General features: G+C 65.1%; 214 protein-coding genes and 2 pseudogenes (2 of these 216 cut by a window edge). 112 read left to right on the forward strand and 104 right to left on the reverse strand.

The window, feature by feature from the left end:
• From EPL01_RS09985 to EPL01_RS09995, 3 genes are all read left to right on the forward strand, one after another.
• Positions 1–3,870, forward strand: the 3' portion of a protein-coding gene (locus EPL01_RS09985; protein ID WP_135825125.1) for an Eco57I restriction-modification methylase domain-containing protein. Its footprint begins 504 nt before the window's first position; only the last 3,870 of its 4,374 coding nucleotides appear in the window; the start codon falls outside the window, past its left edge; it ends in the stop codon at positions 3,868–3,870.
• Between the two features lie 148 nt (positions 3,871–4,018).
• Positions 4,019–4,228 (forward strand): hypothetical protein, encoded by a 210-nt coding sequence (locus EPL01_RS09990; protein ID WP_135825126.1) that lies wholly within the window; start codon positions 4,019–4,021, stop codon positions 4,226–4,228.
• 81 nt (positions 4,229–4,309) lie between these two features.
• Entirely contained in the window at positions 4,310–4,750 is a 441-nt protein-coding gene (locus EPL01_RS09995; RefSeq protein WP_135825127.1) for a hypothetical protein, read from the forward strand.
• A 37-nt stretch (positions 4,751–4,787) separates the two neighbouring features.
• Here EPL01_RS09995 and EPL01_RS10000 read toward each other — a convergent pair whose 3' ends face one another.
• The gene (locus tag EPL01_RS10000; RefSeq protein ID WP_135825128.1) at positions 4,788–5,537 is read right to left on the reverse strand and encodes a ribonuclease H-like domain-containing protein; all 750 of its coding nucleotides are present in this window, start codon (positions 5,535–5,537) and stop codon (positions 4,788–4,790) included.
• Positions 5,538–5,855: 318 nt separating this feature from the next.
• Between EPL01_RS10000 and EPL01_RS10005 the strand changes: the two genes are divergently transcribed.
• Both EPL01_RS10005 and EPL01_RS10010 read left to right on the forward strand, forming a co-directional pair.
• Positions 5,856–6,332, forward strand: a complete 477-nt coding sequence (locus tag EPL01_RS10005; protein ID WP_135825129.1) for a cupin domain-containing protein — start codon at positions 5,856–5,858, stop codon at positions 6,330–6,332.
• Positions 6,333–6,434: 102 nt separating this feature from the next.
• Positions 6,435–7,382, forward strand: coding sequence for a hypothetical protein (locus EPL01_RS10010; protein ID WP_135825130.1), 948 nt, complete (start codon positions 6,435–6,437; stop codon positions 7,380–7,382).
• Here EPL01_RS10010 and EPL01_RS10015 read toward each other — a convergent pair.
• Positions 7,379–8,116 carry a class I SAM-dependent methyltransferase gene (locus tag EPL01_RS10015; RefSeq protein WP_168215860.1) on the reverse strand — a complete coding sequence of 246 codons (738 nt, stop codon included), beginning with the start codon at positions 8,114–8,116 and terminating at the stop codon, positions 7,379–7,381. The two genes, EPL01_RS10010 and EPL01_RS10015, sit on opposite strands and share 4 nt — an antisense overlap.
• Before the next feature lie 83 nt (positions 8,117–8,199).
• Positions 8,200–8,538 (reverse strand): DsrE family protein, encoded by a 339-nt coding sequence (locus EPL01_RS10020; protein WP_135825132.1) that lies wholly within the window; start codon positions 8,536–8,538, stop codon positions 8,200–8,202.
• Positions 8,539–8,708: 170 nt separating this feature from the next.
• Between EPL01_RS10020 and EPL01_RS10025 the strand changes: the two genes are divergently transcribed.
• The 6 genes from EPL01_RS10025 (at position 8,709) to EPL01_RS22455 (ending at position 11,873) form a co-directional block, all read left to right on the forward strand.
• Complete coding sequence (locus tag EPL01_RS10025; protein WP_135825133.1) at positions 8,709–9,185, forward strand: DsrE family protein; 477 nt, start codon at positions 8,709–8,711, stop codon at positions 9,183–9,185.
• A 133-nt stretch (positions 9,186–9,318) separates the two neighbouring features.
• On the forward strand, positions 9,319–9,918 hold the full coding sequence (locus EPL01_RS10030) for an HD domain-containing protein (RefSeq protein WP_135825134.1): 600 nt from the start codon (positions 9,319–9,321) through the stop codon (positions 9,916–9,918).
• A 263-nt stretch (positions 9,919–10,181) separates the two neighbouring features.
• Complete coding sequence (locus tag EPL01_RS10035; protein ID WP_135825135.1) at positions 10,182–10,619, forward strand: dCTP deaminase/dUTPase family protein; 438 nt, start codon at positions 10,182–10,184, stop codon at positions 10,617–10,619.
• Between the two features lie 51 nt (positions 10,620–10,670).
• A complete protein-coding gene (locus tag EPL01_RS10040) occupies positions 10,671–11,084 on the forward strand; it encodes a cupin domain-containing protein (RefSeq protein ID WP_135825136.1) in 414 nt (137 codons plus the stop codon).
• A 66-nt stretch (positions 11,085–11,150) separates the two neighbouring features.
• Positions 11,151–11,726 carry a hypothetical protein gene (locus tag EPL01_RS10045; protein ID WP_135825137.1) on the forward strand — a complete coding sequence of 192 codons (576 nt, stop codon included), beginning with the start codon at positions 11,151–11,153 and terminating at the stop codon, positions 11,724–11,726.
• An 18-nt stretch (positions 11,727–11,744) separates the two neighbouring features.
• Entirely contained in the window at positions 11,745–11,873 is a 129-nt protein-coding gene (locus EPL01_RS22455) for a hypothetical protein (protein ID WP_281275359.1), read from the forward strand.
• A 27-nt stretch (positions 11,874–11,900) separates the two neighbouring features.
• Here EPL01_RS22455 and EPL01_RS10050 read toward each other — a convergent pair whose 3' ends face one another.
• Positions 11,901–13,175, reverse strand: coding sequence for a M24 family metallopeptidase (locus EPL01_RS10050; protein WP_135825138.1), 1,275 nt, complete (start codon positions 13,173–13,175; stop codon positions 11,901–11,903).
• 84 nt (positions 13,176–13,259) lie between these two features.
• Here EPL01_RS10050 and EPL01_RS10055 point away from each other — a divergent pair, with 84 nt between their 5' ends.
• Complete coding sequence (locus tag EPL01_RS10055; protein ID WP_135825139.1) at positions 13,260–13,871, forward strand: hypothetical protein; 612 nt, start codon at positions 13,260–13,262, stop codon at positions 13,869–13,871.
• 24 nt (positions 13,872–13,895) lie between these two features.
• Here the strand turns inward: EPL01_RS10055 and EPL01_RS10060 are convergent, their stop codons facing one another.
• Positions 13,896–14,240: a hypothetical protein gene (locus EPL01_RS10060; RefSeq protein ID WP_135825140.1), complete on the reverse strand. Its 345-nt coding sequence runs from the start codon at positions 14,238–14,240 to the stop codon at positions 13,896–13,898.
• Between the two features lie 139 nt (positions 14,241–14,379).
• On the opposite strand from EPL01_RS10060, the gene EPL01_RS10065 reads away from it, so the two are divergent.
• Entirely contained in the window at positions 14,380–15,429 is a 1,050-nt protein-coding gene (locus EPL01_RS10065) for a M50 family metallopeptidase (RefSeq protein WP_135825141.1), read from the forward strand.
• Positions 15,430–15,791: 362 nt separating this feature from the next.
• Here EPL01_RS10065 and EPL01_RS10070 read toward each other — a convergent pair whose 3' ends face one another.
• Together EPL01_RS10070 and EPL01_RS10075 are read right to left on the reverse strand one after the other, a co-directional pair.
• Positions 15,792–16,730 carry an ATP-grasp domain-containing protein gene (locus EPL01_RS10070; RefSeq protein ID WP_135825142.1) on the reverse strand — a complete coding sequence of 313 codons (939 nt, stop codon included), beginning with the start codon at positions 16,728–16,730 and terminating at the stop codon, positions 15,792–15,794.
• Positions 16,731–16,832: 102 nt separating this feature from the next.
• Positions 16,833–17,780, reverse strand: coding sequence for a hypothetical protein (locus EPL01_RS10075; RefSeq protein WP_135825143.1), 948 nt, complete (start codon positions 17,778–17,780; stop codon positions 16,833–16,835).
• Between the two features lie 202 nt (positions 17,781–17,982).
• Here EPL01_RS10075 and EPL01_RS10080 point away from each other — a divergent pair, with 202 nt between their 5' ends.
• Both EPL01_RS10080 and EPL01_RS10085 read left to right on the forward strand, forming a co-directional pair.
• Positions 17,983–18,705 carry an EthD domain-containing protein gene (locus tag EPL01_RS10080; protein WP_135825144.1) on the forward strand — a complete coding sequence of 241 codons (723 nt, stop codon included), beginning with the start codon at positions 17,983–17,985 and terminating at the stop codon, positions 18,703–18,705.
• Positions 18,706–18,912: 207 nt separating this feature from the next.
• Positions 18,913–19,359, forward strand: coding sequence for a phosphate-starvation-inducible PsiE family protein (locus EPL01_RS10085; RefSeq protein ID WP_246045680.1), 447 nt, complete (start codon positions 18,913–18,915; stop codon positions 19,357–19,359).
• Between the two features lie 29 nt (positions 19,360–19,388).
• Here EPL01_RS10085 and EPL01_RS22460 read toward each other — a convergent pair whose 3' ends face one another.
• The 3 genes from EPL01_RS22460 to EPL01_RS21575 form a co-directional block, all read right to left on the reverse strand.
• A complete protein-coding gene (locus EPL01_RS22460; protein ID WP_281275360.1) occupies positions 19,389–19,517 on the reverse strand; it encodes a hypothetical protein in 129 nt (42 codons plus the stop codon).
• Between the two features lie 13 nt (positions 19,518–19,530).
• Complete coding sequence (locus tag EPL01_RS10090; protein WP_135825146.1) at positions 19,531–20,124, reverse strand: hypothetical protein; 594 nt, start codon at positions 20,122–20,124, stop codon at positions 19,531–19,533.
• Between the two features lie 85 nt (positions 20,125–20,209).
• Positions 20,210–20,371 (reverse strand): hypothetical protein, encoded by a 162-nt coding sequence (locus EPL01_RS21575; protein ID WP_168215861.1) that lies wholly within the window; start codon positions 20,369–20,371, stop codon positions 20,210–20,212.
• Between the two features lie 93 nt (positions 20,372–20,464).
• On the opposite strand from EPL01_RS21575, the gene EPL01_RS10095 reads away from it, so the two are divergent.
• From EPL01_RS10095 to EPL01_RS10135, 9 genes are all read left to right on the forward strand, one after another.
• Entirely contained in the window at positions 20,465–21,469 is a 1,005-nt protein-coding gene (locus EPL01_RS10095) for an LLM class flavin-dependent oxidoreductase (RefSeq protein ID WP_135825147.1), read from the forward strand.
• Between the two features lie 236 nt (positions 21,470–21,705).
• The gene (locus EPL01_RS10100; RefSeq protein ID WP_210424120.1) at positions 21,706–23,001 is read left to right on the forward strand and encodes an ABC transporter substrate-binding protein; all 1,296 of its coding nucleotides are present in this window, start codon (positions 21,706–21,708) and stop codon (positions 22,999–23,001) included.
• Between the two features lies 1 nt (position 23,002).
• On the forward strand, positions 23,003–25,003 hold the full coding sequence (locus tag EPL01_RS10105; RefSeq protein WP_135825148.1) for an ABC transporter permease: 2,001 nt from the start codon (positions 23,003–23,005) through the stop codon (positions 25,001–25,003).
• Positions 25,003–25,809, forward strand: a complete 807-nt coding sequence (locus EPL01_RS10110; RefSeq protein ID WP_135825149.1) for an ABC transporter ATP-binding protein — start codon at positions 25,003–25,005, stop codon at positions 25,807–25,809. The genes EPL01_RS10105 and EPL01_RS10110 overlap by 1 nt, the downstream gene beginning before the upstream one ends.
• Complete coding sequence (locus EPL01_RS10115) at positions 25,806–26,558, forward strand: ABC transporter ATP-binding protein (protein ID WP_135825150.1); 753 nt, start codon at positions 25,806–25,808, stop codon at positions 26,556–26,558. The genes EPL01_RS10110 and EPL01_RS10115 overlap by 4 nt, the downstream gene beginning before the upstream one ends.
• Positions 26,559–26,738: 180 nt before the next feature.
• Positions 26,739–26,999, forward strand: coding sequence for a hypothetical protein (locus EPL01_RS10120; RefSeq protein ID WP_135825151.1), 261 nt, complete (start codon positions 26,739–26,741; stop codon positions 26,997–26,999).
• A 103-nt stretch (positions 27,000–27,102) separates the two neighbouring features.
• A complete protein-coding gene (locus tag EPL01_RS10125; RefSeq protein ID WP_135825152.1) occupies positions 27,103–27,297 on the forward strand; it encodes a hypothetical protein in 195 nt (64 codons plus the stop codon).
• A 93-nt stretch (positions 27,298–27,390) separates the two neighbouring features.
• Positions 27,391–27,810 (forward strand): thioredoxin, encoded by a 420-nt coding sequence (gene trxA, locus EPL01_RS10130; protein WP_135825153.1) that lies wholly within the window; start codon positions 27,391–27,393, stop codon positions 27,808–27,810.
• A gap of 82 nt (positions 27,811–27,892) precedes the next feature.
• Positions 27,893–28,480 (forward strand): class I SAM-dependent methyltransferase, encoded by a 588-nt coding sequence (locus EPL01_RS10135; protein ID WP_135825154.1) that lies wholly within the window; start codon positions 27,893–27,895, stop codon positions 28,478–28,480.
• Here EPL01_RS10135 and EPL01_RS10140 read toward each other — a convergent pair whose 3' ends face one another.
• On the reverse strand, positions 28,481–28,834 hold the full coding sequence (locus EPL01_RS10140; protein WP_135825155.1) for an SHOCT domain-containing protein: 354 nt from the start codon (positions 28,832–28,834) through the stop codon (positions 28,481–28,483).
• A gap of 351 nt (positions 28,835–29,185) precedes the next feature.
• On the opposite strand from EPL01_RS10140, the gene EPL01_RS10145 reads away from it, so the two are divergent.
• Positions 29,186–30,688, forward strand: coding sequence for an SLC13 family permease (locus EPL01_RS10145; RefSeq protein ID WP_135825156.1), 1,503 nt, complete (start codon positions 29,186–29,188; stop codon positions 30,686–30,688).
• 12 nt (positions 30,689–30,700) lie between these two features.
• Here the strand turns inward: EPL01_RS10145 and EPL01_RS10150 are convergent, their stop codons facing one another.
• Positions 30,701–31,270, reverse strand: coding sequence for a hypothetical protein (locus tag EPL01_RS10150; protein ID WP_135825157.1), 570 nt, complete (start codon positions 31,268–31,270; stop codon positions 30,701–30,703).
• Between the two features lie 194 nt (positions 31,271–31,464).
• Here EPL01_RS10150 and fdhF point away from each other — a divergent pair, with 194 nt between their 5' ends.
• The 5 genes from fdhF to EPL01_RS22465 all read left to right on the forward strand — a co-directional run bounded on the left by fdhF (position 31,465) and on the right by EPL01_RS22465 (position 38,865).
• Positions 31,465–33,573, forward strand: a complete 2,109-nt coding sequence (gene fdhF / locus EPL01_RS10155; RefSeq protein WP_135825158.1) for a formate dehydrogenase subunit alpha — start codon at positions 31,465–31,467, stop codon at positions 33,571–33,573.
• A 300-nt stretch (positions 33,574–33,873) separates the two neighbouring features.
• Positions 33,874–35,160 (forward strand): Acg family FMN-binding oxidoreductase, encoded by a 1,287-nt coding sequence (locus EPL01_RS10160; RefSeq protein WP_135825159.1) that lies wholly within the window; start codon positions 33,874–33,876, stop codon positions 35,158–35,160.
• A 584-nt stretch (positions 35,161–35,744) separates the two neighbouring features.
• Entirely contained in the window at positions 35,745–35,975 is a 231-nt protein-coding gene (locus EPL01_RS10165) for a hypothetical protein (protein ID WP_135825160.1), read from the forward strand.
• 269 nt (positions 35,976–36,244) lie between these two features.
• The gene (locus EPL01_RS10170) at positions 36,245–37,486 is read left to right on the forward strand and encodes an orc1/cdc6 family replication initiation protein (protein ID WP_135825161.1); all 1,242 of its coding nucleotides are present in this window, start codon (positions 36,245–36,247) and stop codon (positions 37,484–37,486) included.
• Positions 37,487–38,739: 1,253 nt separating this feature from the next.
• Positions 38,740–38,865 (forward strand): hypothetical protein, encoded by a 126-nt coding sequence (locus tag EPL01_RS22465; RefSeq protein ID WP_281275362.1) that lies wholly within the window; start codon positions 38,740–38,742, stop codon positions 38,863–38,865.
• Between the two features lie 106 nt (positions 38,866–38,971).
• On the opposite strand, the gene EPL01_RS10175 is transcribed toward EPL01_RS22465, so the two are convergent.
• From EPL01_RS10175 to EPL01_RS10190, 4 genes are all read right to left on the reverse strand, one after another.
• Positions 38,972–39,781, reverse strand: a complete 810-nt coding sequence (locus tag EPL01_RS10175) for a DUF8054 domain-containing protein (protein WP_135825162.1) — start codon at positions 39,779–39,781, stop codon at positions 38,972–38,974.
• A gap of 123 nt (positions 39,782–39,904) precedes the next feature.
• Positions 39,905–41,533 (reverse strand): hybrid sensor histidine kinase/response regulator, encoded by a 1,629-nt coding sequence (locus EPL01_RS10180; RefSeq protein WP_135825163.1) that lies wholly within the window; start codon positions 41,531–41,533, stop codon positions 39,905–39,907.
• A 120-nt stretch (positions 41,534–41,653) separates the two neighbouring features.
• On the reverse strand, positions 41,654–42,370 hold the full coding sequence (locus EPL01_RS10185) for a ThuA domain-containing protein (RefSeq protein WP_135825164.1): 717 nt from the start codon (positions 42,368–42,370) through the stop codon (positions 41,654–41,656).
• Between the two features lie 39 nt (positions 42,371–42,409).
• Entirely contained in the window at positions 42,410–43,447 is a 1,038-nt protein-coding gene (locus EPL01_RS10190; protein WP_135825165.1) for an MBL fold metallo-hydrolase, read from the reverse strand.
• A 145-nt stretch (positions 43,448–43,592) separates the two neighbouring features.
• Here EPL01_RS10190 and EPL01_RS10195 point away from each other — a divergent pair, with 145 nt between their 5' ends.
• Positions 43,593–43,841: a hypothetical protein gene (locus tag EPL01_RS10195; protein WP_135825166.1), complete on the forward strand. Its 249-nt coding sequence runs from the start codon at positions 43,593–43,595 to the stop codon at positions 43,839–43,841.
• Positions 43,842–43,877: 36 nt separating this feature from the next.
• Here EPL01_RS10195 and EPL01_RS10200 read toward each other — a convergent pair whose 3' ends face one another.
• A complete protein-coding gene (locus EPL01_RS10200; RefSeq protein ID WP_135825167.1) occupies positions 43,878–44,417 on the reverse strand; it encodes a YciE/YciF ferroxidase family protein in 540 nt (179 codons plus the stop codon).
• Positions 44,418–44,513: 96 nt separating this feature from the next.
• Here EPL01_RS10200 and EPL01_RS21580 point away from each other — a divergent pair, with 96 nt between their 5' ends.
• Complete coding sequence (locus EPL01_RS21580; RefSeq protein WP_168215862.1) at positions 44,514–44,687, forward strand: hypothetical protein; 174 nt, start codon at positions 44,514–44,516, stop codon at positions 44,685–44,687.
• Positions 44,688–45,180: 493 nt separating this feature from the next.
• Here EPL01_RS21580 and EPL01_RS10205 read toward each other — a convergent pair whose 3' ends face one another.
• Positions 45,181–45,537 (reverse strand): GerW family sporulation protein, encoded by a 357-nt coding sequence (locus tag EPL01_RS10205; protein WP_135825168.1) that lies wholly within the window; start codon positions 45,535–45,537, stop codon positions 45,181–45,183.
• Between the two features lie 269 nt (positions 45,538–45,806).
• Entirely contained in the window at positions 45,807–46,088 is a 282-nt protein-coding gene (locus tag EPL01_RS10210; RefSeq protein WP_135825169.1) for a hypothetical protein, read from the reverse strand.
• A 119-nt stretch (positions 46,089–46,207) separates the two neighbouring features.
• Here EPL01_RS10210 and EPL01_RS10215 point away from each other — a divergent pair, with 119 nt between their 5' ends.
• A complete protein-coding gene (locus EPL01_RS10215) occupies positions 46,208–46,537 on the forward strand; it encodes a hypothetical protein (RefSeq protein ID WP_135825170.1) in 330 nt (109 codons plus the stop codon).
• 20 nt (positions 46,538–46,557) lie between these two features.
• On the opposite strand, the gene EPL01_RS10220 is transcribed toward EPL01_RS10215, so the two are convergent.
• Positions 46,558–47,244 (reverse strand): uracil-DNA glycosylase family protein, encoded by a 687-nt coding sequence (locus tag EPL01_RS10220; protein ID WP_135825171.1) that lies wholly within the window; start codon positions 47,242–47,244, stop codon positions 46,558–46,560.
• A 141-nt stretch (positions 47,245–47,385) separates the two neighbouring features.
• On the opposite strand from EPL01_RS10220, the gene EPL01_RS10225 reads away from it, so the two are divergent.
• The 3 genes from EPL01_RS10225 to EPL01_RS10235 all read left to right on the forward strand — a co-directional run bounded on the left by EPL01_RS10225 (position 47,386) and on the right by EPL01_RS10235 (position 50,471).
• The gene (locus EPL01_RS10225; protein ID WP_246045668.1) at positions 47,386–48,405 is read left to right on the forward strand and encodes a Bug family tripartite tricarboxylate transporter substrate binding protein; all 1,020 of its coding nucleotides are present in this window, start codon (positions 47,386–47,388) and stop codon (positions 48,403–48,405) included.
• 65 nt (positions 48,406–48,470) lie between these two features.
• Positions 48,471–48,974 carry a tripartite tricarboxylate transporter TctB family protein gene (locus EPL01_RS10230; protein WP_135825172.1) on the forward strand — a complete coding sequence of 168 codons (504 nt, stop codon included), beginning with the start codon at positions 48,471–48,473 and terminating at the stop codon, positions 48,972–48,974.
• The gene (locus EPL01_RS10235; RefSeq protein ID WP_135825173.1) at positions 48,975–50,471 is read left to right on the forward strand and encodes a tripartite tricarboxylate transporter permease; all 1,497 of its coding nucleotides are present in this window, start codon (positions 48,975–48,977) and stop codon (positions 50,469–50,471) included.
• A 26-nt stretch (positions 50,472–50,497) separates the two neighbouring features.
• Here EPL01_RS10235 and EPL01_RS10240 read toward each other — a convergent pair whose 3' ends face one another.
• Together EPL01_RS10240 and tuf are read right to left on the reverse strand one after the other, a co-directional pair.
• Positions 50,498–50,680 (reverse strand): DUF5786 family protein, encoded by a 183-nt coding sequence (locus EPL01_RS10240; RefSeq protein ID WP_135825174.1) that lies wholly within the window; start codon positions 50,678–50,680, stop codon positions 50,498–50,500.
• A gap of 115 nt (positions 50,681–50,795) precedes the next feature.
• Positions 50,796–52,061, reverse strand: a complete 1,266-nt coding sequence (gene tuf / locus EPL01_RS10245; protein ID WP_135825175.1) for a translation elongation factor EF-1 subunit alpha — start codon at positions 52,059–52,061, stop codon at positions 50,796–50,798.
• Between the two features lie 181 nt (positions 52,062–52,242).
• Here tuf and EPL01_RS10250 point away from each other — a divergent pair, with 181 nt between their 5' ends.
• The 5 genes from EPL01_RS10250 to EPL01_RS10270 all read left to right on the forward strand — a co-directional run bounded on the left by EPL01_RS10250 (position 52,243) and on the right by EPL01_RS10270 (position 58,880).
• Positions 52,243–54,123, forward strand: a complete 1,881-nt coding sequence (locus EPL01_RS10250) for an ABC transporter substrate-binding protein (RefSeq protein ID WP_135825176.1) — start codon at positions 52,243–52,245, stop codon at positions 54,121–54,123.
• A gap of 13 nt (positions 54,124–54,136) precedes the next feature.
• Positions 54,137–55,105 carry an ABC transporter permease gene (locus EPL01_RS10255; protein ID WP_135825177.1) on the forward strand — a complete coding sequence of 323 codons (969 nt, stop codon included), beginning with the start codon at positions 54,137–54,139 and terminating at the stop codon, positions 55,103–55,105.
• Positions 55,106–55,205: 100 nt separating this feature from the next.
• Positions 55,206–56,378, forward strand: a complete 1,173-nt coding sequence (locus EPL01_RS10260) for an ABC transporter permease (protein ID WP_135825178.1) — start codon at positions 55,206–55,208, stop codon at positions 56,376–56,378.
• Positions 56,379–56,467: 89 nt separating this feature from the next.
• A complete protein-coding gene (locus tag EPL01_RS10265; protein WP_246045681.1) occupies positions 56,468–57,550 on the forward strand; it encodes an ABC transporter ATP-binding protein in 1,083 nt (360 codons plus the stop codon).
• Positions 57,543–58,880, forward strand: a complete 1,338-nt coding sequence (locus EPL01_RS10270) for an ABC transporter ATP-binding protein (RefSeq protein ID WP_135825180.1) — start codon at positions 57,543–57,545, stop codon at positions 58,878–58,880. The genes EPL01_RS10265 and EPL01_RS10270 overlap by 8 nt, the downstream gene beginning before the upstream one ends.
• 35 nt (positions 58,881–58,915) lie before the next feature.
• Here EPL01_RS10270 and EPL01_RS10275 read toward each other — a convergent pair whose 3' ends face one another.
• Complete coding sequence (locus EPL01_RS10275; protein WP_246045669.1) at positions 58,916–60,136, reverse strand: MFS transporter; 1,221 nt, start codon at positions 60,134–60,136, stop codon at positions 58,916–58,918.
• A gap of 169 nt (positions 60,137–60,305) precedes the next feature.
• On the opposite strand from EPL01_RS10275, the gene EPL01_RS10280 reads away from it, so the two are divergent.
• Complete coding sequence (locus EPL01_RS10280; protein WP_210424121.1) at positions 60,306–61,229, forward strand: CPBP family intramembrane glutamic endopeptidase; 924 nt, start codon at positions 60,306–60,308, stop codon at positions 61,227–61,229.
• On the opposite strand, the gene EPL01_RS10285 is transcribed toward EPL01_RS10280, so the two are convergent.
• A complete protein-coding gene (locus EPL01_RS10285) occupies positions 61,226–62,206 on the reverse strand; it encodes an aldo/keto reductase (RefSeq protein ID WP_135825182.1) in 981 nt (326 codons plus the stop codon). The two genes, EPL01_RS10280 and EPL01_RS10285, sit on opposite strands and share 4 nt — an antisense overlap.
• A gap of 63 nt (positions 62,207–62,269) precedes the next feature.
• Between EPL01_RS10285 and EPL01_RS10290 the strand changes: the two genes are divergently transcribed.
• On the forward strand, positions 62,270–64,432 hold the full coding sequence (locus EPL01_RS10290) for a S9 family peptidase (protein WP_246045670.1): 2,163 nt from the start codon (positions 62,270–62,272) through the stop codon (positions 64,430–64,432).
• Between the two features lie 15 nt (positions 64,433–64,447).
• Here the strand turns inward: EPL01_RS10290 and EPL01_RS10295 are convergent, their stop codons facing one another.
• The 4 genes from EPL01_RS10295 to EPL01_RS10310 form a co-directional block, all read right to left on the reverse strand.
• On the reverse strand, positions 64,448–64,699 hold the full coding sequence (locus EPL01_RS10295; RefSeq protein WP_135825183.1) for a hypothetical protein: 252 nt from the start codon (positions 64,697–64,699) through the stop codon (positions 64,448–64,450).
• 208 nt (positions 64,700–64,907) lie between these two features.
• Positions 64,908–65,267, reverse strand: a complete 360-nt coding sequence (locus EPL01_RS10300) for a HalOD1 output domain-containing protein (RefSeq protein WP_135825184.1) — start codon at positions 65,265–65,267, stop codon at positions 64,908–64,910.
• A 163-nt stretch (positions 65,268–65,430) separates the two neighbouring features.
• Positions 65,431–66,204 carry an SDR family NAD(P)-dependent oxidoreductase gene (locus EPL01_RS10305; RefSeq protein ID WP_135825185.1) on the reverse strand — a complete coding sequence of 258 codons (774 nt, stop codon included), beginning with the start codon at positions 66,202–66,204 and terminating at the stop codon, positions 65,431–65,433.
• 122 nt (positions 66,205–66,326) lie between these two features.
• The gene (locus tag EPL01_RS10310) at positions 66,327–67,265 is read right to left on the reverse strand and encodes a winged helix-turn-helix domain-containing protein (RefSeq protein WP_135825186.1); all 939 of its coding nucleotides are present in this window, start codon (positions 67,263–67,265) and stop codon (positions 66,327–66,329) included.
• A gap of 132 nt (positions 67,266–67,397) precedes the next feature.
• On the opposite strand from EPL01_RS10310, the gene EPL01_RS10315 reads away from it, so the two are divergent.
• Positions 67,398–69,452, forward strand: a complete 2,055-nt coding sequence (locus EPL01_RS10315) for an ATP-binding cassette domain-containing protein (RefSeq protein ID WP_168215863.1) — start codon at positions 67,398–67,400, stop codon at positions 69,450–69,452.
• On the opposite strand, the pseudogene EPL01_RS22695 reads toward EPL01_RS10315, so the two are convergent.
• Positions 69,359–69,664 (reverse strand): annotated as a pseudogene (locus tag EPL01_RS22695) (hypothetical protein); the annotation flags it as partial. The gene EPL01_RS10315 and the pseudogene EPL01_RS22695 sit on opposite strands and share 94 nt — an antisense overlap.
• Here EPL01_RS22695 and EPL01_RS10325 point away from each other — a divergent pair.
• Positions 69,551–71,323 (forward strand): ABC transporter ATP-binding protein, encoded by a 1,773-nt coding sequence (locus EPL01_RS10325; RefSeq protein ID WP_394346245.1) that lies wholly within the window; start codon positions 69,551–69,553, stop codon positions 71,321–71,323. The pseudogene EPL01_RS22695 and the gene EPL01_RS10325 overlap by 114 nt on opposite strands.
• A 66-nt stretch (positions 71,324–71,389) precedes the next feature.
• On the opposite strand, the gene EPL01_RS10330 is transcribed toward EPL01_RS10325, so the two are convergent.
• Positions 71,390–72,289 carry a hypothetical protein gene (locus tag EPL01_RS10330; protein ID WP_135825189.1) on the reverse strand — a complete coding sequence of 300 codons (900 nt, stop codon included), beginning with the start codon at positions 72,287–72,289 and terminating at the stop codon, positions 71,390–71,392.
• Positions 72,290–72,482: 193 nt separating this feature from the next.
• Here EPL01_RS10330 and EPL01_RS10335 point away from each other — a divergent pair, with 193 nt between their 5' ends.
• A complete protein-coding gene (locus EPL01_RS10335) occupies positions 72,483–73,442 on the forward strand; it encodes a Gfo/Idh/MocA family protein (protein ID WP_135825190.1) in 960 nt (319 codons plus the stop codon).
• A 7-nt stretch (positions 73,443–73,449) separates the two neighbouring features.
• Here the strand turns inward: EPL01_RS10335 and EPL01_RS10340 are convergent, their stop codons facing one another.
• Both EPL01_RS10340 and dgoD read right to left on the reverse strand, forming a co-directional pair.
• A complete protein-coding gene (locus EPL01_RS10340) occupies positions 73,450–73,788 on the reverse strand; it encodes a DUF8048 family protein (RefSeq protein WP_135825191.1) in 339 nt (112 codons plus the stop codon).
• Position 73,789: 1 nt separating this feature from the next.
• Positions 73,790–74,938 (reverse strand): galactonate dehydratase, encoded by a 1,149-nt coding sequence (dgoD, locus tag EPL01_RS10345; RefSeq protein ID WP_135825192.1) that lies wholly within the window; start codon positions 74,936–74,938, stop codon positions 73,790–73,792.
• Positions 74,939–75,038: 100 nt separating this feature from the next.
• Here dgoD and EPL01_RS10350 point away from each other — a divergent pair, with 100 nt between their 5' ends.
• Complete coding sequence (locus EPL01_RS10350) at positions 75,039–75,464, forward strand: helix-turn-helix domain-containing protein (RefSeq protein WP_135825193.1); 426 nt, start codon at positions 75,039–75,041, stop codon at positions 75,462–75,464.
• 251 nt (positions 75,465–75,715) lie between these two features.
• On the opposite strand, the gene EPL01_RS10355 is transcribed toward EPL01_RS10350, so the two are convergent.
• From EPL01_RS10355 to EPL01_RS10390, 4 genes are all read right to left on the reverse strand, one after another.
• Positions 75,716–76,651, reverse strand: a complete 936-nt coding sequence (locus EPL01_RS10355; RefSeq protein ID WP_135825194.1) for a phosphorylase family protein — start codon at positions 76,649–76,651, stop codon at positions 75,716–75,718.
• Between the two features lie 358 nt (positions 76,652–77,009).
• On the reverse strand, positions 77,010–82,694 hold the full coding sequence (locus EPL01_RS22030) for a VWA domain-containing protein (RefSeq protein ID WP_210424122.1): 5,685 nt from the start codon (positions 82,692–82,694) through the stop codon (positions 77,010–77,012).
• Between the two features lie 153 nt (positions 82,695–82,847).
• Positions 82,848–84,341: a hypothetical protein gene (locus EPL01_RS10385; protein WP_135825195.1), complete on the reverse strand. Its 1,494-nt coding sequence runs from the start codon at positions 84,339–84,341 to the stop codon at positions 82,848–82,850.
• A 169-nt stretch (positions 84,342–84,510) separates the two neighbouring features.
• Positions 84,511–85,152 (reverse strand): hypothetical protein, encoded by a 642-nt coding sequence (locus EPL01_RS10390; RefSeq protein WP_135825196.1) that lies wholly within the window; start codon positions 85,150–85,152, stop codon positions 84,511–84,513.
• Positions 85,153–85,211: 59 nt separating this feature from the next.
• Between EPL01_RS10390 and EPL01_RS10395 the strand changes: the two genes are divergently transcribed.
• The 4 genes from EPL01_RS10395 to EPL01_RS10410 all read left to right on the forward strand — a co-directional run bounded on the left by EPL01_RS10395 (position 85,212) and on the right by EPL01_RS10410 (position 89,178).
• Positions 85,212–85,694, forward strand: coding sequence for a winged helix-turn-helix domain-containing protein (locus tag EPL01_RS10395; RefSeq protein WP_168215864.1), 483 nt, complete (start codon positions 85,212–85,214; stop codon positions 85,692–85,694).
• 3 nt (positions 85,695–85,697) lie between these two features.
• Positions 85,698–86,288 (forward strand): hypothetical protein, encoded by a 591-nt coding sequence (locus EPL01_RS10400; protein WP_135825198.1) that lies wholly within the window; start codon positions 85,698–85,700, stop codon positions 86,286–86,288.
• A gap of 97 nt (positions 86,289–86,385) precedes the next feature.
• Positions 86,386–87,447 carry a zinc-dependent alcohol dehydrogenase family protein gene (locus EPL01_RS10405; protein WP_135825199.1) on the forward strand — a complete coding sequence of 354 codons (1,062 nt, stop codon included), beginning with the start codon at positions 86,386–86,388 and terminating at the stop codon, positions 87,445–87,447.
• A gap of 477 nt (positions 87,448–87,924) precedes the next feature.
• Entirely contained in the window at positions 87,925–89,178 is a 1,254-nt protein-coding gene (locus EPL01_RS10410; RefSeq protein WP_135825200.1) for a hypothetical protein, read from the forward strand.
• 66 nt (positions 89,179–89,244) lie between these two features.
• On the opposite strand, the gene EPL01_RS21585 is transcribed toward EPL01_RS10410, so the two are convergent.
• Positions 89,245–89,388 (reverse strand): hypothetical protein, encoded by a 144-nt coding sequence (locus EPL01_RS21585; RefSeq protein ID WP_168215854.1) that lies wholly within the window; start codon positions 89,386–89,388, stop codon positions 89,245–89,247.
• Positions 89,389–89,611: 223 nt separating this feature from the next.
• Between EPL01_RS21585 and EPL01_RS10415 the strand changes: the two genes are divergently transcribed.
• Both EPL01_RS10415 and EPL01_RS10420 read left to right on the forward strand, forming a co-directional pair.
• Positions 89,612–90,550 (forward strand): ArsR/SmtB family transcription factor, encoded by a 939-nt coding sequence (locus tag EPL01_RS10415; RefSeq protein WP_135825201.1) that lies wholly within the window; start codon positions 89,612–89,614, stop codon positions 90,548–90,550.
• 110 nt (positions 90,551–90,660) lie between these two features.
• Positions 90,661–90,891, forward strand: a complete 231-nt coding sequence (locus EPL01_RS10420; RefSeq protein WP_135825202.1) for a recombinase zinc ribbon domain-containing protein — start codon at positions 90,661–90,663, stop codon at positions 90,889–90,891.
• Here the strand turns inward: EPL01_RS10420 and EPL01_RS10425 are convergent, their stop codons facing one another.
• Positions 90,892–91,599: a cyclase family protein gene (locus tag EPL01_RS10425; protein ID WP_135825203.1), complete on the reverse strand. Its 708-nt coding sequence runs from the start codon at positions 91,597–91,599 to the stop codon at positions 90,892–90,894.
• 126 nt (positions 91,600–91,725) lie between these two features.
• Between EPL01_RS10425 and EPL01_RS10430 the strand changes: the two genes are divergently transcribed.
• Complete coding sequence (locus EPL01_RS10430; RefSeq protein WP_368279325.1) at positions 91,726–92,436, forward strand: metal-dependent hydrolase; 711 nt, start codon at positions 91,726–91,728, stop codon at positions 92,434–92,436.
• 23 nt (positions 92,437–92,459) lie between these two features.
• On the opposite strand, the gene EPL01_RS10435 is transcribed toward EPL01_RS10430, so the two are convergent.
• Positions 92,460–93,050 (reverse strand): hypothetical protein, encoded by a 591-nt coding sequence (locus tag EPL01_RS10435; protein WP_135825204.1) that lies wholly within the window; start codon positions 93,048–93,050, stop codon positions 92,460–92,462.
• Positions 93,051–93,112: 62 nt separating this feature from the next.
• Complete coding sequence (locus tag EPL01_RS10440) at positions 93,113–93,724, reverse strand: GNAT family N-acetyltransferase (protein WP_135825205.1); 612 nt, start codon at positions 93,722–93,724, stop codon at positions 93,113–93,115.
• Positions 93,725–94,094: 370 nt separating this feature from the next.
• Between EPL01_RS10440 and EPL01_RS10445 the strand changes: the two genes are divergently transcribed.
• Positions 94,095–94,445, forward strand: a complete 351-nt coding sequence (locus EPL01_RS10445) for a hypothetical protein (RefSeq protein ID WP_135825206.1) — start codon at positions 94,095–94,097, stop codon at positions 94,443–94,445.
• A 388-nt stretch (positions 94,446–94,833) separates the two neighbouring features.
• Here the strand turns inward: EPL01_RS10445 and EPL01_RS10450 are convergent, their stop codons facing one another.
• A complete protein-coding gene (locus tag EPL01_RS10450; RefSeq protein WP_210424123.1) occupies positions 94,834–95,802 on the reverse strand; it encodes an NAD-dependent epimerase/dehydratase family protein in 969 nt (322 codons plus the stop codon).
• A 129-nt stretch (positions 95,803–95,931) separates the two neighbouring features.
• Between EPL01_RS10450 and EPL01_RS10455 the strand changes: the two genes are divergently transcribed.
• Complete coding sequence (locus EPL01_RS10455; RefSeq protein WP_168215865.1) at positions 95,932–97,269, forward strand: MFS transporter; 1,338 nt, start codon at positions 95,932–95,934, stop codon at positions 97,267–97,269.
• A 25-nt stretch (positions 97,270–97,294) separates the two neighbouring features.
• On the opposite strand, the gene EPL01_RS10460 is transcribed toward EPL01_RS10455, so the two are convergent.
• A complete protein-coding gene (locus tag EPL01_RS10460; RefSeq protein WP_135825209.1) occupies positions 97,295–98,536 on the reverse strand; it encodes a cytochrome P450 in 1,242 nt (413 codons plus the stop codon).
• 135 nt (positions 98,537–98,671) lie between these two features.
• On the opposite strand from EPL01_RS10460, the gene EPL01_RS10465 reads away from it, so the two are divergent.
• A complete protein-coding gene (locus tag EPL01_RS10465) occupies positions 98,672–99,703 on the forward strand; it encodes an LLM class oxidoreductase (protein ID WP_135825210.1) in 1,032 nt (343 codons plus the stop codon).
• A gap of 171 nt (positions 99,704–99,874) precedes the next feature.
• Positions 99,875–101,572: a thiamine pyrophosphate-binding protein gene (locus EPL01_RS10470; RefSeq protein WP_135825211.1), complete on the forward strand. Its 1,698-nt coding sequence runs from the start codon at positions 99,875–99,877 to the stop codon at positions 101,570–101,572.
• An 87-nt stretch (positions 101,573–101,659) separates the two neighbouring features.
• On the opposite strand, the gene EPL01_RS10475 is transcribed toward EPL01_RS10470, so the two are convergent.
• The 3 genes from EPL01_RS10475 to EPL01_RS10485 all read right to left on the reverse strand — a co-directional run bounded on the left by EPL01_RS10475 (position 101,660) and on the right by EPL01_RS10485 (position 106,635).
• Positions 101,660–103,210: an outer membrane protein assembly factor BamB family protein gene (locus tag EPL01_RS10475; protein WP_168215866.1), complete on the reverse strand. Its 1,551-nt coding sequence runs from the start codon at positions 103,208–103,210 to the stop codon at positions 101,660–101,662.
• A gap of 251 nt (positions 103,211–103,461) precedes the next feature.
• On the reverse strand, positions 103,462–104,391 hold the full coding sequence (locus EPL01_RS10480; RefSeq protein ID WP_135825213.1) for an NAD-dependent epimerase/dehydratase family protein: 930 nt from the start codon (positions 104,389–104,391) through the stop codon (positions 103,462–103,464).
• A 657-nt stretch (positions 104,392–105,048) separates the two neighbouring features.
• On the reverse strand, positions 105,049–106,635 hold the full coding sequence (locus tag EPL01_RS10485; RefSeq protein WP_135825214.1) for a S41 family peptidase: 1,587 nt from the start codon (positions 106,633–106,635) through the stop codon (positions 105,049–105,051).
• A gap of 117 nt (positions 106,636–106,752) precedes the next feature.
• Between EPL01_RS10485 and EPL01_RS10490 the strand changes: the two genes are divergently transcribed.
• A complete protein-coding gene (locus EPL01_RS10490) occupies positions 106,753–107,898 on the forward strand; it encodes an XdhC family protein (RefSeq protein ID WP_135825215.1) in 1,146 nt (381 codons plus the stop codon).
• A gap of 196 nt (positions 107,899–108,094) precedes the next feature.
• Here the strand turns inward: EPL01_RS10490 and EPL01_RS22470 are convergent, their stop codons facing one another.
• Positions 108,095–108,217 carry a hypothetical protein gene (locus EPL01_RS22470; RefSeq protein ID WP_281275363.1) on the reverse strand — a complete coding sequence of 41 codons (123 nt, stop codon included), beginning with the start codon at positions 108,215–108,217 and terminating at the stop codon, positions 108,095–108,097.
• Between the two features lie 181 nt (positions 108,218–108,398).
• Between EPL01_RS22470 and EPL01_RS10495 the strand changes: the two genes are divergently transcribed.
• A complete protein-coding gene (locus EPL01_RS10495; protein ID WP_135825216.1) occupies positions 108,399–108,722 on the forward strand; it encodes a hypothetical protein in 324 nt (107 codons plus the stop codon).
• 130 nt (positions 108,723–108,852) lie between these two features.
• On the opposite strand, the gene EPL01_RS10500 is transcribed toward EPL01_RS10495, so the two are convergent.
• Together EPL01_RS10500 and EPL01_RS10505 are read right to left on the reverse strand one after the other, a co-directional pair.
• Entirely contained in the window at positions 108,853–109,326 is a 474-nt protein-coding gene (locus EPL01_RS10500; protein WP_210424124.1) for a hypothetical protein, read from the reverse strand.
• 39 nt (positions 109,327–109,365) lie between these two features.
• Entirely contained in the window at positions 109,366–110,979 is a 1,614-nt protein-coding gene (locus tag EPL01_RS10505) for a uracil-xanthine permease family protein (RefSeq protein WP_135825217.1), read from the reverse strand.
• 426 nt (positions 110,980–111,405) lie between these two features.
• Between EPL01_RS10505 and EPL01_RS22475 the strand changes: the two genes are divergently transcribed.
• Both EPL01_RS22475 and EPL01_RS10510 read left to right on the forward strand, forming a co-directional pair.
• The gene (locus tag EPL01_RS22475) at positions 111,406–111,540 is read left to right on the forward strand and encodes a hypothetical protein (protein WP_281275364.1); all 135 of its coding nucleotides are present in this window, start codon (positions 111,406–111,408) and stop codon (positions 111,538–111,540) included.
• A gap of 79 nt (positions 111,541–111,619) precedes the next feature.
• Positions 111,620–112,927 (forward strand): hypothetical protein, encoded by a 1,308-nt coding sequence (locus EPL01_RS10510; RefSeq protein WP_135825218.1) that lies wholly within the window; start codon positions 111,620–111,622, stop codon positions 112,925–112,927.
• Positions 112,928–112,933: 6 nt separating this feature from the next.
• On the opposite strand, the gene EPL01_RS10515 is transcribed toward EPL01_RS10510, so the two are convergent.
• Positions 112,934–113,647 carry a helix-turn-helix domain-containing protein gene (locus tag EPL01_RS10515; protein WP_135825219.1) on the reverse strand — a complete coding sequence of 238 codons (714 nt, stop codon included), beginning with the start codon at positions 113,645–113,647 and terminating at the stop codon, positions 112,934–112,936.
• A gap of 503 nt (positions 113,648–114,150) precedes the next feature.
• On the opposite strand from EPL01_RS10515, the gene EPL01_RS10520 reads away from it, so the two are divergent.
• Complete coding sequence (locus EPL01_RS10520; RefSeq protein ID WP_135825220.1) at positions 114,151–115,488, forward strand: cytochrome P450; 1,338 nt, start codon at positions 114,151–114,153, stop codon at positions 115,486–115,488.
• A gap of 97 nt (positions 115,489–115,585) precedes the next feature.
• The gene (locus tag EPL01_RS10525) at positions 115,586–116,014 is read left to right on the forward strand and encodes an OsmC family protein (protein WP_135825221.1); all 429 of its coding nucleotides are present in this window, start codon (positions 115,586–115,588) and stop codon (positions 116,012–116,014) included.
• Between the two features lie 95 nt (positions 116,015–116,109).
• Here EPL01_RS10525 and EPL01_RS10530 read toward each other — a convergent pair whose 3' ends face one another.
• The 3 genes and pseudogenes from EPL01_RS10530 to EPL01_RS10540 all read right to left on the reverse strand — a co-directional run.
• The gene (locus tag EPL01_RS10530) at positions 116,110–116,925 is read right to left on the reverse strand and encodes an ABC transporter permease (protein ID WP_135825222.1); all 816 of its coding nucleotides are present in this window, start codon (positions 116,923–116,925) and stop codon (positions 116,110–116,112) included.
• Positions 116,922–118,022, reverse strand: coding sequence for an ABC transporter ATP-binding protein (locus EPL01_RS10535; RefSeq protein WP_135825223.1), 1,101 nt, complete (start codon positions 118,020–118,022; stop codon positions 116,922–116,924). The genes EPL01_RS10530 and EPL01_RS10535 overlap by 4 nt, the downstream gene beginning before the upstream one ends.
• 43 nt (positions 118,023–118,065) lie before the next feature.
• A pseudogene (locus EPL01_RS10540) lies at positions 118,066–118,569 on the reverse strand (DUF1028 domain-containing protein); the annotation flags it as partial.
• 253 nt (positions 118,570–118,822) lie between these two features.
• Between EPL01_RS10540 and EPL01_RS10545 the strand changes: the two are divergent.
• Positions 118,823–120,496, forward strand: coding sequence for a gamma-glutamyltransferase family protein (locus EPL01_RS10545; protein WP_135825224.1), 1,674 nt, complete (start codon positions 118,823–118,825; stop codon positions 120,494–120,496).
• A gap of 394 nt (positions 120,497–120,890) precedes the next feature.
• Here the strand turns inward: EPL01_RS10545 and EPL01_RS10550 are convergent, their stop codons facing one another.
• From EPL01_RS10550 to EPL01_RS10565, 4 genes are all read right to left on the reverse strand, one after another.
• Positions 120,891–121,070: a hypothetical protein gene (locus EPL01_RS10550; RefSeq protein WP_135825225.1), complete on the reverse strand. Its 180-nt coding sequence runs from the start codon at positions 121,068–121,070 to the stop codon at positions 120,891–120,893.
• A 388-nt stretch (positions 121,071–121,458) separates the two neighbouring features.
• Positions 121,459–121,827, reverse strand: coding sequence for a DUF7344 domain-containing protein (locus EPL01_RS10555; protein ID WP_135825226.1), 369 nt, complete (start codon positions 121,825–121,827; stop codon positions 121,459–121,461).
• Between the two features lie 113 nt (positions 121,828–121,940).
• Positions 121,941–123,365 (reverse strand): Fe-S cluster assembly protein SufB, encoded by a 1,425-nt coding sequence (gene sufB / locus EPL01_RS10560; protein ID WP_135825227.1) that lies wholly within the window; start codon positions 123,363–123,365, stop codon positions 121,941–121,943.
• A 102-nt stretch (positions 123,366–123,467) separates the two neighbouring features.
• Positions 123,468–123,725, reverse strand: a complete 258-nt coding sequence (locus EPL01_RS10565) for a Sec-independent protein translocase subunit TatA/TatB (RefSeq protein WP_135825228.1) — start codon at positions 123,723–123,725, stop codon at positions 123,468–123,470.
• Positions 123,726–123,792: 67 nt separating this feature from the next.
• Here EPL01_RS10565 and EPL01_RS10570 point away from each other — a divergent pair, with 67 nt between their 5' ends.
• Both EPL01_RS10570 and EPL01_RS10575 read left to right on the forward strand, forming a co-directional pair.
• Positions 123,793–124,329, forward strand: a complete 537-nt coding sequence (locus tag EPL01_RS10570) for a DUF7988 family protein (RefSeq protein ID WP_168215867.1) — start codon at positions 123,793–123,795, stop codon at positions 124,327–124,329.
• Positions 124,330–124,355: 26 nt separating this feature from the next.
• Entirely contained in the window at positions 124,356–125,111 is a 756-nt protein-coding gene (locus EPL01_RS10575) for a CPBP family intramembrane glutamic endopeptidase (protein WP_135825230.1), read from the forward strand.
• Positions 125,112–125,153: 42 nt separating this feature from the next.
• Here the strand turns inward: EPL01_RS10575 and EPL01_RS10580 are convergent, their stop codons facing one another.
• The 6 genes from EPL01_RS10580 to EPL01_RS10605 all read right to left on the reverse strand — a co-directional run bounded on the left by EPL01_RS10580 (position 125,154) and on the right by EPL01_RS10605 (position 129,994).
• Positions 125,154–125,426, reverse strand: coding sequence for a WNWW family protein (locus tag EPL01_RS10580; RefSeq protein ID WP_246045671.1), 273 nt, complete (start codon positions 125,424–125,426; stop codon positions 125,154–125,156).
• Positions 125,427–125,473: 47 nt separating this feature from the next.
• A complete protein-coding gene (locus EPL01_RS10585) occupies positions 125,474–126,436 on the reverse strand; it encodes a transcription initiation factor IIB (protein ID WP_135825231.1) in 963 nt (320 codons plus the stop codon).
• A gap of 460 nt (positions 126,437–126,896) precedes the next feature.
• A complete protein-coding gene (locus tag EPL01_RS10590) occupies positions 126,897–127,184 on the reverse strand; it encodes a DUF7521 family protein (RefSeq protein WP_135825232.1) in 288 nt (95 codons plus the stop codon).
• Positions 127,185–127,186: 2 nt separating this feature from the next.
• The gene (locus EPL01_RS10595; RefSeq protein WP_135825233.1) at positions 127,187–127,564 is read right to left on the reverse strand and encodes a winged helix-turn-helix domain-containing protein; all 378 of its coding nucleotides are present in this window, start codon (positions 127,562–127,564) and stop codon (positions 127,187–127,189) included.
• 1,174 nt (positions 127,565–128,738) lie between these two features.
• Positions 128,739–129,467 (reverse strand): hypothetical protein, encoded by a 729-nt coding sequence (locus EPL01_RS10600; RefSeq protein ID WP_135825234.1) that lies wholly within the window; start codon positions 129,465–129,467, stop codon positions 128,739–128,741.
• Positions 129,467–129,994, reverse strand: coding sequence for a hypothetical protein (locus EPL01_RS10605; RefSeq protein ID WP_168215868.1), 528 nt, complete (start codon positions 129,992–129,994; stop codon positions 129,467–129,469). The genes EPL01_RS10600 and EPL01_RS10605 overlap by 1 nt, the downstream gene beginning before the upstream one ends.
• Before the next feature lie 122 nt (positions 129,995–130,116).
• Between EPL01_RS10605 and EPL01_RS21590 the strand changes: the two genes are divergently transcribed.
• The gene (locus EPL01_RS21590; protein ID WP_168215869.1) at positions 130,117–130,275 is read left to right on the forward strand and encodes a hypothetical protein; all 159 of its coding nucleotides are present in this window, start codon (positions 130,117–130,119) and stop codon (positions 130,273–130,275) included.
• Positions 130,276–130,287: 12 nt separating this feature from the next.
• Here EPL01_RS21590 and EPL01_RS10610 read toward each other — a convergent pair whose 3' ends face one another.
• Entirely contained in the window at positions 130,288–131,514 is a 1,227-nt protein-coding gene (locus EPL01_RS10610) for a M48 family metalloprotease (protein ID WP_135825236.1), read from the reverse strand.
• A 69-nt stretch (positions 131,515–131,583) separates the two neighbouring features.
• Here EPL01_RS10610 and EPL01_RS10615 point away from each other — a divergent pair, with 69 nt between their 5' ends.
• The 4 genes from EPL01_RS10615 to EPL01_RS10630 are packed head-to-tail and all read left to right on the forward strand — an operon-like array spanning position 131,584 to position 136,425.
• Positions 131,584–132,693 (forward strand): DUF4129 domain-containing protein, encoded by a 1,110-nt coding sequence (locus tag EPL01_RS10615; protein WP_135825237.1) that lies wholly within the window; start codon positions 131,584–131,586, stop codon positions 132,691–132,693.
• Entirely contained in the window at positions 132,690–133,424 is a 735-nt protein-coding gene (locus EPL01_RS10620; protein WP_135825238.1) for a DUF7269 family protein, read from the forward strand. The genes EPL01_RS10615 and EPL01_RS10620 overlap by 4 nt, the downstream gene beginning before the upstream one ends.
• The gene (locus tag EPL01_RS10625; RefSeq protein ID WP_246045672.1) at positions 133,421–134,944 is read left to right on the forward strand and encodes a DUF58 domain-containing protein; all 1,524 of its coding nucleotides are present in this window, start codon (positions 133,421–133,423) and stop codon (positions 134,942–134,944) included. The genes EPL01_RS10620 and EPL01_RS10625 overlap by 4 nt, the downstream gene beginning before the upstream one ends.
• On the forward strand, positions 134,941–136,425 hold the full coding sequence (locus EPL01_RS10630) for a DUF7519 family protein (protein ID WP_135825239.1): 1,485 nt from the start codon (positions 134,941–134,943) through the stop codon (positions 136,423–136,425). The genes EPL01_RS10625 and EPL01_RS10630 overlap by 4 nt, the downstream gene beginning before the upstream one ends.
• A gap of 73 nt (positions 136,426–136,498) precedes the next feature.
• Here EPL01_RS10630 and EPL01_RS10635 read toward each other — a convergent pair whose 3' ends face one another.
• From EPL01_RS10635 to EPL01_RS10650, 4 genes are all read right to left on the reverse strand, one after another.
• On the reverse strand, positions 136,499–136,894 hold the full coding sequence (locus EPL01_RS10635) for a CopG family ribbon-helix-helix protein (RefSeq protein ID WP_135825240.1): 396 nt from the start codon (positions 136,892–136,894) through the stop codon (positions 136,499–136,501).
• 104 nt (positions 136,895–136,998) lie between these two features.
• On the reverse strand, positions 136,999–138,027 hold the full coding sequence (locus tag EPL01_RS21595) for a hypothetical protein (protein ID WP_168215870.1): 1,029 nt from the start codon (positions 138,025–138,027) through the stop codon (positions 136,999–137,001).
• On the reverse strand, positions 138,024–138,590 hold the full coding sequence (locus tag EPL01_RS10645; RefSeq protein WP_135825241.1) for a signal peptidase I: 567 nt from the start codon (positions 138,588–138,590) through the stop codon (positions 138,024–138,026). The genes EPL01_RS21595 and EPL01_RS10645 overlap by 4 nt, the downstream gene beginning before the upstream one ends.
• Before the next feature lie 160 nt (positions 138,591–138,750).
• Positions 138,751–139,971, reverse strand: coding sequence for a choice-of-anchor W domain-containing protein (locus EPL01_RS10650; protein ID WP_135825242.1), 1,221 nt, complete (start codon positions 139,969–139,971; stop codon positions 138,751–138,753).
• 467 nt (positions 139,972–140,438) lie between these two features.
• Between EPL01_RS10650 and EPL01_RS10655 the strand changes: the two genes are divergently transcribed.
• The 5 genes from EPL01_RS10655 (at position 140,439) to EPL01_RS10665 (ending at position 145,098) form a co-directional block, all read left to right on the forward strand.
• Positions 140,439–142,223, forward strand: coding sequence for an ABC transporter substrate-binding protein (locus EPL01_RS10655; RefSeq protein ID WP_135825243.1), 1,785 nt, complete (start codon positions 140,439–140,441; stop codon positions 142,221–142,223).
• A gap of 282 nt (positions 142,224–142,505) precedes the next feature.
• Positions 142,506–143,294, forward strand: coding sequence for a helix-turn-helix transcriptional regulator (locus EPL01_RS10660; RefSeq protein WP_135825244.1), 789 nt, complete (start codon positions 142,506–142,508; stop codon positions 143,292–143,294).
• Positions 143,291–143,449 (forward strand): hypothetical protein, encoded by a 159-nt coding sequence (locus EPL01_RS21600; RefSeq protein WP_168215872.1) that lies wholly within the window; start codon positions 143,291–143,293, stop codon positions 143,447–143,449. The genes EPL01_RS10660 and EPL01_RS21600 overlap by 4 nt, the downstream gene beginning before the upstream one ends.
• 302 nt (positions 143,450–143,751) lie before the next feature.
• Positions 143,752–143,874 carry a hypothetical protein gene (locus tag EPL01_RS22480; RefSeq protein WP_267195316.1) on the forward strand — a complete coding sequence of 41 codons (123 nt, stop codon included), beginning with the start codon at positions 143,752–143,754 and terminating at the stop codon, positions 143,872–143,874.
• Entirely contained in the window at positions 143,875–145,098 is a 1,224-nt protein-coding gene (locus EPL01_RS10665; RefSeq protein WP_135825245.1) for an RNA-guided endonuclease InsQ/TnpB family protein, read from the forward strand.
• Positions 145,099–145,234: 136 nt separating this feature from the next.
• Here EPL01_RS10665 and EPL01_RS10670 read toward each other — a convergent pair whose 3' ends face one another.
• Positions 145,235–145,990 carry a DUF7504 family protein gene (locus EPL01_RS10670; protein WP_135825246.1) on the reverse strand — a complete coding sequence of 252 codons (756 nt, stop codon included), beginning with the start codon at positions 145,988–145,990 and terminating at the stop codon, positions 145,235–145,237.
• A gap of 438 nt (positions 145,991–146,428) precedes the next feature.
• Between EPL01_RS10670 and EPL01_RS22730 the strand changes: the two genes are divergently transcribed.
• The gene (locus EPL01_RS22730) at positions 146,429–146,566 is read left to right on the forward strand and encodes a DUF7503 family protein (protein ID WP_449272272.1); all 138 of its coding nucleotides are present in this window, start codon (positions 146,429–146,431) and stop codon (positions 146,564–146,566) included.
• On the opposite strand, the gene EPL01_RS10675 is transcribed toward EPL01_RS22730, so the two are convergent.
• Both EPL01_RS10675 and EPL01_RS10680 read right to left on the reverse strand, forming a co-directional pair.
• Positions 146,563–148,905 carry a CHAT domain-containing protein gene (locus tag EPL01_RS10675; protein ID WP_135825247.1) on the reverse strand — a complete coding sequence of 781 codons (2,343 nt, stop codon included), beginning with the start codon at positions 148,903–148,905 and terminating at the stop codon, positions 146,563–146,565. The two genes, EPL01_RS22730 and EPL01_RS10675, sit on opposite strands and share 4 nt — an antisense overlap.
• 95 nt (positions 148,906–149,000) lie before the next feature.
• Positions 149,001–150,767 (reverse strand): alkaline phosphatase D family protein, encoded by a 1,767-nt coding sequence (locus EPL01_RS10680; protein ID WP_135825248.1) that lies wholly within the window; start codon positions 150,765–150,767, stop codon positions 149,001–149,003.
• Positions 150,768–151,097: 330 nt separating this feature from the next.
• Between EPL01_RS10680 and EPL01_RS10685 the strand changes: the two genes are divergently transcribed.
• Both EPL01_RS10685 and EPL01_RS10690 read left to right on the forward strand, forming a co-directional pair.
• Positions 151,098–151,544: a universal stress protein gene (locus EPL01_RS10685; protein ID WP_135825249.1), complete on the forward strand. Its 447-nt coding sequence runs from the start codon at positions 151,098–151,100 to the stop codon at positions 151,542–151,544.
• 370 nt (positions 151,545–151,914) lie between these two features.
• The gene (locus EPL01_RS10690) at positions 151,915–152,946 is read left to right on the forward strand and encodes an enolase-like domain-containing protein (protein WP_135825250.1); all 1,032 of its coding nucleotides are present in this window, start codon (positions 151,915–151,917) and stop codon (positions 152,944–152,946) included.
• Between the two features lie 27 nt (positions 152,947–152,973).
• Here the strand turns inward: EPL01_RS10690 and EPL01_RS10695 are convergent, their stop codons facing one another.
• From EPL01_RS10695 to EPL01_RS10710, 4 genes are all read right to left on the reverse strand, one after another.
• Positions 152,974–153,573: a hypothetical protein gene (locus EPL01_RS10695; protein WP_135825251.1), complete on the reverse strand. Its 600-nt coding sequence runs from the start codon at positions 153,571–153,573 to the stop codon at positions 152,974–152,976.
• A 98-nt stretch (positions 153,574–153,671) separates the two neighbouring features.
• Positions 153,672–155,228, reverse strand: coding sequence for a PAS domain S-box protein (locus EPL01_RS10700; protein ID WP_135825252.1), 1,557 nt, complete (start codon positions 155,226–155,228; stop codon positions 153,672–153,674).
• Positions 155,229–155,618: 390 nt separating this feature from the next.
• Positions 155,619–156,128 (reverse strand): macro domain-containing protein, encoded by a 510-nt coding sequence (locus tag EPL01_RS10705; protein WP_135825253.1) that lies wholly within the window; start codon positions 156,126–156,128, stop codon positions 155,619–155,621.
• A gap of 49 nt (positions 156,129–156,177) precedes the next feature.
• Positions 156,178–156,363: a hypothetical protein gene (locus EPL01_RS10710; RefSeq protein WP_135825254.1), complete on the reverse strand. Its 186-nt coding sequence runs from the start codon at positions 156,361–156,363 to the stop codon at positions 156,178–156,180.
• A gap of 442 nt (positions 156,364–156,805) precedes the next feature.
• On the opposite strand from EPL01_RS10710, the gene EPL01_RS10715 reads away from it, so the two are divergent.
• Positions 156,806–158,284: an AMP phosphorylase gene (locus EPL01_RS10715; protein ID WP_135825255.1), complete on the forward strand. Its 1,479-nt coding sequence runs from the start codon at positions 156,806–156,808 to the stop codon at positions 158,282–158,284.
• A 27-nt stretch (positions 158,285–158,311) separates the two neighbouring features.
• Here EPL01_RS10715 and EPL01_RS21605 read toward each other — a convergent pair whose 3' ends face one another.
• Positions 158,312–158,482 carry a hypothetical protein gene (locus tag EPL01_RS21605; RefSeq protein WP_168215873.1) on the reverse strand — a complete coding sequence of 57 codons (171 nt, stop codon included), beginning with the start codon at positions 158,480–158,482 and terminating at the stop codon, positions 158,312–158,314.
• Between the two features lie 471 nt (positions 158,483–158,953).
• Between EPL01_RS21605 and EPL01_RS10720 the strand changes: the two genes are divergently transcribed.
• Positions 158,954–159,535 (forward strand): DUF1684 domain-containing protein, encoded by a 582-nt coding sequence (locus EPL01_RS10720; RefSeq protein ID WP_135825256.1) that lies wholly within the window; start codon positions 158,954–158,956, stop codon positions 159,533–159,535.
• A 121-nt stretch (positions 159,536–159,656) separates the two neighbouring features.
• On the opposite strand, the gene EPL01_RS10725 is transcribed toward EPL01_RS10720, so the two are convergent.
• From EPL01_RS10725 to EPL01_RS10745, 5 genes are all read right to left on the reverse strand, one after another.
• Complete coding sequence (locus tag EPL01_RS10725) at positions 159,657–160,427, reverse strand: FAD-binding protein (RefSeq protein WP_135825257.1); 771 nt, start codon at positions 160,425–160,427, stop codon at positions 159,657–159,659.
• A gap of 62 nt (positions 160,428–160,489) precedes the next feature.
• The gene (locus tag EPL01_RS10730; protein WP_281275365.1) at positions 160,490–161,125 is read right to left on the reverse strand and encodes a D-lyxose/D-mannose family sugar isomerase; all 636 of its coding nucleotides are present in this window, start codon (positions 161,123–161,125) and stop codon (positions 160,490–160,492) included.
• Between the two features lie 59 nt (positions 161,126–161,184).
• A complete protein-coding gene (locus EPL01_RS10735; protein ID WP_135825258.1) occupies positions 161,185–161,511 on the reverse strand; it encodes a HalOD1 output domain-containing protein in 327 nt (108 codons plus the stop codon).
• A gap of 80 nt (positions 161,512–161,591) precedes the next feature.
• Complete coding sequence (locus tag EPL01_RS10740) at positions 161,592–162,104, reverse strand: gamma carbonic anhydrase family protein (protein WP_135825259.1); 513 nt, start codon at positions 162,102–162,104, stop codon at positions 161,592–161,594.
• A 61-nt stretch (positions 162,105–162,165) separates the two neighbouring features.
• On the reverse strand, positions 162,166–162,858 hold the full coding sequence (locus tag EPL01_RS10745; RefSeq protein ID WP_135825260.1) for a hypothetical protein: 693 nt from the start codon (positions 162,856–162,858) through the stop codon (positions 162,166–162,168).
• A 460-nt stretch (positions 162,859–163,318) separates the two neighbouring features.
• Here EPL01_RS10745 and EPL01_RS22485 point away from each other — a divergent pair, with 460 nt between their 5' ends.
• The 3 genes from EPL01_RS22485 (at position 163,319) to EPL01_RS10755 (ending at position 166,103) form a co-directional block, all read left to right on the forward strand.
• Positions 163,319–163,450, forward strand: a complete 132-nt coding sequence (locus tag EPL01_RS22485; protein ID WP_281275366.1) for a hypothetical protein — start codon at positions 163,319–163,321, stop codon at positions 163,448–163,450.
• A gap of 127 nt (positions 163,451–163,577) precedes the next feature.
• A complete protein-coding gene (locus EPL01_RS10750) occupies positions 163,578–164,135 on the forward strand; it encodes a metal-dependent hydrolase (protein WP_135825261.1) in 558 nt (185 codons plus the stop codon).
• A 177-nt stretch (positions 164,136–164,312) separates the two neighbouring features.
• The gene (locus EPL01_RS10755) at positions 164,313–166,103 is read left to right on the forward strand and encodes a DUF7282 domain-containing protein (protein ID WP_135825262.1); all 1,791 of its coding nucleotides are present in this window, start codon (positions 164,313–164,315) and stop codon (positions 166,101–166,103) included.
• A gap of 121 nt (positions 166,104–166,224) precedes the next feature.
• On the opposite strand, the gene EPL01_RS10760 is transcribed toward EPL01_RS10755, so the two are convergent.
• The 4 genes from EPL01_RS10760 to EPL01_RS10775 all read right to left on the reverse strand — a co-directional run bounded on the left by EPL01_RS10760 (position 166,225) and on the right by EPL01_RS10775 (position 169,774).
• The gene (locus EPL01_RS10760; protein ID WP_135825263.1) at positions 166,225–166,410 is read right to left on the reverse strand and encodes a hypothetical protein; all 186 of its coding nucleotides are present in this window, start codon (positions 166,408–166,410) and stop codon (positions 166,225–166,227) included.
• 121 nt (positions 166,411–166,531) lie between these two features.
• Positions 166,532–167,746 carry an ABC transporter permease gene (locus EPL01_RS10765; protein ID WP_135825264.1) on the reverse strand — a complete coding sequence of 405 codons (1,215 nt, stop codon included), beginning with the start codon at positions 167,744–167,746 and terminating at the stop codon, positions 166,532–166,534.
• Positions 167,743–168,984 (reverse strand): ABC transporter permease, encoded by a 1,242-nt coding sequence (locus EPL01_RS10770; RefSeq protein ID WP_135825265.1) that lies wholly within the window; start codon positions 168,982–168,984, stop codon positions 167,743–167,745. Before EPL01_RS10770 ends, EPL01_RS10765 begins: the two co-directional genes overlap by 4 nt.
• A gap of 31 nt (positions 168,985–169,015) precedes the next feature.
• Positions 169,016–169,774: an ABC transporter ATP-binding protein gene (locus EPL01_RS10775; RefSeq protein ID WP_135825266.1), complete on the reverse strand. Its 759-nt coding sequence runs from the start codon at positions 169,772–169,774 to the stop codon at positions 169,016–169,018.
• A gap of 467 nt (positions 169,775–170,241) precedes the next feature.
• Here EPL01_RS10775 and EPL01_RS10780 point away from each other — a divergent pair, with 467 nt between their 5' ends.
• On the forward strand, positions 170,242–170,475 hold the full coding sequence (locus EPL01_RS10780) for a hypothetical protein (RefSeq protein WP_135825267.1): 234 nt from the start codon (positions 170,242–170,244) through the stop codon (positions 170,473–170,475).
• Between the two features lie 52 nt (positions 170,476–170,527).
• On the opposite strand, the gene EPL01_RS10785 is transcribed toward EPL01_RS10780, so the two are convergent.
• Positions 170,528–170,839 (reverse strand): HalOD1 output domain-containing protein, encoded by a 312-nt coding sequence (locus EPL01_RS10785; RefSeq protein ID WP_135825268.1) that lies wholly within the window; start codon positions 170,837–170,839, stop codon positions 170,528–170,530.
• Between the two features lie 362 nt (positions 170,840–171,201).
• On the opposite strand from EPL01_RS10785, the gene EPL01_RS10790 reads away from it, so the two are divergent.
• Entirely contained in the window at positions 171,202–172,935 is a 1,734-nt protein-coding gene (locus tag EPL01_RS10790; RefSeq protein ID WP_135825269.1) for an alpha-amylase family protein, read from the forward strand.
• Positions 172,936–172,963: 28 nt separating this feature from the next.
• On the opposite strand, the gene EPL01_RS10795 is transcribed toward EPL01_RS10790, so the two are convergent.
• Positions 172,964–174,619: an alkaline phosphatase family protein gene (locus tag EPL01_RS10795; RefSeq protein ID WP_135825270.1), complete on the reverse strand. Its 1,656-nt coding sequence runs from the start codon at positions 174,617–174,619 to the stop codon at positions 172,964–172,966.
• A gap of 190 nt (positions 174,620–174,809) precedes the next feature.
• Between EPL01_RS10795 and EPL01_RS10800 the strand changes: the two genes are divergently transcribed.
• Positions 174,810–175,838 (forward strand): GNAT family N-acetyltransferase, encoded by a 1,029-nt coding sequence (locus tag EPL01_RS10800; RefSeq protein WP_168215874.1) that lies wholly within the window; start codon positions 174,810–174,812, stop codon positions 175,836–175,838.
• 26 nt (positions 175,839–175,864) lie between these two features.
• On the opposite strand, the gene EPL01_RS10805 is transcribed toward EPL01_RS10800, so the two are convergent.
• The 3 genes from EPL01_RS10805 to EPL01_RS10815 form a co-directional block, all read right to left on the reverse strand.
• Positions 175,865–176,251: a DUF4112 domain-containing protein gene (locus tag EPL01_RS10805; RefSeq protein WP_246045673.1), complete on the reverse strand. Its 387-nt coding sequence runs from the start codon at positions 176,249–176,251 to the stop codon at positions 175,865–175,867.
• A 46-nt stretch (positions 176,252–176,297) separates the two neighbouring features.
• Positions 176,298–177,089 (reverse strand): AAC(3) family N-acetyltransferase, encoded by a 792-nt coding sequence (locus EPL01_RS10810; protein WP_135825272.1) that lies wholly within the window; start codon positions 177,087–177,089, stop codon positions 176,298–176,300.
• Between the two features lie 61 nt (positions 177,090–177,150).
• On the reverse strand, positions 177,151–178,284 hold the full coding sequence (locus EPL01_RS10815; protein ID WP_135825273.1) for a prenyltransferase/squalene oxidase repeat-containing protein: 1,134 nt from the start codon (positions 178,282–178,284) through the stop codon (positions 177,151–177,153).
• Positions 178,285–178,385: 101 nt separating this feature from the next.
• Here EPL01_RS10815 and EPL01_RS10820 point away from each other — a divergent pair, with 101 nt between their 5' ends.
• Positions 178,386–179,099, forward strand: a complete 714-nt coding sequence (locus EPL01_RS10820) for a class I SAM-dependent methyltransferase (protein WP_135825274.1) — start codon at positions 178,386–178,388, stop codon at positions 179,097–179,099.
• Positions 179,100–179,265: 166 nt separating this feature from the next.
• Positions 179,266–180,531 carry a carboxylate--amine ligase gene (locus tag EPL01_RS10825; protein ID WP_135825275.1) on the forward strand — a complete coding sequence of 422 codons (1,266 nt, stop codon included), beginning with the start codon at positions 179,266–179,268 and terminating at the stop codon, positions 180,529–180,531.
• Positions 180,532–180,615: 84 nt separating this feature from the next.
• Here the strand turns inward: EPL01_RS10825 and EPL01_RS10830 are convergent, their stop codons facing one another.
• Complete coding sequence (locus EPL01_RS10830) at positions 180,616–181,650, reverse strand: peptidoglycan bridge formation glycyltransferase FemA/FemB family protein (protein WP_135825276.1); 1,035 nt, start codon at positions 181,648–181,650, stop codon at positions 180,616–180,618.
• Between the two features lie 309 nt (positions 181,651–181,959).
• On the opposite strand from EPL01_RS10830, the gene EPL01_RS10835 reads away from it, so the two are divergent.
• Genes EPL01_RS10835 through EPL01_RS10845 form a run of 3 tightly spaced genes read left to right on the forward strand, consistent with a single transcriptional unit; the run spans position 181,960 to position 183,488 of the window.
• Positions 181,960–182,373 (forward strand): ATP-grasp domain-containing protein, encoded by a 414-nt coding sequence (locus EPL01_RS10835; RefSeq protein ID WP_135825277.1) that lies wholly within the window; start codon positions 181,960–181,962, stop codon positions 182,371–182,373.
• Positions 182,374–182,388: 15 nt separating this feature from the next.
• A complete protein-coding gene (locus EPL01_RS10840) occupies positions 182,389–183,285 on the forward strand; it encodes a hypothetical protein (protein WP_135825278.1) in 897 nt (298 codons plus the stop codon).
• On the forward strand, positions 183,282–183,488 hold the full coding sequence (locus tag EPL01_RS10845; protein WP_135825279.1) for a hypothetical protein: 207 nt from the start codon (positions 183,282–183,284) through the stop codon (positions 183,486–183,488). The genes EPL01_RS10840 and EPL01_RS10845 overlap by 4 nt, the downstream gene beginning before the upstream one ends.
• A 40-nt stretch (positions 183,489–183,528) precedes the next feature.
• Here the strand turns inward: EPL01_RS10845 and EPL01_RS10850 are convergent, their stop codons facing one another.
• Entirely contained in the window at positions 183,529–184,662 is a 1,134-nt protein-coding gene (locus EPL01_RS10850; protein ID WP_135825280.1) for a glucosamine inositolphosphorylceramide transferase family protein, read from the reverse strand.
• 339 nt (positions 184,663–185,001) lie between these two features.
• On the opposite strand from EPL01_RS10850, the gene EPL01_RS10855 reads away from it, so the two are divergent.
• A complete protein-coding gene (locus tag EPL01_RS10855; protein ID WP_168215875.1) occupies positions 185,002–186,015 on the forward strand; it encodes a GNAT family N-acetyltransferase in 1,014 nt (337 codons plus the stop codon).
• Here the strand turns inward: EPL01_RS10855 and EPL01_RS10860 are convergent.
• Positions 185,975–187,984 carry a hypothetical protein gene (locus tag EPL01_RS10860; RefSeq protein WP_135825282.1) on the reverse strand — a complete coding sequence of 670 codons (2,010 nt, stop codon included), beginning with the start codon at positions 187,982–187,984 and terminating at the stop codon, positions 185,975–185,977. The two genes, EPL01_RS10855 and EPL01_RS10860, sit on opposite strands and share 41 nt — an antisense overlap.
• Positions 187,985–188,191: 207 nt before the next feature.
• Here EPL01_RS10860 and EPL01_RS10865 point away from each other — a divergent pair, with 207 nt between their 5' ends.
• Together EPL01_RS10865 and EPL01_RS10870 are read left to right on the forward strand one after the other, a co-directional pair.
• Entirely contained in the window at positions 188,192–189,613 is a 1,422-nt protein-coding gene (locus EPL01_RS10865; protein WP_135825283.1) for an oligosaccharide flippase family protein, read from the forward strand.
• 194 nt (positions 189,614–189,807) lie between these two features.
• The gene (locus EPL01_RS10870; RefSeq protein WP_135825284.1) at positions 189,808–191,289 is read left to right on the forward strand and encodes an asparagine synthetase B family protein; all 1,482 of its coding nucleotides are present in this window, start codon (positions 189,808–189,810) and stop codon (positions 191,287–191,289) included.
• On the opposite strand, the gene EPL01_RS10875 is transcribed toward EPL01_RS10870, so the two are convergent.
• The 6 genes from EPL01_RS10875 to EPL01_RS10900 form a co-directional block, all read right to left on the reverse strand.
• Positions 191,276–192,448, reverse strand: coding sequence for a glycosyltransferase (locus EPL01_RS10875; RefSeq protein WP_135825285.1), 1,173 nt, complete (start codon positions 192,446–192,448; stop codon positions 191,276–191,278). The two genes, EPL01_RS10870 and EPL01_RS10875, sit on opposite strands and share 14 nt — an antisense overlap.
• Before the next feature lie 142 nt (positions 192,449–192,590).
• The gene (locus tag EPL01_RS10880; RefSeq protein ID WP_135825286.1) at positions 192,591–194,042 is read right to left on the reverse strand and encodes a hypothetical protein; all 1,452 of its coding nucleotides are present in this window, start codon (positions 194,040–194,042) and stop codon (positions 192,591–192,593) included.
• Positions 194,043–194,277: 235 nt separating this feature from the next.
• Positions 194,278–195,771, reverse strand: coding sequence for a glycosyltransferase family 4 protein (locus EPL01_RS10885; RefSeq protein WP_135825287.1), 1,494 nt, complete (start codon positions 195,769–195,771; stop codon positions 194,278–194,280).
• On the reverse strand, positions 195,768–197,081 hold the full coding sequence (locus EPL01_RS10890; protein ID WP_168215876.1) for a glycosyltransferase family 2 protein: 1,314 nt from the start codon (positions 197,079–197,081) through the stop codon (positions 195,768–195,770). The genes EPL01_RS10885 and EPL01_RS10890 overlap by 4 nt, the downstream gene beginning before the upstream one ends.
• A 246-nt stretch (positions 197,082–197,327) precedes the next feature.
• Positions 197,328–198,356, reverse strand: coding sequence for a DUF1616 domain-containing protein (locus tag EPL01_RS10895; protein WP_135825289.1), 1,029 nt, complete (start codon positions 198,354–198,356; stop codon positions 197,328–197,330).
• Between the two features lie 87 nt (positions 198,357–198,443).
• Positions 198,444–198,710, reverse strand: a complete 267-nt coding sequence (locus EPL01_RS10900; RefSeq protein WP_135825290.1) for a DUF8044 family membrane protein — start codon at positions 198,708–198,710, stop codon at positions 198,444–198,446.
• Positions 198,711–198,949: 239 nt separating this feature from the next.
• Between EPL01_RS10900 and wecB the strand changes: the two genes are divergently transcribed.
• From wecB to EPL01_RS10925, 5 genes are all read left to right on the forward strand, one after another.
• A complete protein-coding gene (gene wecB / locus EPL01_RS10905; protein ID WP_135825291.1) occupies positions 198,950–200,056 on the forward strand; it encodes a non-hydrolyzing UDP-N-acetylglucosamine 2-epimerase in 1,107 nt (368 codons plus the stop codon).
• Positions 200,053–201,429 carry a nucleotide sugar dehydrogenase gene (locus EPL01_RS10910; RefSeq protein ID WP_135825292.1) on the forward strand — a complete coding sequence of 459 codons (1,377 nt, stop codon included), beginning with the start codon at positions 200,053–200,055 and terminating at the stop codon, positions 201,427–201,429. Before wecB ends, EPL01_RS10910 begins: the two co-directional genes overlap by 4 nt.
• A 2-nt stretch (positions 201,430–201,431) precedes the next feature.
• On the forward strand, positions 201,432–202,724 hold the full coding sequence (locus EPL01_RS10915) for a glycosyltransferase family 4 protein (protein ID WP_135825293.1): 1,293 nt from the start codon (positions 201,432–201,434) through the stop codon (positions 202,722–202,724).
• Positions 202,725–202,739: 15 nt separating this feature from the next.
• The gene (locus EPL01_RS10920) at positions 202,740–203,822 is read left to right on the forward strand and encodes a DUF4350 domain-containing protein (protein ID WP_246045674.1); all 1,083 of its coding nucleotides are present in this window, start codon (positions 202,740–202,742) and stop codon (positions 203,820–203,822) included.
• Positions 203,823–203,939: 117 nt separating this feature from the next.
• On the forward strand, positions 203,940–204,926 hold the full coding sequence (locus tag EPL01_RS10925) for an AAA family ATPase (protein WP_135825294.1): 987 nt from the start codon (positions 203,940–203,942) through the stop codon (positions 204,924–204,926).
• Positions 204,927–205,170: 244 nt separating this feature from the next.
• On the opposite strand, the gene EPL01_RS10930 is transcribed toward EPL01_RS10925, so the two are convergent.
• From EPL01_RS10930 to EPL01_RS10940, 3 genes are read right to left on the reverse strand one after another with little or no spacing between them, the layout of a single operon-like run.
• Positions 205,171–206,136, reverse strand: coding sequence for a DUF7982 domain-containing protein (locus EPL01_RS10930; protein ID WP_246045675.1), 966 nt, complete (start codon positions 206,134–206,136; stop codon positions 205,171–205,173).
• Entirely contained in the window at positions 206,129–206,674 is a 546-nt protein-coding gene (locus tag EPL01_RS10935) for a DUF8163 family membrane protein (protein WP_135825295.1), read from the reverse strand. Before EPL01_RS10935 ends, EPL01_RS10930 begins: the two co-directional genes overlap by 8 nt.
• Positions 206,675–206,676: 2 nt before the next feature.
• Positions 206,677–208,164, reverse strand: coding sequence for a DUF58 domain-containing protein (locus EPL01_RS10940; RefSeq protein ID WP_135825296.1), 1,488 nt, complete (start codon positions 208,162–208,164; stop codon positions 206,677–206,679).
• 107 nt (positions 208,165–208,271) lie between these two features.
• On the opposite strand from EPL01_RS10940, the gene EPL01_RS10945 reads away from it, so the two are divergent.
• The 10 genes from EPL01_RS10945 to EPL01_RS10990 all read left to right on the forward strand — a co-directional run bounded on the left by EPL01_RS10945 (position 208,272) and on the right by EPL01_RS10990 (position 220,423).
• Positions 208,272–210,512, forward strand: a complete 2,241-nt coding sequence (locus EPL01_RS10945; protein ID WP_135825297.1) for a DUF4129 domain-containing protein — start codon at positions 208,272–208,274, stop codon at positions 210,510–210,512.
• A 36-nt stretch (positions 210,513–210,548) separates the two neighbouring features.
• Positions 210,549–211,523 carry an aldo/keto reductase gene (locus tag EPL01_RS10950; RefSeq protein WP_135825298.1) on the forward strand — a complete coding sequence of 325 codons (975 nt, stop codon included), beginning with the start codon at positions 210,549–210,551 and terminating at the stop codon, positions 211,521–211,523.
• Positions 211,524–211,787: 264 nt separating this feature from the next.
• Positions 211,788–212,567, forward strand: a complete 780-nt coding sequence (locus EPL01_RS10955) for an alpha/beta fold hydrolase (protein WP_210424125.1) — start codon at positions 211,788–211,790, stop codon at positions 212,565–212,567.
• 157 nt (positions 212,568–212,724) lie between these two features.
• Positions 212,725–214,074, forward strand: a complete 1,350-nt coding sequence (locus tag EPL01_RS10960; RefSeq protein ID WP_135825299.1) for an amino acid ABC transporter substrate-binding protein — start codon at positions 212,725–212,727, stop codon at positions 214,072–214,074.
• Between the two features lie 4 nt (positions 214,075–214,078).
• Positions 214,079–214,975 carry a branched-chain amino acid ABC transporter permease gene (locus EPL01_RS10965; protein WP_135825300.1) on the forward strand — a complete coding sequence of 299 codons (897 nt, stop codon included), beginning with the start codon at positions 214,079–214,081 and terminating at the stop codon, positions 214,973–214,975.
• Positions 214,972–216,057, forward strand: coding sequence for a branched-chain amino acid ABC transporter permease (locus EPL01_RS10970; RefSeq protein WP_135825301.1), 1,086 nt, complete (start codon positions 214,972–214,974; stop codon positions 216,055–216,057). The genes EPL01_RS10965 and EPL01_RS10970 overlap by 4 nt, the downstream gene beginning before the upstream one ends.
• On the forward strand, positions 216,054–216,881 hold the full coding sequence (locus tag EPL01_RS10975) for an ABC transporter ATP-binding protein (protein ID WP_246045676.1): 828 nt from the start codon (positions 216,054–216,056) through the stop codon (positions 216,879–216,881). Before EPL01_RS10970 ends, EPL01_RS10975 begins: the two co-directional genes overlap by 4 nt.
• A gap of 1 nt (position 216,882) precedes the next feature.
• Positions 216,883–217,623 carry an ABC transporter ATP-binding protein gene (locus tag EPL01_RS10980; protein WP_135825302.1) on the forward strand — a complete coding sequence of 247 codons (741 nt, stop codon included), beginning with the start codon at positions 216,883–216,885 and terminating at the stop codon, positions 217,621–217,623.
• A gap of 95 nt (positions 217,624–217,718) precedes the next feature.
• Positions 217,719–219,290, forward strand: coding sequence for a succinic semialdehyde dehydrogenase (locus tag EPL01_RS10985; protein ID WP_135825303.1), 1,572 nt, complete (start codon positions 217,719–217,721; stop codon positions 219,288–219,290).
• Positions 219,290–220,423 (forward strand): SDR family oxidoreductase, encoded by a 1,134-nt coding sequence (locus EPL01_RS10990; protein ID WP_135825304.1) that lies wholly within the window; start codon positions 219,290–219,292, stop codon positions 220,421–220,423. Before EPL01_RS10985 ends, EPL01_RS10990 begins: the two co-directional genes overlap by 1 nt.
• 148 nt (positions 220,424–220,571) lie before the next feature.
• On the opposite strand, the gene EPL01_RS21610 is transcribed toward EPL01_RS10990, so the two are convergent.
• Complete coding sequence (locus EPL01_RS21610; protein ID WP_168215877.1) at positions 220,572–220,727, reverse strand: hypothetical protein; 156 nt, start codon at positions 220,725–220,727, stop codon at positions 220,572–220,574.
• 133 nt (positions 220,728–220,860) lie between these two features.
• Here EPL01_RS21610 and EPL01_RS10995 point away from each other — a divergent pair, with 133 nt between their 5' ends.
• Positions 220,861–222,906, forward strand: a complete 2,046-nt coding sequence (locus tag EPL01_RS10995) for a halocin C8-like domain-containing protein (RefSeq protein ID WP_135825305.1) — start codon at positions 220,861–220,863, stop codon at positions 222,904–222,906.
• Between the two features lie 77 nt (positions 222,907–222,983).
• Here EPL01_RS10995 and EPL01_RS11000 read toward each other — a convergent pair whose 3' ends face one another.
• Positions 222,984–223,202 (reverse strand): hypothetical protein, encoded by a 219-nt coding sequence (locus tag EPL01_RS11000; protein ID WP_135825306.1) that lies wholly within the window; start codon positions 223,200–223,202, stop codon positions 222,984–222,986.
• Between the two features lie 167 nt (positions 223,203–223,369).
• Positions 223,370–224,359 carry the 3' portion of a tryptophanase gene (locus EPL01_RS11005; RefSeq protein ID WP_135825307.1) on the reverse strand. It continues 450 nt past the right edge of the window, so 990 of the gene's 1,440 nt are visible here — the last part of the coding sequence; its start codon lies beyond the right edge, outside the window — the gene reads right to left on this strand; the stop codon is at positions 223,370–223,372.

Below are 224,359 nucleotides of genomic sequence, written 5' to 3' on the forward strand. Positions count from 1 at the left end.
CGGCTCTACTACGGCCCGACGAGCCACCGGCTCGACTCCTACTACGAAATCGACCTGCCAGCCCTGCTGGAGACCGGCGACCCCGAGGAGTTCAAGTACTTCTACCTGTTCTTCCGGCGCGAGGCCTTCCTCGGCCGGGACGGCGGCGCGAGCGAGGTCCCCGCCCACGTCGGGACCGACCGCCCGTTCGTCGAGCGCGTCCACCGCGAGAGCAACGTCTTCGCCGAGGAGTTGAGCGAGGACCTGCGCGAGAACGTCTACGAGGCCCTCTCGGTGCTGGCGCAGGGATTCGTGGACAGCGCGGGGTACCGCGGAAAAGATAGCTCCGAGTACGCCGACCGCGAGACCATCGACGACGAGGACCTCGAAACGGTGTACGAGGCGTCGCTGACCTACCTCTATCGCCTCATCTTCGTCCTCTACGCCGAGAGCGACGGCCGAGACCTGCTGGACACCGACAACGAGATTTACCGACGCCAGTACAGCCTCAACGCGCTCAAGCGCCGGGTCGCCGACGAACTCGACAGGCCGAATCCCATCTACCAGTCGTGGCAGACGACCCTCTGGGACCGCCTCGAAGAACTGTTCGCGCTCATCGACCGCGGGAGCGAGTCGCAGGGCATCCCGACCGACGACCTCTACGTCCCGGCGTACAACGGTGGCCTCTTTAAGACAGGCGAGGCGCGGAGCGCCTCGGAAAAGCGAGTAGCGAGGGACGAAGGTCCCTCGGACCATGCGAGCGGCCAAGGCCGCGAGCAGACGGCGAAGCCGCGAGATGCGGACCCAGACGCGGGCGAAATAGAGGCCTTCCTCGCCTCCCACGCGGTCGGCGACACCTACCTCGCCGAGGTCATCGAACTCCTCACCCGGCGCGAGAGCGAACGCGGCGAGGGCCGAGCGTTCGTGGACTACTCCTCGCTCGACGTGCGCCACCTCGGGAGCATCTACGAGGGCCTGCTGGAATACGAGTTAGAGATGGCCGACGAGCCACTCCTCGCGGTCCGCGACGGCGGCGAGCAGGAGTGGGTGCCCGCCGAGGAGGTCGAAACTGCCGGGAAGGACGCCGACCCGGTCGAGCGCGCCGAACCCGGCGAGGTCTACCTGACGACCGAGACGGGCAAGCGAAAGACCACGGGGTCGTACTACACCCCCGAGTTCGTGGTCGAGTACGTCGTCGAGCAGACGCTCGAACCCCTGCTGGACGAGATTCGGGCCGACTTGGACCCACAGAGCCCGGACTACGCCGACGAGTTCGCCGAGCGCGTCTTCGACCTCTCGGTGCTGGACCCCGCGATGGGGAGCGGTCACTTCCTCGTCAAGACCGTCGAGTACCTCGCCCGAGCAGTCGTGGAGGCCTACCAGAAGCAAGTCGGGAAGGTCGGGGGCGACGAGACGGCCTCCGAGACCCACGGAATCGACACCCCCGAGGCCCACGGAATCGACACCCCCGACATCCACTGGGCGCGCAGGCAGGTCGCCCAGCAGTGCATCTACGGCGTGGACGACAACGGCATGGCGGTCGAGCTCGCCAAGGTGTCGCTGTGGCTCCGGACCCTCGCCGCGGACCAACCGCTGGCCTTCCTCGACCACCACCTCAAGCGCGGGGACTCGCTGGCCGGGACCGACGTGGCCGAAGTCGAGGAGTTAGCCCGCGACACCGGACCGAACGCCAGCCTCGCGGACTTCGGCGCGACCCGGGCCGACGCCATCGGCGACCTGATGGACGCCTACCGGGAGTTCGCCGCGCTGGAGAACGAGACGCTGGCCGACGTGAAGGAGATGGAGCGCACGTACGGCGAAATCAAGCGCGACGACCTCCGACAGCGTCTGACGGGGATGGCGAACGTCCACGCCGCCGAGCGGTTCGGCCTCGACGCGCCCTCCGGAGCCTACGAGCGGATGGGCCGGGCCTTGGACGACGAGGCAGAGTGGCGCGAAGTCGCCGAGAAGTCGTGGTTCCGGAAAGCTCAGCAGATGGCCGACGAGCGCGACTTCCTCCACTGGAAACTCGCCTTCCCCGAGGTGTTCTACGAGGGCGACGGGTCGGCGAAAGAGGAGAGCGAGGCCGGATTCGACGCCGTGGTCGGCAACCCGCCCTACGTCAGGAGTCGCAATCTCCCCGACGACCTCAAGGAGTACTACCGGCGGGAGTTCGGGACCGCCTCGGGAGCCTACGACCTCTACGTCCCCTTCGCGGAACTGGCCGCGGACCTCGGCAAGCGCGTCTCGCTGGTCGTGCCGAACAAGTGGACGACGACCGACTACGGCCGTGACCTCCGCGAGCGCCTGCTGGACGACTGGGGGCTGAGAGAGGTGCTGGACGCCTCGAACCTCGACGTGTTCCCCGACGCCGACATCTACCCCGTGGTCGTGACCTACGGAGAATCGCCACGAGACGAGCCAGCGGGCGACGAGACCGACGAAATTCGGGTCCGGCACCCCGAACCCGACCAGCGCGGCGGCGAGCGAGAACTCGCCGCCGCGCCAGCGACCAGCGTCGGCAAGTCGCTCGTGGACGACCTCGGCGGGCACGTCCTCCCGCTGGACTTGGACGGCGAGTTCGCCGAGACCGCGTCGGAGGTGCTGGAAGAGTGCGACCGACTCGGCGACCACGTGACCCTGACCGAGGGCGTCCACACCGGGAACGTCCGCGAGAAACTGCTGACCGACGAGCGCGGGGCAGGCGACGACGAGGGGGACGGGGAGCGAGACGGGACGCTCCGAGAGGTCGTAGACGGCAAATCTATCGACCGCTACCGCCTCGACTGGGACGGGACGTGGCTCAGGTACGACGAGTCGCTGGTCGAGCGCGACGACGGCGAGTACGCCGACCTGCGGGACGCCGACTGCTTCGAGGAGCCGAAACTGCTGGTCCGGGACATCAGCGACCGGCCGGTCGCGGTCTACGACGACGAGGAGTACTTCGCGCTCAACACCCTCTACAGCGTCCGGTCGCGCGACGAGTCGGACCTCTCGCTGCGGTACCTGCTCGGGGTGTTCAACTCCGAGTTTGCGACGACCTACTTCCGGCAGGTCTACGGCGGCACGCACGTCAGCGGCGACTACCTCCGGTTCAAGCCGATGTTCGCCCGCCAGATTCCGGTTCCGGACCCCGAGGACGCCGAGGTGGACGCCAGCGAAGTCGCCGAGCGAGCAGGAGTCGAGGAATCGGTTCCGCACGACCCCGAGGCCGCGGTCGCCGCCCTGACCGAGCGACTCCGAGCGGCGAGAGACGAGCGCGAGAGCCTGAATCTGGACGTGCTGGACTACCTCGGCAAGGGTGACGGCAGGGGCAGCGGCCACGGCGAAACCAAACGCGGCGAGCGTCGGTCCGGACCGACGCTCGCCGCGACCGGCGTGCCCGCGGCGGGCGTCGGCGACTCGGTTCTGGCCGAGACCGCGGCCGACCGCGACGGACTCCGAATCGGCGAGGTCCGGATGCGGAACGCGGACGGCGAACTCGTCTTGGAAGTCACCGCGCGGTACAAGCCCGAAACCGGCGAGCGAGACGACCGCGAGACCGACCGCTGGGGCTACGCCGAGACCGACCCGGTGCCAGCGATGCGATTCCGAGACCTCGGGGAGACCGAGCGCGCGCTGGTCGAGGCGTTCGTCCCGGCGGCCGCCGAGCGCGGCGACGGCTTCGCCGACTTCCGCGAGAACGCGACCAAGACCAACTCGCTTCTGGACCGCCTGCGAGCGATTCGCCTGCCGGACGCGGAGGAAGTACGCGAGGAGGTGGCGCGATACCGCGAGGTCCGAGAGCGCGCCGCCGAGTTGGACGAGCGAATCGCGGCGCTGGAGGACGCTATCGACGACATCGTCTATCGGCTCTACGGAATTGACGACGAGGAGGTTCGGACCGAGTAGTCAGGCAGAGAGAAATATATACGCATATTAAAGAAATAGTATTATGTTCTAAACACATATATACGTTGTTAATCCCCGAAAACCGGCGTGTTTCAGAAACCGGCGAGCGAACGGAAAAGACGACGTGACGACTCTGGCGACGGCCGGTGTGAACCGACGAACACCCAACCGAGACGTCGAGATTTTCGGCGTCCGCCTCGACCTCGAACTCCTCGGCATCCACCTCGTCGTGACCTGTCTGGCGGTCTACGCCGCGGCGGACCTCGGCGTCAGCGCGTGGCGCGGCGTCGTGGCCGGACTGGTCGCGTATCTGGTCACGCTCCTGCGCCATCCCGGCGATAGGTCCGCAGCGCAGTGAATTCAGGGACCGCCTGACGGACCGCGTAGGAGGCGCGTAACAACGTGTCCGCATCTCGACACCCTGGGTAGGTGAACTATCGTGAGCGAGGAACCACTCTCGACCCGGCGCGCGCTCCTCGGAGCGGTCGGCGGCGCGCTCGCGGCGACCGCAGGGTGCGTCGGAACGGGGTCGGGGCCGGAACCGACCGGCCGGGAGATAACCGTCGAGTGGGAACTCGACCCCGAAAGCACGGGCGAGTACGAACACCTCCGGACGCTCCGCGACGAGGAGCGCGGGTGGACGTGGTTCGAGGGCCGATTCGTCGCCACGGAGTCTGGCGTGGCCGGATTCGAACACGAACACCGGTTCTTCCTCGACGGCGAGGAAATCGGCAGATGGCGCTCGGACTTCGAACCGGGCGAGTACAGTTCGCTGTTCGTCATGGACGAAGGCGAGGGGACGACCTACGACTACGCGCTCCGGACGGACCCCGTTCCCACGTCGTTCGAGGTGTACGTGAAGCAGATAGAAGAGAAGTGAGCGGCAGGGGCAGGAAAAACGGGAGGAGACCCGAACCTCAGGGAAGGTGCGGTTCGAACACGTCTGCGCGCAGGCTCTCGTGGACGTGTTCCAGCAGCGTCCGCAGGTTCTCGGTGTCCTCGCGGTTGTACTTCACCAACCTGTCGAGCGCGGCGTCGTCCTCGTTGCGGTCGTAGCGGTGCCAGAGCCGGACCGCCTCGCGGCCGTCCACGTCGTCGTCGGCGCGGTCGATGCCGATTTCGCGCTCGATGGTTTTCAGCCCGCCCGAGAGGCCGATTTGCTTGCAGGTGTACATCAAATCGAGGTGGGGCGTCGTCACGTCGAGGCCGAAGCTGTCCTCCAAGAAGGGCTGGTCGAATCGCTTGCCGTTGAACGACACCAGCATGCTCGACTCGGCGAACTCCTCGCGGAGCGCCGACGCCGAGAGGTCTTCGCCCTGCACGTAGGTCCGGGTGTCGCCCCCGCGGTGGAGGCTGACCGTGGTCACGTCGTGGCGCGTGCTGTCGAGGCCGGTGGTCTCGATGTCGAAGAAGCAGACGCTGTCGGCGAAGTTGTCGTAGGCCCGCCAGAGGCTCCCGCTCGGCAGGTTCTGGCCGAAGAAGTCGGCGTCTCCGGCGTCGAGCCGGTCGCGCGCGGCGTCGATGAACTCGCGGACGTTCCGGCCCGTTTTGGGGCCCAGCAAGTCCTCCTCGAAGTCGTCCCAGTGGGTGACGCCCTGTTTCCAGAGCTTCTGTTCGGTCTTCTCGCCCACCCCGCTGGCCGCGATGAACGAGTTCTGGAGTTGCATTGGGAGGCGGATTAGCGGGAAGGCTCTTAGTCGTGGGTGGTTTGGAGTGGGACGAGAGAATTCAGAGAAGTAACGAGGAGCGCGACGATGGTCTCGAAAGCCCTCACGCGGTTCGCGGTCGCTCAGCGACATATCCGGGCGCGCAGTTCTGCGCGCCCGGATAAGGGTCGGCTGAGGCGACCACGGCCTCCAGCCGCGAACCGCGTTCGCCCTTTCAGTCCGCCGAGGGCGGTGAGTGTTCCACCGAGTGAAGTACGTAGATAGTGGCGCGTCTCCGAGTTCCCCAACCACTTAGTTTCAGAGTCCCAAACCGAGGCCATGGAGAAAGTCGCAATCGACGCGGTGGACAACGAGCGGAACCCGATGAAAGTCCACAGCGTCCGGAAGCCGGTCTCTCGCGCGCTCGGAACGGACCACTTCGCCATGAACTACTTCGAGTTAGAGGCAGGCGAGTCGTTCTCGGGCGGTCTCCACCGGCACAACGACCAAGAGGAGGTCTTCTACGTCGAGTCTGGCACCGCCACCTTCGAGGTCGGCCTCGACCGCGAGGAGGTCGCGGTCGAAGCGGGCGAACTCGTCCGGTTCCCGCCCGGCGAGTTCCAGAAGGGGTACAACGACGACGAGGAGACCGTCGAGGGGTGGGCGCTCGGTGCGCCCGGCGCGACCCACGACTGGGACGAACTCCAGTCGCGGGCCTACTGCCCCGAGTGCGAGGACGAAGCCACCCACGACGTGGGACTCGCGGAGGGGAACTTCGAGTTGACCTGCACCGAGTGCGGGACGACGCAGGGATAACGCGACGCGGGACGGCAGGGCGCACGGGGCGAGCGCCAGCGGCGGCCTCGGCAGTAGCTATTTCTTCGGCGTCGGCGTAGCCTGCCGGACGAGGGACGGGGAATGAGGGACAAACGACGCCGAGACGAGAGCGACCGGAGAACCGAGGAGAACGAGGACACCAACACGAACTGGCGGCGCCGAGTAACCCGCCGAACCGCGCTCGCGTCGGTCGGAAGCGGACTCCTCGGGATGGGCTTGGGCACCGCCGGGGCCGCCGAGACAGTCGAGGCCGCGGCCCAAGAGGGCGACCAGTTTCCGCCGCGCGAGCGCACCTTCTGGGGAGCGCCCCAGCGACTGGGCGAGGGGAGCGCCGCGGTGTTCCTGACGAGGGGGCGGTCGGGAGCGCCGCGCTATCTGGGCGTCTGGTTCACGGCGAGCGCGCTCGACGGGTTGCCCACGACCGAGGAGCGACGAGCGAACGCGACGGACCTTCCGCTCCCGCGAGCGACGGCGGACCTGACGAACGTCCGGTGGGTCACGGTCGATTGGAACCCCGAGGGACGCCCGGTAGCGGAGTTCGACGCGCCGAACTTCGGCTTCCGGTTCTCCCTGCTGTCCCGACGGGAGTCCTTGCGAGAAATCCGACCGGGGGAGTGCGACCGGGACGGTGACGGGACGCCGGACACCGAGGTCCCGTGCGAAGTCTTCGAGCGCGGGACGGTCTCACTCTCCCCGCGGCGACGACCGCCGGGGTACGTCCCGACCGACGAGGTTCTGCCGCTCGTCGGGAATCGCTGGATACAGCGAGACACACCTGAGTTCGACGGCGAATCTCGCACCCACACGTTGCTGTACGGCGCGTTCGACGGGGCAATCACCGCAATCGAACCAGTAGTCGCGCTCGACCACCTCGAAACGCTCCGCGGACGCGAAATCGCCGACGTCGCCGCGCCCGAGGCCTACGACCAGTACGGCTTCTACCCGACCCAGTACGTCGTTCGATTCCTCCCCGAGCAGGACGCCTACGTGGTGTTTCTCCGCCGATACCAGATATTCGAGGGGAGTTAGCTCGCCACGAAGACGGCGTGGTCGCTCTCGTCCGGGTCGGCCGACTCGTCGTACCAACCGTAGCGTTCGACAGACAGGCCCAGCACGCCGCAGACTCCGTCGAGGTATTCGGGGTCGTGGTCGTAGAGTCGGTGGGTGTCCACGAAGAACTCCCCGTCGGGCGTGAAGACTACCGAGTCCCAGCGATACGACGAGTCGCCCGCCTCGTGAACGTCGGTGAGGCGCGCGTGGGTCCCCTCCTCGGACGAATGGGTCACGAGTCGGGGGTCGGTGCCCTCGTCGGCGAGTGCGAACTGGTCGAAGACCAGCAGGCCGCCCTCTGCGAGGTGGTCGGCCGCCGCGCGGAGACTTTCGGCGGCGGCGTCGGGGCCGAGGTGCTGGACGACCGTGAAGGGGAACCACACGAGGTCGAAGGCTCCTTCGACTGGCAGGTCCGGCAGTTCGCCGACGCGGAACTCGGCGTCGGACTTGGTCCGGGCGCGTTCGACCATCGCGGGGTACTTGTCCACGCCGACGACATCGAAGCCCTCCTCGCGGAGTCGCTTGCTGTGTTCGCCGGTGCCGCATCCGACGACGAGCGCGCGCTTCCGGCGGGAGTCAGGCTCGGTCTCGGTGTCGAGTTCGGCATCTTCCTCGAACCGAGACAGCACGAACTCGACCTCGGCGTCGTAGTCTTTCCGGGCGTAGAGCGCGTCGTAGGCCTCGGGGTACTCGGAGTAGAGATTCTCGCTCATGCACGGCACCACGCAAAGAACCCTCATAAAACCATCAATCAGGCAGACCGACGTGCCGGACCGCCCAAAAAGAACAGGCGTGCTTACGGTCGGAGGTACGCCCAGCCGTCGTCCTGCAGTCGAGTCAGTTCGCTCGCGCCAGACGAGACCGTCTCGACGCCGTCCACGAGGTCGGCGTCTTCGAGGTCCATCAGGTCGAGGGTGTTGCTACAGGCGCGGAAGTCGATGCCCGCGTCGAGGAGTCCCTCGACGGTGTCGCTGTGGGTGCCGTCCTTCCTGAGCGGGTCGATGCCCTCGGCCTGCGCGACGACTGCGATGTCGTCCATCTCGACGGTCTCGTCGTTCGAGAGGTTCTCCGCGATGGTCAGGACCGTCTTCTGGTGGTCCTCGTCGCCGCTGGTGAGGTGGAATGCGGTGCGCATGCAATCGTAGGACGGCGCTGGCGAGCAAGTGGCTGTTGGCCGGGCGATATATTTTCGGGGCGACGTGACCGTAGACAAGGTAATTCGGAAATCGAGACTGTTCCCGGCGCTTAACGTTTCGAATCCTCGGAAATGGATTTTATTGGGCTACACGTGCAAGTCCGATGGACATGAACCGACGAAGATTCGTTTCGGCCGCAGGGACGCTCGGTGCCCTCCTCTTCGGGAGCGAAACAGTCGGCGCGGCGCGCGACCGACGCGGAGCGAGGAGCCAAGACGGTCGGCCGACCCCGCCAGCCAAGACGGTCGTCCACCTGTCGAGCGGCGAGCAGACGGCCCAGCGCCACGCGCTCCTCAACGCGCAGAACCTGCTGGAGGACGACTCGGTGACGGTGAAGAACGTCGTCTTCGTCGCCAACGGCAAGGGCGTGAAAGTCTACACCCCGCCGAGCGAGGAGAACGAGTTCCGCGAGACGATTACCTCGCTTCAGGACCGCGGCGTCGAGTTCCGAGCCTGCGGGAACGCGATGGACGCGCTCGACCTCACGAAAGCCGACCTCGTGGACGGGGTCGAACCCGTCCCGTCCGCCGTGGGCGAACTCGCGCGCCTGCAAGAACTGGGCTACGGCTACATCAAGGCCCCGTAGCGGGACCGGGACTCGGTTCCGGAACCAGAAGACTCGGTTCCGAAGTCGGGACTCGGGTGGAATCGAGGTTTCGCTTCGATTCGCTTCTCTCGGTCACGAACCATTTACGTGCCAGCGCACCAATCGAACGGGCATGTCAGACCGACCCGACTACGAGGAGCAGGTGCGCGAGGCCTTCCCCGAGATTCAGGACGTCGAGGACGAGCAGTTGCGAGAGCAGGTAATCGAGGCGTGGACGCTCGGCCTCGACCGCGGCGGGTGGAAGGACATCTACGACATTCCCTACGCGTGGAACATCCACGAGGTCACGAACGTCGAACACGTCCGCGGCGTGACTCGCATCGCGGTCAAGTCCGCCGAGGAGCAGCGCGACTTCCACGGCGCAGACCCGGACCTCGACGTGATTCGGGCCGCGTGCCTCCTGCACGACGTGGGCAAGTGCTACGAGTACGTCGACCACGTCGAGGACGAGAAACTGCTGGACCCCGACCCGAGATACGCCACCGAGGAGGTCCCCCACTCCATCTCGGGGTACGCGCTGGCCCACGAGGTCGGCTGTCCGCTGGCGGTCCAGCGCGCGATTCCGCACTTCTTGGGCGAGGTTCCGAAGCGGACCTTGGAGGCGGAACTGGTCAAGAGCGCGAACTCGGCGAGTTCGAACGCCATCACCCAGTCGGCGATGGGCATCACCCTGCAGGAGTGGGTGGACAAGTACAGTCAGACGAGCGACTGAAGAAAATAAATACAAACTCTTCGGAAATATAGACATTTCTTTTAGCCGTGTAAAATTGGCCCGGGTGGCGGATTTGTCAGGGGTCGAAGAGCGGTCGAACCGAGACAAGAACCGAGGGCGGCCACCACGGTCGGATAATCGCGGAGGAGTCAGGTACCCACGACTGCAGTCGTGGGCTTCCGCCTCGGTTCGCTGTGAGTCTCGGCCGAGGAGAACGGGAAGTAGCGAGGACGCTTTTCAGGCTGGCGGTCGTCACCCGAACCATGCGACCCAGCGAACTCACCACGCTCGTCTCCGGCCTCCTCCACGAGGAGACCCAAGTGACCGACCGCGGCCTCGATTTGACCGTCACCGAAGTGCTGACCGTCGAGACCCCCGGCAGGGTGGACTTCGGCGGCGACGAACTCACTCACGCCAACTGCTCGGCCCACGAGAAGGTCTGGCGGAACGACGAGGACGACTACCAGTGGTGGCACTTGGACGGCGGTCAGTATCTCGTGGAGTACAACGAGACGCTGTCCGCCGACCGCCCGCTGACGGTCCAGACCCGCGACGAGGTGCGCAAACGCGGGGCCTTTCACCCGACGCTCGAACTGACCGACCTCGGTCGGATTCCCTTCTCGGTCGCACCCGCCGGGATTCGACTGAAAGAGAACGCCCGGATTTCGACCGTGTTGCCGCCCGAGGAGGGGTCGGAATAAGTCTCGCTCGTCGCCTCCACGCTTTTCCTGCTCCGCATCGAACTCCCCACGATGTACGAAAAAACCAGCCTCGCGGCCCTCGAAACCCGCGACGTGGAGGACATCGAACCCGACCTGAAGGCCGTCGGCTACCAGTTACGACCCCAAAAGATGCGCCCGAGCGTCTGGGAGTTCGAGGCGGGCGAGACGAACAACTGGCACCGCCAAGGCGAACAGGAGGAACTCTACTACGTCCTCTCCGGGGAGTTCCTCGTGACGGTCGAGAGCAGGGGCGAAAGTGAGGGCGAGGGAGAGCGCGAGGAGAACGACGAGCGCGAGACCTTCGAACTCGGAAGCGACGAGGTGGTCGTCGTCCCGCCCGAGACGTGGCGGCAGTTCGAGGCGCTGGAAGACGGTCGGATGCTGGTCGTCGGCGCGCCGAGCGTGAAAGACGACGGAATCACCGAGGACGAAGCCTCGGAGTGAGTCGTCTCGCTCTGCGCGAGGGTTTATGAACGAAAGCGAGCAGAACTGTTCTCGGAACGATACGAGATGGACGAGCAAACCGAGCAATCGTCGTCTTCCTTCGACCGCAAATCCCCGCTGGAGGAGTCGAGCGATACGCATCCCTCGCGGCAAACCCTTCTGGAGGAGTCTCGAACGACGGCTGACCGACAGTTGGCACAGATTACGAAATTAGACGACGCGGCAGTCCGCACCGTGCGGATAGCGTTCGTCCTACTCGGTGTCGTCGCTGGAAGCGCTCGACTGCCACCGTTTCAGAATCTCGGGATTCTCGGAGCAGTCGGAACGTGGGCGCTCGTCGGAACACTCGTCGCTGGCCTGTTCGTCTACGGAACCTCACGACTCTTTCTCGGTTCCGCGCCCGACGAACTGACTGTCGATTACAGCGACAACCCGACCGTCAAACAGACGCACGTCGAACTTATCGGTAGATACGAATCAGGAATACAGTTCAACCGGAGTATTCTTCACGCGAATGGCTTTACACTCCTCGTAGCCCGATTGCTCCTCGCGCTCGCAGTCGTATTCCTCGTTGTCGGCGTTTTCCGCTACGTCGTTCTCTCCGAAGAAGCACTCACGCTGACACGAACATTTATTAGCTAAATAGTCGAAGTAGACTATATGCGAGAAAACGAAGACGAGGAAGACGGATCGAACATAGTGAAAGGAGTGTACGTAGACATCGGTCCCACTCCGCTGGTGGAGTTGAAAGTGAGGTTCGCCGACTGGCTCGACCGCCGGGGATGGTAGACCGACCGAAACGCCGACTCGGTCCGGTCAGTGTTCGATAGTCGTGATCTCCTCGACGGGCCACTGGCTCAGAATCTCGACGCCGTTCTCGCGGACGACCACCATCTCCTCGACGCGGACGCCCTGATTATCGGCGGGTTGCATCGTCTCGACGGCCATCGTCATGCCCTCCTCGATTTCGATGGGGTGGTCGGGCGAGAGGCCGCGCCAGATGAGCGGGACCTCGTAGAGTTGGAGGCCCAGACCGTGTGCCCAGTGGTTGGTGGTCATCTCCCAGTAGTCCTCCGCGCCGTACCAGTCCATGTGTTCGCCCTCCTTGTCGGGGAAGCCCTTGCAGATTTCATCCGTGGTCGCGCCGGGTTCGATGCGTTCGAGCACGTCGTAGAGGTCGTCGCGGGCCTTCTCGTAGGCCTCCTTCTGGGCGTCGGTGGGTTCGCCCATGCTGAAGGTGCGGTAGTAGCAGGAGCGATAGCCCATGAAGCCGATGTTGTAGAAGTCGGCGTAGACCAGGTCGCCGGGCCGAATCACGCGGTCGGTCGTATTGGCCTGATGCTTGGGCCACGTATTCGGGCCGGAGGTGCAGTAGCCGCCCTGCACCATCGCGCCGAGTCGCCAGAGTTCCTTGGTGGCCTCGCCCCAGACCTCGGACTCGCGCATGCCGGGCTTTGCGGTCTCCTTGATGCGCTGGAATCCGGCCTCGCAGATGGCCGCGACCTGTCGCAGGCACTCGATTTCGTCGCGGGTCTTGACCTTCCGGGCGTCCTCCATGGCTTGAGCGCACTCGCCGGTTCGGACGTCCACGCCGCGCTCCTCGAACTTCTGGATGAGGGCCTGGTTGCCCACGTCGATGCCCATCGGTTCGTTCTTCACGCCGTACTCGTCCATCGCCTCCACGACGAGGTCGGCCATCTTGCCCTTGAGCCAGTCGCGGGCGGAGTTCCGACCCGACGCGCGCGGGACGTTACCGAGGCCCGGGGCGGCGTACCGGATGTCGTCGAGCCACGGACAGTTGAACTGCTGGTTGCTGGCGTGGTCGGCGGTGTCCCAGTGGACCACGTCGCCGTCCTCGGTCAGGAGGGTGTAGTGGTCGGCCCCGCTCCCGCCGGTCATGGCGAGTCCGGTGACGTACCGGACGTTGGGGTCGTTGATGAGGAGCATGCTGCCGAGTTCCTGCTCGGCCATTTGCTCCAGAGCGCGCTCCTTTCGCTCTTCGCGCAGGCGCTGGAAGTTGATTCGCTCCTCCCAATCGACGCCCATGGTTCCGCGGGTACCTTCCATGAAATCGCGCTGATAGAAGCCCATGGGCGGGGATACTCCGAGGGCGATAATAAAAAGTAGTGAACTACGCTCGCTATCTTTTTCCAGCGGGAATGACAGTTTGCTCACGTGAACAGGCGAGCCGTTCTGAAATCACTCGCGTTGCTGTCGGCTCCGCTGGCCGGGGTCTCTGCTGGCTGTCTCGGCGAGATCGAGCGCGCGGCCCCGAGCGCTCCGTCTGACGAGTCCCCCGCCGAGCGCGTCGAGTGGGCGTCGATGGGACTCCAACACGTCGCGTTCGAGTCGCTGGTCGAGGAGAACGTGCGCGTCACCGCCACCGTCGAAATCCGGAATCCGACCGAGTACCGCATCCCGGTCAACGCCGTGCGCTACAGCGTGCTGTCCGGCCGCGGCGAGGAGTTCGCGGCGTTCGCCCACGGCGAGGTCCGGGGATGCGACTTCGTGGACCTCCTCGGTGCGGACGAGTCCTACCACGAGTTCGTCCGGAAAGAGGGCCTCCCCTGCCCGGACGAGAAGACGCCGACGTTCGTGGTCGAACCCCACGACACGACCGAGATTACGGTCGCGTCGGAACCGCAGACGGAGGAACAGTGGGAGGTGGCGCGGGGCCTCCTCGGTGCGAGCGACCCGGTGTACGTCCGGGTGGACGGCGAGGCGGACCTCTGGAACCAGCAGGTGGACGTCGATTTCGAGACCGAGACCGGACTCGAACCGCCCTGAGGCGTCCGCGAGAGCTATCGCCGGTCATCGGAAGTGGTCGGCCTTGCTGGCGATGTACGCGATGACGAGCAGGTCGATGACCAGTGCGAGGAGGCTGAAGGTCACGAGGTCCAGCACCGCGCTGAGCGCGTAGAACCGGAGCGCCCACTTGTAGCCCCAGTACTGGAGCGTCCAGAGGCCGTAGAGGACCGCGGTCTTGCCGACTATCACCGCCAGACCGACCAAGCCGACGATGGCGAACGGGCCGCCGCGGGCCATCGTGCCGAGCATCCCGAAGAACGAGAAGAACGCGCCGACGAACCCGAGGAGGCAGAGTATCGTGATTCCGAGCGGTCTGCCGCGCGAGCGGCGGTCGTAGGTGGAGGGCATCGGCCAGACGTTTCGAGAGTGACGAAATAAGCTTTGGGCCATCGAGGTTCGGTCGTCACGACGAGTGCTCCTGGTACCTCGCTGACCGACGCAAGCTATTAATCGTTCCGCTCCTATTTTGAATTAAGAAATTAGAACAATGTTCTCGCTGACCGACCGAATCAGGCTCGAAACCGAGGTAGAGGAGACCGACACGCAGTTCGGGTTCACTTGGCTCCACGTCGACGGCGAGTACCGCATCCGTTCTCCCGACGACGAGTTCAAACAAGTGCCGAAGGTCATCGTCGACACGCTGAGAGAGCAGGCGACGAGCGTGTCCGTCGAAGAACTCATCGCCGAAACGGAGACGCAGGACGCCGACGCGGCGGACACCCTGCGAGAGATGTACGAGGGGGGCTTCATCCGAGACGACGCGCCGGTCGAACGCGTTCGCTCCCCCGAGGACATCCGGATTTGGCACCGGGCGCTCGGCGTCGGGGTGTTGCTGTGCGTCACCGGAGCGCTGTGGGTCGAGACGCTGTCGAGACTGGCCCGACCGTTCGTCGACAGTCCGTTCCAGTACCTTCTCGAGGCGATTCCGGTCCTGATTCCGGTGGTGCTCTGTTCGGTGGTGGTACACGAGTTGGGTCACTACTACACCGCCCGGAAACAGGGATTAGACCCGTCGTTCGGCGTCTCGGTCATCAACGGCGTCATCCCGGCAGTCGTGACGAAAACCCACGGCGGGTGGTCGCTCCCGCGAAACCGACGGATGTGGAACACGCTCGCGGGACCGGCGTACGGACTCGTCTGGACGCTCGGCCTGTTTCTCGTCTATTACACGCTCGCGCCCCATCCCGGCGTCGCAGTCGCGGGCCTGCTCTGTTTCAACCTCCAGTTCATGGCCCTCAACCCGCTGTTCCACGGGGACGGGTACCTGCTGATGACCGACCTGTTGGGCGAACAGAACGTCCGAACGCGCGGGATACGACACCTCAAACAGCGTCGACCGACGTGGCTGGCGGCGTACGCCGCCGCTTCGTACGGATTCGTCGTCGTCGGATTCCTCGTCGACGCCGCAATCGGGTACGTGGTCGGGAAGTGGGCGGGGTCGGCGTTCGTACTGGCGCTGTCCGGCAGTCTCTACCTCGAGTCGCACTACGGTGCCGTCGGCCGACTCCGGGGACTCCTCTCGCCGTCCGGTGGGTGAACGGGCAGGAGGGTCGGTCACCGGTCGCTGACCGACCGTCGGTTCCGGAAGCAACGCAGTCGAGTTCACCGCCGAGGGGTAAATTGTTCTAGAAAGCTAGGAAAGTTTTAATACATTCCGCATGCTAATAACTAGCGCAGCATGAAAGAAACGTTCATCGAAGCCCTCGGCGAGGAAGAGACGCTCGAAAAGCGCGAACAGACTCAGCACACCAGCGGACCGTCGGACGACAAGTAACGAACCGGTTCCGTACTCGGCGAGCAGTCGCGCTCGCCGCATCGTTTTTTGGCAGGTGACGGATACTCGCCGAGGAGTTCCCGAACGATTTAGAGTCCGTTCTTCGCGGAGTCGAACGGACAGTCCTAACGAGAAGCGCGGTCGAGGAGGGCGTCGGCGAGGACGCCCGCGACGTCGGTTGCCCCGTGGAGGTCGTGGAACGCGAACCGCGGGCCGGGATTGACTTCGAGGAGCGCGTGTTCGTCGTCCGCGACCCGGAGGTCGATGGCCCCGAATCGAATCGGTGAGACGCGAGCGGCGCGCTCTACGTCGCGGCGAGTCTCGTCCCGGAGGTCGACCGGTTCGGCGTCGTCGACGTGGACGTCGGTTTTGTACGTCCACTCGTCCACGACGTAGCGACTGGTCCCGACGACCTCACCGTCGAGGAAGAACGCCCGCACGTCGTCGCCCGGGACGTACTCCTGAAACTGGACCGGGGCGTTCGACAGTCGGTCGAACGGCGCGTCTTCGAGGTCGTCCGCGGACAGTCGGCCGGGAGTCGCACCCTCGGTGAGCGGCTTGAAGACGACCTCGTCGTGTTCGGCGACGAACTCGCGAGCGCTGTCCGGGTCGGTAGTGAACAGGGTGTCCGGAACCGAGATACCCGCCTCGACGAACTGTTCCAGTTGTAGCGGCTTCCAGTGGTCGTAGTACTGAGTCCCGGGCGGGTAGAACACCGTCGCCCCGTGGCGCTCGAACAGGCCGAGAAGCGAGCGGAAGACGCCCCGCCACTGGTCGGCCTTCATGAACGTGCTCACCGACCCCTCTTCCTCGAAGTCGTCCGCGAATCTGGTCAGTACGGGGTGAAAGACGTGATGGACCCACGGGAAGACGGCGGTCACGTCTTCGACGCGGAACTCCCGGTCGACGGTTATCGTCTCGCTACCCACGTCGTACGTCACCGGGACGTCGCTCGGCCAGTCCGTCATGTCCCACGTGACGGGGTCGCCGCCCCTGTCCTCGATAGCGTCAGCGAGCAGTTCGAATTCCTTGTAGTCGGTTTCCCCGACGAGTACGACAGTCATCGATTACTTCGATGTAGTTACTAGGTAAAAAACGTATGCACAGCCTCCGGATTAAAGTTCGGGCCTCGTCCGACCGGAGGCCCCGGTCGGACCCAGTTCGGCCTACGACCCGACCAGGTACTCGGCGATGCGGTCGGCGACGTCGGTCGTTCCCGCGAGGTCGTGGGCCGCGAACCGGCCGGGCGTGTTACTCTCCAGAACGGTGAAATCACCGTCGTCGGTGAGTCGGACGTCGACCGCCGCGTAGTCCGACGGGGCGAGTTCGCCCGCGCGGACGACTGCCTCGCGGACCTTCGGGTCCGGCGAGAGCGCGACCGACTCGATGGTGTCGTAGTCGACGGACGGTTGCTGGAACGAGAACGCGTCCTCCGGGTAGTCGTATCGAACCATCCCCGCGAACTCCCCGTCGACGACGAACCCGCGCGTATCGTCGCCGGGGGCGTACTCCTGTAGTTTTATCGGAGCGCCAGCCAGTTTCCGAAGTCGTTCCGGAGTCAGGTCCGACGGACGAATCAGTTCCAGACCCTGTCCGCCGTTGACCGGTTGGACCACCGCCTTCGAGTGCTCCTCGACGAACGACTCGACCCGCTCGGGGTCGTTGGTGAACGTCGTCTCGGGGACGGGAATCCCCTCGTCGTCGTACAGTTCGAGCATCCACGGTCGGTGGAACGTCCAGTAGTGTTCCCTCGGCGGCGTCGGCGTCTTGGCACCGTGCGCCTCGAAGGTGGCCATGATGGACCAGAACAGCTGTTTCCACTCCCGAAGTTGCTTGTACCCGGCGCGCTCGGACTTCTCGTCGTACCACTCGTAGTGCCTGTCGAGCGGCGAAAAGACAGTCTGGACCATCGAGAACACGCCGGTCACGTCTTCGAACGGGATGGGTTCTCCGAACACGCACTCGCCGCTACCGACCGCGAGTTCGACGGGGTCTTCGCCCGGCCACTCCGTGACGTCGACCACGATGGTCTCTTCGCCCCGGTCCTCCACCGCCCGCCGCACGAGTTGATGTTCTTTGAACGTCTCGACGTCGCCGAGAATAACGACAGCCATTGCACGGTGGATGTATCCGTAAATACAAATAGGTTTGCCCGTGACGAAAATTCGGTGTATCGGCGGCCGCGACGAGGTCGCACGGGAAGTCGCCCGACCGCCACGGACTGTCCTCGACGCGCGTCCCGTGGTCGCCGCAACCCGTGGTCGTCGCCGCAACTCATCGGCGGGTTTTATTTGGCGACCAGTCGTCCGCTCTATTATGTACAAGCACGTGGCCCTGCTGGTTCGGCAGGACGACATGACGCACGAGGAGTTCGTGGACTACTGGCAGAACGAACACACCCCCATCGCCCGCGAAATCGAGGGGGTCACGCGCTACCAGACCGTCCTCCCGACCGACCCCGAGAACGCCGAGTTCGACGGGTTGGCCGAACTCTACTTCGAGGACTTGGACGACCTCCACGACGCCTTGGGAAGCGAAGGGAGCCGCGACTACGACCCGGACAAGGGCAAGGCCAAGGAGGCCCGCGAGGACGTGGACAACTTCCTCGACATCGACCGCCGCCCCCGATTCATCGGCGAGGAGATTATCCAGAAGGACGAGGTGGACGGCGACACCGACGGCCTCTACAAGCACTCGGCCTTCCTCGTCCGACAGGAGGGCATGACTCACGACGAGTTCGTGGACTACTGGCAGAACAACCACACCCCCATCGCCCGCGAAATCGAGGGCGTGGTGCGCTACGCCACGGTCCTGCCGACCGACCCCGAGAACGCCGAGTTCGACGGCATCGCGGAACTCTACTTCGAGGACCTCGACAAACTCTACGACGCCCTCGGGAGCGAGGGAAGCCGGGACTACGACCCGGACAAGGGCAAGGCCAAGGAGGCCCGCGAGGACGTGAACAACTTCCTCGCCATCGACGAGCGCCCGCGGTTCATCGGTCAGGAGCGACTGGTGAAAGACGATACCAGCGAGTGAGGCGATTCGCCGCCCGCTAGTCGATTTGTAATTATTTTTAACATCAAATATCGTGTCTTTCGAGCGGTTTATTTTACGTCGGTGGCGAATCTCCCGACGTGAGTCGCAGACAGGTCGCTATTCGGACGAACGTGCCGCGAATAATTTCGAGTTTCCGATATGAGTGACGCAGACGGAAGCACGTCGGCGAAACACCGGGCGAACGCGATGCTCGACACCGACCGGTTCGCCGCGATGACCGACCACTTCATCCACGTCGTCGAGTTGGCCGCCGCGGGGGTCTTCGCGGTCCTGTTCGCCATCGGCGTCGTGGACCTCGTGATACGCATCTGGGAGGCGGCGCTCGGCGGGTCGATAACCGACCCGAAGGTGGTCATCGGATTCATCGACACGGGACTGCTGTTGCTGGTCATCGCCGAAGTGTACCAGACCGTCATCGCCTACACGCAGGAGAACGACACGCGGAAAATCGTCCGCCTCATCATCTACACGGGCGTCATCGCCATGGTCCGGAAAGCCATCATCTTCCGGACAGGGGCGTACGGGACGACGAAGGACGCGCTGTTCGCCGCGGTGGCCTACACGACCATCCTCCTCGGCCTCGGCGGGTTGCTCCTCATCGAACACACCTTCCGGAAGACGTCGGCAGAGTGAGCAGACGCCCTACAAGCGGTTTTCAGTCTTCAGTTGCGCCGTTCCTCCAGCCACTTCCCGAACCGGAGTTTCAGGTCCGCGAGGCGTTTCGAACCCCCCGTATAGACGTACTCTGCCCTCACGATGCTCGGTTCGTCGCCGTCGCCAACTTCAGTCATAGTTATATCACGACTAGTGCGGGATTGCTGATAAAGTTTGGTACCACCGGCTTCCGATAATCAAGGGTACAGAGCGGGAGGCGACAGACGAAGCGAACAAAACCACCGCGCAGGCGAGCAGAAAGCGAGAGACGTCGAGGAAAAACGCGTTCGACCAGAGAACGCGCCGGTTCTTGAGAAGGCCACGCTCGTATCGTCCGATGATTTCGACGTAGGCGGTCTCGGCGTCCGTCTGCTCCTCGTAGTCGAGAGGTATCCGGTCCGGACTGGGTCCGATGAAGAGTCTCGACGTGCCGTATGCGATTAGCGACGTGACGAGCGACCCGACGAGCGAAAGCGTCCCGGCCGCCCCGAGGAGACCGAGGCCGAGCGACGGGAGTACTTTTTCACCGCCGACGAGGAGACCAGACAACACGAAGGTAATCCGGACCGTCCGAACCGCTTCACCGTCGAGTTTGTTGATTTGGGTGAGTTGCTGGGCAGTCGTTGTTCGGGCCTCTTCCAGCAACATCTGCCGACCGCTACCGGGGTCGTCACGATTCGACCGGCGGTCGTTCGACCGACGCTCGCCACTCGGCTCCGACGCGGATGAATCCGACTCCGCCATGTCTCGGGACTACTTCGCCCCGGCATGGGTCAAAAAGGCTCGTGCGAAGGTTTATCCCCCGAAATCCGCGGTACGTCGCGTCTCGCTACCCGAGGAGGTACAGTAGCAGGAAGAACACCACGAGCATCCCGACAAGCACCAGCGCGGGTTTCAGGACCTCGAAAATAGACTCCTCGGGGCCGTCGAGGCCGCCGTCTTCGTTCTCTGAGACGGTCGGTCTGCTCGCGCCGCCGGGTCCACCAGCCATGTTTCTGCAGTGAACGGTCATCGGTATAAGTTTCGTGGTGGTCGAACAGCTTCCTCAATAAAGCATTAAGACGACGCCGCCACATTTGCCGGTATGGAAATCGGGACGGGACTGTTCACCTGCCAGCGGCGACCCGACGACGACCGGTCGATGAGCGAAATCTACGACGAGATGCTGACCCTCGGACGGGCCATCGACGACTCGGGCCTCGACAGCGCGTGGGTCTCGGAGCATCACTTCGCCGACGACGGCTACCTCTCGGCGACGATGCCGACCCTCGGGGCGTTGGCCGCCGAGACGGAGACCATTGAACTCGGCACCTGCATCGCCCTCGCACCGCTCTACGACGGGGTTCGCCTCGCCGAGGACGCGGCGACGGTGGACCTGCTGGCGGACGGCCGACTCACCCTCGGCCTCGCCATCGGGTCGAATCCGACCGAGTTCGAGGAGTTCGGGGTCCCCCGCGAGGAGCGCGTCGAGCGAATGGCCGACACCACGGACCTCCTCCGGGCGGCGTGGTCCGACGGCTCGCTGGACTACGACGCGGAGTTCCACGACGTGTCCCCCGAGGCGAACGTCACGCCGAAACCCGACGGCGACATTCCCGTCATGTACGGCGGGTCGGCCAAGCCAGCGGTCCGGCGGGCCGCCCGAGTTGCGGACGCTTGGTGCGCGCCCTCCGCGCTCTCGATTGGCGGCGTCCGGAAGCGCGTCGAGGACATCCGGAACGTCCGCGAAGAAGAGGAGATAGACGGAGACTTCGACATCTACGTCCTCCAGCACGGGTTCGTCGGCGACTCGAAGGAGGAGGCGTGGGAGCAGATGAAAGAGGGCTACCTCTACATCCAGCGGCGCTACGCCGAGATTTTCTCGGGCGAGACGGTCGAGGAGTTGGACGACGAGCGCAAGCAGGAACTGAGAGAGCAGGCCATCTTCGGCACGCCCGAGCAGGTAATCGACCAGTTGGAGGAGTACCGCGAGGCGCTGGGCGACGACATTCACTTCGTCTTCCGGACCTACCACCCCGGCATCGGTACCGACCGGATGGTCGAGTGCGTCGAGCGACTCGGCGACGAAGTGGTGCCCCACTTCGAGTAGAATCGGGCCTTCGACCGGCGGTCGAACCGCCGTAGAGCAACTAGAATAATTCTTTTAGAAACTTTCTCAATTCCTTAGAAAATAATTTTATATCCCTTCGCGGCCTGTCGGCTCGGCGGTTCACCCCGAACCGCCGAGCCGACAGGGGAAAGTATTGACACTTCAGCGGTAATTTCGGGGCCGATTCGCCCACAATCTACACAATGGTTTATTATGGAAGATTCCGCATAGCCGGTATGGGTCGTGAAACCAACCCACGGAACGACGGAGAAACGGAGCGAACTACCGGAGATTCTTCCGGACTCTCGGGTCTCTCTTCTCGACGGAACGTCCTCAGACTCGCGGGCATCGCGGGAACCGGCGCGCTCGCTGGCTGTGTCGGCGGCGGTGGCGGCGGTGGCGGACAGAGCATCGACGCGGTGAACTACGGCGTGCTGAGTCCGATGACCGGACCCTACGGCGGACTCGCCGAGGGCCAGCGCAACGGCGCGAAGCTGGCGGTCGAGCACGTCAACGAGAGCGACCAGTTCAGTTTCGAGATGAACGCGGTGTACGAGGACACCGAGGCAGACACCGCGACCGGGCGGCAGGTGGCCCAGAAGGCCGTCCAGCAGGACGACGCGCAGTATCTGATGGGCGCGATTTCGAGTTCGACCGCGCTGGCGCTCAACTCCTTCGCCGAGAGCGAGGAGGTCATCTACAACCCCGGCGCGGCCGCGATGACGGTCACGGGCGCGGACTGCAACGAGTACGTCTTCCGGGCGGAGACCCACACCGCCCAAATCGCGGAGGCAGTCGCGCCGTGGACCGCGAAGAACGTCGGAACCAAAGCGTGGTTCCACATCGCCAACTACGCCTACGGCGAGTCGGTCCGCCGCGAGTGGAAGTCCCGGATGAAGGAGGCCAATGGGAGCTTTCAGGAGGTCGGCGTCTCGCGGTCCCAACTCGGCGCGACCAACTACGGGTCGTACATCAGCCAAATCAACAACTCCGACGCCGAGTTGGCCGTGCTCGGCATGACCGGAGGAGACCTCATCAACTTCGTCAAGCAGGCCGCGAATCAGGGCCTGAAGGACAACGTCACGCTCGTCAGTCCGACGATGACATTCCAAGTCGTCCGGGGCGCGCTCGGTCCGGCGGCCTACGGCACCTACGGCGGGGTTCGATACGTCCCGAAAATCGAGACCGGCGACAACCAGAGCTTCGCGTCGGCCTACGAGGAGGCCAACGGCGAGACGCCCGACAGTTTCGCGCGAGTCGCCTACGACTCCATCCGGATGACCGCCCACGGCATCGAGGAGGCGGGGACCAGCGACCCAGAGGAGGTCAAAGACACCCTCGCGGGCCTCGAAGTGCCCAGCACGTTCGGGCCGAACCAGTTCCGGGAGTGTGACCACCAAGCGATGAACCCGGTCTGGGTCGGCGAGAACGTCGAACCGGACTCTGGCGGTCCCGCGAACGTGGCGCTTCGCCAGAAAATCGAGGGCGAGAACGCCATCCCGCCCTGTAGCGAAACCGAGTGCGACCTCTAACATGGTCGGCGTCACGGGAGTCGCGGAGCAACTGCTGAACGGACTGACCATCGGGATGGTCTACGTCCTGATAGCCGCGGGGTTGTCGGTCATCTTCGGCGTGATGGACGTCATCAACTTCGCCCACGGCGAACTGTTCGCGCTCGGGGCCTACTTCGCGTTCGCCATCGTCGCGCCCCTCGGCGGCGCGGGGTTCTGGGTCGCGCTGGTCGTGGCACCCCTGCTGGTCGGCGTGCTGGGCGCGGTCATCGAACGAGTGACCCTGCGGCCGCTGTACGACCGCAACCCCCTCTATCACATCCTGCTGACCTTCGGGTTAGTGCTGATGCTCAACGACGTCATCACGTTCTTCTGGGGCAAACAGCCCAAGGCGTTCAGCGAGCCGTCGATTCTGTCCGGCCCGGTGACGGTGCTGGGCGTCAGCAACTCGCTGTACAGCTACTTCATCATCGCGTTCGGCGCGGTCCTGTCGTTCGGGACGTGGTGGGCGCTGAACAACACCAGATTCGGACTGGTCGTGCGCGCCGGGTCGCAGGACCGCGAGATGGTCCGGAACCTCGGCATCAACATCGACCGGTACTACACGCTCGTCTTCGGCGCTGGCGCGGCGCTGGCGGCGGTCGCCGGTATCGTCCTCGGAGCCTACCAGAACGTCAATCCCGGCATGGGGAACTCGGTCATCATCCCCGCGTTCGTCATCGTCGTGCTCGGCGGGCTGGGAAGCTTCCGGGGCGCGGTCGTCGGCGGCTTGGGCGTCGGCATCATCCAGACGCTGGCCCGGACCTACGTCCCGGTGCTGGAGGGCCTCATCGTCTTCGCGCTGATGATAGGCGTCCTGCTGGTCAAGCCCGAGGGCCTGTTCGGGACCTCGACCGGCGAGGGCCACGGCGAGTCCGAGGGCGAACTGCTGGCGGGCCGGGGCGGCGGCGTGCTGACCGACCGCCAGCGGTTCGGGTTGGGCGCGGTCGTCGTCGCCCTGCTGGCGGTCGTCCCCCTCGGGGTCGAGGTTCTGTACTCCGAGTACGTCCTGACGCTCCTGACCGACGTGCTAATCTGGGCGCTGTTCGCCCTGAGCCTCGACTTCGTGATGGGCTACGCCGGACTGGTGTCGCTGGGCCACGCGCTGTTCTACGGGACCGGAGCCTACGCCTCGGTGCTGGTCCTGCTCCACTTCACCTCCTCGGCGTTCGTCGCGCTGGCGGCCGCAGTCGTCGTCTGCGCCGCCATCGCGTGGGTCATCGGCTACCTCTCGATTCGGGTCTCGGGGGTCTACTTCTCGATGATTACCTTAGCGTTCGCCCAACTGTTCTACCGGGCCGTGTTCAAACTGGAGTGGACCGGCGGGAGCGACGGCCTGTTCGGCGCTGACGTGCTGTACGGCATCGGCGGGTTCGCCATGGAGTTGGACGAAATCGCCGAGATGGTGCCGATGGTCAGCGAGGAGGGCCTGTTCTACTACTTCCTGCTGGCGACGGTCGTCGGGTCGTACCTCGTCGCGCGCCAAATCATGAAGGCTCCCTTCGGGAGCGTCCTCCAGTCCATCCGCGAGTCCGAGCGCCGGACCGAGTTCGTCGGCTACGACGTGACCGCCTACAAGCGCCGGGCGTTCGTCGTCTCCGGCGCGATGGCGGGGCTGGCGGGCGGTCTCTTCGCCGTCGAAAGCGGATTCGTCGCCCCCTCGCTCCTGTTCTGGCTCAACTCGGGCGAGGTCGTCGTGATGACGGTCCTCGGCGGGATGGGGACCCTCTACGGCCCGATGGTCGGCGCGGGAGTCTACATCGGATTCGAGGAGGTCCTGGCGTCGTACACCGACCAGTGGCAGTTCTTCCTCGGGGCGCTGTTCGTCCTCTTCGTCATCGCGCTCCCGAGAGGTCTCGTCTCGCTTCCGGACAAGTTGGTCGAGGCGGGCGCTGGCGGCGGGCGAGCAGGGACTAGCGGTGGTCCCGGCGAGGCTCCCAGCGAGGAGGCCGAACCCCTTGCTGACGGGGAGGTGAACGAGTGATGGCAGTCACGGACACCGCGGACGACTTCGACCCCGAGAACGAGGCGGTCCTTCAAGCGACGGAACTGACCAAGCAGTTCGGCGACTTCGTGGCGCTCGACGACGTGGACTTGGACGTTCGGGACGGCGAGTTCCGGAGCGTCATCGGCCCCAACGGCGCGGGCAAGACCACGCTGTTCAACTGCCTGACCGGCGCGCTCAAGCCGACTTCGGGAACGGTCCGGTTCCGCGGCGAGGACGTGACTCGGCTCCCGCCGAACGAGCGCGTCCGGCGCGGGATGGGCCGGTCCTTCCAGATTTCGACCGTCTTCGGCGGGCTGTCGGTGCGCGAGAACGTCAGGCTCGCGGCCCAGTCTGTCGCGGAAGGGAAAGGCCAGATTCCGATTCACCGGAAGCTGTTCAGTCCGACCGACCGGTTCGAGTCGGTCGAGGCCCGGACCGACGAGGTGCTGGCCGAAATCGGGCTGGAGGAGCGCTCCGACGACTACGCCAGAGCGCTGGCCCACGGCGACCGGCGGCGGCTCGAAATCGGGCTGGTGCTTGCGACCGACCCCGAACTCGTGCTGTTGGACGAACCGACCGCGGGGATGGGGAGCGAGGAGACTCAGCGGACGATTTCGCTCGTCGAGGAGGTGCTGGCCGACCAGACCATGTTGCTCATCGAACACGACATCGACCTGGTGATGAACGTCTCGGACACGATAACGGTGCTGAATCGCGGACAGGTGCTGGCGACCGGGACGCCCGAGCGCATCGCCGAGAACGACGACGTGCAGCAGGCGTACCTCGGAGGTGTTCGGGAGTGAGTGAATCCTCTCGACTCGACGCCGAGGCCTGCCAGAACCCCCTCCTCGACGTGTCGAACATCGTGGCTGGCTACGGCGCGACAGAGGTCCTCCACGGCGTGTCGCTCTGCGTCGAGGCGGGCGAGGTGGTCTCGCTCGTCGGGCGCAACGGTGCTGGCAAGACCACCACGCTGCGCTCCATCGTGGGCAACGTCGTCCCCACGTCGGGGTCGGTCGCCTTCGACGGGCAGGACGTGACGGGCCTCTCGCCCGAGGAGACCGTCCGGCGGAACGTGGCGTTCGTCCCGGAAGAGCGCCGCATCTTCCCCGACTTGACGGTGGCGGAGAACCTGAAAGTCGGCCAGCTCGGCGGCGGGGACACCGCCGAGTCCCGCGACCCCGAGGAGGTCCTCGAAGAGTTCGAGAACCTGCGCGACCACCCCGACCGCCGGGGCGGCGCGCTCTCGGGCGGGGAACAGCAGATGCTCGCCATCGGTCGGGCGCTGGTCGCGGGGGCCGACCTCCTCCTGCTGGACGAACCGACCGAGGGCCTCGCGCCCTTCGTCGTCCGGCAGGTCGAGGACCTCGTGAAGAACCTGAACGAGGAGGGCATCGCGGTCCTGCTGGTCGAGCAGAACGTGGAGGTCGCGCTTGAGTTGGCCGACCGCCACTACGTGCTGGACCGCGGGGAAATCGTCTATCACGGCACGAGCGACCAGTTGCGCGAGAACGAGGACGTGGTGGACAGGCATCTCGGCGTGTCGATTTGACGATTGGGCGCGTCGATATGACGCCGCTCGGACAGCAGACGAGCGCCGGAGTTCGACGCGGACCTCGGCGTCCGCGTCGAACTCTGGTCCGTATCGGACTCTGGTCCACATCGAACTCTGGTCCGCGTCGAACTCGGACACGGGATAGAATCATGACGAAGGAGACACAAGTAGTCGGGTATGGGCAAACTACTCCGACTCGGCGGTTGGGCGCTCGTCGGCCTCATTGCGCTCTGGGCCGTCGTCAAAGTCGTCGGCATCGTCTTCGGGTTCCTCTCGTGGCTCGTGAGTACGCTCGTCTCGCTACTGGTCCTCGCGCTCGTCCTGTACCTCGCGTACCTCCTCGTCACGAAGTTCGTCGGCTCGCGCGGCGACAGTCGGTCGCGTTCGCGGTCTCGGGGCCGGGACCGGGACCGGGACCGTGAGAAGATTTTCGAGTAGAGCGGGACCGGAATCCGTCGAGCAGACGACCGCGAGAGAAGACTGGCGGACCGGACGTGCCCCCCACCACACATTTAACTCCCCGCGACCCGTCACTCTGGCTATGGCATCCGCGTGGCGACAGTTACTGCCCCAGTTTCTCATCATGCTGTTGCTCTACTTCGTCGGCGTCGCCGTCCTCGCGTTCGTGGGTATCAACGGGTTCATCCCCCGCGTCATCGTCGCGGTGGTCGTCGCGTTCGGCTACCCCGCGGCCCTGCGGCGGTCGGGGCGCGCGCCGCCAGCGTGGCAACGATAGACGAAGACAGCTGTCTTCCACGCCGATTCTGCGAACCGGTATTGTGCGCCACGTGCAAAACAATTAAAGCCGTGCGGTGACAAGTTGCTGGTGATGACCGAAGACGAACTCGAATCCATCCGCGAACAGAAGCGCGACGAACTCCTCGGAGACGAGGACGGGACCGACGATAGCGGTGCCGAAAGCGAGAGCGCGCCGAACGAACCCATCCACGTAGAGAGCGTCGAACACTTCTCGACGGTGACCACCGACTACGACGTGGTGCTGGTTGACTTCTACGCGGACTGGTGCGGTCCGTGCAAGATGCTCGAACCGACCGTTCAGGCCCTCGCCCAGAAGACCGACGCCGCGGTGGCGAAGGTGGACATCGACCAGCATCAGGGCCTCGCCAGCCAGTACGGCGTCCGGGGCGTCCCGACACTCCTCCTGTTCGCCGACGGCGAGCAGGTCGAGCAGGTCGTGGGCGTGCAGGACGAGGCGACCCTGACGCAACTCGTCGAGCGGTACGCCTAAACCGGCGCTTCTTCTCCCGCGGTATTGGGCAGTCCGTTCACATCCCGCAGTCGTTAAGGCGGTCGGCCACCCACTCACCGCCATGGGATTCCACACCTTCGACCCCGAGTCGGCCGACAGACTCGAAGACGAGTCGCGGTATCGTTTCTGCTCGCGCGAGGAGTTAGTCGCCGCGCTGGACCTCGGCGCTGGCGGCGGCGAGCGTGAGGCCGCCGTCGCGGACTTCGGGAGCGGCACCGGATTCTACACCGACGACGTGGCCCCGTTCGCGGGCGAACTCCGGGCCGTGGACGTCCAAGAGGAGATGCACGAGACCTACCGCGAGAAGGGCGTCCCCGAGAACGTCGAGTTGGTGACCGCCGACATCGATGACCTGCCGTTCGGCGACGCCGAACTGGACGCCGCGTTCTCGACCATGACCTTCCACGAGTTCGCGGGGAGCGGTACCGACGACGGCGCAGGTGCCGAAGTCGAAGTCGCCCGCGTCCTGCGAGACGGCGGCCGGTTCGTCGTGGTCGATTGGAGCGCGAACGGGAGCGGCGACGGCGGCCCGCCGGTCGAAGAGCGATACAGCCGTGACGAGGCGGTCGAACTGCTGGAAGACGCCGGGTTCGACGTCGTCCGGGCCGACGAGCGCCCGGAGACGTTCCTCGTTATCGCCGAGCGGTGACTACTCCAATCGCTCGCGGCGCTCCTCGTACTCCTCGTCGGTGAGTTCTCCTCGGGCGTAGGCCCGCCGGAGTTCTTCGAGCGCGGGGTCGTCGGTCCCGCCGGACACCGACCGGTAGAGGAGGTAGCCGACGCCGACGAGTAGCAGGAGGCCGACGAGCCAGAAGCCGAGCATCCACGTCGGCGCGGCCCCGCCGAACCCACCCGGACCGGCCGGTCGGCCCTCGACCGGGCCGTGCATCCACCACCCCATTCCCATCATCGGCCAGGCGAACAGCATCGTCACGACCGGGAGCAACAGCAGGAGCGCGAGCGCGACGACGAGGAGTCGAGAGAGTTGGGCGTTCGTCGCCATATTCGGCGATACGACTTCCGAGACAAAAACCTCTGTGCGCGGTCACGAACGAGGAGAGATATTATTTTGTCCTAAAGAATCGTTTTTATGTTTTTAGCCAATATATTCCTTTGTTTCGGTGCCTCGGCGGCGAACCGACGAGGACCATCCCGACGAGGACTGTCCCGACAAGAACCATCCGAACGCTGAAGCACGTATCACCCGGAAGATACTACTGGGGTTCCGTCGAATTGAGAGGCAAACCTCCGCTGGTCGCCGGTCCGCCTCCGATAGTTCGCGGAATCTGGTGTCGAATCCGAATCCGACAGAGTCGTCCCGACGAACGCCGACGCGGTTGCCATCTCGACTATCATGAAGGTCTCACTCCCGAAGGTCCCGCGCCCGCCGAACTGGGCGGTCGTCCTCGCCGTCGCGGCCGCGACGCTCGTCGTCGCGGTCGCACCGACCCCCGCGGGCCTGTCGCCTGACGGCCAGCGCGCGCTCGCCGCCGCCGTCTTCGCGTCCGGCCTCTGGATTACCGGCGCGCTCCCGCTGGCCGTGACCGCGCTCACGATTCCGGTCTGGCTGGTCGCGCTCGGCGTGTATCCGGCGCTCGGCGAGGCGCTGACCGGATTCTCCGACCCGGTCGTCTTCCTCTTTCTCGCCACGTTCGTCCTCGCCGCCGCGCTCCAGAAGCACGGCCTCGACCGCCGAGTCGCGCTCCGACTGCTGGGTCGAGTCGGGACGACGCCCCGCCGGGTCGTCCTCGGCGTGATGGTGCCGACCGCGATTTTGTCGATGCTCATCTCGAACACCGCGACCGTGGCGCTGATGGCCCCCATCTCGGTCGGCGTGGTTCGCCAAATCGACGCGACCGCCAGTCGCTCGGTCGAGAACCTCCACACCGCGACCCTGCTGGGAGTCGCCTACGCCGGGTCCATCGGCGGCATCGGGACGCTCATCGGCACGCCGCCCAACGCCATCGTCGTCGGCCTGCTCGCCGACGCTGGCTACGAAATCGACTTCGCGGAGTGGCTGGCAGTCGGCTTGCCGACCGTCGCCGCGACCCTCCCGCTGGCGTGGTACCTGCTGGTTCGACTCTACCCGCCGGAGGAGGTGGACGTGTCCGCCGCCCGTAAAAACGCCCTCGAGGAGGCCACCGCGGCGGGACCCCTCGACAGGTCGGCCCGGCGCGTGGCCGCCGTCTTCGTCGCGGTCGCGGGCCTGTGGCTTCTCGGCGGACTGGGCTTTCTGTTCGAGGGGACGCTTCCGCCGGAGTGGTACGAAATCGCGTTCGGCCGGGACGGACAGTATCAGGGCCTGCTCTACTTCGTCGTGGTCGGCCTCGCCGCGATTCCGGTCCTCTTCCTCGCGGGCGGCGTCGAGTGGGAGGACGTCGAGGGCATCGACTGGGGCACCTTACTCCTGTTCGGCGGCGGCCTCACGCTCGCCGACGCGCTCTCGGACACCGGCGCGACCGTCTGGCTGGCCGACGAGGTCCTGACCGCGTTCGGGGACGCGCCGCTGGTCGTCCTGCTGGCCGCCATCGTCGCGCTGACGGTCGCGTTCAGCGAACTCGCGTCGAACACCGCCACCGCGGCCATCCTCGCGCCGGTCCTCATCGAGGTCGGCCGCGAGTTCCCCCTCGCGGGGATGGACGCCGCGGTCCTCCTCCCGATTGCGAGCGCCGTCGCCGCGAGTTACGGGTTCGCGCTCCCGGTCGCCACGCCGCCCAACGCCATCGTCTTCGGGACCGGCGAGGTCACGCGCGGCCAGATGCTCCGGGCCGGGTCGGTGCTGGACGTGGTGTTCGTCTTCGTGACGACCGGCGTGTTGCTGGCGCTTGCGGTGACGATTCTGCCGAGCGTGGTGTGAATAGTTCTGTTATCAGTAGTTCCCGGCAGAAATTCGATAGGCTACCGGTAGCGTCACCAGTACTATGCTAGCAGTCAGAGCTAACTCTGCCGGACGCCCCAGACCGAGAGCGACGAGTCCTCCCGCGAGCGAACCATACACGACTCCCAAAAAGAGGGCAGTAAGGCCGAATCGAAGCCGTCGAATATACCTCGATATCGACTGCTGGTTCTCTCGAATCGCCGCGGCGTATCCCCGGAGAAGTAGAGTTTCGTACTGCGGACTCCGAACAGCACCATCGGCGATGGCATAGCCGTACGAAGTGTGTGGACCGTACGTCCGCCTACTGGTGAGGTACGTAACAATACCGATAGAAATGGCGACGACGAGGCTACCGAATCCAATTAAAAACGTCACCCGAGGAGCCGCCCCGATTTCGTCCAGCGCCAGCACGTCCGACCGCGAGACCACCGAGAGCGCGGTGAAAATCGCGCCCACCAGAAGCGTCGTGTACCGGACGACGTTGGCCGCCTTTCGGTCGATGGCGTCGATGAGCGATAGCTGTACGTCGATGGTCCGCTCGAACCGGTCGAGCGAGTCCACCCGCTCGTCGAAACACGATTCGTCGCTGGAGCCCGTTCGGCCACGTTTCTCGTTCCCTCGCTTCTCGTCCGCCCGCTTCTCGTCCATCGCCAGCAGTTCGTCCCGTCCTCGGGTTTATATCTACGTACTAATTGGTACTTCTGCGCACCCTTCTCTCCGGTACTTCTTACCTTCTGGGGGTCGCACGAGGAGTCATGAATGGGGGAGAGGCAGACCGGGGCGATAACGAGAATGCGGCTACCCGAGCTATCAGCGACGAGAAGAGCATCTGTCCGTTCTGCGGCGTCGGGTGCGGAGTCCAGTACAGCGAGGAGCGCGGCAATGCGGTCGGATGGCGCGCGCCGGTGAACCGCCGTGGCGAACTCTGCCCGAAGGGCGTGGCGGCCTACGACGTGGTGGACCACGAGGACAGGCTAACCCGACCCCTCGTTCGGGGCAAAGACGGCGAACTCGTGGAAGCCTCGTGGGGAGAGGCCCTGAACCGCATCGAATCGAGCTTTCGCCGGATTTCGGAGAACCACGGCGCGGACGCGCTTTCCTTCTTCGCCTCGTCGGGATGCACGAACGAGGAGAACTACTCGCTCCAGAAGTTGGCCCGGGCGCTCGGGACGAACAACGTGGACAACTGCGCGCGGCTCTGTCACTCCTCGACGGTCGCCGCGATGGGCGACCGATTCGGCACCGGCGCGATGACGAACACCATCGCCGACTTGCCCGAGGCCGACGCCTTCCTCGTGGCGGGCGCGAACCCCGCCGAACAGCACCCCATCATCTTCAGCTCCTACGTCGCGCCGGCGGTCGAGCAGGGCGCGACGCTGATTCACGTCGACCCCCGCGAGAACGCGACGACGAAGCACGCCGACCACCACCTCGCGCTCCGACCGGGCTACGACATCCCCCTGCTGAACGCGATGTGCAAGGTCCTCGCGGAGGAAGGGTTGGTGGATACGGAGTTCGTCGAGGCGCGGGTCGAAGGATTCGAGGAGTTCGAGGACTGGCTGAGCGGAATCGACGTGGCGGAAGGAGCAGCGAAGGCCGACGTGCCGGAGGAGGACCTCCGGGCCGCGGCGCGGGCCTACGGCGAGGCCGACCGAGCGGCGGCGTTCACCGGAATGGGGATGAGCCAGCACCGGTGCGGGACCGCGAACGTCCACGCCCTGCTGAATCTGGCGCTCCTCGGGGGCAACGTCGGCAAGCGCGGCGCGGGCGTCAACCCCCTCCGCGGGAAGAACAACGTGCAGGGCGCTGGCGACGTTGGCGCGCTCCCCGACGTTCTGCCGGGGTATCAGGCGGTGACAGACTCGGAAGCGCGCCAGGAGATTGCCGACGAGTGGGGATTCGAGCCGCCCGCAGAGCCGGGGCTAACCGAGGTCGAGATGACCCACGAGTTCGGCGACGGGATTCGAGGAGCCTACGTCGTCGGCGAGAACATCGCCGCGACCGAACCGAACGCGAACCGGGTCGCCGACGAACTGGACGACCTCGACATGCTGGTCGTCCAAGAGGTCTTCCCGACCGAGACGGTCGAACACGCCGACGTGGTGCTTCCGGCGAGTTCGTGGGCCGAGAAGGCCGGGACCGTCACGAACACCGACCGGCAGGTCCAGCGCATGCGGCCCACCGCCGACCCGCCGGGCGAGGCCCGCAGGGATTTGGAGATTATCCGCGAAATCGGGGACCGACTGACCGACGCGGGAGATTTCGAAGAGAGTACCCCCGAAGCCGTCTTCGCCGAGATGACGCGCGTCAACCCCCTCTACGCCGGGATGAGCTACGAAGGAATCGGCGAGGAGAGCCAGCGGTGGCCCTTCCCCGAGGGCGCGGACTCCGGCGTCGAGATTCTTCATCGAGAAACCTTCGGCGACGGGTCGAAGCGCGCGACGCTGGAACCGGTCGAGGGCGTGGACCCCGCCGACGAGGTCGGCGAGGACGACCTCGTGTTGACCACCGGGCGACTCCTCTCGCACTTCAACAGCGGTGCCGTGACCCGCCGGTCGGGGATTCTGACGCGCCTCCGGAGCGAGGACGCGATTCAGCTTCACCCCGAGGACGCGGCAGAGCGCGGCGTCGGGGACGGCGAGACGGTCGTCGTGGAGAACGAGCGAGGCCGCGTCGAGGCCACCGCCGACGTGACCCCGGCGGTTCGGGCCGGGACCGCGTTTCTGACCTTCCACTTCGCGGAGCCGCTGGTGAATCGGCTGACCGGCGACGCGCTCGACCCCGTGGCGAAGATTCCGGAGTACAAGCACTCGGCGGTCAGCGTGCGAGTGAGTGAAATCGAAAATTCAGACGGCGAACGTTGAGGAGTCCGACGCCGTTCCGATTGACTCCTCACCGATTGGTTTCGGCCGGTGAAACACCACATCCTGGCGGACTGAAAGGGCGAGCGCGGTTCGCGCAGCGTTCGGTCGTCTCAGCGCGGCCCTATTTTGCGGGCGCAGTTCTGCGCCCGCGAAATATCCCGGTGAGCGACCGCGAACCGCGCGAGGGCTTTCGAGGACGCAATCGCTGCCCCGTCAGTTGCCAGTTCTGCAACGCACCCCAATCACTCCCGAATATCCCGACGCGGAGAACTAAGTTCACGGCTCCCATTACAGAGTCTGATGGGGGACCCGAACCGAGCGAACGGCGGCGGGCGAACTGACCGGTCGGCGGACAGCGGGCCGACGCAGGAGGGTCCGGCGGGGCCGCCGAGAGAACACGAACCGAGCGACCGCAAGCCGAGAGAGCGAGAGGCGAGCGACCGAAAGCAGAGGAGGAAGCCGACCGAGGGCGAGCGCGGCAGAGAGACCGGCGTGGCCGAGCGCCTCGGCCTCGACGCGCTGAGTCCGCTCTCCGGGCGGCGGCGGTGGGTCGGCGGCAAGCGACCGTGGCGCGTCTCCGCGTCGATGTTTCCCGCCGAGGGGACGCCGACCGAGCAGGCCCAGTTTCTCGTCCGGTACGCGGTGTTGGCACCGTCGAGTCACAACACCCAGCCGTGGCTGTTCAACGTCAACGGCGAGGAGATTCGGCTGTTCGCGGACCTAGAGCGGTGGCTGACGGTCGCCGACCCCGACAAGCGCGAGTTGTACGTCAGCCTCGGGGCCGCGCTGGAGAACCTACTGGTCGCGGCCGAGCGCTTCGGCGTCGGGTACGAGGTCGAGTACCTGCCGGGGAGCGACAGCGCCCACGCCGCGACGGTTCGGCTCTCGGTCGGGGATAGAGAGGAGAGAACCGAGAGCCAAGGCGGCGAAGCGAGCGGCGAAATGAGCGTCCAGCGCGACTCCCAACTGTTCGAGGCCATCCCACAGCGGCGGACGAATCGGAGCCGGTATCAGGAACGGCCGATTCCCCGCGAGGACCTCCAATCGCTCCGAGAGGCCTGCGTCGAGAAAGACGTGCGCCTCCAGTTCGTCGCCGACCCGGCGAAGTTGGACGTCATGGCGGACCTCGCCGCGCGGGCGGACCGCCGCCAGTTCGCCGACCCGGCCTACCGACGGGAACTCGGGCGATGGATAGGCCGAGGAGCGTTCGGCGACTCGTGGCTCGAAGCCAAAATCGGCAAGTTCCTGATGACGTACCTCAACATCGGCGGTCGGCAGGCGCGCAAGGACGCCGGACTCCTGCGCGCGACGCCGCTGGTCGCCGTGATTCGGACCAAGTCGGACGGCAGGCGAGGCCAGATTCGCGCCGGGCAGGTCTACCAGCGGGTGAGCCTGCTGGCGACGGTACTCGGCGTGGAGACTCACCCGATGAGCGCGATGCTGGAGGTGCCGAGTCTGCGTCGAGAGTTGACGAACGTTCTCGGAAACCCGGAGTGGACGCCCCAGCACCTCCTCCGGCTCGGATACACCAGCGGCGTATCCGAGCCGTCGCCCCGCCGTCCGGCCGAGGCGGTGCTGATAGACTAGATTTGCATTTCTATTAGAAATAAGATTATTTCTTTTCTAAATAGATAGTTTGCTTAGGGTGGTGTTGCATAGGTTGCTTAGAGTGTATGAGAAACGGGGACAACCAGCGTGTTTATATCTGTGAGGTCCAAAGTAGGCCAGCGCGAGGAGTGGTCCGGTGCGAGGAGTGGTCCGGCGCGAGGAGTGGTCCGCTCGGTACAGAAGGTAACCCCGTCGTTTCCGCTGTTTCGGGGCGAACCCGAAACCGGTGTGTAAACTGCTACTTCGGCGATTCTGACACAGGCGGGATAAAACTCGGCCGGAGGTCAGCGTAGAGTCGACTCAGCCGACCCCACCGTTTCCGCTGTTTTTCGGGATAGGGTTACGGAAATTAAATTTGTGACCGGTGTTCGTGGCACGTGAGACACGGTGGCAGAAGACGAGGCAACACCATCGTTTCCGCTGTCCGAACGACGGTAGAACGGTCGGATACCGGTCTCGAAGTGGAGTTTTCGCCGGATCGGTCGGTCGGTCTCGACCTCGGTAGCGCGGTTGGAAGGGGGACACCCACCCCATCGTTTCCGCTGTCTTTTGGACGAGCGGGTGTGGGGTCAGAAGAAACACACTCACCCCACCGTTTCCGCTGTTTTGCGGCAGGTGGGAAGGGGCCGGAAATCGAGAAGAAAGATAAGAAATCCATCACGATTTGGGACGAGAGCGGTGAAAAGGGAGTAGACGTTGTCGGGCGCGGTAAGATACCGCAAAGGAATATCGGCTTTTTCGGAGGAGAGACGTACCGAAACTTCCACTTTCCACAACTAACCGAAGTAACCTAATTAGGCTATTTGGACTACGGTTACGGTTTTATCTTTACCGTAATAAAACCACCGCTTCTACAGGCGTCTTTTCTCCCCACCACACCCTTCCGTCCAATAGCTCCGGAAACGATGGGGTGGGTGTGTCTTTAAGTCAATCCAAACTCCGGAAACGACGCACCCCCTCGTTCCACTCGACAAATAAAAACCTTCGGGACAGAGGAAACAACGGACGCACCGCTAACCACGAGGCTTTATAACCCAGTCCGTCCAACGACCGTACATCGACAATGTCATCGTTCAGTTTCGACCGGGACAACTCCCTCTACAAGAACCGGGACGCGCTGTTAGAGGAGTACACCCCGGACAATCTCGTCGGGCGCGACGAGGAGTTAGAGGAGTACCACGCCGCCCTCCAGCCGATTATCAACGGCGAGGCCCCCTCGAACATCTTCCTCTACGGAAAGAGCGGAGTCGGCAAGACCGCGGCCACCCGATTCCTGCTCAATCGCCTGCAGGACGACGCCGCCAAGTACGACGACATCTCGCTCAACGTCATCGAAATCAACTGCGACGGCCTCAACTCCAGCTATCAGGTCGCGGTGCGCCTCGTCAACACGCTTCGTGACCCCTCCGAGCAGATCAGCAACACGGGCTATCCCCAAGCGCAGGTCTACAGTTTTCTCTGGGAGGAACTCGACAAACTCGGCGGCACCATCATCGTGGTCTTGGACGAGGTCGACCACATCAACGACAACTCCATCCTCTACCAGATTCCCCGCGCCCGGTCGAACGGCTACCTCGAAGACGCCAAAATCGGCCTCATCGGCATCTCTAACGACCTCTCGTTCCGCGACTCCCTCTCGGCCAAGGTCCGCTCCTCGCTCTGCGAGAAGGAGGTCTCTTTCCCGCCCTACGACGCCACCGAACTCCAGAAAGTCCTCAGCCAGCGCGAGCAAGTCGCCTTCCACGACGGCGCGCTCGCCGAGGACGTGATTCCGCTCTGCGCCGCCTACGGCGCACAGGACGCCGGGGACGCCCGGCAGGCCCTCGACCTCCTGCTCGAAGCGGGAGACCTCGCCCGGAAAGAGGCGGTCGAGCAGGTCACCGACGACCACGTCCAAGAAGCCCGCGAGAAGCTCGAACGCGACCGAATCATGGAGGGCGTCGCCGACCTGACCGAACACGCCCGGCTCGTCCTCTACGCGCTCACCTCGCTCGAAGCCGAGGGCAAAACCCCCGCTCGCTCCCGGGACATCCGACCGCGGTACGAACAGCTCTGCAACCACGTCGGCACCGAACCCCTGACGAGCCGCCGGATGCGCGACCACCTCGCGGACCTCGCCATGCTCGGGGTCATCTCCTCGACGGAAAAGAACGAAGGAATGTCCGGCGGCAAGTACCGCGAACACGCCCTGAAGCAGGACCTCCAACTCGTCGTGACTGCCTTGGAGGAGACCATCGAGTTCGCTGGCGTCCACGAGAGTATCCGGCCCTACTACCAGACCACCTTCGAGGACGCGGAGAACTGACGACTCCTTAGCGGTCCTCTACCCCATAGCGGTCTCCCTACCCCACCGTTTCCGGTGTCTATCGCTGACATTCGTCCCTGCTACTCCTCTCTCCATCACTCTCTTTGTTCACTCGAACCCCGTCATTTCCGCTGTCCCGGGCGGAATTTCTCCATCTCGAACTTCACCTTCGACTTCGTGAGAGAAGACAGCGGAAACAGCGGGGTAGCTTTCCGACTCTCCCGTGTTCCAAACAACGGAAATCTCGGTGTGGCGTGGCGGTAAAATCCTACCTTTCTAGACGACGGAAACCTTGATATTGACTTCGGGGAACTTGCTGATGGCAAATCGGAGAAACACCGGCGGTCGAACGACTTACCGTTCGTCAGGTCAGAAGACAGCGGAAACGATGGGGTAGACGAGGACCGTTTCTTATTGATAGACTAATTTGACAATATTCATCCAATATCGACGGTGATTCAGTATCAGATTATGTCGGAAGACGAGTTAGACTCGGATGCTAGCCGACAGTCTTCCACGACATCCACCTACGGGCCACCAATCGGCGAAGACAACATTGCGACGCTGATGCGGCGCGAAGGCCGCCAGACCGTTGACAATCTAAACAACGGACTCAGTGATATTGACACGAAGGCGAGTAAATTGATGCGGGCGAATATTGTTCTAGCGGGGTTACTTTTGAGTGGGTTCTCTTTCGCTTCGAAATCGAACACTATCGAAGCGACTCCCTTCGTCAACTCCTTTTCCATCAGTGGAATCGTAGTTCTAGTCAGTTCGATTGTTGCTGCAGGTATCACCTATACTGCCACTGAGTCTCGCGTCGGTATCTCTCCCCAGACTATCCAAACGTTCGTTACTTCTGATTTGGAACAGTCGGAGGTAGACCGTGGACTCGCCAAGGCATACGCTCGCTGATTACGATCAACCGTCGCGCAAACGTCAAGAATGCTTTTTACATTAGTGTTACAATTCTACTCGTCTTGACTGCTGTAATTTTGCTCTCTACTGCTGTCTTCGTCGGCGCATTTTCTACTTTCTTCTCCGGGTATCTTCGTCTCGGTGTTTGGTTTTCGATTCTTGTTCTCGTCGCAATTATCGGTCGGATATCGAATATTCAGAGCGATTACGAAGAGTGGAAAGAACACCGATAGGTGATTTCCTACGCTGAGGTCGGAACGTAGCAACAGGGCAGAGTTAGCGTGAAATGGAGGTGGTGCCAAAGTTATAACTTCGTGGGAAAGAAATGCGGATACATGACCGACACGGACGAGGAGGAAGTTACATTAGACGACGACGGTGATCCAATCGTCGTCGGAACGTCTGTTACGAAAGGTAACTTCGAGGACGACGAACTCGAAAGAGAACTCATCGAAAAATAGCACTCCGTCGAGTGCAGTTCTACGGTTCTATCTTTTGCTTTTCGGTGCCTCGTATCTCGCTGAGCTATTCGGAGAGAGAAACGTCGAACGACCGAAAACAGCCGTCCTACTGGTCGTGTTCGACTTCTAGAATCCGCGAGTCGCAGTCGGCGCAACTGACCGCCACGACGTCCATCGTCCGACAGCAGGACTCGACGGTCTCCTGCTCCATCGTGATGTCGCCGCCGCACTCGGGGCAAGATTCGAGGAAGATGCGGAGGCCGCTCAGGACGCGACTCTGATTCGTGACCGTCAGGGCGTCCCAGCCGTCGTAGCGGTTCTCCAGCAGCTTCGCGGCCGCGAGGTCTGCGATGAGGGCCGCGCGGGACTCCCACTGGCCGAGGCGGCCGCCGTCGTACTGGGCGACCAGCGCCTCGTCGTGTTCGTCGAACGAGAGCTTGTCCTCGTCCACGTCGAGGACGCGGCCGAGGTCGCTCTTTTCGGTCCCCTCAGCGTTGATAGCGTCCATGTTCTCGTGCCAGACCTTCCGGAAGGAGTCGGAGAGACAGAGGTCGTCCATCTGCTCGCAGGGTTCGACCGCTCCGGCGTCGGCCAGCACCTGCTCGGGTTCGCGCTCCTCCTCGGCGACCTCGGGGGTCTCGTCTTCGAGTTTGTCGAACTTCGCCAGCACCCAGTCGGGGAAGTACTGCTTGGTGAACGACGGCGTCCCCGGCACGAGGTAGCCCCGGAGGTAAATCGTCACGAGCGAGAGCGCGAACAGTACCGCACCGCCGAACGGCGTCACGACGAACGAGACCAGTCCGCTCCCGACCGCCGCGATGACGACGTTGACGATGGTACACGGGGTACACCGGTTCTCACCAGTGTACTCCGGTTGTCGGAACCGTTCCACGAACCCTGTCGATTTCGTACTCATATTGTCTGTATTCTTTATTTTCACCATATATATCTGTTGTTAAAGAAAATAGACACGTCCCCGACTAATTCCGCATTTGCCCCTCTCGGAGTTCGGCCTCTCGCTTAGAGTGCGCCCCGTTTCTCAGCGTTCGAGCGCAGAGGCGTCTCGCCACGTCGAGACCGTCTCGACCGCGCGTTGGAGTCGGAGCGTCACCGCGCCGCCGTTGGTGTGGTAGTCGTCGAAGGTGACCTCGCCGCCGAACTTCCCGACTATCCAGTTGGTGAGCCAGAGCCCGAGACCGCTTCCGTGGTGTAGCGCGGTCTCCTCGCCCTCCGTGAGGACTTCGCGCTCCTCGGCGGGGATGCCCGTCCCGTCGTCCGAGACGGTGACTTCGACCCACTCGCGGTCCTCCTCGGTGCTCGACACCGTGACGGTCACCGACGGGTCGTCGTTGTGTTCGATGGCGTTCTCGACCAGTTCGCTTATCGCGGCCTCCAAGGTCTTGTCGGCGAACACGCACAGCGACTCGGGGCTCTGAGTGGTAATCTCGGCCTCGGGGTGCGACTGGCGGAACTCCTCGCAGGTGCGCTCGACGCACTCGGTTACGTCGACCTGCGATTTGGTCGAGTCCTCGCGGTCGAGCGTCTTGCCGACTTCGCGGGCCTTCTCACTGATTTCGATGAGTTCGCTCGCCTTCTGCTCGATGACCTCGGCCTCCTTGGCGGCGGGCGGGAACTTCTCGCCGATGTTCTCGGCCCGGCCCAACACCACGTTGAGGTCGTTGCGCAGGTTGTGTCGCAGGATACGGTTGAACACCTGCAGCCGCTGTTCGCGCTGGACGAGTTGCTTGCGGGTCTGGACAGAGTCGATGGCGTACGCGAGGTTGCTGCCGAACTTCGAGAGGACGCGGCGCTCGGTCTCGCCGAAGGCGTGGCGCACGTCGGACCAGATGCTCAACACGCCGTAGGCCCGGTCCTCGTACACCAGCGGGATGGCCGCGACGGCGTACCGGTTACAGCCGCCGCTCGCGGCGTCGCCCACGTCGGTCTTCAACTCGAACTCGCCCTCCAGACTCGCGCGCTGTTCGACCTGCACCGAGCGGGTTTCGACCGCCTCTCGCACGGCCACTCGGTCGCGGCCTTCTCGGTCGGCGTCCAGCACCACGGCGTCGAGATAGCGCTGCTCGACACCCGCGGACACCTGTGGGCGAACCGACGCGGCCTCGTCGTCTACGTTTCCGACCCACGCCAGCACGTACGGCGAGGAGTCCGCGAGGCGTTCGCAGACGATTTCCTCGATGGCCTCGCGCGAGGAGGCCCGGAGGACCGATTGGCTCACGTCCCAGATGAGGTCGTTGACCTCGATTTGGCGGTCGGCGAGTCGCTCGGTGCGGCGTCTGGCGATGGCGTTCTCGATGCGGTTTGCCAGTACCGCGAACTGCTCTTTGTCGTCGCCTTTCTTGAGGTAGTCCGTGACGCCCGCGGAAATCGCCTTGCTCGCTATCTGCTCGCTTCCGCCGCCGGTCAGCAGAATGAACGGCATCTCGGGACGAGCGTCTCGGACCGCGTCCAGAAGCTCCAGTCCGTCCATCCCCGGCAGCTGGTAGTCGCTGACGACGCAGTCGAACTCCTCGACTTCGAGGCGGTCGAGTGCCGCCTCGGCGTTGTCCACTGTATGCACGTCCATGCCGTAGTCGTCGGCGAGAACTCCCGACGCTACTCTGGCGAAAAAGTCGTTGTCCTCGACGTGCAATACGCGGGGCGCGACCATCTACGTCTTGCCGGTTTCGCGGCTTCCTAATAAATTGTTTCCTTCTTTTAACTTTACATACTCCGCTATCAAAACTGATGTCCGTTTATCAGAGATGATTACTCGCCGAAAACCCCGCGCTTAGATTCCCTCTGGCGGCTTCGGCGCGTTACCGAACGAAGGTGGGGTCGAACCGATGTCTTCCGCCCACTCGACCGCGTTTGCGAGGACTTTCTGGATTTCCGGCTGGTGATATATCGGGTACGTCTCGTGGCCCGGCCGGAAGTAGAAGATTCGGCCCGCGCCCCGCCGGTAGCAACATCCGCTCCGGAACACCTCGCCGCCTTCGAACCAACTCGTGAACACGAGGGCGTCGGGCGCTGGCACGTCGAATCGCTCACCGTACATCTCGGCCTCGGGGACCTCGATAGACTCGGGGATTCCTTCGGCGATGGGGTGGCCGGGTTCGACAGTCCAGAGTCGCTCCTTCTCGCCCTCTTCTCGCCACTTCAGGTCGCAGGTCGTCCCCATCAGGCGCTTGAAAATCTTCGAGAAGTGCCCCGAGTGGAGGACCAGCAGGCCCATCCCTTCGAGGACTCGCTGGCGGACGCGCTCGACTACCTCGTCTTCGACCTCCTCGTGGGCCTCGTGGCCCCACCACGTCAGCACGCCGGTCTCGTCCAGCACCTCGTCGGTCAGGCCGTGTTCGGGTTCGTCGATGGTGGCGGTCTGCGCGTCGAAGCCCTCGTCTCGGAGGAAGTCGGCGATGGCCTCGTGGATGCCGTCGGGGTAGACCTCGCGGGCCTCCTCGTCTTCCTTCTCGACGCGGTATTCGTTCCAGACTGTGACGGTGGTCATGCTCCCGACGTAGGGCGGGACGACTAATCAGTGCTGAGGCTATCTCGGCGCGACGGATGACCCGTCGCGCTCGAACATCGCGTCCAAATCGGGACTCTCATCTCGCAGTTCGTATCCCTCTTCGACCTCTTCCGCGACGCCCTCGCGTTCGAGGTGGTCTAAGTGCGCCCACGCCTCGCCGGGACCGTGCATGATGTGAATCGCCTCCAACTCGCCGAAGAGGTCGGCGCTGACGGTCCACGCGTCGGCGGTCCCGCGCTCGCGGAGGACCTCCAGCACGCGCTCGGTTCGCTCGCGGTGATGCGCCGCGATTTCGCGGGCTCGGTCTGTCGGGTCCTCGATAGGGTCGCGGTGGCCGGGCCACGCGCGGGCGAAGTCACTATCTATAATCCGCCGGAGCGAGTCGAGGTAGGTCCCGAGGGGGTCCTCGACGCGGGGGTCCGCGCCGCCGACGTTCGGGGTGTAGCGCGGGAGGAGCGCGTCGCCCGAGAGGAGTTCCCGTCCCTCCTCGCCCTCGAACGCCAGTCCCGAGAGCCCGGCGGCGTGGCCGGGGAGGTGGACGACTTCCAACTCGACGCCGCCGAACTCGAAGCGGTCGCCGTCGCTGACCGTCTCGACGGTGGGCGAGTCGCCTTGAATCTCGTCGTGAACGCCGAGGAAATCCAGCAGTTCGGCCGCTTTCTCGTCGGGCATCCCCCAGCGCTCGAAGAGGCCGCGCTGTTCGATTTCGGCCTTGTGGTTCGCCCCGTCGCCCGCGACCATCTCGGCGTCCTCCTCGTGGACGTAGACCGTCGCGCCGCTCTCGTCTTGAATCTCGCCCGCGAGTCCGGTGTGGTCGTGGTGCCAGTGCGTGAGGAAGATGGCGTCCACGTCGGCGAACTCGACGCCGTACTCGGCGAGGCCCTCGCGGAGTTGCTCGCGGCCCTCGTCGGTGGCGACGCCGGTATCGACGATTGCGGTCGTCTCGGCGTTCTCGCCAGCACCAGTTTCCGCGTCCGCCGACGCGGCGTCCGCGCCGAACAGGTACACGTCGTTCTCGCCCTCGAAGACGGTGTTCCCGAGTTGAATCCGTTTCACGTTCGTACTCCGCCCGTGTCAGATAAGTCGTTTTCTCTCTCGGCATTCTCTTCGCCCTCCCGCGATGAACAGAGTTTTACTGCACCTGTAGTAAATATTATTACGGAACTTTTATGATAGATACTGCTCGCCCTTCGACCACGCGATGAGCGAACGACTGGAGCGACGGGAGCAAAACGGCGACCCGATAAACTGGAAGCGAACCGACGGCGGCGTCGAGATTTACGACGAGCGAAACTCCGAGGCGTGGGTGCGGATGGAGTTCGTCAGCGGCATCGACCCCGACAAACGCCTGTTCGGCATCTGTGACGACTGCGGGCTGGTCACGCCCCAACGCTCGCTCCCCTCCGCGAGCATGGCCTGCGGCAACTGCGGGTCGGAGTTCGAGGAGTAGGAGAGCGGGAGCGAGTAGAGCGCGGCAACTGGCTTTTCAGAGCAGTCGGTCCACGAACGACTGGAACTGGCCGCCCTCCGAGACGGATTCGAGTTCGTCAAGTGCGTCCTCGTCTTCGTCACGGTTCCGTTCTAAGAGGTCCACAACTTCGTCGTCCACGTCGAGGACGTCCGCGAGCGCCAGCAGTCCCTCGTACTCGGTGAGTTCGAGGCGCTCGGCCTTCCGCCCGACGTGGTTGTAGAGGGCGTTCTGGACCGCCTCGTCCACGGCCTCGTCGTCGGCCGTGCGCTTCTCCTCGGTGAGCGCGTCGAACGTCGGGACGGTCCGCTCGCGGGGTTCGAGTCCGAGCGCGTCGAAGGCGCGCTCGAGGCGCGCGACGTGGTCTCGGGTCTCGTCGCGGTGGCTGGCGAACCCGTCCACGAGGTCCGAATCGGTCGCGCTGGTCTGGAGTTCGTCCAGCAAATCGGCGAGTCGGCGCTCGCCGTAGTAGACGCCGCGGAGTTCGTACTCGAACAGGTCGTCGGGCGAGTCGAGGTCGCCGGATGAGTCGAGCGTCATCCCGACTCGGTAAGCCACACACGTCCTTAGCAATTGTTGCCGACTGAAACTTCGGCCCGCGTCTTTCGAACGCGCCGCGCCACTATTTTCACGACCGGGACCGTTAGCGACGCTATGGCCGTTCCGAAGCCCACGACCGCGCTCGAAGCCGTCGCCGTCGTCGTCGGCGCGCTCGTCGCGTTCATCGTCGTCGTCCCGCTGGTTCCGCTACTGCTGGACCTCGTGGTGGGGATTTTTCGGGGGTTCTTCGACGCAATCGTCCCCGGCGGGCGGACCTACGAAGACTAATCGGTCCTCGCGGCTTGCAAGGCTAGCGTGGTTCTCGCGCTTCGCGCCGAGAGACAGCACTCACGTCGTGAATTTCTCTTTCCGCTCCGGCGCGCGCTTGGCCAGCGCTCTCGTGCGCTGGCCAATTCGCGCGAGGGACGAGCGAACGACCGCCGGGAGTGAGCGAGGAGGTTGGGGAGGCGTGAGGCCCGCGGTCGGCGGTGCCGTGCGGTCGGGGTGCTGTCCGGTGCTGTGCGGTCGGGGTGCTGTCCGGTGCCGTGCGGTCGGGGTGCTGTCCGGTGCTGTGCAGTTCTGGTGCTGTCCGGTTGCAGTAACTCCTCTGTTCAAGCCTGAAGCTATCTCTGTCTGCTTCTCCGGTTGCGTTCCACTCTGATTGGGGGTCCTCCCGCGAGTCAGCGATAGCTAGGCTTCTCCTCGACATCCGCATCCCTCCTCACCCAGAAAAACATACAAATATATTAAATATATCAAATAAGTGCTTAAACAACGAATTTTAATGCTCCTCCTTCGCCGACCGCTTCCCGAGCAACATCCCCGCGACCAACCCGACGACCAGCAATCCGAGCGAGCGCCGTCGCTCGTCGAACCGGACGAAGCGCGTGTCCTCGTCGGTGATTTCGAGCGCGCCGACGGGGGTCGCGGACGCGCCGCCACCGCCTCCGCCGCCTTGACCGCTCGTTTCGCTCTTCTCCTCGCCGCCGCTCCCGTACCCGCCGCCGAACCCGAAGGCCACGCGGGCGACCGGCACCACCGTCCGGTCGCCGCGCTCTATCGGGTCGCCGAAGACCGACCGGACCGTCGCGCTGTGCTGGAGTCGCTCCACGATGGATTCGATTTGATTGACGCTCATGGCTGTTCCCCGACAGGGGTTCGACGCCGAGGGTGAAAGAGACTCGCCTCGACTGATTCGGTACTGCTCAGGTAAGCCACGAACACATCGACGTAGGTTTCGAAAGCCCTCGCCCTTTCAGTCCGCCGTCACTTCGCTTCGCTCGTGACGAGCCTGCACTCGCTTTGCTCGCGCAGACGCCAGGCTCGTGGTTGCTCCCCCGAGCGAAGTGACTGGTCGGCGACCCTTCTCGAATATAACTGACTCACTCAGAGCGAACCGCGACGCGACTACTCCTCGTCCCGAAGCGCCGCCGCGACGGATTCGAGTTGCGCCTTCCGGAAGGGGCGCTCGGCCTCCTCGGGGTCGTCGTCGTCCAACTCGCCGATTTTCCAGAGAACGCCCGCCCGCATCTGTGGTTTGGAGGGCAGGCGATTCGCGTCGATGTCGTAGCCCACGGCGTCGCAGATTGCCGCGAGGGCTTCCTTGGTGAACGCGGTCGATTCGACGCGCTCGTATCGCCCGACCGCCTGCCGGATTTCGTTCCGGAGGTCGTCCACGGTTTTGCTCATACCTGCGATAGCGGGCGGGGTCGCTCGAAAGTTCCGGTCGCGCGCCGGGCGGCCACGGGGGTGCGCTTCGCACGACTCAGACCGATACTGTTTCCACGGAGTGCTTGCTTCGTCGGGACATGGACACGAGACGCTGGCGACGCCGCATCGGCGGGTGGGGTCTGCTACTGGTCGGCGGGGCGGCGGCCGCCTACACGGTCACGATGTGGGGGCTGGGCGCACCGCTCCTGACCGCGTTCTTCGGCGTGCTGGCCGTCGGCGGCGCGTTCGTACTCCGCGGACGAGAGAACGTCTACTACTATCTGCTCCCCGTCGTGGGCCTGCTGGCACTCCTGAAGGCGACGAGCTACTACCTCCACTACGGGACGACACTTCTGACGCTGATGTTCGCACTCGTCGGAGTCGTGAGTCTGGCGAAAGCGGTGCAAGGGTATCGCGCGCTGTCGTGAAAACGAATCTCGACCGCTCGCTACCGCACTTCGTAGGTGTCGTGCTCCGCCAAGAACCGCCCTAAGTCGGCGGTCTGGCGGTAGTCCGTCGCCAGCAGGTCCGCCAGCGAGGAGGCCAGTCGTTCGCCGTCGCCCTCCTCCCAGTCGCTCGGGTCCCGAACCGGCACGACCAGAAAACCTCGACCCGGCAGGTGGTCGGCGTGGAGGTCCGCCATCGGGTCCTCGCCGTCCGCGGCGTCGAGCATCGCCTCGCGGGCGGCGTAGGTCCCGAGGACGTAGCGAGTCGCGCGCTCGCCGACCGGCACGAGGACGTGGGCCGCGATGGCCCGGAGTTCCGCGTCGAAAAACGGCTCCAAGTCGGCGTACTCGCGGTCTGTCGGCGCGCGGTTCTCCGGCAGACAGCACACGTGGAGATAGCTGAAAAAGACGTTCGCCGCCGCCGGTTCGTCGCTGTAGGCGTCGCCGAGGAGGCCGACGTCGTTCAAAATCGGCTGGAGGCGCTCGCCCGCCGTGCCCCCGGTGAAGGGCACGCCCGTCGCTGCGCCGCCGTGGACGCCCGGGTGGTCGCCGACCACGTGAACGTCGGCGTTGGCGTCGCCGTAGCCGAAGACGGCCCGCACTCCGGACTCACCGCTCTCGTCGCATTCGTGCTGGCAGGGCGGGGACATTCCGAAGGGATTGCTGGTTCTGTCCGTGACGTTCTTCACGCTATCACGTAGCGCGCTGAGCGTTAAATTCGCCCCGGTTCGAGGTTACCGCGAACCCCCATCAGAAATCTTCATTCCGGCGTCCTATAACAGAATACGCAAAAAGTTCTTAACCGAATTTGATGATAGTTATCAGTTGTCATGGTGGGGGACGACAACGACACGAGAACGACCGAGCGCAGAACCTTTCTGAAGGCAGTTGGCACGGGGTCGGCGGTGGGTCTCGCCGGGATGCCCGGCTACCTCGACGCGAGACAAGACGGATTCCCGAGCAGTGACATCGAGATGATTGTTCCGTGGGCCGCGGGCGGGGGGACCGACCGGACCGCCCGGCAACTCGCATCGCTGGCCGAGAACCAGATGGACACCTCGTTCTTCGTCTCCAACGTAACGGGCGGGAGCGGGAGTGCGGGCTTCAGGCGGGCGGCGAACGCCGAGGCCGACGGCCACACGGTCGGGGTGCTGACGGTCGAAATCTGTACCATCTCGCACCTCGGCATCGCAAACATCACGCCCGACGCCTTCGCACCGGTCATGCAGTACAATTTCGACCCGGCGTCGCTGACTGTCCATCAGGACGCGCCGTACAGCACCATCGAGGAGTTCATCTCCTACGCCGAGGAGAACCCGGGCGAGATTCGCATCTCCAACTCGGGCATCGGTGCCATCTGGCACCTCTCGGCGGCCCAGTTCGCACAGAACGTCGGTATCGAGGTCGAACACATCGGTTACGACGGCGGTGCGCCCGCGACCCAAGCGGTCGTCAACGGCGAGGTCGAGGCGACGACCGCCAGTCCGGCGGAGGTCGCCCCGCAGGTGCAGGACGGCCCGCTCAACATGCTGGCAGTCTTCGGCGAAGAGCGAAGCGACCTCTTCCCCGAGGTGCCGACGCTTCGGGAGCGGGACATCGACGTGACCATCGGCGCGTGGCGCGGTCTGGGCGTCCCCGCGGGAACGCCGAACCAACGAGTGCAGGAGCTACACGACGCCTACCGGTCGGTCTACGAGTCCGACGAGTTCCAGAACTTCATGAACCAGAACGGGTTCGGACTAGTCTACCGCGGCCCGCAGGAGTACGGCCAGTTCATGCAGAGCGAACTCGACCGGTTCGAGGGCATCGTCGACCAACTCGGCCTCGGCCGCGGCGGGAACGACGGATGACCACGTCGTAGCTTGCGACCGCGCCGCAACTCGCCCGCCTTCGCTGGCGGGGCGAATCACTCACAATGTCTCTCCAGATACGACACACGGACAAGGTGGCGGCAGTACTGCTAGTCGGTCTCGCGGTCGGGGTCTTCGTCGCCAGTCGGGACTTCCCGAGCGGCTTCGGCGACTCGCCCGGTGCGGCGTTCTTCCCGCGTCTCATCGCGTCGGTAATCGCGCTCCTCGCGGGCGTCCTCTTCGTCCGGAGCGCGGCGTCGAGCGACGCCCGCTCGTACGACGTTTCCGCGACCGACGCGGGTCGGTTCGCGGTCCCGGTCGGACTCCTGGTAGCGTACGTCGCCCTGATGCCGATTGTCGGGTTCGTCCTCGACACGGTGGCGTTTCTGGTGGTGACGATGCGTTACTCGGGGGTCGAGAGCTACTCGCGGTCGGGGACGCTCGCCGTCGCCCTCAGTCTCGCGCTCTACTACGTGTTCGGCGAGTTCCTGCACGTCCCCTTTCCGGAAGGAAGCGTCGTGTCGGTCGCCAGATGGCTTCCGTCGCTCCCGCTGGCGGGGGTCGTGTAGATGAGCCTCGTCGGCAACCTGCTTCAGGGCGCGGCGCTCGTCTTCCAACCGTTCGCGCTGACGCTCATCGTGACGGGCGTCCTCATCGGCATGACGATGGGGTCGCTTCCGGGGATGACCGCGACCATGACCGTCGCTGTGCTGGTCTCGTTCACGTTCGGCATGGAACCGGCCGAGGGGATGATGCTCCTGCTTGGAATCTACGGCGGCGCGCTCTACGCGGGGTCGATACCAGCCATCCTCATCCGGACGCCGGGAACGCCGAGCGCGGCCGCCACCGTCTTCGACGGTTTCCCGCTGGCCGAACGCGGGTTCGCGGGGCGGGCGATAGCTGTCGCCACGGTCGCGTCGTTCGTCGGGGGTGCGGTCAGCGTCGTCTTGCTCACGCTGCTCGCACCACAAATCGCGTCGGTCGCGGTCCAGTTCGGGTCGGCCGAGTTCTTCGCGCTGGCGGTCTTCGGGCTGACAATCATCGCCAGCGTCAGCGGCGACTCGCTCGTCAAGGGACTTCTCTCGGGCCTGCTCGGGATGCTGTTGGCGACGGTCGGACTCGACCCGGTCCTCGCCTACCCCCGGTTCTCGTTCGGTTTCGAGGCGCTGACCTCGGGAATCCAGTTCATCGCGGTGATGATCGGACTGTTCGGCATCGGCGAGGGGCTGCTCAGGTACCAGCGCGGCATCGGTAGTGAAGAGGTTTCACAGGAACTGACCGGCGTGATTCCCGACTGGGAAGACCTCAGCGAGATTCGGAACGTCACGCTCGGGTCTAGCGTCGCGGGTGCTTTCATCGGTGCGATTCCGGGCGCGGGCGGCGACATCGCTTCGTTCGTGACGTACAACGAGGCCAAGCGGTGGCTGAAGGGGGCCAAATCGTCGTTCGGCGACGGCGACATCCGGGGCGTGGCCGCGGCCGAATCGGGAAACAACGCCAGCACGGGCGGGGCGCTAATTCCCACCCTGACGCTGGGGATTCCCGGCGATTCGGTGACTGCCATCCTCATCGGCGCGCTGATGGTCCACGGCATCCGTCCCGGTCCGGGCCTGTTCCAAGACGAACCCGCGCTAGTCTACGCAATCTTCGTCGGGTTCTTCACGGTTTACGTCGTCATCCTCGTCCTCGGTCTCGTCGGGGCGCGCTACTGGGCGCGGCTCATCGACTTCCCGGCGCGATACCTCTGGCCCGCGATACTCGTCCTCTCGCTGGTCGGGTCGCTCGCGCTCCGCGGGAACATGCTGGACGTGTGGGTGGCGCTCGGTGCTGGCGTCCTCGGCTACGTGATGCGAGTCGAAGACTATCCGCTCGCTCCGATGGTTCTTGGCCTCATCCTCGGCCCCATAGCCGAGGTGAACCTCCGTCGCTCTCTCCAACTCTCGGGCGGGTCGCTCGATATCTTCTACTCCGAACCGCTCACGCTCGGGATACTGATTCTCGCAGTCGCGTCGCTGGTGTTTCCGTTCGTGCAGGCGTGGCGCGAGAGAAAATCAGAACCGGCCTGACGACCCGCTCCGCGTCCGCGACCGCTCTACTCTTCGTCGCCGCTGTTTTTGATTTCGTCCAGTTGGTCGAGGAGTTCGTCCTGCGAGGCCTCCGAGTCGAACGAAATCTCTCCCTCGTGGGAGTTCTCGTGAACGTTGACGGCGTCGTCCTCGTCGAAATCACTGTCTTGGTCCTTCTGCTCGGACTCGTCGTAGCTACCAAAACCCATGTTACAACGACTTTCGCACGAGTAGTAAAATCAAACGATGTGTAGCTCGCCCGGCGATTCCCCCGAATCGCCGGGCTGTCGCTCTGTCCCCGGCGTCCGTCGCCGTTTGGTGCGCTTACCGCTCGTTGACCTCTAGCACGCGACCCGCCGCGATGGTCTGGCCCATGTCCCGAATGGCGAAGCTACCCAGCTCGGGAATCTCGCTCGACGGTTCGATGCTGAGTGGCTTCTGGGGTCGGACCGTAATCACGGCCGCGTCGCCCGACTGGATGAAGTCGGGGTTCTCCTCCTCGACCTCTCCCGAGGAGGCGTCTATCTTCTGGTCGATGGACTCCAGCGTGCAGGCGACCTGTGCGGTGTGAGCGTGGAAGACCGGCGTGTACCCCGCGGTGATGACCGAGGGGTGTTGCATCACGACGATTTGGGCTTTGAACGTCTCGGCCACGCTCGGCGGGTCGTCGGCCGGGCCGCAGACGTCGCCGCGGTGGATGTCGTCCTTGCCGACGCCCCGGACGTTGAACCCGACGTTGTCGCCGGGTTCGGCCCGCGGGACCTCCTCGTGGTGCATCTCGATGGTCTTGACCTCGCCGCCCACGTCCGAGGGCTGGAACGAGACCGAATCCCCGGTGTTCAGCACGCCCGTCTCGACGCGCCCGACCGGCACGGTCCCGATGCCCGAAATCGTGTACACGTCCTGAATCGGCAGTCGGAGCGGCGCGTCTGTCGGCGGCTCTGGCTCCTCCAAATCGTTGAGCGCCTCCAGCACGAGTCGGCCGTCGTACCAGTCCATGTTGTCGCTCCGTTCCACGACGTTGTCGCCTTCGAGCGCCGAAATCGGGATGAACTCTGCGTCTTCGGTGTTGAACTGGACCTGGTCGAGGAGGTCCCTGACCTCCGCGACGACCTCCTTGTAGCGCGTCTCCCCGTACTCGACCGTGTCCATCTTGTTGACCGCGACGATGAGTTCGTTGATTCCGAGGGTGCGCGCGAGGAAGACGTGTTCCTGCGTTTGGGGCGCGACGCCGTCGTCTGCCCCCACCACGAGGACTGCGTTGTCGGCCTGACTGGCCCCCGTAATCATGTTCTTCACGAAGTCGCGGTGACCGGGGGTGTCCACGATGGTGAAGTAGTAGGTGTCGGTCTCGAACTCCTGATGGGCGATGTCGATGGTGACGCCGCGCTCGCGCTCCTCGGCGAGGTTGTCCATGACGTAGGCGAACTCGAAGCCGCCCTTGCCCTTCTCCTCGGCTTCTTCTTTGTGCTGTTCGATGACGTGTTCCGGAACGCTCCCCGTCTCGAAGAGGAGTCGTCCGACGAGCGTCGATTTCCCGTGGTCTACGTGGCCGATGATGGCCAAGTTCTGGTGTGGCTTGTCTGGCATTGTCTCTCGCCCTCTGACTCTAGGAATCGTCACCCAGAGGCAAAATAATTACCGACGCCCGGATTTATAGGGCGTTCACGCCCTCAGCGACGCAACTAACCGATTCGTGTCGTTGAATTCACAGACGGGTGCGGGGTGTAAACCCAAGTGTATATCTAATCATAGTCCATTATATACTTCTATGGCACTCGGTAACGAGGAACAAAGTGACGCTCCGAGCGCACTTCTGTTCCCGAATCGCCGTGGCCTGCTGAAAGTGTTGGGAGTGGGGGCGGCGGGGGCCGCCGGACTCGGAACCGCCGGGAGCGTGGGGGGACAGGAAACGACGACGACCGGACAGGGCAATCAGGGCGACCGGTCGGTACAGGGCGACTACGTCGTCGGCGACTCGACCGACGCCGAGACGCTGAACTTCGTCCAAATCGCGGACGTGCCGTCGGCGAACCGCGTCGGACTGACACTCGACGGGGCCTACGCGCTGACGCCGCCGCCGAACTCGGAGGTGTTTCCGCTCTGGTGTGACATCTCTACCGAGGACAGCCGGACCTACACGGTCGAAATCCGCGAAGGTCTCCAGTGGGGCGGCGACTACGGCCGGATGACCGCCGACGACTGGGTGTACATGATAACCGAGGTCTTTCAGGCCGAGGACAACTGGGCGGGCTTCGCCAACCAGAGCGACTGGCAGCGAAACGGCGAGTTCGTACCGGTCGAACAGACCGGCGAGTTGACCTTCGAGATTCGCCTGCCGGAGGTAGACCCGGCCTTCCCGCTCAAACCCATCATGTGGGGCGAGTTCTGCATGCCGAGAGGCCTCCTCGAAAAGTACGTCCCGGACAAGGACTTGGAGGGCCTCCAGCAGGACGAGGAGGTCCAGACGCTGGCCTACTCGGGCAATCTGGGACCGTACAGCTTCGAGCGGTGGAACCGCGAGGCCGAGTTCGTCGCCAGTCGCAACGACGACTACTACATGCAGAACGTCGAGAACATCCCCGAGGAGTACAACCAGTCGGCGTGGCAGGGCGCGCCCTACTTCGAGAGCTGGACCTATCAGGTCATTCCCGAGGAGAGCACGCGACTCTCGGCGCTTCAGACGGGCGAGATTACCCAGACCTCGATTCCCGAGAACAAGGTCTCGCAGTTCGAGGACGATCAGGACGTGAACGTCAACGTCGCGCCACAACCGTTCAACTCGCTGCTCATCTACAACCAGCGGGCCAACGGCTGGGAACCCTTCCGGAAGACGGCGGTCCGGAAGGCGCTCTCCTACGCGGTGGACAAGCGCGCCGTCGTGGAGAACATCCTGCGCGGGTTCGGGTCGGTCGCCCACACCTTCCAACCCGAGTTCTCGCGGTGGTACGACGACTCGCAGGTCGTCGAGACCGGCGTGGGAGACGCCTACAGCTCCGAGGAGGCCCGGAGCCGCCTCGGGGAGGCTCTCGGCGGAACGCAGTACACCTACGACGGCGATACCGTGGTCGGTCCCAACGGGAACCAACTCACGCTGAAACTCGTCTGGCCGGTCGGCACCGAGACGACCCGGACGACGGTGGAGTTCATCAAGCAGGAGTACGCCAAAATCGGCATCAACGTCGAACTCGAAGGGGTGCAGTTCAACACCCTGCTGAGCAAGTACGCCCAGAACTCCTACCGGGGCGATGGCGAACCCGAGTACAACGCCGGGCCGTTCAACGCCGGGCCGCGCGACGAGGCCTTCAGCGAGGAGTCCTGGGACATGCAGTACGGCATCATCTTCAACACGTATCCGCGGACGCCGAGTTCCACCCGGTCGTTCTGGACCCGGACCTCCTCGACCAACTACTACGGGTACGTGCCCGAGGCCGACATGGCGAGCCTCTACGACCGAGCGTCGAGCGCGACCGACGAGGCCCAGCGCCAGCAACTCTACGCCCGCGTCTTCGGTATCCTGAGCGAGGAGCAGCCGTGTAACTTCATGAACATGGGCGTGGACATCGACGGCTTCCAAGACGAGGTGCAGGGTCCCCAGGAGGTCTTCGACTTCGGTTGGAACGCCAACACGTGGTACTTCCAGCAGGAGTGATTCCCGAGTGAGCATGTACTGGTACGTCGCCCGACGGCTCGCGTGGGCCTTCGTGGCGACGTTCATCATCCTTACCATCACCTTCCTGCTGTTGGAGGTCACGCCCGACGCGCAGGCCGCCCAGTTGCAGTTTCAGGCCGCGCAGGGCGGCGGGAGCGCCGAGGCCGCGAGAGAGGCCTACGAGACGCGGCGAGGACTCGACGCGCCGCTCTGGGAGCGGTACTCGAACTACATGATAAACGTCTTCACCCTCGAATGGGGCTGGTCGGACACGCGCTCCCAACCGGTCGTCGAGGCCATCCTTGACGCCTACCCCTACTCGCTGATGTACGGGATTCCGGCGGTCCTCATCTCGACGGTGGTGGGCATCGCCATCGGCCTCTACTCGGCGACCCATCAATACACGCTGGCCGACTACGCGGGCACCTTCGTCGCCTTCTTCGGCATCTCCATCCCGAACTTCTGGTTCGGCATCATCCTCCTGCTGGTGTTCGCGGTCGAGTTGGGGTGGGTGCCGGTCCTGTTCGACCCGAACGTGCCGGTCTTCTCGGTGGCGAACGCCAAGCAACTCGTTTTGCCCGTGTTCGTGCTGACGACGGCCGCCATCGCCAGCGAGATGCGCTACGCGCGGGCCGAGGCGCTGGAGTACGTCAACGCCGAGTTCGTCAAGACCGCGAAGGCCAAGGGCGCGGACGGGCGGCGCATCCTGACGCGCCACATCCTCCGGCCCGCGCTCGTGCCGCTCTCGACCATTCTGGTCGGGGACTTGCTGGGCCTCATCTTGACGACTTCATATCTCGTGGAGGTCGTCTTCGGGATTCCGGGCCTCGGGCGACTCAGCCTCGACGCGATTCTGAACCAGGACACCGCGCTGGTGCTGGGGACCACCTTCATCCCGGTCCTCATCGCGGTCATCGGCAATCTCCTGCAAGACCTCGCGTACACGATTCTGGACCCGCGAATCGACTACGGTGATAGATGATGCGTGGGAGAAATCAGCAGTCACTCTTTGAAAACAAAATTATTGCTAAAAGAAATAGTAAGTTTGGTAAAGACAATTCCCGAACGGAGGCCAACCGCTAATGGCGACCGAGTCCGGCGACCCCGAGCGATTCGAGGACGTGGACTGGGACGAACTCGGCGGCCTCGCGGTCCCGCGACGAACGCTGGCGTTCGTCGCGTCGCTGGTGGCCTACGCCCTCCTACTCGGCTACGACTACCTCCTCGTGGCGGAGGATCAACCCACGATTCCGGTCGCGGGGTGGAACGTCACGGCCGTCGATTGGCTCTTCCTGCTGACACTGCTGGCTATCGTCTTCTACGGCGTGGTCCCGCTCGTCGTCAATCGCCGGTTGACGGTCCACTACTGGCACCAGTTCCGGAAGAACCGCGCGGCGGTCGTGAGTCTGGTCTACCTGCTGGTCATCTTCGTCGTCGGCACCGTCGGAACCGCGTTCATCGAACCGCCGCAACTCGACACGCTCGCGGCCTACCAGCCGCCGGTGTACTCCAGCGTCCCGGCCGACGTGCCGGTGAGTTGCGCTGGCGAGGTCGTAGACGGTCGGTGTCAGGGGACGTGGGCGCATCCGTTCGGCACGACCGGGCAGGGCAAGGACATCCTGAAGATGGTCGTCTTCGGCATGGAGGTCAGCATGCAGGTCGGCCTCATCGCCACGTTCATCACCATCGTCCTCGCCACCGCGGTCGGCACCACCGCGGCCTACCTCGGGGGCTACGTGGACGAGGTGCTGATGCGCTACGTGGACATCCAGTTGACCTTCCCGACCTTCTTCCTCTACCTCCTGCTGGTCTACCTCTTCGGCGGGAGCCTCTTTCTGCTCATCCTCATCTTCGGCCTGACCGGGTGGGGAGCCATTGCGCGCCTCGTCCGGAGCGAGGCCCTCCAGCGAAGCGAAGAGGAGTTCGTCCGGGCCGCGAAGGGCGCGGGGGCCTCGACGCCCTACGTCATCTGGCGGCACCTCGTGCCCAACGTCTCGAACACGGTCATCACCGCCGCGACCCTCCTCATTCCGAGTCTCATCCTCGCGGAGGCGGCCCTCTCCTTCCTCGGACTGGGCGACCCGACGGTCCCCTCGTGGGGTCGGGTCATCGCCGACGGCCGGGGCGACCTCTCGTCGGCGTGGTGGATTTCCACGATTCCGGGCTTCTTCCTGTTCTTCACGATTCTGGCGTTCAACTTCCTCGGCGACGCGCTCCGGGACGCGCTCGACCCGAGACAGGAGGGAGGAGAGTGAGCGGAAACGATTCCGCTACCCCTGACGCCGCCCGCGACGCCACCTCCGATGCCACCCTCGACGCCACCGACCGCGAGGGGCGCAATCCCCTGCTCTCGGTTCGGGACCTCCGCGTCCGGTTCCGGACCGAGGAGGGCGTGGTCCGCGCAGTCGATGGCGTCTCGTTCGACGTGTATCCCGGCGAGACGGTCTGTCTGGTCGGCGAGTCGGGGTCGGGCAAGACCGTCACCGGCGAGGCCATCACTCGACTCGTCAAGTCGCCGCCCGGCGAAATCGAGGGCGAGGTCGTCTTCGACGGCCAGAACCTCTCGGACCTCTCGGAGAAGCAACTCCGGAAGATTCGCGGCGGTCGAATCGGCCACATCTTCCAGAACCCACAGAACGCGCTCAACCCGGTCTACACCGTGGGCTGGCAGGTCGCGGAGGCGGTCCGACTCCACACCGACGCTTCGCGTAAGGAGGCCCGCGAGCGAGCCATCGACCTGCTCGACCAGGTCGGCATTCCGGAGGCCGCGGCCCGGTACGGCGACTACCCCCACGAGTTCTCGGGCGGCCAGAAACAGCGCGTCGTGGTCGCTCAGGCCCTCGCCGCGAACCCGGACCTCCTCATCGCCGACGAACCGACCACCGCGCTCGACGTGACGATTCAGGCCCAAATCCTGCGCCTGCTGGCCGACCTGCGCGAGGAGTTCGGCATGGCGGTCCTGCTGGTCACCCACGACCTGAGCGTCGTCGCCGAGGTCGCCGACCGCGTGGTGGTCGTCTACGCCGGGAAGGTGATGGAGTCGGGCGACGTATACAACATCTTCGAGGACCCGGCCCACCCCTACACTCGCGCCCTGCTGGACTGCCTGCCCGGCCGCGGCGGCGAGACGCGGGGCATCCCCGGTCGCCTGCCGGACCCGACGAACCCGCCCGACGGCTGTCGGTTCCACCCGAGATGCCCGCACGCCCTGCCCGAGTGCCGGGAAGGCGCGCAACCGCCGCTCTACGAGGTCGCCGACGACCACGAGGTCTCGTGCGTCTACTACGACGGGAGCCACGACCCCACCGCCATCACGGGCGAGGCGAGCAGTCGGCCGAGTTTCCCGGACGGCGGAGGCGGGGGAGGAGTTAGCGACAGAGCGAATGTCAGACCCGACGACTCGCGGGAGGACGAGGACGATGAGTGACGACGGGGCCGTCGGCGAGGAGCGACCGGTTCTCTCGGTCAGAAACCTCGTCAAGCACTTCCCCATCACGGAGGGCGTCCTCCGCCGCGAAGTCGGCCGGGTCCGAGCGGTAGACGGCATCTCGTTCGACGTGTACCCCGGCGAGACGCTCGGGTTGGTCGGCGAGTCGGGGTGCGGCAAGTCCACCGCGGCGCTCTCGCTCCTCCGACTGGAAGAACCGACCGACGGCGAGGTCTCCTACCGCGGCGAGTCGGTCACGGACTACGACTCGGGCGAACTCAAGGCCTTCCGGCGCGAGGCCCAGATGATATTTCAGGACCCCACGTCGAGCTTCGACCCGCGGATGCCGGTCGGCCAGTCTGTCGCCGAACCCCTGCTGGTCCACGGGATGGCCGACCGCCGCCGCAGGCGGGGAATCGTGGAGAACCTGCTGGAGCGCGTCGGCCTCTCGGCGTCGGACTACGACCGCTACCCCCACGAGTTCTCGGGCGGCCAGAAACAGCGCATCGCCATCGCTCGGGCGCTGGTGGTCAACCCGGACCTCGTGGTCGCCGACGAACCCGTCTCGGCGCTCGACGTGTCGGTGCAGGCCGAGATTCTGGGCCTGCTCGAAGACGTCCAAGACGAGTTCGGCCTCTCGATTCTGTTCATCAGCCACGACATGGCGGTCGTCCGCGAGGTCTGCGACCGCGTGGCGGTGATGTACCTCGGCGAAATCGTCGAGACAGGTCCCACGGTGGATATCTTCGAGGAGCCACAGCACCCCTACACCCGCGCTCTGCTGGCGTCGGTCCCCTCCATCGACCCACGCCGACGCGGCGAGGGCGTCGAACTCTCGGGCGACGTGCCCTCGCCGTCGAACCCGCCCGCTGGCTGTCGGTTCCACACCCGATGCCCGGAAATCATCCAACCCGAGGGCTACGACTTCGACCAACAGAACTGGCGGGCCGTGATGGACCTCCGGGTCCGACTCGAACAGGGCACCCTCGACTTGGACGCCGCACGGGAGTTCGCCGTCGCGGAGGGCGAGGCCACCGACCCCGAGGCGGTCACCCGCGAGGAACTCGCGCGGGCGGTCCGCGACGAGTTCTCGATTCCGCCCGAACTGACCGACCACCGGGCCGAGCGCGTTCTTCAGGACGCGCTCTCCTCGCTGGTCGACGGCGAGGCCGACGCGGCCCGCGACCTGCTGGCCGACGAGTTCGAGACGATTTGCGAGCGCGAGCATCCCGACCTCCGGGACACCGAGGCTGGACATCCGGCGGCGTGTCACCTCCACCGCGAGGCAGTCGAGGCCGACGCCGTCCGGTCGCAGACGCCGGAGGACTGACCGCTCGATTTCGAACCGGCACAGAGTATCGGGTCTTACGACTCGGTTCCGTCTCTTCGCACCGCGTCCGGCGCGTACCACGCCAGCGCGACCCCGGCCACCGCGACCGCGCCAGCGAGGAGGAACGCGGGCCGATACCCGGCTCGACCGATAATCTCCCCGCCGACGATGGGCGCGAGGAAGGCCCCGAGCAGGCCCACGCTGGTCAGCATCGAGACCGCGGTCGTCCGGACTGCGGGCGCGACCACCTCCACGATGTAGGTGTACAGCAGGCCGATGGCGAGTTGGACCGAGAACCCGGCGACCAGCAGGAGCGCCACCACGACCGGCACCTGCGTGACGAAGACGAACCCCACCACGGCGGGCACGGCGAGGACGAACGACAGGAGCGCGACCGGCCTGCGCTCGCCGCCGAACAGGCGGTCCGAGAGGACCCCGCCGCTGGTCCGCGAGACGACCCCGACCGCCGGAAAGAGCGCGGTCAGCAGGCCGCTCAGCGCCAGCGAGACGCCCAACTGCTCGGTCAGATAGCTCGGGAGCCAACTGTTGAGGAACAGGTAGAGCGAGAACGCCAGAAAGCACAGACCGTAGAGCGTCCACGCCGCCCGGTTGGCGAACAGCTCGCGGACGTCCGAGCGGTCGGGCGCGTCGGTCTCGACGTTGAGGCCGCCGCGGCCCCGCGTCGCCAGCAGGAACACGACCACGCCGACCGCCGCGATGGCCGCGAACGTCGGGAGCGTGGCGGGCCAGCCGAACGGGTCGGCGACCAGCGGACTGCCGAACTGCCCGAGCGCGAATCCGACCGGCGCGCTCGCGGTGAACACGCCGACGGCGGTGGCTCGAACGTCGGGTTCGACCGCCTGCCCGACGAGATTCGCGCCAGCGTTCCAGACCACGACGTAGGAGAGGCCGCCCAAGATTCGGGAGGCGAACAGCCACCAGTAGGCCCCCGCGGTCGCCGCGAACCAGCCCCAGCCTCCGGCGACGAGGAGCGCGACGCCCGCCGCGGCGACCGCCCACCGGACTCGAACGCGGTCGAGGACGACGCCGACCGGGACGCTGGCGACGACCGAGGTCAGGTACATCACGCTCACGAGCCACGACGCCGCGGTCGGCCCCACGCCGAGGGAGTCCCTGACGAGGGGCAGGACGCTGGCGGGCGCGATTTCGTAGGCCGCCGCGGCGGTCGAGAGCAGGAAGACTCCGGCGACGAGACCGACAGTTCGGCGACGAGCGGAACTCCTCGAATCGGACACGGCGCTACCTTTTCGGGGCTGGTATAAAATTCCGGCTTTGTCGGAAATCGGCCCAGAGACCCGGATTCGCCTACCGGCAGCGCGCTGGCTCAAAAACATTTGAGTAGCTTTGTTGTCAAAGTTTAAGATTGATGACAACACTTACGTCGCTGGTCGGATTATCCGGCGTATGTCGAACAGTCGAGTCCCGCTCGTGGACGACCATCCCGTCTCGGCGTTCTTCCTCGGAGCGTACGCTTACACGTGGATACTCTCGTCCCCGGCGGTGTTCATGGACCCGAGCTGGACCGCGGCGATTCTCGTCTACGTCGGGAGCTTCGGCCCGCCCGTCAGCGCGGCGGCGGTGACGTGGCTCCGGGGCGACGACGTTCGCGCGTGGGCGAGTCAAATTACGAAGTGGCGCGTCGGTTGGCTCTGGTGGGTCGTCGCGCTCGGACTCCCGCTGGTCGCGGCGGGCCTGATTACCGGCGGCATCTTCGCGCTTCGCGGACCGGTGGATTTCGGACAGTCGCTCCCGTCCCCCGCGATATTCGTGGGCATCTTCCTGTTCACGCTGGTCCTGAGCGGCGGCCTCAACGAGGAGCCGGGCTGGCGCGGGTTCGCCCAACCGCGGCTCAACGAACGCTACGGCGCGCTCCGGGCGAGCCTCCTCATCGGCGTCGTCTGGGCTGGCTGGCACCTCCCGTACTTCTTCGCGCCCGTCACGCCCCATTCGAGTTTCCCGCTCGTCAACCAAGTCGGCTGGTTCGGCGGGATTCTGACGCTCTCGGTCCTCCTCGGGTGGGTGTACAACAGCACGGGGAGCGTCCTCGTTGCGATGGTGTTCCACACGATGGCGAACACCGCGGACGTGCTGATTCCGCTCTCGGCCGACCGGATTCTGATAGACGGCGTCGTGGACCAGCGAGCGGTCGGCACCGTCGTCGCGGTCCACCTGCTGGTCTACGTCGTCCTCTCGCTCGCTGTCGTGGCCTACTACGGGCCGAAGACGCTGGCCCGCGGCCGAATACCCCTCGCCGGGGATGTGGGCGGCGATGGGCGAGACGCCGGAGACGTCGGTGGCGACGGTCGGGAGGAGGTTGGCGGGGATTAGGAACTCCTACTCGTCCCCTCCTCGTACGCTTCCTCAATCCGCTCGAACTGCTCGTCCGACAGCGACACGTCTGCGGCACCGAGATTCTCCTCCAGTTGGTCGGTCGTCCGCGCGCCGACGATGGGGACGCACTGGAACTCGCGCTGGTCGGCCAGCCACCGGAGCGAGACCTGCGAGGGGGTCGCGCCCTCCTCGTCGGCGACCTCTCGAATCGCGTCCAGCACGTCCCACTGGCGCTCGTCGAACCGGTTCTTCCAGTCGTAGAGGTCCCCACGCGACCCCTCCGGTCCATCGCCCTCGCGCTCGTACTTGCCGGTCAGGAATCCGCCTTCGAGGGGTGAGTAGGGACAGACCGCGAGGTCCTGGTCGGCGCAGACGTCGAGGTAGTCCTCGACGGGGTCGCGGTAGGCCGCGTTGAACCGGGGTTGGGTGACCTCGAAGCGTTCTATCCCCTCCACGTCGCTGGTCCAGAGCGCCTTGGTGAGTTGCCACGCGGCCATCGAACTCGCGGCGAGGTAGTTGACCTTCCCCTCGCGGACGAGTTCGTTCAGGGTCCGCAGGGTCTCCTCGATGGGCGTCTCGTCGTCCCAGCGGTGGATGTAGTACACGTCGAGGTAGGAGGTCCCGAGGCGTTCGAGCGTCCCGTTAATCTGTTCCCGGATGTGCTTGCGCGAGAGTCCTCGGTCGTTCGGCCCGTCGGCGAACCCGAAGTAGACCTTCGACGCGAGGACGAAGTCGCTGCGGTCGTAGTCGGCCAACCAGTCGCCGATCCACTCCTCGGCGGTGCCGTTGGGGTCGCCGTAGACGTTCGCGGTGTCGATGAAGTTGACCCCGCGGTCCCACGCCGTGTCGAGGAGTTCGTGGGCGGTCTTGCGGTCGGTCTCGACGGTGCCGTCTGACTCCTTGGCGAAGCGCCACGTCCCGAAGCAGATTTCCGAGACCTTGGTGCCGGTCGAACCGAGTCGGACGTAGTCCATGTTCCGTATGTCGGTGTTTTCGGTCTTAGTTCTGTGTGCCCGTTCTCCCTTGCCCGTGCCCACATGCTCAAGACGCCCGCCCGCCACATTGCCGACATGACCGACGCGCTCGACCGACAGGATTTCTACGACCTGACGCTCGTGACCGACCTCGCGGTCTCGCCCGGCGGGGACCGAGTCGCCTTCGTCGCCGAGGAGTTCGACCGCGAGGAGGACGAGCGAAAGCAATCCCTCTTCGTCGCGCCGACCGACGGGGGCCGGGACCCCCACCGACTCTCGCGGGCCTCCGACGCCAGCGCGCCCGTCTGGTCGCCCGACGGGTCGAAGCTCGCGTTCACCGCGGCGCGGGACACGGACACCGAAATCGAGGTGGCGCGCGGAGCGGACGAGGCCGACGAGGAGGCCGGGGACGAGCGCGACGAGGACGACGAAGAGAACGCGGACGACCAGAACAGCGAGGACGACGAACCGAAACCCCAAGTCTGGGCGTTCGACCTCGACCTCGGCGGGGACGCCCGCCAACTCACCGACTTCGAGGAGGGCGCGCGGGGCTTCGACTGGGGACCACAGAGCGAGCGCCTCGTCGTCGCGGCCCGCGACCCGACCGACGACGAGCGCGAGTACCTCGAACAGCGCCGCGAAGACGGCCCAATCGAGACCGAGCGCCTCCAGCACAAGTTCGACGGACAGGGGTGGCTGGACTCGGTCACGACGTACCTCTTCGTCGTGGACTACGAGACCCGCGAGACAGAGCGGCTCGACGACGCCTACGGCGGCGGCGCGCGAGAGCCAGCGACCGGCTTGAGTCCCGCGTGGTCCTCGGCCGGGGACTCCTCGGCCGGAGATTCGTCGCCCGGCGGGCGCATCGCCTTCCTCTCGAACCGGACCGAGCGCCCCGACGACAACTACGTGATGGACGTCTACACCATCGCGCCAGACGGCTCGGACCTCCGGAAGGTGACCGACTCGGAACTCACCGCGAGTCGGCTTCGCTGGCACCCCGAGGGCGGCCGACTCGCGTTCGTCGGCGGGAACCCCGAGAACTGGTACATCCCTTCGGAGGTCTACGTCGCCGACCTCGCGGGCGATGAAGCTACATTCGAGTCGTGGTCCGGCGACTTGGACCGCACCGTCGCCAGGTACGGCGACCTCGGGTGGGACGGCGACGACCTCCTCGCGCCGGTCGGCGACGAGGGGCTGACCCGCCTCGTGCGACTCAGCGAGGAGGGAAATCCCGAGCGCACCTTCGACGCGCAGGGCCGGGACCGGACCATCGAGGGGTTCGACCTGCGCGGGGGCACCGGGGTCGTCGCGCTCGCCGACCCCGAGGAGGGTAAGGACCTCCACGCCGTGCAGGCAGCCGACCTCGACGCCGATTCCGACCGCGGGAACGCCGACCTGACCCGACTCACCGCGCTCAACGACGACTTGCTGGCCGAGCGCCACACGCCCGAGTGTCGCCGCCTCACCTTCGAGTCCGACGGGCAGGAAATCGAGGCCATCGCGTACCTCCCCTCCGATTTCGACCCGGACAACCCCGACCCGAAACCCCTCGTGGCCTCGATTCACGGCGGTCCCGTCTCCTACGACGCGCCGACGTTCTCCTTCGAACACGCCTACCTGACCGGACAGGGCTACGTCGTCCTCCGGGTCAACTACCGGGGTAGTTCGTCCTACGGCCGGGAGTTCAGCGAGCAGATTCGCGGCGAGTGGGGGCCGCGAGAGCGCGACGACGTGCTGGCGGGCGTCGAGGAGGCCGTCTCCCGCGGGTGGGCCGACGACGACCGATGTTTCGCCACCGGGTTCTCCTACGGCGGCATCACGACGGGCTACCTCGTGACCGAGTCCGACCGGTTCGCCGCGGCCGCGGCCGAACACGGCGTCTACGACTTCCGGTCGGCGTTCGGCACCGACGACAGCCACGTCTGGTGGGAGAACGACTTCGGCCTGCCGTGGGAGAACGACGAGAGATACGACGAGTCCTCCAGCATCGTGGACGCGGGCGAAGTCGAGACGCCCCTGCTCGTCACGGCGGGCGGCGAGGACTGGCGGTGCCCGCCCTCCCAGAGCGAGCAACTCTACGTCAGCGTCAAGAAGCAGGGCGTGCCCGCCAGACTCGTCGTCTACCCCGACGAGCATCACAACATCGGCGACCCCGACCGGGCGATTCACCGCCTGCGGGAGTTGACCGACTGGTTCGAGCGTTTCGACCCGGAGAATAGATAGCCTAAAACGGGGTGGCTACTCCTCGGCGTAGAGTTCCCGCTGGAGTCGCCGCCGGTAGAACTCCACGAGGTGATAGCGCGTCACCAGCACCGCCGCGAAGGTCATCACGACCGCGAAGACGCCGGTTCGCGTGATAGATACCCCGTGGACGTACCCGTTCCACAGCTGCGCGAAACCCAGCAGCACGGGGACGACGCTGGCGAGGGTCGTCCTGACGGGCAGCTCGCGGTACATCTCCCAAAACGAGACCTCGTCCGTGACGGCCATTCGGTAATCGCTCCTTGACTCATCCTGCGGCTATCGCCTGATTACCTTTTCGTGTTCGCATTCGGACCGTTTCGTACTCGCGTTCGGACCGCTCCGGCACCCCTACGCTTTTCGGACAACAAATTACTGCTTTAGGAAATATAATTAATCTCTTAACCTGTATTCCTCATTCCCCGGACGACCGGCGGGTCGCGTTCGCCGAGCGAACTCACGCGGATTTGACGGCGGACGTGGCGGACTGGCCGTCGCTCCGGGGTTCGTAGACGACGTGGTCGCCGTCGGCCCTGACCTCGACGCGGCAACCCTGTAGTTCGAAGACGACGCGACCCGTCCGGGTCGGTCCGCCGTCGTCCTCGCGGTCGGCGAACAGGCGATTCAAGGCGTCTGGGTCCACGACGTCGTACAGCACGCAGTCGTCGGTCAGCAGTTCGCAGTCGGCGACTTCGGTGACTGCCCTGACGACGGTGGTACTCGTGTCCCAATCGTTCGGTACGACCCGGTATGCTGCGCGCCCGTCCCGGTCGAGTGACGGCGCACGCTCCGTGAGGCGCTCGATGTCCCGGTTCATGATTTGTAGATTCTTCCGACTCCCGCTTCGTCGTATCACTTCGAGAACATGCACGTATAAAAAATTCACGGTGGTTTTGGGGTAAACTGGGTGGTATCACCGGATAATCTACGGCTGAGTCGGATTCCGGTTTCCGAACAGACAGCGAAAGATAGACGGCGGCTCACTCCCGGCGGTAGTCGGGTAGCGTGTCGTCCTGCATGACCGCGGTCCGGCCGCCGTCCACCAGCAGACTCTCGCCGGTCACGAATCCGGCGTCGTCGCTGGCGAGGAAGGCCACCGCGCCCGCCACGTCCTCGGGGTCGCCGATGCGCCCGACCGGGTGGATGGAATCGAGGTGACTGCGCTCGTCCTCGGAGAGGTCCTCCTCGGTGCGCTCGACCGCGACCCACCCCGGATTCACGGTGTTGACCCGAATCTCCGGTCCCAAGTCGAGCGCCATCGCGCGGGTCATCCCGTCTATTCCGGCCTTGACGGCGTTGTACGGGAACATCTCGGGCATCGTGAGTTTCGCGTGGTTCGAGGAGACGTTGACGATGGCTCCCTCGTCCATGTGTTCGACGGCGTGCTTGGCGGTCAGCCAGTAGGCCCGGAAGTCGGTTTCGAGGACGAGGTCCCAGTCGTCCATCGTCGCCTCGGTGACCGAGGTGTTCGTCTCGACCCCCGCGTTGTTGACCAGCACGTCGATGCCGCCGAACTCCTCGGCGGTGGCCTCGACCAGCGCCGCGATGTCCTCGGGTTCGCGCATGTCAGCCTGCACGAAGACGGCCTCTCCGCCCGCCTCGCGGATGCTCTCGACGGTCTCCTCGCCGTCCGCCTTGGTCCGGCCGGTCACGACGACTGCGGCCCCCTCGCGGGCGAATCGCTCGGCGACGCCCTCGCCGATGCCTCTGGTCGAACCAGTGACCAGAACTGTCTGCCAATCGAATCTGTCCATAGTTCGACGCTCGTGCGCTCGGGGCTTGAGTTCTGCGCTCGGGGACGGGCTTGCTCGCTTCTCCCTCGATTCACCCCTGATTTCACATTCTTGCCGCTTTCGGCCTCGCTTCCTCTCCGGTCTCAGTCGCCCGCGGACCGTCGCTCGACCCGCCCGACCGTCGCGTCTGGTTCGACTTCCGCGACGACCGCCTCGCCCTCGTGGCCGAATCGGACCTCCGCCCGGTGCGGGTCCTCGGACAGAACCACTGTCTCGAAGGTGTCCAACTCGCCCCACATCTGCGTGGGGTGGCGGGCCGACACGTCGAAGCCGTGTTCGGCGAAGAAGCCCTGCGCGACCGGGTGGAAAGTCGCCAGCGTCTCGGCCGCCGCGGTCGCCACCGTCTCGCATCGCCGACACCTGAACTCCACGAGCGAGGTCTGGGGATTCTCTTCGGTCCCGCCGGGAAGTCGAACGAACTCCCCGTCCATCCGGCCCGAGCAGACCCCGCAGAACCCGTGAAAGAGGCGCGTCATCAGGTGGTGGTACCAGCGAGCGAACGCCTCGGGCAACTCCTCGCGCTCGAACTGGTCGAGCGCGCCCGGCGGAAAGGAGAACTTCGCGCCCTCGTCGCAGGTCGAACACCAGAAGTTCGCCCGCTCGTCGGCGTACTCGACGACCATCTCGCCGCCGCAGAGGAGGCAGTTCCACCCGACCGAGACGGGTTCGACGTTCGCCTTCGCGGTGTAGGTGCCAGCGTACATCGCCCCGACGACCTGCTGTCCGGCGTGGGTCAACTCGTATCCGCCGGTAGTGCTGTCGGCGTCGTCACGACCGCCATCGCCGCCGACCCTGCGGACGAACGACCCCACCAACCTGTCGAGGTGGTAGTTGAAGTTCCCGCTGTCGGCGACGTCCACCCGGTCGTGGAGTTCGGAGAAGCCGAGCGCCTCGTCGGGCGTCTCGCCGAGTCCTCTGAGAATCTCGACCCGCACCTCGTTGGCGAGCAACTCGAAGGCCTCCTCGGGCGACTGCTGTTCGACGCTCAGCCCCGATTTCTCGCTCGATGCACCGCCAGTCATGTGTCCGTCGTCGGCGCGGGGTGTGATGGGTGTTGTGGTGTGGGCTGACACGACGCCGCACAGAATGTAAGGAAGCTCACAGTAATGCGTTGCAGATTACACTTATGCCGGTCTCGTCTGAATCCGAACACGATGACCGACGCGGACGCGACTCGAATCGACTCGGATGGCTCTCCCGAATCGCGCACTCCTCAGTCGCCCATTCCCCAGTCGCCGGTACGCTATCTCCTCCGCCGATTCGCTGGCAGACGCTGGCCGACGTTTGCTGGCGCGCTCGGCCTGCTTCTGTTCGGCCTCGCTCTCCAGCGCATCCCCGCCCTCTTCATCGGCGTCGCGCTCGACGCCCTTCTGCTCGACAGTCAGACCTACGCGCTCCCCGGAATCCCCGCCGACTGGATTCCGGCGACTCGGACCGGACAGGCCGCGCTGACGATTTGCGTCCTCGGGGTCGCCATCGCCGCCGAGAGCGCCGCGAAGTGGTACGGCCGACTCGTCTACGAGGAGGCCAGCCTCCGAACCCTCCACGAAATCCGGACCACGGCCTACGAGACCGCAACCGCGCTCTCGATGCGCTTCTACGACGCCGAGGAGACCGGCGACGTGCTTTCCATCCTGAACGACGACGTGGACAACCTCGGAGACCTCTTCGACGGGGTTCGGGACGGGGTCCTCTACGGCGGGGAAATCCTCACCGCGTTCGCGTTCATGCTCCTGCTGAACTGGAACCTCGCGGTCGTCCTGATGCTCCTCCCGGTCCTCATCGCTGCGACCGGCCGGGTGTACGCCGGACTGCTGGAACCCCGCCACGACGAGGTCCGGGCGAGCGTCGGCACCGTCAACGGTCGCCTGCGGGACGCCGTCGAGGGTCTGAGTACCGTCAAGGCGTTCACCCGAGAGGAGCGAGAGCGAGAGCGCGTGGCCGACGCTTCCGCCGAGTACAAGTCCGCGATGTGGTCCACGCTCCGCCTCCGGGCCGTCTACAACCGAGTTTCGTGGCTTCTGGCGGCGGTGGGCATCTGGGGGCTGTTCTCGCTCGGCGCGTACTGGATTCTGGAGGGGCCGCCCCTCTTCTTCACGCAGGAACTGTCCGCGGGGACGCTCCTGACGTTCATCCTCTACACGTTCTCGTTCCTCGACCCGACGCGCCGCCTCGCGGTGGACGTCATCAACAAGTTCGAGAGCGCCCGAGCGTCGAGCAAGCGAGTGGTCTCGCTGTTCCGGAGCGACCAGCGACTCGCGGAGGCCGAGGACGCCCCCGAGTTGGACGTGACCGAGGGCCGGGTCGAGTACGACGCGGTCTCGTTCTCGTATCCCTCGGCGGACGAATCGACTGTCGAAAATGTATCCTTCGCCGCCGAGTCCGGCGAGTTCGTCGGCCTCGTCGGTTCGACCGGCGCGGGGAAATCGACTCTCACCAGACTCCTCTTCCGGTTCTACGACCCCGACTCGGGGGCCATCCGAATCGACGGCCGAGACGTGGCCGAGGTGAGCGTCGAGAGCCTGCGGAACCGAATCGGCTACGTGAGCCAAGACCCCTTCCTCTTCCACGGGACGGTCCGCGAGAACGTCGCCTACGCGAACCCGGAGGTCTCCCGCGAGGCGGTCGTCACCGCCGCGAAACAGGCCGGTGCCCACGAGTTCGTCACGGAACTGGAGGAGGGGTACGACACCCAGATAGGCGAACGCGGCGCGACCCTCTCGGGCGGCCAGCGCCAGCGCCTCGCCATCGCTCGGGCGCTGGTCGGCGACCCGCCGATACTGGTGCTGGACGAGGCGACCAGCCACGTGGACAACGAGACCGAGGCCGAAATCCAGCGGAGCCTGCTGGAGATGGCGGGCGACCGGACCGTCTTCGCCATCGCCCACCGCCTCTCGACTGTCCGGGACGCCGACCGGATTCTGGTGCTGGACGACGGCCGACTGGTCGAGGAGGGAACCCACGACGAACTCCTCGCCGAGGACGGGACCTACGCGAGACTCTGGCGCATCCAGACCGGGGAGGTCGCCGCCGGGGACGGGTCGGTTGCAGCCGATTCGTCCGCGGACGAATCGGCCGCCGATAAGTCGGCCGCCGATAAGTCGGCCGCCGATAAGTCGGCCGCCGATAAGTCGGCCGCCGATAAGTCGGCCGCCGATAAGTCGGCCGCCGACGAGTCGCCTGCCGGTGAATCGGAGGTGACGCGATGACCGACGAAACGCTCGGCGAACTGTCGGACCGAGAGTATCCTCTCCTCGCGCTGGTCCGGCGGCACGGCCGGTCGGGCGCTCACTACCTGTCGATTGCGGTGGCTTGCGAGGTCATCTCGACCTTCCTCAGCTTCGCGGACGTGTTCCTCATCGGCCTCGGCATCGACGCGCTGTTCAACGACGAACCGTTCGCGGTGCCCCTCCTCCCGCAGGCGTGGATTCCGACCGAACCGCTCGATTTGCTGGTGTTCGTCACCGGCCTGCTGGTCGGGCTGAACCTGCTGACGAACCTGCTGGCGTTCGTCTCGGAGTACGGCTTCGCGGTCTTCACACAGCGATTCCTCCACGAGGTCCGGGTCGGCGAGTTCGACGCGGTCCAACGACTCGATTTGGGCTTCTTCGACGGGAGTCGGACGGGCAACGTCATCAGCGTGCTGAACGACGACGTGAACACGCTCGACACGTTCTTCAACGTCATCGTCGGCGCGGCGCTCTGGATTAGCGTCACGCTGGGCAGCGCGCTGGTCTACATGACCGCGCTGAACTGGCAACTCGCGCTGGTGGTCCTGCTCTCGGCCCCCATCATCGCCGGACTCAACCGCTGGTTCTCGGGCGTACTCGAACCGCTCAAGGACGCGGTCCGCGAGGAGCGCGGCGCGCTGAACGCCCGCCTCGAAACCAACATCAGCGGCATCGACGTAGTCAAGTCGTTCACCGCCGAGGAGTACGAGCGAAATCGGGTCGCCGACTCGTCGCTCGACGTCTTCGAGTCGCGGCTGGCGAGCCGCCGGACCTCGGTCCGCCAGTCGCCGCTGAACCGGCTGGTCGTCGGCGCGTGGCTCCTCCTGACGCTCGCGGTCGGCATCTACTGGATTACGGTCGAACCGCCGCTGTTTTTCGCCGGGACGCTAACCGCCGGGCAACTCGTGCCCTTCCTGTTCTACTTGGAACGGCTCACGCTCCCGCTGAAGCACCTGAGCGGCGTCATCGACCACTACAAGTCCTCGAAGGCCGCCGCCAAGCGAATCGACGGGCTGACCAACGCCGGAAAGTCGCTCGGAGCCAGCGACGGGACCGATGGAGACGCCGACCCGGACGCCGCCCCGGACCTCGAACTCGACGGCGGTCGCGTCGAGTTCGAGCGCGTCGAGTTCAGCTACCCCGACAGCGAGCGCCGGGTCTTCGACGGCCTCGACTTCGCTGTCGAACCGGGCGAGACGATTGGCCTCGTGGGTTCGACCGGCGCGGGGAAATCGACCCTCGTGAAGCTCCTCTTGCGGTTCTACGACGTAGACTCGGGCGCGGTCCGGGTGGACGGGCAGGACGTGCGCGAGGTCTCGACCGAGAGTCTGCGCGACGCCATCGGGTACGTGAATCAGGAGGCCTTCCTCTTCGACGGGACGGTCCGCGAGAACATCGCCTACGGAGCGCCCGAGGCCACCGACGAGCGCGTCGAGGAGGCCGCCAGAATCGCTGGCGTGCACCGGTTCGTCACCGACTTGCCGGAGGGCTACGACACACGAGTCGGCGAGCGCGGCACCAGTCTCTCGGGCGGTCAGCGCCAGCGCCTCGCCATCGCTCGGGCCGTCGTCGGCGACCCGCCGATGCTGATACTGGACGAGGCGACCAGCCACGTGGACAACGAGACGGAACTGGTCCTGCAGGAGAATCTGGACGAACTGACCGCCGACCGGACGACGTTCGTCGTCGCCCACCGCCTCTCGACGGTCCGGGACGCCGACCAGATTCTGGTGCTGGACGACGGCGAGGTGGTCGAGCGCGGGACTCACGAAGAGCTTCTGAATCGAGATGGGCGGTACGCCAAGTTGTGGCGGATTCAGGTCGGGGAGGTGGAGGGACTTCGGGTATAAAAGGAAATCGTACCCTCTTAGAACGAACCGCTTGTTGATTCGTCTCTATGTTTGGTTTAACAAGCTTTAGACAGCTCGGGGAACATCTGCTTCCTTAATTTCATCTGAAGAAATACCGTATTCTTCACGTAGAGCTATTTTCCTCGATAAAAGTCTCTGTTTCAACTCTCTCGTCATTTCCTGAATTTCTGCCTCTTTTTCTCTCAACTGTTCATAATCGGCTCCTGCTTCTTCGTGAAGTATCTTGATGAAGTCATCACGATGATTTTCCCAAACTTCGTAATCTGCGTGGGACTCACCGTAAGAGTCGGTTTCTTTCAAAATCGCATTCAAAAGAGGGTCAATGTCGGGAGTTTCCTCTTCTCGATTCCTAATTCCGTTTTTCTGGATGTACTCCGTAATTGGAGTTCGGATTTTATCTTCAATTTCATTAGATATTCCTATGGCTTCCTCAATCGTCTCTTCTCGTCTTTGAATTAATTCCCAAATATCAGGTGCTTCCTCTCGGAACCGTTTTATTGCGGTGATATCCTGTTCTTCGTCTCTCCAATATCGATGGTATACCGATCTGGGAAGTCTATCTGAAAGCGGAGCGGAAGATTTCTTCAGATAATGCCAATCAATGTCTCGATCTTTTTGTTCGAGACCCTCTATGTCTGACTCTATAGTTTCAATCGCAGGTTGAACGAAGTTTTGTAACTCATCAACGACAATTGGTTTTTCACGTTCTTTCCGTAAGTCATCTACCTCCCGCTCATTCTGCCAGAGACTAAGAAATGTGCCAGCCGCCAAGAAGAGTGTACCTAAACCACTAAGAGCCCCAAGAGTCACTCGGGCCTCAGCAGAGTCTAAAATTCCTGATAAATACAGGTAGAGTAAAATCACGACTGCTAGTACTAAGAGCAGGGTCAGTCCAAGACCTCCGGCGTAAATTGGGTCTCTAATCCGTTGCCATTTCAAATCCATTGTGATTAGCAGGTTTAGCTTTCCCTGCTTAACTAATGTGCTATTTTGTGAGCCTCTTCCCGCTAATAAATATCAATATTCAATAAAATATATATTTATATTTATATACTTCTATTTCCAATGAAAACACAAAAATACCTCTTGTGTTCCCGAACCCGCCACCTACAAATACCGATAACCAATCTCTCGAACCATGTACGACGCGGGCATCGTCGGCTGTGGGGTCATCGGAAACCGACTCGCCGAATCGTTCGCCGACCACGAGGAGACCGCCGTCAGCGCGGCGTGCGACGTAGACGAAGCGAAACTGAGCGACTTCGCCGAGGAGTACGACTGCGAGGCGTACACCGACTACCGGAATCTCGTGCAGGACGAGACTATCGACATCGTCTACGTCGGCGTCCCGCCCACGCACCACCCGGAAATCGTCACCGCGGCGCTCGATGCTGGCAAGCACGTCCTCTGCGAGAAACCCATCGCCGAGACGGCCGAGCGCGGCCGGGAGATGGTCGAGGCCGCCCAATCGAGCGACCGAGTGACCGCTATCAACCTGCCCTTCCGCTACACGCCGGGGTTCGTGGAGATGCGCGAGCGCATCGCCGAGGGCGACATCGGCGACCCCAAGCGCGTCACGCTCGACTTCCGATTCCCGCGCTGGCCCCGCGAGTGGCAGGACGTCGAGTGGCTGACCTCCCGCGAGCAGGGCGGGCCGCTCCGCGAGGTCGGCACCCACTTCCTGTTCGGCGTGCAGGAGATTTTCGGCCCGATAGAGACTGTGAGCGCCCGCGTCTCCTACCGCGGCCCCGACCTGTACGAGGAGTCCGTCGCGGGTCACTTCTCGGTCGGTGGACTATCCGGCACTATCGACCTCGTGACCGACCACGAGCAGGAAGAAGAGAACTCGATTACCGTCCTCGGGTCGGAATCGAAACTGTCGCTGCTGGAGTGGTACCGACTGGTCGAGAACCGCGGCGAGGACGACGAGGCGGTGCTGAACGAGACCAGAGAGCAGACCACGCTCACACTCATCGACGAGTTCGTCGGCGAACTCGACGGTGAGGGCGGGGATTTGGTCTCTTTCGAAGAGGCGAATCGGGTCCAGCGCGTGCTGGACGCGATTTTCGCGTCGGAGGGCGAGACGCTGAGGATTTGACGGCAGTTCACTCCTTCGCCAGAATCATCGCCTCGTCCTCGCCTGCTTCGTCCCCGACGCTCGCCGCGAACTGCGATTCGTGAATCTCCTTCAGCCTCTTCAACTCGTCCTCGCTCAAGCCCATTCGCTCGCCGAACTCGTCCCAGACGTGCCCCCGGACCGAGAGGTAGTACGCCGTCTCGTCTTGGGTCACGAGGGGGTCCCGATGGAACTGCGTCCGGTACTCGTAGACCAGCCCATCGACTCCCGTGCCTTCCCAGTCTCGGGCCGCCTCCTGATGGCGCTCCACGAGGGCGCGGTCGTCCTCGCCTTCCACGTCCGGAAACGCCGCGAGGAGGGCCGCCATCTCACCACTCCGCGACGCTCCCGTCGTCGTGTCGCCAGACGGGGTTGTGCCAGTTGACCTCGCCCGACCGGTCGCGGACCACCTCCTCGTCGATTTCCACGCCGAGGCCCGGCGAATCGGGAAGTTCGACGTAGCCGTCGTGGTACTCGAAGACCGAGGGGTCGGCGAGGTAGTCCAGCACGTCGCTGGTCTGGTTGTAGTGGATGTCGAGGCTCTGCTCCTGAATCAGGGTGTTGGGGGTGCAGGCGTCGATTTGGACGCAGGAAGCCAGCGCGATGGGACCGAGGGGGCAGTGGGGCGCGAGCGCCACGTCGTAGGCCTCGGCCATCGAGGCGATTTTCTTGACCTCCGTGATGCCTCCGGCGTGGCTCAGGTCTGGCTGGATCACGTCCACCGCGCCGGATTCGAACACCTGCTTGAAGTCCCACCGGGAGAACATCCGCTCGCCCGTGGCGATTGGAGTGGCGGTGTGGGCCGCGATTTCCGGGAGCGCGTCGTTGTGTTCGGGCAGGACCGGCTCCTCGATGAACATCGGCTCGTAGGGTTCGAGCGCCTCGGCGAGTCGCTTCGCCATCGGCTTAGCGACCCGACCGTGGAAGTCCACGCCGACGTCCACGTCTTCGCCGACCGCCTCGCGGACCTCGGCGAGTCGCTGTTCGGCCTCTTGAACCTTGGCGGGCGACTCGACGCGCTCCATCTCGGGGGTGGCGTTCATCTTGAGCGCGGTGAATCCGGCCTCGACTTTCTCTCGGGCGGCCTCGCCGACCTCGGCGGGTCGGTCGCCGCCTATCCACTGGTAGACCCTGACGCGGTCGCGGGCCCTGCCGCCGAGCAGTTCGTAGACCGGCGCGCCGAAGTGCTTGCCCTTGATGTCCCAGAGGGCTTGGTCGATGCCCGCGATGGCCGACATCAGGACCGGGCCGCCCCGGTAGAACCCGCCGCGGTAGAGCGTCTGCCAGTGGTCCTCGATTCGGAGCGGGTCCTCGCCCAGCAGGTAGCCCTCCAGTAGCTCCTCGACCGCGGCGCGGACGGTGTGGGCGCGGCCCTCGACCACCGGTTCGCCCCACCCGACGAGACCATCGCTGGTTTCGAGGCGCAGGAACAGCCACCTCGGTGGCACCTCGAACAGCTCGTAGTCGGTGATTTCCATGTTCGCGGGCTACGCCGCCGACCGACTAAATCCTCCGGGACTTCCCTCGGAGACTTAATCTCGCAAGAGTTAAAACACGGAAAAATGAAAATTCAAAGTGATGGACAAGCTCGACGGCGTCCCGCTCTCCGCTCTGCAGGAGCAACTCGACGCGGCCGAGAGTTCGAAGGCGACCAAGCGCCTGATGGTCGCTATCGCCTACAAGGACGGCGTGGCGGTCTCGACGCTCTCGGAGCGGTACGACGTTCCGGAATCGACGCTCTACTACTGGCTGGACCGCATCGCAGAGAAACCGCTCTCGGAGGCCATCGAGGACGACGAACGCCCCGGCCGCCCCTCGGAACTGGACGACGCCGAGCGCCGGTCGGTGTTCGACGCCCTCGCGGACTCCCCACAGGCCTACGGCTTCGAGGCCTCCTCGTGGACGCCCGAACTCGTCCAGGAGTTCATCGAGCGCGAGTACGGCGTCTCCTACTCGCTTGGCCACGTCCGCCGACTGATTCGGGACGCAGAAGCCTCGGTTTGACTCGATTCCGAATCGCTCGTCCCATTCGGTAGTGGTCAGATACGCACTGCTAGCCACCACTATCCATGCGCTTCGCTTGGTGACAGCGACCACGTCCTGGTGGACTGAAAGGGCGAGCGCGGTTCGCGCTCGGCTTGGTCATCTCAGCACGGCGACTATTTCGCGGGCGCAGTTCTGCGCCCGCGAAATATCCTGCTGAGTGACCGTGAACCGCGCGAGGGATTTCGAGGCCGACGTTCTTCTTTCGTCTGCTACTCCGAACACTCTCCCACGAGACGATTGACGACCGCCGAGGCGACCCGGAACGCGTTCTCTAATCCGAGGTCCAAGAACAGGCCGCCGTCGGCCAGACTCTCGCTGGCCGACCGGCCCGGCGCTGGCTGGTCGAAGTTGACCACGCCGCGGACGCTCAGGTAGCGGTCCAACTTCCCGAAGTTGGCGAGCGCGGTCGCCGTGCCGAAGTCCTCCATCTCCGAGGTGGCGTAGACTCCCGCGTCGTACTGCTCGACCAGCCACGCGGCTTGCTCGGAGAGGGGCGTGCCGTGCCAGAACTCGTCGCCGCAGACGGTCGCGCCGACGCCGACGAACGGTGATTCGTGGGCGGTCTCCTCGGCGTATCGCTCGCGGTATTCGGTAGCCTCCTCGGCGTCCGCCAGTTCGACCTCCTCGGCGACTTCGACGGCGGTGGCGACGAGGTCCTCGTCGAGTCGGTGGACGTAGTCGTGGGGTCGGTACTTCAGGAGGTCGATGGGACTCGCGCCGTCGCCCTCTTTCCGGCCGTCATCGTCGGCCCACCGGTGCTTGAGGTCCCAATCGACCACCGCGTCGGCGACGAAGACGCTCCCGACGGTGGCGACGCTCGGCGGTGCCCCGGCCACCCCGGCGGTGACGAAGTAGGCCTCGGAGAGGTCGATGTCGGGCGAGGCCAGCAGCGCGGTCACGGTGGTCGCGGCCGCTGTCTTGCCCATCCCGGTGGGCGTGATGCCCACGCCGTCGTCGGTGTACCAGACCGGCGCGTTCGCGCCGGGGACGCGAATTTCGTTTGCGAAATCGTAGGATTCGAGCCAGTAGTCGAGTTCGGTCGGCAAGCCCTCGGCGGACTCGTCGTGGTCGTCGGGAAGTCGGAAGTCCTCGGCCGCGAACGCTGGCAGGACGAGAACGTCGAGGGATGGCGAGGGGTTGTTCATACGTTTTCTGTCGAGGGTTCGGTAAATTAGAATTCGGGTCTAGGCTTCGGAGTCGGGACCGATAGCTCTAGAGAATCGACCACCAACAACAGGACGAGCGCGGCGAAGACGGTTTACGAAGCCCCCGGCCGCTCACGGACGCTGGCCGGCATATCCGACGGACGTGGTTGCGACGGATAGGGGCCGACCAGCGACCGCGACCGGCCGGCCCCTTCATCCGCCCAAACCGCCGAGGAGAGTCACACCGAGCGCTCCCCGGTGGATTGCTCCGACCGCTTTCGCTCGTGGAAAGATAGCTTCTTGATTGTTTAGAAAATGAAAAACAACTCCAAAGAAACAAAAACAATTCTCTACTGCGCTACCGCCGTCGTCGCATCACCAGCATCCCCGCGGCCGCCAGCCCCACTGTCGCGGTCGCGGCCTCGCCAGCGAGGAGGCCCGAGAGGTCCGAGAGACCGGAGAAGCCTGCACGGTCGCTAATCCCGCCGGAGGAGTTCTCCTCGCGGTTGGGCGTCTCCGGGTCGTAGCAGAACGCGAGTTCCTCGATGGGGAAGGGGTTGCCGCCGGGGTTGTCCGGCGCGCGGAGTTCGGCGCGCTCGGTGACGCCCTCGGGGAAGGCGTAGACGTTCGCGCCCGGCCCGCCGTAGACGATGACCGCGTCCACGCGGAGCGTCGAGTCGAAGGTCACCGCGACGGGTTCGCCGTCGTCGTCGCGCTCGACTTCGACCAACTCTAGCTCGAACGTCTCGCCCTCGACCGTGAACTCGTAGGTGTCCGGCCCGACTCGGGTGGCGTTCTCGCTGGTGAACTCGCCGTCCTCGTCGGTCAGGCTCACCGCCCGCTGGAGGCCGAGGTCCTCGCCGCACTGCGGGAACCCGGCGACCGGCCGCGGCGTGACCTCGGGTTCCGGAATCGTCGTCGTGGTGGTGGTAGTGGTCGGTTCTTCGGTGGTCGTCGTGGTCGGCTCCTCGGTCGTGGTAGTCGTCGGCTCTTCAGTCGTGGTGGTCGTCGGCTCCTCAGTAGTTGTCGTGGTCGTCGTAGTCGGTTCCTCAGTCGTGGTGGTCGTCGTAGTCGGTTCCTCAGTCGTGGTGGTCGTCGTAGTCGGTTCCTCCGTTGTGGTAGTCGTCGTGGTTGGCTCTTCCGTCGTGGTGGTCGTGGTAGTGGTCGGTTCTTCCGTCGTGGTAGTCGTCGTAGGCTCTTCTGTGGTGGTTGTCGTCGTGGTCGGCTCCTCAGTCGTGGTGGTCGTGGTCGTAGTCGGTTCCTCGGTGGTGGTTGTGGTAGTCGGCTCTTCCGTCGTCGTGGTCGTTTCCTCGGTCGTAGTCGTCGTAGTCGGCTCTTCTGTCGTCGTGGTCGTTTCCTCGGTCGTAGTCGTCGTAGTCGGCTCCTCGGTCGTGGTAGTCGTAGTGGTCGGCTCCTCGGTCGTGGTAGTCGTAGTGGTCGGCTCCTCGGTCGTGGTAGTCGTAGTGGTCGGCTCCTCGGTCGTCGTCGGTGTCTCGGTCGTCGTGGTCGGCGGCGGGCCGGGTTCTTCCGTGGTCGTGGTGGTCTCGGTGGTCGTCGTCTCAGTCGGCGTCGGTGCCGCCGCCACGCGCACCGTCACGTTCGGCCGGTCGTTGACGGTCGCCTTGCCCGGCTCCTCGCCGACGAACCCGGTCCGCGCCTCGACCGAGTAGTTCCCCGGTGCCAACTCGTCGAGCGTGGTCTCGTTGTCGGGGGCCAACTCCAGCGTCCGGTCGAAGTCGTCCGGCCCGGTCACGTTGACCGTCATATTCAGGTCGGTCGGGTTCTCGACGCTCAGCGACTCCGGGGCCTCCGAGGAGACCCTGACGTTCGGACAGTCGGCCACGCGCAGGATGTCGATCTCGTTGCCGTTGACGGTCGCGTTCCGGCGCTGGTCGAGTTCCTCGCCCGCCAGCTTCTCGCCGCCGGGCACCCACGCCCGGACCGAGTAATCGCCGGGCGTCAGGTTCGAGAGCGTCCGGTCCTCGCCCGGTTGGACTTCGAACTCCCGCGCGAAGTCGTCCGACCCGGTGACTTCGAACGTGACGTTCGCGTCGGTCGGATTCTCGACCGTCACCTCCTCGCAGACGTTCGACCGCGCCTCGACGTTCGGGGGTTCGGGCTCCTCGGCCGTGGTGGTCGTGAGAGTAGTTGTCGGCGTCGGAGTTTCCGTGGTCGTGAGGGTAGTGGCGGTCGTGGGAGTCGGCGTTTCGGTTGTCGTGATAGTCGTCGTGAGCGTCGTGGTTTCTATCGTCGTGGTCGCTGTCGGGGTGGTCGTCTCGGTCGTTGTTAGCGTCTCGGTCGTGGTCGGAGTGAGCGTTTCAGTCGTGGTCGTTGTCGTAGTCGTCGTCTCGGTTGTCGTCGGTTCTTCCGTGGTGGTCGTCGTCTCGGTCGGTGTCGTCGTAGTCGGCGTCGGACACGCCCCAATCGTGACGCTGGCTATCTGGTCGCCGTTGACCGTCGCAGGCCGGGTCGGTTCGACGAGACCGCCAGCCTTCGCCTGCACCCGGTAGGTGCCGGGCGAAATCCCGAACGTCTCGCTCTCGCCCGGATTCAGGATGACGACTTCGGTCAGTCCCGACTCGGCGGTCACCGAGAACGTGATGCGCTCGGTGCTCGGGTTGGTGAGTCGCAGTCGCTCGCAGTCGGGACTCACCGCTCTGGCGTTCGGCGGCGGTCCGGGCTCCTCGGTCGTGGTGGTCGTGGTCGGCGTCTCGGTGGTGGTCGTGGTCGGGAGCGGGAGCGTCGTGGTCGTCGTGGTCGTCGTCGTGTCGCGCTCGACGCACTCCTCGAAGTCGGGGTTGCGCTGGCGGTCGGACTGGTCGCCGCGCTTGACGACGACGCGCTCGATAACTTCCCCGCGGTTGTCCCCGGTCCCGAAGAAGACGTTCCGGCCCCGGAAGTGCCCGCGGAAGGTCTGACTGTCGCCGTCCTCGAACACCAGTCGCACCGAGTCGTAACGGTGGGCGTCCACCGCGACCTTCTTGCAGGCGAAGTCGTATCTGGGGTCGAGCGGTCTCGGGGTCTCTGTCGTGGTGGTCGTCGTTTCGGTTGTAGTGGTCGTCTCCGGCTCTGCGCAGGCCTCGAAGTTCGGGTTCCTGCGCGTCACCGACTCGCCGTCGGGGCCGCTGACCGTGACGGATTTCACGACTTTGCCCTGATTATCGCCGGTGCCGACGAACTGCCCGCGGTCCTCGAAGTCGCCGCGGAACACCTGCGTCTCGCCGTCGGCGAAGGTCAGCCTGACCGACCGGAACTGGTCGGCCTGCACGACCGCCTTCTCGCAACTCACGAAGAATATTCGCGGCAAGAACTGCTCTTCGTCGGGTTCCGGCGTCGCGGGTTCACAGCCGCTCACGTCGTTGCGCCGGACCTCGAAGGTGTCCGGCCCGTTGAACACCTTGACCTGCGTGACGACCTCGCCCTCGTTCTTGCCGGTGCCCGCGAAGGTGTTCGTCCCGCTGTAGATGCTCCGGAAGGTCTGGGTGTCGCCGTCCTCGAAGGTCAGGACGACGCGGGTGTACTGCTCGGCCGCGACCGTGACCTTCCGGCAGTCGAACGCCACCCGGATGCGGAGGGGTTCCGGCGTCGGGGTCTCGGTCGTGGTGGTGGTCGTCGTCGTGGTCGTCTCGGTGTCCGGCGTCTTCGGTTCCGGACTCTCACAGATTTCCTGCGTGATGGAGTCGTAGATGCCGACGAGGTCGCCCGGCGACGGCGCGTCGTAGAAGTCCTCGCGCGAGGAGGCGACCGACCGAAGCAGGTCCTTGTTGGCCTCGTCGCCGAGCGCGATGGTGATGACGCGAGTGCCGTCCCGCTTGATTCGCCGCGCGACCGCTCTGGGGTCGCCCTCCTGGTTGTGGTCCCCGTCGGACAGCAGGACGATGACTGGCTGGGCGTTCTGGCGCTGTCTCGACTGGAGCGCGTCGTCCGCCGTGCTGAGCGCCTCGGCGATGTTCGTCTTACCGTCGGCGCTGAGCCGGTCTATCGCCCGAATCACTCGCTCGCGGTTACCTGTCAGTCGCTGGTCTACCCGGGCCGATTCGGAGAACGACACGAGTCCGAGTCGGTCGTCGGGTCGGTCCACGGCGCTCACCAGCCGACTCCCCGCTCGCTTGGCCGCCGTCAGCGGTTCGCCGTTCATCGACCACGAGCGGTCCGTGACCAGCATCACGTCCACCGGCTTGCCCGGTTTGCATTCGGGGGTCGGCGGCACGGTGGTCGTCGTCTCTTTCTTCGCCGGTTCCTCCGGACAGCTACCCTTCACGACGTAGGCCGCGCCGGTGTTCTCGTTCTCGGGGGTCTCCTCGCCCAGCGCGGCGAACGGCGCGCCGACCAGCAGGTCAGCGGCGGAATCGTCGTCCACGTCGCCGCCCGAGAGCGCGTACCCCGCCAAATCGCCCTCGGACTTCCCGCTGAACTTGGCGTGCGCCCCGGAAAGGGAGTGTTGCTCGGCGATTTGCGAGCCGTAGAGCAGGTAGGCCGCGCCAGCGTTCGACGCGGTGCTGTTGTTGAAGGGCGCGCCAACCAGCAGGTCGGCGTGGTCGTCGCCGTTCACGTCGCCAGCGCCCGCCAGCGACCACCCGGCGAGGTCACCGCCCTCCTCGCCGGGGAGCGCGGCGTCGGCCTCGGTCGAGAGGTTGACCTCGCGCGAGAGGTCGCCGCCGTAGGCCACGTAGGCCGCCCCGGCGTCCTCGGCCTCCTCGGCGGGCACGTCGTGGAAGGGCGCGCCGATAGCCACGTCGTCTCTGCCGTCGTCGTTCAGGTCGCCAGCATTGGCGACTGCGAACCCGGCTTGGTCGCCCTCGCCAGCGCCGCGGAAGGTGACCGGCGAGTTCACCAGCAGGGAGGTTCCCGAGAGCTGAGGTCCGTACTGGAGGTAGGCCGCCCCGGCGTCCTCGCCGACCGAGTCGTTGCCCCGAGCGCCGATTAGCACGTCGCTCACGCTGTCGTTGTCGGCGTCGAGCGCCGCGACCGACGACCCGGCGTAGTCACGCCGGGCCGCGCCGAGGTAGGTCACGTTGGCGTTTCCGAGGTCGAAGGTCCCCACCCGGGGCATGTACGTCAGGTAGGCCGCGCCGGAGTCGGGGGCCACGCCGTCGTGCTGCGGCGCGCCGACGAGGAGGCCCGCGGTCCCGTTGCTCGCGTTCGCCATCGTCGCCAGCGACCACCCGGCGCGGTCGCCCGCCTCGGCCCCGCGGAAGGTCGCGGTGGCGAACTTCAGTCCCACCGTCTCGGGCAAGTCGTCGCTGCCGTAGACGACGTAGGCCGCGCCCGAGTCCCGGCCGTTGGCGTCAGCGAGGGGTGCGCCGACCACGATGTCGGCGTAGCCGTCGTCGTTCAGGTCGCCCAACTCGACGGCGAACCCGGCGCGCTCGCCGGACGAGCGCCCCCGGAAGGTGACGTCGGCCTCCGAAAGCTCGATTTCGCTCCGGTTGACCGGGCCGTAGAAGAGGTAGGCCGCCCCGGAGTCCTCGCCCGCCGAGTCGTTGGACGGCGCGCCAACCAGCAGGTCGGCCTCCCCGTCGCCGTTCACGTCGCCGACGTCGGTCGACCACCCGGCGCGGTCGTTGCTCGCCGCGCCCGAGAGTTTGGCGTCGGCGTCCGAGAGGTTCGCGGACCCGGCCGGTCCGCGCGGAATCGCGCTCTGACTGCATCTGGTCGCCTGACTCGCTTCGGCTTGGTTATTCTGATTCGATCTGACTCGGTTATTATTGCTTTTAGCCTCGCTATTATTTCCTTCCCTATCTCCTCTATCGCTCTGGGACTGTGCCGCGTTTCCGTCGCTACCGCCGAGTTCGCCGACGGACGGCACCGCCGTTATCGGGGACGAGGAGGGAGCGGACGAGAAGGAAGAATCCGCTGAGGGCGCGCCGGACGCGCTCGACGGGGGTGGTGCGCCGTCCGCGCCAGACCCCTGTATCTGAGAAGTACCCGCGGCCGCGAAAGGCATCCCGGCCGCGCCGACGATGCTACTGGCGACGAGGAGCCACGCGAAAACGAGTGCGCCTCTCCGGCGTTTCGAACCGCCACCCTCCCCGGATGTCATTGTGATTCTCTCACAGGATACCGTCGCTCCGTTCTTTGTTATGCGGAGGTCAGAGACAGCGTAACGTCGCGTTGCCTCCGCTTTCGGACGTATAAGCGCTGCCTACCGCCGGAGGGAGGCCGGGGAGCGCCGGTCTATCCCCGGAGTGGCGGTCTACCGTCGAAGCGCGAGGAGGGCCGCCGCGAGTGCGAGCAGGGCCGCGCCGACGCCGAACCCGGGGACCCCGCCGTCCGCCCCGGCGGTGCCCGTGGCGGTGTCACCCTCGATGGCTTCGTCGCCGGTCTCCTCGCTGTCGTTCGCCGATTCCCCTCCGGTTCCGCCTTCGTCGGGAGTTGTGGTACCCGGGCCGTCAGCGCGCTCGCCGATGCTGACCAGCCAACCGTCTTTGCCCTGCGCGCCGTCGCCGGAGGTCTGACCCGCGAGGACGTAGCCTCCTCGGTCGCGGATGGCGGGCCACGGCTTGTCCCAGCCGTCGGTGCCGTAGTACTTCGACCACTTCGTCCGGCCTTTCTCGTCGGTCTGCACGACGTAGCCGTCCACGCTCCCCTTCGGCCCGGCGTCGGACCCGCCCGTGACGAAGTAGCCCTGTTCGGTCCGCATCGCCGAGTCGAGCCACTGAGTGCCCTCGCCGCCGGGTCGGCGCTCCCACTCGACGCTTCCCTCCGGGCCGAACTTGACCAGCCAGCCGTCTCGCGGGCCGGTGCTGTCGCTCTCGGTCTCTCCGGCGAGGAGGAAGCCCGCGCTGGCGTCGCCGTCGGTCGAACCCGGCGCGGCCGCCCACACGTCGTCTCGGGCCGGGCCGCCCGCGGTGGTCTGCCACCGGAGGGTGCCGTCGTCGGCGACTCTGAGCGCCCACCCGTCGTCGCTGTCGCCCGCAATTTTCCCGGCGAGGTAGTAGCCCGAGTCGGTCGGCACGACCGCCCGGAGGTAGCCGTCGTCGTACTCCTCGGGGGTCTGGTAGCTCTTTTCCCACACCGTCGAGAGGTTGGCGGAGTCGGTAGAGTCGCCCGAGTCGGAGGAGTCGCCCGCGGAGCCGCCAGCGAGCTTGGCGGTCCAGCCAGCTTTTCCGTCCTCGCCGTGAGTCCACCCCGCGAGGAGGTACTCGGTTCCGGCGTCGGCATCGCGGCGCTCGACCGCGTAGAAGGCTCCCGACCCGAGGGTGCGCTGGTCGCGGACCTCGCCCGCGGCGTCGAGTTCGACGACCCACCCCTTCGCGCCGCCGTCGTCGGTCCGACCCGCGAGGAGGTAGCCCTGTTCGGTCCGGGCGAGGCCCCAGAACCGGTCGGTGCCCGGTCCGCCGAGGGTCTTGGACCACTGCTTCTGGCCCTTCGAGTCGGTCTTGAGAACCCACCCGTCGCGCTCCTCGTCCGTCTCGGTCCACCCGACGAGGAGGTAGCCCCCGTCGTCGGTCGCCACGAGGTCCGAAATCATGTCGTCGCCGCTCCCGCCGTAGGTCTGTCGCCACTGCTCGGGGAGGTCCGGGGGTGTGCGAGCGTCGATTTCTGCTTCGCTCGCGCTCTGCTCCTCCGAGGACTCGACCGCCGGTCCGCCGGTCGCCGCCGCGGGGACGACCCCCGCGAGGCCAGCGCCGACGACCAGCGCCGCCAGCGCGACCGCCCGCAGTCCGACTGCGCGTGCCGTTTCCATGCGCGCTTGTCGGGGTCCGACGCGTTTTGTTATAATCCGTCTGTAATTCTTTACAGGGGGTCTGTCCGCCGGTAGGACGGGCATATTAAGCAATACCGGCAGATTCAGAAGAGGTTCAACAGTGCGCTGGTTAAGAAGTAATAAGAAGGGTGAATTCGGAACTATAGAACTAAATATCTAATATTTCTTCTTCATGTTCGTCAATCCAGTTATAGCATTGAGATGAAACTGCTTGGTGCATAGCTCCAATAGTTTGTTCGTCGTATTCAAGATGCTCCTTTCCATGGTCGCTTGCCCACCTTTCTGGATAAATATCTCTAGAATTAAAGTTTTCTGTATCTGCTTGTCCTTGAACAAGACCGCTTACTTTCTTCCGCCGATTGTTCTCATACAGTATTACGCCTTTCTCCCCTCTAGTATCTAGATTGCTTATCCAGTATGTAAATTCCGCCGTCACAGATGAGTTTTGCTCATAAGATGGATCAAATTTACCATCCTCAAATCTGTTCTCTAGTGGTTCCAACAAAATAAAGACTGCTCGGTCTGCTTCTTCTAGACATTGTCTGCTAGTTTTCCAAATAAATTCATCTTCTGAGTCTGAATTCTTCTTTATTATCTCTTTTTCATTCCGTTCTGAGCAGAGCCACGCTCTATAGCCATCTTCGCGGAGTTTTTCTGCGATTTCTTCTAAAATATATTCACAGCTCCCGCCATAGGGACCAAATATACCTATTGAAAGGCGTTTCTTGGCTCTCTCCAATCTTTGATTAACTGCCCCGTACTTTTCCTCAAAGCGGTCCCTGTTGCTCATTATAGGGTACTTGCGAAATTATGCGGACAGAAGATTTAAATCCTCGGGGTCACAACATCTTGACCAACGAAACAATGCCCCCTCAGTCGAGCCCCCCTGTTGAAAAGTACTCGGGAAGAATACCAGATGAGATTAAGAGAGCTATTGATGCAATAAATGGGGATGTTCAATATGCAATTGTTGTACTCTTAATCAAAGAGGAAGGTCTTGCATTCACTCAATTACAAGAGGAACTAGATGTCCACCAGAATACTCTTTCAAGAAACTTAGACCGGCTTATGGATGGTGGTCTCTTAGACCGTGAAGAGTTTGGGGAGCACAGCGAGAAATACAAAGCGAAGTATACCATCACTTCGTTCGGCAAGCGATTCATTGACCATCTATTCGAAAGCATTGATCCCACTTGGCAAAGACAATCAGTCTATTCAAATCGAAATATGGGTCGAACAAATGAAAGGTTTCAACAAGAACCAACTGATCGAAATCCTTCAATAGGGGATAATTCAGAAACTACTAAAAGCAAAATCAAGGTGAACTCTTAACTAATGCCCTCTGATCAAGAACTTTCCTTAGCAAAAGACACACTCTTAGATTACAGCCAGAAGCTAGGGGATGAAATCATTGAAAGGGAGGTCTTTGAACAGGATAGTAATGTTATAGGATTTACAGCGCTTGATGAGACATATTCTGCGTACTACAATGTTTACGGAACTCCTCAGTTCGAATTTTTCCAAGTGATGTTTAGATTTTCCTTGTCTAGAACAATAGCAAATCGATTAGGTGAGGAAACAGTTACGGAATTGGTAGATAAAGAGGAGAATCCTCGTGATGTCGGAAACGAAATAATAAATAAGCATGATGAAACTGAACTAGAATGGTTAGAATATCAGCTCAAACAGCGAGTCTTAAATTCTGATACCTTTTGCGAGATCGATACAACCGAGAAGGGGAAAATGAATGGGTTTTCTGTGTTCAGTCTAGTCTTCCCATATGAGGACAACTTTTCTCTGTCTGACTACTATAGTAGTACAGAAGCAGTATTAAATACTGGGGAGAAAGGTAGTGACTACCTTCATCACTCTGTCCAAGTTTCCGAAACAGACGATGAGGACATAGAATTAAATATCCGGATATAGATTTAAACTCTGGCGTAAAAATCTCACTCTCCTTTCCGATTCCCAAACTATAGTTACGACCCGGCGATTTAACCGCCTCCCGCCCGACGACTCCCGCATGAAAGCCGCCGTACTGAGAGACTACGCCGAACCCCTCGAAATCGAGGAGGTCCCCGACCCGGACCCCGACCCCCGCGGCGTCGTCGTCGAGACCGAGGCCTGCGGCATCTGCCGGAGCGACTGGCACGCGTGGCAGGGCCACGGCGAGTGGGCCGACGACCGCGTGCCGAAGGGCCAGATTCTCGGCCACGAACCCGCCGGAACCGTGGTCGCGGTCGGCGAGGCAGTTGACCGAATCCGAGAGGGCGACCGCATCGCCGTCCCGTTCAACCTCGGCCGAGGAGACTGCGAGTACTGCCGGAACGGCCACGGCAACGTCTGCGCGGACGGACTGGCGCTCGGGTTCGAGGCCGACGCGCCCGGCGCGTTCGCCCAGCAGGTCCACGTGCCTTACGCCGACTACAACGCCGTCGAGTTGCCCGAGGGCGTCTCGCCGGTCGAGATGGCGGGTCTCGGCTGTCGGTTCGCCACCGCATACCACGGGCTGGCCCACCGCGCGGACCTCGCGCCCGGCGACTGGGTCGCGGTCCACGGCTGCGGCGGCGTCGGCCTCTCGGCGGTCCACGTCGCCGACGCCCTCGGCGCGAACGTCGTCGCGGTGGATTTGGCCGACGAGAAGTTGGCGAAGGCCCGAGAACTGGGCGCGGACGAGGTCGTGGACGCCGAAACCGTGGTGGACGTGCCAGCCCACATCCGCGAGACGACCGACTCTGGGGCGCACGTCTCGGTGGACGCGCTCGGGGTCGCCGAGACCTGCCGGAACTCCGTGGCCTGCCTGCGCAAGCGCGGCCAGCACCTCCAACTCGGCCTGACCACCGACGAGGAGCGCGGCGAGGTCTCGCTCCCGACCGACGCGATGACGATGAACGAGATTACCTTCCTCGGGTCGAGGGGGATGCCGCCGACCAGATACGGCGAACTCCTCCGGATGATGGACCGGGGCACCGTCTCGCCCGCCGAACTGGTGACCCGCGAAGTCGCGCTCGAAGACGTGCCGAGTCGCCTTGCCGCGATGAGCGACTACGGCACGGTCGGTATCGAAGTCGTCACCGAGTTCTGAGCCGCGTTTGGGGTGGGTTTTGCTTTCGGAATTGTCTTTGTTTGTTAAGGATTGGCTTCGGTTGCTTTCGGGATTGTAATTCGTTCTCTTCGGCGCTATCACTCGTTTCGCTGTCTCGACGTAACTGTGACCGCGAATCGCGGAATCGAGTCGAGAACGACAGCAGAAGATATGGAGATGAACGCCTCTTGAAGTCCCCGACTGCGACCGGACGGCCCCTTCATCCACCGGAAGACAACCCGCGTCTTCCGAGCCACTCGTTCGCTTCGCTCACGAGGACCACCCGTGGCGGTTGGTCAGTCGAGCGCATCCCGGTGGAATGGTACGCCGAGCGCATCCACGGTGGAAAATTCCACCGAGCACGTTCCGTCGGCCGACCCGCCCGAATCCAAAAACGTTCGGAAAAACCAACGTTAAGCCTTCGATACCACAAATACGCTGGACATAATTTTCATCTCTCTCCTCGTAGCTCTCGGTATGGTGAGCGAGAACTCCCGACGGCGGTTCCTCAAGCGGGGGGTCGCCGCCGCTGGCGTCGCCCCGCTGGTCGGCCGCCCGGCCTCCTCCGCGCTGGCGCAGTCCAAGACACTCCGCATCGAGAGCGACGGCGGCGGGTTCGCGGCCTACGAGTTCACGGTGAGCGGCGACGTGAAACAGAGAGACAGCGGCGACCGAGTCAGCGGAAGTTGCGCCGCGGGCAACGTCGGCCCGGAGCGCGGTGCCGACACCTTCGAGTACTCGGGCGAAATCACCGGCCTCGTCCTCGCCGGTCCGGCGACCCTCTACCGCGACGGCGAAGCGGTCGAGGCCTCCGCTTTCCCGCGCCCGAAGGGGTCGCTCGTGGCCGACGATTTCGACGCCGAGTCGGGCACGAACCAACTCCGAATCGAGAGCGAGGGCGGCGGCATCGCGGCCTACGAGTTCGCGGTAGACAGCGCCCTCCGACAGAAGGACAACGGCGACACCGTGGACGGCAATCGGGCGTTCGGCCACGTCGGCCCGGAGCGCGGTGCCGACGAGTTCGCGTTCGAGGGCGAGGTCACCGAGTTCGCGCTCGCCGGTCCCGCCAGCGTCTCGCTCAACGGGAGCGACGTGGCTCACTCCCGACCCGCGCCGACCGTCTCGCGCGGCAGTCCCGAGCAGGAAATCACGGTCCAACCCGACACCGCGGTCCTGTTCGAGACCGAGGTCAGCGACTACCCCGGCGACTACGTCAGGGCCGAGTGGTACGTCGACGGCGAGTGGCGACCCGGCCCGGACCTGTTCTACGGCCAGCTCGGCTCGCCCAGTCGCGCGACGTTCACCCACCGGTTCGACTCGGCGGGCACCCGCCGAGTCCGCTCGGAAATCTACCGCGAGGGCGACTCCTCCCGCGAGGGCGACGACCCCATCGACGCGGTGGAGTGGACGGTCGAGGTCGGTCCCGACGGGAACCGCGCGCCGGTCGTCGAGCGCCTGCAACCGCAGGCCCGGATTCTCAGGACCACGAGAGAATCCACCGAGGAGGTCGAGTTCGAGGTGTCCGCGACCGACTCCGACAGCGACCTCGACCGCGTCGTCTGGTGGATAGCGCAGGGCAACTCGGTCCACGGCGTCTCGCAGGTCGAGGGCGACTACGACACCGCGAAAATCACTTACGACATCGACCCCGGCCTCCCCTTCGGCGCGTACGCCATCGACGAGTACGGTGCCGTCTCTCGCTGGCGCGGTTGGGAAATCAAAAGCGAATGAGGAAGCGAGAGCGCCGAGAGCGAGCGTTATTCACCGTAAACGGAAACGAAAACGGAATCGCAAACGCTACTGAGACCCCCAGTCGGAGATGCCGAGTACCGAGTCGCAATCGGGGCACGTCCAGACTTTCGGGGTACTCGCGCGGTCTGCCTGTTCTAATCGCTCGGCCCACTCGGTCACGTCGGACTCGCAGTGCGGACACTTTGCCATGTTGGGGCGTACCATTGTTTTCGGTTTGTAGTTTGGGGCGAGACCAGCGTGCTAGGAGTAGCGTGAGTAACCACCTGCATCGCTCGGTGAATCAATTGGCCCCCTTGGCAACCACCGGTTCTAGTTCGAACCGACTTCTCTGGAAATCTTCTCGTCTCCACTCACCAATCCTGCCGACTCGACAGGGACAAAATTATAACTCGGCTGACCGCAACAAGCCGATATGGCCGACCTCCTGCCCTCCAGTCCCGACCCCTCCGCGGGCGACGGGGGCGAACCCCGGGTCATCGGCGTCGATAGCGACGACGCCGACGACCTGCTCTCCGCCCTCCAGTCGGAGACCGCCCGCGACCTCCTCGGAACCCTCTACGAGGACCCCGCCACGCCCTCGGCGCTCGCCGAGGAGGCCGACACCTCCATCCAGAACGTCCGATACCACCTCGAACGACTCGACGACGCCGACCTCGTGGAAGTCGCCGACACCATCTACTCCGAGAAAGGCCGCGAGATGAAGGTCTACGCCCCGGCGGCGAAACCGCTGGTCGTGTTCGCCGGGGGCGAGGACGACGCGCCGGGTCTGGAATCCGCGCTCTCGAAACTGCTGGGCGCGCTCGGTATTCTGGGCCTGTCGAGCCTCCTCGTCCAGCGCGTCTTCGGCGGGCCGAACGCCCTCGGCGGGCCGCTCTCGGGCGTGGAGTTCAGTGGCGAAGACGGCGGCTACTCCGCCGCGACGACGCAGGACACGAATCTGAGCGCAGGCCCGTCCGGCCAGAACGCCGAGTCCACGACCGACTCGGCGGGAGCGGGGTCGGGGCAGGAACTCACCACCGCCGAGGAGCAGACGACTGCGACCGACGCCCAGACGACTGCGACCGACGCCAAGACGACCGCCGAGAAGGTGGGCGATTCCGGAGCGACGACAGAGGAGCCCCGAGAAACCGTGACCGAGTCGGCCGAGACGGTTCGAACAGTCGCCGAGACGACCCGAACCGCCGGGGAGCGCGCCGCAGAGGCGACGACCACCGTCGTCGAGTCGGGCGGCGCGGCGGGCGGACCGGGAGACGTTTTGGCGGGCGGCTTCCCGCCGGGTCTCGTCTTCTTCGCTGGCGGACTCGTCGTCCTGCTCTCGCTGGGGGCGGCGTGGTATCTGCGCGCCCGGTGAGGGCGCTCCGTCTTTCGATTCCAACCTTCGAGTGCTAAATTTTCGGAGACGGTTCCCGAACGTGTGGAAAAACGGTGGGTCTTTTATATTATGCCGGAGAATATTACCACATGGAACAACTGCTTGAGAGTCGGGAGACCGACGCTAACGACGTAGACCTTTCGCGCGGCGCAGACGACTTCGACTCGCTCCTGTTTTGTGGCCGATGTGGGGAGCGATTTCAGGCCTCCGAGGCCACCGACGACGGGTGGTACTATCGATGCCCGAACGACGACTGCGACGCAGAAGGGATTCACGAGGACCTCTATCCCGTGAAAGACGTGCTTCCATCGACACACTGACTACCAGACCGCAATCGCCCTGACGGGCGACCCGTCGGCCTCGGCCAGCGCGAGTGGATACGCTCGGAGTTCGAACCGCTCGGGCAGGTCGGCCAGCGCGGTCAGGTTTTCAAGGACGAATCGGTCGGCTCCGAGCAGTTGATGGTGGGCGGGGACGCCGGTCGGCTCTTGTTCCATTTCGGTCTCGCTCTCTCCGTTCTCGCTTTCCCCGTTCTCGCTTTCTCCGTTCTCGCTTCCGGTTTTGCTCGGCGAGGGGTCGGGACTCAGCGCGTCGAGGCCGACGTGCAGTCCGCGCTCCGCGCAGGCTTTTGCGGCCTCCTCGGTCAGATACGGGTGGTCGAAGTACCGGTCAGTGCCCCAGTAGTCGTCCCAGCCGGTCCGGAAAACCAGTAGCTCTGTGTCGGAGATTTCGGCAGGCTCGGGTATCTCCTCGGGACCAATCGGCTCGCGCGGCCCGAACTCCGAGCAGTCCACGACTCGCGCGTCGAAGGTGAACTCGCCGACCGCGAAGTCGTCCAGATTCCTTCCGCCGGGTTCGGTGTGACTCGGCGCGTCGACGTGGGTCCCGGCGTGGGTCCCGAGCCGAACCTCGGTCACGCGATAGCCGTCCGTCTCGTGGGTCGCCGACGGGGAGACCTCGACTTCCGGGTCGCCGGGATAGACCACCGTGTCGGCGTCGAGCGAGTGGGAGAGGTCACGGGTAGGCATGGGTCGGCCTTCGAGGCCGGAGTCCGAGGGTCTTTCGTCGGCGTCCTCGTCGGACTCGTTTCCCTTTCTGTGTGTTACGAAAGGACACGATACTCCTTTATTCCCCCGCGACATACGACCCAATCCATGATGGCGACAACTCACGCCCTGTTCGGCGTCGTCCTCGCTACCGCGACGATGGGCGTCGCACCCGAATTTGCGCCCGTCGCGCTCGTCGCTGGCGTCGCCGGGAGCGTGTTCCCCGACCTCGACCTCTACGCGGGCCACCGCCGGACCCTCCACTATCCGGTGTACTACGCGGTCGGCGCGGTCGGCGCGGTCGGTCTCGCAGTCGCGGTCCCCATCGCCGAGACCGTCGGGTTCGCGGTCTTCCTCGCTGGCGCGGCGGCCCACTCGCTGATGGACGTGTTCGGCGGGGGCCTCGAACTCCGGCCGTGGGAGGCTCAGTCCGACCGCGCAGTCTACGACCACTACCGCGGCGAGTGGGTCCCGCCCCGGCGCTGGATTCGCTACGACGGCGCGCCAGAGGACCTGCTGGTCGCCGCGGTCTTCGGTGCCCCCGCGTTCGTGGTCTGGACCGCCCCGACACAGACGTTCGTCGCCGCGGTGCTGGCGGTGTCGGCGGGGTACGCCCTCCTGCGCAAGCCCCTCGCCGCGCTGGTCGAGCGCCTCGTTCCGCACGTCCCCCCGAGCGTCCGGGTTCACCTTCCCGAGCGGTTCCGCGAGGAGAGTAGTGGCGAAATGAGCAGGAACGAAGCGGGCGGCGATGCGAGCGCGTCAGCTGCCGACGTGTCCGAGTCGAGCGTGCCCGCACCGCGGGCCGAGAGCGGCGACTAACCGCCGGAGTCGCTGGCCGATTTTTACATCAGAGCGCCAGCGACCCACGCGATAGCCCCGAGCGCGAGGAGGATGAGGCCGACCGTGGACGTGAGCGGTTCGGGGAAGAGAAACAGGAGGAGACCCACGACCAGCAAGGTCCCGACGAGTCTGAGGCTCCACCACGTGTTGTCGTCCTCGCCGCTGGTCGTGTCGGTCTCTGCGTCGCTGTACACGTTGCCGCTCTGGTCGTCGTACGCGGTTTCTTTGTACATCTCGTGACCGCCGACGTCGCTGACGCCGTCGTCCTCTTCGGCGTCGGCTTCGAGTTCGGCCTCGGTCTGTTCGAACTCGGCCTCGGCGCGTTCGGCCTCGGCGGCCTCTTCGCGCTTGTCCTCAGCGAACTCGTCTTGGGCCGAATCGGTCCGCTCCTCGGTGGCCGCTGGCGACTCCTCGGTGGCTTCTTCCGGTTCTCCGGTGGCTTCTTTCACTTCGGTGGTTTCTTCCGGCTCTCCGGTGGCTTCTCCCGCTTCGGTTTCGGCGACTTCCTCCTCGGGTGCTTCGGCGTCCCGCTCGCGGTCGGTCTGGTCCGCGCCGTCGGACGGTTCTGCGACGGAGTCTGTGTCGTCGGGCATGCACTTTCGAAGCGTCGCCACGCGATTAGGACTTGGAGCTAATTCTGCTCGGACGGCGGGAGCTATCCGCCTTTCTCGGCGGCCTCGCGGTACTGCTCCCGAGAAATCGTGTAGCGGTGGAGGTCCCGAACCTCGTCGCCTCTCGGGACGAAGTTGCGGAGGACGCCGTCGTGTTGCCCGCCGAATCGCTCGACGTACTTCTCGATGGCCCGGCGAGAGTTGGCGTTGCCGACCTGATGGGAGGCTCCGACGAGTTCGAGGTCGAGGCGGTCGAACGCGAGTTCCAGCACTGCGGCGGCGCGCTCGCCGGAGTAGCCTCGACCCCAGAAGGGCTTGCGAAGCCAGATGCCCATCTCGGCCGACCGGCGGTCCCAGTCGAGGTGGAGGTTGGTCGTGCCCGCGAGTTCGCCGCTCTTTTGCTCCTCGCTGGACTCCTCCCGGGGAAAAATAGCGTAGGTCGCTTGCTCGCGGTCGTCCCACTGGGCTTCGACGTTGGTGAGGTACTCGTGGGTCTCCTTCGGCGTCTCGTGGGGGTCCCACATGACGTACTCGCTGACCTCGCCCATGTGCGGTGCCCCGGCGCGCATGTACCGGTAGAGTCGCATCGTCGGGACGTTCTCCCGGCAGAGACGGACGAGTCGCAGGCGCTCGGTCTCGATTTCCTCGGGGAACACGAACGAACTACGGCTTCAGGAAGGATGTGTGCTTCGGCCTGCGACAGAATCGGCTTCGAGCGATAGCTACGAGCGGTGGCTACCAGCGATGGCTACGAGTGACGGCTACGAGCGAGGTCCGAGTGACGAACAGGGCGAGGTACTGGCGGAAATCCAGTTTGGGAGTAGTGGTGTCGGGGTACTAGCCCGCAGATACTGACTTCGGTCGGCCCCGCGTACCTACCTAATCTTCGACATATATCAATCTATGGTTTCGGGCAATCGTAGTTCGCTACCGTCCGAAATACCGGACTGCGCTCCGTCTCTGGACCACTTTCAGTTTCACCGCGGTTGGCTCACGCCTTTAGTGTTCGCCCGCGTGACTCCTCGTATGGCCAGTTCAGTCGCGCCGTCCGGAAACACCGAGGTCTTCGACCAACTCTGCGAGGCCATCGCCCGCGAGCAGGGCGGAGCGGACGTGTACCTCAAGGCCGCTCACGTCGTGCGCCGGTCGAACGGGGCCTACGCGCTGGCCGGACTGGAGGCGGGCGGCGAGCGCGTGGTCTACCACTACGAGGGCGTCTTCGTGTCGGCCATGCCCTTCGACGAGGAGGGCGTCCGACGCGACGAGGCCGAGACGTTGGCCCGCAACGAGGACGTGCGGGAGGGGCTGCACGAAGTCGAGTACTCGTGGGTCCATCCGGAGTATCGAGGCGAACTCGACGCCGTGGACTCCGAGTGAGTCGGTGCATCTTCCCTAGGTTTTTCTGTCTGACCTGACGACACCTGGACGTGAGCGAGGAGACAGTCCTCTGTCCCGACTGCCGGTGGACCGGCCAGAAATCGGACCTCGACGCCAGCGGCGGGAGTCACTCGTGCCCGGTGTGCCGCACCGACATTCGACTCGACTGAGTTCGCGCGAGTGGTGGTAATCCATCCCGAAGAAATGTTTCTATATCTTTAACACAACCAGATATATGTCTAATGGTTGAATAAGTTGTTCCTCGACCGCGCTTGGCGTCCGCCGGTGGTCTGGTCGGCCCGCCATCGCATCGTTGACCATCGTCGTCGCTCCCCCTCATGCCAATTGTCACAAAAAAGCCGCCAGAACCGATTTCTGCGCTACCGACCTACTCCAGCGGGTCGAGGCCCGCCTCGGCGCGGAGCGCGTCGATGTACTCGCGGAAGCCCGTTTCGAGGTCGTACTCGGGTTCGTAGCCGAGGTCTTCCTGTGCGTCGGTCATGTCGAGCTTCTGGGTCCACGGGAGTTCGCCCTCGTCGCTGACCTCGATGTCGGCGTCGGGCACGATGGACTCGACCGCCTCGGCGGCCTCGCGGATGGTTGCGACCTCGCCCCGGACGTTGTAGATGCGCTGGCTCAGGTCCTCCTCGGGCGCGAACGCCGCCTTGCGGAAGGCCTGTGCGATGTCCTTGACGTACTGCCAGTCGATGACTTGGTCGCCGTACTCCACCGAGAAGGACTCTCCGACCGCCGGTTTCTCCACGATGTTGGCGAGGAAGGCCGACCCGCCGGTCTCCCGATAGGGGCCGTAGGCCACCGTCGGGCGCAGGCCGACGTGGGAGACGTCGTGGTCCTCGAAGTAGACCCGGGCCTGATGCTCGTTGTACTCCTTGGTCGCGCCGTAGAGCGTGTCGGGGTAGACGAGGTCCTCCTCGTCCACCCAGTCGCCCTCGTAGTTCTCCGGCGGGGCGTAGACCGCGGCGGAGGAGGCCCACGCCACGCGCTCGACTTGGTCGTCGAGGGTCCGCGCGGCCTCGAAGACGTTGTTCGTGCCCATGATGTTGACCTCGGCCGCTCCTCGGGGGTTGTCCCGCGCGAGGTTGGTCAGGAGTGCGGCGAGGTGGACGATTCGGGTCGCGCCCGACTCGCGGACCGCCCGAATCACGCTGGTCGGGTCGGTGATGTCCCCGCGGACGACTTCCACGTCCTCGGCGATGTCGAGTTTCTCCAGAATCCGCGTGTCGGTCGAGAGGTCGTAGGCCACCACGTCGTGGCCCTCCTCGACGAGGTCCTGCGCGACGTAGGAGCCGATGAATCCGGTGCCGCCTGTGACGAGTACGGTTTCGCTTTCGGTCATCGCTCGCAAATCTGTCCGGCAACGTAAAAAAAGTGCAGTAACGCGATTTCGAAATTCCCCCGGCAATCTCTCCCTTTCCGCGACCCCAGCATACTTCCCCGCGCTCCTACCATTCCGAAACGAAACACCGTGCGCCCCGCCTCGCTCACCGACCGACTCCCGGACCTCTCGCGCGAAACCCTCCTCGTCGTCTCGCTGGTCGGCGGCGCGGAGTTCGTCAACCACACGTATCTCGTCCTCTTCCCGCCGATTCTGGGCATCCTCTCGCAGGAGTTCGGCGTCTCGCTCGCTATGCTCGGCGTGGCGATGGGCGTGCAGGGCGCGGCCAACACCTTGTTTCAGCTCCCCTTCGGCTACCTCTCGGACAACTACGACCGCAGGCTCACCCTCGGCCTCTCGCTGGGTCTCAGCACCGCGAGTGTCTTTCTGATAGCTTTCGCTCCTACCTTCGAGATTCTGCTGGTCGGCCAAGCCCTGCTGGGCATCGGCATCGCGGGCCACCACCCCGCGCACTTTCCCCTCCTCGCGGATGCTACACCTGAAAACCTTCGCGCGCGAGCCTTCAGCGTCCGGGGGTTCTTGGGGAGCCTCGGGTTCGGCTTCCCGCCGGTGTTCTTCGCGGCGATTCTGGGCTTCCGAGGACTGACGTGGCGAGGAGCAGTCGCGCTCATCGGCGCGTTCGGCGCGCTCTACGCCGTCGTCACCCTCTTCGCGTTCCAGCGGTACGTCGGCGAGGGCGTGACCGCGCCGGAGGTCGGAGACTCGACAGACGCCGACGAGACCGACTCTCGCTCCCGACTCGCCGCGGCCCGCCGGGAACTCCGGGCCATTCTGGCCTCGCCCGGCGTCCTCGCGCTGGCGCTCCTCGCGCTGGTGGCCTCGACAGCGAGTTGGGGCCTGACCTCCTACGCGGTGGTCTTGCTCCAGAACGGCTACGGACTGGCGCTCGACGCCGCCAACCTCACCCTCTCGGCGATGTTCGTCGTCGGCGCGGTGGCGGTCCTCGTCGGCGGCGACCTCTCGGACCGGTTCTCGGCCGGGCCGCTTATCGTCGTGAGCTACGCCTCGGTCGTGGTGCTGGTGGGGCTGTTGGCCTCGCTGTCGATTCCCGCCCTCGCGGCGGTAGCCTGCCTCCTCGTGGTCGGCGGGACGCGGGCGCTTGCCGGGCCTGCTCGGTCGAAGTTGGCCGACGGCCTCTCGGCGCGCTCGGACCTCGGTCGGAACTTCGCCATCATCACGGTCGGGACCATGACCGGGAGCGCGCTCGCCCCGCCCCTGTTCGGCGCGCTCATCGAGGGACCGGGACTTCAGGTCGCGTTCGCCGCCATCGCGGGCATCTCGGTGCTGGCGGTGCTGGTGACGCTGTTCGTCCTCTCGCGGCAGAGTGGAGGGGGTCGGGAGTCGGCGACTGCCGCCGCGGAGGAGAGTAGTAGGGAGGGTGTCGGTGCGGAGACCGAATCAGAGTGACCGCCTTCTCTCCTCTCCATCCTTTCTATTCTCTCTCCGAGTACCGAATCGGAAGCGACTCGACGCCGTAGATGAACGAACTCCGGGTCGGCTGAAGCTCGGTCTCGGCGATTCGAACGTCCTCGACGCGGACCAGCAGCTCCGTGAGTGCGATTTTGGCTTCGAGGCGGGCCAGCGGCGCGCCCAGACAGTAGTGGGTCCCGTGTCCGAAGCCGAGGTGCTGGTTGGGCGAGCGGTCGGGCTTGAAGGTGTCTGCGTCCTCGAACTGTCGCTCGTCGCGGTTGGCCGACCCGAGCCAGACGATGACGCGGTCGCCCTCCTCGATGGTCTCGCCGCGCATCGTCACGTCCTCGGCCGCGATGCGGCTCATCGCCTGCACGGGCGACCGGTAGCGCAGGGTCTCTTCCAGCGCGTTCGTGAGTGCCTGTTCGTCTCCTCGGAGGCGGTCGAACAGGTCGCCGTCCGCGTCGGCGAAGCACCTGACCGCGTTCGTGACGAGGTTCGTGGTCGTGATGTTGCCCGCGATGAGGAGCAGGATGCACATGCCAAGCGCCTCCTCTTGCGAGAGGTGGCTCCCGTCGCTCAGTTCGGCGGTGACGATTTGGGACATCAGGTCGTCCCGCGGGTTCTCCCGCCGGTCTTCTATCATCTCCATGAAGTACTGGGCCATCTCCATCTGGGTCTGCTGTTGGCGCTCGGCGAACTCCTCGCCGCCCTCGTCGTCGCTCGCGGCCGAGACGAGCGTGTCGGACCACTCCTTGAACTGGTCGCGCTCCTCGGCAGGCACGCCCAGAAGCTCCGCGATGACCGTCACCGGAAGCGGGTACGCGAGGTCCGCGACGACTTCCATCTCGTCGCCGTCGTCTGCGATGGCCGACTCCAACATCTCGGTGGCCAGTTCGCGGAAGTGGGGTTCGCGCTCGCGGAGCGTCCGGGGTTGGAACTCGTCGTCCACGACGCTCCGGAGTTCGTCGTGGCGGGGCGGGTCCTGAAACAGCATCGTGTCGAAGATTAGCCCCTCGCCCGGATTGTCGGGTTCCACGAAGTCGCTCGCGAGTCGGGGATTCACCGAGAACGCCTCGTCGTCGTCCAGAATCGCCTTCACGTCGTCGTACCGGAACACGTCCCACGTCTGTCGGTCGGGGTCGTACCTGACGGGGTCGTCCTCGCGCATCTCCCGGTACCAGTCGAACGGTTCGAGCCACGACTCGCGGTCCTGTAGCTCCTCGGGGAACGCCTGTAGCCCCTGCGGGTTGGCGGAACTCATGCCCTTGCCTTACGTGCTTGCGCCGCTAAACTGTCAGGATAGCTCTGGCGGGAGACACTTTCGGGTCGCTCCTCGTCGGAAGCGTCCCTTTCCGGAATCGCCCCTTTCTCGTGTCTCGCGCTCCTGTCTTCGCCCATGACCGACCACGAGAACCGGGGATTCCGGCGGCTGTTCGGCGACAATCGCACTGGCGGCGACGACCGTCCTGTCGGCGACGCCCCCACGAGCAGCGGCGTCGACGACGACCTCTCGGTGGGTCTGTTCTTCCCCATCACGACCGCTACCGACGACGTTCCTACTGCCGACGCGCCCACCGACGACGCGACTACATCCGACGGCGTGCCGGAGTTGGCCGACCAGATGGAGTTGGCCCAGTACGCCGAGGAGTTGGGCTTCGACGCCCTCTGGGTTCGGGACGTGCCGACTTACTGGCCGAAGTTCGGCGACGCGGGCCAAGTCTACGACCCGTGGGTCTACCTCGGGCAGGTCGCGGCCCATACCGACGAGATTGCGCTCGGAACGGGGAGTATCGTCCTGCCGCTCCGCCATCCTCTCCACGTGGCCAAGTCGGCGGCGTCGGTGGACAGACTGTCGGACGGCCGCCTCGTGATGGGAATCGCCACGGGCGACCGGTCGCCGGAGTTTCCGGCCTTCGGCGTGGACGCGGAATCGCGCGGCGAGCGATTCCGCGAGAGCGTCCGAGTGATGCGGACGGTCTGGTCCGAGGAGTTCCCCGAAAGCGAGTCGTCCTTCGGGACGCTCGACGGCACTCTCGACGTGGTTCCCAAGCCCACGACCGAGACCATCCCCCTGCTCGTGACCGGCAACTCCCGCCAGTCGCTCGACTGGATTGCCGACGAGGGTGACGGCTGGCTCCACTACCAGATGCCGCTGAACACGGTCGAGAGCGTCGTCGCCGACTGGCGCGACGCGGCGGGGGACAAGCCCTTCGCGCAGGCGACGACGGTCAACCTGAAGGCCGACCCGTCGGCCGGGATGGACCACGTCCATCAGGGGTTCGCCGCGGGGAGCGAGTGGTTCGTCGAACACTTCCGGAAACTGGCCGAACGGGGCGTGGACCACATCGCAATCGGCATTCGGGGGAGCGAGCGGGACGCCCGGGCGGTGCTGGAGCAGTTCGCCGACGAGGTTCTGGCCGAGTTGTGAGTCGGACTAGAGGAAGGTAATTATACTTTAACAAAAGACAGATATTTCCTTAACAACGGACTACAATTCTCTACTCGGCCAGCGTCCGCTTTCCGCTCCCCGCCCGAGACCGCTCTCGGAGTTCTCGCGGAAGCGACAAACCAAAGTCACGCGCCCGAGTCTCTTCGGCCAATGACCGAGACTAACGAGGCGGTCGTCGCCACCCTCGAAGAACTGGGCGTCGAGTACGTCTTCGGCTACCCCGGCGGGCGCGTCATCGAACTGCTGGACGAACTCCCCGAGTCGGACATCGACGTGGTCCGGCCGCGCGACGAGCGAGAGGGAAGCGTCATGGCCGAGATGTACGGTCGGCTGACACAGAAGCCCGGCGTCCTCGCCGGGCAGGGGCCGTGGGTCGGCAGTCTGGGCACCATCGGCCAGATGGAGGCCCGCCTGTCCTCGTCGCCGATGGTCGCGCTGACCGAGGCCAGCGAGCGCGGCGACTACTCGACGCTCGCGCCCTACCAGCAGTCCAGAGGAGACTACGGCGGCCTCGAACTCCCCAAGATTCTGGACGCCGTGACCAAGGAGTACTGGTTCCCGCGCTCGCCGACCGAGACGCTCCGGAGCGTCCAGTTGGCGTTCAAGCACGCCACCGCGGGCCGCCCCGGCCCGACCGCGGTCATCTTCGACGGCGACGCAATCACCGAGGAGATGCCCGAGGACCCGACGCCGCCGGTCTGGGACGCCGACGAGCAGGTCCGCAACTGGGACTCCGCGCCGACCCAGAAGGACGTTGAGCAAGCGGCCGCGGAGTTCGCCGAGGCCGAGCGCCCAGTCATCGTCGCCGGGAACGGCGTCCACGCCGCCCAAGCCTACGACGAGTTGCGGGAAGTCGCCGAGGCCTACAACGCGGTGGTCGTGACCTCCTATCTGGGCAAGTCCACGATTCCGGAGACCCACGACCTCGCGGGCGGCGTCATCGGGTCGTTCGGCCACGAGGGCGCGAATCAGGTCGTGAGCGAGGCCGACGCGCTCCTCGTCGCGGGCTGTCGGATGAACCCGATGGACACCAACTGGCAGGCCCCGAGCTTCATCCGCCCCGACGAGCAGACCATCGTACACGCCGACATCGACACCCGGAACGCCGGATGGGTCTACCCCGCCGACGTGGGCCTGATTGGGGACGCGAAAGAGAGTCTACAGGCTTTGGTTGACGCAGGTGAGGGAAGCAACGACTGGGCGCGAGACCGCGCCGCGGAGGCCCGCGACTCGTTCTCGGACCCCAAGTGCGAGTCGGACGACGCCCCCATCAAGCCCCAGCGCGCGGTCAAGGAAATCGAGGCCGTCGTGGACGAGGAGACCATCGTCACCGCCGACTCGGGCAACAACCGCTTCTGGTTGCTGAACTACCTCCAGACGCCCGGCATCCGGACCTACTTCGGGTCCGGCGGCGTCGGCGGCATGGGCTGGGCCACTCCCGCCGCGGTCTCGGCCGCGCTCACCACCGACAAGGACGTTATCGGCGTCGCCGGAGACGGCGGGTTCACCATGACGATGACCAGCGTCGAAATCGCGGTCGAGCAGGGCGTCGCGCCCACCTTCGTCGTGCTGAACGACACCAGCCTCGGGATGGTCCGCCAGATGCAAGAGGAGGACGGCGACATCGCGGGCGTCGAGTTCCACGACACCGACTTCGTGAAAGTCGCCGAGGGCTTCGGCGCTGAGGGTATTCGGGCGACCACCCCGGACGAGCTTGCTGAGGCGCTCCGCGAAGGGCGGGACAACGACGTGCCGACGGTCATCGACGCCAGAATCGACCGCGAGGAGGACATGGCCGACCAGTTGCAGTCGTCGTTCTACGCCGAGGTCGGCGGGCTTCACGAGTAGGGACAAACGACTCAGCGAACGAACGAATCTGACGGACGGGGAATCGCCCGCCGACCGAGCGCGACCGACGACTGCCGGTCGCCGCCCTCAGTCCTCCCACGGCACGATGTTCAACTCCTGCTCGACCGCATCGACCTGCCCGTCGTCGCCGCGTACCCGGAGGGTGACGAACTCGTCGTCGCGCTCTGGGAAGGTGTATTCGACGCGCTGGCCGCGGGCGTCGATGCCCTCCTCCGGGGTGATGTCCCACTCGTACTCCGCGATGGGGCCGCGCGAGGTCAGCGCCTCCAACTCGACCGGTTCCCCCATCTGGAAGGTGTTGTCCTCGTCGGCGCTGTACTGGTCGGCCTCGAACGCCGCCGTGACCGAGTCGTCGCCGTCCTCGCCGAGCGCGAGCAGGCCCTCGCTCCCGACGTAGAGAGTCTCTCGGTGGACGACCGGCGCGACGAAGAGCGGGGACTCCTGCCCGAAGGCGTAGGACCACCGCTGGTCGCCGGTCTCGGCGTCGAGCGCGTAGACGACTGCGTCGTATCCACCGACGTAGACCGTGCCGTCGGCCACGGCGGGCGGCTCGTTGCTGTGGTAGAAGTCCTTGTCTACCGCCCCTTCGGTGTCGAAGCGCCACTCCAACTCGCCCGTCTCGGCGTCCACCGCGCGGAGCCACCCGCCGGTGTGGACGTAGAGCGTCCCGTCTGCGAACGCGGGTTCGGTGTCTACCATCTGGTCGGTCTGGAACCGCCACTTTTCCTCGCCGGTCTCGTCGTCGATTGCGGTCAGATACCCGCGCTCCTCGCCGGGCAGGCCCCACCCGGCGTAGACGGTGCCGTCCGCGACGGTCATCGCTTCCACCCACTGGTCGTCGGGGCCGGAGTTTTGCCACCGGGGGTCTCCGGTGCCGACCTCGACCGCCCGGAGCTTCGACCGGTCGGCGTACCCCAGATAGAGGCTCCCGTCGGCGACGACTGGCGTCGAGGGGAGCGTGACGTGGTGGTAGTACTCCCAGCGCTCGCGGCCGGTTTCGGCGTCCACCGCGAACACCCGGTCGGCGTCGTCGGTCGCGTAGACGGCGTCGGCGTCGGCCGCGAGGATGCGACCGCCCCAGTCGTCTTCGAGGCCGTACTCCCAGCGCGTCTCGCCGGTCTCGGCGTCGAGCGCGTAGAGCGTCTCGGCGAACGTGCTGGCGAAGACCCGACCGTCGGCGACTGCGGGCGGCCAGACGAGATTCTGGCTGGTCGCGTTGTCGCAGACCGTGGTTCGCCAGACCTCCTCGCCGGTCTCGGCGTCGAACGCGACCACGTCGCGTTCGGTGTTGGCGTAGAGGAGGCCGTCCGCCGCGACGAGGCCGTCTACCTTCTCGTCGCGCCGCCACCGCTTTCGGGCGCGGTCGGTGGGACCGGTCAGGTCGGGGTGGTGGCTCGCGTTCGTCCGGTCGAACCCCTTCATCCGCCAGTCCGGCGGGTTGCGATTGTCGGACTCCGACTCCGGGTCTGCTGACTCGGAGTGGTCGTCGTCGGTCCGGGAGTCGTCGCTGTCGGCCCGTTTCTGGTCGCCGCGAGAGGCGGCGACACCAGTCGCGGGGAGGGCGCTTCCGACCGCGGCCAGAAACCGGCGGCGGTCGAGCGAGGTCGCATCGAACATAGCTGTCACGAAGCAAATTCACGTTCTCTCCGTGACAGTATTGTTATCGCGTGCTTAGCCTCGCCGGTGGCTGACTCACGAATCTGAAATCCGGCTAAGACCGGTCTGAGACGGGTTAGGAACGACAGAATCGGACGCGAAGAATCGGGTTGGACTGAGCTTAATGGATTCGAGAGTTCGATTCGCCTCTCTGGTCGGACCAACCCCTTCTGGTCGGGCCAGCTCCTTCCGGTCAGGCCAACTCCTTCCGGTCAGGCCAACTCCTCGTACAACTGCTCAGCCGCGGTTCGGACCGCTTGGGCGCTCTCTCGCTCGGGCGACCAGCCGATTGCGCTGGCCTTCTCGATGGAGAGGCGCATCTTGGGCACGTCGCCGGTCCAACCCCGGTCGCCGCCGGTGTACTCGAACTCGGGGTCACAGCCGACCACGTCGCTGACCAGTTCGGCGATGCGAGTCACCGAGATGGTGGTTCTGGTCCCGAGGTTGTAGAGGTTGGTCGGCTCGTCGGTGTTCTCTACGACGTGTTGCATTCCGGCCACGCAGTCCTCGACGTGGAGGTAGGACTTCTCTTGGCGACCGTTGCCCAGAATCGTGAGGCTCTCGGGGTCCTCCAGCAGTTTCTCGATGAAGTCCGAGATGACGTTGTTTCGCTGGTGGGGCCCCACGACGTTCGAGAAGCGGAACATCCACGTCGTGAAGTCGTGGGAGTGAGCGTACGTCGAGAGGAGGCCCTCGCCCGCCAACTTGCTCGCGCCGTAGGTGCTGACTGGTTCGAGCGGCGCGAAGTCCTCGGGGGTCGGGCGCGGGGCCTCGCCGTAGACCGCCGACGAGGACGCGAAGGCGATTTTCGAGAGGCCGACCTCGTCCATGCGCTCCAGCAGGTTGTACAGCATCGCGTTGTTCTCCTCGAACACCCGGCGGTGGTCGCCCCGGTTCACGTCCGAGAGCGCCCCGAGGTGGAAGATGATGTCGAGGTCCTCGGTGACGACCTCGGCCACGTCGTCCTCGTCGGTGAGGTCGCACTCGGCGAACTCGACCGACTCGGGGACCCACTCGCGGTTCCCCTTCGAGCAGTTGTCGGCGACCAGCACGTCGTTCTCCTCGGCGAGCGACTCGCTGAGATGGGTTCCGATGAGACCCGCCCCGCCGGTGACGAGGACGGATTTTCCTGCGAGTTCCATGCCGGGATTAGCGACGGAGCGACGGATATATCTTTACGTTCGCGGTTCGAGCCGTGGGATTCGGGACCACATTCTGGTTTCGAGAGTTCGGTCTTCTGAAGTCCCGGTCCAGTTACTCCGCGTCGAGACCGATTCGACAGCAACTGAGGCCGTGAACGTCTATTGAAGCCCCCGCCCGCTCGCGGTCGCTCCTCGGCATATCCTCAGACTCTCCGCACCGCCCGACTTCGGATAACGGCCGAGGAGCGACCACGGCCTTCGGCCGCGAGCGGGCACCGGAAGACATTCCTGCTCGGCCTTCGGCCTGCGCGGGCCGTGACTTCCGAGGTCACACTCGCACCGGAAGACAAACCGCGTCTTCCGAGCCATTGCTTCGCTTCGCTCAGCAAGACTTCGCTCGCGTGACCGGCCCCTTCATCCACCCAAACGCGGGGTACGAGTCGCCGGGCGTTTGCCGGTGGAAAGCTCCACCGAGCACGGGCCTCACGCCTCCCCAACCTCCTCCCTCGTTCGCTTCGCTCACTCGGTCGTCCCTCGCGCGGTTCGGCGCGCTCATGAAAGAGCGCGCCAGTACGCGCCGGACGTGGGAAGTAAATTACTAATCGTGTTTAGAAAACAAAAGTACGTTCAAAAGACAGCAAAACAATCCTATATCTGCTACTGCGTTATCCCGTCGCTATCGACCTCGCTGTCGGCGTGGGCCAGCGCCAACCGGACGCCAGCGTCGCCAGTGCGGTCGAGGTCTTCGAACTGCGCTGGCGTGAGTTCCACGTCCGGTTCGAAGACGCTCCCATCCTCGGCGTCGGGGCAGAACTCGACGTGGCGGAACGACACCCAGTAGTCGAGTCCCGTGTTGGGCAGTTCGTCCCGGAGCAGGTCGCGGGGCTTGTTGGGTGCCTGAAGCGAGGGGACGCCGACGACCGACGCGCCGAGTTTCGAGAGCAGGAAGGCGGGTTCGGTCCCCGCGGAGGCCGTCGCGGCCGACGTGACCACGACCACGTTCTCGGGGGCGAAGTACCCCTCGTGGTCGCCGGACTCGAACTCCTCGCGGAAGGTCGCCGAGAGTCGGGCCTTCTCGCGGAGTTGCTCGACCTGTCGGTCGGCGTCCCCCCGCGCGAAGTACGACTCGAAGTCGAACCCGGCCGGATTGTCGGTCTCGCCCACCGCTCCCTCCTCGCCGTATCGCTGGCGGTACAACTCCGAATCCTTCGGTACTGCGACGTGGTCGGCGACGGCCTCGCCGATGCCGTCCCACCCGTGGAGGAGGTAGGTCAGGATGTAGGTCAGCGCCGAGTTCCCGCCGCCGTTGTCCCGGGTATCGACCACCAGCGTCTCGGTCCCGGCGTCTGCCATCTCCTCGACCAGTTCCGTGAGGACCTCGGTCGCCGAGGGAATCCCCGCCAGCACGTCGTCCCTATCGTCGGGCACCGGTTCGCCGACCGTCTCGCGGTACACGTCGCGGGCCATCTCGTCGGCGCGTTCGTGGCCCATTCCCGCCATCATCTCGACGTTCTCCCGGTAGAGCTGCATGTCCGGAAGCACGAGGAGCGCAGTCGAACGCGCGTCGTCGAGGAACCGATAGGCCGGTTCGCCCGCGGTCTCCGGTCGCTCGACGCTCGTCGCCAGCGTCTCGACCGGGCCGTCGCTTTCTTCCAACTCGACTGGCTCCAATTTACGCTCGACGCGCTCGCCGCCCTCCACCTCGACCACCACCGTCGGCGCGGTGGGGGCCGAGTCCAGCAGGTACCGGAGCGGCGCAACGTCTTCGAGCATCTTCCCGACGTTCCGGCGGTCGCCGTACTCGTTTTCGGCGCTCTCGACGCTCGCTGCACGCGATTCGAGGTCCGCGGTCGGCACGCCTTCGACGGATACGACTCGGCCTCCGAGGAGGTCCGTGTGGGCCTCGTCGTACACTTCGTCCACGTAGAGGTCGCGCCCGACGACGCGGACCCCGACCGGAAGCCGACCGTCGGGGCCGTCACCGGTCGAATCCGGCGCGCTGACGCCGGTGTGTACGTCTCTGACCGTCGCTACGAACTCGGCGGCGCGTTCGTAGAACGCTTCGACCGGTTCGCCATCGTCCGGAATCGCCCGGACGAGCGCTTCGAGGTTCCGGTGGAAGGCCACCCGGCCGCCGTGTCCCGCGTAGGGGTCCGGGTGGGTGTCCTCCAGCGTCGTCGCCAGCGAGCGGGCGTCTTCGACCAGTTCCGAGTGAGGGTACTGCGAATCCGAATCGTCCGTCATGACGAAACCTGTCGGACCGATGGGTGATAACGACTTGGAGAAGCGGGTTTCTATTGGAGAGTTTACATTAATTCCCCCACGCCAACACCTAAATACGCAGATTCGCCACCACTAGCCATGACCGACGAGACCGACGAATGGAGCGCAAGCGCGCTGTCGGTCCGCGAGACCCTCCGAGACGCCATCGACGCCGGTTCCGCGCCCGACTCACAGGCCCGCCTCGCGGTCGCCACCGTCGCGGGCGTCGAGGGGTCGGCCTACCGACGCCCCGGCGCGAAGCGACTCCTCGACCCCGCCGCTGACTCTCGTGACGACCCGCTCGCGGCCCTCGCCGAGCGCGCGCTGGCCGACGGCCCGGTCTGCGAGACTTTCGACCTCACGGGACAGGACGAGTCGTTGGGCCTCGGCCTCGGCTACAACGGCGTCGTGGACGTGCTGGTCGAACCCGCCGACGAGAGCTTTCGGCCCGCGCTGGAGCGCCTCGCCGAGGGCGAGCGCGTGGCCCTCCTCACGGTGGTCGGCGGCGGCCACCCCGACGCGGAAATCGGCGTGCGCGCCGTGGTCTGCGAGGACGGCGCTTCTGTTCCCGCCACGGACGCCCGCCCCGCGCTCCCCGACGACCTCCTCGCCGAGATTCGGGAGCGGGCCAGCGAGTTCGCCGCGGCGGGGCGCTCAGAAGTCCTCCGCGTCGAGACCGAGCGCGGAACCGCCGAGATATCTGTGGACGGCCTCGAACCGGTTCCGGAACTGCTGGTCTTCGGGGGCGACGGCGACGTGCGACCGGTCGCTCGGTTCGCCAGCGAGGCCGGATTTCGCGTGACGGTGGCCGTCCCGCAGGACGGGCGGGACGGCCCCGAGGAGGTCCCGTCGGCGCACGAAGTCGTCGCCACGCGCCCGCCCGAACTCGCCGAGGTCGTCTCGCGCTCGGCCGACACCTACGCCGTCCTGATGAGCCACGATTTCGCGGCCGACAGACTGGCGCTCACGTCGCTGCTGGCGACCGACGTGCCTTACGTCGGCGTGATGGGGCCGCGCAAGCGATTCGAGGAGATGCGCGCCGACCTCGCCGAGGCGGGCGTGCAACTTACGGGCGAGGACGCCGAGCGCATCGCCACCCCGGTCGGCCTCGACCTCGGCGGGGGCGACCCGACCCAAATCGCGCTCTCGGTCGTGGCCGAGGCGCTGGCGGTGTCGAACGGTCGGAAGGGCGGCCGGTTGGTCCACGGCGAGGAGCCGATTCACCCCCGCTCGGAGTTAGAATAGCTCTCGGGTTTCGCGGCGGACTCATAGATGCGGTAGCGAGGATACCCCGCCGTTTACGGCGGGGAGGAATCGCGTTCGCTCAATCTTTCGATGCGTGTTTTGGTAGGCCGTCTGTCCTACTCTAATGGTTCCTCGGTGTCGAGTGCTTTCGCCCCTTGTAGCACGAGTCCGCGCCACGTTAGGCCGTGTGCGTCTTTCACCAGACCACGTCGAAGTCGCTGTCGAGGATGAACGTGCCGACCTCCGAGGTGTCCAACACGTCGGTCAGGAGAGCGCCGCGGTCGTCTCGGCCGCGTTTTCTGTCGTCACCGTCGTCCATTGCCTACTCTTTGACGCTCACGCCCAAAGTAGCTTTGCCGAGACTTCTGCCGGAACTGCTTCGCCGTCGCAGTCGGGGCGCGACCACGCCGTGTCAGTCTGGGTTCGGTCGTGAACTGCGCTCTCGTTTCGACCGGGAGACTGCCACGACACCCATGTAGGTCGGTCCCGTTGTGCCGTGTATGGTGGCAGACAGCGATTCACCGAGTACCGAGGACATCGAGGGACGGATAGAGCAGGTCGGTCGCTACTCTCGGTTCGTCAAGGTGGGACTCGGCGTCATCGTCTCGGCGTTCGCCATCGCCGTAGTCGGACGGTTGCCCTACAACCTCGATTCGGTGGCGAGCGCCGTCGATGCTATCCTTCTACCCCTGATTTTCGTCGGGATGGGGCTGTTGCTGTTCGGCATCGGGATGCATCTCCATCTCATGCACCTCAACCTCGTCAAACAGTTACGCAAGAGCCCCGTTTCGGATTCTCAGTCAGAGGAACAGGCGAAGTCGTAACGCGAACTCGCATACATACATATGTATATACATACATACATACATATATATACATACATACATACATATATATATATATATTTAGATAAAAATTATAAAAGGGTCTTAGACAAACACATTTGTTTCCTTCTCACTCGGAATTGGTTTCTTCGTTCGTCCCGTCCACCTCGCTTCCTCCGTTCACTTCGTTCTCGGTTCCCGCCTCGGCCCGGAGCGGTTCCAGGGCGTCCGCGAACGCCTCGGTGTCGGCCGGGAACACCGAAATCGGCTTCGGGCGGTCGGCCACCGCGATGCGGGCCTTGCCGCGCTTGCGGTAAGTCCAGTAGAGGCTTCCCGCGCCGAAGGCCGCGAACGCGACCCCGAGGAGCGCGTTCCTCGGAATCGAGTAGAGGCCGTAGCCCACCAGCAGGACGCTCAGGACCGCGAGGAACCAGTCGAAGGCCTCGATGGTGACCTCGGCCACGTCGTCGAGCGCGATTCTGGTGACTTCGTCGTCGGCGGCGACCAGCAGGTGGTCGTCGGTCAGCGCGACGGCCCCGCCGGTTCTGAGCGGCAGGCGCTCGCGGATTTCGTCGTCGCCGACCGCCTCGGAGAGCGCAGTCATCGCTCGGTGGTTGGAATCGCGGGGTGGAAAAAGAGTCGGTTAGTCCGCGCCGGGTGCGCGCTCCTCGGCGTCTGAGGACCGATACCGGTCGAAGAACGACTGGAAGTCGCTCTCGTCCTCGGACATCTCCGCGAGTTCGGTCACGCCGCGCTCCTCGGCCGTGCCCTCGATGGTGTTGTCGAGGAAGAACGCGATGATGCCGCCGACCGCCATCCCGGTCGAACCGATGACGAAGAGGGTTGTGGCGACGACTTCGCTCCCGAGGACGGCCCCCAGAATCGGGACCTGGGCCATCCCCTGCTGGAACCCGGCCGCGCCGTCGGCGACGTTGCCCATGTAGGTCGGGATTGCGAGGCCCGCGAACAGCGCGAACCCGACGACGAAGACGTTCCGGTTGCTGTCGAGGTCAACGAACTTGAGTTGCGAGAGGCCGACGGCCGCGATTTGGCCGAACATGGCGATGTAGAGGCCGCCGACGATTGGCGCGGGGATGGTGGCGAACAGTTGGCCGACGTAGCCCACGTAGCCCGCCACAATCATCACGCCAGCGCCGATTTGGACCACGTAGCGCGAGGCGACGCCCGTGATGCCGATCGCGCCGACGTTCTCCGTGTAGGAGGTCGAGCCGTTCCCGGTGCCCATAACCGCCGCGAAGACGTTGCCGAGGCCCTCCATCCCGATGCCGTGGTTGATGCGCTTCTTGCTCGGCGCGCCCTTGCCCGCCATCCGGGCGACGGCGTGGTAGTCGCCGAAGCTCTCGATGGCCGAGGCCAGCATCCCGGCGATCATGCCGACGACGAACGCGGGCGTGAACTCGGGCATCCCCCACTGGAGGGGGTAGATTGGCTGAACCGCTGGCGCGCTGGCGACCGAACCGAGGTCGACGTAGCTGACCGAACTCGGTCCGTAGACGCCCGTCACCGAGAGGGCCGCGGCGATAATCCACGCGGTCGCCATGCCCAGCAGGACGGGATAGAGTCGAAACGTCCGGTGGTACTTGTCGAGGTACTGGGAGAAGCCGACGATGAGGACCAGCGTCAGGCCCAACAGCCACCAGTTCTGGCCGGTTCCGGCCCCGCCGAAGTTCGGGTTGACGATTTGGGGCGCGTTGAACAGCGACAGGCCGATGAGCGCGATGGTCGGCGCGATGACGACCGGACTCACGTACCGCTTGAGCGCACCCATCACGCCGAAGTAGCCGATGAGAACCTCGACCAGTCCGGCGACGATGACCGCGCCGGTGAGTTCGCGTATCATCAGGTTCCATCCGGCCCCGTTGGACGCGAGGACGCCGATGATGGCCAGCGCCGGGGCGAGCATCGAGAACGTCCCGCCTTGCACGATGGGATAGCGGTTCCCGATGGTGGTCTGGGCGAGGGTAGTGATGCCCGAAACCACGAAGAACGTCCCGATAAGTCGGCCGACCTGCTGGCCGGGCATCCCCATCGCGGTCGCCAGCGCCAGCGGAATGGCGACGGACGCGCCGATCATCGTCAGGTAGTGCTGGAAGCCCAACAGCGCGGACTCGCCGAGCGGCGGCTTGTCCTCGATGCCGTACTCCACGAAGTCCGACGCCTCGGCGTCGGGGTCCACGGCCGGTCCCTCGGGGGCGATGTCCTTCTCGACCTCCTCGAAGTCGTCGTCCCCGCTCACGACGACTCACCTCCGGAATCGCTCTCGGACGGGGTGCGTGGCTCGATACCATCGTGTAGACGCTGCGCGTCTACTTTTGTAGAACGAATTGTCGTAAACATCCCTGTGATTCTTTCCTGAAACCGTCTCGGCGGTGGCGAATCAAAATCCTGGCGGTCCAGAGCCGAAGTCTCGGCAGTCGAACGTCGAGTCGAGATGTAAACAGTCGGAACGTCAACTCGTCCGGGATGTTTCGCACGATACGAGCTTAATATAATACTTTGCGCGCGTATCTTCACCAACTCTTCGTCCGTGCCGAACTGACGCGATTGTGAGACTGCGTTCCTCTCGGAAAATCCCGAAATCCGAGCGCTTACTATCAGAGAATATTATTATTTCTACTGTAATTCTCGGCAGTTTAAGTCCCCAGGGATTGTACAGCAACCAATGACTGACTCGAGTGACGCGTCGGAAGTGCGGCAGGGAGCGGTCGAACATCTCCATACTGCTCTCGCGGCCGAGGAGGCCGACGAAGTCAAGTTTCACATCCGGCAGGCGCTCCAACTGCTCGAAGTCGAGTGACTGAAGACCGAGGCGACGTTGAAGACTGACGAGATAACAAGACATTTCTTCGCGCCCCGAGCATTCTCGACCGCTTCCCATGCCCTCCCTCACTCGCAGGCGACTCCTCGGGGGCCTCGCGGTCGGCGGCACCGCGACCCTCGCAGGCTACCAGTTCCTCCCCGCGACGTTCGTCCCCGCCCCGGTTCTCGAACAGCGCACCAAGTGGCGGTCGATTCCGACGGTGGACTCCTCGCTCCCGGTCGCGCCCGAGGCGGTCGCCGAATCCCGCCAGCACCTCCGGACGACCATCGACCGGGCCGAGGAGGCTTGGAGCGAGGTGGACGAGTCGGACGTGGACTCCGAGCAGGAGGAGTTCGACATGACCCTCCAAAACAGCGTCGAGGTCGCCCGCGACCAACTCTCGGAGGCCGAGGGTGCCGACCCGACCACCGACGCGCTCGACACGCTCCGGTACGGGGTCGGCCGCGCGGCGTGGTCGCTGGCCGCGGCGAAGGCGATTTCGGAGGACTACGACATCGACGCGCTCCGGGAGCGTTCCGAGGTCCTCTCCGAGGAAATCGAGAGCTTCGTCTCCTCGATTTCCTACGAGGTCGCCGACCCCCGGCGCGGTCTGGCCTCCTTCTACCGAACCGAGCGCAAAATTATGTTCGCCCGGCTGAAGGCCGACAACGTGCCCGGCGAGGACGCTGACGAGAACGATTTCGACCATGACGTGGTCGTGAACGCCATCCGGAGCCTCATCGAAGGACAGCGATGGCTCGGCGACGCCCGGTCCGTCTACGAGGCTCACGGCTCGACCATCGACGGTGCGGAAGAGACGACCGATCTCGAAGGCCACCTCGACCGGACGTGGCGGGGCCTCGCCGCGCGCATCGACGACCTCCTTCCCGACCGCGAGACGGCCATCGAGCGGTACTTCACCGACGACGAGGGGCCGCGAGAGCGGGCCGTCAACGAGTTGTTCAACAACGGCTATTCGGCGGCCACCGACGCCTACCCGCCGTCGTTCGGGACCCGGAAGGGCCTGCTGGCGTTCGTCGCTGTCGAACACGCGATGGCGCTCCAGCACGCCCGGGGGTTCCAGTCGGCGATGGCGGATTTGGACCGCGAGTTCTCCGACGGGGCGGTCGGCATGGCGCTGGTCGCCCGGACGAAACGGCGGGCGCTCGGCGAACTTCGGGACCTGCTGGCCGAGTCCGACGACCCGATTACGCGGGAACTGGCGAACCGACCGCGCGAAGAAATCGCCATCGGCGACTGGTCGCTCGGCGCGAACCCGAAATTCGAGTCCGAACACCCCTACGCCGAGGCCTGCGCGATGTTCCGGCTCGCGGAGGCGAATCTGGCGACCACGGCGGCGGTGCGAGACCTGCTACTGCCGTGACGACGCTTATCCCTGCGCCGACCGGGCGTTCCGCGGCGGCGAGAGGTGCTTGCCCAACTCGGTCATCACCTTCGACTCGGCGCGCATCAGGTGTTCCCACGCCGTCGTCGGGGCGATTCCGACCGCGTCGGCTATCTCCTCGATGGTCGTCTCGCGCTTCGGCTGGTAGTAGCCCAGTCCGATGGCGGTGGCCAGCACCTCGCGCTGGCGGTCGGTGAGTTCGCTCAGGACCCGCGAGAGTTGGAGTTGCTCGCTCCCGTCGAGTTCGCCCAGCGACACGTCCCGCACGAGGTCGGTCTCGTTGCCCGCCCGCTCCAGCGAGGCGATGATGTCGCTCAGGTCGTCCGAATCGTCGAGGTAGAGCGTCCAGCGCTCCCACCCGGCCGTGATGGTCGTCCCGGTCCGGTAGTGGATGCCCATGTCGGTCAACCGCTGGGCGATGCTGTCCCACCGGTAGCTGTCGAAGGTAATCGCCACGAGGGCCCGGGGCACCGAAAGCGGCGTCAGGCGGTCTACCTCCAGCACCGCGTCGGCGGCCTCGAAGTCCTCGAGGAAGGAGCCGATTTGGTCGGCCGGGCCGGTCATGCCGATGATTCGCTTGCGCTCGGCGGCGCTCCCCGTCATCGAGGAGACCGATTCGATTGTCACGTCCGGGTGGGCCGCGCTCACGTCGCTCTCGGGTTCGCCGTGGTGGCGAATCCGCAGCGTAACTTCCCGCATTGCCGGCAAGGTAAGTACTGGTCGGGGTTGAACCTTCGGAGTTCCGACGCGGAGCCGTCGCTGTCGGACGCGCCTCGGACTTCTTCTGTTGCCCTTAGAATAGTAATATATATTTTAGAAATAGATGATGAATTCTAAAAGACAACAGAAGTTGTCCGAAAGGTTCCCTGTCGGTATCGAACAGACGGAACGTCGATTCGGTCCCGGCGGAGCGTCCCGCGCTCCCGCCTCGACTCCGCCGGGTCGGTTGGTCAGGTCACGCCGAGGGTTCGTCCCGGCTTCGTACTTGAATTCTCGGCTCATATTCAGTCGCGCGACAGTCCGCTGGACAAACCACCGAGGCGCTCGCTCGACCATCCGCCGCCGGGTGGCTGACGGGCTTCGAGAAATCGTCACAGTCTCCGTTTCCGTCGAAGTTGTAGCGATACAACGCGAATCGCACTCATCGGTTCACGAGCGAAACCACCGCTGGATTCATCCTTTTCGCGCCCAACAGTACTGTGATGAGTTCGTCACCACCCGGACCGAAGGGGGAACCGCTGTTCGGCAGTAGCCGACGGTACGCCCGCGACCCGTTCCGCTTCCTGTCGGCCTGCGAGGAGGCCTACGGCGACGTGGTCAACTTCGACCTCGGCCCGCTGGAGACCTATCTGCTGACCGACCCCGCCGACGTCGAGCGCGTGCTGGTCTCGGAGGCCGACCTGTACCGCAAGCCCGACTTCCAGAGCGACGCGCTCGGCGACCTGCTCGGGAAGGGCCTGCTCCTCAGCGAGGGCCAGACGTGGCGACAACAGCGCGAACTCGCCAATCCCGCGTTCGACGTGGGCCGACTGATGGACTTCGCCGACGATATCGTGGACCACAACGACGACCTGCTGGCCGACTGGGCCGACGGCGCGGAGGTCAACGTCGAACTCGACATGACGGAGGTCACGCTCGCGGTCATCGTGGACCTGATGCTCGGCACCGATTTGAACGACCGGCGCGTCCGAACCATCCGCGAGGCGCTGGTGCCGCTGGGCGCGCGCTTCGAACCCGACCCGGTCCGGTTCGCCGCGCCCCAGTGGTTGCCCATGCCCGGCGACAGCGAGTACCGCCAAGCGGTCGAGACGATGGAGGGCGTCATCGACGACATCGTGGCCGAGCGCCGGGGCACCCACGGCGACCCGACGACCGACGAGGGGCCGGACGACCTCCTCTCGATTCTCCTCCGGGCGCAGGACCGCGGCGAGCAATCGGACCGCCAAATCCGCGACGAGGTCATGACGATGCTGCTGGCGGGCCACGACACGACTGCGCTCACGCTGACCTACACGTGGTATCTCCTCTCCCAGCACCCCGAGGCCGAGCGCCGCGTCCACGAGGAGATCGAGGAGGTCGTCGGCGACGACCGGCCGACGATGGCCGACGTGCGACAGTTCGACTACCTCGAACGCGTCATCGACGAGGCGATGCGCCTCTACCCGCCGGTCTACACTATGTTCCGCGAGGCGAAGGAGGACGTGGAACTCGGCGGCTATCAGATTCCGGAAGGCTCGGCCATCATGCTCTCCCAGTGGGCGATGCACCGCTCGGCGCGCTACTGGGACCGCCCCGGCGAGTTCGACCCCGACAGGTGGACCCGCGACGCCGACCGCCCGCGGTTCACCTACTTCCCGTTCGGCGGCGGCCCGCGCCACTGCATCGGCAAGCACCTCGCCAAACTGGAGGCCAAACTCATCCTCGCCCGGACCGCACAGCGGTACCGCCTCGAATACACCCGCGAGGGCGACCTCGACCTGCTTCCCTCGCTGACGATGCACCCCCGCAACGGGATGCCGATGCGGGTCCACGAGCGCTGAGGAGTTCTGCGCATCGCTCCCCCGCCGACCTCGCCACCAGTCGCCGACTCCCGCCGCCAGTATTTCCTTATGCACGTCGATTGTACCCTGAGGGGCAATGCCCACGAGACAAGCAGAAACGACTTGGCAAGGCGGAAAAGACGGTAGCGGCGACTTCGAGACCGAGAGCGGCCGAATCGAGGGGACCTTCCGGTTTCCGACCCGGTTCGAGGACGAGGAGGGGACGAACCCCGAGGAGCTAATCGGCGCGGCCCACTCCGGGTGCTTCTCGATGCAGTTGACCGCCTTCCTCGAAGAGGAGGGCTACACCGCCGACAGCCTCCACACCTCGGCGGACGTCCACCTCGAGCAGGCCGACGGTGGCGGGTTCGAGATTCCGCGCATCGAGTTGACGCTGGACGCGCAGGTTCCCGACATCGACCGGGACACCTTCGACGAACTCGCAAACCGGGCGAAAGAGAACTGTCCGGTCTCGAAGGCGCTCGCCGGACCGGAAATCACGCTGGACGCGACGCTGGAGAGCTAATCAACTCGACCGCCTTTTCCGAGCGGTCCCGCGAGAAGTCCTTCGTATCTACCCGTTGTCGCCAGAACTACTTAAAGAAAAATCAGGGTCGAAACTCAGTAGTCTCCCAGAACGCCGAGTCGCCGCGCCCGCCGCGTCGAGTACTGGAAGACGAGATAGCCGAACGCCACGTAGGCGACCGCGACACCGACGAGAATCGCCAACTCCGCGAGGGGGAACTCCCAGAGCCGAGTCCCGTCTATCATCGCCCGCTGGAGCATCGAACTCCCGAGCGCCAGCGGCAGGAACTTCGTCCAGCCCAAATCGAAGGCGGGCGCGGAGATGAGGACGATGAAACCGAACTGGAGGAGGTTCAGCCAGTTGCCGACGCGCTTGTAGAGGACGGTAATCCCGCCCGCCGCGAACCCCAGTCCCAGCACCGACGCGATGCTCAGGACCGAGATTGCGACGATGGTCCCGACGTTGAGTCGGAGCGTCGTCCCGGTCACGACCAGCATCACGCCGAGGATGACCGCGGAGGTCACGAACGTCCGGACCACCTTGGCGACCCCCTTGAGGAGGGCGACCGGCGCGAACCCGAATGGGGTCATGACGTGGCGTTCGAGCGTGCCCCACTGGACCTCGCTCCCGATGTCGTTCGAGATGGCGCTGTAGGCCCCGACCGAGAGCGTCCAGAGGAAGTAGCCGACGACGATGCCCTCGATGGAGTCGGTCAGCGCCTGCCCGGCGAGCATCCGACCGCCGTAGAACAGCAGGCCGAAGAAGAACACCGAGATGACGATGCCTCCGATTGCGTTGGCCGGATAGCGCACGAAGACCAGATACTCCCGGTAGAGGACCGCCTTGGCGAGTTGGGCGTAGCCCGCGCTCCGGCGTCCTCCGGGGTCGCTCGGTGAGTCGGCCGTCGTCATTCCGCGCCTCCCGACGGTTCCACGTCGTTACCTCCCGTCAGCTCCACGAACACGTCCTCCAAGTCGGCTTCGACCGTGTTGACGGCGTCGAGGGTCACGTCGCGGCTCCGGAGATAGGCGATTAGCGCGTAGAACCCGTCGCTGTCGGTCGCCACCTCGACGCGGGTCTGGTCTCCCAACTCCTCGACGTCGGTGACCTCGAACCGGTCGCGCAACTCGGCCAGCAGTCGCTCGCCGAACTCCTCGCTGGTGATTCGGTACCCCCGCGCGCTGAAGCTCTGGCGGAGGGCCGCGACGGTGTCGTCGGCGATGATTCGCCCCTCGCGCATGATGACGACCCGGTCGCAGACGTCCTCGATGACGTCCATGTCGTGACTGCTGACGACGACGGTGAGGTTGCGCTCCGCGACGATTCGCCGGAGTTCTCGCCGGAGCGTCAGCGAACTCTCCACGTCGAGGCCCAGCGTCGGTTCGTCCAGGAAGACCACGTCTGACTCGCTGGCGAGGACGCTGGCGAGCGAGACTTTCTGTTTCATCCCGCGGGAGAGGCTCCGAACCGGAACGTCGGCCTTCTCGGCGAGGTCGAGTTTCTCCAGCAGTCGGTCGTGGCGGTCGGCAATCGAGTCGGGGTGGACGCCGCTGATGGTGGCGAAGTACCGGAGGTTCTCGCGGACGGTCAGCCGCCAGTAGTCGTTTCGCGCGCCCTCCAGCATCGCATCGACGTGGGCGTAGGCCGCCCGGGGATTCCGATACACGTCGTCGCCGTGAATCCGGACGCTCCCCTCGTCGGGCAGTACCATCCCGAGAATCGACTTGATGGTCGTCGTCTTCCCCGCGCCGTTGGGTCCCAGCAGGCCGACGACCGACCCCGTCTCGATTTCGAGCGAGACGTTATCGACCGCCGTGACCGCGTCGGGACCGCTCCCGAACCGCTTTCGGAGGCCCTCGACGGCGATGGCTGGCGGCGGCTCGTCCGCGTCGTCGGCCGCGGCGTGTGCCGTCTTGCTGGCCGCAGTGCGCGCTGTCTCGCTGTCCGAGGCGTGCGCCGCCTCGTCGGACTTCCGCGGCTCCCCCTCCTGTGTCCCCTGTTGGACCATTACGATTGGTAGGGCCTCGACAAGGAAAAGCATCTCAGTCGGTTCAGTCGAAGATTCGACCCTTCGAGTTCTCGCTGAAGCCCTCGCTGGCCTCTCTGGCGGCCTCGTAGACCTGCCGAAGCTCCGCGATTGGCTCGTCGTGGTAGTCCACCCGGAGGTCGTGGTAGGCCTCGGTCTTCGGGGCCTTGACCCGGACCGCGGCCGAGGAGTGGCCCCGCTCGTCGCCGCCAGCCTCCTTTCCGGCCGCGAGGGCGTCGATGAGTCGTGCGACCACGTTCCCCTTCCGCGTCCTCGAATCCGGCAATCGACGCGCTCAGGGTCTCCTCGCCCGTGAGCATGTTCTCGGCGGCGGTGATTCCGGAGTCCTCGCGGACGCGGTGGCCGAACAGCCGTCGCAGTTCTCGCCCGAGAAGGCGAAGGCGTTGCCTCTGGCGTCGAGGACGTGGACCTGCCGGTTCTGGGCGTGGTCGTCCACGGCCAGCAGCCCCTCCAGCGCGTGGTCGATGGGCACGTCTTCGAGGAGTTCGATGCCGCGCCTGCCGAGGCGGACGTTGACGAAGCTCTGAGTGCCGACGACTCCCTCGTGGCTGACGGAGGGCGCTAACTCCGACCGCTGGCGCGTCGGTTGCGACGCCGACGCCGAAGACGTGGCCGTCGTCTTCGTCGGACGACTGCCCGTCGGTCTCTTCGCGGACGCAAATCGAGACCGTCATGTCGGACCCGCGACGGCCACCGGCAAAGGCGGGGACCCAAATATATTCGGTGGATTGTTTTAGACGGCGTTCTGAGAAGCACGGACGATGGAACCTAACCCCGACAGATTCGCGTCTCGACGCTCGACCGTCTACGCGCCCAACGGACTCGTCGCCACGAGCCAACCGCTCGCGGCCGAGGCCGGGGTCGAAATTCTGCGCGAGGGCGGCAACGCCTTCGACGCCGCGGTAGCGACCGCCGCCGCGCTCAACGTCGTGGAACCGACCAGTACCGGCCTCGGCGGCGACGTGTTCGCGCTCTACCGGACCGCCGAGGGCGAGGTCGGCGCGATGCGCTCCTGCGGCGGCGCGCCCGCCGACGCGACCATCGAGAACGTCGAGGCGGCCCTCGAATCGGACGAGAACTCCTCGGAGTACTATCCGGAATCGCGGGGCTACGCGACCGACGCCGACGCTGACGCCGGAATGCCCTTCCTCGGTCCCCACGCGGTCACGGTCCCCGGCACGGCCCGCGGGTGGGAGGCCACCGTCGAGAAACTGGGCGACCTCTCGCTCGCTGACGCGCTCGGCCCGGCCATCGAGTACGCGACCGAGGGCTACCCCGTCTCGGAGATTATCGCTGGTCACTGGACCGGCGCGGAGGACCTGTTCACCGACGACCACGCCCGCGAGGCCTACCTGAAGGACGGCCGCGCCCCGGAGGTCGGCGAGACGATGGCCCTGCCGCGACTCGGCGAGTCGATGCGGGCGATTGCCGAACAGGGCGCTGACGTGGTCTACGAGGGCGAGATTGCCGAGCAAATCGCCGAGGAGATTCAGGACAAGGGCGGGTTCATGACCGTCGAAGACCTCGCGGCCCACGAACCGGAGTTCGTAGAGCCGGTCTCGACCACCTACAACGGCGCGGAAATCTACGAACTCCCGCCGAACAATCAGGGTCTCATCGCCTTGGAGGCGCTCAACATCGCCGAGGAGGTCGGCGCGGGCGACCATCCGCTCGACTCGCCCGAGCGCATCCACTACTTCGCGGAGGCGATGAAGCGGGCCTTCCACGACGGCCACCGGTACATCACCGACCCCGAGTACGAGGAGATTCCGCCGCTGGCCTCCGAGTCGTGGGCCGAAAAACGGGCGGAGGGAATCGGCGAGACGGCCGACTCGGACGTGACCTTCGGCGTGCCGGACTCGCACGCCGAGGACGCCGACACGGTCCTGCTCACCGTCGCCGACGACGAGGGCAATCTGGTCTCGTTCATCAACTCGCGGTTCGCCGGGTTCGGGTCGGGCCTCGTCGCGGGCGACACCGGCATCGCGCTCCAGAACCGCGGGGCGTCGTTCTCGCTCGACCCCGAGCATCCCAACAGCCTCGAACCGGGCAAGCGCCCCTTCCACACCCTGATTCCGGGGCTCGCCAAGTTCGGCGAGGACGACTGGGCCGCCTTCGGCGTGATGGGCGGGTTCATGCAACCGCAGGGCCACGTGCAGGTCGTCTCGAACGTCGTGGACTACGATATGCCCTTGCAGGCCGCGCTCGACCAACCGCGGTGGCGCTACCGCGAATCCGGCGAGCTCGCGGTCGAGGGCCGCCTCGACGGCGAAGTCCAGTCGCAACTCGCCCGGAAGGGCCACGACGTGCGCGTCCTCCCGCCGGTCATGTTCGGCGGCGCGCAGATTACACGACTGGAGGGTCTGGAGTCCGGAGAGCCGGTCATCTCGGGCGCGACCGAACCCCGGAAGGACGGGAACGCGACGGGGTACTGAGCCTCGGAGCGTTCGGAGGCCGCCCCTCGGTCACGCCGCGCGAATCTTCCCAGACCACGGGACGCGCCGGAAGACGACCCGCGTCTTCCGAGCCTCATCTCGCTCCGCTCGGTGAGACGCCGCGGTCGCGTTCGGCCGTATCGGTGCTGCCGCGGCCGAACGCGACCGGAGCGGCGGCACGGGGCGCGGTGGCGGTGCCGTGCGGTCGCGGTCACGACTCCGCTCACGGCCGTCGCTCGCTCACCGAAGCATATCTAAGGATATTCAAGACAATTAAAATTATTTCTAAAAGACTTATATAGTTTCCTGGTGGTCTTCTGTATGGCCCGCTTTCGTCGATGGTCCTCTCGCCCTCGCTTCCATCTCCCCTCCCACCTTCCCCTCTCCGCAATCGCTACTCTTCGTCCTCGTCGCCGTCGATAGTGATTTCGGTCGGTTCCTTCTGGACGTCCTCCCACTCCTCGGACCTGCCGCCGCGCTGGGACCCGAGGAGGTAGCCGACCGCGAACGTGAGCGCGAGGAGAACGAGTCGTCCGACCGGCGACCGCCCGCCGTCTGTCTGGGTTCGAGCCATGTTACGTCTCACGTGCGAGAGTGACTTTGGGGTTGCGGCGCGAAAAGTCGATAGCTGCCATTTGAATTACGATGCACTCCGGTTCGACGTGACTACGAGTACAAACCGCAGAATCGAGGTGGCGATGTTCTCTTGAAGCCCCCGCCCGCTCGCGGCCGCTGAGCGACATATCCGACGGACGTAGTTGCGTCGGATAGTGGTCCCTCAGCGACCCCGACCGGTCGGCCCCTTCACCCCACCCTGACGGGCGTTCCACCGAGCCTTCGCTGGTAGTTTGTTTGTCCGAGCATTCGCTGACTGTTCGTTCGGCCGGGCGTTTCCGGTGGTATACTCAGCCGAGGATCTGCCGGTGGTCTGGTCCACCGAGCGCCCGTCCGAAAAAGCCGTCTCACCCCTCGTGTCGGCGAATCTTGTCGAGGAAGCCTTCGAGGAGTTCGTCCATGGTGATTTCGGTCACCTTCCCCTCGTCGGTGTCGTAGGTGATGATACCGGCCTCCTCCAGTTTCGGCAGGTGCGTGTGGTGGAGCGCCGTGGCGATTTGGGTCCGCTTTATCATCGACACCTTGTCCGGCGGTTGTTGGAACTCCCGGCCCGCGACCTGGTCGGTGAGTCCTTCGAGGGTGACCGGCGCGGGGAGGCCGTCGAGGCACGCCAAGACGTGGCGTCGGTATCGGTCGCTGAGAAGCGTCAGGACCTCGTCTACGCCGGGTGACCCGCCGCGGTCGTCGTCGTCGCTCGCGGCGGCGTCGTCGGTCATACGCGACAATTTTCCTTCTCACTTAAACGGCTATCGCATTCCGACGAGTGGAAACTCGCCGACGGAATCGCGGGAGGGCGAGCGAAGAACGCCGAAAAAACTCCGAGAGGCGTTTATCCCAGACTGCCTTCCATCTCCAACTCGATGAGCCGGTTCAACTCGACGGCGTACTCGATGGGCAACTCCTCGGTGAGCGGTTCGATGAACCCGGAGACGATCATCTGCTTGGCGTCGTCGTCGTCCAAGCCCCGGCTCTGGAGGTAGAACACGTCCTCGTCGCCGATTTTGCCGACGGTCGCCTCGTGGGCCACGTCCACTTTCGACTCGTCGATCTCCATGTAGGGCATCGTGTCGGAGGTGGACTCGTTGTCGAACATCAGCGCGTCGCACTCCACGCTGGTCGAGGAGTCGGTCGCGCCCTCCGAAATCTGGACCAGTCCGCGGTAGTTGGTCCGACCGCCGTCCTTCGAGATGGACTTGGACTCGATGGTCGAGTTGGTCTCCGGCGCGTTGTGGTAGACCTTCGCGCCCGTGTCGATGTCCTGTCCTTCGCCCGCGAAGGCGATGGAGATGTGGTTGGCCGAGGCCCCGCGACCCTTCAGGACGGAACAGGGGTAGAGCATCGTCGCCTTCGACCCCATCGACCCCGAAACCCACTCCATCCGGCCACCGGCGTCTACGAGGGCGCGCTTGGTGTTGAGGTTGAAGGTGTTCTTCGACCAGTTCTGCACGGTCGAGTACTGGACGTGAGCGTCCTCTTTGACGAAGACCTCGACGCCGCCCGAGTGGAGGTTGTGCGTGCCGTATTTGGGCGCGGAACAGCCCTCGATGTAGTGAACCTCGCTGCCGGGCTCGGCGATGATGAGCGTATGCTCGAACTGGCCCATCCCCTCGGAGTTCATCCGGAAGTACGCCTGTACCGGCATCTCGACGGTGACGTCCTCGGGCACGTAGACGAAGCTCCCGCCCGACCAGACCGCGCCGTGGAGCGCCGCGAACTTGTTGTCCGACGGCGGGACGCAGGAGGTCATGAAGTACTCCTTCACGAGGTCGGGATGCTCCTGGACGGCCTCGTCCATGTTCATGAAGACGACGCCTTTCTCCTCCCACTGCTCCTGCATGTTCTGGTAGACGACCTCGGACTCGTACTGCGCGCCGACGCCCGACAGCGCCTTGCGCTCGGCTTCCGGAATGCCGAGCTTCTCGAAGGTGTCTTGGATGTCCTCCGGCAGGTCGTCCCAGCTGTCGGCCCCCTCGCGCTTGTCTACGTCGGGCCGAATGTACGGGACGATCTCCTCGACGTCGAGTTCCGAGAGGTCCGGCTGGCCGGGCCAGTCGGTCGGCATCGGCATGTTCTGCCAGTGCTCCAGCGCGCGGAGCCGCCGCTCCAGCATCCAGTCGGGTTCGTCCTTGTCCTCGCTGATGAGGCGGACGATTTCCTCGGTCAGCCCCTTGTCGGACCTGAGCGCCGCGCTCTCTTCCTTTTTGAACTCGAAGCGCTCCTCGGTGTTTGTTTCCTGAAGTTCTTCGCTACTCATGTACCAGTAACTGGGTACCGAAGCCTCTTAACCTCGGGGTCGATGCCGGCGGCTACGTAAGGGAATCTGGTTACGAGCGCCGAGAAAAGTCAGTCGCCGTCGTTACGCTTCCGAAGTATCCGTGTTGGTGTCCGTCTCGCTGACGGTGTCGGTGTCGGTCGAAGTGACCTCGTCCTGCGCTTCCTGCAGTTCTTCTTCGATTTCTTGTCGACCCTTCTTGAACTCGCCCATCGCCTCGCCGGTCGAGCGGGCGAGTTTCGGAATCTTGTTCGCGCCGAACAGCAGGACGGCGATGAGGAGGATGACCATCATCTCCATCCCGCCGGGAATCGGCCCGAATAGCGGAATCATTTGTTCCATCTCTATCTCATCCGTTCGGCCCCTCACTTGTAGGCTTTTCCCCCGAGGTTTATGTTTCGCCCCTCGAATGAGGGGTGTATCCGTGACCGACAGCGCCCGCGACTCCACCGATAGGGACCGCGACCCCGCCGAAAGCGTCCGAAATCACGCCGACAGCGACCGAAATCCCGCCGCCAGCGACCGAAATCCCGCCGCCAGCGCCCGCAACCACGTCCTCGAATCCAACGCAGAAACCGTCGAGGCCGTCCTCGAATGCGCCGACAGCGTGGCCGAGGAGTGGGACGGAGAGGCCGCCACGGGCCGAGATGCAGTTGCCGACTCCCTCCGCGCGCAACTCGAAGCCGAGGAGGTCTGGTCGCAGTTGCCCGACGTGCTCGCTGGCGCGGTCCGGGCCGCCGGAGGCTCGCTGTCGGCGACGCCCGTCGCGGCCCCGCCCTACGTCGTCGCCACGAGCCGCGGCCCGATGCTCCGCGCGACCCTCGACGGAGGTCGGCTTGTCGTCCTCTTTCACGTCTTCGACGTGGCTGACGGCGACGAGGCGGCGATTCGCTACACCCGAGGGGCGACCACGCCCGCCGAGGCAGTCCGAGCGAAATTCAAGTGACTCCGGATCGTAGTCCGAAGGGACCGATGGAACAAGTCAACGTCGAGGGCGTCACGCCCTCCGCTTCGCCGGGCCGGAGCCTCCTCGCGGCGGCCCTGCTCGGCCTCGGCGGCTACGGATTCGCAATCGTGGTCGTCGGCCTGACCGCGCTCGTACTGATACAGGCGGGGATTCCGCTGATGGACCAGCCGACGCTCCTGCTTGCGATTTCGGTCGTGATGGGGCAGGGAGTCGCGTTCGGCGCATTCGCGCTCGGCTACCTGACCTACACCGACCGAGGACTGGGATTCATTCGCGCCCGGTTCCCGACGCTTCGGGACGTGGGCTGGTCGGTCGGTGGACTGGTCGCGCTGTTCGCGGGACTCATCGCGCTCTCGGCGCTGTTCTCGGCGTTCGGCGTCCAGTCGGCGTCGAACACGGTCGAGCAGTTCGGCGAGCAGGACCCGACCGTCTTCCTCCTGCTGGTTCCGCTCTCCTTCCTGTTCATCGGGCCGGGCGAGGAGTTGCTCTACCGGGGCGTCGTGCAAGGTCGGCTTCGGGAGGCGTTCGGCCCGTGGGTCGCCATCGGCGCGGCGAGTTTCATCTTCGCGGTGGTCCACATCTTCTCGCTTCAGGGACAGGGAAAACTCGCGTACCTCGCCATCCTGCTGGTTCTCTCGCCGATTCTGGGGTTGGCGTACGAGCGGACGGAGAACCTGGTCGTCCCGTCGCTGATTCACGGCGGGTTCAACGCGGTCCAGTTCTACGTGGCCTATCTCGGTGCGACCGGCGGCCTCTCCTGAGTCGCTCGCTCGGCGCTACGCTTACCCCGGCTGTCCGGCCCATCACAGGACCCGAAACCTGTCGTACCCTCCATAGGCGAGTTCTAACGCACCCATCCACCAGTTCCACTTTTCGGGGAGCGCGAGGCTCTCGGGAGCGTCTCTGAGGTTCTCCACGACGACTGCGACCGTCAGTTTCCGGTCCATGTCGGTCTCGAACTGGCCCGAGTCGGCGAGGTCGCGCGCCTGCCGAGCCACCACCCGTCTGGTCCCGGCGTTCCCCTCGAACGCTTCCTCGAGTCGGCTCTCGAATCGCTGGTCGATTTCCATTTCCATTGTCGTCTCCGGTGGCCGATTCGAATGCAGTCTCTACTACGTGCTTCTCAGTTGTAAAGTCCGATGGCCTTGATCTGCTCTTGGTACCGATTTCGAATCGTAACTTCGGTGACTTGGGCCACGTCGGCGACCTCGCGCTGGGTCTTCTTCTCGTTGCAGAGCAGCGAGGCGGCGTAAATCGCGGCCGCCGCGTATCCAGTCGGCGACTTGCCCGACAGCAGGCCCTTCTCTGAGGTCACGTCGATGATTTCGTTGGCCTTGCTCTCGACCTCCTCGGAGAGGTCCAGTTCCGAGCAGAACCGCGGCACGTACTTCTTGGGGTCTACAGGCTCCATCCCGAGTTCCAACTCCTGAGAGACGTACCGATAGGTCCGGCCGATTTCCTTGCGGTCCACCCGCGCGACTTCGGACACTTCTTCCAAACTTCGCGGGATGCCCTCCTTCCGGCAGGCGGCGTAGAGCGCGCTCGTGGCGACCCCCTCGATTGAGCGCCCGCGAATCAGGTCCTCCTTGAGCGCGCGCCGGTAGATGACGGAGGCGACCTCCTGTACCGACCGCGGGACGCCCAGCGCCGAGGACATCCGGTTGAGTTCGCTCAGCGCGAACTGGAGGTTGCGCTCGCCCGCGTCCTTGGTCCGGATGCGCTCCTGCCACTTGCGCAGGCGGTGCATCTGGCTCCGCTTCTCCGACGAGAGCGACCGGCCGTAGGCGTCCTTGTTCTTCCAGTCGATGGTGGTCGTCAGCCCCTTGTCGTGCATCGTGTTCGTCGTCGGTGCCCCCACGCGGCTCTTCGATTGGCGCTCCTGATGGTTGAACGCGCGCCACTCCGGGCCCCGGTCCACGTTTCGCTCCTCGACGACGAGACCGCAGTCCTCACAGACGAGTTCGCTTCCGCCAGCGTCCGCGACCAGCGTCCCGGCTTCGCACTCCGGACAGGTTTCGGTATCTTCGGATTGCTCCTCGGTTTCGGTCTCCTGCACTTGCTCTCGCTGGCGGATGGGCCCACTCATGAGTCTGTTAGTAAGGGGGTGTGGTAGATAAACCCTGCGTGGCCCTCGGCAGTCGTTTCCGAAGGGAACGCCGAGAAATTTTGCCGGAAACAAACGTCTACCGCGATTCCTGATTCCGGGCTATTGACACTCTACCCAAGAAGAACGCGGACTAGTATTTAAATCCGCGACGGCGGGCCGACCGACTGACGGCACGCGCTCGGCAGGTCGATCCACCGGAATACGCCCGGTGGGTCAAACTTCGGGATGGATGAAGGGCCGCCCGCTCGCGTGACCGCGAGCGGGCTGGGGCTTCGAGAAGCGTTCATCTCCGTCTCCTCTGCTGGCGAGCCCGTGGCAAGACAGAATGACTGAAAGAAAATACAGGGCGAGTGGAAAAATTACAAAACAGTCTAAGAGCGATACATAGTTATCCGGGAGTCCTAACGAAATCACGTCGGTTCCTCTAAAACCGCTAGCCTCACTCGACGTACAGCGAGTACGTGATGACGCCGAATCCGACCACGGTCAGCGCGCTCTCGGTGACGAGGACGATGGTATCGCCGAGCGCGAGAATCTGGTCCGCGAGCCCGGCCAGAAACGCGCCGAGGGTGACGACGCCGAACCCGAGCGCCAGCGAGGCCAGCGCGGGCGACTCGGTCCGGCGGTAGGCCTTGTACGCGAAGAAGGTGATGAGTCCGCCGAGGACGAGCGTGAGCGTCTTCAGCGCGACCACGAGCGTCGTGATGCGTGTGAGTTCTCCGGGCATGATTACGTTTCCTTTCGCACTTCCGACCACATGTCCGCGAGGCGCTCCTCGGCCGTGCGGGCGGGGCGCGAGACGGTCACGTCGAACTCGTTCTCCTCGGTCAGGGTGAGCGATACCTCGTCGAAGTCCAGATTGTAGCGCGTGGTGTGGTGGCCGTCGCTCCGGACCTCGGTGAGTTCCGAGAGGAGCGAGGCGTCGGTCAGCGCGTCGAGTTTCCGGTAGACCGTCGAGAGCGGGATGTCGGTCGCGTCCGAGATTTCGCTCGCGGTCATGGGTTCGTCTAAGTGGGTGACGATGGCCCGGCAGTCCGGGTCGTCCAGCGCGTCGAGAAGCACCTGCAGGTCGGGGTCGTCCTCGACTCCCGCCGGGTCTCGAACCATCTACCGGACATTCCGACAGGCGACACATAACTCGTTCGACTCCAGCGTCGTACGGCGCTTCGACTACGGCGACAGAGTGGCGTAAACACGTTTCACTCCGAACACGTTCGGTCCTCGTCTCACCGAATAGGAACCACCGTCGGCGCTCTTTAAGTGGCCCTCCGAAGGTGCAAGTGTAACAACGAGTCAGGTTGGTGCCCACGGAGACGGCCTGTCACGGCGATGACGGAACAAAGAGTGAATCAGAGTTTGACGAAGGCCATAACTTCGAATCAAGGTCCGGCCAGAAAAGCTAGCTATTTCCGACTCCAAAGCGTCACCGCACCGCCACAGCACCGCACCCGCGGGCCACACTCTCCCCAACCGACTGCGTTGCTCACTTCGTTGTCTCCAGAAATGATATATTTCTTAGATGGCGAAAATCAAAGATTTTCGAGCCACACTACTCATCCCTCGCGCGGTTCGGCGCGGTAGAGACCGCGCCAAGAAACGAAGGTCCCTATTTCACTCAAAGAAGGATGAAACAGCAGCGAACCCATGAGACAGTACCGGACCACCGATTTTATCCGTATACTAGAGAAGAAGACAATACGATGAATCGCCGAACCCTTCTCACCAGCCTCTCCGTGGCAGGCGCGACCTCACTCGCTGGCTGCGCAGCCCTCCAACCCCAATCCACCCAAGGAACTGTCTTAGGACGAATCGAAGTCATCAACTTTTCTCAAAGCCCCAACCGAATCCGACTGCTCGTACAACGAGGTGATGAAACCGTATTCGATCAACAACTCGAACTCACTGCAGCCGGTTCCAAAGACGATGGCTGGTGGGAGCTCATCCCGCCCGCCTGGAATAAGGCACAGGGACTATACCAAATCACAGCCACCCACTATAATTCCGCAAACAAACGCGAGTCTGCCAAATGGACATATAAATTCAGCAACACAGACTATCAAACATACTACCAAGATGAGAGCGACGACCCAGGCTGCATCGGGGCTATTGTCAAAATCGGCAGCCACGGCACCACTAGAAATGAACCCATCAGCATCAGCCCAGCACGCCTCACCAACCCCTGTGGCTCCCCATAACAACACCGACTACCTGGAACCTCCGTAATCCCGTCCGCATCGAAAATATAGTGTAGTCCGCCTCGACTTACTCGCCGATTGTCGTCTCAGAGGTCGTCGATGTCGTATTCGTAGAAGAAGTTGAATAGACTTGAGCCCGGTGATTGCGTCAGGTTGCCATCTTGCTCCGTCGGACAGCCATCGCGGTTGTAACAATCCCATTCAGGCCCATCGAAACTCCCGTACATATACGTCGGTGCGACCTTGTCATTCGAATCTGGTCGCGCCGACGTAAATGCTGTCACCGTCCCTAACTGGACGTCCTCATCTGAAGCGTCCAATCGGAGCTCCCAGTAATCACGGAAGTCATACGTCGCTGTCAACTTATTATTCTCCAGGTCTGACTGAATGACTAGATTGGGATGGTCGACTGATACGCTGACACCCACGGATTTTGGCGCGGACACACCGTATGAGGTATTCACGCTCGTCTGGGTTTCGTCAGAGTATGAGGGCTCGTAGTTCCAGATACCGAGGTCATTAAGCTCACTTCGGTCCCAGTTCTGGGTTAATTCAGCCTCGGAGTTGTGCCAGCATCGCCACTGGTCCCCAAAGTAGCTTTCGTAGAAGTCAAATTCGTCGTGATTGTCTGTGAGGGGCCACATGAACCCTTTCTGCTTCATCGCCCACTCAGACTTCGGGTCGCCACTATCTTCTTCGATATAGTCCGACCGCTTGAGCTTGGTGGCTAATCGGTACTCACCAACCTTTTCGCTGCAATCCCCGTTATCATGGTATACCGATTGGTTGTCCTCGAATCGGACTTCATCTGGCATTAGTTCCCACCCCCGTTACCGGTAGCGGCGTTGTCTTTTGCTTCTTTGACCTTGTGATCGACCTTTTGGTGAGCTCGTGCTTCTGCCTGCTTTCGCAGTTCAGGCGACGGTGATTCAAGCCCGGCCGGTTCTCTTTGAACCGATATATCTACCGCGTCGCCGGTGACTGAGACGACCACGCCGAACACCGAGTTCGGCGTTCCGTGCACGTCTTCGTCACGAGTGGGCTTGGGTAAGGCGAGCCTGTCCGAGGAAACGTTGTCGCCGATGACTTTGGAGTATAATTTGTCGATAGTGGCCTCAGTTACCGGGGTGTTGAATCCGCCTTTTGCGGCTCCAATTTGGCCCTTGGCGGCAAATTCGGGGACGTTTTGTTTTGCTTCAGAAACCCAGTGGTCTTCGGCTTGACTAGGCTGATGGTTTGCAGCGGCGGTAGTAGCGCTGACTCCCGAGAAGGATGCGAGCCCGAGGGCACTCATTTGGAGGACATTTCTTCGGTTGAATCGATTTGAGAGATTATCTCTCATGCAAAATTTACTTTATCCTTATACTATTTAATTCTAACTATTTCTTTAAACAAAAATAACTAGTTCCATATATTCATCATCGAAATATTATCAAGAAATACGAACTTGCGCATGACCTCAACTTGGAATTCGATGCCAAAAATGAGTTGCTGGCTTCCGAAGAAAAGCAGGCGACTTTAGAAAATATCGAGAAAATAGGTGGGAAGATGATTTTTGCGGAACCAAAGGTGTTCACCGGAGGACCTAGAAGTAGATTAGTCAACTGCGGAAAGGGAAAATGAACGCACCGTGATTTAATACATTTCTTCCCGCTCCGAGGCCAACGCCCGTAACCGCGAGATTCGCTCCTCGGTCGCCGGATGAGTCGCCACGTCGAGGGGCAGGCCCGCGAGCGGGTCGTCGCCGATGCCCTTCTCGCCTCCGCTACCGTCCTCCTCCCCGCGAACGATGCCGTGCGGGAGGAGGCAGAGTTCTCGGACCCCACTCGCTCGAACGTCCGCGGTCGGCCGCGAGGAGGCATCGGCATCCAGTTTCTCCAGCGCGCTCGCCAGCGCGGCGGGGTTCCCGGCCAGCACGGCCCCGGCGCGGTCGGCGGCGAACTCCCGGTAGCGCGAGAGGTGGCCGCTCAGGATTGCGACCGGGAGCGCCAGCAGGCCGAGCGCGACCCCGCCGAACAGGACCGAGAAGGCGACGAACGCGCCGAACGCGAGGAGGGACGCGACGCTGAACGGCGGCGCGGCGACCAGCGCGGTGCTGGCGGCGTAGCCTACGACCGCCGCGAGACCGAGCGCGAGTGTCCGGGCAGAGCCGGAGAGATTCCGAAACAGCGAGTAGTCGTCGTTCGCCAGCGCCGGGAGGAAGGTCGCAAGCGTCATGACCGCGGCGTCTCTGTTCCGGAGGTGCGCGAGTTCGTGGGCCAGCACGGCGTCGAGTTCGTCCGCGGAAAGCGCCTCCAACAGGCCGGTCGAGACCACCACGGTCCCGCCGCGCACGTCGCCGACCGTGAAGCAGTTGGCCGTCTCGGTCTCCGCGACAGCGAGGTCCGGCGGCGTCATCTCGGCCGTCTGGGCGAGTCGCCGGAGGCGCGACTGGAGATTCGGGTACTCGTCGGACGAAACTCGCCGGGCGTCCGCGGTGCCGAGCGCCTCTCGGCGCGTGTATTCAAGTTGAACCCACGCGAGCGCGAGGGTGGCAACCGCGACGAGCGCGACCCACGCCGCGGTACCGACGAGACCGGCGTCTCCGGCCGCGCTACCGACGAGACCGGTCGCATCTCCGGCCGCGCCGCCGACTGTGCCGCCGACCAGCGCGACCAGCCACGGCCGGAACAGGTACGCCAGAACCGCGACGAACGCCGCGTCGGCGGCCAGCACGAGGACGAGAACCGCGACGATGCGTCGAGTTAGCTCGGAGTCCGAGTCCGACGCTGGTCGCCCGGAGCGCGACGCTCGCGGCCTCGCGCCGTCTGACCGGCCGTCGTTCGAGGAGTGGGCGTCGTTCGAGGAGGGAGTCGGTGACATGGAGGGCGGAGTACGTACACCTATACTGGAGAGGGAAGATATATTTGACTGAAAGTTATCCTCCCAGTCGTGGCACACGAACGTCGCCGCGCCGCCCTCGCCGCCCTCTGCGTCTTCGCCGTCGCCTTCGCCGCCACCCTCCTGCCCGCCAGCGGTTTCGGGAGCCAACCCGCTGGCGTCGGCATCGGCGACGACGGCCCGGACGCCCCGCCGGGCGGCGACACCGGCCCCGAAGACCCCGGTAGCGCCCCCGAACAAGACCCCCAGACCTCGACGCCCCCCGCGACGCCGACGACCGCGGCCGGTTCCGGCGGGAGTTCCGGGGATGGCTCCCCGACGACTACGACAACGACGACAACGACGACCGCGGCCGGTTCCGGCGATTCCGGCGGGAGCGCCGGTCTCCGAGAGGCCTTCGCCAGCGTCGTCCTCACCGCGCTCGGCGTCGTCGGCGTCCTCGCCCTCGTCGGGTTCTGGACCGGCGCGCTGGCGATTAGCGCCGGTGCTGGCGCGGCCGCCGCCGGACCCCTCCCGTTCACCCTCGTCGTCGGCGGGCGACCCGTCGGCGAACTCGTCGGCGCGATTCCGACCTGGACGATGGGACTCGTGGTCGGCCTCTCGGCGTCGGTCCCCCGACTGCTCGACGACGCCGCGACCCTGACCGGCGAGGTCGGCCGGAGCGCCGGGACCCTCCTCGGCGGTCTCGCAAGGGGAACCGGCCGAGCCTTCCGCGTCGGTGCGAAGGGCCTCGCCGTGACCGTCACCGCGGTTCCGCGCGCCCTCGCCGGTCTCGGAGCGGGCGCAGGTGTCCTCTCCAGTCTCGGCAACGTGAGCGTCCCGCGCATCGGTCGCGGCGGAGACGACCGCGAGAGTGGGCGAACCCGGTCGAGCGCCGGGAGCGCAGACCCCGAGGAGACCGCCCCGCCCTCCGTCGAGGAGGCGTGGGAGTCGATGCGCAATCGCGTGCCGGTCAGCAACCGCGAGGCCCGGACGCCCGGCGAAGTCGCCCGCGCGGCGGCTCGGCGGGGCTACCCCGACGAGGCTGTCCGGCAGCTCACCGACGCCTTCCGCGAGGTCAGGTACGGCGGCCTCCCCCGCGAGGACCGAACCGACTCGGCGCGCTCGGCGCTCTCTCGACTCAGGGACTACTGGCGAGACGAGCGGGGAGGCGAGAAATGATACGACCGCTCTTCCGACTCCTCGGACGCGCCAGCGCCAAGATTCTCCAGCCGCGGACGCTCGCGGTTATCGGCGGGTCGTCGCTGGCGCTCGCGGTCGGCGTGGCCGTCCTGCCGCGGCTGTTCCCGGCCGCGGTCTTCCGGCCGATTTCGGGGGTCGTCGCCTCTCCCCTCGCAATCGTCCTCTTCAGCGTCGCCGCGGGCCTGCTGGGCGCGCAGGCGCTCCGCCAGACCGCGAGCGACGCGGCGGACTTCGAGGACGAAAAAAGGAACCGAGACGCGAGCCCGGACCGCTGGACGCCCGAACGAGCGCCCGAGAAGGCCTACTACGACGAGTACCGGACCACCGGCAGTCAAATCGACTCGGTGTTCGAGTTGAATCCCGGCGAGTCGAGCGACCTCCGGGCGCGCGAGCGGACGGCCCGAAAGCGAATCCGAGAAATCGCCGTCTCGGTCGTCGCGGCCGACGAAAACGTTAGCGAGGAGGCCGCGGCCGAGCGAATCGCCGACGGGTCGTGGACCGACGACCCGCGGGCGGCGGCGCTGGTCGGCGGGCACCACCTCGCGCCGCTCCGGACCCGCATCCGCGACTGGGCCAGCGGCGAGCGATTCGAGCGGTGGGCGACCCGCGCGCTCGCCGAAATCGAAGCGCGAGAGCGCGGCGAGACAAATACAGAGAATTCCGAGAGCAATAATTTGGAAGGTAAGAAAAATAAGGAGGTGGCTCGATGATGGACACCAGATTCGTCGTCACCGCGCTTACGGTGGGCGTTCTCGGGGTCGTCTACTTCGCGGCCTTCCGCGTCACGAGCGCCAAGCGAGGCTACCGGAGTCGAGACAGCGACGGCGAGCGCGGTACTGTCGAAAAAGTCCTCGACGCCAGCCAGAGCGACGACTCCGGCCAGAGCGACGACTCCGGCCAGAGCGACGACTCGGCGACCGATTCCGCCGCGGCGGAATCAGTCGTCGGACCGCCGGTCCACCGGAACGGCCCCCGATGGAACCCCGGCACGACGGTCGCCCTGCTGGCTGGTGCGGGCGGCATCCTGACGAAGAACACGACGATGTTCCTCGCCGGAGTCGTCGGGTTCGCCTACGCGGCCTACCAGTACGGCACCCGACCGCCCGCGTTCTCGGTGTCGGTCGAGCGCGACATCGACGAGCGCTCGCCCCTGCCGAGCAGGGACGTGGAAGTCACGCTGACCGTCCGAAACGACGGCGAGGAGCCAATCGCGGACCTGCGAATCGTGGACGGCGTGCCCGAGAAACTCGGCGTCGTGTCGGGGTCGCCGCGCCACTGCACCAGTCTCCGGGCCGGTGAGGAGGCCACCTTCTCCTACGCGGTCCGGGCGCACCGCGGTACCCACGAGTTCGGCCCGACCAGTCTGGTCGCCCGGAACGTCAGCGGGAGCGCAGAGCGCCGGTTCGAGCGCGAGGACGAGGGCCGGATTACCTGCCAGACCAGAGCCGACGACGTGCCCCTCCCGGCCGATACCTCCTCGCACCCCGGCCACATCACGACCGACTCGGGCGGCGAGGGCGTGGAGTTCTACGCGACCCGCGAGTACCACTCCTCCGACTCGATGAGCCGAATCGACTGGAAGCGATACGCCAAGACCAACGAGCTGACCACCGTCGAGTTCCGCGAGACCCGGGCCGCGACCGTGATGGTGGTCGTGGACGCCCGGACGCCCTGCCGGGTCGCGCGCCGGGAGGGCGAACCCGACGCGGTGGAGTTGAGCGAGTACGCCGCCGAGCGACTGGTCGAGGCGTTCGTCCGGCGCAACGACAGGGTCGGCCTCGCCGTCTTCGGCCCGGCCGAGCGCTACCTCGACCCCGCGGGCGGCGACGAGCAGGTCGCTCGCATCCGGGCCGAACTCGAAGCCAGTTCGGCAGGGAACGAATCGGTGACGGGTATCTTCGGCGACGAGCGCCGGAACCGAGCCGACGAGTCCAGATTCGAGACACTCCGCAAGCGGATGCCCGACGCCGCGCAGGTGGTCTTCCTCTCGCCGATGGCCGACGACTACGCCGCGGAGGTCGCCGAGCGGTTCCGGGCCTACGGCCACGCCGTGACGGTCGTGAGTCCCGACGTGACCGGGACCGGCACGCCCGGCGGCGGGGTCGAGCGAATCGAGCGCGGTCGCCGACTCGCCGAGGTCCGCGGCGGGAAGATCCGCGTCGCGGACTGGTCGCCCGACGACCCGATACGCGTCGCCGTCTCGAAGGCGACCGCGAGGTGGTCCGGATGAGCGGACGAGCGATTTCGGCGTCCCCGGAACGAGGAGCGACGAGTTTCGGCGGGACCGTCGCGGTCCTCGTGACCGCGGCGGTGGGCCTCGCGCTCGGCGTCGCCAGCGGGAGCCTCTGGCCCACGCTCGGCGGACTGGCGGGCGCGGTAATCGCGGCGCTGGGCATCCGAGCGATTCAGTTCGAGACCAACGCCCGGCGCGCGGTCGGAAGCGTCGCCCTCGTCTCCGGCGCGGCGGCGTTCGCTGGCGTGGCGCTGGCAGGCGACCCCGTCGCGCTGCTCGTCGGGACCGCGGTGGTTGCCGCCGCGGTCAACGCCGTCGTCTCCTTCGACGCGACCGTCGAGCGCCCGGCGGTCTCGTCGGTCTGGCGGTCGGCGACCGTCCTCACGCTCGGGGCAGTCCTCGCGGTCGGCCTCCACCTCGGGATGGTCGGCGCGTTCGGGCAACTGCTCGGCGTCGGCGTCTCGGGGTTCTCCTCGACCAGCGCGCTCGCCCTGCTGGTGGTCCTACAGGTCCAACTCTTCGTCTTCGCCGAACTGCTGCACCTCGTGGTGCCGATACTCGACCGGTGGCTCCCCGACGAGCGGGACGTGCGGGCCGCGACCGTCGAGCGGTTCGACTTCCGGGCCGAGGACGCCCCGCGGGCCTACTGGGTCGCGTTCGTCCTGCAGACCGGCCTCGCGCTGAGTTCGTGGGGGCCGCGGTGGTTCGCGGCCTTCCTCGACCTGCTGTCGGTCCTCGGGCGAGCGATAGAACTGGTGCTGACGACGGGCGTTCTGCACCTCCCGCTCTCGGTCGCAATCCTCGGTCTGTTCGGCGTCCTGCTGGCGCGGGGCGTGCAGGCGCTGTTCGTCAGTTGGGCCGGGAGCGACCCGCCGCGGGCGATGGCCCACGCCGCGGGCGGGTTCGTGACGCTCGGGGTGGCCGTCTTGCTGGCGCTCTCGCCCGCCGGGGACGCGCTCCTCGCCGCCGCGGGGCCGGGGTGGACCGCGACGATACACGACGTCGGCCTGACGGCGGCGCTCGCTGGCGCGGTCGCAACCGCGCTGTTCGCCGTCGCGGCCGCCCGGCGAGGTCTCGCCGTCTTGGTCGCGCCGTGGGTCGCCACGGAGTCGGCCACCGGGTTCGCGGTCGCTGGCGGCGCGCTCTTCGCGGCCGCGCTGGTCGTCGCCGAGGGCGGCGGGTCCGCGCTTGCCGCGCTGGCAGGGGTCGCCGGGGCGCTCGTGGTCCACGACCTCGGGAGCAACGCCGTGGACCTCGGCGTGCAGGTCGGCCGCGAGGCCGAGACGCGGACCGGCGAGGCCGCCCATGCGGTCGGAAGCCTGCTGGTCGGGGCCGGAGCCGTCGCGCTGGCCGGTGCGACCGCCTTCGTCATGGGCGCGGTCGAGTTCTCGGTCGCGGCGTGGCGGGCCAGACTCGCCGTCGCGCTCCTGCTGGTCGCGGTGCTGTGCTTCGTGGTGCTGTTCGAGCGCGAGGAGTAGCGGAATAATTTTGTCTGTTTGAGACTTAGACCTGTTTTGAAAATGGTTGTGTAGTTGGTTAGCGTCGGCGAAATTACTCCCGGTCGGTTCCTAGCACCATCACTTTCACTCGCGCCACCGAGTCGAAGTCCCGCAGTCGGTAGACCAGATTCCGGACCTCCTCGGCCGGACCCTCGCAGAAGGCGGTCTCCATGCACCACTCGCCCTTGTGGACGTGGTTGGTCGAGGTAATCACGTCGCCGAACTCGTGTTGAATCGCGTGGAGGTCGTGGATGACGGGGTCGTGTTCGTAGTCGTAGGCCAGCACGGCCGTCACGGTGCCCTCGGCCGCTTCGAGTTCGGCGTGCGATTCGACGTACTCGCGCATGGCCTCTCGAATGGCCCGCGAGCGAGAGTCGAGGCCCTCGGCCTGCCACGTCTCGTCGAACGCCGCGAGGACCTCCTCGGGAACGTTGAGGCTGGTTCGCATGAGTCCGGATTGGTCGTGGCGGGGGTTCTAATCTTCGGACTGCCTTGGACTGGAACAGATTCTGCGGTGACCAGCGGTCTCGCCGCCTCTCGACGCGCCCGGCGTCACGACTCGGCCCGCCGCACGAGGAGCGCCAGCGCGGCCAGCGCCGCCAGAACCCCGGCCGCGAAGTCGAAGCCCGGGACCTCGCCGGAGTCGGTCGCGCTGGTCGTGTCGCCGCGCTCGGTCGTGGTCGCTTCCGACTCCTCGGTCGTAGATGTCGGGTCGCTGGTCGTCGCCTCCGCCTGCTCCTCGCCGACCGTGACCTCGGTCGTCTCGGGTTCGAGTCCCGCCTCGGTGGTCTGGCGGGTCGTCGTGGTCGAGTTCGCGGTCGTCACCGCTGTCGTCGTGGTCGTCTCGGGCGCGGAATCAGACTGTGACTGACCGCCGGGGTTTCCTGCGTCGTCGTCGTTTTCGTCGTCGTCCTGACCATCGCCTGCGCCCGGGTCGTCGCCGGAGTCCTCAGTGGTGGTCGCGGTTTTTTCTGTGGTGGTCGAGGAGTCTTCGGTCGTGGTCGGGGTCTCCTCGGTGGTGGTCGAGGAGTCTTCGGTCGTAGTTTGGGTTTTTTCCGTGGTGGTCGCTGTGGTCGTCGCGGTCGTCTTCGTCGTGGTTTCGGTAGTCGTCTTCGTCGTCGTTTCGGCGGTGGTCGTCTCGGTAGTCGTCGCGGTGGTTTTCTCGGTAGTCGTCGCGGTAGTGCCTTCGGTGGTCGTCGTAGTCTGGGTAGTCTGCTTCGTCGTCTGGGTCGTCTCTGTGGTCGTGGTAGTTTCGGTGGTGGTCGTTTCAGTAGTCGTCGTTTGGGTCGTCTCTGCGGTCGTGGTTTCGGTGGTCGTCTCGGTCGGCGTATTCCCGACGCTGGTGGTCGTGGGCGAGTTCCCGGCGGTCGTGGTCGTCGAGCCGCCATCTGCCGTGGTCGAGGTCTCCGGGCTGTTCCCGACTGTGGTCTGGGTGTCGGTCGCAACGTCGGCCCCGAGAGCGACCTCGCCGGTCTCGCTGTCGCTGTAGGAGGCGTAGCTGAACCCGGTAAGCAGCCCGCCGAGGAGAACCGCGACCGCGGCGAGCGCGACGACCTTCGTCAGCGCCGCGTCGTCGGTCATGGTTTGGGCTCCTCGCTCGCGTCTCGTTTCCCTCGGGCCGCGCCGACCAGCGAGCGAACCTCGGTCAGCACGAGGAGCGCCAGCGGTGCGACCACCAGCGCGGCGAAGCCGAGTTGCGACCGGGCGAACACGACGACGTGGCCCGCCAGCGGGAGGCTGAAGACGACTTTCCCGGCCACGGCCTCGCTGGGCACGAGTCGCCTGTCCGGGGCGTCGTTGGCGTCACCTTTCGTCCGGAAGTAGGTGCCGCCGTCGCGCTCTACCACCTCCACGACGCGGTGGGTCACGTACTCGGCGTCACCTCCGCTCGCGGTCGGGGCGCGGGAACTCCGGAAGGTGATGACGTCGCCGGTCGAAATCGAGTCGGTCGGCGTCTCGGCCACGAGAATCACGTCGCCCGCACGCAACTCTGGACTCATGCTCGAGGAGAGGACGACGTAGCTCTGGTCGGCACCGGCCAGCGAGGGCACGGCGAAGACGACGAACGGGACGACTGCCGCGAGGACGACCAGCGTGGCGAGTACGCGCAGGGTCGTGGGTCGGTCGGGAATCTCTGGTGTCATGTTGGGAGCCGGATGTGAGGACCCACCGGCGGAGTCGAACCGCCGCGGTCCGCGTGGGTCGAGTGGAAAGGGGTTACAAGCGCCGCGGGGTCGGTGTCTCGGGCCGCGAGGTCAGTCTCGCGGGCCGCAGGGGTCGGTCCGTGGAATCAAGCCGTGAAGCTCATTCGAGGACCACGTCCAGCGCAACGTCCTCGTCGCCGCCGGGGAAGTCGTCCTGAATCGTGACCTCGGCCATGCCTTCGATGGTGAATCCGTCTGCGAGGTCGCTGGCGCTCGTGTTCGCCACGAGGTAGTTCAGGGCGCGACCGCCCGTGTCACCGTTGCTGGCGTCGTCGTTGCTCGCGGTCAGGTCGATGTTGGAGACGATCTTCTTCGGGCCCTTCAGGTGGAGCGTGGCGTCGTGGACCTGCACGGTGGCCTCGTCGGCCTTGCCCTGGATTCCGATGCGACCGTTGAGGTTGTTGTCGAAGGAGGTCGAGACCGAGGTCCCGTCGAGCGTGAAGGTGGCCTCGTCGGTGTCGAAGCCCGAGTACTCGAACTTGAACGGGACCTCCTCGCCCGAGGTCCAGTCGTACTGGCCCTGGTCGTCCACGTTGTCGTCGTTGCCGACCGCGACCTCCCACGTCTGGGTGCTGCCGCCGCCGTCGCCGTACCGGGCGCGGGCGTATCCGGACTTGGTCTCGTTCTCGTTGAAGTTCTCCGAGACTTTGACGAAGCCGGTGCCCCTGTCCACGATGTCGCACTTCTGGTAGAGGCGCAGGTCGAGGTCGAAGGTGAGACTGTCCTTCATCGCCTCGTTGTTGTCCTCACGGTGCGGGAAGTAGAAGCCGACCTCCAGCTTCAGCTTGTTCCCGCCGTTCTTCTGGAGGAGGACGCCGTCGTCACCGAGGATGGTGACCATCCCGCGGCGCGCGTGGCGGAAGGGGATGCGGGGAATGTGCGCGAGGACCTCGCCCGTCTCGACATCCTTGACCTTCCCTCCGATCTTTATCTGGTCGTCGAGTTCGCCGCCGTTGGAGTGGTCCGTGTCGGTCTCGGCGTCGGGGGTCTTGCCCTCTCGGCTCTTCACGTTCGAGATGCGCATGCCCAGACACGCGCCGTCGGTCTGGCCGACGTTCTTGAGGTATTCTGTGTCCTTCACGGTGTCGCCGGGCGAAATCTCGCCGAGTTTGACCCGGATCGGTCCGTTCCGCCAAGGACCGCTCCGCTCGTCGCCGATTCGAAGGTCGAGCGACCCCGCGTGCGTGCTGAGTTGTTTGACTTCGTCGTCGGTGTAGCCTGCCCACGTACTCGCACCGATGCCGCCAGCCGCGATGCCGATGGTGCCGATACTTCCCAATACTTTGCGCCGCGAAAGTCCGAAGTTGTCGTCGTCCGTCATGGTTCGTGCTCCTTTGCAACGCCGTCCGGGGCCACACTCCGTCTAAGCTCACCGTGTCGTTCCCGATAGGGTCGAAGTAACCCTCGGAGGGTCTCGCTTAACGCCCGTCCCGGCGTCGCTATTTCTTCATACGGACAGATTCCGTATTTGTTATGAGCGAGCTGACGGATTTCAGCGTCTGTATGGGGAGTTTTCAGGCTATCCGTCTCGCAGGTTCAGAATCGAAAATCGGTGACAAAGAGACCGAGCGTCGAGTTAGGAGTCGCTTACGCCGGGTTCAGGCCCTCCTTTCCGGTTCGCTCGCCGGGGTTCGTTCACCCGATTTCGGGGTTCGGTTATCTCCCGAAGTAGTTTCTATTTTGACTATTGGCTCAAAACTCACGCGTGTTCGCTCGGTTTTTCCAAACCCTCCTTCCTGCATTATTATTAATTAACTACATATGGCTCTCCGTTGTCGCTCTATTTGCATGTCCGAGAAATCCAACATGTCTCGACGGTCGTTCCTCAAGGCGACCGGCGGGACCGCATCGGCCGTCGCGCTCACAGGTACTGCCGCAGGTCAGGAGACCACCACGACTCAGCAGGATGGGGGTGGTGCCGATGGCACGCTCAACCTCATCAACACCGGGACGATGAGTACGCTCGACCCGGTCAAGGCGACCGACACCGCCTCGGGGCGAGTCATTCAGCAGGTGTTCGACGCGCTGATGAACTATCCGGACGGGGCGATAGACGTCGAGACACAGCTCGCGCAGGGGTTCGAACAGTCCGACGACTTCACGACCTACACGTTCAACCTCAAGCAGGGTGCGCAGTTCCACGGGGACTACGGCGAGGTCACCGCGCAGGACTTCATCTACTCGTGGGAGCGGTTGGCCGCCTCCGAGGAGTCCCGGCGGGCGTACTTCATCCTCGACTCCATCGGCGTCCAGCACGAGACCGACGACGAGGGCAACTACCAGCCGGGAACGCTCGCCCTCGAAGCGGTAGACGACTACACGCTCCGGGTGACGCTCGAAGAGCCTTTCCACGCCACGCTTCCGATGCTGGCGTACACCGCGTTCGCGGCGCTCCCAGAGGGTATCCTCGGCGACATCGAGGGCTACGACGGCGAGATGGAGTATCAGGAGTTCGCCACGTCGAACCCCATCGGGGCCGGACCGTTCCAGTTCGAGACGTGGCAACCCAACGACGAGGCGGAGGTGTCGCGGTTCGCGGACTACCACGGTCAGGCCGCGCAAATCGAGGCGGTCAACTGGCGCATCATCGAGGACGACAACGCCGTCTACACCTACGCGATGAATCAGAACGCCGACTACTTCCCGATTCCGACGCCGTTCTACGACCCGAACAAGGTCAACGTCGAGGAGACCGACGACCAAGGGCGCGAAATCGGGACGTACGGACCGGTTCGGAACGGCGAGACGGTGAACTACCTCGCGGTGGCGACCATCAACGCCTTCTACATCGGATTCAACACGGCGCGGGTCGAGAAACCCGTGCGACAGGCCGCCGCGTACGCGATGAACCAGCAACAGGTCATCGAGCAAATCTTCAAGGGGCGCGGACAGGCGGCCTACCACTTCACGCCGCCGAACATCTACCCCGGTGGCCCCGACGCCTACACCCAGCACGCCGAGCAGAACTACCCCTACGGGTACAACCAGACCCAACTCGACCAGGCCCGACAGGTGATGGAAGAGGCCGGGTACGGGCCGGACAACCAGTACGAGTTCACCTTCACCATCTACTCGGGGTCCGACACGTGGAGTCAGACGGCCCAACTCCTGCGCGACCAGTTGGCGAGCGCCCACATCAACATGACAATCGAGTCCGCGCCGTTCTCGACCCTGCTCCAGCGCGGCCGCGAGGGTAACTTGCAGGCGTACTCGCTGGGGTGGATCATGGACTGGCCCGCGCCGGACAACTTCCTCCAGTTGCTCAACCCGCCACAGACCGACACCTCGCAGGACGCGCCCATCTCCTACGTCAACTGGTCGGGCACCGAGGCGGCCCAGCAGGCGACCAGCGCCTACGAGCAGATTCGGGACAACCCCGCGCCGACCGACGAGGCCGAGGCGGCCCGCAACGAGTCGTACGTCACGATAGAGGAGGCCAACTGGGAGGACGTGGTGTTCCTCCCCGTCTACCACGAGACCGACGAGCGGTTCTGGTACGACAACGTCGAAATCGACGCCTTCGGCGCGGCAGGACCCAGTCGCCAGATGTACGACACGACCAGTCTGAAGTAACCGCTTCGGTCGAATCCATTCTTTTGGACCGAGACAGGACGAGCGACGAGTCCGCCAAAGGGGAGGGGAGTCTCCCCAGGTAACGACAATGAGTTATGGCCGGTGTCAGAGGCACACAGCGGCTGGTCCACGGAACCAGCACCATACGCTTCTCAGCCACCCGTCTTTATCTCACCTACTGACTAACCCTCTCACAAAATTAATAAAAATATAAAAAACTTTCTTCTATTTATGAGACAAAAAGTGTGTGGTTTCTTATGAAGACGGTGACTACGTCGGGATATGCGCTCTGGTCCCGCTGACCTCCAAAAGTGCCTCCGCAATCGGAGTCACTTTCTGCGACGCCTCCGCAGTCCGTGCGAGAAGTGCGAGTTGGTCCGCGAACTCGAGGAGTCCCGCTCGACCATCGACCGCGCGCTCCGCGAACTCGAACGCGCCGGGTTCGTCGCGCGCGACGACGACGGCTTTCGGACGACGCTCGCGGGCGAACTCGCGCTGGCCGAACACGAGCGCCACGTCGCCCGCCTCGACGGAATCACGTCGGTCGCCGACCGCCTCGGGGCGCTCCCCGCCGACGCGCCCCTCGACGCCGCGCTGTTCGAGGGTGCCGACGTCTCGCTTCCGACTCGGCGCTCGCCCCACGAACCGGTCGAATCGCTCGAAGCCCTCGTCGCGGACGCCGACCACGCCCGGGTGTTCGGAACCACCGTCATCCCCTCCTACGTGGACCTGTACCACGAGCGCATCGTAGAGGGTGGGATGACCGCCGAACTCGTCCTCTCGGAGCGAGTCATCGAGTGGTTGCTCTCCCGGCGCGAGGAGGCGATGGTGGCCACCGCTTCGACCGAGGGCGTCACCGTCGCCGAGACGGACGCCACCCACTCGTTCAGTCTCACCGTCGTCGAGTCAAAGAGCGGCGGCGGGGCGTCCGACCGCTCGGTCGGCGTGATGATTTACGACGAGGGGACGCTCCACGGGTTCGTCCAAAACGACACCCGCGAGGCCGTCGCGTGGGGCGACGCGCTGTTCGACCGACTCGCGGGCGAGGCGCAGGTGTTGGAAGTCGCATGAACCGACGTACCTACCTCGCCTCGCTCGTCACGGGGTCCGGCGCGCTCGGCGGCGGTATCGCCCTCGCCGACCTCCGACCGGGGAGGTACCGGTTCCTACTGGTCGGGACCTCGCCCTATCTGGCGACCGAGTTTCAGGTTCTCGACGGCGAGTAGGGACGAGTGCCCCGAAAGTACGAGGAGGGCCGCGCACCCGACTACGGGTTTCGCTCGGTGTTACAAGTGACATCCTTGGCGGACTGAAAGGGCGACCGCGAACCGCGCGAGGGCTTTCGAGGACGTTGCTGTCCCGTTTACCTGAATTGAGGCGCTAAGGCCCCTTCCTCAACGAACGAGCGAAGCGAGTGAGTAGGGTGGGGATACAGCGCCGCACGGTTCTCAAACACGTTCGACGCTCGGCGCACAGACCCACCATTTCTATCGGCATCTTTATGGAGTATCGTGTGTATCATACTTATGTGGCAACGCGCAAGAACATCACCGTCCGCGACGACCAAGAGGAGTGGATTCAGGAGAATCACCTGAACCTCTCCCGATTCGTTCAAGACAAGTTGGACGAACTCATCGAAGAGCGCTCGTAGATGAACTACAACTACAGGTATCGACTCCGACCGTCCGACGCTCTCGAACAGCAGTTAGCGTGGACTGTCGATACCTGTAGACAGGTCTACAACCACTTCCTCCACCGACTCAACCGCACCGACGACACCTCGGCCTACAGCGAACAGAAACGCCTGCCGAGCCTCAAGAAGTGGTGGAGTGACCTGAAACAAGTTCACTCGAAGGTGCTACAGAAAGTCGTTCAAAGACTATACGACAACCTCTCGACGCTTCGCGGTCGTAAAGAGAACGGCCACCGCGTCGGCCAACTCAAGTGGAAAGCACCGGGCGAGTATCGCAGTTTCACCTACAGCCAATCCGGCTTCAAGCTCAAGAACACGAGCGGTCGGACAAAACTGTGGCTCTCGAAACTCGGAGAAATCCCGCTCACCTTCCACCGCGAGTTGCCCGACGACGCCGAAATCAAGACTGTCACGGTCAAACGCGAACCGACCGGCAAGTGGTACGCCATCCTCGGCGTCGAAACCCCCGACGACCCGCCCGCGAAACCGGAGAATCCCGAGCGGTGCGTCGGTATCGACGTAGGGATTCTCAAATACGCCCACGACACCGACGGCATGGCGGTCGAATCACTCGACCTTTCAGACGAACGCGAACGCTTGGAACGCGCCCAACGCGACCTTTCGCGGAAACAGCACGGGTCCGCGAATTGGGAGGAACAGCGCCGTGTCGTGGCCGAACGCCACGCCGAGTTGAAGAACAAGCGTCGGGACTTCCTTCACAAGTTGTCAAACTACTACGCCCGCGAGTACGACCTCGTGGCGGTCGAGGACTTGGACGCGAAGGGCTTGGTCGAGCTACCGGGCAACTCGCGGAACCGGGCAGGCGCGGCGTGGGGCACGTTCCTACGGATGCTCGAATACAAGTGCGAGCGTGAGGGGACGCACTTCGTGGCTGTGAATCCGCGCGGGACGACGAAAGAGTGCGCGTCCTGTGGTGTTTCGACGGATAAGCCGTTGTGGGTGCGCGAACACTCCTGCCCGGCGTGTGGGTTCGAGGCGGATAGAGACGCGAACGCGGCGTGGAACATCCTTTCTCGCGGCGTCAAGAAGCAGTTAGGAGCGGGACGCTCCGAATCAACGCCTGTGGAGACTGCGCTCCCTGTGTCCTCGGTTGTGGATGCAAAGCGCGTCGTTGAAGCAGGAAGCCCCACCCTCAAGCGCGAGCCGTCAGGCGAGCGGTAGGGTGGGGTAGTTCACTTCTGCTATACTGGGCGTGAGACTTCAAAATCTCGACTCGAAAATAAATTAGTAAACCGACAGACCAATTCCGCGGTCGGGGAACCGCGGAAATCGGGTACTTTCGCTCTGCTTCGACCGACTACAGCGGCGTCCACTCGGTCACGAGTTCGCGCCGGGGAACGTGCCAGCGCTGTTGGGCGTCGTGGTCGTGTTCGACGGGGTCCACCGCGCGAAGTTCGATGACGGCGTCCACGTTCGAGACGAGCGACTGGACGCGCTCGCTGTCGTACTCCTCGGTGAGGACGTAGTGGGCCATCCCGTTGTGCTTGCGGACGTGCCCGCCGACCATGCTGAGACACCGCCGGACGGCGTCCTCGCCGTAGTGGTCCACGAGCGGGTCGAGCGAATCGACGCCGACGCGCAGGTCGGCCGGTCGGAGGTCGTTCGCCTCGGCCACCACGTCGTCGATGGTATTCACGAGTTCGGACTGGAGGCCCTGTAGCTCGGGGTCGGCGACGTGGGTCTCCTGAATCCCGGCGAGTTCGGCGGGCGCGTCGGCGTTCGCGGCGGACGCGACCGACCGCGGCGCGCCCGCGTGGTTCAGGATGCGCGCCGTCTCGCCCAGCGGCCGAGGCGTCTCCTCGGGATTGGGAAGGCGCTCGGCGATGCTCTCGGGCGTGGCGTCGGTGACGGCGACGACCCGGTGGCGAATCGACTCGGCGTCGCCGAGCAGGTTCTCGCTCGCGCGCGTGAACAACTCGCGTGGCGCGTCGCCGACGACCAGCAGGTTACAGCCGGTCGCCTTCAGCTCGTTCAGCAGGCTGAGGAACGCGGTGAAGTCGTCTGGCGGTACGTCGTCGTCTGGTCCCCGAACGACGGACTGGTCTGTCGTCATAGCGAGGTCGTGTATGGACTTCCTTCTTTTCGCTTATAAATTTTCCCTATCATGGTATTACTTTCATATAATACTAACACGAATGATGGGCCGTCACTCGGGTTTCGTCGCTATTCTCGGCTGTGAGGGGTTTGGAGAACCGAAAGTTCACGATGAGAAATGTCTTTTCATTGCTTAAATATATGAAAAGTATTATCTAAAACCTAGAATTAATAGTGTAGAACATGTATTTCGTTTCTAAACGTGACGGGTTGAGGCGGCCGTCGTCGCTCGGCGTCTCCTCGGACGCTCCCCCGATATTATTCCCGACAAGAATAAGTTTCTACGGATTATTAATAAAATTGGCAGTCTTCTCGATTCTTAGGGTTTCTATCTCCTTTTTGCTCTAGGCAATATTTAGAAAAATAGATAATAACTGATGTGTTATGGTTTGATGTGATGGCACACAGCGAAAACGTCACGGAATGGCTCGCGGAACACCCGAAGATGATGGGCGCGCTTTGGATGTTACTCTTCGTTCTATCCCAGACAGGAGTTGCATTTGCGGGTGGGTCAAGCGCGAAGGCTGGACCTTAAACAGTAAAGAACTCGTCTGTCCACAAAAGTTTTCCATCAACAACTAACGGTTCAGAGTTCGAGTTAAACGCCTCCCGAAATTCATACGTTTTTGTTCGGCATTTAATCCCACCCCCTCCTGCAATATGTCGGGTATCAATTTTATCAAGATGCATTCGTAACGAAGAGCCGATATTATAGCCTCGAATTGGATAGGAGTGCGCTTCGACGAGAAGTTCTTCCGTATCCAAGTCTTCGTCGCCCGAATTTCGTTGTATGTGGTACATAGACGGTAGTCCATTCTCACACTGTGCAAGCGTCACACCGGGGTCACCGACTACAACGTACTCCCGGCCGAGCGACGTGTATTCTCGTACAATCGTCATCGCGTGACCGATTGTGAACCCGTGGAAGAACAACCGGGCTAGCGTCTCGCCGACTTCGACCGCGCCAGCGTTCCAGAGGTCGGCTAGACTCACGACCGCGGCCCTCGCCCCTGACTTTACCAGTTCGATACCCTGGTCGTGGGAGCGACAGCCGTTGAGGAGGACTGTCTCCGCGCCGGTCTTCTCTATCTCCTCGGCGTCCACGATGCCGTCCGCGCATTGGAACCCGTGGCCGTCGATGTGGCCGATGAAGTGGAACATGTCGCTGTCCGCCGCGAGGAGGTCCCGTAGTTCGTCGGTCGAGACGTCGAACTCGCAGGTGACGTTGGCCCGCAGGTCCTCGCGGTCGGCGTAGATTTCGGCCGCGGCGTCCCACTCCTCGCGCATCTCCTCGTCGTTGCAGACCACGGTAATCTCGACCGCGCCGTTCTCGGACGCCGTGACGTCGTGTTCGAAGGCCTCCTTGAGGAGTTTGGTCCCCTCGATCGGCGTGCGGTCGCCGATCCACGCTCGTTCGAGCGCGTCCGACTCCGGCAACGGCATGTAGCCGCCTTCGCCGGGGACGCCGCGCGCCGACTCGGCCTCCTCTCGGTCCGCACTCTCGGCCGGGTCCCCGTCGTCTTCCCAGTCCGCGTCTGCTTCGTCGCGCTGGTCGTCGGGGCGTTCGATGCCGTCGCTCCGTCGAATCGAGCGGGTCGTCCTCGCCGACCGGAGGAAGTCGTCGTCGCCGCCGTACTCGCTTCCGCGTTCGCCGCCGGACTTGCTCCCGCGCTCGCCGCCGTACTCGTTCCTGCCCCCGCCACCGGCCCGCGCCGTCGAGGTCGGCGACCGGACGAACTCCGCAAGCGCCTCGCTGGTCTGGCGCTGGGCCTCGGTCGGCGACCACGCCTCGTCGCTCGCGGTCTTGACCTTGACCAGCGAGAGGTCGTTGACGACGTAGGGCATGAGTTCGGCCGCGTCGGGGCCGGGTTCGGCCTCGACGTGGGTGACTCGGTGCCACGGCGACTCGATGGCCGCGACGGCCTCGTCGTCCACCGCGAGGTAGTCCGCGAGTCGGTCGGCGATGGACGACTCGTACAGGTCCTCGAAGTCGAGGTCCGTGCGGGCCTCCAGCACGTCGCGCTCGTGGAGTTCGTCGGGGTAGAGTCCCTCGGTTCTGGTCACGCAGTCCAGCAGGAACACGCGCTTGAGGATGTCCTCGACCGACTCGCCGACCTCGCCCACGTCGCTCCCGAGGTACTCCGAGACGCCCGACTCGGCGGTCAGGTTGGCCGTCCCGCTCGGGACAATCTCGGCACCCAGATAGTAGGCCAGCGGCGCGACGGCGTAGACGTAGCCGTACTCCGGCGGGACCGCGATTCGGATGCCCGTCTCCGGCGCGTCGAGACCGTCGGGAATGTCCAACTCGTCGCCGCGCTCGATTCGAGGCGGGTGGCCTCGGAGCGTGGGCCACGACCGCTCGGGCGAGGTGGTCTTGAGCGCCGAGGAGAACGCCGACACCGCTTTCATCAGCGCCGCGGGGTCGTCGGGCACCGTAATCGTCGCCGCCGGAGAACTGTGATACGACCGCGCGCCGACCTCGACTGCGGTTTCCCCGCCGAACTCGATTCTGACGGTCTCCTCGGTCGCGTCGATGGAGAGCGCGCCCGAGACTTGGAGATAGACCTTGATGGGCGAGTGGAGTTCCAGCAGGTACTCGCCCTCGGGGAACTCCCGCGAGGTCGGCGGGTCGATGGACGTTCGGTGGTCTCCCTCGGGCGACCGCACGTCCATCGGAATCATGTGGGGGAGCGTCACTTCGCCCGTCCGAATCCGACAGGCCGTGGCGACCGGGAAAGCGAACCGCTCCGGGTCCACCTCGGTCGGCTCGACCGGCGAGTCCGTCAGCAGCGAGAAGTGCCGCGTCTCGATGGGGTCGACGATGTCGAGACCGGCCTCCTCGGACAGCGGACGGAACTTCGGATGTGTGGACATAATTTGACAGCCCCCGAACGTGTACTGAAGACACTCAGTCGGAGCGTAAAAATCCTCGGGCACGTTTCACGATTCGGTGTCTCTCTCTGATTGTTTCACTCCGGTTTTCGCTCCCCGCCGGACCGTTTCAGCTCCGCGGACCCCGCCGGAACTCGGTACCTGCACAGGAGTTGCTTGGGCGCGTCGGCGGAATCGACGCTCCGGTCTACCGCGTACGCCGAGTAGACGAGTTCGTCTCGGCCGATTTCCACGGTCGCGTAGCCCCAGTGACTGCTGTCGAACCACTCGACGTGGGGATTCTCGGCCTGCAAGGCGTCCACGAACGTCTCGGTCGCCGTGTTCGGGAGTTCGTCCATCGCCACGAGGTTGTCGCTACTGACTGCCGGAGCCATGAACTCGACGCCCGCCCGCGACTCCCCGGACTGGCCGCCTGACCCTCCTCCCTCGTCGTCCGCGCTCGCGGTCAACTCGTACTCGGTCAGCAGGTAGCCCGCGAGATAGCTGTGCATGTCGCCGGTGAGCGCGACGAGGTTCTCGACGCCCGCCTCGTCGAGGCCCGACAAGATTCGCTGGCGCTCGGTGCGGTAGCCGTCCCACGCGTCGGCGTTGACCGTCATCCCGCCGCCCTGCACGAACCGGAAGGCGGCCGCAAGCACCTCGTTGCCCCAGAGCTTCCACCGGGCGTCGGAGTCGGTCATCCCGTCGAGGAGCCACTCGCGCTGGGTGTCTCCGAGCATGGTCCGACCGGGGTTCTCCGCCGCGAGTTCGGCCGGGACCGACGCCCCCGGTTCGTCGGCTCCCGGCGGTGGCGAGCGATAGAGGCGCTCGTCGGTCACGAACAGGTCCGCGAGGTCGCCGAACGCGAACGACCGGTAGAGCCGGAAGTTCTCGTGGATGGCGTCGGCGGGGAGGCTCCGATTGTCACTACCTGCTGGCTCGTACTTCGCTCGGACGGGGACGTACTCGGTGTAGGCCCGAATCCCCTCGACGTACAACTGGCGCATGAACTCGGGGTCCCCGCCGCGGGGGTGGCTCTCGGTCTCGGGGGCGTCGGTCTCGTAGTTCCACCACCGGTCGCTGACGATCTCGTGGTCGTCCCACGTGTGAATCAGAGTGTGGTTCCGGAGCGCGCGCCGGAGGTTCTCGTCCGAGCGATACGTCCGGTAGAGGTGCCTGAAGTCGTCTAAGCCCCACGCCTTCTCCTCGCCGCTCGGCAGGTCGATGGACCGGTCGCCCATCCCGTCGCCCGCGTACTCGTAGATGAAGTCTCCGAGGTGGAGCAGGAAGTCGGCGTCCTCCTCGGCGACGTGGCCGAACGCGCCGAAGTAGCCGTGGAGGTAGTTGTTGCACGAGGCGACCGCGAGGTCGAGCGAGTCGGGACTCCCGCCGGGTTTCGGCAGGGTGCGACACCGCCCGACCGCGCTGGCGTCGCCGTCGTAAACGAATCGGTAGAAGTACTCGCTGTTCGGGCCGAGTTCGCCGTCTACGTCCACGACGGCGGTGAAGTCGCGCTCCGGGCCGAACGCTCCGGGCGGGACGGTGCCCCGATACGCGGCCCGGTCGAAGTTCTCGTCCTCGGCGACTTCGACGCGGAGAGGAGTCTCGCCGTCGTGGGCGTCCGGGGCGACGCGGGTCCAGAGCAGGACGCCCTTCGGGGTGGGACCGCCGCTTGCGACCGACTGGGGGAACACCGACGAGGCGCGCTCGCGCTCGACCGCAAACTCCTCGCTGTCGCCGGACTCGTCGGGCACGAGTCGCTCGGCGGCGGCCTCCTCGGCGGAGAGCGCCGACAGCGCTCCTCCGAGCGTGGCCGCTCCGGCGGCCTCCAGTACGTCGCGGCGAGTGTGGTTTCGTCCGGTCACGAGTAGTCGCTCACGCCACGAACGTGTATAAACAGAGCGCTAATGACGAACAGCGAATTCGGTTGATATATCTTCATTCTTGTCCCGAACATGTATTTAATTGGATTGTATCTATCTAGATTGCTTAACCGAACATATTTATTTCTCTCAACGTCCCGCGCGACTCGCACGTCCCGGGCGACCGTCCGCGTGCATCTGGAACCGGTCTAGTCTCCGAGTTCGCCCGGATTGAATCTGGTGTCCGAACGACGGTTCGGCAGTCGAGCGCCCATCTCTGTTATCTGACGAATAACCGGTTTATTTATCACCTCTACTCGTCATTGCCGAGACATGGAACGCGCACTTGCAGTCGTGGACGCCGAGGAGTCCACCAAGGCCCTCGTCCGCGAAGCGGGCGAACTCGCCGCCGCGGTGGACGCCGAACTGGTCCTGCTCCACGTCACGACCAACGACGAGTACGAGGAGATGCGCCAGACGATGGAGTCGATTCCGAACAGTCCGGTCGGCTACTCGGCCCAGAAGGCCCGCAAGGGTGCCGAGGAGTTCGCCGCCGACATCGGCCGCGAGGTCCTCGACGGCATCGACGTGGACTACGAGTCGGTCGGCGCGCTCGGCGACGAGCAGACCGAAATCCTCGACACCGCCGAGGAGTACGACTGCGACCACCTCTTCATCGCGGGCGAGAAGCGCTCGCCCACCGGGAAGGCGCTGTTCGGCGACCTGACGCAGTCGATTATCCTGAACTTCGACGGGCCGGTTACCGTCGTTACTGAGTAAGGAGTTTGCGGGTTTTTCTGGTGTCGTTTTTGGCGGATTGTGCTTCTGTCGGGGCTGAGTAGCGAGAGCAACGCGGATTCGGGGTCGAACTGCACCGCGACAGCAACGCGGACTATTCCCGAAGCCTAGGCGTCTCCGCCCCGCAACCGCACCGCAACCTCCCCGCAACCGCCACAGCCCCGCAACCGCGGGCCTCACACCTCCCCAACCTCCTGCGGTCCTCGGGGTTCGCTTCGCTCACACCCTGCGGTCCTCGTCCCTCGCGCGCGTTGCTCGCGCGCGCCGGAAACCATTTTACTATATGTCGCTACCGGCGCGTGAAGAGTCCAGAGGGCCAACGACTTTGCCGTCAGCGGCCGTCGTCCCGCGTATGAGTCTCTACGAGCGAGTCGCGGACCTCCCGCTGACCGTCGAGGGAGTCGAGTACGACCGCCGCGAGCGCGAGACGGCCAAGTTCACCCGCGCGACCACCGTGGTCTCGCTGTCCGGCGCGGGCGAAGTCGGAAAGGGCGAGGACGTGACCTACGAGGCCGAACTCCACCCGATTCCCGACGCGTTCGACCTCGCTGGCGAGTACACCCTCGACTCGTTCGCGGCCGAAATCGCGGACCTCGACCTCTTCCCCGACGCCGAGGAGGACGACGTAGACGACCACTTCCGCCACTACCGGCGCTGGGCGCTCGAAAGCGCGGCGCTCGACCTCGCGCTCCGGCAGGCCGACACGAATCTCGGCGCGGAACTCGGCCGCGAATACAGTCCTGTCCGGTTCGTCGCCAGTCCCGTCCTCGGGGACCCGCCGAGCGCCGACCCGATTCGAACGTGGCACGAGCGCAACCCGAACTTGGAGTTCAAACTCGACGCCGACGAGGACTGGTCGTCGGACCTGCTGGCGGACCTCGCCGACTCGGGCGTTCGCGTGGTCGATTTCAAGGCCCACTACGAGGACGCCGACGTCGCCGGGAGCGCGGACCCCGACCTCTACCGCGAGGTGGCCGCGGCCTTCCCCGACGCGATCTTGGAGGACCCGGCGTGGACCGACGACACTGCAGACGCGCTCGATTCCGCCCGGAGTCGCGTCTCGTGGGACTACCCGATAACCGGCGTCGAGAGCGTCCGGAACCTCCCTTTCGAACCGGACTGGCTGAACATCAAGCCCTCGCGGTTCGGGTCGGTCGAGGCCCTGCTCGACACCATCGACTACTGCGAGGAGCGCGACGTCTCGATGTACGGCGGCGGCCAGTTCGAACTCGACGTGGGCCGCAGGCACCTCCACCTGCTGGCGTCGCTGTGCTACCCCGACTCGCCGAACGACGTGGCTCCCAGCGAGTACAACGACCCCAATCCGCCCGAGGACCTCCCGACCAGTCCGCTCGCCATCGGCGACGTTCGCGGGTTCAGATAAGCGTGAAGAGCGTGGTACGAACTCGACTCAGAAGCAAACGAGGAGAGTTCCGTCTTCGAGGGGGTCCGGCGTCTGCTTTCGAATCGACCCCTCGATGTTGCCGCGATACTCCGTTGCGGTCCGAACCAGACCGGTCCCGTCAATCGCGTACACGGCCGCTTCGCCAGCGGGTTCCGTCATCACGACCCCATCTCCGCTTACGGCCTCGAAGTGAACAGCGAAGTCGAGTCGGACAGTCGTAATCTCGTCGTGGAAGTCGAGCAACTCGGTTTTCTCTACCATCACCTCGAAATCCACGACGCTATCGCCGCGTCTGGCGACGAATTCGTTCCGCTGATACGCTCTTTCGTGTTCTTCGACGAACGTGCGGACAGTATCGTCGTCGAACGACGACGGCGAGGCGGGATACTCGGTCGAGCCGACGCTCTCGTAGACGGTCGTCTCGCCGCGTTCTTCTATTTCGTGTTCGACACCTTCGGCAACGTCGGGCGTAGGTCGGTAGGCCTCCGCACAGTCGAATCGGTCGGAGATGGGAGGCTCTTCCCCACCCGCTTCGCCACCGATGCAACCGCTGAACGAGAGCGAGACGAGAGAACCGACCCCGGACAAGAGTGTGCGACGGTTCACATTTTCACACTATCCGAGGTGTCGATAAATGCTTTCTCCGAAGTACAACCGGCCATCCCGATTTCGGGCAGGACTTCGGATACGTAAGCCGAGTGCTGTTACGCCGTCGAAATCTCGAAGCGCGCGCCGCCCGACTCGCTCTCGGTCGCCGAAATCGTCCACCCGTGGGCGTCCACGATGCTACTCACGATGGAGAGGCCGAGTCCCGACCCGTCCTCGGTGGTGGTGTGGCCGTGTTCGAAGATTTTGTCGCGCTCGGCCTCCGGAATCCCCGGCCCGTCGTCTTCGACGTAGAACCCGTCCCTGTTGGCTCGGTGGGTCGGCGGCGCGTCGCTGGCGTCCACGTCGTCGCCGAGCGTCCCGACGCGAATCGTCACGTTCTCGCCGGGTTCGACGGTGTCGCCGTCTTCCGGCGAACTGCTCGTGGAACCGTGTTCCACGGCGTTGCGAAACAGGTTCTCGAACAACTCCTGCAGGCGGCCGTCGTCGGCCTCGACCTCGCCCAAATCGTCGCCCACGTCGAGGGTGGCCTGCCCGGTCGAGACGGTAGACCACGCGCGGCGGACCACGTTTCGGAGGTTCACGGGTTCGGTGTCGCTCACGTCTTGGCCCTGCCGGGCGAGTTTGAGCAGGTCGTCGATGAGCGACTCCATCCGGTCGAGCGCCGCGCCGGTCTTCTCGAAGTGGCGGTCCTCGCCGGTCTCGTGGGCGAGTTCGAGGTGGCCCTGCGCGACGTTGAGCGGGTTGCGCAGGTCGTGGCTGACCACGCTGGCGAACTCCTTCAGGCGCTCGTTCTGGCGCTCTACCTTCTGCTTTCGCTTCCGGCGCTCGGTCACGTCGCGGGCCGACCCGAGGTGGGCGTCCTCGCCGTCGTAGGAGATGACCTGCACGCTGAGTTCGACGTAGCGAACCTCTCCGTCTCGGGTCCGGATGCGCAACTCGTAGTGGGGCGTGTCCTCGGTCTCCTTGCTTCTCGCAATTCGCTCGACGCGCTCGCGGTCGTCCTCGTGAACCACGTCCCAGACCGACATCCCGAGGAGTTCCTCCCGACTGTAGCCCGTGAGTTCTGCGACGCGGTCGTTGACGAACAAAAACTCCTCGTCGCCGTGAATGAAGATGGCGTCGTGGCTCCCCTCCACCAATGTCCGGTACTTCTCCTCGCTCTCGCGGAGCGCCGACTGGGAGTCGATGCGGGAGATGACCTCGGTGACGTGGCTCATCAGCAGTTCCGCGAGTTCGAGGTCGTCCTCGTCGAAGGCCTGGGGTTCGCGCGACCCGGCCTGAAAGACGCCGTAGTCGCTCAGGGGCACGCTCAGAATCGAGCGATACTCCATGTTCACCGGTTCGGCCTCGCTCATCGTCCGCACGTCCGGAATGACGAACGACTCGCCCTTCTGGAAGGTCCGGCCCGCCAGTCCCTTGTCGGCTTCGAGGGCGTCGTAGCCGTCGTTGGGCATCTCGGTCGAGGTGGCCTTCGGGACGAGATAGCCGTCCTCCTCGACGTCGATGCCGCAGATGTCGAACTCCAGAATCCCCTCTGCGGCGTCCACGCCGAGGCGGTAGACCTCGTCTTTGGTGTGGCAGGCCTCCATCTCGGAGGCGATTTCGTGTAGCTCTTCTATCTTCCGCTTCTCTTCGCGTAACTGTTCACTCATGCTCGTGTTCGGTCCTGTCTCCGACGCCGTTCGCGCCCACCGCCGACGGGTCGTCGGGACGACCGGAATTCCCGGCGCGGTCCGCTCGGGTTTCGTTCGATTGGTCGTCGATTCCGGTAGAAATATTTTTCCCAACGACCGCGGACGAAACCCGGACGGTCGTCGTGGGGCACACCGGTCGCTCGCCGTCGCCAGCCGCGGGTTTCGCGCGGGCCGTGTTCCGACGCAGCCCCGCGAAGGCTAGCAAATTTGACTGATTCGACCGGTTAATCCAATCCATACTACTGGCTATGGGTCGGGTATCGCGCTCCCGGTTTAAAAAGCGATGGCATTTGGTGTCAACCTTTAATAGTCATGCTCCGTCGGTGAGGGTTCCGGACCTCCCCCGACTCACGCGCCCGTCACGTCGTCGGCCACCGTCCGAATCGTCTCGTACTCGTCGTCGGCGTAGGCGATGACGCGAACGTCTTCGAGCGACTGCGGTTCGAACGCGGCTATCTCCTCGCAGATAATTCGCGCGCCCTCTCGGAGGTCGAACCCCGCCACGCCGCAACCGAGCGCGGGAATCACCAGCGAGTTCGCGCCCCGGTCGTCCGCGACTTCGAGGCTGTTGCGGGTCGCGTCGCGGATGCTCTGTTCGGTCGCGTTTCCGTCTCCGTAGTGGGGCATGGCCGCGGCGTGGACGACGAACTCGGCGTCGAGGTCGTAGGCGTCGGTGACCGCAACCTCGCCGAGGTCCACCGGGCCTTTCGCGGTGGCTTCGTCGTTGATTCGCGCGCCCGCTTTCCGCCGGAGCGCCCCGGCCACGCCGCTTCCCATCTGGAGGCTGGTGCCCGCCGCGTTGACGAGGGCGTCGGCCTCCTGTCGTGCGATGTCGCCCCGAACGACGGTGAACTCCATATCTGGGGCCACACCGCCCGAGGCCAAGGATGTGACGGTCGATAGCTTCCTATCGACGGCGCAGTCGGTGCCAGACCGCCGCCAGCAGGGACTCGCCGCCGTCGCCGCGACTCAGCCGCACGTCGTCGGTGTACTGGGTTTCGGGCGTCAGGTCCTCGGGCGAGCGGGCGTAGGGTGGCGTCTCGCAGAAGCTCTCGATGCGCTCCTTGTCGTCGTCCGTGATTCCGGAACTCATTGGACGATACCAGAGCGTAGAGGATATTAGACACGGACGACGCTTGCCCATAGTCCGACCCAATTAACCGGAATTTAGGCCGGTAACGGAACGTGGGAAATAGTTAGCGACCCGATCTGTCTCCGCGCTGGACTGCGAGTGTGGCTTACGTGTCGCTCTCCAGACTGGTTTTCGCCCGGTCTCGAACCGCTCGCGCCGCGGATTTCACGGCGGTAATCGGTCGATTCGTCTCGGGTTCGGAACGTTCGAAGCGCGCCCGGTCCGGCGGGCCGGGCGCGCCAAGCCCTGTCACGGCCACACGGAGCGAAATCGTCGAGTGAAAGGCTTCGGGAGTACCGAGTGAAAGACTTCGGGAATCCGGTCTGGTGCTCGTCGTCGTTCGGCCCCCGATTCGCCCCGCCACTCCGCCCACGATTATGGTCCCGGCCGCCCAACGAGGCGTATGGAACTCGTCGCAAGCGAAATCGACATCGGGACTCACCTGCCGACGGTCCTGCTCAACGGCGGGGACGCCGAGGAGTTAGGCGTCCATCCCCTCGACCGCGTCCAGATTACCACCGACGGGACGACGGTCATCGGAATCGTGGAGGTCACCGAGGAGTTGGTCGCGCCGGGCACGCTCGGGGTCACGCGCCGACTCGGCCACGTCGAGGGACCGGTCGATGTCACCGCCGCGCCCAAACCCCGGTCGGTCCGCTACGTCCGGAAGAAACTCGACGACCGCGAACTGGAGGCCGACGAGATTCGGGCCATCGTCCGCGACATCGAGGCCGACCGGCTCAACGACGTGGAACTGTCGGCCTACGTCTCGGGCATCTACTCGAACGGCATGTCCGACGCCGAGACCACCCACCTGACCGAGGCGATGGCCGAAGTCGGCGAGCGCCTCTCGTGGCCCGACGAGGTCGTCGCCGACAAACACTCCATCGGCGGCGTGGCGGGCAACCGCGTCTCGCCGATTCTGGTGCCAATCATTGCCGCCGCGGGCGTCAAAATCCCCAAGACCTCCTCGCGGGCCGTGACCTCGCCCGCCGGGACCGCCGACACGATGGCGGTGTTCTGCGACGTGGAGTTCTCCATCCCCGAACTCCGCGACATCGTCGAGGAGACCAACGGCTGTCTGGTCTGGGGCGGTTCGGTGGACCTCTCGCCCGTGGACGACAAGATAATCCGCGCCGAAAACCCCCTCTCGCTCGACCCGACCGGGCAGCTCATCGCCTCGGTCCTCTCGAAGAAGTACAGCGCGGGTTCGACCCACGTCATCATCGACGTGCCCTACGGCGAGGGCGCGAAGGTGGACGGCCACAGCGAGGCCCGCGAACTCGGCGACGACTTCGAGCGCGTCGGCGACCACCTCGGCGTCCGGGTCGCGCCCGCCGTCTCGCCCGGCCACGAACCCATCGGTCGGGGCATCGGCCCGGTCCTCGAAGCGCGCGACGTGCTGGCGGTCCTCGGCGGCGACGGTCCCGAGGACCTGCGACTCAAGAGCGAGCGCCTCGCCTACTTGCTCCTCGACGCCTGCGGCGTGGACGCCGACGCCGGGGAACTCCTCGACTCGGGCCGCGCCGAGGAGAAGTTCCGCGAAATCGTGGCCGCCCAAGGCGGCGACCCCGACGTGACTGCCGGGGACCTCACACCGGCCGAGGAGCGCGCCGCCGTCACCGCCGACCGCGCGGGCGTCGTCACCCACATCGACAACCGCATCGTGAGCGAACTGGGTCGCCGAGCGGGCGCGCCCAAGGACCCCGGCGCGGGCCTCACTCTCGCCCGCCACGTCGGCGACGAAGTCGCCACCGGCGACGAGTTGTTCACCGTCTACGCCGAGACCACGGGCAAACTGGACGACGCGCTCGCCCTCGCCGACCGCGCAGAACCGGTCCGCGTCAGAAGCCGCGAAGAAGCGATGGTCGAGCGAATCTGACTCCCAGAATCGGGTCCGCCGACTCGACTACCAGACCATCTGGCCGTCGTCGGTGATGTTGCCGACGTACAGCAGGTGTGCGAACGGGACGAACGCCATGAACTCGCCCTCCTCGTCGTAGAGTTCCACGCCGCTCTCGCCGACCTCGTAGTCCTCGCACTCGATCTGCTCGCCGTCGGAGATTTGCGCTTTGAACATCCGTGCGAGATTCCCAACGCCTACCGGCAAATGGTTGTCGGCGCTCTCGGTGGGTGTTTTCGGACACGGAAATTGCCGGGAAGAGCCGAGAGGACAGCAACGTCCTCGAAAGCCCTCTCGCGGTTCGCCGCTGTCGGTCCTTCGGCCCGACGAGCCGTGACTCACTTCGTTCGTCACGCCGCCGGAAGACATTCCTCCTCGCTTCGCTGTCTCCGAAAACAGGGATTTCCGGGATGGCGAAAATCGAAGGCCGGAGGCCGAACTGCCGTTACGGCCCGAACCCCCGTTCGTAGCAAGTAGTATTGTGAATATCATGAAATACTGTGGGGTTCGGGTGCGGAATCTCCTCGCGCTGTCTGGCTTCGATTCACCGCCGGATTGGATTTTATTTGGACTCGAATCGGCCCCGACTCGGTCTCGCCCCGATAGAGCGACCGAACAATATTGTGCTTTCAGAACATACGACCTCACATGAGCACCGACTGGCGAGCGGCCGTCCGACGACAGCGCGAGGAGAAAGACGAGTACTTCGGCGAGCATCCGCGCTCGCCGATTCCGGACGACGAGCGCGACGAGTTCGAGGGCCTGAACTACTACCCCATCGACGAGGACTACCGGTTCCTCCTCCCGCTGCACGAACACAGCGACAAGGAAGCCGTCACCGTCTCGACCAGCACCGAGGGCGAGCAGGAGTACGTCCGCTGGGGCGAGTTCCGATTCGAGGTCGATGGCGAGGAGGTGACCCTGCAAGCCTACAAGTCCGACCCCGACGAGGACCGCCTCTGGGTTCCCTTCCGCGACGAGACCAGCGGCGAGGAGACGTACGGCGCGGGCCGGTACCTCGACCTCGAACCCGAACACCACCGCATCGACCGGGGGGAAACCGACGATGTCGAGGGCGACAATGTCGAGGCCGACGACGAGTGGGTGCTGGACTTCAACGCGGCGTACAACCCGACCTGCGCGTACTCCGACCGATACGAGTGTCCGCTCCCGCCGATGGAGAACTGGCTCGACGTGCCCATCGAAGCGGGCGAGAAGTCGTATCACTAAGCGCTGCGTCCGCCGGATTTCGGCGATTCCGCCGATGCCGACGGAGAGAAGAGGAACAAAACTATTCGCTTAGAAATTGTATTTCAGCTCTGAATGGCGAATTTTATCTCCTAGCGGTTACTCACTCGTCCCGAACGCTCGGATGGGTGACCTGCTCGTCAGGGTGGCGCTCGGCGAAGAACTCCCGCATGATTTCGAGCGACTCCTCCTCGCGGCGTCGGCGCTCGTCGTCGTCTATCTCCTCGCACCCCGGCGGGACCTCGCGCCCGCGGTCGGTGAAGTAGCCCTCGGGCGCGACCCAGTCGTGGTAGAACGGCCGGTCGTCGTCTTCGAGGAGCGTCACGGCGACTTCGGCCCCGTGGCCCGCGTTGATGACGGCCTGATACGGTTTCTCGGCGAGTCGGCCCGCGGCGTAGAGCCCGTCCACGCCGGTCCGGCCGCGCTCGTCGGTGTCCACGAACGACTTGCCGCGGTCGATGACGCCCACGCCGTCGATGGCGTCGAGGTAGTCGGTCGTGTTCTTCGTCGCCGCGATGACGTACTCGGCGTCGAGGCGCTCGCCGTCGGCCGTCTCGGCGGCGAATCCGTCCTCGACCACTTCGACGCGCTCGATTTCGCCTTCTCGGCGCTCGCACCCCGCGCGGTCTGCCTGCTCGCCCAGCAAGTCGAGCAGGAGTCGGGCGTTGACCCCCGCGGGAAAGCCGGGGTAGTTCTCCAGGTGGGCGTTCCGGCGCACGATGGAGTCGCCGCCGTCCACGACCAGCGTGTCGAGGTCCGCCCGCGCGGTGAACACCGCCGCCGAGAGGCCCGCGACGCCGCCGCCGACGACGAGGACATCCCAGTCGTCGGAATCGGACTCGTCGGTCCCAGTACCGTCTGGTTCGTCGGTCATACACCCGACCGTGGGCGCGACGAGGATAAAAACCGAACGGCGCGACCGCTCTCCCAACCCGGTCAGTAGCTTCCCGCCATCCGGTCGATTTTCGGGTCGGTGAACACGTCCTTCTCGTCGTAGCTCGGCGAGGAGAACTCAGAGATGACCGCGCCCTCCTCGCCCGCCTTGAACCAGTGGCGGGTGTCTGGCGGGATGGTGTACTGCTCGCCGGGTTCGAGGTGAATCTCCTCGCTCGCGGTGTAGTACTCCTCGCGCATCGGCGGTCGGACCGACCACTCCTCGCGGGGTGTCTCGTCGGACGCATCTCCTCCATCGTCCCCGTCACCCTCGACGTAGAGGTACACCTCGCCCGCGCGACACCGGAAGGTCTCGCGCTTGCCGGGATAGGACTCCACCCCCGCGTGGTCCTCGAAGGGCGGGTGGCGATGCTCCGGGCAGGTTTGGCTGGGGAAGAGGACGAGTTCCTTCGCGCAGTAGCGGTCGTCGTTGACGTAGACCACGATTTCGGTCCCGACCGCCTCCAGATTCCCGAGGCCGTAGTCCACGACTTCCATCTCCTCGCGCTCGGCCTCGGTGAGGACGACGCCAGCGTCCGCGAGCATCTCCGCGGCGCGCTCTCTGGCCCGCTGGCGTTCCTGCTCGGTGCTCTGGTCGTCGCGCTCGGCGTCTTCGCTCACGGCGTCGTCGCTGGTCATGCCCTCAGTTCGCCCCCGCGAAGGAAAACGGTTTGGCGGTGGCCCTCTGACCCGGAACGTCACTCCTCGCGCGGCTCGGTCGGCGACTCGCCGAGTTTCATCAGCGATACGTTCCCGCTCTGGTCGAGTTCGATGCGGTAGCCGTAGTACGAGAATTCCAGTTCGGCCTGCGCCTCGGACGGCGGCGGACTGGTGAACAACTCCTCGATGAGATGGTCGATGCGGTCGTACAGCGGCGGCAAGTCGTTTATCTCGCAGCTCTCCAGATTGGCGACGAGACCCAGGAGATGTCGGTTGGCCTCCTCCGGCTCCGGAGTCACTTTTCGGTGACGTATCTGTCGCTCTCGACCGCTTCGCTCGTCTCCGTCTTCGTTCCCACCCGACATACTCTAAACATAGATACCGAGAATTGAAAGTTTCATTCTGGGTTTCCAACTATTTCCGGCGAAAAAAGGCGAACCCGGTCTTACTCGAACAGGTCGCCGTGTCGCCCCGCCAAATCGGTGTACTCGCCCGAGGAGAACTCCTCGAACGTCTCGGCGGCGTCCACGTCGGTCTCGGAAAGTGGCGTCACCCGCGCCGGAACTCCTCGGGCGAACGACTCGGGCGGAATCTCGTACTCGTCGGGAATCACGGTGCCCGCCGCGACGATGGACTCGCCGCCGACCGTCACGTCCGTGTTCACGGTGGCGTTGAACCCCACGAGCGCGCCGTCGCCGACCTCGGCGTCGTTCAAGATTGCGCCGTGGCCCACCATCACGCGGTCGCCGACCGTCGCGCCGTGGAGGACCGCGTTGTCCCCGACGTGGGACTCCTCGCCGATTCGGACCGGTGCCACGTCGCCCCGGAGGACGACGCCGGGCCAGACGCTGGCGTCCTCCTCGACCGATACGTCGCCGACCAGCGTGGCCTCCCCGCTCACGTGCGCGTCGTCGTGAATCTCTGGTTCGGTGCCTTCGAAGTCGTAGCTCCCACCCATAGCGCGGTAGACGGTAGCATCCGACAAAAGGATTCGTCGTAGCGCAACTCTTTCGGCGAAGTCAGGACGACGCGACGCGCTCTGCCACCCTGTCCACCGCCCACAGCGCGCCGAACACGCCCGCCGTAATCACGAAGTGGTTGCCCACGAGGCCGAGGACCATGCCGATGGAGTAGGCCGCGCTGTCGAGGTCCAGCACCGGGAGGGTTCCCCGTCGCCACTGCACCGCGTACCAGCCAGCGAGCGCGAGGCCGCCGAGGTGGGGCGCGCGTCGAATCCCCGCGGCGGCGAGTCTCGACCCCTCGAACTCTCGGAAGGTGTCGGCCCGGAAGATGAACGGGACGTAGACGAACACCAGCGCGTAGACGAAACTCGACCCGAGGACGCTCTCGGCCCCCGTGGCGTACCGGCCGAGGATGACCAGCACCACCGAGACGACCAGCGTGACGAACGAGTACATGAAGACGGCGTAGCCGAACACAAGCAGATACTCGCCGTGCCGCCGAGCGCGCTCGGTGCATCGGTAGGAGTTGCGCACCGCCACCGAGGAGGTCAGCAGAAACAGGAGCAGAATCGCTCCGACCGACCCCGTGGTGGCTTCCGAGGAAGACTGCTGGAACTTCATCAGGTAGACCGAGAGCGCGCCGAACATGCCGATGACGGTGAACAACTGGTGGTTGGTTTCGAGGAACTCCTCGATGGTCGGCGGGCGCTCGTCGCCGCCGTCGTGCAGTCGCCCCGCGAGTTCCCCCACCGACCCATGGGTAGTGGAGTCCGAGGGGTTTCCATAAAGCCAGCGCAACCGTGACTCGACAGGTCCCGTGACGGATGTATCAAATTTAGCAATAATAAACGTTCCCTGAAAAACAAATATATTTCTAAAAGACAATCTATTATTTCTTTTTGGCCCTGTATTTCCCGCGCCGCGGAAGAGTGACGCGCCGAGACGAGGAGTCTCAGAGTCGAGTCGGAACCGTCGGTGCGGTAACTGCACCGACTTCGGAAGCCCCGGGCGCTCGCTTCGATTGTAATGGGTCTCTCGTGACCGCCAGAATCGGCGTGGTGTCGTCTTTTGAAGCGCCCGGCCCCTTCACCCCACCCTGTCGGCTGGTTCGGCTGGTGTCTGCCGGTGGTTTGTCCGGCCGGGCGCAAACACCACCTCCCGCGCTCGGGGACACGCTCAAGTCGCTCGGCGTCGTGTTGGAGTACCGGCGATGACGCTCCTCGTGGACATCGCGTGCCCGGACTGCGGCCGGAAGCGGTCGGTCCGCAAGCGCGGCCTCGGGCGGTACTACTGCGAGAACTGCGGTCGGGAGTTCACCCAGCGCGACGTGGTGCCCGAGTAGGTCGGGCAGGTCGGTCGGACTGCCGAACTGAACAGACAACCGGGACGGTCGGGCGACCGCAGAACTTTCATCTCGCCGATAGCTCGACGCCCGAAGGCCTAACCCGGCGCGCTCCAAATGAGCGTCCATGTGGCCTTGGGGGCATCTCGCGGTGGGGTATCTGCTGTACTCGACGCTCGTTCACCTCCGGTACCGTCGAGCGCCGGACGGCTTCGCGGCCGTCGCGCTGGCGTTCGGCACCCAGTTTCCGGACCTCGTGGACAAGCCGCTGGCGTGGTCGCTCGGCGTCATCCCGAACGGGCGGTCGCTGACCCACTCGCTCATCACGGCGACGCTGGTCATCGCAGTCGTGGGACTCCTCGCACACCGTCGAGGCTACGGGTCGATTGCGACCGCGTTCGCCGTGGGCTACCTCTCGCACCTGTTCGGCGACGCGCTTCGCCCCGCGCTCTCGGGGGACCTCTACTCGCTGGGCTTTCTCGCGTGGCCGGTCGTTCCAGCCATCGAGTACGAGACCACTCAGAGCTTCGCCGCGCACCTCGGACAACTCTCGCTGGAGTCGTTCGCAACCGCCGAATTCGCACTCGGCCTCGGCGTCTTCCTCCTCTGGTTGCTCGACGGCGGCCCCGGCCTCAGGGTCGTCAGCGCGATTCCGCGGTGGCTCGACCGGAAATTCTCGGCCTGACCCGGTCGAACTCGGCCCCGACACGGGCGTGAACGGTACCGAAACGAAGCTGAAAGCCGTCCTTAACCACCTGCGAGGCTGAAACCCCAGCTATCGACCGCCAGCGGATTTATACCAATCGTGGTGGATTGTCCGATGGGGGAGAAAAAGTACATGAGCCGCAGAAGCGCCCTTTTAGTGGCTATACTGCTCGTAACGACGACGTTCGGAGGAGCGGCCACCTCGCTCGCCGCGACTGGGACCGACACCCAACAGGCCCAGTCGCCGCCAGCGGAGGTCGTCCGCCAGACACAGACGAATAACACGACAGTCACGTTCGAGAATCAGACCAGCGACGGGACTACCGTCACGATTTCGCAGGTCAACCTGAGCGACGGCGGGTTCGTCGTGGTCCACGACGAGGGACTGCTCGAAGGGTCCGTCCTCGGGAGCATCGTCGGGACCAGCGAGTACCTCGAACCCGGCGTCCACGAGAACGTCACGGTGACGCTCGACGAGCCGCTGAGCGGGACTCAGCGACTCCTCGCGCTCCCGTACCAGGACACCAACGACAACGAGACCTTCGACTTCGTGGAGTCGCAGGGTCAGGACGACAGTCCCTACACCCGCGACAATCAGGTCATCGCCGACGAGGCCGTCATCACCGTCGAGGACGTGACCGAGACGACTACGACGACCGAGGGACCGGTGGAGACGACCACGACGACCGAGGAGCCAGTCGAGACGACCACGACAACCGAGGAGCCAGTCGAGACGACCACGACAACCGAGGAGCCAGTCGAGACGACCACGACAACCGAGGAGCCAGTCGAGACGACCACGACAACCGAGGAGCCAGTCGAGACCACCACGACGACTGAGGAACCGGTCGAAACCACCACGACGACCGAAGAACCGGTGGAAACGACCACTACGACGACCGAGGAGCCGGTGGAGACCACTACGGAAGAGCCGGTGGAGACAACGACCGAAGAGCCGGTGGAAACCACCACGACGACCGAGGAACCTGTGGAGACCACCACCGAGGAACCGGCGGAGACGACCACGGAAACGCCGACCGAGGGCGTCGAGGAAGAGACCTTCAGCTTCCGCATCGACAACCTCCAAGTCGAACAGCTTTCGTTCGTCGTCGGTGACTCGGCCGAACCCGACCGGACGATTACGGTCGAGGACGTCTCTGTCAGCGACCGCACGGTCGAACTCGACCTCACGGAACTGCTCCGTAGCGAGTCGGTCGACACGGACCTCCAGACGGTTCAGGTCGTCGTTCGGAACGTGTCGGTCCAGAACGTCACGTTCGTCGTGACCGCACCCGAGGACGTCAAATCGCAGTTAGTCGACGTTCCGGAGGTGCCGGAGGAGACGACGACCGAAGAGGACGAAGAGCCTGCTGAAACCACGACCGAAGCAGAAGAAGAGGAGCCGACCGAGACGACGACCGAAGCAGAGGAAGAGCCTGCTGAAACGACGACTGTAGAGGAAGAAGAACCGGCCGAAACCACGACTGCGGAAGAAGAGGAACCGGCCGAGACGACGACCGTAGAGGAGGAAGAACCCGAAGAAACCACGACTGAAGCGGAAGAAGCGGAACCGACTGAGACGACGACTGAAGCGGAAGAAGCAGAAGAACAACCGTCGCTTCAGGTCGCCTCGCTGACCGCGCCCGGGACCATCGTGCTGAACGAGGGCACGCTGGTCGTGAACTCGCAGGTCCGGAACCCGAGCGACCAAGTCGTGACCGACACGGTTCAGCTTCGACTCAACGGAACCGTCGTCGAGACACAGCGCGTGAAGATTGACTCCGGCGAGTCCGCGCAGGTCCAGTTCCGCGTGGACCGCGAGGACCTCGGACTCGAACCGGGCGAGGCCTTCCTCGAAGTGCTGACCCGTGACTTCGGCAAGAGCATCACGGTGTCGGTCCAAGAGGCCCCGCCGGAAGACGACGATAGCGACGATAGCGACGAGTAATCAGTCGGCCTCCTCGCCGTAGTCGGCGAGGAGCGCGCTGGATTTGGCTCGCGCCGCCGAACCACTCGAACTTTTCTCTTTTATCGAACCGAGACAGCGACAGCAACCTGTGGCCCCACCGCTACTCGCTCCGGTCGAGCGTGTCGAGGCCGAGGTACGCGTCGGCGCAGTCGGTGCAGAACAGTCGCTCGGTGGTCTCTTTATCCGCGGTCCGGACGTCCATCGAGGTCTGTGCGACCGAGACGTGGTGGTCGCTCGCCGGGTCGAGCGCGTCGTCGCATCGAGAACACGTGTCGTTGTCCCCCATCGGAGAAACGTCGAATGGTGACGAACATAAAGATTGGTTCGAGAGTCGCCGACTCGCCCCGACTTGACCCGACCCGGCCCGACCCGACTCACCGCGGGAGTCGGTCGAGTCGCGCCTCGACTCACCGCGAGAGCTGGTCGATGCCGACCGTCCGGAGGGTCCGCCACCCGGCGACGGCGGCCGCGAGAGTCCCGATGACCAGCGCGATGGCACCGCCGAGGACGAGGACCGACCCCGGAGCCTGCACCAACCCCTCGAAGCCGACGATTTCCGCGGCGACCCAGTTCAGGCCGACCACGAACGGCGGCGTGACCGCGACCCCGAGGAGACCGCCGACCGCGCCGAGCAGCACCCCCTGCGCGGCCACCATCCCGACGAGCGTCTTCGAGGAGACCCCGAGCGCGGTCAGCGCCGCGAGCTCCTCCTTCTGCTGGAAGACGACGATGGAGAGGACGTTGAGCGTGAGCGCGAACCCCGCGATGACCGAGAGGACGACCAGCGCGCCGCCGACTGCGATGACCACCGCGTTGTGCTGAAGCACCGCGCGCATCTGCTCCTGGTTCGTCCGGACCGTGTAGTCGGGGTACTGGCGCTGTAGTTGCTGTTCTATCGCGGAGGCGTTCGCGCCGTCTTCGAGCGAGACCGTGACGAACGTGGCCTTGTCGGTGCCCGTCGTTCCGGTCACTTCCTGTAGTTCGCTCAGGTGGGCGGTCACCGTCGGCGCGCCGAGAAAGCTCGAGAACGTCGAGGAGATGCCGACGACCTCGAACTCGTTTTCGCGGGCGCTCTCGACCGACCCGCCGATGCGGAGGGTGTCCCCGACGCCCACGTCGAGCATCTCGGCGGTCCGCGGGTCGATGATGATGTGGCGGTACATCGGCCCCTCGTAGGTCCCGTTCTCGTAGTGGGCGTCACCGTGGGTGAATCCCGGGCCCTCTTCGAGTTCGATGGCCGGTCCCTCGCCGGGGACGCCGACGCCGACGAGCGTCTGCATCTGTCCGGAGCCGTTCCCGACGTAGACCGCCCTGAACGCCATCGGGACCGCGGCCTGCACCCCCTCGACCGAATCGATGTTCTGCGAGACGTTGTGGGCGTCGTGAATGGACGTGCCGAACCCGCCCGGCCCCTTCGAGATCGACCCGCCGGTCACCCAGAGGTCCCGCCCCGACGAGTCGAACTTCTGCTGGCCGGTCTCGAAGACGCCGTAGCCGAGGCTGGCCAGCAGGGTGGTCGAGAGGACCGCGACCGCGATGCCGACCACCGCGAGGACGGTCCGGGCGCGGTCGTGGCGGAGTTGGGCCGACGCGACCGAGAGCGCGACCCGGAGTCGGCTCATCGAATCACCTCCGAGACGCCCTCGGTCCGGCGCTCCATCGCCAGCAGGTAGGGCACGACCAGCACCCCGATGAGCGCCGAGACGCCCAGTCCGTAGACCACCAGCAGGGGGTGGAAGGTAGCGATGGGGACCGGCGCGATGGCGCGCGTGGCGGCGTAGTTCGTGATAGCCGTCGTGACGTAGGCCAGCACGATTCCGAGCGCGCCGCCGACGAGGGTCAGCGCGAGGGCTTGCACCACTAGCAGGACCGCTCTGGCCCGCCGGGAGAACCCGATTGCGGTGAGGGTCGCCAACTGCTCGCTGTCGGCCTCGACCTGCAGGCCCTGCGTGGTAGCGACGAACAGCGCGCCGACCACGATGGCGATGAGCAGGGCGGCCAGACCCATCGCCAGCGGGAGGTCCGAGTCCACCGAGTTCTGGGCCGTGAAGCCCGACCGCGTGACGGCGCTCGCGCCGGTGAACCGGTCTTCGAGTTCGGACTTCAGGCCGCCGGTGTTCGACTGGACGAGAATCTGGTCGGCCTGGTCGGCGGACTGCGCGCCGGAAATCGCTTGGAGTTCGCTCAGGTGGACGAGCATGACCGGCATCCCCGAGAGGCCCGACTCCACGTCGGCCGGTTCGACCGCCGTGACTTGCAGTTCGCGCGCTCCCGACCCCGCGATTGCGCCCTTCATCGTGAGGGTCGCGTTGGGGCCGACGCCGAGGCTATCGGCCGTGCCCGACGAGATGACGGTCTCGCCGGTCCACGTCCCGTTGTAGTCCCCGTCGGCGTAGTAGGGGTCGCCGGGCGAAAGCGGCGCTGTCGGGAGTCCGGCCACCTTGTCGAGTCTCGGGTCCGGGACGACGCCGACGCCGAGGACGTACTCGCTCTTGCCGCCCTTCTTGCCGACCTTCAGGACCTCGATTTGGACCGGCGTGGCGTACTCGATTCGCTCGTCGGCGGTCAGGTTCGCGCTCTTCTGGTGCACGCCGCCGAGTTGGGCCGACCCCGTCGAGACGACCATCGTGGACGCGCCGCCGGACTGCGGGACGACCCAATAGTCCACGGCGTCTCCGCGGACGGTCGTACCCTGCACGAGGCCGAGACCGGTCGCGGTCACGACCAGCATGAGCGCGACCGCGATGGCCACGCCGAGGACGCTGACGGCGGTCTGGCGCGGCGCGGTCCGGGTCGCCTTGGTCGCGGTCCGCCGGAGCGCGACCCCGACGAGACCGACCCAGCGCGTCAGTTTCGACACGCTCTCTCCCCCTTCGTGCGGATTTTCCTCTTCACGCGGACTTCACCTGCCCGTCGCGCAGGCGGATGACTCGGTCGGTCCGGTCCAACGCCTGCTCGTCGTGGGAGGCCAGCACGACCGCCCGGTCCTCCGCGAGGTCTCCGAGCAAGTTCAGGATGGTCGCGCCCGTGTCGGTGTCGAGTTCGCCGGTCGGTTCGTCGGCGAACACGACGAGGGGGTCGCCAGCCAAGGCGCGAGCCACCGCGACTCGCTGCTGCTCGCCGCCGGACATCTCGCCCGGTCGGTGGCTCTGGCGGTCGCCCAGTCCCACGCGCTCCAGCAAGTCGGCGGCCTCCTCGCGGCGTTCGCTCTTGCCCATGCCGCGCTCGACCAGCGGGAGGGCGACGTTCGCCCGCGCCGACAGCGACGGCAGGAGGTGAAACCGCTGGAAGACGATGCCGACCTGTTCGAGCCGCAGGCGAGTGAGTTCGTTCTGCGAGAGGTCCGAGACCTCCTCGCCCGCGAGCGTGACGGTGCCCTCGCTGGGCGTGTCTAACCCGGCTAACAGGTGGATGAGCGTGGACTTGCCGCTCCCGCTCGGTCCCGACAGGCCGACGAACTCGCCGCGCTCGATGGTCAGCGAGACGTCGTCGAGCGCGGTCACGGTCGGTAACTCCTCGCGGCCGCCGTCGCCGAACGACAGCCAGCCGCCGCCACCGCCGCGCTCGTACGTGCGGGTGACTCTCGAACACTCTACGACCGCCTCTCTCCGTGCCGATTCCTCCGTCGCTGTTCGTGTACTCGCGTCCATCAGTCCCCCACCAGAATGGGAGTGTAGAAGACACGGACCCACTTAGCGTTTCAGGCCGTTCTAGGGGTAGAACGGTTAAATCAAGGCTTAACGATGTTTTCGGTTGATTGTCCGCCCGCATCCCCGGTGGATTTGGGCGAATCGTCTGGTGAAGCTTACTTGTCCGTCCGGCGACGGCGCGCGCCGTCGCCGGACGGTTCGGCCACTGCCGCCGCTGGGCGGCTCACCTGCTGCTGCCGGACGGCCCGGCCACCGTCGCCGGACGGTTCGGCCATCGTCGCAGACGATTGAATCGTCATTTCGCCCGCCCTAAGACAGAAATAAGTTGCTTAAGAATATACATTAGTTTCTTTAATAACGATATTATTTTTTCCTACCCGACGTATCGCTACCTCGTCCTGTTTTGGCGCTGATTCTATCCGAAACGAACATGGTTTTTCATTACATACTTTCGCCGGGGCGTCAGCATGGACGTGATTACCGCTCAAGAGGCCGCGTTCGGAAGCGGGGGCCACTACCACCTGTTGAACGAGGAGCGAACGGCGAGCGTCTGCGGCACAGTTCAGAAAGACACGTTGTTCGCGGGCCAAGCCCACGAAATCCTCTCGAAAACCGAGGCCGAGCGACAGGGCCTCGAGCCGTGCGAGCGTTGCACCGCGTACACACAGACCGGCGACTCCACGAACCGAGACGAGCGTTAGCGAACGATTCGCCCGGAGTCGGCCCGCCCGGCCGACGACTTCGGGTCGGCGCTCAGCGTATCGGTTCCTGAATCACGATGCGGCCGTGGCTCTTGACCGTCACCTCGTGGCTGTGATAGCTGAACGTGACGCGACACTCCTCGGCCTCGCTCGTCGTCGGACTGAACAGTTCGTCCAGCGCGTCCGGGTCGATGCTGGTCGCGTCGTACAGCGGGTCGAGGTCGGTCACGATGCCGCCGGTCACCTCCATGAGCGCGAGCGGGACCGCCACGCTCGGCGGTTCCGACGGGTAGCTGTAGGTCACGCGGTACGTGCCGGTCGCCGGGTCTGCGTCGACGATTTCTCGCTTCGGCTCGAAGCTCATACCCGACCCCTACTCTAGAAAGGTCCTTTAAAAGGGAAGACTGTACCGTGCTTCCCACTACCTCATGGGAGAATTGTAATGGCCTCCGCGGGCATTTCGCGTCGATTGCAACAGTTATTCTCGCGGTAATCACGGTCGTTTTGTACTAGAGAACTGTTTTCGAACGAAGCGCGTTAGGCGGGTAACGAGACGTTTTCCCCGACCGTATCGGATAGGTACGGGTTTCACAATTCTCTGCGATTACGAACGGCACCTCGTCGCTCGACTCACCGTCTCGATTCTCGATTCCGCGCGGTCTCGGCCCCCGAATCGCCGTGTCAGTTTTCCCGTTAGACGTGTACGAACGACGAGAGGGGTGTGAAATGGGAACCAAAGACTACTGGTACGAGAACGCGACGTTCTACGCCATCGACGTGGAGGCGTTCGCCGACGCGAGCGGCGACGGAGTGGGCGATTTCGAGGGGCTTACCGGTCGCCTCGACTACCTCGAGAGCCTCGGTATCGACTGCATCTGGCTGTTACCGTTCTACCCGTCGCCGAACCGCGACAACGGCTACGACGTGACGGATTATTACGGGGTCGACGACCGCCACGGGACGCTTGGCGACTTCGTGGAGTTCGTCCGCGAGACCGACCGCCGGGGGATTCGGGTCATCATCGACTTGGTGGTCAACCACACCTCGGACCAGCACCCGTGGTTTCAGGCCGCCCGGAGCGACCCGGACTCGGAGTACCGCGATTACTACGTCTGGCGCGAGGACCTGCCCGAGGAGTCGGACCCCGCCCGCGGGCCGGTGTTCCCCGGCGAGGAGGAGAACGTCTGGAGTTACGACGAGGAGGCCGAGGCGTTCTACTACCACCGGTTCTACCACTACCAGCCGGACCTGAATCTGGCCAACCCGGCCGTGCGCGAGGAGATTCGCAAGGTGATGGGCTTCTGGCTCGAACTCGGCGTCTCGGGCTTCCGAGTGGACGCCGCGACCCTGATGATAGACCACAAGGGCGGGCTGGAGTCCACGAAACTCGAAGACCCCCACGGCGTCCTCCGCGACATGCGTCACTTCGTCGAGCGCCGCGGCGACGAGGCCATCCTGTTCGCGGAGGCCGACGACGCGCCCGAACACCTCGGCGACTACTTCGGCGGAAGCGTCGGGGGCCAGACTACCGCCGAGGTCTCGGCCGAAGGTGCCGAGGCCGACCCAGCGGCCCGCGAGGGCGACGAGATGAACGTCCTGCTCAACTTCCTGCTCGACGCCTACCTCGTGCTGGCGCTCGCCGACGAGGAGGCCGACCCGATTCGGGAGGTCCTCGACATCCTTCCGGAACCCCCCGAAGGCGGCCAGTGGGCCAACTTCCTCCGGAACTACGACGAACTCAACGTCGGTCGCCTCTCGCGGGAGGACCAACAGCGCGTCTTCGAGGCGTTCGCGCCCGACGAGGAGATGCGCATCTACGACCGGGGCATCCGACGCCGACTCGCGCCGATGCTGGAGGGGGACCCCGACCGCATTCGCCTCGCCTACAGCCTCCTCTTTTCGCTTCCGGGCGCGCCCCTCATCGTCTACGGCGACGAAATCGGGATGGGCGACGACCTCAGCCTTCCCGGCCGAGCGGCGGTCCGGACGCCGATGCAGTGGTCGGCGGAGAACAACGGCGGGTTCTCGACGGCCGACCCGGAGGACCTCGTGCGCCCGGTGGTCTCGGGCGGCGAGTACGGCTACGAGTCGGTCAACGTCGCCGACCAGCGCGGCGACCCCGACTCGCTCCTCCAGTGGTTCTCGCGCCTGAACCGCCTCCGGGGCGAGTGCCCCGAAATCGGCCACGGCGACTGCGAGGTCGTAGACACCGACGACCCCGCGGTCTTCGCCCACCGGCTGACCAGCGACCACGGGGCGGTCGTCGCGGTCCACAACCTCGCGGAACCGTCGGCAGAGGCGACCCTCGAACTGGACGACGACCCGGTGCGACTGTTCGGTCCGGCCGATTTCGAGCGCGTCGAGACCGCCGACGGAGATGTGGGCGGGAGCGAGACCACCGATACGTGGCACTTCGAACTCGGTCGGTACGGCTACTGCTGGATTCGCCTCAGGGAGTAACGGAAAGTCGGGCGGCCTTTCGGGGCGCTCACTCCAGATAGCCCATGTCTTCGAGTCGGCTCTCTACGTCGTCGTCCGTGGTCGCCGTCTCGGCACCCGGTTCGTAGGACCGATAGGTGGTCTCTCCGGCGTCCGAAACGACGCCGAGGACCTCGCCGTCCATCGACTCGGCGCGCGGCACGCCGAAGGTGGCAAGCACCGTCGGACAGACGTCGAAGACGTGAGGGTCCCCGAGACTCCCGTCCGGGTCGATGTCGCTCCCTCGGGCCGCGAAGACGCCGTGGCGCTTGTGATTCCACTGGTTGGTCAACTCCGCGAACACGTCGTCGCCGACGCGAACCGAGAGCAAGTGCCGGAAGTCCTCGGGCACGGTGACGACGTCCGGCCCGCGTTCGACGTACGGCCCCTCGAAGTACTCGTCTCGCGGAGCCACGCGCTCGAATATCGGCTCCCCGTCCGGGGTCGTCGCCGACGACAAAAGCGAGACGAGTTCCGACCGCACCGACTCGTACTCGTCTCGGGGGACGACGCCGTTCGGTTCCCGGCCTTCGAGGTTGAGTCTGAGTCCGCACTCGCTCCGGGTCCGCATGTACGCCGTCGACTCCTCGAAGGCGACGCTCTGCTCGGTCGCGGTGACGAACTCCTCCGGCACGACTCGGCCGAGGAGTCCGGCCAGTCCGAGGCGCTGGACCAGCGGGACGAGACGCTGAACGTTCACGTCGTACCTCGCCAGCGCCTCCCCGGCGCGAGTTGCGAGGCCGGACGCGACGTTCGCCAGCGCGTCGGCGTCGCCCGAATCTGAATCCGAACTCGGTTTCGACGCTGACTCCGACTCTGTCCCCCCGGACTCCGCGAGTGTCGCCTTCCAGCGCGGGCGACCGACGCCTCCGGTCGTCGCGTCGAGATACCCGTTTCTCCGGAGGAACTCGTTTACCCGGAACTCGCACCCGTCGTAGGCCTCCGCGCCGTGGTCGCTGACGACGACCACGTTGTCCGGGTCCCACCGGTCGAGGAGTCGGCCGACCTGCTCGTCCACGCTGCCGTACACCGCTTCGAGCGCGTCGGCGTCCCCTGGTCGCGCGTGGATTATCGAGTCGGTCTGCTGGAACTCCACGAACCCGAAGTCCGGGTCGAACCGGTCGGCGAGCAGGTCGAACGCCTCCCGACGCCGACGAATCGCGTCCAAGCGCCGGGAGAGGTCCGTCCGCTCGGACCCGGTGACGTCGCTCTGGGGGTACACCTCGTAGCCGTCCAGTTCCGAGCGAAGCGTCTCGAAGATTCCGTCGGGGTGACACTCGGGTTCGGGCGGAGCCATGTACCCCGGCACGAGCGCGCCGTCGAACGGTTTCGCGGGATGGGTCGTCGGCACGTTCACGACGACGCTGGAGCGGTCGTACCAGTCCAGTACCTCCCACATCGACGGTTCTCGCACGTGGGTCGCGTTGGTGAGGCTCCACTCGTATCCCTCGTACCGCAGGAAGTCGAAGACGCCGTGCTTCCCCGGGTTCTTCCCGGTGTAGATGGAGGGCCACGCGCTCGGCGTCCACGGCGGAATCTGGGACTCCAAGGGCGCGCTCGCCCCCTCCGAGACTATCGACTGCACGTTCGGCGTCGCCCCGCGCTCGAACACGGTTTCGAGAACGGACCAACTCGCCCCGTCCAGTCCGACGAGGAGCGTTTTCATGAACACCTTCCACGTTCGCCGAACACTTATCCGCTTTCCCGAGACGCTTTTGCGACGTAAATTTCCGGACCGGGTCGCCGTCTGGGCCTTGTATTTTATGTAATCCCGTGACGTATGCGGTTGCGCAACGAATATTGGATATCTAAGAGTAACTATGAAACAAGCTCACGTACGACAAAGCATCAGTGAAGTGAACGAGGGGGCGTGGAACAACGTCGTAGAGCAGTCTGAAGGGGGGAGCGTTTTTCACCGGACGGGATGGCTCCGTGCTGTCGAGGAGGGACTCGGCAGACCGGCGCGCCATCTGGTCGTAGAGAAGAGCGGCAATCCGATAAGCGTCTTTCCGAACTTCCTCGTCGATATCTCTGTCCCCGATATCGGACCCGTCCCGTTCGACGGACTCGGACTGCGCCGTCTCACGTCTCTCAAACCGGGGTTCGGCGGTCCGGTGTTCGTCGGCGACGAACAGACGAACTTCGAGGTGACGTTCGACAACGCGAAACGACTGTTCGCGGAGACAGACGCTATGAGCCACCTGCTGAAGCCGTCTTCATCCAATTTTGCGAGGTACGCCTCGCAACTCGCGGACCGTGGGTATCGGTCGGAGGTCCGAAGCTGTCGCTTCGTCATCGACCTCCGGCAGGGGTGGGACGAGATTAAATCGAACATGCACCGGTCGAAGCGGTCGAACCTCAAACGCGCGAGCGAGAACTCGGCGACGGTCGAGGACCGACAACTCGACGACGTCGCTCTGGAGGAGTTCTACAACACGTACACGTCGGCGATGGACCGCGTCGACGGAATCCAGTACCCGTTTCGGTTCTTCGAGGTGCTTCAGCGCGAACTCGCCGACCGCATCAAGTTGTTCACCGTCACCGCGGATGGGGAGTTCGCTGGCGGGCAGTTGTATCTGCTAGACGACGAGTCCTCCACTATGCACGAGTTCTTCCGGGGACTGGACGCGGAGTACTTCGAGTACAATCCCTCGGAACTCATCAGCGAACGAGCAATCAAGTGGGCGATCGAACACGGTTACGACGAGTACGACCTCGGCAGTACGGCCGCCGACTTCACCAGCGGTTCGTTCACCTACAAAGAGGAACTCGGCGGAGAACTGCGACCGATTATCGTGTGGGAGCGCGGCGATTCGACGCCGCAGTGGCACATCTATCGGGCGGGCCGGTGGTTCGTCCGGAATCAGGACCGAATCAAGGCGTAGCGTGGACCGGAACCAGGGTCACGCTATTACTCTATGCCGAACTCGTCTTCCAACAGCGCGACGTTGCGCTCGTTGGCCTTCCAGACCGCGTCGATGATGGTCCCGAGGACAGGAATCGACCCGACGACGGAGTCGATGCCGATGTTGAGCAGCATCTTCAGCACGGTGTCCCGGGAGGCACCCATCCGCGCCCCCTCGGCCACGATGTACAGCGAGATGGCCGCCGAGACGGCGTCACCGCCGACAGGCAGGATGCCGAGGATGGGGTCGAGACCGATTTTGTAGTTGATGCCCGGAAGCTCGAACGCCTCGTCGAGGAGGTCCGCGATGGCCCGCACGCGCTCCATTCCCGGCGGTTCGTCCTCGACCGATACTTCGATGGGTTGTCCTTCTTCGTCGGGTCCGATGTCCATGTGCCCGGATTGGGCGCGCGAAGTCAAAGGCCTGCTGGCTATCGGGTCACGTCACGAGGAAGTAGGGGTCAGACCGTATCTCGGGACTCGTCGCCGCCTCGATGTCGGCGATGGAAGCGACGAACACGCGCAATCCGTTCAAGTCGTACTCGTCCACGACCCCGCGCTCTCGCCAGTGTCGGTGGAGCTTCAGCTTGTTGAACCGCCAGAACCCGTCCCAGTACTGGCAGGTCTGCTCGATTCGCCGGGACTGGTCTCCGTCGATGAGCGTCCCCTCGTAGGTGTCTTCGTACACGTAGGGGACCTCGTGCTTCGATTCGAGGTAGTGGAGGAACGAACACATGAGCCACGGCGTGCCGATGCTGGCGAGCAACACGTCGTCGTCGCGCAACTGGGCGAAACAACCCTCGGGGCTGAAGGTGTCGTGATGGTTGCGCTCCTCGAATCGGTAGTCTCCGCGAACGAGAATCGACTTGCAGGCGTCGTCGGTCCGGTAGTCCGCGTCGCCCAGAAACAGCGAGTTGAACTTCCCGTACATCGGCCGGGAGTGTTCCTTGGCGTACACTCCCGACTTCCGGAAGTAGTCGGTGAACCCGGGGGCCAGAATCGAGTCGAAGTGACGCTCCAGCACGTCGAGGACGGTTTCGTAGGGATTACCCGGTAGCGCCGCGTTCACGTCGCTCAGTCCCGCGTGGACGAAAACGGTGTCGTCGGCGTATCGCTCGAAGACGCTCGCAAATCGTTCGGGGTCGGCGGGCTTGACCCGGCGCGGACGCTCGTGGAGCAACTTGTGGAGCGCGAAGTTGGGCCAGCGTTTCCAGTACTGCTCTCCGACCATCGTTCTCGTCGGATTCCACGCCGGTCGTTATACCAGTTGTGGGGACCGAACGAGCTACCAGTCAGGTTCTCGCTCGGGCGAGATTCCGGACCTCGTACTCCTCGCTGACGCTCATCAGCGCGTCCGAGAAGAACTTCACGCCCCAGTTGGGGTACCGGAGGAACATGTAGCGACCGAACACCGGGGACGACCCCGGGAGCGCACCGTCGATTGCCGCCGGACCTCCGAGTACCTGCTTGCGCTTGAGAAACTGCACCGAGTTCCGGGCGGCCGCTCGGTACTCGTCGTTTCCGGTCTGGCGGTGGAGTATCGACCAGACGAGCGCCATCTGGGCGTTGCCCGTCAGACAGTAGTACCACGTGTCGTCCCACGAGTCGTCGAACGACCCCCGGAGTATTCCGTCTCGCTCCTGCATCGCTAACAGCCTGTCCGCCGACCGTCTGGCGGCGTCGACGATGGCTCGGTCTCGAAGCGCGATTCCGCCTTCGAGCAGCCCCCGAATCGTGTACGCGATGGTGTGAAGGAAAGCGCGAGAGCCGTCTCCGAACCCCGCCCCGTCGAACCACCCGTTCGCCCGCTGTCGCCCCATCGCCCACTCGAAGTTGCTCCGGGCGGCCTCGCGGTATCTCGCCCGACTGTCCTCGACGAGTTCTCCTCCTTCGAGGAGCGCCCACGCGACCCGAGTCGAGTAGGTGTGGACGTTGTTCTTGTAGGTGTGGCGGTCCCAGTACCCCTCCGGGGACTGCTGTTCGACCAGCCAGTCGCAGGCCCGTATCGCGCTCCGGCGGTATCGGTCGTCTCCGGTCTCGCGGTAGGCCGCGACGAGGCCGAAGATGATTTGCCCGGTGTTGAAGACGCTCGGCCCCCCGCTCTCGCCGGTCCCCTCCGGAAACGCCCCGTCCGGGCGTTGGACTCCGAGGAGCCACTCGGCCATCTGCATCGCCCTGTTCACGAGCGAGGGCTCCTCTCGCTGGGTTCCGTATTCGAGCAACGTGGGGACGATGTACCCCGTCGTTTCCGGATAGGCGTCTCCCCACCCCAAGACGAGGTTGTAACAGCTCGCAGACCCCCCGTTTCCGGTCACGTCCTGACTTCGGCAGAGCCACCGGAGCGCTCCCGCCAGATGCTGTTCGTCGGACCGCGGCCTTCCCTCGCCGCCCGCAAGCGCGTCCCACGCCGTCCCGAGTCGTCCCATTAGTACGACTCCCTGACTACACAGGATGGTATTAACTTACTGGGGGTATCGGTCGCTTTCGGCGACAGATAGATGTGAGGCTGAGGCGTTAGGCAGAGAGAATGACCGACGTACCAAGCGCGTTTACGGACGAGAAAAGAATCGACGCTACCGCTCAGTCGGTCGAGGAGGGGCTGTACGAGGTCGAGCGCCGAGCTATCGGCTCGCACTTCACTCGGTCCGGCGCGACCGTCTTGGACCTCGGGTGCGGCACGGGTCGCACGACCGGCGTCCTCGACGAGATGGGGTTCGACGTCGTCGGCGTGGACGTGAGCGAACCGATGGTCTCGCGCGCCCGGCAACTCTTTCCGCACATCGAGTTCCGGTCCGGCGACGCGCGGGACCTCCAGTTCGAAGACGAGCGCTTCGACTACGTCCTGTTCTCGTTCAACGGCCTCGACTACGTCAAGCCGGAGGGCGACCGATACGTGGCGCTGCGGGAAATCTGGCGCGTGCTGAAACCCGACGGCACGTTCGTCTTCAGTTCCCACAACCCGTTTTACTTGCTCCCCGCCGACCCGACGAGCCTCTACGGCTATCTCCACCTCGCCCGATTCTGGAAGCACAATCTTTTCGACGGAACTATCGCGTCCCGGTACAAGACCGACGCCTATTCCGAGAAGGAAATAGACACCTACTTCATCTCGCCGCGGGGCCAGCACAAGCAACTGGCCCGATGCGGCTTCGAACTCTTGGAAATCGTTCATAAGGAGATGCTACCGTCGGCGTGGCTCGACCCGTGGCCCTACTACGTCGCCGAGAAACGCCCGCAGTAACGGTTTCTCGCCGACGGACCGGACCGCAACATCGGCACGCAGAATCATAAAAAACTATACTTTACGGCGAGTTCTCACTAATAACTATAGGAAAATAAACGATTACATGAGTCATTGATTGGAATACTACTAAGACTCGTTCTACCTTCGTAGCATTCGCATCCGCATGACGTCTGAGAAAAACAATTCGGTCCTGATACCTCACGAAGGGGGAACACGAGGCTATCACTGCCTGCGGTCGTTCGGGAAACGGGGGTTCGACACGATTCTGGGAGCCGACGGGACGACGCCCGGTTCGATGTCGCGGTACTGCGACGAGACGGTGTCGCTTCCCTCCACGGAGACTGACCTCGAAGTCTACAAAGACGCGCTCCTGGAGGTCGCGTCTCGGTCGGACGTTCGAACCATCGTTCCCGTCTGGGAAGCGACCGCGTTCGTGCTATCGAAGTACCGCGACGAGTTCGAGGACCACGTCGATTTGGCGGTGCCGTCTCTCGACCAACTCCGGACCGTCCAAGACCGGGTTCGCCTCGTCGAGGCCGCCGAGCGGGCGGGGGTTCCGGCCCCGGAGACGCGACCGCTCACCGAGGTCGAGAACTGGGACCGGGAACTCCTCGTCAAGTCGCGGTACAACCTCCTCACGAGCGATTACGTCGACTCCTTTTCGAGCGGTTCGGGAACTTCCGACCGCATCGAACACCTCCGAGTCGGCGAGCGTCCGGACGTAGACGAGTTGGTCGCCGACATGGACCACGTGCCCATCGCTCAAGAGTTCGTCAAGTGGCGAGACGAGTACATGGTCGGCGCGATTTGCGACCGCGGGCGGCCGGTGGCGACGATTCAACTCCGCCAGATACGCGAAAACTCCTACAAGGGCGGCGGCGGCGTCTACCGGAAGACGACCTACGAACCGGACCTCGACCGCGTGGCCCGCGACCTGCTCTCGGAACTCGACTGGCACGGGCTGGCGTGTCTCGAATACATGGAAGACGCCGACACCGGGGAGTTCAAACTGACCGAAATCAACCCTCGAATCTGGCAGTCCATCGGCCCCTCGATGCGAGCGGGCCAGGACTTCCCGTACTACTACTGGCTGGTGGCGTCGGGCGAAGCCGACCGCATCGACCCGGCGTACGAGTTGGGCGTCGGCAGTCACTTGCTCATGGGCGAGGCCCAGCACTTAAAGAGCATCCTCGACGAGGATTCGCCGCGGGTCGAGAAACCGAACTTCTACGCCACGCTGGGGGCGGTCGCGCTCTCGTGTCTGGTCGAACCGCGCTTCGACATCCTCCGGTTCGACGACCCGGCACCCTTCTTCTACGGGGCGTTCTCGGGGATTCGGCAACGACTCGGTTCGACGCTAGAGGCCGATTCTGGCCCCGAGCCGATTGGGAACCGCGCGGAGTACGCCGTCGATTCGGCCGAGGAGTAACCGGCCAGTAACCATCAGTCCGGGCCGCCGTACCTCTTGGTCTGGGTCGCCGTCTTCGTTGGTCCCTGCCGCCCCATTCCGGAGTCACGTCGATTTGGAATCGGCGTACCGCTGGTACATCCCTCGCGCGAACTTGTACATCGGCCACACGACCGGCGAACAGCCCCGTTCCCAGCAGAGGGCCGGGACCGGTTTCGCGCCGAACTTCTCCTTGAACCGGAACACGCCGTCCCTGAAGTCGCCGGTCGTCCCGCCGAAGTTGTACGTCTCGTAGCCGTTCTCTTGGCCCCACTTGATGGCGTACTCGTGGAGGAGTTCCGAGGGATGATACTCGAAGTCCGCCTCGGTGATTCCCGACAGTTCGTAGTTGAGCGTCGATTGGCCCTCGTCGAGTGTGAGGAGTATCGTGCCGCGCTCGCCGCCGTCGACTCGGAGCGTCAGCAGTTTCAGTCGGTCGGCCATCTCGGTCAGTTCGAGGAAGAAATCCCGCGTGTACTCGTCGCCGTCGACCCGGTCCATCACCGACGAGAGCTTGTCGAAGAACGCCGACATCGACTCCTCGGTGATGTCCTCGTCCACCACCTCGAAGTCCTGTTCGTGACCGCTCCTGATGGCGCGCCGCCGCGAACTGTGCATCTCCTCCTTTATCGTCTCCCAGTCGTCCGTGATGTCGAGCAGGAAATCGCAGTAGTCGAACTTCGACTCGTATCCGTTCTCCCGGAAGAGTTCGTTGTACCGACTGAACTTCGACTTGGTGGTGTGGACCTTGTTCGAGACGACGGTCCTGTCCCCGATTTCGGGCACCGCGCTCAGGAACGACTCCATGACCTCCTCGGTGTCCGTGGTCGCTATGGGACCGGCGGAACCGGGCTTGGGCGGATAGAGGTGCTGAACCGGCAACGTATCGCCCTCCCGGAGGAAAATCGGAAAGACGCCCACCGGGTTGCCGCTCTTGGACGCGACGAGGTGTCTCGGTTCGTAGTCGGTCCCGTCCTCCATCGCCCGCAACCACTCGTAGCGGTGGTACACCTGTCCGAGTTCGGCTTGTTCGACCACGTTGTTCCACTGATTTCGATTGACGGACTCGATGGTATCGGTGCTGTAGACGTCTACTGCCATTTTGTTCTCCCCCGAATGTACCTCTCTGACGAGAATCGGGATGAAAAAAGGTTTGGCTAAATGATACACGGCCGCAACTATGCGGAAATTGCAGAGCCGACCCACGAGAGCTAAACGGGCCGTATTCCTCCGTTAATCGAGTAACGACGGCCGAAAGTGACGATTGGTTCTCACTCTCGCGGAAAAATTTACAATACGTCGTTCACATCGACTTTTCCCAATAATTCCGTGATAACGGCGAGAATATTTACAACGTCGGAGCCGGAGATTTCGAGTATGGTGGGGATGTCGAACGGACGACCAGCATCTTTGACACCCAGTAGCACGCAAGATTCGCCGGGGTACCCCTGCGTTCGGTCGCTCGGCCGACGCGGCGTCCGCACGATATACGGGACGAAGTACGGCGAAAGCACGATTTCCTCCTCGCGCTACTGCGACGAGACCGTCGAACTTCCGGTTCCGGACGAGGACGTCGCCGCCTACAAGGATGCGCTCCTTCGCGTCGCTTCTCGGCCCGACGTGTGCACCATCGTCCCGACCAACGAGTACGACGCCTTCGTCCTCTCGAAGTTCAAATCCGAATTCGACCCGTCGGTCTCGCTCCCGGTGCCGTCGTTCGAGACCCTCGGCGTCGTCTACGACCGGATGCGGTTGTTCGCGGCGGCCGAGGCGGCTGGCGTCCCGATGCCTGAGACGATGTCGTTCGACGAGGTCACCGACTAGGACCGGGAGCTAACCGTGAAAGCCCGGTACAACCTCGTCACGAACGACTACGACGAGTCGTGCCCGCCCAACGAGGGCCACCGGGTCAAAGACGTGGCGCACCTCCGCGTGGGCGAGACGCCCGACTCCGACCAGACCGTTGAGGAAATGAAGCACGTCCCATCGCCCAGGAGTACGTCCCGTGCGAAAACGAGTACATGGTCGGCGCGCTGCGTCGAGACGGCGACCCGGTTGCGACGGTTCAACTCGACCAGATTCGAGAGGACTCCTACAAGGGCGGCGGGGGCGTCTACCGGAAATCGACCTACGACCCGGAACTCGACCGGGTGGCCCGCGACCTCCTGGCGGAACTGGACCGGACTGGCGTGTCTCGAATACATGGAGGACGACGAGACGGGCGAGTTCGAACTCGCCGAAATCAACCCGCGGATGTGGCAGTCGATGGCCCCGGCCGTTCGGGCGGGGCAGGACTTCCCGTACTACTACTGGCTGATGGCGGCGGGCGAGACCGACCGCATCGACCCCGACTACGAGTTGGGCGTCGGAAGCCACCTGCTGGCGGGCGAGGCCCAGCACTTAAAGAGCATCCTCGACGAGGACTCCCCGCGGGTCGAGAAACCCGACTTCGCCGCCGCGGTCGCGGCGGTCGCGCTCTCGTGTCTGGTCGAACCGCGCTTCGACATCTTCCGGTTCGACGACCCGGCCCCGTTCGCCTTGGCCGCGTTCGCGGGCGTCCGGAACCGACCGCATCGCTCTGAGCGCGACCACTCTCCGAGCGCGAATCGCTCCGACCCCGAACTGCTCGACTCGCTCCGACCCGACGGCCCACAAACGCTATTTGCTCCGTCGTCGTCCGTATCAGGTATCCCACGGCGTCGCCCGGACCGCTGGCGTCGGACGAGACACGAATGAGCTTCCGATTCGACATCGAGCGCGTCGTCCTCGGCGTCGTCGCGCTCGGCATGGCCGCGTTCTTCGCCGCGCACAGCTTCGTGCTTCTGAAGGGGAGCGACGAGCAGACGATGACGCTGGTCCGCTCGACGTGGTTGCTGGGTCTCGTCGTGTTACTCCTCGTCGGCGGCTTTCTCACCGCGGCGCGGCGCAACGCCGCCTGAGGGCGGCGCTCGTCGGTCAGAAACCCTCGTACTGCGCCGGTCACCGAACCTCGTACATCCCGAGTGACCAGTGGTTCGGCCCGAACGCGCGGCCGCCCCACCCGACGTTGCCATCGACCGCGCACCGCCAGCCGTCGGCGGTGTACCACGGGTCGATGTGGTGCATCCGGCCCGAGTTCCACCCGAGCCGCCGGTTCGACCCTTCGAGAATCGGCGACTCTGGGCGCTCGCGGTCGGCGTAGGCCGTCGGCGAAAGCTCCTCGACGTCGAAGGCCCGGACCTTGTCGCCGTACTGGGCCGCGCAGTCCTGAAAGAAGACCACAATTCCGTCTTCGGTGACAATCGGGCGGCCCGCGGGTCGCCCGGCCTCGGGGCGGTCGGGCGCGACGGGGTTGCGCTCGTGGGGCGTCCACCCGTCGCGCAGGAGGTCGTCGCTGTAGTACAGACACAGGTCGTGGTTGCCGTCGTCGCTCCCGAGCATCGCCCACCACAGGTCGTTCCACCGGAACAGCACGCAGTCGGCGAGCTGTCGGTCCGGGTCCACGACGGTCGAGACGGGCCGCCAGCCGCCGGGCAACGAGTCGGTCTCGAAGAGGCGCACCGTCGCCGGTCGCTCGCGGTTCCACCGGTCCGGAACCATGTAGAACGTTTCTTCCAATTTAAATATATATGGAAAAGCAAGGTGTATCTTGTCTTTCAGCACGACGCGGTCGTACTCCCACGACCGACCGCGGTCGGTGCTGGTGGCGTGGCCGACGACGCCGGTCGGTCGCCGGTCGCGGTTGTAGACCTCGAAGAAGAGCCGCCACGGGCCGGTCTCGGGGACGTACAGGAAGGGGTCGGCGACGAGGTCTACCGCCCCGTAGTCGGTCACGTCGGACGCGGTCAGGACCGGATTCGACGCCGACGCCATCGGGACCGGCCGGAAGGGCGGGGCACTCGACGCGCCGTCGAGGTGGAAGGGCCGAATCCGGTGGTCCGCGGACTGCTCGGCGGCTTCAGCGCCGGATCGGCCGGACTTATCGGACTGATGCGGTCGCTCGCGCTCGCGGCGAGCGCGAGCGACCGAGTCGAGGAGTCCGTCACCGAGTCGCCGGTGGACGAACTCTCCGGCCGTCCACCGGGCCGCGTGGGCGTACCGATTCGACCCGAGTCGAGAGACGATTCGCCGCATCGTTACGCCGGTCCCTCGCCAGACCTCGACTGTTCGAGGGCCGTCGTTTTCCACCGAGCGCGAGCGACCGAGGTCGGGTGTCGGCGCGGGCGATTCATGCCACTCCCGACGACGGCGCGCCTCAAAAAAGGAAGCTATCTTGTGGTATGCGAACGAATGTCAATATATCTCACTTTACGGTCCGCCAGAGTTCAAATGGCCACCATGATTAATATGAAATGCAGGCTTTGATACGACAGGTGTCCGCCAAGGGGGATTCCAGATATTTCCATGAGTGAGAAAAATTTTCAAATATACGATAGTATAAACGACCTCAACGAGAACCAATGGAATGACGTGGTGAAGCAGTCCGACCGGGGGAGTGTCTTCCACCGGGCCGGATGGCTCCGAGCAGTCGAGGAGGGCCTCGACCGGTCGGCGAGACATCTCGTCCTCGAGAAGGGGAACAACCCGATTGCGCTTCTGCCGAACTTCGTCAGGCGGGTCGAGTTGCCGTCCTCGCTCCCGTCGGTCGTGGACCGACTCGACGCCAAGCGCCTCACGTCAATCGAACCCGGATTCGGCGGGCCGCTGTTCATGGGGAGCGAGCGGTCGAACTTCGAGATGATGTTCGACCACATCGACCGCCTGCTCGAACGCGACGACTTCGTCAACCACCGCGTGAAGGCGGCCAACGACGAGTATCTGCGCTACTCTCGACCGTTCTCGGAGTACGGCTATCAGCTCAGCTCCGGCGTCTGTCGGCTCGTCATCGACCTCGACCAAGGCTGGGAGTCCATCGAGTCGAACATGAACAAGTCCAAGCGCTCGAACATCTCCAAGGCCCGGGAGAACGACGCGACGGTCTACGAGCGCTCGCTCGAAGGCGAGGCCCTCGAGCGGTTCTACGAGACCTACCAGCAGGCCATGGACCGCGTCGGCGGGACCGCCTACCCCTACGCCTTCCTCGAACGAATCGGCGAGGAGTTGGCCGACCGGACCGAACTCTTCACGGTCGAGGTCGACGGCGAGTTCGCGGCCGGTCAGGTGTATCTCGTCGACGACGAGCAATCGTCGGTCCACTGCTTCTTCCAAGCGGTCGACGCGGACTACTTCGACTACTACCCGTCGGAACTCCTCGACGAGTACGGGATGAAGTGGGCCATCGAGCGCGATTACGGCGAGTACGACCTCGGAAGCAGTCCGTCTGACTTCACGGACGGCTCGTTCCGGTACAAGAACGAACTCGGTGCCCAACCCCGGCCGGTCCTCTCCTGGGAACGGGGCTGTTCGCCCATCAAGTGGCCGATGTACCGCCTCGGGCGCTGGTACCTCAAGAACCGTAACGGGTCGAGCGAACTCTCCTCTGCGTAGTGACCGCGTGCGCTCTCCGCTCGGTTTCACTTGATAGCGCGTCGGCTTCATCGCCTTCGCCCGGTAGCGCGACGTTCTGTTTGATTTCACCAGGTAGCGAGACGCTTTGGTTCCCGCTAGTTAGCGCGGCGCTCCCGTTTGTGCTAGTCCCGTTCGCGGCCGTCCGGTTCGCTCGACCGACGCCGCTGACCACGTAGAGGTCGAGCGTCCCGTCGTCGTAGACGTGTCCGACCGACGGCTTGCGTTCGAGGCGGTCGAAGTCCTCGGGCGAGTGACGCCAGAACTCCCGGTAGTTCGGGTACAACCGGGGGTTGCTGACGCGACCGAGTTCGGTCGTCACGAGGTAACGCCGGTCGGCGACCGCGCTCGACGGTAGCTCCTCGGCCGACGCGTTGGCGTAATCGAAGTGGTCGGGCGGGGGTGGGAGTTCGAACCGGATGTTCTCTGTCTCCTCCAAGTTCTCGTAGGTGGACATCCGGTACTGGCTGATTCCCAGTTGGTCGATGGCGAGCGACTGGTTGCGGTGTTGGAACGTCCACTCCATGCCCTCGACCTCGGCCTCGGTAATCTGGAGGTTCGAGCCGTTCGACAGGGGCGAGGAGTAGAGGTAGAACACCGAGAGGAAGGCGAGCGCGAACAGCGAGGCGTACGCTACCGGCCGGAGATACCTCGCGGCGGCGTCGGCGTCGAGCCGCCGGAACAGCGTGTAGAACCCGGCACCGACGAGGACGACGCCCGCCAGTCGGGCGTACCGAACGACCCGGTAGAAGCCGATGGTCACGTCCACCGCGAAGGCGAGGGCGGCACCGACGGTGAACACGCACAGCGTGCTGGCGAGGAAGGCCTCGATGGGGTCGAACGCTCGCTCGCCGCGCGCCACGAGGAGGGCGTAGTAGCCGACGAACACGAACGCCATACCGATTATCGCCCCGACGAGGCCGTAGGTGTAGATTCCGACGAGCGCGATGTCGGAGATCGCCGGGGTCGTCCGCGAGAAGACCGACGCGATGTTGCCGAGCTGGGACGACCCCTCCGAGACCCCCATCAGCGTGTAGACGATGATGAGCGTGCTACCGATAATCGACTCGAAGGAGTAGTACCACGCGAAGAAGAGGACGAACGCGAGGACGGCGACGACGAGCGGCGACCTGCGGGTCACCGTGGTCGTGCCTGCGAGGCGTTTGCTCCCAATCACGGAGAGCCACAGCAGGCCCAGCATCCCGACGAAGAACACCGTCACGACCGGATGGTAGAACGTGATGGAGACGACGACGACCAACAGCGCGGCCCTGAACCGGGTCGTCGCTCGGCCGCCGTAGCTCCGGAAGAGGAGGTAGAACGCGAAGGGAAGCGTCATGAACGCGAAGACGCTCGGGTGGAAGAAGACGTGTTCGCCGCTGAACAGCAGCAGCGAGGAGAACGGGAGGACGAAAAGCACCTTCCGCGACCCGCCGAAGGTGACGTTCAGAAGCGGGTACAGCGAGACGATGTAGAACAGCGAGGCCACCGGCGGCAGGACGTTGATGACCGTCGAGGGCGCGATTCCGGTCGCGTAGGACACCGTCAGCGCGAGCAGGTGGACGTTCGGGTAGTAGTTGGTCCGGGGCACCGCGCCGAGGTCGCCGATGCGCCGAATCATGCCGATGTACGTGAGCATGTCTCCTCGGGCGAACAGTTCGTAGCGGAGCGCCGGGATGAACAGCAGGACGGCGTTGACCGCGAGGACGAGCGCCAGTCCCCACTTCCAGTATCGGTGCCACCGCTCGGGATAGCCGCCCTCGAAGATGACGAGTTGGCCGAAGAACACCGCAATCAGCGCGAGGAGCCAGAACGGGAGCGGGTAGGCGTCGTACACCGATAGCTCGTAACTGGTCGCTTGGGGGTCGGCGGCGACGAAGACCAGCGCGACCGCCGTGGCGGCGGCTCCGACCGCGAGCAGTAGCTTCAGCCGGATTCGTCGCTCTACCACCGACCCCACCCCATCGTTCGCTCGGACGACCCCCTCGGTCTTGGTTTTTCTGGCGTCACCGGAAATTTGGCGGCTGTTAGCGAGTGACACGCCACTTGCGGTGCGTCTGCGGCATGCGGCGGGAACATTTATCCTCGGGTTTGCCGTCACTCCCCCTGTGCAACGACCGATGGGGGGCCGGGTTTTCAGCGCCCAGGGTGGATACTGATGGACGTCAGTCGCTCTAGCTTCAAAATCTTCCTCGCCGAATCGCTCGGGATGGTGCTCTCGTTAGGGGGCATCACGTACTTCGCCCGCGAACTCGGCTCCGGCGAACTCGGCGCGTTCTTCCTGTTTCAGGCGCTGCTGTTCTTCCTCGCCGTGCCCTCGGACATGGGCGTCAGAATCGCGGTCGAGAAGCGAATCAGCGAGCGGTCGAACCCCGATTCGGTCCTCTCTACGGCCCTGCTGATGAAACTCGGGCTGTTGTCGCTCACCGTGACCGGCGTGTTTCTGGCGGGCGGGCTGGTCCGCTCGTACATCGGCTACGACCTCGTGGCGTTCCTCGCGGTCGGTATCGTGCTGCAAGAGCTGTCCGGGCTGATGAAGAACGTCCTCGCCGGGGAACTCCGGGTGGGCGAGACCGCGTCCATCGACTTCGCAAACACGCTGACGAAGTACGGCGTCGGAGCGGTCTTGGTCTACGCCGGGTACGGCGTCGTCGGACTCGCCGCGAGCGTCCTCGCCGGGTTGTTCGTCCGACTCGTGTTAGCGTACCGCGCCTGCGACACCGGGTTCGGTCGCCCCAGGAAGGACGTGATGCGCTCGCTCGGTAACTACGGGAAGTACGCGATTCTTCCCCATATCGGTAGGCAGGTCCACCAGTGGATGGACGTGTTACTCCTCGGGTTCATGCTGACGACGAGCGCGGTCAGCGTCTACGAACTCGCGTGGCGGGTCGCGGGGCCGGTGTTGCTGTTGTCGCGGTCCATCGGCACGGCCATCTTCCCGCAGTTCAGTTCGTGGGACTCCGCGGGGTCCCGAGAGGCCATCGAACGGCTGTTCTCGAACATCATCACGCCCTCGCTGTTGCTGGTCTTCCCGGCCCTGTTCGGGGCGGCGGTCCTCTCGCGGGAGATTCTCTCGCTGGTGTTCGGGGCCGAGTACGCCGCGGGCTGGCTCGTGCTAATCGTTCTCATGGCCGGGAAGATTCCGGGTGCCGTCCAGAGCATCGTGGGACGGTCGCTGTACGGTCTCGACGAACCCCAGTACGTCACTATCGGAACCACGGTCACGATAGCCACCAACCTCGTGTTCAACGTCCTCCTCATCTGGCAGTTCGGCGTCGTCGGCGCGGCGCTGGGCACGATGGCGTCTCGGACCATCTCGACGGGCCTCCAGTTCTACTTCCTCTCGGAACTCATCGACGTGCGCATCCCCTACGACGAACTCGGCTGGTGTCTCGGCGCGTCCGCGGTCATGGCCGCCGTCCTCTCCGCCGTCAAGACGACGGTCGCGGTCGATTCGGTCGTCCGACTCACCGGGTTCGTCCTCGCCGGAGCGGCGCTGTACGGCGCGTTCGTGGCGATGTATCCGCCGCTCAAGAACCAGATCACGACTCAAATCCAGAAGTCGGTCCCGTGGACCTGAAGCGTCTCGGCTCTGAGAAATAATTTCAATTGTTAAAAATAACTAATTCAGTTTTAGAGGAACTACTACATTGTTCTGTTCGGCTTACGCCGTCGGGAGCCGCGAACGGCTTCCCGCGTGTGCCGCCGGTAGGCAAACCGTACCCGCCGAACGGGCCGAAGCTATTTCCGGTCGTTCATCGTGCCTTCTGTAGAATGATTCCGCCGAGGCAGTACTACCTCACGTCCACGCGCCCCGAGGAGATTCCGGACGGGTATCGGTCGGTGTCGGTCGACGACTGGCACCTCGTCTTCGACGACAGTTTCGACTCGCTCCCGGTCGTGGCCGACGGCGAGCGCGTCGGCCACGTCGTCGGGACGATACTCGACGTGCGCGACCGGCGCGAGGACGGCGAACTCCGGCTCTCGCCCGGCGACGCGGACTCGCTCGACGCGGCGTTTCAGGACGCGCTCGTGGACTTCGCCGGGCACTTCCTCGGTCTCCTCGACGCCAACCAGTCCTCGGCGTACACGGACCCCATCGGCGGGTGTCCGCTCGTCTACGACCCCGACGAGGGCGTGGCCGGGGCGACGCCCGCCGCGCTTCCGGGCATCGACCGCGAGGCGCGCTTCCAGACCGCGCTCTTCGACCGGCTGAACCACAACGAGGACTACATCTTCCTCCCCGGGGCCGTCACCTACTACCGGAACGTCGAGCGCCTCCTCCCGAATCACCGTCTGGACCTCGATTCGTGGGAGACGACCCGATTCTGGCCCTCGGACCCGGAGGCCATCTCGACTTACGACGAGACGACCGCCGTCGCCGAGTCCATGAGCCAACTGCTCCGCGACGTGTTCGCGGAAATCGCGGCGACCTACGAGAACCCGGTCAATCCCCTGACCGCGGGGCAGGACTCGCGCACCCTGCTGGCGGCGGCGCGTCCGTGGGTCGCCGACGGTGACATCCAGACCGTGACGTGGGACACCGGCGAACTTGTAGACGTTGACATGGACGTTGCGCGGCGACTCTCGGCCAACCACGAGGTCGATTGGAACCCGGTCCCGACCGTGACCGCGACCGAGGCCCAGAAGCGGTGGTGGCTGGAGACTACCGGCCACGCCGTCGGCGGCACCATCAAGGACATCCACCCGACGCTGGAACTGTTCGACGCCGACCTGCACGTCAACGGGTTCGGCGGCGCAATCGCCCGCGGGAAGTTCTGGGAGGACGCCGACGGCCCCGACTCGACGTTCGACGCGGGCGAACTCCTCGCCAGACTCCACCGCCCGGAGGACCCCGTTCTGGAGGAGGCAGTCGAGGAGTGGTACGAGGGCGTCTCGCAGTTCGACGCCTACACCCAGTTGGACCTCGTGACCCAAGAACTCCGGTACGGCTGTTGGGCCGGGCCGCACTTCCCGGGGCTGGCGCGCCACCGCGACGTGGTGTCGCCGCTGGCGTACTTCCCGGTCGTCCGCGAGATGTTCCGGTTGGCTCCGCCGGTCCGCCGGAACGGCAACGTCCAGCACCTCATCGTGGACCGGTTGTGGTCGGAACTGAACGAGTACCCTTACAACATGTTCACCGACTGGCGGGAGTTCGTCCGGCGCGCCAAGCACCTCAAGTACAAGTCCCAGTACGCGGCCAAGCGTCCCGACCTCGTCTACTCCTTCCTCAGTCGGAAGCTCACCGGCGAGTAGGAGCAGGGCTATTCGCCTTCGACCGGTTGTCCTCGAACAGCAGTTTCTCGTAGTCCGTGACGACGTTCTCCGCCGTGAAGTCCATCGCCCGGTCGCGCAGTCGCCCCGGGTCCGGCGGGTCCCGAAGCGTCGAGTACATCGCCGCCGCGAGGGCGTCGGCGTCCTCCGTCGGCACGAGCGGCCCGAACTCCCCGTCGTTCAGAATCTCTCTGGGACCCTTCGAGCAGTTCGTCGAGACCACGGGGCACCCGAAGGCCATCGCCTCGATGAGCGTGGACGGGAGCGCCTCGGAGTTCGAGGAGACGGCCAACACCGACGCCTCTCGCATGTAGGGGTAGGGATTGTCCGTACTGCCGGGGAGCGCGACCGACTCGTCCAGCCCCAGCTCCTCGACGCGGGCCTCCAACTTCGGTCTGGTCTGGCCCTCGCCCAGAATCATCAATCGGGCGTCCATCTCCTCCCGAAGGCGGTCGAACGCCTCGATTAGCAACGAGTAGTTCTTGTAGGGGTGGAGCCGCCCCGCCGCGAGGACGACCGGCGCGTCGTCCTCGAACCACGGGTGGTCGGGCGACTGCTCGCCCTTCTCCAGCAGTTCCGGCGTCACGACCGGATTGTAGACGACGGAGACGTCCTCCTCGGCGATGCCCAGCACCTCCGCCGCGTCGGTCTTCACGCCCTCGGAGACCGCCACGATGCGCCCGGCCCGCGGGTAGAGGTACTTCGAGAGTTCGGTCTTCGCGGCGTGTGTCAACTCGTCGGCGTTCGCTATCTGGTCGGAGGTCATCCCGTGAAAGCTGACGACGGTCCGGGTCGAGACCGACGCGAGGTGCCGTGCGAGTATCGCCACCATGTTGGGGTTCGGCTTCCCCGTGAGGAGGGCGTCGGGTTCGACGCGCCGGAGGTACCGCGCCAGCGGGACCACGCTGGCGAAGATGCCGATTCCGGGTGCCCGTCCCCGGTCGATTTCCATCGTCCGAACGTCGTCGGGCACCTCCGGCCGGAAGGCTCCCTCCTCGGAGACGAGGAGCAAATCGACCTCGTATCCCCGCTCGGTCAACTCGTCGATGAGGTTGACCAGCACGCGCTCGACGCCCCCGATTTCGAGATGGGTGTGAAAGATAGCGACGCGCCGGTCTCCCCCGGACTCCTCGTCGGTCATCACGTCACATCCACGGGATTCGTCGGCATAAGTGTCCTCCCGGGCGTTCGGAGAAACCGCGAAATAATACTGCCCGGCGACCGATACGCCGCCCGACAGATATGAAGCGCCCGGCGAGTACCGGGCGTCGGCGACCGCGAACTTAGAGCGTGATAGATTGGGTCTGCTTGGTGGTGTTCCCGGCGGTGTCCTCGACGCGCAGGTTCACCTCGAGGCTGGTCCCGACCGGGAACTGGAAGAGGTCCCACCCGGAGGCGCTGTCGCCGCTCGCGTCGTTCACCGAGAAGTTGATGTCCGTGCCCTCGGCCGCGACGACCTCGACGGTCTCCAGTCCGTTGTCCGTCCCCGAGACGGCCCACCGGACCGAGAACATCCGGTCGTCGCCGAGCTGTTCGCTCTTGGTGACGTCGAAGCGGTCGATGGCGGGGCCGCTGGACTCGACGATGTCCGAGACCTGGACCTCTTTTCCGTCGTACCGGATGGTCCATTTCGACTCGTCGATGGTCATCGACTTGATGGGGCCGTCCACCCAGAAGGTGTCGCCGTGGCCGTTGCCCGAGACGCCCGAGACCGTCGTCGTCCCGTCGCCGTTGGAGGTGATGGTGTCGTTGTCCTCGGCGGCCATACTGCCCGAGTAGGTGTCTTTACTGACGTTTCCCTCGACCGTGAACTCGTACTCGACCGCCTCGGTGCCGTCGTTCGAGACGAGTTCGAGCTTCTTGCCGCTCTGGTCGCTGGTCTGGCGGGACGTGGCCATCTTCCAGTTGTCGATGTAGATGTCGTTGTCGGAGGGCGAGGGGTCGCCGCCGCCGTAGTAGACTTGGAAGGCGTAGTTGATGCCGTTCTCGGGGTAGAGGGTGAACGCCATGCTGTCGTCGTGGAACTGCCGGTTGCCGTCCACCCACATCGTGAGCTGACCGTCGCGGTTCGCGCTGCCGCCGCTGGTCGTGTTCAGCTTCATGTACTGCTCGATGTGGTGCCACTCGCCGCGGCTGATGGTGGTGGCCCGGAGGTCGTCTCCGTAGTTCCCGCTCATGTCCATGTGATAGCAGTAGTAGCCGATGCCGATGCCGTCGCTCTCGTTGACGTACTCTCCGCGGGCGGCCCACCCGTTCGTCCCGTCGGAGGCCCCGTCCCACGACGGACGCCGCTCGTGGTTCTCGAACCCAGGGAGCTTGCACGAGAAGGTGTCACCGCCAAAATCGAAGTCGTTCCCGAACTTGACCCAGTAGCTCGAATACAGCTCGCGGGGGTTCTCGCTGAGGAGTCCGCCGTCCTTCAGGTCGAGGGTCGTGTCCATGCCGTAGTGACTGCCCTCGGGGAGATTGACGTTCAGACACGAGTCGCCGGTGCGGGAGGTCTGGTCGGTGAGTTGGTCGTACTCGCCCTGTTTCCACGCGCTCGTGAACCAGTCGGAGTACTCCGAACTGGCGAAATCTTCTTCGAGAATAACGCCGCCGTCTTGGGCCGCCGCGCTAGAGGTGCCGAATCCCGCCACGGCCGCCGCGGACGCGCCAGCGAGTTTGAGATAACTGCGTCTGTCGAGGAGAGACTCTTTCGCTTCAGTTCGATGTGCCGTCTCGTCGCGTGCCATGCAGTTCTCAATGGATTACCGCCAATTTAAAAAACCTCTGATTCCCTTTCAATGGCGAGTTTCCATTTTTAATGCATCGTTATCGGGCCATTACCGCCGGTCTCGGACGCGAAACCGGTGGTCGGAGCGCAATCGCTGTTCGACCGAAATCGCGCTTTCGCCGGGCGCGAGTCGTCCGCGCCGTCGGTTCAACGACTCGTTGCCGACTGCTGTCGGCCCTGAGCGACGTGAAACGTCACTCTTCAGAAAGGAGTTCGGCGACGACCGGCTCGTACCCCTCCATGAGCGATTCCCACGCGTACTCCTCGCCCAACCGCTTGGCGTTCGCGGCCAGCGCCGCCTGTCGCTGTTCGGACTCGACCACCGCCTCGATGGCGCTGGCGAACTCGTCCCACGAGTTGCGCACCAGTGCGGTCTCGCCGTCTTCCAGCGGAAGCCCCTGCGTCCCGACGTCTGTCGTGACGATGGGGAGGCCCGCCGCGAGGTAGTCGAGCATCTTCAGTTTCGTGCCCGACCCCATCGTGAGCGGACAGATGGCGACGTCCGCGAGCGAGAGGACGCCGGGGAGGTCTTCCACGAATCCCGGCGTCCGGACGTTCTCGCCCTCGACGTCCGGCGGGTCTCGCCCGACCAGCAGGAACTCCACGTCCGGAAGCGCCGGGGCCAGTTCGTCGGCGATGACGTTCGCCGCGACCTCGTTGGGGTCGTAGTCGAACGCGCCGACGAACACGCAGATTCGCTCGGCCCCGCCGAGACCGAGTTCCTCTCGGACCGCCTCGGGATTTCCGCCCTCGTCGATTGAGTGGAAGTCGGTCCCGTTGGGAATCACCGAGACGACGGTGTCGTCGGACCACGTGAACCGCTCTAAGTCGTCGGCCGACTGGAACACCACGCCGTCGGCGGCGTCGATTCCGGCCTGCTCGAACTGCCGGAGGTTCCGGACCGCTCGCCGCCGCACGACTCCGGGGACCGACCTGAGTTCGAGTTGCTGGTCGAGGAGTTCGAACACCGCGTTGTGCTTGTTGAGCAGAAGTTTCGCGTCGTACTCGTCGGCGAGTCGCTTGCTCGCCCGGAGCATCTGGGGCGCTTCGCAACAGACGATGTCGAACTCGGCGTCGAGTCCGGAGAACGTCGAAACCGTCTCGCGGGACTGCAACCGGTCGAAGCCGTTGTCCGCCGAGAGGCCGAGCATGGCGTTCCAGACGTAGATGGCCGAGGTCTTGAAGTCCAAGAACGGGTTGTCGGTGTCTACGACCCGGACCTCCTGTTCGTGTTCTCTTTGAATGGCCTCGCCCGAGGGCTGGGACAGCCAGACGGTCCCGAAGTCGGCGAATTTCTTCGACGTGTTCCAGATGCGCACCTCGCCGCCGTTCGACGGCGGGTAGACGTCGCCGCGCGCGAGTTGGAGGATGTTGGCGTCCTCGACGGCGGGGTCGATGTCGGACGACGAGGCGTCACCGGGGTTCACCCGGCCGAAGGCCGACCCGGGGACTGCGGTCGAGGTAGAGGGCGACCCCGCCTCGTCGTCGCCGCCAATCGTTTCGGACGCCGAGAGTGGCTCCTCGCGTCGTTCGGTTCGGTCGTGTTGCTCGTTTGGGTCGCGTCGCTCGTTTGGGTCGCGTCGCTCGTCTGGGTCGCGCTGTTCGGTTCGAATCTGTCGTCGCGGCGCGAGTCGCCGCAGATGCTGGGTAAAGTGAATCGTCATGTCTCGGGGCGAGTGTGTCGTCACGTTTCGTTCCTCGCGGTGTGGTCGGGAAGCGCTTCGACGTGGGTCTTAATCGAGTGCAGGATGACGCCCGTCAGCGCGAGCAGCGAGCCGACGACCGTCGTGAAGATGCAGAACAGGACGATACCCGTCGGGAAGGACCCGGTCTGGAGGTAGTTGGCGACCGCCCAGTAGCCGAGGCCGAATCCCAAAAGCGCGGTCGTGAAGCCGGGCAACCCGATGAACCGCAGGGGCTGTTCGCGCTCGATGGTCTGCAGGATGTTGCCGACGACCGAGAGGCCGTGAGACACCGGGTTCTGCGTGCTCGTTTCGTCGCCCTCGTAGTAGATGGTCGCGCCGACCTCCTCGACTTCGTAGTCGTGGCGTCGGGCGTGGTACAGAACGTCGGTGCTGGCGCTCATGTTGTCGCTGAGCGTGTCGTCGGTCGCCAGACTTGCGATGGCCCGCTCGTCGAAGGCCCGGAGGCCGCTCTGGGTGTCGGAGACCCACGACCGCCCGAGCGAGAGGTTCGTGAGGAGGTTGATGACGAACAGGCCGAACCGGCGGTACAGCGGGACGTGGTGGTCCCCGTCGCTGTGAAATCGGCTCCCGATGACGAGGCTGGCGTCGCCGTCGCGCGCGGCGTTTACGAGCCTCGGCACGTCGTCGGGGTCGTGCTGGCCGTCGCCGTCGAGGGTCACCAGCACCTTCGCGTTCCGGTCGTGGGCTTCGGAGAACAGCGTCTGCATCGCCGCCCCGTACCCCCGATTCGTCTCGTGTTCGACCACCGTCGCGCCAGCGCGCTCCGCCACCGCGACCGTGTCGTCGCTACTCCCGTCGTCCACGACGACCACCTCGTCGACGTGGTGCTGAACGCCCTGCACGACCGCCCCGATGGTGTCGCCCTCGTTGTAGGCGGGAATCGCCGCGACGACTTCGACGGCCCCGCGCGAGTCCTCCTCCGCGGAGACTCCGTCCGTCGTGGGGACTTCGATGCGGAAGTCGTCGGTCTCGCGGAACCGCGCTTCCAGACGCGCGAAATCGACCTCGTCGTCCGACGGGTCGACGGGGACGAGCCCCGGAAAGTCGAACGCGCGGGCGACGCTCTCGACGGTATCGACCAGCGACTCGTCCGAGAATTCGAGTTCGAGGACGTAGGCGTCTAACCGCTCGGCGAGGTCTCCAATCGTCGAGTCGTCCGTGTCAGAGACGACGACGAACGCGGAGAAGCCGTGTTCGGAGGCCCGCAGAAGAGTGCGCGCGACCGCCCCTAACTCCGCGTCGGCGGCGGCGACGCATATGACTGGTAGTTGACGTTTTTCGGAGGGTCTCACCCCCTCATCGTGTCCTTTTTCGGTATTCTCCATCGGCGCTCTCTATGAGAGTGCGATGTATAGTTAGAAGCCCCGTACCTCGCATAAACCGGCGATGGAACGCTGAACGACCGAAAACTGTCCGTTCAAAGAGGACATTACTACCGACCGACTCGTCCGGCCGTCGTCGCGTGGTTTATCCGGTCTTGCGGTGCGACTCATCTAGTCGTTGTCGCGTGGGCCATCTGGTCGTTGCCACGCGGGCCATCAGGCTGTCTCCGTGACGTTCACCCAGACGTGGACGCTCCGATACGCGCTCTCGGCGGTCGGATTCTCCGGCGGCGCGCCCCGATAGAGCAGGTACTGGAGTCGGAGTCGCTCGCCGGTCAGTCGGGGCGAGACGGTGTGGCGACGCTGAACCGTCTCGTTCGCGGGGACCTCGACTCGGAACTGGTCGAGACGCTGGGACTCGACGACGCTCCTCGTCCCGTTGTCCGCGGTCGTTCGCTGTAACCGGGCGACCACCGAGTACTCGACTGTCTCCCGCTCGTGGTTGCCGATGCCGACGACGAACGTCGCGTTCTCGCTCGGTCCGAAGGTTGTCGGGTAGCCGTCGGCCACGAGTTCGCCCTCGTCGTTCTCGCCGAGGAGGTAGAACTCGGTGAAGGTCTGCTCGGCGCTCGGACCCAACGTTGCGTACGCGCCGGACCCGACCGCCACGAGCATCGAGAGGACGATGATCGCGTTCAGCGCCGTTTCGAGCGTCGAGGACGACTCGAACAGTTCCGCGCGGGCGGCGTCGGACCACTCGTCGTAGGGGACGGCGAATCGCTCGTCGGGCGGGAGTCGCCAGCGCCGGACGGCCCCGTAGAGTGCGGTCCCGACGGTCAGTCCGCCGACGGACAGCAGGAGCGTCCCGAAGCTGATGGGCCACGGCGAGAAGTTCAGCGCGAGGCCGACGAGCGGAACGACGGTGATGCTCACCCCGACCGAGAACACCGCCCGTTCGAGAATCGTGACGCCCTCGTGCGGTTGAGGCAACAGGTTCCGCCCCACGCGGACCTCGCCGGTCTCCTCGCTGGCCGCCGCCGGAAAGAGCGCGGCGGTGATAGCGTACCCCGGCAGGAAGAGCGCGAACGGAAGCCCGAACAGGACCCGGAGAACCGACCCACGGACGCCCGGCAGCGAGGCCGCGAGTCCGGCCGCGACGGTCAGTCCGACGACGACCGCGAGGTCGCGCGGGAACCGGCGGACCTGACGCGGCAGTAGCAACCGTAGCTCCGTGGTGTCTCCCATGCTGGTCGTCGCCGATTCGCCGCGCTCGGTTAAAAATAATTGGTGCTTTGCGCCTCTCTGATTGGGTTTTCGGGGTTGTCCGGCCTTTCAGAGAACACCCTCCGGCAGAACTTCGATCACGCGCTGGGCCATGAAGTAACCGAAGAGCAATATTCCTAATGCTATAACATATCTAAGCCTATCTCTCCACTCGGGCGCGACGTTCACGGGCGCGGTCAGTTCCGTCAGCACCAGCAGGCCGAGTAAGGACCCGAGGACGAACAGCTCCAGCGACAGCGCCCCGAGGACCGCGAGGAGAACTACCGTTCCGAGCATCCACGCCACCTGCCCGCGGACGAACCGTTGCTGTCGCATCGTTGGCGCTCCTACGACGACGGGACAGTAGAAGCTACCGCCCGACGCGACGGGCCGGAGACTGTGACGTGCTACCGTTTCACGTAATAAACAGCGCTCGCTCGGACGAAATAAGCCAATAATCCGGGTTAGGACCGGTCCCCCGTCGTCGTAATACCGGAGTACGCGAATTCGGGGGACTGAACGATTGATACGCTTTATCCGCGTCGTTCGGGTAGGTGTCTTGGAAACTTTCGAGAATGACGAGTACACCCGCCATAACGGTTATATTGGGCACCCGCCCGGAGATTATCAAGTGCGCTCCGATACTCCACGAGTGTGAACGGCGGGACTACCCCTGCACCGTCGTCCACACCGGACAGCACTATTCGGAGGAGCTCGACTCCGTGTTCTTCGAGCAGTTGGACCTGCCGGAACCGGACTACGAACTCGACGTCGGTTCGAGTTCGCACGGCCGCCAGACCGGCTCTCTCATCGCCGAAATCGAGCCGATTCTGGAGGCAGAGGACCCCGACACCGTGCTGGTGCAGGGCGACACCAACTCGACGCTCGCCGGAAGCATCGCCGCCGCCAAGCGCGAGTGGACGCTCGGCCACGTCGAGGCCGGACTCCGGAGCTTCGACCGGGAGATGCCCGAGGAGCTCAACCGGGTGTTGGCCGACCACGCCGCCGACTACCTGTTCGTGCCGACCGAGGAGTCGGCCGACCTCCTCGGAGACGAGGGCATCCCCGACGAGCGCATCCGCGTCACCGGCAACACCGTGGTCGATGCGGTCCAGCGCCACGCCGACATCGCCACCGAGCGCAGCGACGTGCTGGACGATTTCGACCTCTCCAGCTTCCAGTACGCCGTCCTGACCGCTCACCGGGCCGAGAACGTCGATAACCCCGACCGCTTCGAGGCCATCCTCGACGGCGTGGACCGCTTCGCCGCGGAGCGCGGGATTCAGGTCATCTACCCGGCCCACCCGCGGGCCAGAAAGCGCGTCGAGGAGTTCGACATCGACGTGCCCGACCGCGTCGAACTGGTCGAGTCGCTGTCGTACCTCGACTTCCTGCGACTCGAAGACGAGGCGCTGGTCGTGTTCACCGACTCGGGCGGCGTGCAGGAGGAGACCTGCATCCTCGGCACGCGGTGTGTCACGGTCCGAGACAACACCGAGCGCCCCGAGACCATCTCGGTCGGGTCGAACACCCTCGCCGGAACCGACCCCGAGGTCGTCTCCTCCAGCGCGCGAGAGATGTTAGACCGCCCCGTCGATTGGGGCTGTCCGTTCGGCGACGGCGACGCGGCCGCCAGAATCCTCGACGCGATTACCGCGGACCTCGCGGCGGAGGTAGCATGAGTAGCAGCACGAGTCGGGTCTGCATCCACGGACTCGGATACATCGGCCTCCCGACCGCGGCGATGCTGGCGAACGTCGGCTACGAGGTGGTCGGGTTCGACACCGACGAGGCCGTGCTGGACCGCATCGAGCGCCGGGACCTCCAGTTCGACGAACCCGACCTCCGCGAACTCGTCTCGGACGCATTGGCGGGAGACGACCTCGTCCTCGCCGACGAACCCGTCCCGGCCGACTACCATCTCGTCTGCGTCCCGACGCCGCTGGACGAGTCGAACAAGGAGGCGAACCTCTCGGCGGTCGAGGCGGCGTCCGGCGCGGTCGCGGACCAGCTCGCGCCCGGCGACACCGTCGTGGTCGAATCGACCGTCCCGCCGGGGACCACCGCCGAGACGGTCCGGCCTCTCCTCGAAGAGACCGGCCTCGACGCGAGCGAGGACTTCCTGCTTGCCTACTCGCCCGAGACGGTCCTGCCCGGAAACGTCGTGACGGAACTCCGGCAGAACGACCGCATCGTCGGCGGTATCGGCGAGGAGGCCACTCGCTCGGCGGCCGAGTTCTACGACTCGTTCGTGGAGGGGACTATCTACCGGACCGACGCGACGACCGCCGAGTTCGCCAAGCTCTCCCAGAACACCTACCGGGACGTGAACATCGCGCTCGCCAACGAAATCGCCAAACTCGCAGACGAACACGGGGTGGACTCCCGCGAGGCGATTCGACTGGGGAACACCCATCCGCGGGTGGACCTCCACCGGCCGGGTCCCGGCGTCGGCGGTCACTGCGTCCCCGTGGACCCGTGGTTCCTCGGCACCGACTCGGACGAGACCGACCTCATCGAGACCGCGAGGGAGGTCAACGACGAGATGGTCGAGTACGTCACGGAACTGCTGGGGGCGCACCTCGGGGACCTCTCGGACCGCCGAATCGCCGTCCTCGGCGTCGCCTACAAGGGCAACGTCGCTGACGTGCGCCAGAGTCCGACGCTCCGTCTCGCCGACGAATTGGAGTCGGCGGGCGCTGACGCTCGATTCCACGATTCGCACGTCCGGGCCGAGACGGTCAGCGACGGGGGACCGAGCGGACCGGGCGGACAGATAGCCGAGCGCGAGTCGCCCGGAGATGCGGAATCGTCTGGGGACGAGACAGCACCGTCCACAACCGAGAACGAGAAACTACCCGTCGAACTGGAATCGCTCGCCGACGCCACGGACGACGCCGATGCGCTCGTCGTCATGACCGACCACGACGAGTACGAGGGGCTGAACCCCGACAGACTCGCCGACCGGATGGCGACTCCCGTCATCGTCGACGCCAAGTCGGTCATCGACCGCGAGGAGTGGACCGAAAACGAGTTCGACGTCTCTCAAATCTAACCATGAGCCGACGAATCCTCGTCGTGTCACAGACGTTTCCGCCGGAGATGGGCGGCAACGCCTCCCGAATCGGTGACACGACCACGTATCTCGCCGAGGAGGACTGGGACGTGACCGTCGTCGCGCCGTCGCCGTGCTACCCGCCGGGGCAGTTCGACCGGTCGTGGTCGCGCCAGCGCACCGTCCGGCGCGACGGGGTGACGGTCCACCGACTGTGGGCGTGGCAACCGACCGAGGAGGACCCCGGCGTCCTCCCGCGGGCGGCCTACTACCTGACGTTCGCGCTCCACGCCGCGGTGTGGGTCCTGCTCAACGGCGGCCGGTTCGACGCCATCCTGACCTCGACGCCGCCCATCTTCACCGGAATTCCCGGCATCGTCGGGCGACTCGCCCACGGCCTCCCGTGGGTCGTGGACGTTCGTGACCTCTGGATAGACGCCGCCGCGAGCATCGAGGAGGTCTCGCCGGGCAAACCCCTGCTCGTAGTGAGCCGAGCCTTCCAGCGCCTCGTCTTCGGACTGTCCGACCGCGCCCTCACGACGACGCCGGAGTTGCGCTCGAAACTCGCGGCGAAGTATTCGACCGCTTCCCCGGAGGAGACCGCCATCGTCCCGAACGGCGTGGACGTCTCGCGGTTCGCCACCGAGACCGACTCGACCGAGTTGCGGGTCGTCTACGCCGGGAACATCGGTCACGCTCAGAACCTCGAAACCTGCATCCGGGCGATGGAACACGTCGAGTCCGACGTGACCCTCGAAATCGTCGGCGACGGCGACCGGCGCTCCGCGCTCGAAGCCCTGACCGAGGAACTGGGTCTGGGCGACAAAGTGGAGTTCGTCGGCCTCGTGGACCGCGACCGAGTTCCGGACCTTCTGGCGTCGTCGGCAGTCGGCGTCGCGCCGATTCAAGCCAGCGAGGAACTCTCCTACGCGGTCCCGACGAAGGCCTACGAGTACATGGCCAGCGGGATTCCCGTGGTGGCGACCGGGACCGGCGCGGTCGAGCGACTGCTCTCGGACGCCGACGCGGGCGTCGTCGTCCCCGACGACCCCGAGGCGCTCGCGGCGGCGTTCGACGACTTGGCGACCGACCCAGACCGTCGCCGCCGACTCGGGCGGAACGGCCGTCGGTACGTCGAGCGCCACCGGGACAGGGCCGAAATCGCCAGCGGCCTGAGCGACGAACTGGACGACCTCGTCGGTGCTTCTGGCGGGGTTCCCGGAGAGGATGGGGGCAACGCCGGGGGCGAGGACGAAGCGGATGGCCGAATCGCTCACGTCGTTCGGGAGCGATGACGAGGTGTTCTGCCCGTGGCGAGTGACGACCTCCGGGACCGGATTTCGGCCCCGACGGCCCTCCTCGTCGCGCTGACGCTGGTCGTCGTCGCCGCGCTCGCGGTCCCGCTGAGTACCTCCTCGGCGGCCTACAGCCCCTACAACGACGAGTGGGACGGAGCGACGGCGCTCTCCTCGATGGCAGACGACGCAGGCGTCGAGGTCGAACAGGTCCACCAGACGGAGGCCTACTCGTCGGCGAGGCCGACCGAGACGGTGGCGCTGGTCCTCTCGCCCGACGAACCCTACCGGTCTGGCGACTCGGCCAGAATCACGGACTTCGTGCGTCGGGGCGGCACGCTGGTCGTCGCCGACGACTACGGCGCGCACTCGAACGAACTCCTCCGGCGGCTCAACGCCTCGGCTCGCATCGACGGGCGGCCCGTTCGGGACATCCGGTCGAATTACCGCTCGGCCGGGATGCCGGTCGCGTCGAACGTCAGCAACCACTCGCTGGTCGCGGACGTGGAGTCGCTGACGCTGAACTACGGGACCGCGGTCCGGCCCAACGGCGCGACCCCGCTTGTCAACACCTCGGAGTACGCCTACCTCGACACCGACCGGAACGGGCGACTCAGCGGGAACGAGAGCTTCGGCAACTACACCGTGGCGACCGTCGAGCAGGTGGGCGAGGGCCGGGTGGTCGTCGTTGGCGACTCCAGCGCGTTCATCAACGTGATGCTCGACCGGCCGGGCAACCGACAGTTCGTCCGGGCGCTTCTGGCCGACGACAGCCGACTGCTGCTGGATTACTCCCACACCGGGTCGCTCCCGCCGCTCGTGTTCGCGGTGTTCCTGCTTCGGGAGTCGGCGCTCCTCCAGTTCGCGCTCGGCGCGCTGGCCATCGGGGCGCTGACCGTCTGGTCACGAGGACCGAGCCTGCCGTCCCTTCCCTCGATTCCCCGGCTGTGGAGCGACGACTCGACGCTCGACGGGGACGGGGCGGTTCGGGCCAGTTCCGCGGACCTCGCGGCGTCTCTCGAACAGCGCCACCCCGACTGGGACCGCGAGCGCATCGAGCGAGTCGTCTCGGCGCTGGAACGTCGCCGCGAGCGATAGGCCGCGAGCGGTAGGTCGGGAGCATCGCGCCGAAGGCGATAAGCGCCGCGTTAATCCGTCCATAACGCCCGGAATCAACCATTCGAGTTTTCCGCCTCCGGGTGCATACCGACGACGATGACCAAGCCCGCCGCGATACACGAGGACCTCCGCGAGGAGGTCGGCAAAGTGCTAGTCGGCAACGAGTCGGTCGTGGAAGTACTCACTATCTCTCTGCTGACGCGAGGTCACCTCCTGATGGAGGGCGTCCCGGGCGTCGCCAAGACGACCATCGCCCGACTCGTGGGGGAAGCGACCGGTCTGGACGTCAATCGCATCCAGATGACCCCCGACATCCTGCCCGCCGACATCACGGGGACGCACATCTACCGCGAGGGATTGGGGGAGTTCGAACTCCAGCGCGGTCCGGTGTTCGCCAACGTCGTCGTGGCCGACGAAATCAACCGCGCGACGCCCAAGACCCAGTCGGCGCTGTTGGAGGCGATGCAGGAGGGCACCGTCACCATCGAGGGCCAGACGCTCCAGTTGCCCGAGCCGTTCATCGTCGTGGCGACCCAGAACCCCATCGAGATGGAGGGGACCTACGAACTGCCCGTCGCCCAGCGCGACCGCTTCCAGTTCAAGGTGACCGTCGGCCTGCCCGACGAGGACGAGGAGATGACGCTGCTGGACCGGTTCGACGCCGAACCGGACCTCGGGCTGGACGACATCTCGCAGGTCGTCACCGCCGAGGACATCCTCGCCGCTCAGGAGGTGGTCGACGACGTTCACGTCGAGGAGGCCATCAAGGGGTACCTCCGCGAACTGGTGAACGCGACCCGCGAGAGCGTGGACGTGAAGTACGGCGCGTCGCCCCGCGCGACGCTGTTGTTCCTCAACGCGGCGAAGGCCCGGGCCGCCATCCACGGCCGGGACTACGTCATCCCCGACGACGTGAAGGCGCTCGCTCGACCGGTGTTGACCCATCGACTCGTGCCCAGCGCCGAGGCCGACCTCAGCGACGTGACGCCCGAGGACGTGGTCGAGGAGGTCCTCGCCACGGTCGAACCGCCGGACGGGACCGCGCCGGTCTCCGCCGAAGAGCCTGCGCCGACCAGCGAGTGAGGTGCGCGGGCGGCGTGTGGTCGGAGAATCATAGAACGTGCTTTGAGAATTGCATAGCAGTTTTTAGAACATAAATACGATTTCTAAAGCAATATATTAAATTTCTCCTACCACGTCTGCCGCGGCGGCCGTTCCGGCCGCCGCGGCGTCCTCATTCGGTGGTCTCGACTGCCGCGGCGTCTCAACTCTGCGGTCGAGAACGCCGCGGCGTCGCTACTCCGCAGTCGAGAACGCCGCGGCGTCGCTACTCCGCAGTCGAGAACGCCGCGGCGTCGGGATTCCACTCGCAGGTCACGAGGTAGTCGGCGCTCGAATCGTCCGAGGCGGCGCGCGTGTCGAGGCTCACCGGCGCGTCGAGGTTCGCCGCCATGCCGACCGCGAGGAGGGACGCGACCGGGTGGTCGAACCGGTCCACGTCGCCGTAGGCGCTTCCCGAGACCTCGACCGTGAGTCGGCCGTCGGCGGCGTCGGCGTCGGTCGCGGCGCTCTCGACCAACTCGAAGCCCTCCGCGAGCGCGTCGGCCAGTCCCTCGCCGAGGCTTCCGGGGTCGTCGGGGATTTCGTCGGCCATCGAAGTCTCGAACTCGCGGTAGAGGCCGCCGCCGGTCGGCGAGAGCGAGACGCCGCGCTCGAACTCGTCGTCCTCGGCGACGAACAGCGCCGAGAGCGAGTCGGCGTCGGGCAGGTCGAATTCGCCGTGCTGGGGGACGAACAGGCGCACCCCCGCGAACGGGTCGTCGCTCGCGCCCGTCGGGACGTAGATTCGGTCGTCCTGCAAGCCGAGTTCGGCGGCGAGGTCGTCGCCGGTCGCCGCGAGCGCGCTGTAGACGCGCTCGCCGGTCTCGGCGGCGACGAACCGCTCGGGCGTGAGGTAATAGCTCAGTACCGCTGCGAAAATCCCCGTCCCGCCGAGCGCGAACAGCACGGTCCGCGACTCGGGGAGCGCCAGCGCGCCCAGCACCGCGAGCGCGCCGACCGCGAACAGACCGAGCGCGGTCCGCCGGTAGGTGGTCTGTCGCGCCCGAACGTACTCGCCTCTGAGCCGCCGGTTCTCCTCGGTCAGGAGCTCGACCTGCGCGGCGAGGTCCGCGGTGCGCTCCTCGTCCGAGGAGGACGCGCTGTCGATTTTACCCTCCGTCCCAGCGTCCGAACCGTCTCCGGCCTCCGACTCCAGCGTGGCTCTCTCGGGGTCGAGCGAGTCGCTACTCATCGGTCTCACCCACGAGTCCGAGCGAGACGAGTTGGTAGCGATGCAGTCCGTAGGCCGCGAGTCCGCTCGCGCCGACCACCAGCGCGCCCGCCAGCCACAGGTCGAGGCCCGAGCGCGCCGCAATCCACGCCAGCGCGCCGCCGCCGAACGTCCACGCGAGGACGACTCCGACAGCGAGCGCGACCGAGCCTCCGGCATCGACTCCCCGCCTCGTCGCAGACGCGAGGAGCATCCCGACCAGTCCGACCTCGACCGCGAGCAGTTCGAGCGGAACGCCGCTGGCGAGCGCGTTCGCCGGTAACACCGCGGCGAGCGCGACGTGACCCAGCGCGAACGCGGAGGTCGGTGCGAGGAGCAACCACGACGCGACGACGGCGAGGCCGCCGAGGACGGCGACGAGCGGGCGTCCCTCGGTGAGGCCGATGAGCGCCACCGCCGCCAGAAGCGCGCTCGCGCCGCCGAGTTTGGTCCGGTCGGTCGTGAGTCCGTCCCGCTTCCTTCGCTCCGCTCCGGCCTCGGAGTCGGCGTGTCCGGCCATCGTCAGGCTCCCCTCCTCGCCCGTTTCTGCATCCGGTTGGCGGCCAGTAGCGCCTCCACCCGGTCGCCGGGGCCGACCTCGAAGGCCGTGACCCGGTCTAAGTTCGCCAGTTCCCGTCGGAACCGCTCGAAGTCGGCGTACCGGTCGTAGGACGCTTCGAGGTCGGCCTCGTCCTCGAACAGCGCCGTCGGCGTCAGGAACGCTCGCAAGTGGTCGTCTCCTCGCCGAGCAATCTTCGTCACCTCGCGGGTCTCGGTCCGGCGGGTGTCGTCGGTCAGCGCGACCACCGTCACCGCGCCGTGCAACTGGTCGAGGCGCGTCCGGGCCACCCGGAAGAGCGGGTCGTCGGTGACGCGCTCGACGTACGGGTCGGCATCCGCGAAGAACGGCTCCAGACGGTCGGCGAACGCCGAGTCCTCGCCGTGGAGTCGCTGGGCGCGCCGCCGCGCCGTCGCCGGTGAAATCGCCTCGGTTCGCTTTCCAGAGTCGTCGGTGATTTCCTCCGGTTCCAGCGCGCGAAGGCGGCGCTCTATCAGTCGGTATCCCTCCTCGGTGGTGGTCGGCGACTGGTCTACCAGCAGACCGTCGTCGCCCACCGCGTAGAGGGCCAGCGGGTCGCCGCGGTCCCGAGCGTGTTCCACGACCGCGAGCGCCACCTGCCGGACGTAGTCGAATTTGGTCTCGCCCTCGGCCCCGTCGGCCATCGACGACCGGCAGTCCACGAGCAGGACGCTCGCGCGCTCCGTCGTGGTCTCGAACTTCCGGACGTGGGGTTCGCCGAGCCGAGCGGTCGCGTTCCAGTCGATGTGGTTGACCTCGTCGCCGGGGACGTACGACCGGATGCCCGTCAACTCGAAGCCGGGACCGGTGTCGTCGCTGGCGTACTCGCCGAAGGGCGCTTGCACGGCCTCGCCGCCCGCGCCGACGTGGACGTTTCGCGGCCCCCGAGGGTTCACCGTCAGGTCCAGTTCCGACCCGGCGGGAAACGTCGCTCGGAAGCGCCCGGTCCGGTCGGTCACCGACGCTGTCGGTCGGTCGAACTCGAAGGCCCCGGCCAGCGGGCACCGGACTGCGAACGCCGTCGCGGCGGCCCGCTGACCGGCCGACAGCGAGGCCCGGAGGCCGGTCTCAGCTACTTCGTCGGCGTCGTTCTCCGTCACTTCGTCGGTGTCACTTTCTCTCACTTCGAGGCCGACCGGCGGATTCGCTTCGAAGTCGATTGTGAACGGGGCCGGTTGCGGCAGTTCGGCGTCGAGGAGGACCCGGGACTCGTCGCCGACCCTGAGCGCCCCTTTCGACGCCGACTGCGCGACGGCGAGGTCGGACGACACCTTCGAGACGCTTCTGACGAACGCGTACTGTCGGGTGAGTAGCCACCCGGCGACTCCGGCCGCGCCGACCAGTAGTATCGGTCGGGCGAACAGGACGGCCAGTCCGGCGAGTACGACGACTAATCCCGCTTCTCCCCAGAAGCGGCGTGTCACCCCCATGGTAACTGGAGACGGCGCGCGGGTAATTCAAGCTACTGGCGCTCGCTGGCCCTTCTCGGTACGCTGTACCCCACCAGACGTATAACCGATGCTGAAGTACCGCAGGTATGGACCGGGGGAGTGGGGAAAGCAACGGACGAGTAGTCATCGTTCTCGCAGTCCTGCTAGCCGTGAGTGGGTCGGCCGCGCCGACCGCTCTCGGTGCGACTACTTCCGGTGTCACTTCCCCGAATTCACCCCATCTTCTCCCCGACCAGCAGGAACCGGGGTCGAACAACACCACCGTCGCCCACCGGAACCCCAGCGAGGTCAGCGAAAACGGCTCGGCCGCCGACATGCAGGAGTGGGTCTCCAAGGAGATGATCGGCCGACTCTCCGAGAGCGCCAACCTGAGCCAGTCCGACCGCGAACGCGCTCGGGAACTCGTCGGCAACGACTCCGAGTACTCGGACCTCGTCGAACAGTACGCCGAGGCCACGAACCGGACGAACGGGAGCGAGGGACGGACAAAATCCTTCGCCATCGCCGGACAGCGCCAGCGCCAGTTCTTCGCCGCCGTGGGAGAGTACCGGCGGCTTCACCGGACGTACCAAGCCGACCGCGAGAACGACAGCGACGACCTCGCGCTCCGACTCGCCCACCGGCTCGAACGACGACTGGTCGCGGTGAATCGCTCGGCGACTCGGCTGAACGCGAGCTACGAGAACATCTCCGGGGCCGAGCGCGCCAGCTTTCGGAGCGCCGCCCGGTCCATCGGAGAGATTCGCGGAAACGTCACGCGAACACAGCAGGCGGTCCGCGACCAGACGCTGACTCGGACCGAGTTGACGGTCCGGGCGACCCGGTCGAGCGGCTCGTTCGCCGACCCTATTCCGCTCGAGGGTCGGCTCCGAACCGCCGAGGGCGACCCCGTCGCGGACGAGAACGTGACGCTCCTCGTCGGCAACCGGACGCTAAACGTCACGACCGGGCCGGACGGTCGGTTCGAAGTCGAATACCGGCCCACGCTCGCACCGGTCGGCGACCGACCTCGGACGATTGCCTTCCGGCCCACGAACGACTCGGTCTACCTGCGGGACGCCGCGACAGTCCGGTTCGGCGTCGAACAGGTCACGCCCGAGGTTAGGGTCTCGAACCGGACGGCGTCCGTCCGGTACAACGAGACGTTAGTCGTCAACGGGTCTGTTGCCGCTGGCGACGCGGGCGTCCCGAGCGTGCCGGTCGCGGCGAGCGTCGGCGGCGTCAGAATCGCCAGCGGGCGGACCGGTCCGAACGGCTCGTTCGGCGTCGCGGGCCGACTCCCGGCGAACGTCTCGAACGGGAGTCAGTCGGTCCGCGTCCGCGTCGTTCCTGCCAACGCGACTCGGAACGCGTCGGGGTCCGGCACGCCCGGCTCAGGCTCTCTCGGGGCCAGTCCGCTCGGGTCCGGCGCATCAGGCCCGGCCAACGACCCTGACGCGCGACTCGCCGTCGCGTCGGCGGAAACGTCAGCCGAGGTCACGGTCGCGGCGACGCCGACCCGGACCTCGATAACGACCACGCGGACCGTCAACGGGACCGCGTTCGTCGCCGGAACCCTGCAAACCCGCGGCGGCGCTCCGGTCCCGAACCAGACCGTGGCGCTCCGCATCGGCGGCCAGACAGTCGGCAAGGCCGTGACGAACGAGACGGGCGGATTTGCGACCACGGTGGGGATTCCGGACTCGGTCGAGAACGACTCGGACTCGTCGGTCTCGGTCGCCGCGGTCCACTCGTCGGCGGGCGGGAACCTCGGCTCCTCGTCGGCTCAGGGGACCCTGACGGTCGGCTCTGCGGGCGGGCCGGTCTCCGGACGACTTCTTCGGTTCGGCGCGCTCGGACTGCTGACGGTCGCGGTCCTCGGCGCTGTCGGCTGGTGGGCGCGCTCGTCTGACGACGCTCCGTCGGACCTCGACGCGGTTGGGGGCGACGAAACCGAGGAGGACGAAGCGGTCGAAGGGGCCGAGGAGGGTGACGGCGACTCGGCGGTCGGCGAGTTCGACGACGTTCGCCATCGAGCGGCGGGGACCCTCCTCGACGGCGCGAACGCGGCGCTCGACGCCGGAAACTCCGACGAGGCCGTGGTGGCCGCCTACGGCGCGGTCCGCCGAGAACTCGCGGGCGACGGGATTGCGGACCCGGAGCGCCCCCGAACCCACTGGGAGTTCTTCGCCGCCTGCCGGGAGGCCGGTGTGGGCGACGAGGCGCTCGGGCGACTGGAGGACCTGACCGAGACCTACGAGCGCGCCGCGTTCGCCGATGGGTCTGTGTCGGTGGCGGACGCGCGAGAGGCCGTGCGGACAGCAGAGTCGTTCGGCGCTGCCGCCTGACGCACTTTTATACTCCCGCCGGGCGACTGGGTTTGCATGGAGTACACGACGCTCGGCGACACGGGTATGGAAGTCAGCCGAATCTGTCTCGGGTGCATGAGCTTCGGCACGAGCGACTGGCGGCCGTGGGTGCTGGACCCCGAGGAGGGCGAGGAGATAATCGAGCGCGCCATCGAGTTGGGTATCAACTTCTTCGACACCGCCAACATGTACTCGAACGGCGAGAGCGAGCGCGTCCTCGGCGACGCGCTGGAGGGGCGGCGCGACGAGAGCGTCGTCGCCACGAAGTGCTACTTCCAGATGGACGACGGGGACCCCAACTCCGGCGGCCTCTCGCGGAAGGCCATCGAGCAGGAACTGGAGAACTCGCTGGACCGCCTTGGGATGGACACCATCGACCTGTATCAGATTCACCGCTGGGACGACGACACGCCCGTCGAGCAGACCCTGCGGGCGCTCGACGACGCGGTGCGCCGCGGCAAGATTCGGTACGCCGGGGCCTCCTCGATGTGGGCCTACCAGTTCGCCGACGCGCTCCATACCAGCGACAGCCTCGGCTTGGAGCGGTTCCAGACCATGCAGAACCACTACAACCTCGTCTACCGCGAGGAGGAACGCGAGATGCTCCCGCTCTGCGAGCAGGAGAACGTCGGCGTGATGCCGTGGAGTCCCCTCGCGCGGGGCTACCTGACCCGGCCTCACGAGGACATCGACGCGACCGACCGCGGCGAGGCCGAGGAGCACATGTACGACCACCCCTACCGTGAGGGCGGCGGCAAGGAAATCAACGAGCGCGTCCAGCAACTCGCCGCCGACAAGGGCGTGACGATGGCCCAGATTTCGCTGGCGTGGCTCCTCGACAAGGACTGGGTGGACGCGCCCATCGTCGGCACCACCAGCGTCGAGCATCTCGAAGACGCCGTGGAGGCGCTGGAAATCGACCTCTCGGCCAGCGACGTGGCGTACCTCGAAGAACCCTACGAACCCGTGCCGGTGTCGGGCCACGACTGAGCCGAGCGAAGAGGGAATTGTAGAGTTGTCCTAAGCACACAATTTTATTATCTTTGAAATTATTTTGAATGCCAAAACGATGGATTTGATAGCTCACGACGTGACGAGCGCGGACGGCACGCGACTCCGAGTCTGGGAGGACGCGTCCGGAAACGGAGAAACTGAGGAAGCGGTCCTGTTCGTCCACGGGGCCATCACCCACTCGCGGGCGCTGTTCGCGCCGCCGGTCGAGGACGAGGAGGGCCGCCTCGACGATTCCTACTCGTGGTTCGCGCGACCGCCGAGGCGGGCCGGACCGCCTACGCGCTCGACGTGCGGGGCTACGGCGACAGCGAGTTCCCGCCCGAGATGGCCGAACCCCCCGAGGAGAACGACCCGCCGGTCCGCGCGGCCGACGCCGAGGCCGACGTGGCCGCCGCCTTCGAGTTCGCGGCCGAGCGCCACGCGGCGGTCCACGTCGTCGGGGTCTCGTGGGGGACGATGACCACCGGCCGGTTCTTCGCCGAGCGAAATCCCGACGCCTCCTCCTACGTCCAGTGCGCGCCGGTCTACGCTCCGCCCTACGAGTTCGCGGAGGGCATCTCGGCGCTCGGCCTCGACCCGGAGTTGGACGCCTACTTCGAAGACGACCGCGAGACGGTCGCCGAGCGCAAAGATGAGAACGCGAATCCAAATCTGTTTGAAGCCACGTGGCGCTCGATGGTCAAGTCCGGACAGGGCGCTGCCGCCGACCGCGAGGAGGCCTACGTCGCCCAGACCGGCGCGCTCGCCGACGTGCGCGAGTGCTGTGCCGGAAACCCGCCCTACGACCCCGGCGATATTTCCGCTCCGACGCTGGTAGTTCGGGGGAGCGAGGACGGGGTCTCAGAGCGGTCAGACGCCCTGACGCTCTACGACGAACTCGGCGCGGCGAGGAGTCGAAACGAGTACGTCGAACTCGCGGGGGCCGACCACTACGCGATGCACGGCGACCGGCGGCGGGCGCTGTTCGACCTCGTGACGGCGTTTCAGGGCCGGAATCCCGGTTTTCAGGACCGGAACTGAGAGCCCCTCGACCGCGGTTAGGCCGAGCGAATTCGAACGCTCCTCGGGAAACTCCGGATTTCGACGTGTCGCCGGGCTTCCATCTGCGATTTCTCGAACCCGAACATACTGAATAATAATTAACGTTATGGCCGCTGGCGTGTACCACCGTAGAGCCATGCGAACCGACACGTCACGGCGGAAGTTCCTCGCGGCGACCGGGTTGACGGGCGTCACGGCGCTGACGGGAATGGGAACGGCGGCGGCACAGGGCAACACGATTACGCTCGGCGGGTCGATGAGTCTCTCGGGGGACAACGCGGACCTCGGGCAACTCTACCGGGACTCCTACGAGTTGACTATCCAACGCATCAACGAAGCCGGGGGCGTCGAGGCCGGAGACGGCACCACCTACGAGTTGGAGATGATTCTGCGCGACGACGAGACCGACGCCTCCAAAAGTCGGGCCATCTATCAGGAACTCATCGACCGCGAGGGCGTGGACTACCTGCTCGGGCCGTACTCCAGCACGGTCACGCTCCCGGCGAGCGCCGTCGCGGCCCGCAACCAGCGTCCGATGGTCGAGGGCGGCGGAGCGAGTCCCGAAATCTTCAGTCAGGGCAACGAGTGGATTTTCGGCCTCCTGCCGACCGCCGACAAGTACCCCCTCTCGTCCATCGAGATGGCGATGGCCCAAGACTCGCCGCCCGAGTCGGCCGCGCTACTGGCCGAGAGCGACACCTTCAGCCAGAGTTCCGCGAAGGGCGCGCGCCAGAAACTGAACGAGGAGGGCGTGAACATCGCGGTGGACCAGACCTTCCCGACCGAGACCTCCGACCTCTCGACGCTCCTCGGGCGCGTCCGGAGCAGTAACGCCGACATTTTGATTCTGGCGGCCCACCAGAAGCACGCGGTCATCCTCGCCAAGCAGATGGAGGCCCAGAACGTGGACGTGGACATGGCGATGGCGACGGTCGGAAGCCTCACGTCGTCGTTCAAGGACCAGACCGGCGCGAACGGCGACTACGTGTACGGCCCGAGTTCGTGGGCCATCAACGCCACCTTCGAGGACAGCGTCTTCGGTTCGACCGGCGAGTTCGTGAGCGCCGTGGAATCGGAGTACGGCTATCAACCGGACTACCACAACGCCGCGGGGGCCGCGGTCATCCAGACCTTCCAGCGGGCCTTCCAGCAAGTGAGTAGCCTCGGGCCGACCAACGTCCGCAACGCCATCCGCGACATCCAGTTCACCACCGCCTACGGCAACGTCGCGTTCGGCGACAACGGCGTCATCGACAAGGACATGCTGGTCTACCAGTGGCAACCGCAGGCTGGCGGACAGGCCGGTGGGACCACGCAGACCCAGAACGGGACCGCGACGAACGGGACCCAAAACGGCACCGCGACGCAGGGCGGAGGAGGCGGGGCCGGTGGGTCGGGCGGCGCGTCCCGGAAAGTCATCGTCTGGCCCGAGTCGGTCCAGCAGCGCCAACCGATTTACCCCATGCCGAACTGGTCCGAGCGATAGCGCGATGGCGCTCACCCAGTTCGTCGTCAACGGTCTGCTGGTCGGCGCGCTGTTCGCCGCCGTCGCGGTCGGGTTCGCGCTCATCTGGGGCGTGGTCGGCATCATCAACCTCGCGCACGGCGAACTCCTCATGCTCGGGGGGTACGTCACGTACTGGCTCGTGGCGTTTTCGGGCGGGTCGGGCGGCGGGTCGATTTGGGTCGCCTTAGCCACGGTGCCGGTCGCGCTCGCGGCCCTCTACGCCGTGGGCTACCTCCTCCAGCGCCTGCTGGTCACGCACGTCGCGGACGCCGACCTCTTTCTGACGCTGCTGGTCACGTTCGGCGTCAGCATCGTCCTCCAGCAGTTGGCGATTCAGGCGTGGAGCGCGACCCCCCGGAGCGTCGGCGCGGGGTTCGCCGACCCCTCCATCGTGATTGCGGGCGTCTTCATCCCGAAAATCAAGCTCATCGCCTTCTTCGGAGCCATCGCGCTCACGCTCCTGCTGTGGGGCTACCTCAGGACGACGCGCAGGGGCCGAGCGATTCGCGCGGTGGCTCAGAACCCGGAGGCGGCTCGACTGGTCGGCATCGACGTGGCCCACACCCGCGCGGTCACCTTCGGCCTCTCGGCGGCCATCGCTGGCGGGACGGGGAGTTTCGTGGCGATGATTCTGAGCGTCCAGCCGCAGATGGGGCTGGCCTACACCCTCAAGAGCTTCGTCATCGTCGTGTTCGGGGGGCTGGGGAGCATCCCTGGCGCGCTGGTCGGCGGCCTCCTGCTCGGCTCCGTCGAGGAGCTAACCGCCGGATTCGTCGGGAGCCAGTGGACCCTCGCGGTGAGTTTCTCCCTGCTGGTGGTCCTGCTACTGGTGAAACCCAGCGGTCTGTTCGGCCGGTCGGTCGAGGAGGGTGAGGGATGAGTGGAGAGTCCGCCAAGGCGACTGGCTCCAGAAGCTCCCTCGCCCGCGTCCTCTCGGCGCTCAGCGACCGGGCGTGGCTCCTGCTGGGCCTCCTCGTCGCTGTCGGCGCGATGCTCCCGACCGCGGGCCTCTCGGGGTTCTACCTCACGGTGGTCGTCCAGATGTACATCTTCGCGGTACTGGCGCTGTCGTGGGACCTCGTGGGCGGCCAGACCGGCTACCCGAGTTTCGGCAACATGGCCTTCTTCGGCTTCGGGGCGTACACCACCGCCATCCTGCTGAAAGACTGGGGGGTCGCCTTCTTCCCGGCGGTCCTCGCGGCCGGGCCGGTCGCGGTCGTCTTCGCGCTGGTCATCGGCCTCGCGGTCCTGCGACTCCGGGGCGGCTACTTCGCCATCGCCACGCTCGGGGTCCTGCTGGTCTCGGTCCAACTCAGTCGCAACTTCGAGTTCACGGGCGGGGCCAGCGGGAAGATTCTGTTCGACATCCCGCCGGAGAACACCTTCTACTACGTCTTCCTCGCCATCTTGGCGGTCGAGGCGGCGGTCGCGCTCTACCTGACCCGGACCCGGTTCGGCTACGTGCTGAACGCGATTCGGGACGACGAGGGCCGAGCCACCGCGATGGGCGTCAACACGACCTACTACAAGACCGCGGCGTGGATGCTCTCGGCGCTGTTCACCGGCTGGGTCGGCGGCGCGTGGGGCGCGTTCAACACCTTCGTGGACCCACAGACCGCCTACAACCTGGGCTGGAACGTCGAACTCATCACGATGGCGCTCATCGGCGGCGCGGGCACGGTTGCCGGGCCGATTCTGGGTGCGTTCGGCCTGACGCTCGCCATCTTCGTCGTGGACACCGTCTTTCCGGGCTGGCAACTCGTCGCGCTCGGTCTGGTCATCATCGCCACGGTCCTCCTACTCCCAGACGGCATCGTCGGGACTTTGGAGGAGCGCGCCGCGGCGATGGAATATTACGAGATGGGCGGCGAGGCCGCGGCCGACTCCTCGGCCGCGGCCGCCGACGAAACGCCGGGGTCGAGCGACCCCGACGTGGGCGACCCGGAGGTGAGCGACTCGTGAGCGCAGAGACGGGGTCCGAATCCGAGGCCGACGCGGCGGAGTCCGGCGTCGAGACCTCGACGCCGGACTCCGAAATCGAGTCGTCCGGCGACCCCATCCTGCGCGTCGAGGAGCTGACCAAGCGATTCGGCGGCCTGACCGCGGTGGACCACGTCAACGCCGAGGTCCGCGAGGGGGAAATCGTCGGTCTCATCGGGCCGAACGGGTCGGGAAAGACCACGCTGTTCGACTGCGTCGCGGGTCGCCAGCACCCCGACGAGGGGTCGGTGTTCCTCCGCGGCGAGGCCGTCACCGAGTGGCCCGAGCATCGCATCGCCGGGGCTGGCCTCGGTCGGATGTTCCAGCACACGCGCATCTACGACGGGATGTCGGTCCTGCGCAACATGCTGGTCTCGGCCAGCGAGGACCGCACCGTCGCTCGGCTCTTCCGACCGCCGAGCGACGAGGCCCGCGAGCGCGCCGAGGAGTTACTGAAGCGCGTGGATTTGTGGGGCCTGCGCGAGATGCGGGCGGGCCGGATGAGCTTCGGCCAGCAGAAACTGCTGGAGTTCGCCATGCTCCTGATGTCGGACCCCGACCTCCTGCTGATGGACGAACCGGCGGGCGGCATCAACCCCTCGATGATTCGCCGGATGCTCGACTACATCCGCGAGGCAAACGAGGGCGGGGTGACCATCTTCCTCATCGAACACAACATGGACGTGGTGATGGACGTCTCCGACAGGGTGTACGTCCTCGCACACGGCGAGAAGATAGCCGAGGGGACGCCCGAGGACATTCAGTCGAACCAGCGCGTCGTCGATGCCTATCTGGGGAGGGAGTGAGATGGCCGAGACCGAACCCCCGGAAGCGACCGACGCCCTCCTCGAGCTCTCGGACGTGACCGCGGGCTACGGAAACACCACCGTCGTCCACGACGTTGACTTGGGCGTCGGCGAGGGCGAAATCGCCTGCCTCGTGGGTCCCAACGGCTCCGGCAAGAGCACCGTGATGAAGTCCATCTACGGCTTCGCCGACGTGTTCGAGGGGACCATCTCGTTCAACGGCGAGGAGGTGACCCACCGAACTCCGCAGGACAGTCTGCGCTCGGGCGTGAGCTACGTCCTCCAGTCGTCCAGCGTCTTCCCGGACATGTCGGTCCACGAGAACCTGCTGATGGGCGGGTACGTCTTCGGCGACGACGACCGGGCGGCCCGGCGCGCCGAAGAACTCTACGACGAGTTCCCTCGACTGGACGAGCGCCGCGAGCAGGCGGCCGGGATGCTCTCGGGCGGCGAGCGCAGACTGCTCGAACTCGCCCGCGGACTGGTCGTCGAGCCGAAACTGATGCTGTTGGACGAGCCGAGCATCGGCCTCGAACCGACCTACATCGAGCAGGTGTTCGACCGGATTCGACAGCTCAACGAGTTGGGAACCACGATTCTGCTGGTCGAACAGAACGCCGAGAAGGGCCTCTCGATTGCGGACAGGGGGTACGTGCTGGCAAGCGGCGAGATAAAGTTCGCGGGCACCGGGACCGAGTTGCTGGAAGACGAGGAGGTCGGTCGGCTCTACCTCGGCGGGTGAGCGGTCCGCTCGCCCGCCCGACTCCCCCGACTCGCCCGGTCCCGACGGGCCCGCGCGGCAGAACGCTGATACGACCGCCGCGCGAATCGCCAGTCGTGACTCTCTCCGAACTCCCGGCGCGCGCCGACTCGGCCGCGCTCTCGCGGCTGGCCGCCTCGGTGCCGACCGAGGGCGACCGCGAGGAGATTCCGGTCGAAGCGCCGTACTCGGGCGATACTATACAAACGATTCCCGCGAGCACCGACGCGGACGTGAGCGCGGCCGTCGAGCGCGCCCGCGAGGCCCAGAAGCTGTGGGCCGACCGGCCGATTTCGGAGCGCGCCGAGGCCGTCCTTCGGTTTCACGACCTCGTGCTGGACGAGCGCACGGAACTCCTCGACGTGGCGCAACTCGAAAGCGGGAAGGCCCGCCTCGACGCCTTCGAGGAGGTGCTGGACGTGGCGACGACCGCGCGCCACTACGCCTACCGCGCGGCGGACTACCTCGCGCCCGAGCGCCGGAAGGGCGCGCTCCCGCTGATGACGGACACCCGGGTCTACCGCCACCCGATTGGGGTGGTCGGCATCGTCTCACCGTGGAACTACCCCCTGACGCTCTCGGTCTCGGACGCGCTTCCGGCCCTGCTGGCGGGCAACGCGGTGGTCCTCAAGCCCGCCGAGGAGACGCCGTTTTCCGCCCTGTTGCTCCGAGACCTCCTCCGCGAGGCGGGCGTGCCCGACGACGTGTTCCAGGTCGTCACGGGGCGCGGGGGCGAGGCGGGTGCGGCGGTGGTCGAGGAGTCCGACTTCGTCTGCTTCACGGGCGGGACCGAGACCGGGCGGACAGTCGCCGAGCGGGCGGGCGCGAACCTGACCGACTGCTCGCTCGAACTCGGCGGGAAGAATCCGATGGTCGTCCTCGGGGACGCCGACCTCGAAAAGGCCGTCTCGGGCGCGGTTCAGGGTTGCTTCACGAACGCGGGACAACTCTGCATCTCCTTCGAGCGCGTCTACGTCGAGCGCGGGGTCTACGACGAGTTTCTCGACCGGTTCGTCCGTCGCACCCGGGGTCTCGACGTGGGGCCGGGCTACGACTACGGCCCGGACGTGGGGTCGCTGGTGGGCCCCGACCAACTCGAAACCGTCGAGCGCCACGTCGAGGACGCCGTCTCGAAGGGCGCGGACGTGCTGACCGGCGGGCGCGCTCGGCCCGACCTCGGCCCCTACTTCTTCGAACCGACCATCCTGACCGGCGCGCGGGAGGGGATGAAACTGGCCCGCGAGGAGACGTTCGGCCCGGTCGTGTCGGTCGAACCGGTCGAGTCGGCGCGGGAGGCGATTCGACTGGCGAACGACTCGGCGTACGGCCTGAACGCGAGCGTCTGGACCGAGGACGGAGAGCGCGGCCGGGAGGTCGCCCGGCAAATCGAGTGCGGCACGGTGAACATCAACGACGCCTACGCCGCGGCGTGGGCCTCCGTGGACGCGCCGATGGGCGGGATGAAAGACTCCGGCCTCGGGCGGCGACACGGCCGCGAGGGGTTCTTGAAGTACACCGAGTCCCAGACCGTCGCCGAACAGCGCGCCGGGGCGGTGACTGAGCCACCCGACTGGGTTCCGGAGGGATGGTACGCCGAGGCGATGACGCTGCTGCTCCGAGCGATGAAGCGGCTTCCGGGGGTGCGGTGATGGCGAGCGCAGACGGTGCGGACTCCACCCTGGCGTCGAAATCCGTCTTCCTCACCGGCTTTCCGGGCTTTCTGGGGTCGGAACTGGTCGCGCGCCTGCTGGAGCGGTACGCTGACGACGTGACGATTCGCTGTCTGGTTCAGCCCAAATACCGGGCGTTGGCCGAGGAGCGCGCGGTCGAACTCGAAGGCGGAACGCCCGAGCGCATCGAACTCCACGAGGGCGACATCACCGAGTCGGACCTCGGCCTCGGCGCGGCCTACGACGACCTCGCGGACGACGCGGTCGAAGTCTATCACCTCGCGGCGGTGTACGACTTGGGGGTCGCCCGCGAGGTCGGCATGGCGGTCAACGTCGAGGGGACCAAGAACGTCCTCGACTTCGCGGAGTCGTGTCCGGACCTCGAACGCTTCCAGTACGTCAGCACGTGCTACGTCAGCGGGCGACACGACGGGGTGTTCACCCACGAGGACCTCGACGTTGGCCAGGAGTTCAACAATTACTACGAGGAGACCAAGTTCCTCGCCGAGGTGGAGGTCCAGCGCCGGATGGACGCGGGCCTGCCCGCCACGATTTACCGCCCGGCCATCACGGTCGGCGACAGTCGAACCGGCCAAACGCAGAAGTACGACGGGCCGTACTACATTCTCCGACTGCTGGACTCGCTGCCCGCCAATCTGGGCGTCGTGCCCGCCTTCGGGAACCCGCGGGACTACGAGGTCAACGTCGTGCCGCGGAACTTCGTCGTGGACGCCATCGACCGCCTGAGCGGACTCGACGCGTCTGAAGGCGAGGTGTATCAGCTCTGCGACCCGAACCCGCCGACCGTCGCGGGGATGCTCCGGACGTTCGAGGACGCCACCGGCGAGGAGATTCGCTCGGTTGGGCTTCCGCGAGCCAGCGCGGACCTCCTCCGGCGGTCGCTCGACGGCGTGCCGGGTCTCGCGGACCTCCTCGGGGTCGAACCCGAGGTGCTTCGGTACTTCGTCCACCCGACGAGTTACACAAGCCAGAACGCGATTCGGGACCTGCGCGGGACCGGAGTAGGGTGCCCGGCGTTCGAGAGCTACGCGGACGCGCTGGTCGATTTCTACCGGGCCCATCCCGAGATTTCGCCCGAGGCGATGGTTTGAGTTTGTCGGCCAGAAAGAATTGTCTTCGATTGTTTAGAAAACGAAACCCATCGTTAGGAGATTGTTTAGTTGTCTCTTCTCTCGAACCCTCTTTACACCGTGGCTACGCACACGTGTACTGCTTGCGGCGAGAAAACAACGGGGGAAGCTACACTTCCACTTCTTTCCACTCGACGCCGTCGTCGCTCTTCAGCAGTTCGGGCTTGCCGAGCGGGAGCGACCCGAACAGGGCGTAGTGAACGCCGAATGCGACTGCGACCAATCCGACGAGGGCGAACAGACCGCGCTTGAGTTTGCAGGCCATGTTCGACCGAAGGAACCGACTCTAAATCAGAGCATCGATTCGGTAGGTCGCAATGTGCGGATACGTCCATAAATAATTATGTATTATATAATATAAAGAAAATATTAAATATTTGCATTAAATAACGCATAGTGTGAAAAATAATAGCGAGGCCATAATTTCGAGACGGAACGTACTCAGATCACTCGGTGTCGCGGGTGCCGCAACCGCGTCGGCGACCGGCGTCACGCCCGACGAACTCAACGTGTTCGGCAAGGCGCGTGCCGACAAGTCCACGGATTCCCATTCGGTGATTATCGAGTCGGCCGGAACCGCAACCTACGAGTTCAGCGTCACCGGCCTGCTCTCACCGACCGACGCGCCCGCGAGAGCCGTCAAAGAGGGAACTGCGACGGCTCGACTCGACGGCGGCCGACACGAGTTCACGTTCACCGGGGAGTTCACCTCGTTCGACGTGACGGGCGACGCCACGGTCACGGTTGACGGTCGATCCTTCGACTACGAGGCTTTCCCCCACGAGACGCTGGAAATCGTCGCTCAGGGGTCGGTCTCCTACGACGTGTCGGCGAGCGGTGCAGTCGAAGTGACCGAGGGAACCGCGAGTAGCGTCGGCGACCGTCGAGTCGAAGGCACGGTTTCTGGCGGGTCTCACGTTCTCTCTTACGCCGGCGAGTTGACCTATCTCGACCTTGACGGCGACGCGACGCTCGTCCACAACGGAACAGAAGTTGACACCGACACCCCGCTCCCGCTGACTAACCTCGGCGAGGCCACCGTCGAAGCCCGCGGGAGGCCCTACTCGCTCACGTTCGGTCACGAAGCCGCAGTCAGAAACGAACAGTCGAATGCTCAGAGCGAGACCGCCCAAGGCGTCGTCAAGTCCGACACGCCCGGCGGAACGACGACTATCGACTACATCGGTGGGTTCGTGTCGCTCGACGTTCCCGGCCTAGGGACCGTTACCGCGCCGCCGGAGGCCCAGCGTCTGGAGTTCGAAGCCACGGGCGATTCCGCCGTAACTTTCACCGTCCGCTCTTCGGGGCAGTTCGAGAACGGACAAAGCGTCAAGGAAATTACCTTGGAAACCGGTGAAGTAGAGTTAGTGAGCGGTACGGGTCGTCCGACCGAGGTTTCGGTCTCGGCCGCGAAGGGCAACCGCGGCGTCGACGTGACGCTCGATTACGGCGCGGCCGAGGAACGGATCGACCGTTCGGTTGCGCTCCAACTCGCCGCCCGGATGGAGCGAAACGACAAGGTCCAGACGCTGATTCAAGCGGCGGAGAAGCATGGTCGAGTCCGCCGTGACGTCGGTGCCATCACCGCCATCTCTCCGCCAGCAGGAGAGCGATTCACTAATCGGAACACGGTCACGTTCGACCTCACGGACCTTCGGCGGGGAGACAGCGCGCAACTGCTCGCTACTGAGAATCCCGAGACGACGAACGGGTACGTCAGTTACGAGTGGGAGACATCTGACGGGTTCACCCGGAAGCAGGCGTTCGACTCGTTCGACGACGGGCAGGTCAGCACCCAGTCGAAGGGTAACTCCTTGCTAGACTCGAACGCGTTCATCGAGGACTACAGCGTCGAGAGCAACGGCGTCAGCGTGGCGAGTACGGGAACGACTCTGGCGACGACGACAGTCGTGTTCAACGTCGACGCCTTCCGGACGGCCCACCAGCAGACGGACCAAGTTCGGACGCAGGGCCTCATCAACGACTTCTGGAACGCGATTCAGAACGCCATCAACTGGTGTGCGGACGCGTTCTCCAGCGTCGACACAAAGGACCTCGAAGAGGTCGGGGGTGACGTACTCATCACGTCCCACACCGTCAAGTTCGACCTCGCCGAGGAACTCTCTGACGAGGGGGACCTGCCGCGAGGATTCAAGGCCGCGACATTCCTGTACAGTTCGGCGATAACGTTCGCCAAGACCGACGCCGCCCAGCAATTGGCGAACTCCGGGACCGTCACGTACTGCTCGGCCTGTGGGGCTACAGTACAAGTAGCGTGGGACCTCGGCTGTAACGCCGCGAGTCCGTACATCTGCGGAGCCGCGGGCATCGCCAGCGGTGGAGTCGGACTAGTCGCGTGTGCCACGTTCCTGAGCCTGCTGTGCAACCTTCCGAACACTGAATCGAACGCCGAGTGGGTCTGCAACGAGGCCGGAGCCTGCTGAGACCCCGGTAACTCCGATTTTTCGCGTTTCGTCATTCCGGACCCGAAACGGGAGAACCGTCTGGAAATAGACGGTTCTCAGTCGTCGGCGACGAATATCTCGACGAGGAAATCGACGTCGAGGAACAGACCGATTCCGGTAGCCAATCCAAGTATCATAACGATAGTGTAAATTAATGGCGGTCGTCGTTGCGGTCCGGATAAGGCGAATGGGTCGCCCATGACCACGAATAGATATGTGAGTCCGAGGACACCACCGACGGTAAACAACAGCGCGGCTTTAATTCTATTTCTCATACCGGGGAATCCAGTATCAAAGTGATAAAAGTATGCTTTCATACCGACCTTGACGGCGAGGACGCCGACGCCGTGACCGAGGCCCGGAGTCGCATCCGGTCGTACCGCGAGACCGTCGAAGGCGTGTAGAAGACCGACCGTCCGCTCAGTCGTCGTCTGTGGTCGATTCAGTCGTCGTCCGCGGTCGCTTCCTGTTCCTGCCCTTGTTCCTTTCTCTCCTCCGAACCGCCTACTGGCCGCAACTCCGCGCTGAAGTGCCGCAGCTCGGCCATCTCGGGCTCCTCGACGATCTCTAGACCGGACACTTCGCCCGCGTCCCGGCGCTCGGCGACTTCCTCGAACGTCTCGGCGACGTGTTCGAGGTGGTCCGCACCGTAGGTCCGCCGGGGCAGACAGAGCCGAACCAGTTCCGGCCGGTCGGTCTCGGGGAAGGCGAAGCTACCGAGTTCGACCCCGCGGACCGCGCCCTCGCGGTAGAGTTCGCAGACCAGCGCCTGTCCGGGGAACCGCTCGGGCGGAATCTCGGGCAGGAATTCGGCGGCGTCCACGTAGACCGCGTGGCCCCCGGTCGGTCGCTGGACCGGCACGTCGCGCTCGGCCAGCATGTCGCCGAGGCGCTGGACCTGCGAGACGCGGTCTTCGATGTAGGACTCCTCGACCGCCTCGCGGAGGCCGACCGCCATCGCCTCCAAGTCCCGGCCCGCCATCCCGCCGTAGGTTGTGAAGCCCTCGTAGAGGATGCCCCGCTCGCGGGCCTTGGCGTGGAGGCCGTCCAGTTCCGGGTCGTCGCGGAGGGCGACGAACCCGCCGACGTTGGCGAGGCCGTCCTTCTTGCCGCTCATCACGAGGGCGTCGGCGTAAGAGAGTTGCTCGCGGGCCACGTCGGCGACCGACTCGCCCGCGAACTCCTCCTCGCGCTCTCGGACGAAGTAGGCGTTCTCGGCGAACCGACAGGCGTCGATGACGAAGGTGGCGTCCAGTTCGTCCGCGACCTCGCGGGCCTCGCGGACGTTCTCGACGCTCACGGGTTGGCCCGCCAGCGAGTTGTTCGTGATAGTGACCAGCACTGCGGGGATGTTCTCTGCGCCGACCTCGTCGGCCAGTTCGCGGACCTTCTCCACGTCGAGGTCGCCAGCGAAGGCCGAATCGTCCTCGTC

The organism is Halorussus ruber, from assembly GCF_004765785.1.
GTDB lineage: Archaea > Halobacteriota > Halobacteria > Halobacteriales > Haladaptataceae > Halorussus > Halorussus ruber.

What these genes read in the sequence shown, in the direction of transcription:
- EPL01_RS10000 (WP_135825128.1), bottom strand. Translation starts at nt 5,537, where the DNA reads ATGCAACTCCAGAACTCGTTCATCGCGGCCAGCGGGGTGGGCGAGAAG.
- EPL01_RS10005 (WP_135825129.1), top strand. Translation starts at nt 5,856, where the DNA reads ATGGAGAAAGTCGCAATCGACGCGGTGGACAACGAGCGGAACCCGATG.
- EPL01_RS10010 (WP_135825130.1), top strand. Translation starts at nt 6,435, where the DNA reads ATGAGGGACAAACGACGCCGAGACGAGAGCGACCGGAGAACCGAGGAG.
- EPL01_RS10015 (WP_168215860.1), bottom strand. Translation starts at nt 8,116, where the DNA reads ATGAGCGAGAATCTCTACTCCGAGTACCCCGAGGCCTACGACGCGCTC.
- EPL01_RS10020 (WP_135825132.1), bottom strand. Translation starts at nt 8,538, where the DNA reads ATGCGCACCGCATTCCACCTCACCAGCGGCGACGAGGACCACCAGAAG.
- EPL01_RS10025 (WP_135825133.1), top strand. Translation starts at nt 8,709, where the DNA reads ATGAACCGACGAAGATTCGTTTCGGCCGCAGGGACGCTCGGTGCCCTC.
- EPL01_RS10030 (WP_135825134.1), top strand. Translation starts at nt 9,319, where the DNA reads ATGTCAGACCGACCCGACTACGAGGAGCAGGTGCGCGAGGCCTTCCCC.
- EPL01_RS10035 (WP_135825135.1), top strand. Translation starts at nt 10,182, where the DNA reads ATGCGACCCAGCGAACTCACCACGCTCGTCTCCGGCCTCCTCCACGAG.
- EPL01_RS10040 (WP_135825136.1), top strand. Translation starts at nt 10,671, where the DNA reads ATGTACGAAAAAACCAGCCTCGCGGCCCTCGAAACCCGCGACGTGGAG.
- EPL01_RS10045 (WP_135825137.1), top strand. Translation starts at nt 11,151, where the DNA reads ATGGACGAGCAAACCGAGCAATCGTCGTCTTCCTTCGACCGCAAATCC.
- EPL01_RS22455 (WP_281275359.1), top strand. Translation starts at nt 11,745, where the DNA reads ATGCGAGAAAACGAAGACGAGGAAGACGGATCGAACATAGTGAAAGGA.
- EPL01_RS10050 (WP_135825138.1), bottom strand. Translation starts at nt 13,175, where the DNA reads ATGGGCTTCTATCAGCGCGATTTCATGGAAGGTACCCGCGGAACCATG.
- EPL01_RS10060 (WP_135825140.1), bottom strand. Translation starts at nt 14,240, where the DNA reads ATGCCCTCCACCTACGACCGCCGCTCGCGCGGCAGACCGCTCGGAATC.
- EPL01_RS10065 (WP_135825141.1), top strand. Translation starts at nt 14,380, where the DNA reads ATGTTCTCGCTGACCGACCGAATCAGGCTCGAAACCGAGGTAGAGGAG.
- EPL01_RS10070 (WP_135825142.1), bottom strand. Translation starts at nt 16,730, where the DNA reads ATGACTGTCGTACTCGTCGGGGAAACCGACTACAAGGAATTCGAACTG.
- EPL01_RS10075 (WP_135825143.1), bottom strand. Translation starts at nt 17,780, where the DNA reads ATGGCTGTCGTTATTCTCGGCGACGTCGAGACGTTCAAAGAACATCAA.
- EPL01_RS10080 (WP_135825144.1), top strand. Translation starts at nt 17,983, where the DNA reads ATGTACAAGCACGTGGCCCTGCTGGTTCGGCAGGACGACATGACGCAC.
- EPL01_RS10085 (WP_246045680.1), top strand. Translation starts at nt 18,913, where the DNA reads ATGCTCGACACCGACCGGTTCGCCGCGATGACCGACCACTTCATCCAC.
- EPL01_RS22460 (WP_281275360.1), bottom strand. Translation starts at nt 19,517, where the DNA reads ATGACTGAAGTTGGCGACGGCGACGAACCGAGCATCGTGAGGGCAGAG.
- EPL01_RS10090 (WP_135825146.1), bottom strand. Translation starts at nt 20,124, where the DNA reads ATGGCGGAGTCGGATTCATCCGCGTCGGAGCCGAGTGGCGAGCGTCGG.
- EPL01_RS21575 (WP_168215861.1), bottom strand. Translation starts at nt 20,371, where the DNA reads ATGGCTGGTGGACCCGGCGGCGCGAGCAGACCGACCGTCTCAGAGAAC.
- EPL01_RS10095 (WP_135825147.1), top strand. Translation starts at nt 20,465, where the DNA reads ATGGAAATCGGGACGGGACTGTTCACCTGCCAGCGGCGACCCGACGAC.
- EPL01_RS10100 (WP_210424120.1), top strand. Translation starts at nt 21,706, where the DNA reads ATGGGTCGTGAAACCAACCCACGGAACGACGGAGAAACGGAGCGAACT.
- EPL01_RS10105 (WP_135825148.1), top strand. Translation starts at nt 23,003, where the DNA reads ATGGTCGGCGTCACGGGAGTCGCGGAGCAACTGCTGAACGGACTGACC.
- EPL01_RS10110 (WP_135825149.1), top strand. Translation starts at nt 25,003, where the DNA reads ATGGCAGTCACGGACACCGCGGACGACTTCGACCCCGAGAACGAGGCG.
- EPL01_RS10120 (WP_135825151.1), top strand. Translation starts at nt 26,739, where the DNA reads ATGGGCAAACTACTCCGACTCGGCGGTTGGGCGCTCGTCGGCCTCATT.
- EPL01_RS10125 (WP_135825152.1), top strand. Translation starts at nt 27,103, where the DNA reads ATGGCATCCGCGTGGCGACAGTTACTGCCCCAGTTTCTCATCATGCTG.
- trxA (WP_135825153.1), top strand. Translation starts at nt 27,391, where the DNA reads ATGACCGAAGACGAACTCGAATCCATCCGCGAACAGAAGCGCGACGAA.
- EPL01_RS10135 (WP_135825154.1), top strand. Translation starts at nt 27,893, where the DNA reads ATGGGATTCCACACCTTCGACCCCGAGTCGGCCGACAGACTCGAAGAC.
- EPL01_RS10140 (WP_135825155.1), bottom strand. Translation starts at nt 28,834, where the DNA reads ATGGCGACGAACGCCCAACTCTCTCGACTCCTCGTCGTCGCGCTCGCG.
- EPL01_RS10145 (WP_135825156.1), top strand. Translation starts at nt 29,186, where the DNA reads ATGAAGGTCTCACTCCCGAAGGTCCCGCGCCCGCCGAACTGGGCGGTC.
- fdhF (WP_135825158.1), top strand. Translation starts at nt 31,465, where the DNA reads ATGAATGGGGGAGAGGCAGACCGGGGCGATAACGAGAATGCGGCTACC.
- EPL01_RS10160 (WP_135825159.1), top strand. Translation starts at nt 33,874, where the DNA reads ATGGGGGACCCGAACCGAGCGAACGGCGGCGGGCGAACTGACCGGTCG.
- EPL01_RS10170 (WP_135825161.1), top strand. Translation starts at nt 36,245, where the DNA reads ATGTCATCGTTCAGTTTCGACCGGGACAACTCCCTCTACAAGAACCGG.
- EPL01_RS22465 (WP_281275362.1), top strand. Translation starts at nt 38,740, where the DNA reads ATGACCGACACGGACGAGGAGGAAGTTACATTAGACGACGACGGTGAT.
- EPL01_RS10175 (WP_135825162.1), bottom strand. Translation starts at nt 39,781, where the DNA reads ATGAGTACGAAATCGACAGGGTTCGTGGAACGGTTCCGACAACCGGAG.
- EPL01_RS10180 (WP_135825163.1), bottom strand. Translation starts at nt 41,533, where the DNA reads ATGGTCGCGCCCCGCGTATTGCACGTCGAGGACAACGACTTTTTCGCC.
- EPL01_RS10185 (WP_135825164.1), bottom strand. Translation starts at nt 42,370, where the DNA reads ATGACCACCGTCACAGTCTGGAACGAATACCGCGTCGAGAAGGAAGAC.
- EPL01_RS10195 (WP_135825166.1), top strand. Translation starts at nt 43,593, where the DNA reads ATGAGCGAACGACTGGAGCGACGGGAGCAAAACGGCGACCCGATAAAC.
- EPL01_RS21580 (WP_168215862.1), top strand. Translation starts at nt 44,514, where the DNA reads ATGGCCGTTCCGAAGCCCACGACCGCGCTCGAAGCCGTCGCCGTCGTC.
- EPL01_RS10205 (WP_135825168.1), bottom strand. Translation starts at nt 45,537, where the DNA reads ATGAGCGTCAATCAAATCGAATCCATCGTGGAGCGACTCCAGCACAGC.
- EPL01_RS10210 (WP_135825169.1), bottom strand. Translation starts at nt 46,088, where the DNA reads ATGAGCAAAACCGTGGACGACCTCCGGAACGAAATCCGGCAGGCGGTC.
- EPL01_RS10215 (WP_135825170.1), top strand. Translation starts at nt 46,208, where the DNA reads ATGGACACGAGACGCTGGCGACGCCGCATCGGCGGGTGGGGTCTGCTA.
- EPL01_RS10225 (WP_246045668.1), top strand. Translation starts at nt 47,386, where the DNA reads ATGGTGGGGGACGACAACGACACGAGAACGACCGAGCGCAGAACCTTT.
- EPL01_RS10230 (WP_135825172.1), top strand. Translation starts at nt 48,471, where the DNA reads ATGTCTCTCCAGATACGACACACGGACAAGGTGGCGGCAGTACTGCTA.
- EPL01_RS10235 (WP_135825173.1), top strand. Translation starts at nt 48,975, where the DNA reads ATGAGCCTCGTCGGCAACCTGCTTCAGGGCGCGGCGCTCGTCTTCCAA.
- EPL01_RS10240 (WP_135825174.1), bottom strand. Translation starts at nt 50,680, where the DNA reads ATGGGTTTTGGTAGCTACGACGAGTCCGAGCAGAAGGACCAAGACAGT.
- tuf (WP_135825175.1), bottom strand. Translation starts at nt 52,061, where the DNA reads ATGCCAGACAAGCCACACCAGAACTTGGCCATCATCGGCCACGTAGAC.
- EPL01_RS10250 (WP_135825176.1), top strand. Translation starts at nt 52,243, where the DNA reads ATGGCACTCGGTAACGAGGAACAAAGTGACGCTCCGAGCGCACTTCTG.
- EPL01_RS10255 (WP_135825177.1), top strand. Translation starts at nt 54,137, where the DNA reads ATGTACTGGTACGTCGCCCGACGGCTCGCGTGGGCCTTCGTGGCGACG.
- EPL01_RS10260 (WP_135825178.1), top strand. Translation starts at nt 55,206, where the DNA reads ATGGCGACCGAGTCCGGCGACCCCGAGCGATTCGAGGACGTGGACTGG.
- EPL01_RS10270 (WP_135825180.1), top strand. Translation starts at nt 57,543, where the DNA reads ATGAGTGACGACGGGGCCGTCGGCGAGGAGCGACCGGTTCTCTCGGTC.
- EPL01_RS10280 (WP_210424121.1), top strand. Translation starts at nt 60,306, where the DNA reads ATGTCGAACAGTCGAGTCCCGCTCGTGGACGACCATCCCGTCTCGGCG.
- EPL01_RS10285 (WP_135825182.1), bottom strand. Translation starts at nt 62,206, where the DNA reads ATGGACTACGTCCGACTCGGTTCGACCGGCACCAAGGTCTCGGAAATC.
- EPL01_RS10290 (WP_246045670.1), top strand. Translation starts at nt 62,270, where the DNA reads ATGCTCAAGACGCCCGCCCGCCACATTGCCGACATGACCGACGCGCTC.
- EPL01_RS10295 (WP_135825183.1), bottom strand. Translation starts at nt 64,699, where the DNA reads ATGGCCGTCACGGACGAGGTCTCGTTTTGGGAGATGTACCGCGAGCTG.
- EPL01_RS10300 (WP_135825184.1), bottom strand. Translation starts at nt 65,267, where the DNA reads ATGAACCGGGACATCGAGCGCCTCACGGAGCGTGCGCCGTCACTCGAC.
- EPL01_RS10305 (WP_135825185.1), bottom strand. Translation starts at nt 66,204, where the DNA reads ATGGACAGATTCGATTGGCAGACAGTTCTGGTCACTGGTTCGACCAGA.
- EPL01_RS10310 (WP_135825186.1), bottom strand. Translation starts at nt 67,265, where the DNA reads ATGACTGGCGGTGCATCGAGCGAGAAATCGGGGCTGAGCGTCGAACAG.
- EPL01_RS10315 (WP_168215863.1), top strand. Translation starts at nt 67,398, where the DNA reads ATGACCGACGCGGACGCGACTCGAATCGACTCGGATGGCTCTCCCGAA.
- EPL01_RS10330 (WP_135825189.1), bottom strand. Translation starts at nt 72,289, where the DNA reads ATGGATTTGAAATGGCAACGGATTAGAGACCCAATTTACGCCGGAGGT.
- EPL01_RS10335 (WP_135825190.1), top strand. Translation starts at nt 72,483, where the DNA reads ATGTACGACGCGGGCATCGTCGGCTGTGGGGTCATCGGAAACCGACTC.
- EPL01_RS10340 (WP_135825191.1), bottom strand. Translation starts at nt 73,788, where the DNA reads ATGGCGGCCCTCCTCGCGGCGTTTCCGGACGTGGAAGGCGAGGACGAC.
- dgoD (WP_135825192.1), bottom strand. Translation starts at nt 74,938, where the DNA reads ATGGAAATCACCGACTACGAGCTGTTCGAGGTGCCACCGAGGTGGCTG.
- EPL01_RS10350 (WP_135825193.1), top strand. Translation starts at nt 75,039, where the DNA reads ATGGACAAGCTCGACGGCGTCCCGCTCTCCGCTCTGCAGGAGCAACTC.
- EPL01_RS10355 (WP_135825194.1), bottom strand. Translation starts at nt 76,651, where the DNA reads ATGAACAACCCCTCGCCATCCCTCGACGTTCTCGTCCTGCCAGCGTTC.
- EPL01_RS22030 (WP_210424122.1), bottom strand. Translation starts at nt 82,694, where the DNA reads ATGACATCCGGGGAGGGTGGCGGTTCGAAACGCCGGAGAGGCGCACTC.
- EPL01_RS10385 (WP_135825195.1), bottom strand. Translation starts at nt 84,341, where the DNA reads ATGGAAACGGCACGCGCAGTCGGACTGCGGGCGGTCGCGCTGGCGGCG.
- EPL01_RS10390 (WP_135825196.1), bottom strand. Translation starts at nt 85,152, where the DNA reads ATGAGCAACAGGGACCGCTTTGAGGAAAAGTACGGGGCAGTTAATCAA.
- EPL01_RS10400 (WP_135825198.1), top strand. Translation starts at nt 85,698, where the DNA reads ATGCCCTCTGATCAAGAACTTTCCTTAGCAAAAGACACACTCTTAGAT.
- EPL01_RS10405 (WP_135825199.1), top strand. Translation starts at nt 86,386, where the DNA reads ATGAAAGCCGCCGTACTGAGAGACTACGCCGAACCCCTCGAAATCGAG.
- EPL01_RS10410 (WP_135825200.1), top strand. Translation starts at nt 87,925, where the DNA reads ATGGTGAGCGAGAACTCCCGACGGCGGTTCCTCAAGCGGGGGGTCGCC.
- EPL01_RS21585 (WP_168215854.1), bottom strand. Translation starts at nt 89,388, where the DNA reads ATGGCAAAGTGTCCGCACTGCGAGTCCGACGTGACCGAGTGGGCCGAG.
- EPL01_RS10415 (WP_135825201.1), top strand. Translation starts at nt 89,612, where the DNA reads ATGGCCGACCTCCTGCCCTCCAGTCCCGACCCCTCCGCGGGCGACGGG.
- EPL01_RS10420 (WP_135825202.1), top strand. Translation starts at nt 90,661, where the DNA reads ATGGAACAACTGCTTGAGAGTCGGGAGACCGACGCTAACGACGTAGAC.
- EPL01_RS10425 (WP_135825203.1), bottom strand. Translation starts at nt 91,599, where the DNA reads ATGCCTACCCGTGACCTCTCCCACTCGCTCGACGCCGACACGGTGGTC.
- EPL01_RS10430 (WP_368279325.1), top strand. Translation starts at nt 91,726, where the DNA reads ATGATGGCGACAACTCACGCCCTGTTCGGCGTCGTCCTCGCTACCGCG.
- EPL01_RS10435 (WP_135825204.1), bottom strand. Translation starts at nt 93,050, where the DNA reads ATGCCCGACGACACAGACTCCGTCGCAGAACCGTCCGACGGCGCGGAC.
- EPL01_RS10445 (WP_135825206.1), top strand. Translation starts at nt 94,095, where the DNA reads ATGGCCAGTTCAGTCGCGCCGTCCGGAAACACCGAGGTCTTCGACCAA.
- EPL01_RS10450 (WP_210424123.1), bottom strand. Translation starts at nt 95,802, where the DNA reads ATGACCGAAAGCGAAACCGTACTCGTCACAGGCGGCACCGGATTCATC.
- EPL01_RS10460 (WP_135825209.1), bottom strand. Translation starts at nt 98,536, where the DNA reads ATGAGTTCCGCCAACCCGCAGGGGCTACAGGCGTTCCCCGAGGAGCTA.
- EPL01_RS10465 (WP_135825210.1), top strand. Translation starts at nt 98,672, where the DNA reads ATGACCGACCACGAGAACCGGGGATTCCGGCGGCTGTTCGGCGACAAT.
- EPL01_RS10470 (WP_135825211.1), top strand. Translation starts at nt 99,875, where the DNA reads ATGACCGAGACTAACGAGGCGGTCGTCGCCACCCTCGAAGAACTGGGC.
- EPL01_RS10475 (WP_168215866.1), bottom strand. Translation starts at nt 103,210, where the DNA reads ATGTTCGATGCGACCTCGCTCGACCGCCGCCGGTTTCTGGCCGCGGTC.
- EPL01_RS10480 (WP_135825213.1), bottom strand. Translation starts at nt 104,391, where the DNA reads ATGGAACTCGCAGGAAAATCCGTCCTCGTCACCGGCGGGGCGGGTCTC.
- EPL01_RS10485 (WP_135825214.1), bottom strand. Translation starts at nt 106,635, where the DNA reads ATGACGGACGATTCGGATTCGCAGTACCCTCACTCGGAACTGGTCGAA.
- EPL01_RS10490 (WP_135825215.1), top strand. Translation starts at nt 106,753, where the DNA reads ATGACCGACGAGACCGACGAATGGAGCGCAAGCGCGCTGTCGGTCCGC.
- EPL01_RS22470 (WP_281275363.1), bottom strand. Translation starts at nt 108,217, where the DNA reads ATGGACGACGGTGACGACAGAAAACGCGGCCGAGACGACCGCGGCGCT.
- EPL01_RS10495 (WP_135825216.1), top strand. Translation starts at nt 108,399, where the DNA reads ATGGTGGCAGACAGCGATTCACCGAGTACCGAGGACATCGAGGGACGG.
- EPL01_RS10500 (WP_210424124.1), bottom strand. Translation starts at nt 109,326, where the DNA reads ATGACTGCGCTCTCCGAGGCGGTCGGCGACGACGAAATCCGCGAGCGC.
- EPL01_RS22475 (WP_281275364.1), top strand. Translation starts at nt 111,406, where the DNA reads ATGACTGACTCGAGTGACGCGTCGGAAGTGCGGCAGGGAGCGGTCGAA.
- EPL01_RS10510 (WP_135825218.1), top strand. Translation starts at nt 111,620, where the DNA reads ATGCCCTCCCTCACTCGCAGGCGACTCCTCGGGGGCCTCGCGGTCGGC.
- EPL01_RS10515 (WP_135825219.1), bottom strand. Translation starts at nt 113,647, where the DNA reads ATGCGGGAAGTTACGCTGCGGATTCGCCACCACGGCGAACCCGAGAGC.
- EPL01_RS10520 (WP_135825220.1), top strand. Translation starts at nt 114,151, where the DNA reads ATGAGTTCGTCACCACCCGGACCGAAGGGGGAACCGCTGTTCGGCAGT.
- EPL01_RS10525 (WP_135825221.1), top strand. Translation starts at nt 115,586, where the DNA reads ATGCCCACGAGACAAGCAGAAACGACTTGGCAAGGCGGAAAAGACGGT.
- EPL01_RS10530 (WP_135825222.1), bottom strand. Translation starts at nt 116,925, where the DNA reads ATGACGACGGCCGACTCACCGAGCGACCCCGGAGGACGCCGGAGCGCG.
- EPL01_RS10535 (WP_135825223.1), bottom strand. Translation starts at nt 118,022, where the DNA reads ATGGTCCAACAGGGGACACAGGAGGGGGAGCCGCGGAAGTCCGACGAG.
- EPL01_RS10545 (WP_135825224.1), top strand. Translation starts at nt 118,823, where the DNA reads ATGGAACCTAACCCCGACAGATTCGCGTCTCGACGCTCGACCGTCTAC.
- EPL01_RS10550 (WP_135825225.1), bottom strand. Translation starts at nt 121,070, where the DNA reads ATGGCTCGAACCCAGACAGACGGCGGGCGGTCGCCGGTCGGACGACTC.
- EPL01_RS10555 (WP_135825226.1), bottom strand. Translation starts at nt 121,827, where the DNA reads ATGACCGACGACGCCGCCGCGAGCGACGACGACGACCGCGGCGGGTCA.
- sufB (WP_135825227.1), bottom strand. Translation starts at nt 123,365, where the DNA reads ATGAGTAGCGAAGAACTTCAGGAAACAAACACCGAGGAGCGCTTCGAG.
- EPL01_RS10565 (WP_135825228.1), bottom strand. Translation starts at nt 123,725, where the DNA reads ATGGAACAAATGATTCCGCTATTCGGGCCGATTCCCGGCGGGATGGAG.
- EPL01_RS10570 (WP_168215867.1), top strand. Translation starts at nt 123,793, where the DNA reads ATGAGGGGTGTATCCGTGACCGACAGCGCCCGCGACTCCACCGATAGG.
- EPL01_RS10575 (WP_135825230.1), top strand. Translation starts at nt 124,356, where the DNA reads ATGGAACAAGTCAACGTCGAGGGCGTCACGCCCTCCGCTTCGCCGGGC.
- EPL01_RS10580 (WP_246045671.1), bottom strand. Translation starts at nt 125,426, where the DNA reads ATGGAAATGGAAATCGACCAGCGATTCGAGAGCCGACTCGAGGAAGCG.
- EPL01_RS10585 (WP_135825231.1), bottom strand. Translation starts at nt 126,436, where the DNA reads ATGAGTGGGCCCATCCGCCAGCGAGAGCAAGTGCAGGAGACCGAAACC.
- EPL01_RS10590 (WP_135825232.1), bottom strand. Translation starts at nt 127,184, where the DNA reads ATGCCCGGAGAACTCACACGCATCACGACGCTCGTGGTCGCGCTGAAG.
- EPL01_RS10595 (WP_135825233.1), bottom strand. Translation starts at nt 127,564, where the DNA reads ATGGTTCGAGACCCGGCGGGAGTCGAGGACGACCCCGACCTGCAGGTG.
- EPL01_RS10600 (WP_135825234.1), bottom strand. Translation starts at nt 129,467, where the DNA reads ATGCCAGATGAAGTCCGATTCGAGGACAACCAATCGGTATACCATGAT.
- EPL01_RS10605 (WP_168215868.1), bottom strand. Translation starts at nt 129,994, where the DNA reads ATGAGAGATAATCTCTCAAATCGATTCAACCGAAGAAATGTCCTCCAA.
- EPL01_RS10610 (WP_135825236.1), bottom strand. Translation starts at nt 131,514, where the DNA reads ATGTCACCGACTCCCTCCTCGAACGACGCCCACTCCTCGAACGACGGC.
- EPL01_RS10620 (WP_135825238.1), top strand. Translation starts at nt 132,690, where the DNA reads ATGATACGACCGCTCTTCCGACTCCTCGGACGCGCCAGCGCCAAGATT.
- EPL01_RS10625 (WP_246045672.1), top strand. Translation starts at nt 133,421, where the DNA reads ATGATGGACACCAGATTCGTCGTCACCGCGCTTACGGTGGGCGTTCTC.
- EPL01_RS10630 (WP_135825239.1), top strand. Translation starts at nt 134,941, where the DNA reads ATGAGCGGACGAGCGATTTCGGCGTCCCCGGAACGAGGAGCGACGAGT.
- EPL01_RS10635 (WP_135825240.1), bottom strand. Translation starts at nt 136,894, where the DNA reads ATGCGAACCAGCCTCAACGTTCCCGAGGAGGTCCTCGCGGCGTTCGAC.
- EPL01_RS21595 (WP_168215870.1), bottom strand. Translation starts at nt 138,027, where the DNA reads ATGACCGACGACGCGGCGCTGACGAAGGTCGTCGCGCTCGCCGCGGTC.
- EPL01_RS10645 (WP_135825241.1), bottom strand. Translation starts at nt 138,590, where the DNA reads ATGACACCAGAGATTCCCGACCGACCCACGACCCTGCGCGTACTCGCC.
- EPL01_RS10650 (WP_135825242.1), bottom strand. Translation starts at nt 139,971, where the DNA reads ATGACGGACGACGACAACTTCGGACTTTCGCGGCGCAAAGTATTGGGA.
- EPL01_RS10655 (WP_135825243.1), top strand. Translation starts at nt 140,439, where the DNA reads ATGTCCGAGAAATCCAACATGTCTCGACGGTCGTTCCTCAAGGCGACC.
- EPL01_RS10660 (WP_135825244.1), top strand. Translation starts at nt 142,506, where the DNA reads ATGCGCTCTGGTCCCGCTGACCTCCAAAAGTGCCTCCGCAATCGGAGT.
- EPL01_RS21600 (WP_168215872.1), top strand. Translation starts at nt 143,291, where the DNA reads ATGAACCGACGTACCTACCTCGCCTCGCTCGTCACGGGGTCCGGCGCG.
- EPL01_RS10665 (WP_135825245.1), top strand. Translation starts at nt 143,875, where the DNA reads ATGAACTACAACTACAGGTATCGACTCCGACCGTCCGACGCTCTCGAA.
- EPL01_RS10670 (WP_135825246.1), bottom strand. Translation starts at nt 145,990, where the DNA reads ATGACGACAGACCAGTCCGTCGTTCGGGGACCAGACGACGACGTACCG.
- EPL01_RS22730 (WP_449272272.1), top strand. Translation starts at nt 146,429, where the DNA reads ATGGCACACAGCGAAAACGTCACGGAATGGCTCGCGGAACACCCGAAG.
- EPL01_RS10675 (WP_135825247.1), bottom strand. Translation starts at nt 148,905, where the DNA reads ATGTCCACACATCCGAAGTTCCGTCCGCTGTCCGAGGAGGCCGGTCTC.
- EPL01_RS10685 (WP_135825249.1), top strand. Translation starts at nt 151,098, where the DNA reads ATGGAACGCGCACTTGCAGTCGTGGACGCCGAGGAGTCCACCAAGGCC.
- EPL01_RS10690 (WP_135825250.1), top strand. Translation starts at nt 151,915, where the DNA reads ATGAGTCTCTACGAGCGAGTCGCGGACCTCCCGCTGACCGTCGAGGGA.
- EPL01_RS10700 (WP_135825252.1), bottom strand. Translation starts at nt 155,228, where the DNA reads ATGAGTGAACAGTTACGCGAAGAGAAGCGGAAGATAGAAGAGCTACAC.
- EPL01_RS10705 (WP_135825253.1), bottom strand. Translation starts at nt 156,128, where the DNA reads ATGGAGTTCACCGTCGTTCGGGGCGACATCGCACGACAGGAGGCCGAC.
- EPL01_RS10710 (WP_135825254.1), bottom strand. Translation starts at nt 156,363, where the DNA reads ATGAGTTCCGGAATCACGGACGACGACAAGGAGCGCATCGAGAGCTTC.
- EPL01_RS10715 (WP_135825255.1), top strand. Translation starts at nt 156,806, where the DNA reads ATGGAACTCGTCGCAAGCGAAATCGACATCGGGACTCACCTGCCGACG.
- EPL01_RS21605 (WP_168215873.1), bottom strand. Translation starts at nt 158,482, where the DNA reads ATGTTCAAAGCGCAAATCTCCGACGGCGAGCAGATCGAGTGCGAGGAC.
- EPL01_RS10720 (WP_135825256.1), top strand. Translation starts at nt 158,954, where the DNA reads ATGAGCACCGACTGGCGAGCGGCCGTCCGACGACAGCGCGAGGAGAAA.
- EPL01_RS10725 (WP_135825257.1), bottom strand. Translation starts at nt 160,427, where the DNA reads ATGACCGACGAACCAGACGGTACTGGGACCGACGAGTCCGATTCCGAC.
- EPL01_RS10730 (WP_281275365.1), bottom strand. Translation starts at nt 161,125, where the DNA reads ATGACCAGCGACGACGCCGTGAGCGAAGACGCCGAGCGCGACGACCAG.
- EPL01_RS10735 (WP_135825258.1), bottom strand. Translation starts at nt 161,511, where the DNA reads ATGTCGGGTGGGAACGAAGACGGAGACGAGCGAAGCGGTCGAGAGCGA.
- EPL01_RS10740 (WP_135825259.1), bottom strand. Translation starts at nt 162,104, where the DNA reads ATGGGTGGGAGCTACGACTTCGAAGGCACCGAACCAGAGATTCACGAC.
- EPL01_RS22485 (WP_281275366.1), top strand. Translation starts at nt 163,319, where the DNA reads ATGACGCTCCTCGTGGACATCGCGTGCCCGGACTGCGGCCGGAAGCGG.
- EPL01_RS10750 (WP_135825261.1), top strand. Translation starts at nt 163,578, where the DNA reads ATGTGGCCTTGGGGGCATCTCGCGGTGGGGTATCTGCTGTACTCGACG.
- EPL01_RS10760 (WP_135825263.1), bottom strand. Translation starts at nt 166,410, where the DNA reads ATGGGGGACAACGACACGTGTTCTCGATGCGACGACGCGCTCGACCCG.
- EPL01_RS10765 (WP_135825264.1), bottom strand. Translation starts at nt 167,746, where the DNA reads ATGAGCCGACTCCGGGTCGCGCTCTCGGTCGCGTCGGCCCAACTCCGC.
- EPL01_RS10775 (WP_135825266.1), bottom strand. Translation starts at nt 169,774, where the DNA reads ATGGACGCGAGTACACGAACAGCGACGGAGGAATCGGCACGGAGAGAG.
- EPL01_RS10780 (WP_135825267.1), top strand. Translation starts at nt 170,242, where the DNA reads ATGGACGTGATTACCGCTCAAGAGGCCGCGTTCGGAAGCGGGGGCCAC.
- EPL01_RS10785 (WP_135825268.1), bottom strand. Translation starts at nt 170,839, where the DNA reads ATGAGCTTCGAGCCGAAGCGAGAAATCGTCGACGCAGACCCGGCGACC.
- EPL01_RS10790 (WP_135825269.1), top strand. Translation starts at nt 171,202, where the DNA reads ATGGGAACCAAAGACTACTGGTACGAGAACGCGACGTTCTACGCCATC.
- EPL01_RS10795 (WP_135825270.1), bottom strand. Translation starts at nt 174,619, where the DNA reads ATGAAAACGCTCCTCGTCGGACTGGACGGGGCGAGTTGGTCCGTTCTC.
- EPL01_RS10805 (WP_246045673.1), bottom strand. Translation starts at nt 176,251, where the DNA reads ATGGACATCGGACCCGACGAAGAAGGACAACCCATCGAAGTATCGGTC.
- EPL01_RS10810 (WP_135825272.1), bottom strand. Translation starts at nt 177,089, where the DNA reads ATGGTCGGAGAGCAGTACTGGAAACGCTGGCCCAACTTCGCGCTCCAC.
- EPL01_RS10815 (WP_135825273.1), bottom strand. Translation starts at nt 178,284, where the DNA reads ATGGGACGACTCGGGACGGCGTGGGACGCGCTTGCGGGCGGCGAGGGA.
- EPL01_RS10820 (WP_135825274.1), top strand. Translation starts at nt 178,386, where the DNA reads ATGACCGACGTACCAAGCGCGTTTACGGACGAGAAAAGAATCGACGCT.
- EPL01_RS10825 (WP_135825275.1), top strand. Translation starts at nt 179,266, where the DNA reads ATGACGTCTGAGAAAAACAATTCGGTCCTGATACCTCACGAAGGGGGA.
- EPL01_RS10830 (WP_135825276.1), bottom strand. Translation starts at nt 181,650, where the DNA reads ATGGCAGTAGACGTCTACAGCACCGATACCATCGAGTCCGTCAATCGA.
- EPL01_RS10845 (WP_135825279.1), top strand. Translation starts at nt 183,282, where the DNA reads ATGAGCTTCCGATTCGACATCGAGCGCGTCGTCCTCGGCGTCGTCGCG.
- EPL01_RS10850 (WP_135825280.1), bottom strand. Translation starts at nt 184,662, where the DNA reads ATGCGGCGAATCGTCTCTCGACTCGGGTCGAATCGGTACGCCCACGCG.
- EPL01_RS10865 (WP_135825283.1), top strand. Translation starts at nt 188,192, where the DNA reads ATGGACGTCAGTCGCTCTAGCTTCAAAATCTTCCTCGCCGAATCGCTC.
- EPL01_RS10870 (WP_135825284.1), top strand. Translation starts at nt 189,808, where the DNA reads ATGATTCCGCCGAGGCAGTACTACCTCACGTCCACGCGCCCCGAGGAG.
- EPL01_RS10875 (WP_135825285.1), bottom strand. Translation starts at nt 192,448, where the DNA reads ATGACCGACGAGGAGTCCGGGGGAGACCGGCGCGTCGCTATCTTTCAC.
- EPL01_RS10880 (WP_135825286.1), bottom strand. Translation starts at nt 194,042, where the DNA reads ATGGCACGCGACGAGACGGCACATCGAACTGAAGCGAAAGAGTCTCTC.
- EPL01_RS10895 (WP_135825289.1), bottom strand. Translation starts at nt 198,356, where the DNA reads ATGGGAGACACCACGGAGCTACGGTTGCTACTGCCGCGTCAGGTCCGC.
- EPL01_RS10900 (WP_135825290.1), bottom strand. Translation starts at nt 198,710, where the DNA reads ATGCGACAGCAACGGTTCGTCCGCGGGCAGGTGGCGTGGATGCTCGGA.
- wecB (WP_135825291.1), top strand. Translation starts at nt 198,950, where the DNA reads ATGACGAGTACACCCGCCATAACGGTTATATTGGGCACCCGCCCGGAG.
- EPL01_RS10910 (WP_135825292.1), top strand. Translation starts at nt 200,053, where the DNA reads ATGAGTAGCAGCACGAGTCGGGTCTGCATCCACGGACTCGGATACATC.
- EPL01_RS10915 (WP_135825293.1), top strand. Translation starts at nt 201,432, where the DNA reads ATGAGCCGACGAATCCTCGTCGTGTCACAGACGTTTCCGCCGGAGATG.
- EPL01_RS10925 (WP_135825294.1), top strand. Translation starts at nt 203,940, where the DNA reads ATGACCAAGCCCGCCGCGATACACGAGGACCTCCGCGAGGAGGTCGGC.
- EPL01_RS10930 (WP_246045675.1), bottom strand. Translation starts at nt 206,136, where the DNA reads ATGAGTAGCGACTCGCTCGACCCCGAGAGAGCCACGCTGGAGTCGGAG.
- EPL01_RS10935 (WP_135825295.1), bottom strand. Translation starts at nt 206,674, where the DNA reads ATGGCCGGACACGCCGACTCCGAGGCCGGAGCGGAGCGAAGGAAGCGG.
- EPL01_RS10940 (WP_135825296.1), bottom strand. Translation starts at nt 208,164, where the DNA reads ATGGGGGTGACACGCCGCTTCTGGGGAGAAGCGGGATTAGTCGTCGTA.
- EPL01_RS10945 (WP_135825297.1), top strand. Translation starts at nt 208,272, where the DNA reads ATGGACCGGGGGAGTGGGGAAAGCAACGGACGAGTAGTCATCGTTCTC.
- EPL01_RS10950 (WP_135825298.1), top strand. Translation starts at nt 210,549, where the DNA reads ATGGAGTACACGACGCTCGGCGACACGGGTATGGAAGTCAGCCGAATC.
- EPL01_RS10960 (WP_135825299.1), top strand. Translation starts at nt 212,725, where the DNA reads ATGCGAACCGACACGTCACGGCGGAAGTTCCTCGCGGCGACCGGGTTG.
- EPL01_RS10965 (WP_135825300.1), top strand. Translation starts at nt 214,079, where the DNA reads ATGGCGCTCACCCAGTTCGTCGTCAACGGTCTGCTGGTCGGCGCGCTG.
- EPL01_RS10970 (WP_135825301.1), top strand. Translation starts at nt 214,972, where the DNA reads ATGAGTGGAGAGTCCGCCAAGGCGACTGGCTCCAGAAGCTCCCTCGCC.
- EPL01_RS10980 (WP_135825302.1), top strand. Translation starts at nt 216,883, where the DNA reads ATGGCCGAGACCGAACCCCCGGAAGCGACCGACGCCCTCCTCGAGCTC.
- EPL01_RS10990 (WP_135825304.1), top strand. Translation starts at nt 219,290, where the DNA reads ATGGCGAGCGCAGACGGTGCGGACTCCACCCTGGCGTCGAAATCCGTC.
- EPL01_RS21610 (WP_168215877.1), bottom strand. Translation starts at nt 220,727, where the DNA reads ATGGCCTGCAAACTCAAGCGCGGTCTGTTCGCCCTCGTCGGATTGGTC.
- EPL01_RS11000 (WP_135825306.1), bottom strand. Translation starts at nt 223,202, where the DNA reads ATGAGAAATAGAATTAAAGCCGCGCTGTTGTTTACCGTCGGTGGTGTC.